We start from the raw sequence: 200,704 nt of genomic DNA, 5'->3' as shown, positions 1-200,704 counted from the left end.
TTCAAACGCCCACGCTTATCGGCTGTATTTTTTTAATGAACCGAGCAAAGAACCAGGAGATCTGATTCAGATTTCGTTGCTTGCTGTGATCAGCGAAGCCTTGAAGTATATCACAACTTTTCACCTTGCTGCACCTATCTTGTTGGCGCTGCGAGGCAGTTGTTTGCTGCGATGGGTTGAACTATAGCATAGGAAAAACCCTAGGCGATCCAATTCCGACATAAAAGATTCATTTGCCAGCATGGTCTTTGCCTGTCTCTATTTGTGTTGCCACAAATAGAGACAGCGGCCTTACGGCCGCTGTCTCTATAGGCTCCATAGATAATGCGCGCACGATGGCACTGATTACTTTGTTAGACGCTCAATTGGCGTTCGGGCACGTGGCTCTTCTGGACCACGCTACTTTTTCCCTGGAATCCGGCGAACGCGTCGGTCTGATCGGCCGCAATGGCGCTGGCAAGTCTTCGCTGCTCAAGATCTTGGGCGGCCTGGCCAAGCCGGACGATGGCCAGCTTCAGGTTCAAAACGGGGTTCGCATTACTTATGTGGCGCAGGAGCCGGATCTGAATCCGGAGCACACGATCTTTGAATCCGCATCCGATGGACTGGCTGCGGTGATTGCGATCCGTGAACGCTACTTGGCCGGCGGCGAGGGCGAGGATCTGGATGCGTTGCAAACACAGATTGAGGCTTACGACGCCTGGAACTGGGAGCAGCGGGTAGAAGAGACGCTGCAGCGCCTGCACCTGGATCCCAACGCCTTGGTGGGCAGCTTGTCTGGCGGTACCCGCAAGCGTGTGGCACTGGCGCAAGCCTTGGTGGCTCGCCCCGATGTGCTGCTACTCGATGAGCCGACCAACCACCTGGACCTGGATTCCATCGAGTGGCTGGAGGAGTTGCTGATCGCCTTCAAGGGCAGCGTGATCACCATTACTCACGACCGCAGCTTTCTGGACCGTATTGCCACCCGCATTGTGGAGCTGGACCGAGGCATTCTTCGCACCTACCCCGGCAACTTCTCCCAGTACGCATTGCAAAAGGAAGAGCAACTGGCGCAAGAGGCAATCATCAACGCCAAGGCCGACAGGCTGCTGGCCCAGGAAGAGGTCTGGATTCGCAAAGGAGTGGAAGCCCGCCGCACCCGTAGCCAAAGTCGCATCTCCCGCCTGGAAGAGCTGCGTGCCAGCCGCGCGCAGCGCCGTGATGTACTGGGCGGCGTGAACATGGATATTGCCTCTGGCAAGGGCGATGGCTACCAGGGCAAGATCGTGGCGGAGCTGACCGACGTCAGCAAGACTTTTGGCGACAAGAAGATTGTCGAAAAATTCAGCGGCACCATTTTGCGTGGCGACAAGGTTGGCCTACTGGGCCCGAACGGCGCCGGCAAGACCACGCTGCTGAAGATGATTCTGGGCGAGCTGCCACCCGACAGCGGCACAGTGCGCCTGGGCGGCAATCTGCAGGTCGCGTATTTCGACCAGATGCGCCACCAGGTGGATCTGGATGCCACGCTGGAAGACTTCATCAGCCCCGGCAGCGAGTGGATCGAGATTGGCAACCAGAAAAAGCACGTCAAGAGCTATCTGGCCGACTTCCTTTTCTCGCCTGCCCGTGCGCACTCCCCCGTGCGATCCCTATCGGGCGGCGAGCGCAACCGTTTGCTGCTGGCACGCTTGTTTGCCCGCCCCGCCAATGTGCTGGTACTGGACGAGCCCACCAACGATCTGGACATCGAAACCCTGGACATGCTGGAAGAGCTGCTGCAGAACTATGACGGCACCGTCTTCCTCGTCAGCCACGACCGCACCTTCCTCGACAACGTGGTCACCAGCACCATCGCCTGGGAAGGCCCCGGACACTGGCGTGAATACGAAGGCGGCGTGACGGACTGGATGGAGCAGTCCCGCCGCAGCAAGGCGATTGCCGAAGCCGCGCAGGCCAAGAACGCCGTCAAGGAAGAACCCAAGCCCGTAGCGGCCCGCACAGAAGCAGCACCAGCCGCGAGCAGCAAAAAGAAGCTCAGCTACAAAGAGCAGCGCGAGCTGGAAGCCTTGCCCGAGCGTATTGCCGCACTGGAAGCCGAGCAAAAGCAGATTCAGGATGCCTTGGCCGATGGCACGCTGTTTGCCACCGACAACGCCAAGGCTGTGGCCATGCACCAGCGTGATGCGGAAATTGATGAGGCCCTGATGGAAGCGCTGGAGCGCTGGACTTTGCTCTCCGAATAAACAAAGCTATCTAATAAAGGAGCGCCTTGCGCTTGCCCTTCATGGATTTCAGATACAAAACGATCTGAAAACAAGAAGTGACAAGCGCAAGGCGCTCTCTTTTTATACAGTTTTAGATGCGGTGATGGACTTGGTCCGAGCCGCCTCGCAGCTTGTTCAGCAAAGCAGGGGCAATCTGGGTCAGCGGCAGCACCTCATCGGCTGCGCCATGGGCAATGGCTTCACGAGGCATGCCGAAGACGATGCAGCTGGCTTCATCCTGCACCAAGTTGTAGCTACCGGCATCGCGCATCTCTCGCATGGCAGAAGCACCATCCGCCCCCATGCCTGTGAGCATGAGGCCATAGGCATTGCGCCCTGCACTGGCCGCCACGGACTTGAACAAGACCTCGACCGAAGGCTTGTGGCGATTGACCGGAGGCGCGTCATCCACCACCGCCACATAGTTGGCACCGCTGCGCGAGATCGAGAAATGCTTGCCGCCGGGAGCAATATAGGCGTGACCTGGCAGCAGACGCTCGCCATGCACAGCTTCCTTAACCGTCATCTGGCATAGGCTGTCCAGCCGCGACGCAAAACTGGTGGTGAAGCCCGGCGGCATATGCTGGGTGATGACAATCGCCGGGCAATCCGCAGGCAGGTGAGTGAGCACCTCGCGGATGGCTTCGGTCCCCCCTGTAGAAGCGCCGATGGCAATGATTTTTTCGGTAGAGATACGCCCCAGCAGGCTGGGTGTTGTCGGGGCCCGAGCCACTGTCGGTCTGCTGCCAGCACTGCCTGCACTGGCGGCTACACCCGGCGGCACCACGGGCAGGCGGTGCACTTGGGCAACGGCGGCCACACGAATCTTGTCCACGATCTGGCTGGCCAGCTCTTGCAGGCCATTGGCCACGCCCACGCGGGGCTTGGCCACGAAGTCGACAGCCCCCAGCTCCAGCGCGCGCATGGTGACTTCAGCGCCGCGCTCGGTCAGCGTGGAGATCATCACCACCGGCATGGGGCGCAGGCGCATGAGGCGGCCCAGAAAATCAATGCCGTCCATGCGGGGCATTTCCACATCCAGGGTAATGACGTCGGGGTTGAGTTCGCGAATCATCTCGCGCGCGATCAAGGGATCATTGGCCGTGCCAATGCATTCCATATCGTGCTGGCGATTGATGATCTCGGCCAGCAGACTGCGCACCAGCGCAGAATCATCGACCGCGATCACCCGGATTTTTGGCTTTAGCAACTCTCAACCTTCCTCAAAACAAATCAACCGATCCACCCGCCGTATTGCGCGCCACCACCGCAGCGCTGCCGCGGGTGATTTCCTGCTGCACCAGTGCCTCTGGATGGGCATGGGCCAGGCGCTTGACCATGGCCTTGCCCGTGGAGGGAAAGAACACCACCTTGCGCGGATAAATGTCCAGCACATCCTGGGAGACGATGGGAATGCGCTCCGTCTGCAGATACTCCGTCACAAACGAGGTGTTGCGCTCACCCACATTCATGGTGGTGAAGTTGGCCATGACCTGGCCGCCTCCAAATATTTTCGCCTGCATCGACTCTCGCCGCGCCCCCATCTTGAGCATTTCATTGATCAGCAGCTCCATGGCGTAAGAGCCATAGCGGCCCGAGGCATCGCTGCTATCGCCTTGCGGCAGCATGAAATGATTCATGCCCCCTATGCGCATGACCCGATCCCACAGGCAGGCCGCAATACAGGAGCCCAGCACCGTGATGATGGCCATTTCATCGCGCGAGACGAAATATTCACCCGGCAGCACTTTGGCTGCATTGAGCTGAAAGTGCGGATCAAAGAAGAAAAACGAAGCCTCTCCCGGCTGACGCGGCTGACGCTTGAGTTGCTCCAGCGTCGCCGAAGCTGGCTGAACGGCTTCGTCCACAGCAGGCTGTGCCGAAAGCCCTGCAGGATGCAAAGCCCGTGCCTGCGAGCCAGTTCCTGGAAAGTCCAGCACAGAGCGCATATTTCTCATGGATTGCAGCCCAGCCCTTCAGCTTCATTGACGCTCATAGACAGTCTTGCCCTTGAGTGCAAACAGATCACGCGAATCACTGAAGTTCTCGGCATGGCCGACGAACAGCAGCCCTCCCGGCGTCAGCACCTGATGAATGCGCTCCAGAACGCGCCGCTGGGTGGGCGCATCAAAATAAATCATCACGTTGCGGCAAAAGACCACATCAAACGTCTCGCGAAATGGCCAGTCGCCAGCGATCAGGTTGACGTTGAGAAAGTCCACCATGCGCACCAGCTCCGGCTTGATGCGAACCATGCCGGAATTGCCTGCCCTGCCACGCAGAAAGAAGCGGTGCAACCGCTCGGTGCTGACGCCTTTGAGGCTTTCTGCGCGATAAACACCACGCGCCGCCGTCTCCAGCACGCGCGAGTCGATATCGCTGGCCATGAGATGAAAGTTCGCCGAAGCACCCAGGCTCTCCACCGCTGTCATCAGAATCGAATACGGCTCTTCCCCTGTCGATGCCGCGCTGCACCACACCTTCCAGCCATTGCCGCCAGGCTGATGACTGCGCAAGTGTTGAGCCAGGATGTCGAAGTGATGCTGCTCACGGAAAAACGAGGTCAGGTTCGTGGTCAGCGCATTGACAAACTCCTGCCACTCAGGGCCGTCGTTGATGCTCTCCAGCCAGTCCAGGTAGCTAGTAAAGCTGTCGTGTCCCGTCTCGCGCAGCCTGCGCGACAGGCGGCTGTAGACCATCGCATGCTTGCCGTCATGCAGGCTGATGCCTGCACGCTTGTAGATCAACGCCTGCACACGCGCAAAGTCACGATTGGTCCAGACGAACTCCCGGCCCTGGGTCAGCGGACCAGGCAGACCGCCTGGTGCAGCTTCATCACCCATCTCCAGTCTGGCAGCCGAGCCCGCCAGTGACGCATTACGCCCCAGGTTCAGCACACTGTCTCCGCCTCGCTCAGGCTTCAGGGGCCACCAGGCCCATGTCCACATTGCCCATGAGCTTCTCAATGTCGAGCAGGATCAGCATGCGCTCTGCCACCGAGCCCAGCCCCAGAATGCAGCCGCTGTCGATGGCGCTTTCAATATCAGGCGCAGGTCGCACCGCTTCCGGCGCCAGCTCCATCACATCGCTGACCGAATCCACCACAATGCCGACCACACGGTTGCGCAGGTTCAGGATGATGACCACGGTGAAGGCGTTGTATTCCACCTGCGAGCAATTGAAGCGCAGACGCATGTCCACGATGGGCACGATGGTGCCGCGCAGATTGACCACGCCCTTGATGAACTCTGGCGCATTGGCAATGCGCGTGGGCTGCTCATAGCCGCGTATTTCCTGCACCTTGAGGATGTCGATGCCGTATTCCTCCTCGCCCAGGCGGAAGGTCAAATACTCTCGTGCACCGGTGGTCACGTCTGCAGCAGTCTTGTTGATGATGTTCATATCGGCTCTTTGTGGTTTGTTCAGATCGCGTGGGTTCGGATGGGTTCATTCACACAGCTCTTCAATGGCGGGTTCTTCGAACCAGAGCACCGGTATCCAGAATCAGTGCCACGGATCCATCGCCCAAAATGGTGGCACCCGAAACATTGGGCACCTTGCGGTAGTTGCTCTCCAGGTTCTTGACCACGACCTGGTGCTGACCCAGCAGCTCATCGACCAGCAAGGCCACGCGGCTGCCATCGGCCTCCACCACCACCATGATGTTGCTGGTTTTGCTTTCATCGGCGCGCGGCACTTTGAAGATACGCTCCAGCGCAATCACCGGCATGTACTCATCACGCACCTTGACCAGTTGCGTGCCGTTGGCCACGGTACTGACATCCTCGGGCTTGACCTGGAAGGACTCCACCACCGACGACAGCGGCAGAATGTAGACCTCCTGCTCGACGCCCACCGACATGCCATCCATGATGGCCAGCGTCAAAGGCAAGCGCACCGCCACCTTCATGCCCTGACCAGCCACCGATTCAATTTCCACCGTGCCACCCAGCGAGGTGATGTTGCGCTTGACCACATCCATGCCCACGCCACGGCCCGAGACATCGGTGACCACATCGGCAGTCGAAAAGCCCGGAGCGAAGATCAACATCCAGACATCGCTGTCAGGCATGCTGTCGGAGACATCCATGCCGCGCTCGCGGGCCTTGCTCAGGATCTTCTCGCGATTCATGCCCTTGCCGTCGTCGCGCACTTCGATGACGATGGAGCCTCCTTGGTGCGATGCCGCCAGCGTCAGCGTTCCGTGCTCCGACTTTCCTGCTGCAATGCGGTCTTCCGGCATTTCGATGCCGTGATCCACGCTGTTGCGCACCAAATGCGTCAACGGGTCGGTGATTTTTTCCACCAAGCCCTTGTCCAGCTCAGTGGCTTCGCCCAGCGTCACCAGATCAATCTTCTTACCCATCTTGCCGGCCAGATCGCGCAGCATGCGAGGGAAGCGACTGAAGACGGTGGACATGGGGATCATGCGAATCGACATCACGGACTCTTGCAAGTCGCGGGTATTGCGATCCAGATCAGCCAGACCTGCCAGCAATTGCTGATACGTTGTTGGGTCCAGCCCCTGACTGTTCTGCGCCAGCATGGCCTGGGTAATGACCAGCTCGCCCACCAGATTGATCAGCTGATCCACCTTCTTCACATCCACGCGAATGCTGGTGGACTCCATGTGCGCCGCAGCTTTTGGAGCCACCTTTTGTGCAGCACCGCCTGCTGGAGGCTGCACAGAGCGCTCCTGATTTTGTGCCGCATCAGGACTGCCTGGCGAGCCGGCAAAAAATCCATAAGCCTCTTCTGCTGGCAGGTTGTGCACAGGCATGCTGGCCTCTTCATCCACCACCAGCACGGACTCGGTCGCAGCCTCCTCAGAGACCACAGGCTCCGCCTCGCTGATCTGCACCTGCTCCTTGGAGACATGAAAGACAAACAAGTCGCGCAACTCATCGTCCGTCGATACGGTACGTACCTTGAACAGACGGTAGTCGGGCTTGCTGCAAGGCTGATCCTGAATCGAGCCCAGGCCCGGAATATCGCGGAACAGCTCCTTGATCGCGTCACCCAGCTCCAGACGGGTCAGAGGCCCGATCTCGATCAGCAGCTCACGCGCACCCTCTGCGGGAGCTGTGCCCACGACCGAGGCGTCCACCTCAATGGTCACCGGTTCAGTAACTGCCTCAACCACTGCAATATCTGTAGCTGTAGGCGCTTTCTCTGCAACGGTTGGAGCACGATTGACCTGAGGAATGGCCGTAAGTCCCTGAGCCAGGGTCTCGATACGCACCACCAGCTCGGCGGTTGACACCGGCTCCCCTTCATCGCCGGATTGGTGACGGGCCAGCAGACTGCGGCTGGCATCTGCCGACTCCAGCAGCACATCGACCATTTCCGGAATAGGCGTGATTTCATGGCGACGCAGACGATCCAGCAAGGACTCCATGCGGTGCGTCAGCTCAGTCACATCCGAGAAGCCAAATGTCGCAGCCCCGCCTTTGATGGAGTGAGCGCAGCGGAAAATGCCGTTGAGCTCTTCATCGTTGGCCGCCGACAGATCCAGACTGAGCAGCATCTGCTCCATCTGATCGAGGTTCTCGCTGGCCTCCTCGAAGAAGATTTGATAGAACTGGCTGAGGTCGAAGTCTGCTCCCGAACCTGCGCCATCCTGGTGTGTATCCGCCATGGTATTTCCTGCTGTGATTCGTTGTTATCGGCTTAACGCAGCACTTTTTGAATGACTTCGATCAAGCGATTGGGATCAAAGGGCTTGACCAGCCAGCCGGTTGCCCCCGCAGCACGGCCTGCCTGTTTCATCAAATCACTGGACTCCGTCGTCAAGATCAGAATGGGCGTAGCACTGAACTTAGGATCTTCTCGCAGCTTGCGCGTCAGGCCTATGCCATCCAGACGCGGCATGTTTTGATCCACCAGAACCAGGTCAATGCTCTCAGCCTGAGCTTTTTCCAGCGCATCCACGCCATCGACAGCCTCGACCACCTTAAAGCCAGCACTGCTCAAGGTGAAAGAGACCATCTTTCGCATCGAGGGGGAATCATCAACGGCCAGAATCGATCGCATGTACAGCTCCAACAGACGGGCAACGAAAAACAAGGTAGAAGTTCAAAATAACTCCACAGAGCCTGCATCCATCTCGCTTTGCGTGACGGGATTGGGCTTTTCAGGCAGGTGCGGCAGGCTGATGGCTGATTCTTCAGCCTCATCCTCATCTACCCCCATGGCCACAGCACCCAGCCGGATGGCACAGGCCTGCAATGTATTTGCCATATGGGCAATCAACTGAGACGACATATCGTGAAACTGAAGCTCGGTCACTGCCAGGCGCAATGCCTCACGAGCAGCATCCAAAGCAGGCGTGTCTGGCAATGTCGGATGCGACAATTGGCCATTCGCCTGCTCGAAGCGCTCCAGCAAATTATGCGTGGCATGGTCCAGCAGCCCTTCAAGGCGCTGCAGGTCGCGCAGTGTGACCAGCAAGGCATCTTGCAGCTCCGCCGCCACCATGACCGGCACGGCAACCGCAGGTGCACCCGATGGGTTTTGCATTGTCTGCATTGTTACTCCAACTGCGTACAGTCCTCAGAAGGACCGCGCGCCATGCACCACGAAATGAACGGGTTGGTAATCGCTGCCAGGCTGCACTGCCTCGACTTGACGACACCTCTCCTCAATGTTCCAAAATGTATCCAATGATAGCGCCCTTGGCGATATGCAACGATCGGATCAGCCCTTGAAAATCCTTCATATTGAAGACTCTGTCGCAGATCAGTCCTTGGCCCGGCTCAGTCTCAGGCAGGGGCAACTGGCCTGTCAGATCACGGCGGTCGATAGCCTGCAGGATGTGCGCAGCGCACTGGAGACCGAGGTCTTTGATCTGATTCTGGCGGACTACCACTTGCCCGGCTTTACGGCCCTGGATGTATGGGAGCTGGTACGCAACCGCCCGGATGCCCCGCCCTTTGTTCTGCTGTCCGGAGCCATTGGCGAGTCTGCCGCAGTGGACATCATGCGTCTGGGCATCAGCGACTATCTGCTCAAAGATCAGATCAGCAGCCTGCCCCATGTCATACAGCGAGCTGTAGAGGTGCACGAAGCCAGGCTAGCCCGCCGCACAGCCGTTCGCCAGCTCGCAGAGTCCGAGAAGCGCCTGGCCGACCTCACCGAACACCTTCACACCAGCATTGAGCAGGAGCGCGCCAGCATCTCCCGAGAGATTCATGACGACATTGGTGGCTCTCTCACCGCCGTCAAGTTCGACCTGGCGTGGCTGAGCCGCAACTGCCCGGAAGGCGCCATGCGCGAGCATGCCCAGTCGGCCCTGGCCATGCTTGAGCATGCTCTGGGCGCGAGCCAGCGCATCATGCAAAACCTGCGCCCCCCGGTGCTCGACCAAGGCCTGGTCGCTGCCGTGCAATGGCTGGCCCAGGAGTTCGAGCGGCGCACCGGCATTCCCGTCCAGCTGGTCAGCAGCCGTGAACACATGGAGATTGCGGCCGAGCTGCAGGTCGTGGTGTATCGCACCGCGCAGGAATCTTTGACCAATATCAGCAAATATGCACAAGCCAGCCGCGTAAGCTTGGACTTGTCCGACCACGAAGGTTTTTTGACACTGGAAGTAACAGACAACGGGGTCGGCCTAGAGGTTGGAGCAAGGGAGAAGCCGCAGTCTTTCGGTCTTCGCGGCCTGAGCGAGCGCGCACGCACTGTCAAAGGCTGGCTCGATGTGAGCAGCCAGGCCGGCCGCGGAACCACTATCATCCTGACCATTCCTCTGGCAGAGACTGAATGAGCAAGCACACCCGGCCCATTGACCATCTGCCCGCAGTTTTCCTGGGAGAGCGACATTGATTCACGTGGTGCTATGCGATGACCATGCCATCTTGAGAAGGGGCATACGCGACACTCTGGCCGAAGCCACGGACATCAACGTCACCGCCGAGGCCGGCAGCTATGCCGAACTGCGCGAGCAGCTGCGCACTGCAGCCTGCGATGTGCTGCTGCTGGACATCAACATGCCGGGCCGCAGCGGCCTAGAGGTACTGGCCAGCGTGCGCGAGACCCACCCGCAAATCCGCGTCGTCATGGTCTCCATGTACCCCGAAGACCAGTACGCGCTGCGCAGCATCAAGGCCGGGGCTGCCGGCTATGCCAACAAGGCGGGCGATCCTTTGCTGCTGATCGAGGCCGTGCGTATCGTCCACAGTGGACGCAAATACCTGACCGCCGAAGTGGCGCAGATGCTGGCTGACAGCCTGGCCCAGCCCGCAGCCCCCATCCCGCACGAGACACTGTCAGAGCGCGAGATGCAGACCCTGCTCAAGATTGCCAGTGGCCAGAAGCAGACCGATATTGCGCAGGAGCTGATGCTCAGCCCCAAGACCGTGAGCGTGTACCGGGCCCGCGTGCTGGAAAAGCTGGGCATGAGCAGCAATGCCGAACTGACGGCTTATGCCATCCATAACAAGTTAATTTGATTCCCCCTGAGCGGCTTTGCCGCTTCCCCCGGAGGGGGACGACGCCATCGCCGCAAGGCGGCTCTTGCTCGGCGTCTCTCGCTTGGTGTGCGCCAGTTTTAGGTGGAAATGCGCTCTAGCGCTTATCTATATTGCTCAAGCAGCTATCAAACTTGATAGTTTCTCTTCAGCTTCACCCTTTCTCTACGCGCTTCGCGCTAAGGAAGAGGGACGACAGCATCGCTGCGGGATGGCCCTTGCTTGCTGTCCCTAGCCTGGGGTTCTCCAGCTTTAAAGAAATTGGGCTCTAACGCTTATCCACATTGCGTGAGAAGCTATCAAATTTGATAACTCTTTGATTAGACGCCGAAAATCGCCATGCCTTTTTGCAGCAAGGCCACCAGTGGCTGCTCTAGCAAGGGCAAAGTGGCCGTCAACCCCAGCAGGCCCACGGTCAGCGTAACCGGGAAGCCCACGGCATAGATGTTCATCTGCGGCGCCACACGCGAGATGATGCCCAGCACCAGGTTGACGAACAGCAGCATGGCAATAATGGGCAGCGCAATCCAGAAGGCGCTGGCAAACATGGCCGCCCCCATTTCATGGATACGCATCTGCGAGATGGCCTGCAGGAAGTTGCCATCGACCGGAAACGCCTCAAAGCTCTTGAGCACGGCCATCAGCACCAGCAGGTGCCCGTTGATCACAATGAACAACAAGGTCGCAATCTGCACCATGAAGCGCGCCACGGCACTGAGCTGAGCATTGCTGGTCGGGTCGAAGAAAGAGGCAAAGTTCAGGCCCATCTGCAGGCCGATGACTTCACCGGCCACCTCAACCGCCGCCATCACCAACCGCACGGCAAAGCCCACCGACAAGCCCACCACCACCTGCTGCCCCAGCGTGCCCAGCGCCTGGGGCGAGGCAATGCTGACCACGGTCTGATCGCCCAGAATCGGCTGTGCGCACAGTGCAATGAGAAACGCCAACCCCACCTTGAGCCGCATGGGAATGGCTTTTTGAGAAAACACCGGCGCCGTGGTGAACAGCGCCAGCACGCGCACAAAAGGCCAGATCAGCGGCGAAAGCCAGGCGGCAATCTGTGCTTCGCTAAAAGAAATCATGAGCGTGCATCCACAAAACCAGAAGCCGCGCAGACAGCCAAATCAGACATGCCCCATGCCAAATATGCCGGGCAAGAGCTGCCTCTCAGCGATGGCATCATCCCTTTCTGAGGACAGCCACGAAGTGACACAGGGGGAGCCATTTACCCAATCGCTCCAGGAATGCCCTCGATCGTGCGGCGAATGAAGTCCACCAGTGTCGACAACATCCAAGGACCAGCCACGGCAAACACCAGCACTGCGGCCAACAGCTTGGGCACAAAGGCCAGCGTTGCCTCATGCACCTGCGTCACTGCCTGAAAAATGCTCACCAGCAAGCCGACCCCCATGACCACGCCCAGTACAGGCATGGCAATCATCAGCAGCAGCGTCAGCGCCTCACGCCCAAAAGTCAGAACAAATTGAGAAGTCATGGCTTCCTCTTAACTCTCAAAGAACCCAATACGTTGAAAACTGGCACAGCCTAAAGCGAGTGACACCGAGGAAGGGCCGCCCCGCACCGAAGGTGTCGTTCCCCTCCCCTAGCGCAAAGCGCGTAGAGAGAGGGGGAAGGCGCGCAGCGACTCAGGGGGAATCTCATGTCACGAAGCTCGCAGCCAGAGAGCCGATGATCAAATTCCAGCCATCCGCCAGCACAAACAGCATGAGCTTGAACGGCAATGCCACCAACACGGGCGAGAGCATCATCATGCCCAGCGACATGAGGATGGAAGAGACCACCATGTCGATGATCAGAAACGGGATAAAGATCATGAAGCCGATCTGGAATGCCGTTTTCAGCTCACTGGTCACAAAGGCCGGCACCAACACACGCAGCGGTGCGGTTTCTGCGGTCACGCTTTCGTCCAGCTTGGCCAAGCGCTTGAACAGCGAAAAATCCGACTGGCGCGTCTGCTTGAGCATGAAGCCACGCATGGGGGCCTCTGCCTTTTCAATGGCCTGCTCGAAGCTGATGCTGTTTTGCGTATAGGGCAGATAGGCATCCTGATAGACCTTGTCCAGCGTCGGCCCCATCACAAACATGGTGAGGAACAGGGACAGGCCGATCACCACCTGATTGGGTGGTGCAGACTGCGTACCCAGCGCCTGGCGCAGCAGGCTCAGCACGATGACTATGCGGGTAAAGCCCGTCATCAACAGCAGGATGGCGGGCAGAAACGACAGCGCTGTAAAGAACAGCAGCGTCTGGATAGGCACCGAGTAGCTGTTGCCGCCCGCGCCCTGCCCTACCAGCAAAGGCAGACTGGCAGGAGCCCCTTGAGCGGCTGCCACCAGAGGCATTGCCAGCAAAGTAGCGGCAAACGCACGCGCTATGAACTTAGACATTTCCAGAATTCCGGGCAGAGCCATCCGCCTTGGCACGCATCAGTGAATCGGTAAACGATGGCATTGCAGGTGGGTTTGCTACATAAGCGCGAGCAGCTTGTTGTTGACTGCCCTGCTCCTGCAGCACATGCAGGCATTGAATCTGCTGCGCGGTCACGCCCAGCACCAGTCGCACGGCCGCTTCACCTTCGCCCACCTGTACGGTCACCACACGCTGCTGCGGACCTATGGCCAGCGAGCCCAGCACTTGTGAAGCTAGCGGTGCAGCACCGCGCGCCATACCCATGCTGCGTGGCAGCAGGTTTTTCTGTTGCAAGCGGCGCACCAGCCAAGGCAGGCAGGCCATGGCCGCCACAAACAGCACCACCAAGATCAGCGTAGGCCACATGGATGGAGCCGCAGTCACTGCAGCCGTGCTGGCAGCGGTATCAACCACGGCTGACCCGGCGCAGACGCTCAGACGGCGTCACCACGTCCGTGAGGCGAATACCGAACTTGTCGTTGACGACCACCACCTCGCCCTGGGCGATGAGGTAGCCGTTGACCAGCACGTCCATGGGCTCACCCGCCAGCGCATCGAGCTCCACCACCGAGCCCTGGGCCAGCTGCAAGATGTATTTGATCGGCACCTTGGTGCGACCCAGCTCCACGGACAGCTGCACCGGAATGTCCAGCACCATGTTGATGTCGTGCACCGGCACATCGCCATAGCTGCGCGATGCATCACCCGACAGGGGGCCGCCCTGCTCGGTCGTGTCCGCGCCTGTTGTTGCTGCGTCATGCTGACGCTGCTCTTCCATCGCCTCGGCCCAGCCGGAGAACGGATCGTCGCCAGCGGGCTTGTTGTTGTCGTCAATTGCCATGCTTCTCTCCCATCCAGCCGGAGTCACTGCCGCGCAGGCTGCGCTCCACGCGGATTGCATATTTGTCGTTGTGCGTGCCGTACTGGCACTCGAAAACCGGCACTCCACCGATGGAGGCCCGAATCAGCGGCTCGCGGTCCAGCTCGATAAAGTCGCCGGGGCGCATGGCCAGCAGTTGTTCCACGGTGGCATCGGCGCGCGCCAGTTCCGCCACCAGCGTGACCTCGGCCGCCTGAATCTCGCGCGTCAGCACCTTGACCCAGCGGCGATCGACCTCGATGGCATCACCTTGCGTCGATGAATACAGCACATCGCGAATCGGCTCCAGCGTCGCATAGGGCATGCACACGTGAATAGAGCCAGAGATATCGCCAATCTCCAGCTGGAACGCCGTGGAGACCACGATTTCGCTAGGCGTGGCGATATTGGCGAACTGGGGCTGCATTTCCGAGCGCTGATAGGCCAGCTCCAGCGGATAGATGCCATGCCAGGCTTTTTTGTATTCCTCGCAGATCACGTTGACCAGGCGATTGATCACGCGCTGCTCGGTGGTCGAAAAGTCGCGCCCTTCGATGCGGGTCTGCAGGCGACCCGTGCCGCCGTACAGCGTGTCGATCACGCCAAAGACCAGCGAGGGGTCGCACACAATCAGGCCGTTGCCGCGCAGCGGACGGATGGCCATGATGTTGAAATTGGTGGGGACGGCCAGCTCGCGCAAAAAAGCGCTGTAGCGCTGTACCGTCACTGTTCCGACCGAGACTTCGGGGCTGCGGCGGATGAAGTTGAACAGGCCAATGCGGAAGTTGCGGGCAAAGCGCTCATTGACGATTTCCATGGTGGGCATGCGCCCACGCACGATGCGCTCCTGGCTGGAGATGTCGTAGTTGCGGATCTGGCCGAGATCGACCTCCACCACTTCGGAGCGCTGGCTCTCGCCGGTAACACCTTCCAGAAGAGCATCAACCTCTTCCTGGGAGAGAAAAGAATCGCTCATGCACTCCCTCTCTACTTACTGAATGATGAAGCTGGAGAACAGCACCCGACGCACAGGGCTCTTGCGGCTGGAGCGGGGGCGGTCTTCATCCGCATCATCGTCGTCACGCGAACGTTTTTTGACATTGGAGCCAAAGCCCAGCGGTGCCGACACCTCTTCCAGAATGTCGGCAGCCAGCTTTTCCTTGCCTTCACGCGCCAGCAGCTCGTCGGCCGTGCGCTGGGAGACCAGCATCAGAATGCCGTTACGGATGCTGGGCAGGTACTGCTTGACGGTGGAGGCGGTCTTCTCGTCGGCCAGCTCCAGCGTGATGCCCAGCTGCACAAAGCGGTCACCACCGGGATCGGCCAGATTGGCCACCATATTGTCCAGTGGCAAAAATGTGGGCACGCTCACCTTGGCAGAGACTTCCTCATCTCCGTCCAGGCTGCTGTGCTGGCGCTGCATCATCAGCACATAGGCAGCAGCAGCCACAATCGCCAGCACGGCAACAATGGCCACGATGACGATCAGCTTCTTGCCTTTGGCAGGAGCAGGTGCGACAGGGACGTTGGGATTGGCTGACACGGCGGGTTTTCCTCAAGAGTGGGGGACTGCCTCCACCCCGCAGCCACAGCCACGACACGGAAGATCCACGCCTGAATTATTCGCCGCCCACTGCCCAGACCATTGCCGGAATAAAAGCGCGAAACCCGGCTTGATCCCGGGTTTCGCTGCGCCTCATGTCTGCGCCACTATGTCTAAGCCAGCGCGCCAGACCATGCCCGGCTAAACAAACAGATCCACTCCCTTCGACGAGACCTGTGCGGCGCTGCGCCCCAGCACAGCCTCGGCCCCTGTCGTATCCCCGGCATTGACCGAGACTCGAGCTACTCTGGCCTGAGCACGTGCCGTCCCATCTCCCTCGGCACCTGTATTGGACTGCCCCTGGCTACCCCCTGCATCCACGCTGACACCGCTCAGGCTCAAGCCCTGGGCATGCAACAAGTCACGCAGCTGTGCCTGTCCATCGGCCAGTAGCTGCCTGGCCTGCTCGTCATCGGCCGCAAAGCGCACATGGGCCTCCTGCCCCTGGAGCTGCACCTGCACCTGGATAGGTCGTCCTTCATGCTGAATCGACATCGCAGCATTCTGCGTCTTCTGGTGCACCCAGAACGCGACCTGCTCGGAAACCTCCTGCTCGCGCTCGGTTGGCGCGGCATCCTGGCCTGCCAGGCTCTGGCCAAAGTCAGAAGCGCTTTGCCCACCGCCTTGCATGCCGGCACTGGCCGCGCCCATGGCAGCACCAACAGCGGCTGCTGCCGCCTGTAAATCGTTCGGGCTGTGTGCAGCGCCAGCTTTGGGCTGGCCACCTTCTTCCTGCGGCGAGCGGGCTGCGCGCAGCAAATCCTTGAGACCTTCCAACGTCTGCGGCTGCACCGCCGCCATACCCTGCAAGCTGATGCCCTGCTGCGCTTGCGCTGCAGGCTTGTGCAGTGCTACATCCGTGCGCGCCAGCAAAGCATTCTTGCCATCATCCGGCTGCGTGCCCTGGCTCTCAGACAACGACTGGGCGCTTGACAGGGCACTTTCATCCTGCGTTTGCGACAAGGCAGCTGCATCACTATTCATAGCTGCTTGCGCTTTATCCACCTGCGCTTGAGGCAGATTTGACTGCAAATCCTTACCCATGAACGCCGCATGAGCACCCGCAGCCGCGGCATCACCGGCCTGCAAAGCCTGACGGTGCGCCAGCTGCGTCGCCTGGCCGCGCCCAGATAGAAAATCCGTAGCCGTGCCCTGGCGCATATCGGCATCGCCCTGCCCGTCCAGCTGCGCCGTCTGCCCCACCAAGCTCATCCAGGGGGTGTGCCCCTGCGCGGCCAGCAGCGCATCCTGCTCAGTCAGAGCAGAGGCGGCAGTCTGATCGTCTTGCACCAAGCCTGATGTTGACGCGGGCTGCAAGCCGTTCATCACAAAGCCATCCAGTGCGGCCAGCAGTGATGAAAATTCGGGCACCTGCCCCCCGGCTGCGGCATCGCTTTTGGCGGATGCCATGGCCTGCGTCGATGCCTTGCCCGTGCGCGGCTCGCTGCTACGCGGGCTCTCAATTCTGGTGTCCGCCATCCTCATGCCTCCTGGAGCTGCAGGCCGAAGCTGCGCCGAAAAAAGGCCATGGTGGCGCGCTCATCGGTTTCCTTTTGTTCACGCCGCACCTGCACCAGGGCCAGGTCGCGCTTGCGGGCCTGCACCACTTTTTGCAGGCTGGTCACGCGCAGCTCGGCCGCCAGCAAGGCCTGGCGAGCGGTTTCCAGGCGAATGCCCTGATCGGCCACCACACGGGTCTGCAGGCCAATCGCGTGCTGCAAACGCTCCATGAACTGATATTGGTGATGCATGACTTCGGGCTGCACGGCCAGACCTTCCTGCGCGCCCCAGCGGGTCTGCATTTCACCCACATAGCCCTGCAGTTGATCCATCTGCGCCTGGGCGGCCTCCTGGGCGCGCTGGCGTTCCTGCATGGCGGCACGGGCGGCGTCACGCTTGCGCTGTGCGGCTTCAATGGCGACGTTCAAGGCATTCAAGGACGACATCTGCAAACTCCCTCTGACTAACCCGTTGTGACTCAACCTTGCTGCATGGCCTGTGCCATGCCGCTCAGGCTTTGCTCCATGCTGGAGCTCTCAAACATGCTTTGCTGCAAAAAGCCGGTCATGGCTGGCTGCAGCGCAATGGCTTCATCGAGCTGCGGGTCCGAGCCCGGCACATAGGCACCGACCTGAACCAGGTCGCGCCCTTTTTGATAGCGCGAATACACAGCGCGAAAACGACGTGCCAGCTCGAAATGCTCCCGCGAGACCACGTTGTGCATGACGCGCGAGGCCGACTGCTCGATATCGATGGCCGGGTAATGCCCGGTCTCGGCCAAGGCCCGCGAGAGCACGACGTGGCCGTCCAGAATGGCGCGGGCCGCATCGGCAATCGGGTCCTGCTGGTCGTCGCCTTCGGACAGCACGGTGTAGAAGGCGGTGATCGAGCCCACGCCATGCAGGCCGTTGCCGCTGCGCTCGACCAGCGCGGGCAGCTTGGCAAAGCACGATGGCGGATAGCCCTTGGTGGCCGGCGGCTCGCCAATGGCCAGGGCAATTTCTCGCTGGGCCATGGCATAGCGGGTCAGCGAATCCATGAGCAGCAGCACATGCTTGCCCTTGTCGCGGAAATGCTCGGCAATCGCCGTGGCGTAGCTAGCGCCCTGCATGCGCAGCAGCGGCGGTGCATCGGCGGGAGCGGCTACCACCACGGCGCGGCTGCGGTCCTGCTCGCCCAGAATGTCTTCGACGAATTCCTTGACCTCGCGGCCACGCTCACCGATCAGTCCCACGACGATCACATCGGCCTGGGTGTAGCGCGCCATCATGCCCAGCAGCACCGACTTGCCCACGCCAGAGCCCGCAAACAGGCCCAGACGCTGGCCACGGCCCACGGTCAACAAAGAATTCAAGGCCTTGACGCCGGTGTCCAGTGACTCGCGCACCGGGTCGCGGTCCATGGCGTTGATGGGGTTGCGGTCCAGCACCTCGGGCACCACACCATCCAGCGCAGGGCCACGATCGAGCGGAATGCCTTGCGAGTCCACCACACGGCCCAGCAGACCATCGCCCATGGGCAGGCGCAGCACGCCGACGGCTTGGCTGACTTTTTCGGTTTCCACCACGCCCAGTTGGGGCACAGGAATAAAGGGGGCAGCGGGCGTCACCATGGCACCACTGGACAGACCTTGAATATCGCCCGCGGGCATCAAAAAGGCACGCTCACCGGCAAAGCCGACCACCTCGGCCAGCACAGGCTCTTGCCCGGGCTGATGAATATGGCATTGCGCGCCCACAGGCACACGCAGGCCCGAAGCCTCCAGCACCATGCCGGTCAGCCGCGTCAGGCGGCCCTGGCATTCCAGCGGCACAGGCTCGGCATAGCGCGAGCGCGCCTGGCTCATGAACTGCTGCCAAGTGTTGCCGCCCAGCTCGCTGCTCATGCCTTGTCTCCGTCATACCAGGTAGAGACCAGGCCCAGCGCGGCCACGGCGCGACGCCAGCGCTTGTCCAGACCGCCATCAATTTCAGAGCCACCGGATTCGACCTTCACATCACCCGCAGCAATGGCGGCATCGCCCACCCACTGAATACGGCTGTGCGCGCCATGCTCATCCCGCAAAGGCTGGTCCAGCACTTCGAAATCCGCAGGATTCAAGCGCACGGTGACGGGACGGCTTTCGTCGACCAGCATGTCCAGCGCCTCACGAATCACGGGCAGCAGGGCCTGAGGCTGGCTGCGCAGCTCCTGGCGCACCACCTGGCGGGCGATATCGCAAGCCAGTTTCAGCAACTCCTGCGCCATGCCGGATTGCATCTGCTTGAAGTTTTCGTCCAGCGACTGCAGCACCTGATCCACGCGCTGCACGCTCTCGCGGCCTGCGCCTTTGATATGGTCGTCCAAGCGTTGCTGCCATTGCTGCTGCGTCTGCGAGCGTCCCTCAGCCAGACCTTGGGCATGACCTTCTGCGCGGGCCTGCTCCAGCATCTGCTGCAGCTGGGCTTCATCAAATGCGGGCGCCTCTGGCTCTTGCGATGACTCATCCACCACCTCAGGCTGAGGAGCGCGCTGATGTGCCAGCGATGGCGAAAAACCGTTGAACTGTTCAGATCCGGCCGGAATGAAAGCGGCTGGCTGCGCAGGCGCAAACACACCGCTGCCATGGGAGTTCACAGCACCAAAGCGCCACTGCACGACCGTGCTGTCATCAATCTCTTCCTGAGGGATGAAGCGTGAATGCGTGCGCAATGGCTGGCCGTTAGACATAGCTGTCCTCCGCACCGCTGCTGATGGTCACCTGACCTTCTTCGACCAGACGGCGCACGACCTTGAGGATTTCCTTTTGCTGGGCCTCCACTTCGGACAGGCGCATGGGACCACGGCCTTCCAGGTCTTCGCGCAGCGACTCCGCTGCACGCATGGACATATTGGCCAGAATCTTGTCGCGCACTTCCATCGAGCCGCCCTTGAGCGCCACGATCAGTGTCTCGGACACCACCTCGCGCAGCACCAGCTGCACCGAGCGGTCGTCGAGCTTGACCAGATCGTCGAAGACAAACATCTTGTCCATGATCTTCTGCGCCAGCTCGGGGTCGTAGTTGCGAATGGAGTCCAGCACCGCCACATCGGCATTGCCGCCCATCTGGTTGAGCATTTCGGCGGCCGTCTTGACACCGCCCAGCGAGGTCTTGCGCACCTTGTCACCACCCGCCAGCACCTTGAACAACACCTCGTTCAAATCCTTGAGAGCCGTGGGCTGAATACCCTCCAGAGTGGCCACGCGCAGCATGACTTCGCTGCGCGCCCGGTCCGGGAACTGCATCAACACCGCAGCCGCCTGCTCATATTCCAGGTGCACCAGAATCGCCGCCACAATCTGCGGATGCTCACCGCGCAGCAACTCGGCCACGGACAGCGGGTCCATCCACTTCAGGCTTTCAATCCCTGAAATATCGCCACCCTGCATGATGCGGTCGATCAGCAGGGCCGCCTTGTCATCGCCCAAGGCACGCTTCAAAACCGAGCGCACATAGTCTCCGGCGTCGTCCACCAGCAGACTCTGCGCGGCTGCGTCATTGGTGAAGCGGTCGATCACAAAATCGACCTTCTCCCGCGTCACACCGCGCATGCGTGCAATCGTCTCACCCAGCTTCTGCACTTCCTTGGGCGTGAGGTGCTTGAACACCTCGGCCGCCTCTTCCTCACCGAGGGAGACAAGCAAGATGGCAGCGTCGTTCAGACCTCTATCGTCCATATTCAAAACTCTCTACTAGTTATCAGCTACACCACGCCAGGGATGCCGAGCAAAGGCCGCCCTGCAGCAAAGGCATCGTCCCCCTCCCGCAAAGCGAGAGAGGGGGAAGGCGCAACGCGCCTCAGGGGGTGACTTCGTCACCCCTCTCCGTTAATCCATGTCTTGACGATGTTCGCCACGGCAATCGGGTTCTGCTTGGCCAGGTGGCGGGCCTGATCCAGTCGCTCCTGCTCCTTGGTAGGAGACAGTTCGGTGACGGGAGCGGGCAAGGCAGGCCTGTCCAGCGCCTCGCCTTCAATCGCATTGAGCTGCGCGCCGGGGGCACTCTTACGCAACTTCAGCAAGGGACGAACCAGGCCCAGCAGCACCAGCGCACCAAACACCGCCAGCGCAATGGGCACGCCCAGGTTCTTGGCCATGGCCTGAATTTCCGGGTCTTTCCAGGCCGGCAGGTCGGCAGGAGCTGCATCGCTTTGCATGAACGGTGCACTGACCAGATTCACCGAGTCACCACGATCAGCGCTGTAACCCACGGTCTCGCGCACCAGTGTCAGCAACTGCTCTTGCTGCTGCGCCGTCATCGGGCGCAGACCGGAGCTGACAGCGGCAGCCGTCGCAGCGGTTGCTGCATCCGTACCCGCAGGGGCTGCTGCTACCAGCGGTGCATTGACGACCACGGCGGCCGTCAGGCGCTTGATATTGCCGGTGCTGCCGCGCGTGACCTTGACGGTCTTGTCCACCTCGTAATTGGTGATCGACTCACGCTTGCTGCCTTGACCATTACCCTGAACTGCCCCAGCGGCCTGCGGTGCGGGGTTGGTGCCATTGATAGGCGCCGTAGAGTTTTGCGGGGGCTGATTGCTGGTGGCACCCGGCACTCCGGTGGGAGGAACAACCTCTTTTTCCGCGTTGCTTTCCATGACCTGCTGGCTACGAATGGCGCCGCCTTCTGCCGACTGATTGGGGCGATGCTGCTCGGAGGTCGATTCGGTCTGGCTGAAATCCAGCTCGGCCGAGACCTGGGCCTTCACATTGTTCTTGCCAACCACGGGCTCCAGAATGTCCAGAATGCGGCGCACATACTGCTGCTCTACCTGCTGGGTATAGAGGAATTGCTGCATGTCCACGCCACCCGCATTGCCGTCGGGCGACTGCGACAGCAGCTTGCCCGAGTCATCCAGCACACTGACCGCTGCAGGGTCCATCTCCGGCACGCTTGATGCCACCAGGTGCACGATGCCCGCAATCTGCGCACGATCGAGTATGCGCCCTGGATGAAGGCTCAGCAACACGGAGGCCGAAGGCTTTTGCTGCTCGCGAAAAAATCCGTTCTGATTGGGCAGCGCCAGGTGCACACGTGCACTTTGCACGGCATTGAGCGCCAGGATGGAGCGGGTCAGTTCGCCCTCCAGGCCACGCTGAAAATTCAAGCGCTCCTGAAACTGGGTAATGCCAAACTTGCTGTTTTCCATCAGCTCAAAGCCCGTGACCGAGCCTTTGGGCAGCCCTTGCGTGGCCAGCTTCAGGCGCACATCGTGCACGCGATCGGCAGGGATCAGGATGGCACCGCCGCCCTCGCTGTATTTGTAGGGCACGTTCATCTGCGTCAGCTGCGCCACGATGGCACCGCCATCCTTGTCGCTGACATTGGAGAACAGCAGCTTGTAATCCGGCTGGCGATAGAACACCGCTGCCGCAATCAGGCCCACTGCCACCAGCGCCGCCAGAGCGCCCCAGCGAAGGCGTTGACTGCGGTCGAGCGCATTCCAGCGCTGCGCAAGCGCAGGGCGCGGTGCATAGGCAGCGCCAGGCATGGCATTGGGGGCAGGTACTTCGGCTACAGCAGACATCTTGATTCCATGGTGTCAGACCCCACACGAGGTCTAGCGTCCAGTGGATTATTCGGACTCTGGCGCATCGCGTTCCCCCGATAAGCGCGCCGATTCACCCACTTATTGCCCGTCTGCGCTGCCGCGAAAAACCTACGATCCCTAGCAACTCACCAAGTCAGTTGGAACACTATATGGACCTGAAAATCCCTGCCCTCAATCCCGCCCAGCTGGGCAGCCAGCTCACCAAGGCAGGCTCTGCCGGTGCCTCTCCCGTGGCCGGGGGCTTTGGTCAGGCTCTGCAAAACGCATTGCAGTCGGTAAGCGCAGCGCAGAACCACTCAGGCCAGCTGCAGCGCGAAGTGCAGCTGGAAAATCCCGCGGTCAGCCTGGAGCAGACCATGGTGGCCATGCAAAAGGCGCAGATCGGCTTTCAGGCCACGCTCCATGTGCGCAATCGCTTGGTTCAGGCCTACTCCGATGTCATGAACATGCAGGTGTGATCGCGCTCCAGGCTAAACAGCTCAAGAGACAGGTTGCCCTCCAAGGCTTGCCCGCATGTTGTGATGACATGCGGGCTTTTTGCATCTCACCCATTCACAGCAGTGAATAAAAAAGCCTGATTCATAAAAATCAGGCTTTTTATGGCTCTAGCACTTATGCATCAATCGCTTGCAGCTATGGTTTTAGAGCGTCTTAGAAACCAAGACTGGCCAGCAGATCATCGACCTGGGATTGCGAGGTCACCACATCGGCCGTGTTTTCCGGATCGACCACCGGTCCGGCCAGCTTGGGCTGCACTGCTTCTGCGACAGCCAATGGCTGCCCGCCTTCATCAGGAGCTGGAGAGGTTTGAATCAGCAGCTCCAGCAACTGCGACTCCAGATCAGCGGCCAAAGCCACCACGCGGGCAATCACCTGCCCGGTCAGATCGTGAAAGTCCTGCGCCATCATGATTTCGGTCAGATGGCTGCTGGTCTGCTGCGTGCCCTCTTCCACTGCCTGCAGGTAGTTCATCACCGACCCTTTTGCCACGGCGGCCACGGGGTCCTTGATAAGCTCTGCACGCATGGCTCTGGTGCGCTCAGCCAGTGCATCTTGATGGCTTTGCGTCACCTCCACCTGCCCCAGCACCTTGTTCGCAGCCTCCCCCGTCAGGCGAGCGATATAGGAGAGCCGACTTTGCGCATCTGGCAACTCCCCGGCGCTGCCACGCAAGCGATCTGCATAGCCCAGCTCGTTGAGCGAGTTATGCAGCTGGCGTGTCAGCACGCCAATCTTGTAATGGACGTTGGTGGGAGCCTGCTGGCTGCTCATGGCTTAGAGATCAAGCTTCTTGATGATGAGATTGACCTTCTCTTCCAGCGTGGCCTTGGTGAAGGGCTTGACGATGTAGCCAGCAGCACCGCCCTGGGCCGCCGCCACGATGTCTTCCTTGCGGGCTTCAGCCGTCACCATCAGCACCGGCAGGTGCTTGAGCTTTTCATCCTGCTTGATCTCTGTCAGCAGCTGAAAGCCGTTCATGTTCGGCATGTTGATGTCCGTCACCACAAAGTCGAACTTGCTGGCACGCAGCTTGTTGATGGCAACCACACCATCTTCCGCCTCATCGGCATCGGCAAAGCCACTCTCCTTGAGCAGATTGCGCACGATGCGGCGCATGGTGGAGAAGTCATCAACAATCAAAAAACGCAGGGCATTAGCCACGAGAGGCCCTTTCGGTCGAAATAGGTGCGGGAGAACAGTTCTTTAGCCGTAATGGTAACAATTTGTCAACCTCATGGCGTTGGAGCTGCATTGTCGGGCTTTTCAGCCGTCTCTGTGGCGACTTCAGGGTTTGTTACAACAAACTCCTCTTGAGGCCCCAGAGACTGTCTATCGGCAGAGCCCGTCGCAGCGCGGCCCGACGAAGGCTGATGAATACTGCTGACGGCGGCTTCGCCACTGGAGACTTGCGCTTCTTGCTGGTCCTTGTCCAGCCCCAGCACACGGCGCTCCGCCTCCTTGGTCAGCACGGTAATCGTGATACGCCGATTCTGGGCTGCGCGCGGCTCCTGCGGCAGCAAAGGATCGCTGCTGGCCATACCTACCACGCGCGCCAGCAGGTTCAGCGGCATACCGGCCGCCACCAGTTCGCGGCGCGAGGCATTAGCCCGGTCGGCGGACAACTCCCAGTTGCTGTAACCCCGGTCGGCATTGCCATAGGGAGCCGCATCGGTGTGGCCTGAGAGGCTGATGCGGTTTTCCGCATTGCCCATGGCTGCCCCGATTTCACGCAGGATATCGCGCATATAAGGCTTGACCAGGGCACTACCGCTATCAAACATGGGACGGTTTTGCTCGTCCACAATCTGAATCATCAAGCCATCGTGCGTAATCTCGGTGCGGATCTGCGAGCGAAATTCGTTCAGCCTCGCATTGATGGCAATCATGCTGTCCACCTTGGCCTTGAGCGCATGCAGGCGCTGTGCGTCGCGCCGGGACTCCTCCGCCCGCCCCATGGCCTGGCTGGAACGGCGATTGGCGTTATCGTCCGCCTCAGAGCGGCGCACCTGACCGTGCACCTTGCTCAAGTCATTACCGCCGCCCGGCACGATGCTGGAGCTATTGCCTGCACCACTGCCACCCGACATGGCCACCTTGAGCGGTGAATTGAAGTACGCCGCAATCCCCTGAAGCTCCCCCTGAGCGGTAGAGCCCAGCAACCACATCAGCAAGAAGAAAGCCATCATCGCCGTGACAAAGTCGGCATAGGCGATCTTCCAGGCGCCGCCATGGTGGGCAGGTGCCACCTTTTTGACGCGCTTGATGATGATGGGCTGCAGTTTTTTGTCAGCCATTGCAGCACTCCATCAGTGCAGAGGATGCAGAAGAAGCAAATCCGGGCAGCATCACTTCTTGCCCTTGACGTGGGCTTCCAGCTCCAGAAAGCCAGGGCGCTCGGTCGAGAACAGCACCTTGCGGCCAAACTCGATGGCCGTGCCCGGGTTGTAGCCCTGCATGCTGGCCAGCAAGGTGGCCTTGATGCATTCGAGCTCCTTGGCTGCATCCTGCGCTCGCTGCTCCAGCAGCGCCGCCATGGGCTCCACCAGCGCATAGGCCAGCAAAATACCCAGGAAGGTTCCCACCAGCGCCGAAGCAATCATGCCGCCCAGCACCGCAGGGGGCTGCCCCACAAACGCCATGGTGTTCACCACGCCCAGCACGGCCGCAATAATGCCAAAGGCTGGCAACGCGCCTGCCAGCCGGTTCAAAGCCATCACCGGGCCATGCGCCTCGGCATGATGGGCTTCAATTTCGCTGTCCATCAGTGCTTCAATTTCGTGCGAGTTCAGGTTCCCCGAAACCATCATGCGCAGATAGTCGGTCAAAAACTCCATTACATGGTGATCAGCCAGCAAGGCGGGGTAGTTCTGAAACACCGTCGATGACTGGGGCTCTTCCACATCGGCCTCGATCGACATCAGCCCTTCCTTGCGGGCCTTCTGCAGCAACTCATACAGAAGCGCCATCACCTCCATATAACGCGCCTTGGTATAGCGCGAAGGCTTGAGCGCCGCCGGAATTGCCTTGGCCGTCGCCTTGAGAACCTTGGGCTGGTTGCTCACGATAAAAGCGCCCAGTGCGCCTCCGCCAATGGTCACCAGCTCAAACGGCAGCGCCTTGACAAGAACGCCCACGCTGCCGCCGTGCAGCACATACATGCCGAAGATGCAGCCGAAGGCGACGATATAACCGATGAGAACAAGCATGGGGACCGATTGTGAGGTGGCAGACATGCGCCCATAGGCACAAAAAGATGGGCGTTTGGGAGATAGATCGGCAGCTAACGCCGCTTATGTAGGGAAATTCTGACTGGCACAGACAAAAGAAGGCCTCAGCAGACATGCCAGCAAACTCAGGAATCTTCATTCCACAAGCAATAAACAGGAGCAGACAGCGCCTGTAAACAAATAACTTCAGATAGTTTTTTCAATGAAATCAAGCTACTACCAGCGCAACCAGCTCCTGTTTTTATTCATGCTTATTTCTGTCGTACCTGCACAGAGATACGCCAGCGCGCTCCAGCACTGCCAACAGGGCATCTCCCGGTGAACGTTACATCCAGAAAAATATTTGCAGAACGCCCTAAAGTTTCTGAGCCAGAGGGCCGATAACAGCTTCAACAGGGAAAAAAGCCCTGTCACCAGCGGGCCACAGCAGCAAACACAAGGAACTGCAGGCTGGGGTGCTGGATTGGGCTGCCGCCGCCGCCCACCCTGAAAGGTTTCAGGTCACTGTGGCGGCGACGTTTTGATCTCACAGAGGAGTTCTCATCATGGCAATGACCATCAACACCAATATCCAGTCGCTCAACGCTCAGCGCAACCTGGGCACCTCGCAATCCTCGCTGTCCACTTCCATGCAGCGCCTGTCTTCGGGCCTGCGCATCAACAGCGCCAAGGATGATGCGGCCGGCCTGGCCATTGCCGAGCGCATGAGCGCCCAGGTTCGCGGCCTGAACCAGGCGCAGCGCAATGCCAACGACGGCGTGTCCTTGGCTCAAACGGCAGAAGGCGCCCTAGGCACCATTGGCGGCAACTTACAGCGAATCCGTGAACTGGCTGTGCAGTCTCGTAACGCAACCAACTCCACCGAAGATCGTGCCGCCCTGCAAAAAGAAGTAGCACAGCTCAAGGAAGAAATTGACCGCGTCGCAACCACGACCTCCTTCAACGGAACCAAGTTGCTGGACGGCAGCTTTACTGAGCAATCCTTCCAAGTTGGTGCAAACGTTGGCGAACGCATCAACATTTCCGAAATCACCAATGCTCGCTCCACCAGCCTTGGCACCAGCTACTCTGTCGCTACAGCAGCCATTACAGATGCACAAACGCCTGCCGCGGATGGCGGCGGAACTCCAACCAATGCCAAGTTTGCAGAAATTGCAGCAGACACAATCTCTGTGACAGTTGGTGAAGGCGCTAGCGCCGAAACATTCAAGCTCGGTAAGCTTGCGGCCATTGATATCGCTCCGGCAAGCGGTGCAGCAACCGATGTAACTGCAGCCGACAAAGCAGCAATTAGTCAGCGACTGTCCGATGTTGCAACAGAAATTAGCAAAGCCTCCGGCGGTCGAGTGACTGCTTATGTGGAAGACGGGAAACTGCAAATTAACTCACTGGAAAAGTTTACGTTTGCCGGTGGCACCGCGGCAACTACAGGGGTTGCCACGGAGTCTGGAGCTGCGGCGGTTGGATTCAGCACAGTGGATGTCTCTACGGTTGTAGGTGCAGACAAGGCCATTTTGTCGATGGATGCTGCGCTGAAAGCCGTGAACTCTGCTCGCGCTGATCTAGGTGCAATGCAAAACCGCTTTGAATCCGTGGTTGCCAACCTGAGCGTGAACAGCGAAAACCTGTCCGCCTCCAAGAGCCGCATCATGGATGCAGACTTTGCTTCGGAAACCGCCAATCTGAGCCGCTCGCAAATCCTGCAGCAAGCCGGTACCGCCATGGTGGCCCAGGCTAACCAGCTGCCCCAGGGCGTGCTGTCTCTGCTGCGTTAATCGCAAAAGAATTCACCCGCCAAAAGCTGGTGAATCAGACACAAGCGAAAGCCTCCTCCGGGAGGCTTTTTTCATTGTTGCCCTCTTGATGTTTGCTTGAAGCATCGTCTTCATTTGTAAAAATAGCGGTGCTTTAGGCCTCTTATCGGTCTTATGTTGGCTGCCACTTGCTCCAACAATCCTCGTACCCGGAATACCAGACTTCGTCCGTGTTTCCGGTCACGTGGGCCAGCGCCGTCGCTGGTCGTGAAAACGGCTAGTACGTCGCCGGTTTACTGGCTTGAAACAGGAGCACACGCCATGGCAGCCATCATCAATACGAATATTCAGTCGCTCAATGCGCAACGCAATCTGAGCTCTTCCCAAAGCCAGCTGGCTACTTCCATGCAGCGCCTGTCTTCGGGCTTGCGTATCAATAGCGCCAAAGACGATGCAGCAGGCTTGGCGATTGCAGAGCGCATGACCACACAGGTGCGCGGCCTGACAGTTGCCATGCGCAATGCCAATGACGGTATTTCTCTGGCGCAAACCGCTGAAGGTGCTTTGGGCTCTGTGGGCAGCAACTTGCAGCGCATCCGCGAGCTGGCTGTGCAGTCCCGCAATGCCACAAACTCGGAAGAAGACCGTGCAGCGCTGGACGCCGAAGTGCAGCAGCTCAAGGCCGAAATCAGCCGCATTGCTCGCGACACATCATTCAACGGCACCAAGCTGCTGGATGGCTCGTTCACCAATATGGCTTTCCAGGTGGGAGCCAATCAGGGACAAACCATCGACGTCAACAAGATTGCGGATTCGCGCATCGACAAGCTGGGGGAATGGAACTCCGTGCCGACGCCCAGTAAAAGTGCGGCGGTGGGCACTATCACAGGCGGCAGCATTACGAGCCCACACGCTGCGTACAAATACGAATTGCAGGTGGATGGGACTAGCTTTTTCACAAAAGATCTTGCCACCGACACAGGTGCAGACCCGCTGGTAACAGGCCAAGAACTGGACGCAGCATGGGCTAGTTTCTCAACGACGGCTGCAGGTGAAGGCTACAAACTTTCTGGCACTTTCGCCGCTGGTACCGCCGTAATTTCAAAGCTGGATGGCACAAGTCTAGAAATCACTGTAGATGAAACCGGCGGCCCTGCAACCAGCGATCCAGCATTTGGCACCGGCTTTCTTGGCACTCCTGTTACAGGCACCCCATCTCAGCTTCAATCAGGTTTCAAAGACCTGAGTGTCAAGAGCCCTGAAGATTCGGACAACGCCATTGTTGCCATGGATGCAGCGCTGCGAGAAATTAACGGTGCCCGTGCAGACTTGGGTGCCATCCAAAGCCGGTTTGAAACGACCGTCGAGAACCTGAGCGTGAATACAGAAAACCTCTCTGCATCCCGCAGCCGCATCATGGATGCCGACTTTGCCGCTGAAACCGCCAACTTGAGCCGTACGCAGATTCTGCAGCAGGCCGGTACAGCCATGGTTGCGCAGGCCAACCAGCTACCTCAGTCGGTACTGAAGCTGCTGCAGGGCTGATACCTTATCGTCATTATTGAAGTGCTCAAGTTCTGCACTCGCTTGCCGAAATGCAGGGTGCAGCACTGTCCATCACAACGAGGCGCAAGCGTCGTTTGTTCAATAGCGCAAACCGTGCCCGCTGCACGTACTGGTGTTTGTGCAGAGGGAGTTTTGTATGGGTATCAGCTCAGTCGGTATTGGCAGCGGCCTGGATGTAGAAACCATTGTCAAGCAGCTGGTGACCTTGGAGTCCAAGCCCATCCAGTCACTGCAGACCAAGGCCAGCGGCATCAACACCCAGATTTCAGCTTTCAGCCAGCTGAAATCTCAAATCTCCAATCTGCAAGATCAACTGGACAAACTGACCAAGCCTGCAACCTGGCTGGGCAATACCCTGACTTCGTCCAACTCTGCACAAGTGAGCGGTACCGCCACCTCCAGCGCTGTGCAGGCCACTTATGACGTCAAAGTCTCCCAAATTGCAGCTGGCCAGACTATTGGATCTGGCCTGGTGACCAGCGACGCAGCCTTGGGCCCAGGCAAGCTGACGATCAACATGGGTACTTTGGGCGACACAGGACTGACGCCCAAAACCAAAGATGGCCAGCCTGTGAGCTTTAGCGTAGTTATCACCGAAGACGATGATTCTCTGGCCAAGATCGCCGCCAAGATCAACGCACAAAAAGGCGATGTCAGCGCCACGGTGCTCAAAGACCACACCGGCGAACGCCTGGTACTGCAATCCAAGACCACGGGCATCAATTCTGCGTTCACGGTAGAGGCAGAAGGGGTAGGCCTGCAGAAGTTTGCCTACAACGGCAGCGATGGCAGCATGAAGCGTTCGGTACAGGCCCAAGACACACTGGCCAAGATCAATGGCATTGAAATGGCATCGCACACCAATGTCTTTGAGGAGGTTGCCGCTGGCGTCACGCTGACTGTCTCTCAAAAAATGGCCGAGACCGATGCGCCGGTGCGTATCACCATTGCCAATGACACCGCCACTGGCAAGACTGCACTAAAAAACTTGGTGGAGTCATACAACGCCCTGAGCAAAGCTCTGAGCACCATGACGGCCTATGACAAGGACAGCAAGACAGCCGGCACCTTGCAAGGGGATTCGACCGCAGTGAATCTGCAGTCCGCCTTGCGCCGCCTGCTGTCCGGCCCTGGTGGTGAAGGGGGAGAGTTCAGCAGCCTTTCACAGATGGGCATTTCCTTTCAGAAGGATGGCACGCTCAAGATTGACGACACCAAGCTGGACGAAGCTCTGAAGCATCCGGAAAGCCTGAACAAATTTTTTACCGTGGATGTGGAAGACGCCAATCAGGACGGCTTTGCCGTACGCCTGAAAGACTTTACGCGCGGCCTGCTCGCATCAGACGGGACTTTTGCCACCAAGGACAACACGCTCAAGGATGCGCTCAAGCGCAACAGCACCGATCAGGAGCGCCAGACGGCGCGGGTCACCGCCTATGAAGCTCGCCTGCGGGCCCAGTACTCTCGACTGGATGCCCAGATGGCCAGCTTGTCAGCCCTGGACACCTATATTTCTCAGCAAGTTACCGCCTGGAATAACCAGTCCAAAGGCTAAAGCGCTGAACCCGACAGAAAGGGCTTAATTCCCCCCTGAGTCTGCCGATAACAAGAACAGTAATTTTGAGAAACTGCATCAAAGGAGTTTTGTGATGTTTTCCCCTGCCAATGCGCGCGCAATGTCGGCTTACCGTCAGGTGGGTGTGCAGTCCGTGGTGGACAGCGCATCGCCTCAGCAGTTGATCAAGATGCTGTTTGATGGCTTGCTGGCCTCCATCAATGCCGCACGCGGAGCGATAGAGCGCGGCGATATCAATGAAAAAGTGCGCCATATCGGCAAGGCAGTGCGCATTCTGCAAGAGGGCTTGCTAAGTGCCCTGGACCGGGAGAAAGGCGGAGAGCTGGCCAGCAATCTGGCCGCTCTTTATGAGTACTGCACCACGCGCCTGACGCTGGCCAATGCCCGCAACGACCTGAGCATGGTCGATGAAGTGGCCGGCCTTGTGGGAACCGTGGCTCAGGGCTGGACTGAAATAACAAATGCACCGGCGCCCGCTGGTGCTTAAAAAATGGAGCACACATTGATCGACTTCTACCGCGCTATTGAGGAAAGCAGCGCCAAGATGCTGCAAGCCGCTCAAGCCAAGGACTGGGATGGTGTTGCGCGCTACGAGGGCACTTGTGCCGTGCTGATCGAGCAATTGCGCTTTCGCTCTCGCGAGGAGAAGCTAGAGCCAGAGCAGCGCAAGGAAAAGGCCCGCATCATGCAGCGCATTCTGCGCAACGACGCCCAGATCCGTGTGCTCGCCGAGCCCTGGCTGGCGAGTTTTGAACATATGTTCGACGGCCAGCCCCATGTGATGCACTGATCGCTAGATCACCTGAAAAAAAGCCCTGCTGCAGAGATGCAACAGGGCTTTTTTGCAGGTGGCAACTCAGCACAAGAATTCAAGACAAAACAGCCTCTAAACCAATACCAGCAAGCGCTATTAGCTATTAATTTAGCGAGTATTTGAATAACGACACTGCGCGCAAAGCAAAACCGCCGCATGGTCAGATTGGTATCTGCCAGTGCGGCGGCTCTGTGCAAGTGGTCGCGCCGTTCGGGCTGGGTTGTCAGTGAGCGCGCATCTTGGTACGCAGGCGGGCAATGGCCTGGCTGTGCAGCTGGCAGACCCGCGATTCGGTCACACCCAGCACGGCAGCAATTTCCTTGAGGTTCATGTCGTGCTCGTAGTACATGCCCATCACATACTGCTCACGCTCAGGCAGGTTCTTGATGGCTTCGACCAGAGCCAAGCGCAGGCGTTGATCGCGCAGCAGGGCAAACGGGTCTGCGCCGGAGTCTGCGACGTGACGCTCCAGGTAGTCATCACCATCGTCGCTATCACCGCCGCCAATGTCTTCCAGGTACACCAGCTGGGTGCCTCGCACCTTGCCCAGCAGGGACTGGTAATCATCGAGTGCCATGCCCAGTTCGTCAGCAATTTCAGACTCCAGCGGAGGTCGGCCAAGGCGCTGCTCCAGCCGGCCCAGTGCCTGCTCGATCTCCTTTTGGCTCTTGCGCGAACTGCGGCTCATCCAGTCGCCTTCGCGCAGCTCGTCGAGCATGGCTCCGCGAATGCGCTGGCTGGCGAAAGTGTCGAATTGCACGCCTTGCTCGCTCTCGAAGCGCGACAGCGCTTCGGCCAGCCCAATCATGCCGACCTGGATCAGGTCATCCAGCTCCACATTGGGCGGTAGTTTGGCGATCATGTGCAGGGCAATCCGACGCACCAACGGCACATGCTGACGGATCAGCGCGTCGCGGTCGAGTTGGCCTTTGGCGGTGTACATGGCAGTCAATGGCTCCAGGCAAAAGATTCAGGCGTGCTGAGCGCCGAGGGCTGAGCGTGCATGGGCAGAATGCAGGCCGTCTTGAGCATGTGCAGCGTAAGCTGATGCAGATCACTGGTCTGACGCCAGCGCAGACGCATCAGCACCGGCGCATCACCCAGATGGCGCTGCGAACACTGTAGCAAAGCATTCAGGCGCTGCAGGCGCAACTGGGCATCCTGCCTGGCTGTCTGCGCACTGCTTTGCTTGCGGCTCCAGTCGTATTTCTGCGGGCCTTCGGCGCTCAGCGGTGCCTCCAGCGCGGCAATCGTGCACTCCAAACCGGCTAAAACGGCCAGGTGCTTGAGCTGTCGATAGCTGTCGATCAAATGCTCGGCATCCGGCGGGACGATGAGCAGGGGCTGCAGGCCCTGACCTTGAAGCAAGGAGGCCAGAGTTTCGCTACTCGCATAAATCAGCACCGTGGTATAGCCACGCACATAGGCTTGCAGCGCAGTCAGTATGTCCATGCCCATTTCGTCCGCCGATGCCTTGAGCTGCTTGAGCCCCTGGCGAGCGGGAAGGCTGGCCACCGAGTGAACATCAGCCGCGCCAGAGCGCAGCTCCGCCTGAGCCTGCCAGGCGTGCTGCACCAGCAGCTGCGCCAGTCCCGGTGTATGAAAGGATTCGGGCTGGCTGCCATCCAGCACCAGCACCTTCTGGCCCAGGCGCTGCAGCTGGGCGCACAGGGGCCAGAGCACAGCTTGTTCCGCTGCTGCACCGGCAGTGCTGTGCAGCACTGCCAGCACACGCAGACCAGCGGTGCTGGCATCGCTCACATGCAGGGCCATGCCCTGATGCAATGGCGCATGTCGCTCAAGCATGGGCGGCCTCTGCACCAGTAGCCGACGAAGGCGTGAAGAAGAAGTCCAGATCCAGTGACTGTGGATCAAACGCCGACTTGGTGGCCGAGCGCATGGAGGCGGACACCAGCAGCTGGGCACTGGCGCGTTCGAAATCTTCGGGCACGCGTTGTCCGTTGGTCACGCCGCGCAGCTGAATCTGATGGCGAATCAGCGTATCGACCGAAGGGCCGACCTTCACGGCTTCATCGACCTTGGTGAGGATGGCGTGCTGCGAGCCACGGGCCTTGAAGGCCTGCATGACATCGTCCTGCGCATCGCCCTGTGCGGCGGCGTTTACAGCCAACAGTTGCTGCACACCGTCGATGGCCAGCACATCCATGATCTCGTCCTTGCGCGGGTCACGCGGAGCCACGCCCGTGGTGTCGATCAGCACCATCTTCTTGCTTTGCAGCAGGCCCAGCAGATCCTGCAGCGCAGCCTTGTCATGGGCCTGATGGGCCACCATGCCCAGCATGCGTGCATAGGTGCGCAGCTGGTCATGACCACCGATGCGGTAGGTATCGAGCGTGATCAGGCCCACGGAAGCCGGGCCATGCTTGGCGGCACACAGCGCGGCCAGCTTGGCAGTAGTCGTGGTCTTGCCTACGCCGGTGGCTCCCACCAGAGCGAAGACACCGCCCTGTTCGTAGATCGCAGGCTGGGCCGCATCGGTGCGCAGATTGCGCTCCAGCACCTGCATCAGCCAACGCACGGCATCGCTGGCAGAGAGTGTCTCAGGCAGTTTCTCGATCAGCGCGCGCGACAAGGCAGGCGAATACCCGGCGCGAATCAGCTTGTGCATCAGGCTGGACTGAATCGGGTTCTGGCGCGTCTGACCCAGCCAGGTCAGCGTGTTGAAGCGCTCCTCGATCAGATCCTTCATGGATTGCATTTCCTGCATGAAGTTCTGCGGGGCGGCCTGTGCAACTGCCTGAGGCTTGGCAGCTCCTTCCCTGATCTGAATTTGCTCGGGGCGCAGAGGGTTGTGGCGTGCTACGCCAGCGCTTGCAGGCTGAGCCTTGGCAGCCATGGGGCGCTCGTGACCACGTTCGTTATTGCGGTCCTGCACACGCTGGGCGAATGTGGGCAAAGCCTCACCGCTGTCCAGCGAAGACTCGTGACGGCGGCGCAGCATGCGTTCGCGCACATAGTCCTGAAAAGTCAGCGTGCTCATGGACAGCTGCTCCACATCATCCTGCACGGAGTGCTGTGCCAGTTCGTTGATGGGCTTGACCTGCTTGGCCTGCATTTCGCGCTCCTGCTTGGCGCTCTGGCGGGCCTGCACATGCTCCAGCGTGCTCATCAAGCCATCGCTGCGCTGAGGTGCCGCTTGCAGCCTGTCCTTGCGCAGGCCCATGCCTTCATCGGCCGCACGGCGCTCCAGCGCTTTTTGCAGGGGCGAGCTGGTCTGCATGCCAGCATCCATGTCCTGCAGCGTTTCTTCAGCCGTGGCCATGACTTCCACCCCGTCAGGCGTCTGGCGGTTGGAAAGAATCAGGGTGCCGTCGCCAAATGCCATGCGCGCCTTGGCCAGGGCCTCGCGGGCGGTGGGGGCGTAGAAGCGTTTGATGTTCATGCGGTTGCACCTTTAAGAATCGGGCCGATGCGGATGGTGTGCGTCTCGGGGATTTCGCTGTGCGCGAGCACCTGCAGACGCGGCGCCACACGGCGCAGCAGCTTGGCAAGAGAGTTGCGGATGGAGTCCGGCACCAGCAGGCAGGCGGGCAAGCCCAGCTCTTCTTGCTGATTGGCGACATCCACCGCCTTTTGTGTGAGGATTTCGGCCACGCCGGGGTCCAGCGATGGCGCATTGGGGTTGGCCAGCGCCTGCACCAGCAGACGCTCCAGACCGGGCTCAATGGCAATCACATTGAGCTCGCGGGTGGGGCCATAGATCTGCTGCACGATGGCAGGCGACAGCGCAATGCGCACACGGCGCGCCAGCTCTACCGGGTCAGTCGTCTGCGTGGCGTTTTCGGCCAGCGTCTCGATGATGGTGCGGATATCACGAATGTGCACAGAGTCTTCCAGCAGCAGCTGGAGCACTTTCTGGAACGTTGTGATGGGCACCATTTTCGGAATGACTTCTTCGATGAGTTTGGGGGCCAGCTTGGCCACATGGTCAACGAGCTGCTGCGTCTCGGTACGAGACAACAGCTTGGCCGCGTGCACTTGCATCAAGTGTGACAAATGCGTCGCCATCACAGTTTCCGAATCAACGACGGTAAAGCCTGCCATTTGTGCCGCTTCCTTTTGCCGCTCATCGATCCAGTGCGCGGGCAGACCAAAGGCGGGATCGGTGGTGGGCGTGCCAATCAAGGGGGTGGTAATGCCACCGGGATTGATAGCCAGAAACATGCCGGGGAAGGCTTCACCCTCGCCCACCATGACGCCGCGCAGCGTCATGCGGTAGGCACTGGGCTTGAGCTCGAGGTTGTCACGCACATGCACGGCGGGCGGCAGAAAGCCCACTTCCTGCGCAAACTTGCGGCGCACGCCCTTGATGCGGGTCAGCAAATCGCCCTGGCGGCTCTTGTCCACCAGCGCGATCAGGCGATAGCCCAGCTCCAGGCCCAGCAGATCCACAGGCTGCAAATCGTCCCAAGTGGCTTCGCCATCGTTTTGCGCGGCCTGCTGCTGTGGTGCAGGGGCACTGCTTTGCGCAGCAATGCGGGCTTTTTCACGCTTGTCCAGCATCCAGGCACCCCAACCCAGCAGTGCGCCCATGGAAAGGAACACCAGATGCGGCATGCCGGGAATCAGGCCCAGCAAGGTCATCACGCCCGCCGTAATGCCCAGCACCTTGGGTGACATGAACAGCTGCTGCACGATCTGGCGGCCCATGTCGGCCTCTTTGCCCACGCGCGAGATCACCATGGCCGATGCCACCGAGATCAGCAGACCCGGAATCTGCGCCACCAGCGCATCACCCACGGCCAGCAGGATGTAGCTGTCGGCAGCCTGCCCGGCAGACAGGCCATGCTGGGCCATGCCGATGATCAGACCGCCGATCACGTTGATGACCAGAATCAAGATACCGGCAATCGCATCGCCGCGCACAAACTTGCTGGCACCGTCCATGGAGCCGAAGAAGTTGGCTTCCTCGCCCACTTCGGCACGGCGGCGCTTGGCTTCTTTTTCGTCAATCAGACCTGCGTTCAGGTCGGCATCCACCGCCATCTGCTTGCCGGGCATGGCGTCAAGCGTGAAGCGGGCCGAGACTTCGGCAATACGCTCGGCACCCTTGGTAATCACCACAAAGTTGATGACCACCAAGATGCTGAACACGATCAAACCCACGGCAAAGTTGCCGCCAATCAGGAAGTGACCAAAGGCCTCGATCACCGCGCCCGCAGCGCCGGGGCCGGTGTGGCCTTCCATCAGCACCACGCGGGTCGATGCCACGTTGAGCGACAAGCGCATCAGCGTGGTGAGCAGCAGCACCGAGGGAAACGCCGCAAAGTCCAGCGGCTTGATCATGTAGGCCGCCACCATCATCACCATCAGCGCCACGGCGATGTTCAAGGTAAAGAAGGTATCGAGCAGCCAGGGCGGGATGGGCAGAACCATCAAACCCAAAATAGCCACTACCAGAATAGGAGCGGTCAGGCCTTGCAGCGCACCAACATTGGCACCAGACCACTTCTGGAAGAGTTGCAGAGGATTCGACGACATCACAGATTACCTTCTTGCTGCGCAGCAGCATCGTCCGCGACGGGCTGGGTGCGGCCATGCTGCGGGTCCAGCTCCACAGGCACGGGCGGCTCGCCCAGCGCATCGGGCATGGGCCCCTGGCCGCTCAGTGCGGCCTTGAGTCGATAGACATAGGCCAGAACCTGGGCCACAGCGGTGTAGAGCGCTGCCGGAATGGCCTGATCAAGATCGGCATGGGCATAGAGCGCACGGGCCAGCATGGGCGACTCGAGCACGGGAATCTGGTGCGCACCTGCGACTTCACGAATCTTGAGCGCCACCAGGTCCGTGCCCTTGGCAATCACCTGAGGGGCTGCCATGGTGGCATCGTCATAGCGCAGCGCCACGGCATAGTGCGTAGGGTTGGTCACCACAAAATCAGCGCGTGGCACGGCAGAGATGCTGGCGCGGTCGGCGATCTCGCGCTGCTTCTGGCGCAGCTTGCCTTTGAGCTGAGGGTTGCCTTCCGACTCCTTGTGCTCCTGCTTGACCTCCTCGTGGCTCATCTTCAGGCGCGACTTGAACAGAAAGGCTTGAAGCGGCACGTCAATGATTGCCACCAGCAAGACCACAACCAGCAGCAGCGTGATGCCGGTGGTCATCCACGAGCCCACCATGGACAGAGCCATGGACGAGGGCTGGGCCGAAACTGAGGCAATCTCGGCCATGTTGGCACTCATGTACTTCCAGGCCACAAAGCTCAGCACAATGGTCATGAAAACCATCTTGACCACGTTGGTCAGCTGCTGCTTGGAGAAAAGGTTCTTCAGACCCGACAGAGGATTGAGCTTGCTGAACTTGGGCTGTATGGGCTTGAAGCTGAAGATCCAGCCGCCAGCGGCCACACCGGACAGCACCGATGCCGTCGTCGTCACCAGCGCAAAGATCACCGCCACACCGAGGCCCAGCACCAGCATGGTCTGAAAGCGCTCCAGCATCACTTCCGGCGTCTTGGCCGCCGCCGCATTGAAAGCCAGCTGCTTGGCCATGGCTTCGCGCAGATGATTGATCAAGGGCTGCATGCCCAGCAGCATCAGCAACGAGCCGGTTCCCAGAATGGCCAGGTGCGACAGATCACGCGAGCGCGCACCCTGGCCGTCCGCACGCGTTTTTTGCAGCTTGCGTTCGGTTGCGGGCAGGTTTTTGTCTTGGGATTCGGACATGGCGCACGGACGGATGGGATACCCAGATTGTCCGAATCTGGCGCCACGTCAATGCGCGGATAAGCGGCAGCCAAGCCCTGTTTATGCGCGACTATGCAACCTCAGATTCATTAATTTGATAGCTTCTTGCGCTTGTCAGATATAGGCGCAAGCCCATTTTCATCAAAAATCAGGCCAGCGTTTGCGGCATGCCCAGCTTGAGCTCGCTGAGCATGCGCAGCAGCAGGCGGTTGAGGTCTTCGGTCTCCCACTCCTCCTGCTCGCGCAACTGGCGAATCGGGCCTGCATCACTGCCCTCCAGCGCCTGACTCATCTGCAGCACTCCGGCATAAGGGCCTGTGCGCGAAACGATGGCATCAAAGATGCGCTCATTGAGCGGCGTGCGGCGCAAGATATTGACCACCGGCTCGTGCAGCAGCAGATCGAGCTGCGAGAACAGGCTGCACAAATACATCTCACGCTGCAGATCAAGACTGACGCCTGCCTCGATCAGCCGCTCGGCCAGTCTGGCCCTGAGCACAATCTGGCTGCGCATGGGCACCAGATCCTGCTCCGTGCAAGCATGTGGCAGCTGGTCGGCCAGCCAGCGCTCCAGCGTGCCCAGTCCCAGCATGACCAGTCCGCGGCGCAGCGAATCCACACCGCGACGCAGGCCCAGCGCCGCCGAGTTGGTATAGAGCAAAAAGCGATAGGCCAGCACCGGGTCTGAGCCCAGAATATCTTCCATCACATCGAGCGACTGCTCTTTGTCGATGGCCTTCATCAACCTGAACAGCGCATCCCTTGATGGCTGCGGCTGCTGCAGCCGGAAGGCCTGTATGGTGTCCGCCACGGGCCAGCCGGCCAGGGCTGCCGCCTCATGTCCGTCCAGACAGGCACGCGCCAGCTCCAGACTTTGCAGGCCGCGGTACATCTGGCCGTTGAGCAGACTCAGCGGGGCCGCCGCAAAGAATTCGGCTGCCGCCTCCTTGCTCTCACTGCGGGGCTGCTGCAGCGCGCGCACGGTATTCGCGATTCCGCCCGCTCCTTCAGGCGGCACACTCAGCAGGCTGCTGGCAAAGTTGCGGGCGGCATCGGCGTCCGGCACGTCCGCCAGAGAACCTCCCCAGACCAGCATCAGCCCACGCGCCCTGGCCTTTTGCACCAGTTGATGAATGCCTTCGTCCTGCTGCAGCCAGTCGCCGCGTACTTCTATCCACGGGCTGCCTGCCGGGGCATGTTCCAGCAGGCTGCACAGCACCTGGCGTGACTGGGCGGAAATCAGCAAGGGAGGGGCCTGCCCGCTCCAGTATTCATTGACGCTGCGCAGAAAGTGCGCCATGTCTGCGTTGCAGCCCGGCTCTTCATGCACATAGAGCTGAATACCGGCCAGGCGCCGTGCACGGCTCCACAGCGGCTGATAACCGAGAGTCAAAGAGCTGAGTGCAGACTGAACCATGAAAAATTTGGACAGATAAACGGCAGAACATGATGGCGGGAACACCCGCCAGTATCAGCCGATGTAGTTGAACAAGGAGAGCTTTTGCATTTGCGCATACGACTGCAGCGCTGCCTGCAAGCCCACCTTTTGCGTCTCTATATCTGACAGCGCCGTGATCATATCGATATCTTCAGCACGCGAGCGTGCGCCCTCCTGCGTCAGCGCCTGATCCTTCATGTCCGACTCCAGGCGATCCGCACGGTTGAGCTGGTCACCGGCATAGCTGCGCATGGCCTGCACGCGGTTCATGCCCGCATCCAGCTCGCTCATTGCACGGCCCAAACCCTGCTGCAGCGCGGTGGAGCCCGTGGTGCCTGCCTTGACCGTGGCAATGGCCTGATCCAGCACGGTGAACACATCGGTGCGCTTGCTGGGACTCATGCTGAAGCTGTCGCCATCCGCAGGCTGGCCCTTGATGGTGATTTGCTGGCCATTGACGACGATGGCCTCGCCGTCCTTGTACGTGCCCGTCTTTACCGGCGTGGCGCCCGCAGGCACCAGATTGACCTCGTAACTGACAACGCCGGTGGCTGCATCCTTGCTGAACACTAGGCTGTAGCTGTCGCCTGTAACCAGACTGGGGTCGGTGACCGAGCCCACATCGACCCAGGCCTTGCCCGAGTTGCCAGTGCCGCTACCCACTTCAAACACGCCATTGCCCGTAGGCACATTGAGCCAGGTGGAAAAGCCGTCCAGCGCAATGGGCAGGCCGTTGTCGCTGCCGGTGTTCTGGCCGGGGTTGAACGAGGCTTGCGCGCCGGGGGGCACGCTTTGCAAAGGGGTGTCGGAGCCACCCAGCCCGCGAAAGATAGGCAGACCGTTGGAATCCTTGGCATTGGCATAGCCCAGAATCTGCTCGCGCAGGCTCTCCATCTGCTGCACCAGGGCATCACGCGCCACCTGGTCATACGAGCCATTGCCCGCCTGCACCAGCAAGTCACGAAAATCCTGCAGCGCCCCATGGGCCTTGCCCAGCTCGGACTCCCCCTGGGCAATCACATCGCGCTGAGCTCCCAGCACGCGCTGATCATTTTCGGAGCGCGTAATGCGCGTACGTGCCCGCTCGGCCTGGGCCGCAGCCACCGGGTCATCGCTGGCGCGCAGCACGCGCTTGCCCGCCGTGGTCTTTTCCATCAGATCCACCAGGCTGCTCTGGCGCGAGCCCAGGTTGTTGATGGTGCTGTCATACATATTGGCCGTGCCAATGCGGTTGATGCTCATGTCTGCTCTCCGGCGGTACGGGGTTAACGGCCAACGGCCTGGATCACGCTGTCAAAAATGCCCTGAGCCACCTGCAGCATCTTGGCCGAGGCCTGATAGGCCTGCTGAAACTGAAGCAGCTTGGCCGCTTCTTCGTCCAGATTGACGCCGGACACGGCCGTGCGGTCTGCTTCCAGATTCTTGGCAATGGAGTCCGACAGCTTGGCCGCATAGGCCGCACTCTGGGTGCGTGTTCCGACCTGGGCCATGGCAGCAGAGAAACCATCGCTGAGCGTAGTGGCCCCATCAAAGATCACGGAATCGCGCAGCGCCAGGAATGCGCTGGCATTGCCGGTATCCGAGCCATAGAAAGTGTTCGCGTCAAAGCTCACGCTGTCGCTGTTGACACCGTCAATAGCAGGCGTTCCGGTCAGCGTCACTTTCAGCCCCGGAGCCAGCTCAATCGCCTGCCCGGAGATATAGGTTCCCGTGGCGGGGACACCGGCAGGAGCTGGGGTGATGGTGTAGTTCACCTCGCCATTGGCGCCGCTCGTAAAGGACAGCTTCGTGCCCGCTGGCACCGAGCCGGAAAAGCCCTTTTCCACCACCAGACTGGACATGCGAATCGCTGCATCGCCCAGGGAATTGATCTTGGCCGACACCGGATTGGCCACCGCCAGATCATTGCCGGAGTGCACCATGGTCTCAATATCATGCGCCGCCGAGGACATGGGCTGAAACAGCACGGACTGCCCAGGCTTGCCTTCGCTCTTGAGGTCGAACTGCAGTCCGTCGATGCTCAGGCCGCGCAGCTCGTCGAGGTCATTGAAGCTTGTGGCCTGTCCATCCGACAGTCGCACGACCTGGCCCTTGGGGGCGTCGTTGCCGAACACGATCTTGTAATCGGATGCCTTGAGCGCACCGGAATCCGTGACCGTGACAGTCGGCGTATCGGGCTGCGCCCATTGAGCACCCGTGGTGGAGCCCTGGGTGGTCATGGGAATATTGAACAGCGCCCCGCCCTTTTGCCCCGTCAGAGTCAGGCCCAGCTGGTTTTGCGTGTTCAGGGTGTCACCAACCGCAATCACCATACGTCCCAGCAGGTTGCGGCCTTCGCTCAGATCGCTGTTCTGGAATTGCAGCAGACCGGCAATCTCGCCGCCCCCAGCCATGGCAGGCGTCAGCTCCACGGGCTGCCCACTTTGCTGCTGAAAGTACAGGCTCATCTTGCCGCTGCCGGGGTACTGCGTGGACTCCTGCATGCTCAGCTTGGCCGCACTCAGGCCCAGCACCAGAGGCTGGCTGCCGCCGACAAACAGGCTGATAGAGCCATCGCCTGCATCCACCTGCGTGGTCTGTACATATTGGTTGATGTCTCGCACCAGCTGATCGCGCTGATCGAGCAGATCGTTCGGCGTGTGTCCGGTGGCAATGGCACGGCTGATCTGGCCATTGAGCGCCGCAACCTGCTCGGACAGGCTGTTGACCACGTTCACGTCATTGCTCATCTGCTGGCGTGTGCTGTAGTCCATCTCGTCAAGCTGCGCCGAAGCCGAGCGAAAGCGTGCCGCAAGCTCGTTCATGCGTGTCAGCACCACCTGCCGCGCCGAGGAGTCCGTAGGCGCGCTGCTCACATCGGCAAACGCATTCATCATGTCGTTGATGGCTGCGCCCAGGCCGTTGCTGCCACCGGAAAACACTTCCTGCAGCTGATTGAGCGACTGTGAACGTGCAGCATCTGCAGCGCTTGCAGCCTTGGCGGCAGTCGCCTGGCGATTAAGCAGTTCGCTGAAATTGCGCTGGATAGTGGCCACATCGGCGCCATTGCCGATATAGCCATTGCCCATGTTCTGCCCGGCCGAGCTCTGAAAAGCCACGGTCTGGCGCGAATAGCCGGCGGTGTTGACGTTGGCAATGTTGTGCCCTGCCGTCTGCAAGGCAATCTGGTTGGCCATCAGGGCGCGTGCGCCCACGTTCAAAAGACTCATGACTGGTTCTCGGTGATCTTGTTGATCTGTGCTGCACGGGCGCTGCCGCTGAGGCGGCTGGCGACATGGGTGCTGTTGTTGGCTGCGCTGGCCGCATGGACCTGCACCACGCTCTGGATGGCGCGGCTGAGCTTCTGAGCATAGGCCGGATCGGTGGCATAGCCGGCCTTTTGCAGCTCGCTGGCATAGGCATGCGCTGAGCCGGTCTGGCCCATGGCCTTTTCATAGCGCGGATTGGTGCCGATCAGGCGCGCATAGTCGCGGAAGGACTCCTCATACGAGGCATAGGCGCGGAACTTGGCCGTGATCTTCTTGGGCGAGCCGTTGATGTATTCGGTGGTCGTGATCTCAGCCACCTTGCCCTTCCAGCTGCCGCCGGCCTTGATGCCGAACAGGTTGAAGGAGTTGCTGCCATCCTTGTTGCGGATCTCACTCTTGCCCCAGCCGGTTTCGTGCCCCGCCTGACCAATCATGTAGTGCGCAGGAATGCCGCTTTCAGCGGCCACGCGCTGTGCGGCGGCGTTGTGTGCCCTGACAAAGTTATCGCGCCCCTTGGGGGCGGGCGCATAGGCATTGATGGACTGGGCCGCCTGCGTGCGCTGACCGCTCCAGACACCACTGCCACCCACATTGCGCCAGGCGCTGCGGCTCATGCTCAGTGTGGAGGGCACGGCAATTTCGGCATCTTCAGCTGCTTCGACCCCCATGCTGCGCGCCAGCTGCTTGCTGATGGCGTCCGTCAGGCCACCGGGCTGGCCGGCCATGGCAACGGACAGCTGCTGATCGAGCAAGTCGGTGCTGAGGTTGCCCTGCGCACTATCGAGCAGACCGGACTTCATGGTCGCTTCGCGCATGCTCTTGATCATCTCGCGCATGAACAGCGACTCAAGCTGTTTGGCCGTCTCACGCGCGGCTTGTGGATTGTTCTCTCCCGCTGCAGTTTTCAGAGCATTGAGCGACCGTGCATCAACGGCCAGAGCATTGCTGGCCGCAAGCATCGAAGAATGGGGCAGCGATGTACTCATATCACCTCCAGCTCGGCTTCCATGGCGCCTGCGGCCTTGATGGCCTGCAAAATGGCCAGCAGATCCTGCGGCGTAGCCCCCAGAGAATTCAGTGCCCGCACCACATCGGTCAGCTGCGGCGAGCTGGGCATGCTGATGACCTTGCCGGGCTCCTGCTTGACCTGAATGTCTGACTTCTGCGCCACCACAGTCTGCCCTTGCGAGAACGGCGCAGGCTGACTGATAACGGGCGTGCTGCTGATGGTGATAGACAGATTGCCGTGCGCAATGGCGCAAGGCCCCAGCGTCACCGCCTGATTGAGCACGATAGAGCCGGTGCGTGCATTGATGACGACCTTGGCCGCCGGCTTGGAAGTCTCGATAGGCATTTCCTGGATCTCGGCAATCATGCGCACGCGCGAGCCGGGATCCAGCGGCGCATTGACCTGCACCGTGCGGCCGTCCAGTGCCATGGCCGTGCCTGCGCCCATGCGCTGGTTGATGGCGCGCACCATCTTGTCGGCGGTCTGGAAGTCGGTCTGATTCAGACCCAGCGTGATCGTATTGCCCTGCTGAAGCGGAGAGCTGACGGCGCGCTCTACCTGCGCGCCCTGCGGCACGCGGCCTGCATTGAGGTGATTGACCTGTACCTTGGAGCCACCGGCCGCAGCACCCGCGCCGCCCACCACCACATTGCCCTGGGCCAGCGCATAGATCTCGCCATCGGCACCGCGCAGCGGTGTGGCCACCAGCGTGCCGCCCTTGAGCGACTTGGCGTTGCCCATGGAAGAGACATTGATGTCAATGGACTGGCCCGGCTGCGCAAACGCAGGCAGCTCGGCCGTGACGATGACGGCGGCCACGTTCTTGAGCTGCAGCTGCCCGCTATTGCCGGTAGCTGGCAGCGAGATGCCCATCTGCTCCAGATAGTTGGCCAGGGCCTGCTTGGTATAGGGCATCTGCGTGGTCTGGTCGCCCGTTCCATCGAGGCCTACCACCAGGCCATAACCCGTCAACTGGTTGCTGCGCACCCCCTGAATGGCTGCCACCTCCTTGATGCGTGTGGCATGCGCAGGCACGGTGAGCCCGCTGGCGCCCAGGGCAGCCAGCACCAGAATGGCGGTGCTTGCCGGACGCAGTGACAGGAGCGTGGACAGTACTTTCATACTGCCCATTCTCGGAAGAATCAGAACGGCATAACGTTCAAAAAGAACCGTGACAACCAGCCAATTGACTGGGCTTCGCTACCCTGGCCACGGCCGCGCGACTCGATGCGCACATTGGCCACCTGGTTCGATGCCACGGTGCTGCCGGGGCGCAGCGAGCGTGGGTCCACCGTGCCCGTAAAGCGCAGCACATCGACGTTCTGGTTCACGCCCACCTGCTTCTCGCCGGCCACCACCAGATGGCCGTTGGGCAGTACATCCACCACCGTCGTGCTGATGGTGCCGGTAAAGGTGTTCACATTGCTGGTGGAGCCTTTGCCCGAAAAATCGGACTTGCTACTCAGCTCGGCATTGAGGCTGTCCTTGATCGTCTGGGTCGCGCCGCCCTTGAAGAAAGGCAGTGCAGAGACACCGGCGCCCAGGCTGTTCTTGCGGCTCACGCCGGAGTCCTGGTTCTGGCGTGCCGTCACACTCTCCACGATCTGCACCGTCACCAGATCGCCCACCAGGCGTGCCCGGCGGTCTTCAAAGGCAGGGCGGTAGCGCGAGGCATTGAACAGGCTGCCCGTAGGCGCTTCGGCCACCTGCTCGCGCGGCTGCAGCACGGGCGGTGTGGTGGCCACCGGCATATCCACGGGCGGCGGTGCATTGGGCGAAAGCGCACAACCGGAAGCGAGCAAGGCCATGGCGATAGCGCTTGCGGTGGATGCATTGAAAACGGTGGCTTTGAACATGGCGGCAAGTCCTTGGCAGTCAGGTGCTTGGACCTTGTGCCCCTGGTACGCGCAACAGCGCGCTATTGAATAAAGAGCTTCTAGCGCTTGTCTCACAACGAATTCAATGTCAATTGCACATGAAAACGCCATCCATCAAGCGCAAGCAGCTCCTCAATACATAGTGATCAATCAGAGCTGCGCCAGCTTAGCCAGCATCTGGTCGGAGGTCTGGATGGCCTTGGAGTTCATTTCGTAGGCGCGCTGGGTCTGGATCATGGTCACCAGCTCCTGCACCACGTTGACGTTCGAGGCTTCCAGATAGCCCTGCTGGAGCGTTCCCAGACCGTTGGTGCCCGGTGTGCCTTGCTGAGGTGGGCCCGAAGCCGCCGATTCGCGGTACAGGTTTTCACCCACCGGCTGCAAGCCTGCCGGATTGACGAACTGGCTGAGCATCAGCGTCCCCACCGCCTGCGGGGCCGGATTGCCTGCCGTGGTGATGCTCACCACCCCGTCTGCGCCGATGGTGACCGAGGCGGGCGCAGGCGATGTTGGAATCGAAATCCCCGCCGCCAGCGGATAGCCCGAAGCATTCACCAGCTGACCATTGGCATCAGGCTTGAACGTGCCGTCGCGGGTATAGGCGATGGTGCCGTCAGGCATCTGAATTTCAAAAAATCCACTGCCGCTGATGGCCACATCAAACGCATTGCTGGTCAGTTGCTGGCTGCCCGCCTTGAAGTCGCGCGTGGTGCCAATCACCTTGGTGCCCAGACCAATGTCCAGCCCCGTCGGGTGCTGCGTCTGCTCCGTGGTCTGGCCGCCAGCCTGGCGCAGGTTCTGATAGATCAGATCCTGAAACTGCGCACTGGCGCGCTTGTAGCCGGTGGTCGAGACGTTGGCCAGGTTGTGAGAGATCACATCCAGCTGGGTCTGCATGGCTTCCATGCCCGTCTTGGCGGTAAACAGCGAGTTAATCATGGCGTATTCCTTGGGTTATCAGCCGTTCAGGCTCAGCAGCTGGCTGGCAGATTTGTCATTGGTTTCAGCGGTCTGCAGCAACTTCATCTGCTGCTCGAACTGGCGCGAGGCAGCGATCATGCCGACCATGGTTTCGACCGAATTCACGTTCGAGCCTTCAATCGATCCGGCCAGCAGGCGAGCCGCTTCATCGTTGGGCAAAGGCTGGCCTTGAGCCTGGCGGAAATAGCCGTCCGTGCCGCGCACCAGAGGCTCATCCACCGGCGGCGTCGCCAGCTTGACCCGCCCCACGGCCACGGGCAGCTGATTGCCGGTCTTGGCCGTCAGCGTGCCATCCGAGCCCAGGGAGATCGTCGACTCGGCAGGGATGTCGATCGGTGCGCCGCCGTCGGAGAGCACCGGCAAGCCATGGCTGTTGACCAGCACGCCTTCCGGAGAAATCTCGAACACGCCATTGCGCGTATAGGCTTCCTGCCCGTCCAGCCCCTGCACGGCAAACCAGGCTCGCCCCATGGCCATGGCATCCAGCTCCCGTCCTGTGCGCTGCGCAGGACCGGGGGCATCGACATAGCCGGACGTTGCCTCCAGCGCAAACACGCGTGTGCTGGCTCCACTGCCCTGCAAGGGCACCGAGCGAAAGGTCGACATCTCGGCCCGAAAGCCATTGGTGCCCGCATTGGCCAGGTTGTGCGCCAGCACAGCCTGACGCTGGGCCGCCGCATTGGCGCCCGTCATGCTGGTGTAAATGATTCGATCCATTCTGGCTCTCCTTCGCTCTCAACAATCGCCCTCTTTGCTGCTCGTTGCCTTGCGTGACCGACGTGGCCTGAGCCAGAGTCGCCGAGCAAGGGCCGCCCCGCAGCGAGGGCGTAGTCCCCCTATCAGGGAGTTACCTCAGGTTGACCAAGGTCGAGAACACCTGGTCCTGCGTCTTGATGGTCTGGGCATTGGCCTGGTACGAGCGCTGCGCCGTCATCATGTTGACCAGCTCGGCCGTCAGATCCACGTTGGACTCCTCGAGCGCACCCGACTGCAGAGAGCCAAAAGTGCCGGTCTGGGCCGAGCCATTGAGTGCCGGGCCGGAATCCGCCGTCGCCACCCATTTGTTGTTGCCAATGGAGCCCAGGCCCTGGGTGTTGGTGAACGCCGCCAAGGCCATCTGGCCTTCGGTACGTGTGACACCGTTGGAATAAGAAGCCACGATGGAGCCGTCGCGCCCCACATTGATGCCGGTCAGTGCACCCGAGGTATAGCCATCCTGCTTGAGGCTGCTGACGGCAAACTTGGTGCCGAACTGGGTCAGGCCGCCGAAGTCGAGCTCCACATTGAAGGCCGGCAGCCCATTGGGGTTGGCCGTGCCGCCGTTAATGCTCAGGTTCAGCGAAGTGCCCGTGCCCGGTGTGACGCCGGTGAGCTTGCCGCTCGCATCAAAAGTCGCCACTCCGATGGGACCCACAGCCGGATCCAGGGAGTTGAAGATGTTCCAGGTGTTGCCTGTCGCATCTTTCTCGAAGTACAGATTGACGGGGATCGCCGTGCCCTGCGTGTCATACACATTGAGCGATGTGCCATAGGTGGCACGTGGTGTGGCGGCAATGGGTGGGTTGGCGGTGGCATCCCCCGCAGCCAGCGTGGCACGCGAGTCCAAGTTCAGCTCCACATTCACCTTGGAGGTCTGCTTGGCGGGGATGGGCTGGCCTGTGGGAAAGCTCAAAGGCACAGGCGTGGCACCGGACTGGATCTTGCCGGTCGCGGGATCCACCATATAGCCCATGACATTGTCGTTGTCCACGGTCTTGAGGTTGCCCTCCTTGTCTAGGCCGAAGTTGCCGGCACGCGTGTAGGCCGTGCTGCCATCGCTTTGCTTGACGATGAAGAAGCCGTTGCCGTTGATGGCGATATCCAGGTTGTTGCCTGTGGAAGTAATGGAGCCCTGGCGAAATTGCTGCGACACCGCCGCCACATTCACGCCGATGCCGCTGCTCTGGCCGCTGGCCGAGCCAATGGCGCTGGCAATCATTTCCGCAAAGTCCGCACGCGAGGATTTGAAACCCGTGGTGTTGGAGTTGGCGATGTTGTGGCCGATCACATCCAGATTCTTGCTGGCGGCGTTCAGACCCGAGAGGCCTTGTTGGAAACCCATGCTTGTTCTCCTGCGGGGCAATTAATCGGTAAAAAAGGGCGACTTAGAAGGCGACTCAGTAAACGGCCTTGACACCCGTGTAGGCAATGGCTTCGCCGTTGTCCAGCTCCAGCATCAGACTGCCATTGCCCGAATTGGCCGCAATCACGGCGTGCGGCGCCAGCGGTGTGGAGGCCACCACCGTGCTGCCATTGGTGGCCTGAACCGAGTAGCGCAGCTGTGAAGCGTCGCCGCTGTATTTGTCGGCGGCATCCCAGGTGAAGTAGTTGCGCCCTGCCGCCCCAGCACCCAGATCAATGGTGTCCAGCAGCTCGCCGCTGGCCGTGGTGATCTGAACCTTGACACTGGCGGCCGAGCCTTCCAGGTCAAACGCAGCGGTGTGCGCTCCGTCAACGGCTGTGCCCAGGGTATTGCCCTCGGTCAGCACGGTGCGGCCGATCATGGAGGTGCCCTGCAGCATCTGCATGGCGGTGAACTGCCCGGCCATGGACTGCATGGTCTGGTTCAGCTGCTGAATACCGGTCACGGTATTGATCTGCGCCATCTGCGAGGTCATTTCCGCGTTGTCCATGGGGTTCATGGGGTCCTGGTTGTTCAGCTGTGCCACCAGCAGCTTGAGGAAACGGTCCTGCGCCTCATTGGGGTCGGTGACCGAGTTCTTGTTATTGCTGCTGGTGTTGAGCGTGGTGCCGTCCACACTGCTTGCGCCGTAGATCATGTGCGTGTTCCCGGGCTTACTGGCCCATTTGCAAAGTCTTGAGCAGCAGCGTCTTGGCCGTGTTCATGACTTCCACGTTGTTCTGGTAGGAGCGCGAGGCCGAGATCATGTTGACCATCTCGTCCACGGCGCTCACGTTGGAATGGGTGACATAGCCTTCGCCATCGGCCAGTGGGTGGCTGGGGTCGTGAATACGGCGACCAGGCGTGTCGTCTTCACTGATCGCATTGACCTTGACGCCCGCGCTGCCGTCATGACCCATGGGCACGGTCTGAAACACCACCTGGCGGGCCTTGTAGACGCTGCCGTCCGGCCCGGCCACGGCATCGACGTTGGCCAAATTGGAGGCCACCACGTTCAAACGCTGCGACTGGGCGCTGACCGCACTGCCCGAAATATTGAAGATGGAAAACATCGACATGGGTTAACTCCTGGGCTTACTGGCCCTGTATGGCGCTGAGCATGGTCTTGGACTGGCCGTTGATGAAACGCAGCGTGGCCTCGTAGCGCACGGCGTTGTCCACAAAATTGGCACGCTCGCGGTCCAGATCCACGGTGTTGTTGTCCAGGCTGGGCTGGGAGTTGACCGCGTAGCCCAGCTTGGCCTTGAACGCCTCGCCCGACATCTGCGCCTGCAGCGGGATATGGCCGGCTGCCGTGGTGCTGGCCTGCGTCATGGCCTGGGGGCCGCTGGACGCAGCCATCAGCGCTTCGCGAAAGTTGAAGTCGCGTGCCACATAGCCGGGCGTATCGGCATTGGCAATATTGCTGGCAATGGCACGCTGGCGCTCTGCGCGCAGCAGCAGTGCCTCGCTCTGGAAGTCCAGTCGTTCGGTCATTTTGTTCAGCATGTCAGCCTCGCTTTCAACAATTCGGAAGTGCCTGAGTCCACGGACTGCGGCATGCGAGGATTATGAAAATCGGGGCGCAAAACTAAAGCGCGAAGAAAGCGGTAATGCGCAGGCTCTTCCAGCCATCACCGCCAGACCATCGCCCCTATATTTGCTGCCATCGTCTGCAGCTCTTGTCACTGCAGAGCGCACACAAGGATTGATGCATGTCTGGCCGCTTCACCCACCGTTTCGCACTACGCCGCTTACAAGGCGCAGCTGCCGCGTGGTGCCTGGGCTCACTCATGCTGGCAGGCAGCGTGCATGCTCAGGACGGAGCCGCACAGCTGAGCCAGATCGGCCAGCGCTTTGTGGATGCTGCCCTGCAGCAGCCCTCTGCCGACTCCCCCCAGGGCAGCAACCCCATGCCTTTGCGCATGGAAGTGCAGATGGGCCAGCTTGATTCACGCCTGCGCCTGGCGGCCTGTGCCAAGGTGGAGCCTTATCTGCCCACGGGCAGCCGTCTCTGGGGTCGCACCCGCCTGGGTCTGCGCTGCGTGCAGGGCTCCGTTCACTGGAATGTGTTCTTGCCCATTACCGTGCGTGCCTACGGCCCGGCATGGGTGGCGCAAGGCAATATCCCCATGGGCACAACCCTGAGCGCCGCCGATGTCGCCTCCAGCGAGGTGGACTGGGCCGAAGACAACGCCCCCGTGTTTGCCAACGCACAGGACTTCATCGGCATGGTGACGACCCGTGCCCTGGCATCCGGCCAGGCTCTGCGACAGAACATGGTGCGCTCCCCCGCCCTGTTCAGCGCCGGCGCACCGGTACAGGTCATGGTTGATGGCGGCGGCTTCAGCGTCACCGCCTCCGGCAAGGCCATGACCGCCGCAGGACAGGGGCAGCAAGTACGGGTTCGCATGGATAATGGCCGCCTGGTGACGGGAACAGTCAATGCCCAGGGCGTGGTTCTGGTTCAGTAATCGAGAGCAATGACTCACATTTCTGAACCCATGTCAAAAATCCCTCAAGTTTTTCGCGCCCTTGTCGAAAGCAAGGCTACAGCGCCCTACGCCGATACAGGGCGATTGGAGAACCAGCATGAAGATAGGTAACAAGCCGGATCTGCCGCAGGCTGCTGCTGCGGCGGCCAAGCAGGCACCGAAATCTGCAACCACGGTTGCCACCGAAGAATCGACCAAGGGTTTACCTGAGCGAGCCGCTGGCGTGCCCGTGTCTTTCTCATCGTCTGCCCGCGCACTGGACAACCAGAGCCGCACCAACACGGACTTTGATGCCGACCGCGTCAAGGCCATGCGCGAAGCCATTGCCAATGGCAGCTTCCGCGTCAGCGCCGAAGCCGTGGCCGACAAGCTGTTGGCCAACACGGAAGAATTTCTGGTGCACGCTCGCGCCTGAAAGCATTCTCAGAGGCTGAAACCATGACTTTGCAGGAAATGCTCGACTCGCTGGATGCGGTGATTCAGACCGTCTCGGCATCGCTGCAAACTTCGGATGCCTCTGCGCTGGAGCAATCCAGCACCCGCCTGCGCGACGCAATGGTGGCTGTAGCCCAGCTCGTCAAGCGCTTTGCGCCCGAAGACTGGACGCCAGAGCTGCGCGAGCGGGCGCAAAAGCTCAATGCTGACATCGCCCTCATGCGCGACCAGTTGGCACGTCTGTCGGTACTCAACCAGCGTCGCACACAGGCCCTGGTTCCTGCAGCTCAGGACAGCACCTATGAAAGCAGCCTGCGCGGCGCTTCACAGACCGGCCGTGCACGGATTTATCACGCGGCCAGCTGACCTGCCCACCCCATTCAATTTTCATAGCTATCAGCGTTTACCTCATAAGCGTTTGATGGCAAAAAGACTCATATCCCCTGCACTCATTCGCCTGCCGCACCCTGCAGGCTTTTCACCACGCGCTCGAACACCCGCCAGAAGGCCGCGTCCTGCGTGGTGGCGAAATTGATGCGCATGCAGGTGCTCGATCCCCGGCTGGCGTGGAACATGGCGCCGGGCGCAATCATGTAGCCCTCGTCCAGCAGCAGCTGGGTCAGCACTTCGGTATCTACGCCGGTATCCACCCAGCCAAACATGCCAGCGGGCTCGGCCACAAAGCGGCAGCCTGCCGCCTGGGCCAGCGCCACGCTTCGGGTTCTGGCCTGTGCCAGATGCTGGCGCAGGCGCTCGGCATGACGGCGCAGCTGACCTTGCTCCATGCACAGGGCCAGCGCCTGCTCCATCGGCGTGGGAGTAGATAAGGTGGACAGCAGCTTGGTATCCAGCAATCTTTCGACCAGCTCGGGCGGTGCAGCCAGATAGCCCAGACGCCAGTTGGGCACCAGCACCTTGGCAAAGCCGCTGACATAGATGCTGCGCTGCAGCCGGTCCAGCACCGTCACGCGCGGCGCATGGTCGGGGGCGATGTGGCAGTAGGTGTCATCCTCCACCACATAGAAACCGTAGCGCTGCGCCATCTGCAGCACCTCATGGGCGCTGGCCGCACTCAAGCTGTAGCCCGTTGGGTTGTGCAGCACGCTGACGCTGACATACAGCTTGGGCGCCATGGTTTCGCAATAGCGCTGCATCACGGCCATGTCCGGCCCCTCGGGCCCGCGTGGCACAGGCAGCACGCGCATGCCCATTGCCTGCAGGCGCGCATATTCCACGGCCCAGCCAGGCTCCTCCACCATCACCGGGTCGCCGGGCTGCAGCAGAGCGCGGCTGACAATGTCCAGCGCCTGGGTGGCACCCATGGTCGTGATGATCTGCCCAGGCACGGCTGCAATGCCGATGCGCCGCAGCCGCCGTGCCAGCGCCTCGCGCAGGCTGCTGTCGCCCATGGGTTCGCCATAGCGCACCAGCGATTCGCGCAGCGCGGGCCCGCTGGTGACCTTGCGCATGGCGGCAGCCAGAAAGCTCGCATCCAGCCACTCCGCCGGCAGCACGCCCGCACCGGGCTGGGGCTTGCCCGCCACGCTTTCAACAAACATGCCGCGAATCAGCAAGGTGGCATTGACATGCGTGCCCGGTGCCAAGCCCAGCGGCGTATCGGCCTCTGCTTTTTTGATAGCTGCTTGCGCTTGTCCATCCTGCGTTTGAAGCGGATTTTGTGCAATATCTCGTACAAAAAAGCCGCGCTGCGGCCTGGCCTCGACCAGGCCTTGCGCCTGCAGCAGGTCATAAGCGGCGACCACGGTATAGGGGCTCACGCCCTGCTGGCGCGCGCACTCGCGCACCGATGGCAGGCGCGAGCCGGCAGGCAGCAGCCGGGTACGTATGCGCTCGGCCAGTCGTTCAGCCAGTTGCTGGGTCAGCGTCAGTGCCGCTTGACGGGAGAGGGAAATGGCCATGATTTTTGAGGCGTCAGACTGTATTGATGCAGATACCAATACAGAAGCCAAAATTGTAAGACTGTCTGTATAGGTTCTGTAATGGTCTCAGGCGTATATTGATTTCATCCTCTTGCTGGGCTGCCCTCTACACAGGGCCATGGCCAGTTTGTCGCAATTGCCCGCCACGCCCACACCGGCAAACGAGGCGCGACACAATAAACCCACCTGCTGGAGCGCAGTGGCCGTGCTATCCGCACCGCCGCTGTTGCGCAAAAAGCAATGCACTTTTGCCAGCACATGCCCTACAACGGCGTGAGACCGCACATTGGCCAGCCCCGTCGGGACTGGCGACGTAGAGATCGAGACCTGTTTTATGACAACCTGGAAACTGGCAGAGCGTGCTGCCAAGATGAATTCCTCCGCCATCCGCGAAATCCTGAAACTGACCGACCGTCCCGGCATCATCAGCATGGCCGGCGGCCTGCCCTCTCCACAGGCCTTCCCGCTGGATGCCTTCACCGAGGCATGCCAGGCCGTGATGCAGCGTGACGGTGCTGCCGCCCTGCAATACTCCACCACCGAAGGCTTTGCCCCGCTGCGTCAGGCGATTGCCGACTTCCTGCCCTGGAATGTGGACCCAGAGCAAATCCTGATCACCACCGGCAGCCAGCAGGCACTGGACCTGATCGGCAAGGTGTTTCTGGACAAGGGCAGCCGCCTGCTGGTCGAAAAGCCCACCTACCTGGGTGCGCTGCAGGCCTTCACGCCCATGGAGCCCGTGGCCGTCGGCGTGGACAGCGACGACGAAGGCATGCTGATCAACGACTTCGAAAAGCAAGTCGGCACCGGCGCCGACAAGGCCCGCCTGGCCTATGTGCTGCCCAACTTCCAGAACCCCACGGGCCGCACCATGAGCGATGCGCGCCGCCAGGCCCTGGTGGAAAAGGCCAAGGAACTGGACATTCCGCTGATCGAGGACAACCCCTACGGCGACCTCTGGTACGAGCAGGAGCCGCCACTGCCGCTGGCCGCACGCAACCCCGAGGGCGTGATCTACATGGGCTCGTTCTCCAAGGTGCTGGCCCCCGGCCTGCGCATCGGCTTTATCGTCGCGCCCAAGTCGGTGTACGGCAAGCTGACCCAGGCCAAGCAGGCTGCCGATCTGCACACCCCCAGCTTTAACCAGCGCGTGGTCGCCGAAGTCATCAAGGACGGCTTTCTGGACCGCCATGTACCCACCATTCGCGCCATGTACAAGGTGCAGCGCGATGTGATGCTGATGGCGCTGGAACGCGAGATGGCCGGTCTGGATGTGCAGTGGACGCGCCCCGTAGGCGGCATGTTCCTGTGGGTCAAGCTGCCTGCTGGCATGGATGCCCAGGCCCTGCTTGCCAAGGCCGTGGAGCGCAATATGGCTTTCGTGCCCGGCGCACCTTTCTATGCTGGCGATGCACAGGCCAACACGCTGCGCCTGTCGTATGTGACGGTGTCGGCCGAGCAGATCAATATTGGCATTGCGGCCCTGGCTGACGCAATTCGCAGCAACACCCCCTGATTGCCAGACTCCCCCTGAGGCGCCACGCGCCTTCCCGCTCTATCTGCTTAGCCCAGGGGTACGACAGCCTCGCTGCGGAGGGGCCCTTGCTCGCTGTCTCCAATATCCGATGACAAGCGGCATGCCCTATCAACCGGCCTGACACGAACCTCCGTGTAGCGCCGGTTTTTCTTTTTGCCGACAATCGCTGACCATGTCTGTCACTGCTTCCCACATCGCTTATTCCCGTCCCTATATGACTGTGGACGTGTTCACGCAAACCGCGCTGCTCGGCAACCCCGTCGCCGTGGTGCTGAATGCCGATGGACTGAGCGATGCACAGATGCAGGCTTTTGCACGCTGGACCAACCTGTCGGAAACCACGTTTGTGATGCAGCCCAGCGCCGAGGGCCAAGCCGCTGGTGCCGACTATCTGCTGCGCATCTTCACGCCTGCGGGCGAGCTGGCGTTTGCCGGTCACCCCACGCTGGGCAGTTGCCACGCCTGGTTGGCCCAGGGCGGCCAGCCGCACAACTCCAATCAAGTGCTGCAGGAATGCAAAAAAGGGCTTATTCCCATTACTACAAGCGCGCAAGGCGCTCTGTTTTTTGAAGTTCCATCGCTGGATTCGCAAGAGGTGTCTGAAGAAGAACTGGTCCCGGTGCTGCAGGTGCTGGGCCTTGCGCGAGAGCAGCTCTTGATGGCACGCCGCCTGTACAACGGCTCGCCCTGGCTGGGCCTGCTGCTGGATGAGCCCGATACGGTGCTGGGCGTAGAACCCGACTTTGCTGCGCTCAAAAAGCTGGGGGCCAAAGCCGGTCTGGCTGCGATCTATGAAGTGGAAGATGATGCACCGCTGATTGGCCGCTCCAGCCGCGAAGCGCGGGCCTTTGCCAAGCAGGCCGAAGAGGCGGCCCAGCAAAAAGTGACTTCTGCGCAGCCACGTCTTGAAGTACGCGCCCTGGTTGGCGAAACCAGCAGCGAAGACCCTGTGACCGGCAGTCTGAACGCCGCGCTGGCCCAGTGGCTGACGGGCGAAGGCCTGCTGCAAACGCCCTATATCGCCGCCCAAGGCGTGTGCGTGGGCCGCGACGGCCAAGTCCATGTTCAGACCGGCAGCAACGGCAAGCTCTGGGTGGGCGGCCACACCGTCACCGTTGTCAGCGGTTCGGCCTTGCTCTGAACCACCAGCCCTGCACAAAAGAAAACGCCAGACACCTTTTCAGATGTCTGGCGTTTTTAAAGCCTAAAGCTAATAAGCGACCGGATTAAGCGTCCAGACGTACCAGCCAACCGTGACGATCCGCAGCTCGGCCGTATTGGATGTCGGTCAGCTCCTTGCGCAGCGCAAGCGTGACTTCACCGGCAGGCGCGTTGATATCGCCCACGGAGAAATCCTTGCCCTTGAGCTGACCAATGGGGGTGATGACGGCAGCCGTTCCGCAGGCAAACACTTCGGTGATGTCGCCGCTGGCCACGCCTTGCTTCCACTCATCGGCAGACACCTTGCGCTCTTCCACGGTCATGCCGCGGTCACGTGCCAGTTGCAGGATCGAGTCGCGGGTGATGCCTTCCAGAATACTGCCGGACAGGGCGGGGGTGACCAGCTTGTTTTCCTTGCCGTAGACCAAGAAGACATTCATGCCACCCAGCTCTTCCAGGTACTTGCCTTCGGCGGGGTCCAGGAACAGCACTTGCGAGCAGCCGTTTTCATAGGCTTGCTCCTGGGGCAGCAGGGATGCTGCATAGTTGCCGCCGCACTTTGCAGCGCCGGTGCCGCCCTTGGCAGCGCGGGCAAAGTCGGTCGACAACCAGATCGCCACGGGCGCCACGCCCTTGGCAAAGTAAGGGCCTGCGGGGCTGGCGATCACGTAGTAGCTGGCCTTGTGCGCGCTGCGCACGCCCAGGAAGACTTCATCGCCAATGATGAAGGGGCGCAGGTACAGGCTGGCTTCTTCGCCGCCGGGCACCCAGTCCTTGTCCACGGCGATGATTTGCTTGAGCGATTCGACAAACAGCTCCACGGGCAGTTCGGGCAGGGCCAGGCGCTTGGCCGAGCGCTGCATACGCTGGGCATTGGCCGTGGGGCGGAAGGTCCAGATGGAGCCATCGGCGTGGCGGTAGGCCTTGATGCCTTCAAAAATCTCTTGACCGTAGTGCAGCACGGCAGCGGCGGGGTCCAGCGAAATGGGACCGTAGGGAATCACTTCGGCGTCATGCCAACCGGTTTCCTTTTCCCAGCGCACTGCCACCATGTGGTCGGTAAAGTGCAGGCCAAAGCCCGGCTTCTCCAGAATCTTGGCGCGCTCTTCGGCGCTGCGTGGGTGGCTTGAGGGAGTCAGCTTGAACTGGGTGGCAGAGGTGGACACGGGACGATTCCTTCCAGAAGGCATGAGGGCAATGCACCGGCACCTGCACGGCGCCATGGCAGTTTGTAAGGGTGCAGCACAGCGAAGCCGCGCGGCAAGGCCGACAGCGTAGCATGGCATTTTTGGGTTCTTTACAGAAACAAGCAGATACCGTCACAAGTGTGGCGAACTTGCTCCCAGTGAAGACCCGTGAAAACCTGCTTGGCAGAAGTGTTTGCTAACTTTTTGCAAACGGCGTCATGTGGCAGATCTGATCGGCCATGGTTTCGGCCTCCTGCGCGTTGTGCGTGACCAGAATGGCCGTTTGGCCAGCAGCACGCAGAATGTCGCGCACCTCGACCGTCAGGCGCTCACGCGTGGCAGCATCCAGATTGGAAAACGGCTCATCCAGCAGCAGCAGTGCCGGGGATGGAGCCAAGGCCCGCGCCAGCGCCACGCGCTGCTGCTGACCACCGGACAACTCATGCGGGAACTTGCTGCCTGAATCCGCCAGACCCACCACGGCCAGCAACTCCTGCACACGCCGGTCGCGCTCGGGCTTGCTGCTGCGGCGCAGGCCAAAGCCCACGTTCTGGGCCGCCGTCAGGTGCGGGAACAGGCCGTACTCCTGAAACATCATGCCCACATGGCGCTGCTCGGGCGGCAGATGCGTCCTAAGGCCGGACAACAGCCGCTCGCCCAGATGAATACTGCCAGCGCGCACGGGCTCAAAGCCCGCAATGGCGCGCAGCACCGAGGTTTTGCCGCAGCCCGAGGGGCCCAGCAGGCTGGCGATATGACCAGCAGGCACTTGCAGGTCAAAACCCTGCAACACGGTTTGCAGGCCCTGGGGAGTTTCGTAGCCCAGATGCAGCTGTGCAATGTTCAAAGAGGCAGTCATGCGATCACTTCATATTCAATAGCTGCTTGCGCAATACTAGAAAGCGTTTGAGGCCAATTTCATCTAATTTTTGTGACCCGCAAGCTGGGTGCGCGCCAGCAGCATGACGGGAATCAGGCCCGCCAACACAATGCACAGCGCAGCAATCGCACCTTCCTCGTAGGTGCCGCGCGCGGCTTCGGCATAGAGCCAGGTGGCCAGCGTATCGAAATCGGCCGGGCGCAGCAGCAGCGTCGCAGGCAGCTCTTTCATGGCATCGACAAACACCAGCATGGCGCTGGTGGCCATGGCCGGGCGCAGCAGCGGCAGATGCACACGGCGCAGCGTACCCAGGCGGCTTTCGCCCAGCAGGCGCGAAGCCTGCTCCAGCGTGGGTGGGATACGGGCCAGACCCGCCTCGATACCGCCCACGGGCATGACCAGAAAGCGAATCACGCAGGCCACGACCAGCACCACGCCTTGCCCCATCAGCGGCAAGCCCTGTGCGCCGAACAACTGAGCCAGCCCCGCATCCAGCGCCAGTGCAGGCGTCAGCAAGCCGATGGCCAGCACCGTGCCCGGCACGGCATAGCCCAGTGCCGCAATCTGCGCCTGCCAGCGCGAAGGCGCTTGCGTGCTGACGCTGGTGCGTGTGGCCCATGCCACGATCAAGCCTGCAGCCACGGCAATCACCGTCACCCCCAAGGCCAGCCCCAGAGTGTTGAGCAAGCTGGAGACCAGTCCTTCCGAAATCCCCGTGCCTTGCGCAAAGCGCTTGGCACTTTCCCAGCTCAGATAAGCCGCAGGTGCTGCAAAACCGACCAGCACGGGAACGCTGCAAAACAGCGTAGCCAGCCAGGCCGTGCGAACGGGCAGACGGTGCGGCTCAATCGCCCGCATGCGCTGGGCCGAACCAAAGCGCTGACGGCTTCGGCCCTGGCGCTCCAGCCAGACCAAGGCCACTACAGCCAGCAGCATGGAGCAGGCAATCTGCGCCGCGCCCGCCAGATCGGAGCGCGTAACCCAGGTGGTGTAGATCGACACGGTGAGCGTGTGCACGCCCAAGAATTCCGATGCACCGATGTCGTTGAGCGTCTCCAGCAGGGCCAGACTCAGGCCCACGACCAGCGCAGGCCGTGCCATGGGCAGGGCCACACGCCAGAACGCGCCCCAGCGCGTCTCGCCCAGCGAACGGGCGGCTTCCATCAGATGCGCGGGCTGGGTCATGAACATGGCCCGCGCCGTCATATACACATAGGGGTAGAGCGTGAAGCCCAGCATAAAAATCGCGCCCCCCATGGAGCGCAGATCCGGCAGGCGCCACTGACGCGGGCTGTCATAGCCCAGCAGCCAGCGCAGCGCACCCTGCACCGGACCGATGGGGTGCAGCAAATCCAGATAGGCAAAAGCCACAATGTAGGCCGGCATGGCCAGCGGCAGCAGCAGCGCCCAGTGCAGCCAGCGCCGCCCCGGAAAGTCATAAGCCGTGACCAGCCAGGCGCAGCCCGTCCCCACGATCAGCACCAGCAAGCCCACGCCCAGCAGCAGCAAGCCCGTATTGGCGGCCGCATCGGGCAGCACATAACGCACCAGATCCTGCCAGTGCGAAAAATCTGCCCCCAGCGCCAGCCAGGCCAGCGAAGCAATAGGTGCAAGCACCCCCAGCGCAATCAACCAGCTTGCGCCCTGCCACACCGGCCCGACGGGCCGCAGCCCTGAACGAAGAAAAGAAAACATCAACTGCGCACGAAAAACGGCTGCACCCAAAAAACCAAAAAGCTGCGGCCCATACAAAGGACGCAGCACTGAAAGAAGCACACCCAGCAAAAAGCCACCTGCAGGACGCAGCGCTTAAACAAGCAAGGCCCAAGAGAGGGACAGCAAGCAAGGGCCGCCCCGCAGCGAAGCTGTTGTCCCCCTCCGCAAAGCAGAGAGGGGGAAGCGGCAAAGCCGCTCAGGGGGCGTTACTTATTTATCAAATCCGACTTTATCGACCAACAAGCTGGCTTGCTTGCGGTGCTTGGCAATCTCGGTCAGCGGCAGCGGATCGATCTTGATTTCACCAATGTTCTGGGCCACCACGGGGTCCAGCGCCACGCCCTTGCGTACGGGGTGCTCATAGTTGGCCTGTGCGTACATATTCTGGGCCGGCTCGGAGACCAGGAACTCCAGCAGCTTCACGGCCTGCTCGCGGTTGGGCGCGTGCTTGGCGACAGAGGCGCCGCTGATATTCACGTGCGTGCCGCTCTTGGCATCGGCAAATGTGGGCTTGACGACCTTGATGGCATCGCCCCACTTGCGGGCGTCCGTGCCTTCCTTGGCCGCCTTCATGTGGCCCACGTAATAGGTGTTGGCCAGGCCCACATCGCAGATGCCGCCCAGAATGTCACGCGCCACATCGCGGTCGCCGCCCGTGGCCTTGCGTGCCAGATTGGCCTTGACACCCTTGAGCCACTGCTCGGTCTTGGCTTCGCCATCATGGGCAATCATGGCCGCAATCAGCGCCGTGTTGTAAGGGTGCTGACCGGCGCGGCTGCAGACCTTGCCCTTGAACTGGGGCTTGGCCAGATCTTCGTAGCGGAAGGCGCCGATCTTCATGTCCTTTTCGGCATACAGCACACGGGCACGCATGGACAGTGCAAACCACTGGTTGTCAGCCCCGCGCAGCTGGGCGGGAATGGCTGCCTCCAGAGCCGCAGACTTCACGGGCTGGGTCACGCCGCCATCGACCAGATCCAGCAGATTGCCGATATCCACCGTCATCAGCACGTCCGCCGGCGAGCGCTCGCCCTCGGCCTTGACGCGTTCCAGCAGACCATCCTTCACAAAAACCGTCTTCACGCCAATTTTGGTCTGGGCGGTAAAAGCCGACAGCAGAGGCTGAATCAGTGCGGGCTCACGTGTGGTGTAGAGCGTGATGTCCTCGGCATGGGCGGACAGTGCAGGGGCGCACAGGCTGGCAACGGCGGCCAGTGCAAACAGAGGGCGTCGAAACATGGATAGCTCCGGAAGGTTGATAGATACAAAAACGCCCCGCTTCAAGCCAGCAAGCCTTTGAACACGCAGGTGAAAAAAGGCCAGCCAAACTGTGCTGAAAGCGGAGCGTGTTTTATGTTTATGAGAATCGCTCGCATCCATCTTAACCGAGCAAGCGATGTCACCCACACCTCAAGCCTGATGGAAGCAACGGAAATGCGAATGAATCCACTGTCTCCCAAGCGCCAGCAGGTCGCAGGCATGACAGCATGGCCTGCGCACAAGGCCCAACATTGCGTTCCATGGGAAGCCTCTACCTTGTGCGCCACGGCCAGGCCTCGTTTGGCGCAGATGACTATGACCAGCTCAGCGAGCGCGGCAAGGCCCAAGCCATACGCTTGGGCGAATACTGGCGCGAGCGTGGCCTGCAGTTCGATGCCGTGTATGCGGGCACGCTGAAAAGACATCAGCAAACACTGGCCGGCATTCTGCAGGGGCTGGATTCCAGTGCCAGCCCCAAGACGCAAAACCGCCCCGGCCTCAACGAGTACGACAGCCAGGCCCTACTGCACGCCATTCACCCTGCCCCCTTGCCCAGGCCCGATACGCCCGAGCTCTACCGCGAACACTTTCGCCTGCTGTGCGACGCGCTCGCCCAGTGGATGGGAGGCACCATCAGCCCGGAAGGCATGCCGGACTGGAACGGTTTTTCAGAAGGCGTGCATCAGGTACTGGAAGAAGTGCGCCACCAACACAGCGGCCAGAATGTGCTGCTGGTCAGCAGCGGAGGCCCGATCTCCACGGCTGTGGGTCAGGTGCTGGGCACATCGCCCGAGGTGACGATTGCCCTCAATATGCGGCTGCGCAATATTGCCGTGACCGAGTTCAGCATCAGCCCCAAACGGCTGATGCTGCAGAGCTTCAACACCCTCAACCACCTGGACACCGTCGAATACAGAAACTGGATTACCAGCGCCTGAAGTTCAGCCCCAAACGGCCTCAAGCCCAGAGCGGTCAAGCGCAAGCTGCTACAAATCCTGAATGGAAACCCTCTCACTCACTCTCGGTGATACGGCGCTGATCCTGCAGATTGGCGCCCACCAGCACCTGCTGCCCACTGGTATTGCCACGCTAGTCAAGGCCTTTGGGCAACGCATGCCCACTGCTCTGACGCTGGAAAATGCCATTGCCGATGTGGAAGATGCCGTCATGCCCGCCGCCCAATGGCTACCTGCAGGAGCGGCCGCACTGCAAACGGCAGACCCCTTGCTGGTGCAAGTCATTCACAGCGCGACAGGTGATCCTCAGGCCGTGCAGGCGTCCCGCGAGGCCATCGAAAATCTGTTTGAGGCCTTGGCACACCAAGCCCAGCGACCGGGCCACACCGACCCACAACTTCCCCAAACGCCAGAATTTGCGGCGGCACTATTGATACTGCGTGAGGCCCTACATCATTGGGGCCTGCACTCGCTGCAAGCGAGCCATAACTAGCCCATAACCAGCCATTCCTTTGAGGCATAGCAGGCAGAACGCCTGGCTTCTGTCTGCAGCCATTTTTTGGCGGCACACTGTCTGCATAAAAATTTCAGACAGGAAGACAGACATGAAGCGCCGTAGTTTTACCCAATCCCTGATCAGCGCCGCAGCGGGGGCTGCCTTGCTGAGTGGCCTGGCCATATCCGCTCAGGCCCAGGGCCTGTCCAACCGCCCCATCCGCATCGTCGTACCCTTTGGCGCGGGTGGCGTTGCCGACGTCACAGCCCGCGTGGTGGCTCAGCAACTGTCCACCCAGTTGGGCCAGCCCGTGGTCATCGACAACAAGCCCAGTGCCGGCGGCATTGTGGCGGCCGATGCCGTGGCCAAGGCGGCACCCGACGGTCATACGCTGTTTCTGATGTCCAACGGCAGCGCCGTCACCGTGAATCTGTTCAAGCAGCTGCCCTTTGACATGGTCAAGGACCTGACGCCTATCTCCACCCTGGGCTACTTTGACATCGGCGTCATCACCGATGCCAAGTCGCCGTTCAAGAACCTGGGTGAGCTGATCAGCTATGCCAAGGCCAACCCCGGCAAGTTGAACCTGGGCAGCATCAACGTAGGCAGCACCCAGCACCTGGCGGCCGAGCTGTTCAAGACCACGGCCAGCATCGACGCCCAGATCATCCCCTTCAACGGCACGCCCGCCGTGGTAACCGCGCTGCGCGGCAAGCAGATCGATGCCGCGGTGGAAATTCTCACGCCCATCATGGGCCAGATCAATTCCAAGGCCGTGAACCTGCTGGCCGTCACGGGCGATAAGCGCTCGCCGCTGCTGCCCAGCGTACCCACGGCTCAGGAGTCTGGCGTCAAGGGCTTTGTGGCCTCATCCTGGAATGCACTGGCTGCGCCCTCCAAGACGCCTGCCCCCGTGATTGCACGCCTGAACCAGGAAATCAACGCCGCCGTCAACAACCCCGAAGTTGCCAAGAAGCTGCGCGAGCTCAATGTGCAGGCCCAGGCCAGCACACCCGAGCAGACGGCCCAGTTGCTGCAGTCCGAAATCAAGCGCTGGGGCGATGTGATCGTCCAGGCCAAAATTCCCAAGCAATAAGCACCCCACAGCCAAAGCTATTCTTTCAGTAGCTTATAGCGCCTGAATTTATTAGCTTTCAATGCAAAACAGCCTGCAAATGCAGGCTGTTCTTGCGCAATCAGCTACTAAATTCAAAGCGGCTGAGGCTTGTTCTCCACCGTGCTCAAAGGCAGGTCGTGAATCTCGCCCAGCAATGCCACCAGACCTTCTGCCGCTGACTGCACCACTTGGGCCCCGCGCTCGGCCGTGGCGGCAGCGGCGTTGCCTACAGCGCCTGCCGGGTTGTAGTCCTCGATAGCCCAGCCCAGCTTGGCGCTGCGGCCGTTGCCGATGAAGTGATATTTGCCCGCCCGCACTTCGGAGGTGGAGGCAAAGTTCTGCGCGCGCTCCATGTGTACGGTCTCGGGAGCCAGGTGCAGCATCATCGAGGTCTCGACCTCGCCGCCGTGAATGCCAAAGCGGTGCTCATGCGCACAGAACTGCTGATTGGCCGCATCGTCCACCAGCCCGAACCAGCTGGCGCTGTAGACCAGCAAACCATGCTGCATGCGCAGCTCGCGCGCCACGATGTCCATCACGCTGACCTGGCCGCCATGGCCGTTGAGCAGCAGCAGCTTTTGGATGCCGGCGCGCGCCACGCAGGCGCCCAGCTCCGTCCACAGCGCAATCAGCGTTGCGGGCTGCAGACTCAAGGTGCCGGCATAGTGGGTGTGCTCAACGGAAAAACCGATGTTCTGCGACGGCAGGAACAGCACTGGCAGATCGGCAGGCAGCTGTGGCAGTGCAGCGTTGATGACACCGTCAATCAGGCTGGCATCCACCGACAGCGGCAGGTGCGGCCCATGCTGCTCCACCGCGCCCACGGGCAGCACGGCCACGGTGGCGGCCGCCAGCCCGTTGCCCTGCGCGCTTGCGAAGTCATGGGCCGATGCCTGCGCCCAGAAACGAGAAGGCCAGCGTGCAGAAGAAAAAGACGGGGTAGTGCTCATACCCTGCATCGTAGCGGGGCCAGCGCCGCCCGGCCACGTCCTGCCTGAGCTTTGGCTTGCCGTCCGTCATCGCTGACAGGCCGACATGCCCCACAATGGCCCGATGCCTGACGCCTCCACCAACGCTACGCCACAGACTGTGCACTCTGCCAAAAAGCCCCAGACCCGAGATCTGACCCAGGGGCCGATTGCCAGCACCTTGCTGGTCTTTGCGCTGCCCATACTGGCAGGCAACGTGCTGCAGTCGCTCAACGGCTCGGTCAATGCCATCTGGGTGGGCGGACACCTGGGCGAGGCGGCACTCACCGCCACGGCCAATGCCAACAATGTGATGTTTGCGCTGATCGGTGCCGTCTTCGGCATCAGCATGGCCACCAACATCCTGATCGCCCAGAGCATGGGGGCCAAGAATATCGCTCAGGCCAAGCGCGTGCTTGGCACCAGCGCTACGTTCTTCAGCGTGGTTTCGCTACTCATCGCCTTGCTGGGCTGGCCGCTGTCGCGCCACCTTATGCAGTGCATGAGTACGCCCGAAGCGGCACTGCCTCTGGCCGAGGCTTATCTCAAGATCATCTTTCTGGCCATTCCTTTGCTATTCATGTTCAGCTTTGTGACGGCCGCGCTGCGCGGCGCGGGAGATACCAAGACACCCTTCTGGTTCCTGCTCGTTGTCGTCGCCCTGGACATGGTGCTGAACCCGCTGCTGATCTTTGGCTGGGGGCCCATTTCGGCCATGGGCATTCAAGGCTCTGCCATGGCCACGCTGATTGCCAACGGCGTGAGCTTTTTTGCCCTGCTGACATGGCTGCGCCTGCGTCGCCATCCGCTGTGGATAGGAAAGCGCCAGCTAGGCCTGTTCAAGCCGGATTGGACGATTGTGCGCACCCTGGTCGTCAAGGGCCTGCCCATGGGAGTGCAGATCGTGATGATCTCGCTGGCCATGATTGCCATGATCTCCATGGTCAACGAGCACGGCGTGCAGACGGCATCCGCCTATAGCGCCGCCCTGCAGCTGTGGACCTATGTGCAAATGCCTGCCATGGCCATTGGCGCGGCCTGCTCGTCCATGGCGGCGCAGAACGTGGGCGCGGGCCTGTGGAAGCGGGTCAGCGCCACGGCCACTGCAGGCATGCTGGGCAATATCTTGCTGACCGGCAGCCTGATCGCTCTTATCGTGCTGCTGGATCGCCATGTGCTGGGCTGGTTTCTGCCCACAGGCAGCCCCTCGCTGGAAATCGCCCGCCACCTCAACCACATCGCCATAGGCTCATTTCTGTTCTTTGGCGTGACCTTTGTGCTGGCCGGCGTGGTGCGCTCCACAGGGGCCGTCATGGCCCCCGTCATTATTTTGGCTATCGCCATGTGGGGCATACGTGTACCGGTGGCACGCTGGCTGCAGCCCGTGCTGGGTGTCGATGCCATCTGGTGGAGCTTTCCCATCAGCTCGGTGTGCTCCATGTTGATGACACTGGCCTACTACCGCTGGGGCAACTGGCGCAAAGCCCAGATGCAGGCAGGAAAGTCCGCGCCCCTCACCAGCGCCCGTGCACAGGACCCCGCCAATGTCGATGCCTTGCTGGACAGTGCCAGCCGCTGCGAGCGCATTGCCATGCCCGCCGAAGTCGGCGGCCAGCCGCCCAGCCCTGTCGCCAATCAGGCCATGGCTGTGGATAAGCCCTGAGCGTCTTGCGGCACTGCCGCACTCATAAAGACTTAATCAGTGCTCACCATACTGCCCCGGTTCAGGAACCAAAATGCCGGCCCAGGCTCTTACCACCGTCATGCTGTCTGCTCTTTCTTCTCGCCGCTCTCGCCCTTCCTTGCTTGCATTTTGGCTGCTCGCTTGCTTATTGATAGCAGCAAGTGCTTGGCATACAAGCACCAGAGCCCAAATCAATCTCAAGCTATCCAAGCCTGGTTCTGCCGCCGTCGTACAGACGCCGCACGCACGTGCCGAGCTGGTTGCTCAGGCACCCGACGGCATTGCGGCCGGACAAAGCTTCTGGCTTGGCCTGAAGCTCGCCCATGAGCCCGAGTGGCATACCTACTGGAAGAACGCGGGCGACTCCGGCTTGCCTACCGAGCTCCAATGGCAGCTGCCGCCGGGCCTGAGCGCCGGCAGCATTGACTGGCCCGCTCCCCATGCGCTGCGCGTGGGGCCACTGCTCAACTACGGCTATGAAAACACCGTACTGCTGCCGGTGCCCGTCAAGGTTGACAAGGATTTTCAGGCCCCAGCCTCCGGCATGGTGGATGTACGCCTGTCTGCCACCTGGCTGATCTGCCGCGTGGAGTGCATTCCTGAAAGCGGCGAGTTCACGCTGCAGATTCCAGTGGGCGGAACGACTGCAGCCCACAGCAGTGACTTCCTCAAGGCGCAGGCCCAGCAGCCTCTGGCCCTGGCCAGCAAAGGGGTTGCAAGTGTTCAGCCTGCAACCGATAGCTCGGCCAAAGTTGCAGACGATCGTCTCACCCTGCGTGTCACCGACCTGCCGAAGTCCATTCAGGGCAAGACGCTGGAGTTCTATCCCGAAGATGCAGAGACCTTCAGGCATGCAGCCGAATCCGGCAAGGAATGGCAGCAGCGCTGGGAGGGCGATGTCTGGGTCGCCGAGGGCCTGCCACTTTCCGACATGCGCGGCGAGACACCGCAGCAGCTGGCTGTCGTGCTGACATTGGCAGAACCACAAAGAAGCGCAGCCTTTGACAAGGGCGAGCCCATGGCCTGGCGCAGCGTTCTGGCAGTGCAAGGGCAATGGAAGCCTGCCGAGCTGGCCAGTGTCTCCCCTGCATTGGCTGCGGCACTGGAAGCCAACAAGAGTGCAGGCAGCACGACACAGCCAGCGCCAGCGGGCAGCAACTCCGGCCTGCTGGCAGCCCTGCTGGGCGGTCTGATCGGCGGGCTGATCCTCAACCTCATGCCCTGTGTCTTCCCGGTACTGGCCATCAAGGTGCTGGGCTTTGCCGGCCATGGCCAAAACCGTCGCGAGCAAAAGCTGGGCGGCCTGGCCTATACCGCTGGCGTCATCCTCTCATTCATGGCTCTGGGCGCTTTGCTGCTGGGGCTGCGCGCCGCAGGTCAGCAACTGGGCTGGGGCTTTCAGCTGCAGTCGCCTGTTGTGGTTTCTCTGCTGGCAGCACTGTTTACCGTACTGGGCCTCAATCTGGCAGGTCTGTTCGAGTTCGGCAGCATCGTGCCCAGCCGCATCGCCAGCATGCAGGCACGCAGCCCGGTGCTGGACTCTTTCCTGTCCGGCGTTCTGGCGGTCGCCATCGCCTCGCCCTGCACAGCCCCGTTCATGGGGGCATCTCTGGGCTTTGCCATCGACATGCCAGCCGCTCAGGCATTGACCGTGTTTGCCGCTCTGGGCGTGGGCATGGCCCTGCCTTATCTGCTGGCCAGCTTTGTACCTGCCATCGTGGCCTGGCTGCCCCGCCCCGGTGCCTGGATGCAAACCTTCCGCCACGCCATGGCCTTTCCCATGTTTGCCACCGTGATCTGGCTGGTCTGGGTGCTGGGCCATCAAGGCGGCATGGACTCCGCAGCAGCTCTGCTGGCCTTGCTGCTGATGCTGGCCACGCTGATCTGGGCCACTACTCTGCAAGGCAAGACCCGCATGATGGTCTGCGCCATTGCAGCGCTACTGACCGCCGGCGTCGCGTATTACGCCTTGCCGCTGATCAATGCCGAGCCATTGGAAACCTCTCAGGCACAAACGCAGTCGGGCGAGCTATGGCAGCCCTGGTCGGCAGACAAGGTTCAAGCTGCGCAGGCTGCAGGACAGCCCGTGTTTGTGGACTTCACAGCCGCCTGGTGCGTGACCTGCCAGGTCAACAAGCGCACCACGCTCAGCAACGCCGAGGTTCTGGCCGCTTTTTCTCAGCACCAGGTGCAATTGCTGCGCGCCGACTGGACGCGCCAGGACCCTGCCATCACCCAGGCTTTACAGTCTCTGGGCCGCAGTGGCGTCCCTGTCTATGTGCTGTATGCACCAGGCCGCGCTCCGCTTGTCATGAGCGAATTGCTCTCCAGGGCTGAAGTTCTCGATGCACTGAAGATGCTGTAGGCTAAGCATCCACTGACATCTACCCTATGGTCTTGATGTGAGAGACGGCCTAGACTGGACCTGCCCACAAGCCGGGAAAGCCGCAGCACTGCTGCACATCGCAGCATGAAGACTGCGGCCCACCTGAACCGCACAGGAGGTCCGCCATGCATGCCAACCATAGCCACATACCTTCTCACAGGAAGCTCTGTCTTCTGCGCGCACTGGCAATGGCCAGTCTTGCCATTGCGGGCATGTCCTTGCCCTTTGCCTGGGATGTTTTGGCCAGCATCGACAGCATGCCCAAAATGGGCTGGCTACAACAGGCGCTGGCCCAGGTTCCGCCTCTGAGCTGGATCATGATGTTTGTCTGGGGCGGCGCAATTCCTCTGGTACTGCTGCTGAGCCTGCAACAAGAGCGCCCACACAAGCTGCGCACGGCAATCGCCATGCTGGTGCTGATGTTGATCGCTGTCACCTGGTATGCCCATATGCCACTCAGCAGCCAGTGCGCGGCCATGTACCCGGCGGCCAGCTTTTCCTGCTCGGCCCTGGAGTGGGGTTACAGCCTGAGCCTGGTGCTATCACTTGCCGCCTATGCCTTTTTGATTATGGGGCTGAGCATCACCGCCCTGGGCCTGCTGGCCGAGGGTCTGGAGGACGAGCACGGTCATGCCGCCTGAGCCTCCGCTCAGCAATACACACTTCAAGCCCGTGGCACCAAGCCTCGGGCTTTTTTGTGGGCTCAGACCCTGCCGCGACTAAACAGGCGGCGATAGCGTGAAGGCAAATCCTGCATTCGCATCATGATGGGCAGGTCGGCCGTATTGAAGTCGCTGTCCCAGGCCGGTGCACCCAGCACTTTGGCGCCTGCGCGCAGATAGCCTTGAATGAGCGCAGGCGGCTCGACATTTAGTGCATCTGCCGAGACATTGCTGATATGCGCCAACTCCTCTGGCAAGGCGACGCGGGGATTCACCTGCAGCTCAGGTTCGGCCAAATGGCTTTGGCGCAGCTGCTGCCAGATGCGCGCCGGGCCTTCCCCATGTGCCAGACCCGGGTACTGCATGGGAATGCTGGCGCAGCCCACCATGGCTTCCAGTTGATTACGCTGCATAAATTCGGCCAAAGCAGCCCAGAGCGCCAGAATCACGCCTCCCTGACGATGTTCGGCATGTACACAGCTGCGCCCCAACTCCACCATCTTCCCTCGCCATGCACAGATGGGGGAGAGATCGAACTCCTGGTCACTGTACAAACCGCCCGCACGTTGGGCTTGAGCAGGTGTCAACAGACGGTAAGTGCCTATCACCTTGTTCTGCGCTTCGTCACAAACCATCAGGTGCTCACAGAAGTCATCGAAAGCATCGATGTCGTGGCCTGCTACCGGCGTCTGTAAAACAGCGCCCATTTCCTCCGCAAAGACCTGATAGCGCAGGCGCTGCGCCTGCCGCACTTCATCCAGGTGACGCGCCCAGCGCACCTGCAGGCGTAAAGCGGGCGCTGCAGCATGCATAGTGCTGGTGGAATGCAAGGAAAGCGAGGGGGCCGATGATGATGTTGCCGCAATGCTCTGACCATTCAGCGCATCAAGAATCTCGGGATGCCTCATGTCTGCTTTCCTCTCGATGTTGGACGCAGTTGGCGGCCTGCCTGTGCCACACGGTGTGTCTGCGTGCCGTTATTGTGGAAAACGCAAATGAAACTTGCGCGACAGTTGGATGACGCTTGCGTGACAGCGCGTAAAAAACCGTTAAGCCCCAGAGGTGTGGATGACAGCTCGGGAATGTAATGAATAGAAAAGCCAGAGTGGGCGACAATCGAGCTATGAGTTTCGCCCCCCTGACCAATGACACCTTCCTGCGCGCATGCCGTCGCCAGGCTACTGACTACACGCCCCTGTGGCTGATGCGCCAGGCGGGACGTTACCTGCCTGAGTACAAAGCGACCCGCGCCAAGGCTGGCAGCTTCATGGGCCTGGCCACGAATGTGGACTACGCCACCGAAGTCACGCTGCAGCCACTGGAGCGCTTCCCGCTCGACGCCGCCATCCTGTTCAGCGACATCCTCACCGTGCCCGATGCCATGGGTCTGGGCCTGACCTTTGCCGAAGGCGAAGGTCCACGCTTTGCCAAGGTGGTGCGTGATGAGGCCGCCGTGGCCGAACTGGCCGTGCCCGATATGGACAAGCTGCGCTATGTCTTCGATGCCGTCACCAGCATCCGCAAGGCGCTCAATGGCCGTGTGCCGCTGATCGGCTTCTCAGGCAGCCCTTGGACCCTAGCCTGCTATATGACCGAAGGCAAGGGCAGCGACGACTACCGTACCGTCAAGTCGCTGATGTACTCGCGCCCCGACCTGATGCACCGCATTTTGGAAGTCAACGCCGACAGCGTCGCCCAGTATCTGAATGCCCAGATCGACGCTGGCGCCCAGGCCGTGATGATTTTTGACAGCTGGGGCGGCGTGCTCGCCGACGGTGCGTTCCAGGAATTCAGCCTGCAGTACACCAAGCGCGTGCTGGCCCAGCTCAAGCGCACTGGCGTGGATGGCACCGATGTGCCCCGTCTGGTCTTTACCAAGGGCGGCGGCATCTGGCTGCAAGATATGAAGGACATCGACTGCGAAGTGCTGGGTCTGGACTGGACTGCCAACCTGGGCAAGGCCCGCGCCATCGTCGGCGGTGAAGTCGGCGGCCCCGGCAAGGCGCTGCAGGGCAATATCGATCCCAATGTACTGTTTGCACTGCCAGAGCAGATCGCCGCACAAGCGCGCGCCGTGCTGGACAGCTTCGGCAAGCCGCACACCGACAAGACCACCACTGGCCCTACCCACATCTTCAACCTGGGCCATGGCATCAGCCAGTTCACTCCGCCCGAGCATGTGGCAGCCTTGGTGGAGACAGTCCACAGTCACTCTCGCCTGCTGCGTACTCAGGGCTGATCAAGCCTGTGACAACAGCCTGCAATGGCTGTCGTCATAGAGCAAACCCTGCTTATTACCCAAACAGAGACAATGGTTATTGCACGACACTCCTCGTGCAATAACCCAAAAGAACTCTCACAAGTCATTGATTTCAAATAATTAAACTCTCATTCCTGAGAATTTCAGCGCCAACCATGCTTGGCGCTTTTTTATTTTTTCTCTTCTCAGGCCTGCAAGACTCCGAAGTTATCCACATATGGATACCCAAAGTAATTGCCGTAGCTGATGACTGCTTGCATTAGTGCTACTTTTTTAAGAACTTAAAGACTTTGCACCGTCATTTGCATGCATTTAGGTTTAGGGGCTTCTCGGTTGACAGTGCCTCAGCACCTGATTTATGCACAGATACGGCAAAGCAGACCTACGACCTCTCCCGGCTTTCAGAATTCTTTAAAACCTTCAAGATCAAAACTCAAACCATTGATTTTTATATTGTTTTTCTAAACCCAAGAAGATAAAGCAAAGCTTCACCGCTCATCTCCAGACTCAACCGTCAGGTTCAGGCATATTTTTTCTCACAAAGTTATCCACAGAGCGCAAAGCCTTTGCAGGCATCAAAATCTGCTATAGCTCTGGAGAACTGCCACTTTTCCTTTCGCTTTCCATCCATGCCCCACCTCGTTCACGTTGCCGTACACACACCTGCTCACAGTGCCGTAGGCGATCTGTTGAGCTATGGCAGCGAGAGCGCGCTGGAGCCCGGCACACTGGTGCGCGTGCCTCTAGGAAAAAGGGAGCTGCTGGGCGTTGTCTGGGATACGCCTGCATCCCCAGATGCCATACCCGAAGGGGTGCAACTGCGCAACATTGCCACTTTGTTAGAGGACATAGCACCACTGGATCAGCCATGGCGAAAGCTGGTTGCCTTTGCTGCCCACTACTACCAACGCAGCATCGGTGAAATCGCCATCACCGCACTCCCGCCTCAGCTGCGCGATATGACGCCCGAGCAACTGGCTCGGCGGCTGGCTCCTCCCAAAGCCACCCAATCCAGGAGCAAGAAAAAAGCCAAGGCAGAAGAGCTGACGAATGACACGCAAACTGCCGTAGCCCTCCCGCCAGCAGCGCCCGAAACGCCTTTATCAGTAGCGCTTAGCGCAGAGCAGGCCTCGGTTTTCGAGCAAATCGAGCAAAACCCCGGCCCATTTCTGCTCTATGGCAGTACTGGCAGCGGCAAGACCGAGGTCTATCTGCGCGCCGTGCAGGCCGTGCTGGATGCCAACCCCGAGGCACAGGCGCTGGTGATGGTGCCCGAGATCAACCTCACGCCGCAGTTGGAAGAGCGCTTTGTCGCCCGTTTTGTACCGCAGTTTGGCAAGGATGCCGTTGTCAGCATGCACAGCGGCATGACCAACCCGCAGCGCCTTAAAAGCTGGCTGGCCGCCCACACCGGCCGCGCCCGCATCGTGCTGGGCACACGCATGGCCATTTTTGCCAGCCTGCCGCAACTGGCTCTGATCGTGGTTGATGAGGAGCACGACGCCAGCTACAAGCAGCAGGAAGGCGCACGCTACTCCGCCCGCGATCTGGCCATCTGGCGCGGGCGCGATAGCGGTGCCAAGGTGATTCTGGGCAGCGCCACACCATCGCTGGAGAGCTGGCATGCATCGGATCCCGAAGTCGGCCGCTATCTGCGCCTGCATATGCCCAGCCGCATAGGCTCTGCATCGCTGCCCAAAGTACGGCTGGTGGACATGACCCAGCAGCCCAAGCGTGCCGTCTTTTCGCCACCGCTGATCGAAGCAATTACCGAGCGCGTGCTGCGCGGCGAACAAAGCCTGATTCTGCTCAACCGCCGCGGCTTTGCGCCCGTGCTGTTCTGCGCAGACTGCAACTGGAAAAGCGACTGCCCGCACTGCAGCGCCCACCAGGTCTTTCACAAGGGCGACCGCACCCTGCGCTGCCACCATTGCGGTTTTACCCAGCGCGTGCCTTTTGCCTGCCCCAGTTGCAGCAACCCCGACATCCTGCCGCTGGGCAAGGGCACGGAGCAGCTCCAGGAAGAGCTGGAGCGACTGCTGCGCAATGTGCAGCGCCCCGACGGCAACCCGACCCGCGTGGCACGCATCGATGCGGACACCACCAAGGCCAAAGGCAGTCTGGAGGAGCAACTGGCCCAGGTGCACGCCGGTGATGTGGACGTGCTGGTCGGCACCCAGATGGTGGCCAAGGGTCATGATTTCCGCCGCATCACCCTGGTGGCTGCCGTGCAGCCCGACAGCGCGCTGTACTCCAGCGACTACCGCGCGCCGGAGCGGCTGTTCTGCCTGTTGATGCAGGCCGCAGGCCGCGCCGGGCGCGATGCGCAATATGTCAAGTCACAAGGCAGCCACCCTGAGATGTGGATTCAAACCCACGATCCGGAAAACGCTGTCTACACCACGCTGCGCAAGCATGACTACCCGGCCTTTGCCAAGCAGCAGCTCAAGGAGCGGCTGGACGCAGGCATGCCGCCCTATGCCTTCCAAGCCATCGTCCGGGCTGATGCGCGCACGCAGGAGGCCGCCCAGGCTTTTCTGACCGCTGCCACCCAGGTCGCCCGCGATGCGAAGCTGCCCTATCTGGACGAAGTCTTTCTCTACCCCCCCATCCCCATGGCGGTGCAACGCGTGGCCAATGTGGAGCGCGCCCAGATGCTGCTCGAAGCCACCAACCGCAGCGCACTGCTGCGCTTTCTGAGCGCCTGGCAGCAATACCTGCACTGGCTGCGCAGCCTGCCAGAACACAGGCCGTTGGTGCGCTGGTTGGTGGATGTAGACCCTTTGAGTATTTGATGTTTTTAGCCTATAACGCTTGATACACAAGCGCTTTCAGCTATCAATTTAAAAAAGGCAGCGTCGCTTTCCCGCATCCATCGGGATTTGCGCGAATGGGCAGCCCGGCATGGCTATTGCATGGTGTGAACCCCGGCTCCACAAGAGACCGGTTTCTTTCATATCGGAGCACTACTTCATGCAAAAAAAAGCTTTCCGCCAGACTCTGCTGGCTGCCACGATTGCCGTTCTGGGGGTTCTGTCCGCACCCGGCGCAGCGCTGGCCCAAGACGCATCACCGGCAGCGGCGCAATCGACCAAGACACAGGCGGCAAAGTCCAATGTGGTGGTACTTGCCACGGGCGGAACCATTGCAGGCGCCGGAGCATCCACCGTCAACAGCGCCACTTACACCGCAGCCAAAGTGCCTGTGGACAAGCTGCTGGCAGGCCTGCCGGAACTGGCCCAGATTGCCAATGTGCGCGGCGAGCAAGTCTTTCAGATCGCCTCCGAAAGCTTTACAAACGACAACCTGCTGACCCTGGCCAAACGCGTCTCGCAACTGGCCAAGCAGCCCGATGTGGATGGCATCGTCATCACCCACGGCACGGACACGCTGGCCGAGACTGCCTACTTTCTGAGCCTGACCGTGCACACCGACAAACCTATTGCGGTTGTCGGCAGCATGCGCCCTGGTACGGCCCTGTCCGCCGATGGTGCACTGAATCTGCTCAACGCCGTCAGCGTCGCTGGCTCCAAGGACGCCAAAGGCAAGGGTGTCTTTGTCACCATGAATGACGAGATCAACACCGCCCGCGATGTGAACAAGGACATCAACATCCAGACCAGCGCCTTCAAGAGCCAGTGGGGCCCGCTGGGTATGGTGGTTGAGGGTAAGAACTACTGGTTCCGCGCGCCCGTCAAGCGCCACACCATGAACTCAGAGTTCAATATCGACAACATCGACAAGCTACCCCAGGTGGACATCGTCTATGCCTACGGCAGCGTTCAGCCCACGGCGGTGAACGCACTGGTTGATGCGGGCGCCAAGGCCATCGTCCACGCCGGCACCGGTAATGGCTCGGTGGCCGACCGCATGGTCAAGCCGCTGCAGGATGCGCGCGGCAAAGGCGTACTCATCGTGCGCTCGGCCCGTGTGCCCTACGGCTTTGTACTGCGCAATGCCGAGCAGCCCGATGACAAGTACGACTGGGTCGTGGCCCACGACATGCGCCCCGAAAAAGCCCGGCTGCTGACCATGCTAGCTCTGACCAAGGGTGCGAGCACGGCCGAGCTGCAGCGGATGTTCTGGGAGTATTGATCAACCATCCCCCGAGACGCTGGCGCGCCTTCCCCCTCTCTCGTTTCGCGGAGGGGGACAATGCCTTCGCCGCGAGGCGGCTCTTGCTTGGCATCCCTCGCTTAAGGGAATTCTTGAATTAACGCTTACAGCCTAAACAGCGGCTTGCGCTTACTGGGTGTGCGCAGGCCGCTATTGTTTTTGCCTGGATTGTTTCACTGCGAGCGGCTCTGATGTCGGAGCTTCAACATCGAATGTCGGCGACCACGCCGATCCGGCCACTTGACGATGATTCACCATGCCTTCAGGCAAAATCCAGACGATCAGGGCAAACGTGGCATCAGGTCCGCCGGAAAGCCCAACTTGAAGAATGGAACAGCATCAATGGCACTGACGAAAAAGGGCGATCTCATGTACGGCACGACGTCCGGAGACACCCAAGCCGAGCTACGCAGCTACAGCATTGCAAATCGACATGAGGCCGTCCGGTTTGCCTCGTCCAAATGCGATTGCGGGTGCCGGACTTTTGCGCTGCAGACCGATGAACAAGCCGGCGTGGCAGTCCGCACCTGCACCGACTGCGGGCAGGAACACCTGATGGGCGACAGCGCGGACTACGTTGAAGAGGCCGCTCCCGAGGCGCACGAGTGCGTGTGCGAGAACGAAGTGTTCGAGCTAGTGTCCGGCGTTTCCGTGTACGAGGGAACACATGATGTGCGCTGGTACTACATCGCTTGCCACTGCGTGGAATGCAATTTGGTTGGGGTCTTCGCAGACTGGAAATGTGAAGCGGGTGATGCAGCGGCTTTCCTCGCCAAGGTATGAGCACCCCGCAGAGCTCCTGCTCGCAGACTCGAACAATAACAACTGAGCGATAGCGACCATTTAACCTCAGGGCGGTTCAAAAAGCGATCAAAACAGCGGCTTGCGCTTACCAGACAAGCGCAAGCCGCTATTGTTTTTGCTATGTCATCAACGCTACGGCTGCTGAGAAGGTCAGAAAAGCCAAGCTGGTCGAGACCAGAATGATTCTGGCCACGCGGCCGCTGTGGGCGCCGTAGCGTTCGGTCAACAGCGATACATTGCTGGCCGACGGCAGGGCAGCCAGCAGCACCAGCACAACCAATGTTTCATGGCTCAGCGACAGGCCCATGGCGATGGCACCCATGCCCACGGCCCAGACCAGCAGCGGGTGAATGATGAGCTTGGCCAGCGCAACCGGCACATAGTCACACACCGCCACGCGTTCGTGGCTATTCATTTGAGAACGGGCCAGTACGGCGCCGATGGTGAACAGGGCGACGGGCGATGCAGCACCCGCCAGCATGGCCACGGTTTTGTCCACAGGCTCTGGCAGAACCCAACTCATAGCGGATGCCAGCCCGCCCAGCAAAATCGCCCAAGGCATGGGGTTAGAGAGCATGCCTTTGAGGGAGTTGCGCACTGCCGTCCAGACACCGCTTCGACCTTGTCCGCCAGCAAGATCCAGGCGAGAGAGTGCAATACAGGCCGAGGTGGTGATGACCATGTCGATGGCCATGGTGACGATGACCGGACCAGCGCTTTGTGCGCCCAGCAGCGCCACCAGCATGGGCACGCCCATGAAGCCAGTATTGGGGAAAGCAGCCACCAGTGCGCCAAAGGCGGCGTCGTTCCAGCCCATGCGCTTGCGGGTCAGCGCCACCGTCACGCCCACCATCAGTACGGCGCACAGCAGATAGACGGCGGTGACGTTGGTGTCCAGCAGTTGGTGGATAGGGGTTTGCGCGCCAAAGCGGTACAGCATGCAGGGCAGCGCGAAGTACAGCACAAAGGCGTTGAGTCCTGGTATGGCTGCTTGCGGCAGCACGCCGCGCCAGGTGGCGATAAAGCCGCAGGCCACCAGCGCGAAGAAGGGAAAGGTGATGAGGAGAACGGACAGCACCCGCAAATTGTGAATGCACAGCGGTGAAATAGCGCTCTTTGCTCACCTGAAATTATTTGCAGTCAGCCGTCGCACACAGCGATGAGCGCAGCCACAAAAAAGCCTGCTCCAGGCAGGCTTTGTTTCACAGGAATCCGGGACGCTCAGAGCTTGAGTTCCTTTTCCACATCCATGGTCTTGCGACGGGCCAGCGCCAGGTTGGCACGCGTCTTGTCCAGAACCAGATAGAAGAACACGCCCTCATGCGCACTCACTGGACGAATGATGTGGTACTGCTTGCCCAGAGTGATCAGAATGTCGTCGATCTGATCATTGAGGTTGAGCATGCGCATGGTCTTGAGCTTGGCACGCACCACTTCCGTATTGCCTGCTGCTGCAAGCTCCATATCGACACCACTGCCGGCGCTGCCCATCAGCATGCCGCTGGTACTGTCGACAAGAGCTGCACAGACAGCTCCGTCAGTCATCATCAGAGCGTCCAGAGAATCTTGAATAGAGGCCATAAATCCACCTTATAGAAAGCAAGACAAGGAACCCGCACACAGACTGTGCGCCCACCCTAACCTCAGAACCTCACCTCAATCAGGGCAGATACCCTGTAGAGACCTCGCCTGCCGCCCAAAGCGCGCGGCCCAGCAAAGCGTTCTGATCCACCACCAAACAAAGAACTGCCGGAAAAGAGCCGTTCACCGCCTGGAAGACCACCGTGCCTGACTCCGTCTCGAAAGTCAGGCGCCTACAGTCTTTGTGTCCGATTTCATTGGCCACAGCCTTGGCCATGGCCATGAGCGAGCCCGCCATGGCGGACAGGCGCTCGGTCGGTAGCTCGCTGCGAATGCGCAGCGCCGTAATCTCAAAGCCATCGGGCGTGCAAAGCAACGCGATATGCACACCCGCAACAGGCGCAACGACACGCGTCAGGATTTCCTGACCGGCCTCGACTGCGTGGGCCGGAATAACAAGAGGACTATTGGTTTTCATAAATTCTGACTTTGCAAGGACAACAGTGATGCCAGTACACCCAGGGCATCCAGCATCTGCTGACGATCGCGGGGATCGGCCTCGACAAGAGGAACAATGTCATGCCCTTTGGCCTGCAACGCTGCACTGAACGCTTCCAGCTGTGTACCACTGGCCGAGCGGCAGCTGAGAATGATCATCAGCGGGGCTGTCTCCAGTTCAGCCACGCCCCTGAGCATTTCAGAAGCGTAATCCACCGCAGCGGCATCATTGACGTCCAGCATCAGCAGCGCACCTACTGAGGCAGAGAGCACCCAGCGGCGCACAAAATCAAAGCGATCCTGCCCTGGACTTCCGACCAGCTGCAAACGTTCCCCCGATCCCAGGTCAATCTCCCCAAACTCAGCCCCCACGGTCGTGAAGTCCTTAGAGTGTGCGGCCTTGTCAAGATTGGGCACGTCGCTGCCAGCCATCAACTGGCCGCACAAACTGCGCAGCGCTGTGGTCTTGCCTATGCCCATGGGGCCCAGCAGGCTCACCCGCAGCAAACCCTGGCCGGGCTGCATGGGGATAAAAGATGTCATGTACGTCCTCCGCGCGTAATCCAGCCAGTCAGTTTGCTCACCCACTGACGCGTCACCGAAGTGGCCGGCTGCGTTTTTGTTGATTTCTGTGCTGCAACCAGTACCTGCTGCGTACGCAGACTGCACTGCAGCACAGTTTGCAGCTGGGGCAGTGCCAGTAGTGTTAGCAACTGCGGCAACTCAACCCCGGAGTGCTCCTGCAGTGACTTCACATCGATAGGGCCACGCGACAAAAGTGCCAGTACACGCATGTTCTGAGCTGTGTTGGCCCCCATAGGCAAAGCAATCCAAGACTTGATCTGGAAGCGGTGTGGACACTCAAGCCCCTGCTGCTTCAAATCTTCCAGAGCACGCTGCAGGGTCAAGGTCACACTGGCTTTTTGCCGCGCTCTCCAGTCCATGAGGAACACTGCTGCACGATCCAAAATATCGATCAAATCGGATAGTGTGAAGTCCACATCCAGATGCGCTGCCCAGCCTTGAGCAGATCGTCCCAAGGGCTGTGAAGCTGCCTCGCCACCAACGTAGACCACACAGGGAACACTGACGCCATCCCTGAACTCCACTGGTGCGAATCCTTCAATCACCAACACTTCCGCCGCCTGTCTTGGTGTCTGGCGCCAACCGGACAGCGACTTGCGCCCAGCCACAGAAAAAAGTGTTTCAAAGCGCTGCTGCACAGCAGGCGTCCACAATTCTGCGGCCAAGTTCACTTCACCAATGGTTCTCGCCATGCAAGCACCCCAACTATTAAAGAAAAAGCAATCAATTCACATCAAACGATAGCAAATTTGCTTGATTTATTTGCAATGGAAGCCTGCATTCCACAATTCTTCACACTAATCCAATAACACCTTATTACAACAATTATTCAAGCTTACTTACGTGATTGCTGTAGTCAAAACGCTCGCGGAGCCCCTCTTTTTTGTCAGTTGTGAGAGAGGCCATCAGGTCTTTTCACAGTGAAGCGGTATGCTCCCAGTCCTTGTTTTTGTTGATGGGTCACTCTGCTTCATGTCTGCTGGTCTCAACCTCGCTCAGCTTCAGGCCGTGCATTACACCGAAGGGCCTTGCCTTGTTCTTGCAGGAGCCGGTTCTGGCAAGACCCGCGTCATCACACACAAGATCGGCCGACTGATCGAGACCGGTCTGGCCCCGCGCCGCATTGCCGCCATCACGTTTACGAACAAAGCCGCCGCTGAGATGCGGGAGCGCGCTGCGGGCCTGATCGGCCGTCAGGCCAAGGAGGTGCTGATCTGCACCTTCCACTCGCTGGGTGTGCGCATGGTGCGCGAAGATGGCCATGCGCTGGGGCTCAAGCCCCAGTTCAGCATTCTGGATACCGATGACGTCACCGGCATTCTCAAAGACTGCGCTGGCGGTACCACCGATGTCGCGACGGCCCGCCAGTGGCAATGGACCATCAGCGGCTGGAAGAATCAGGGCTGGGACAGCCGCAAGGCCCTGGCCATGGCCCAGGACGATAACGAGCGCAGCATCGCCCTCATCATGCAGCGCTATGAGGAGCGGCTGACCGCCTACCAAAGCGTGGACTTTGACGACCTGATCGGCATGCCCATGCGACTGCTGCGCGGCCACCCAGAGGTGCGCGAGAAATGGCAGCGCCTGCTGGGCCATGTGCTGGTGGACGAATATCAGGACACCAATGCCACTCAGTACGAACTACTGAAGATGCTGGTGGGCGAGCGTGCCCATTTCACCGCCGTGGGCGACGATGACCAGTCCATCTACGGCTGGCGCGGCGCCACGCTGGACAACCTCAAAAAGCTGCCCATCGACTTCCCGCAGCTCAAGGTCATCAAGCTGGAGCAGAACTATCGCTCCACCAGCGCCATCCTGCGCGCCGCCAACAATGTGATCGGCCCTAATCCCAAGCTGTTCCCAAAGACACTGTTTTCGGAGCTGGGCGAGGGCGAGCCCGTGCGCATCGTGGACTGCGACACCGAAGAGCATGAGGCCGAGCGCGCCGTCGCCCGCATCCAGAGCCTGCGCGCCAACATGAACCCGCAGCCCGCGTGGAAGGACTTTGCCATCCTCTACCGCGCCAACCACCAGGCCAAGCCTTTCGAGAAGGCCCTGCGCAAGGCCAATATTCCCTACAAGGTCTCGGGCGGCACCAGCTTTTTTGATCGCGCCGAAATCAAGGACCTGTGCGCCTGGTTCCGCCTCTGGATCAACAACGACGACGACCCGGCGTTTCTGCGGGCCATTGGCACGCCCAAGCGCGGCATAGGCCACACCACGCTGGGCAGGCTCGGCGAGTTCTCCTCGGCCCACAAGCTCAGCATGTTTGGTGCGCTGTTCAACGCCATGCTGGAGGAAGCGCTCCCCCGCAAGGCGTTCGAGAGTCTGCTGGAGTTCGGCCGCTATATCAACGACCTGGAATACCGCGCGCGCCACACGCTGGGCTTTGAGGCATCCCGTACTTTTCTGATCGACTGGCTCAAGGAAATTGGCTACGAACAGTATCTGTATGACAGCGAGGACAGCGAATCCGTCGCCGCTGCACGCTGGAGCAATGTGCTGGAGTTCTGCGACTGGATGGCCCAGCGCGCTGGCGGTCAAATAGAAGACGCTGCCGGAACCAGCACCCAGACCGAGGTCAAGAGCCTGCTAGAAGTCTCGCAGAACATTGCCCTACTCTCCACCATCAGCGAACGCGAGAAAGAGCAGGACATGGTGGTGCTCTCCACCCTTCACGCCTCCAAGGGTCTGGAATGGCCCCATGTCATGCAGGTCGGCGTGACCGAGGGCATGCTTCCCTTCAAGCTCGACGATGACGATGGCAAACAGCAAAAGGTCAGCGACGATATTGCAGCGCGACTGCAGGAAGAGCGCCGCCTGATGTATGTGGGTATCACCCGCGCCCAACGCACGCTGGCCGTGAGCTGGACCAAGCGTCGCAAAAAAGGCCGCGAAATGGTGGCCTGCCAGCCCAGCCGCTTCATCAAAGAGATGGGGCTGGACGCCGCCACCGCCAAGGAAGATCCGCGCGAGAAACTGCGCAAGCTGCGCGAAGAGTTTGCTGCACGCAAGAATCAGGCAGCGCCAGGCGCCGCCAACTAAAGACTCGACATGACCTTGAAAACTCTGATTTTCATAGCTGCCAGCGCTTTATCTATCAGCGCTTGGGCTCAATTTGACTCAAACTCTGCCAGCACTTGCCCTCAAGACTGGCAAATGACCGACAAGCAGTTGCAAGGTGAGTGGATAGGCTCTGTCACCGGCAGTGACGAAGCCGCACGCATGGTGCTGGGCCCCCATCCCGAATGGGATGGCAATGTCAAAGGCAGCATCAACCGCCCCGGCAGCAGCTACCCCATGGTGGGCGATTTGAACCAGGGAACTGTCACTCTCGAAGAAAGTGCAGATGGCTCACGCATCACCGGCACCTGGCTGGGCGAAGTGGTCGAAGGCAGCTGCGGTACAGAAATTCACGGCAGTTACCTGGAGGGAGAAAATGTTCCACCGCGCACCTTCATCATGCGCAAGGCCCAGCCTTGAGCTGGGCTGTGTGATGCTTGTCGCAAGGCCGCCTGTGCATTGATTGATTCCATGAGTTCTCGCCTCCATACCCTCCATCCTCTGGCTCTTGGCATCGGCCTGGGGCTGATCAGCGGCCTTCAGCCCGCCAGCGCCAGCGGCACTGAACTGCCTGCTCCAGAAAGCTGGCAGCAATGCGCTGCGACCACCAGCAATACCGACCGCCTGGCCTGCTTTGATGCCTGGGCTCTGCAGCAAAACCCGGATATTGCCCCTCCCGCCTCCGGCTGGAGCGCACCCTCAGCCAGTGCATCCACAGAAGCTACGCCTGCAGCAGTGCCTGTGATTACAGCCACTGCCAGCGATGGCCTGGGCCTGTCGCCCACCAACGGCGGCTGCCGTGACCCTCGCTACTCCGAAATCTCTCGCTACTACGAGCTTGAGCCAGGCTCCGACTGCGGCACCTTCAACTTCCGTGGCTATCGCCCCATGTCGGTCTCGGTGGTCATGGGTGACGAAGTCAATCAGCAGCCTTATTCGCCCAGCCGCGGCTTTGCGACCGAGCAGCCTTATCAAAAGCATGAAATGCGGCTGCAGCTTTCAGCCCGTACCAAGATTGCTTCGGGCCTGCTGACAGGCCCCACCTCGCAGGGCAAGGATTCGCTGTGGTTTGGCTACACCCAGCAGTCGTATTGGCAGCTGTTCAATAGCGAAATCTCGCGCCCTTTCCGCACCACGGACCATGAGCCAGAAGTCTTTTACGTCTACCCCACCGATGCCAAGCTGCCCTTTGGCTGGCGCTGGCGTTATTCGGGCATAGGCCTTGTCCACCAGTCCAACGGCCAAAGCGAGCCCCTTTCGCGCAGCTGGAACCGCTGGTATCTGATGACCGGTGCCGAGCTGGGCAACCGCTGGCAGTTGCACGCCAAGGCCTGGCAGCGCATCAAGGAAAGTGCTCTGGAAGACGACAACCCCCATATCCAGGACTACATTGGTCGCGGCGAAATCAAATTGGGCTGGAACGTCAACGCGCAAAACTATCTGGGCATCACCGCCCGCGGCTCACTGGGCAAGGGCAAAGGCTCTGGCCGTATCGAATGGCTGCGCACTCTGGGTGAAGGCTGGAACGGCGGCAAGAGCAATCTGCGCCTGCATATGCAGCTTTTCAGTGGCTATGGCGACAGCCTGATCGACTACAACCGCAAGCGCACGATGCTCAGCGTAGGACTGAGCCTGCTGGACTTCTAACGAAGGCTCAGCCGGCCAGAAAGCCCGAAGCTCTGAGCTGCGTCTCCAGCAGCTCGACAAACCGGGCGTAGCCTGCCGCGTTGGCATGCACCTGATCGGCGCGCATAGCGCTATTGCCCAGCACCTCGCTCCAGGCTCCGGACAGCAACGATACCTTGCTGTCCTTGGCCAGGGTTTGATAGATGGAGTGGTCTTTCATGCGCCCCGTCAAAGCGGCGCTCAAGCTCAGCTCCGGCACCGCCACCAGCAGCACAGGCACGGCCCTTGCTTTGCACAGCTGCAGCATGCGGCTGATTTCGGTCTGCACGTCTTGCTCGCTCTTGCGCTGCAACCAGTCATTGCCACCGGCGCACAAAATCACCAGTGCCGGCTGATGCTCATCGAGCAGCCCCGGCAAGCGATCCGCAATCTGGCAGCTGGTCTCGCCCGAGACACCAGCATTCACCACCTTCCAGCCTGTACGCTCGGCCAGCACATGGGGGTAAGCAGTCTCTGCGCTGGCACCCACGCCTTGCGTCAAAGAGTCCCCCAGGGCAAGCACCGTGGCTCCAGTGGGCACTGCCGCAGCCTTGGGTGCTTTCTTGCCACAGGCAGCCAGCAAAGCACCGCTGGCTGTCAGAACAGCGGCGGCACGCACGGCTTGAAGAGCCTGGCGACGGGATAAATCCATTCTCGGCATGACACCTCACAAAGAAAAAAGTGGGACAAGCATAGTCTGAGAGGCACGGCAGTCATAAAAAAGCCGCTGCACATTGGATGCAGCGGCTGCCAGCAATGCTTTGTGAATCAGTCCGGCACCACGGCCGTTACCTCAATCTCCACCTTGGCGCGATCTTCGATCAGGGCCGCCACCTGCACCGCAGTCATGGCAATGTTGAAGGAGCCAATCACCTCTCGAAAAGCCTTGCCGATCTCGGCCTGCTGCGCCAGATATTCCTGCTTGTCGGTGATGTACCAGGTCATGCGAACAATGTGCTCGGGCCTGGCATCACCAGCGGCCAGCACTTCGACGATGTTCTGCATGGCCTGTCTTGCCTGCAAGGCCAGATCATCGGTATGAAACTGAGCATGCGCATCCCAGCCAATCATGCCCGCCACATAGATTTGACGACCACTCACGGACACGCCATTGGCATAACCCTTGGGCCGGGGCCAGCCCGGCGGCAACAACACTTGCATTGTTCAGCTCCTTTTTTCCATAGCGTGGGATGTACTCAGCCATTGCTCAATGGCATGGCGAATCGGTTGCGACGCACTGATGGCCTGATGGGTTTGCAAGCTGGTGAAGACCAGCACTTTCTGCGCTGAAACGCGCAACTGTCCGTCCGGGCCGGAGCAGTCCAGGCTCAAGGTCAGCGAACGCTGGCCCAGCTTCTCAACCGCCAGCCCCAGGCGCACCGTTTCCCCCATGCGGGTGATAGCGCGAAAGTCACACTCCAGATGCACGATGGGCAGGCCGATCTTGTCAATCTGCAGCATGTCCGCATAACTCACGCCCAGCGCCTGGTTAAACCAGTCTTCCACCAGCCCGTTAAACAGCACAAGGTACTGCGGAAAGAAAATAATGCCCGCCTGATCGCAGTGCGCAAAGCGAATCGGCACCTGCGTAGAAAAGCGTTGAGAAGTCATTGACACAGCATTGACACCTAAAAAATTGAATGAAATCAGGCTCTAGCGCATACCCATCAAGCGCAGCTAGCTCTTACATCAATAGCACTCAAACCTCATGCAAGCGAAAGCGCTGCAGCTTGCCTGTGGCCGTGCGCGGCAACTGCTCGACAAACTGGACAGCACGCGGGTACTTGTAGGGCGCAGCCGCCTGCTTCACAAAGTCCTGCAGCTCCTGCACCATGGCCGCGCCCGCCGCATAGTCGGGGCGCAGCACCACAAAGGCCTTGACGATCTGGCCGCGCTCGCTGTCGGCCACACCGATCACCGCACATTCGGCCACGGCCTTGTGCTGCATCAGCGCCTCCTCCACTTCGGGGGCGGCAATGTTGTAGCCGGCCGAGATGATCATGTCGTCCGTGCGCGCCTGATAGACGAAGTAGCCCTCCTCATCCACCAAATACGCATCGCCCGTCAGGTTCCAGCCCCGGCTCACATACTTGGTCTGGCGGCTGTCGTTCAGGTAGCGGCAACCTGTAGGCCCTTGCACGGCCAGCTTGCCCACGGTACCCGCTGGAACTTCATTGCCATCGTCGTCCACCACCTTGGCGCGATAGCCGGGCACGGCCTTGCCCGTGGCTCCGGGTTTGGCCTCTTCTTCGCGGTGCGAGATAAAGATGTGCAGCATCTCGGTAGAGCCTATTCCGTCAATGATTTCAAGGCCTGTGGCCTCCTTCCACAGCGCCCGGGTCGAGGCGCTCAACGCCTCGCCAGCCGACACGCATTTGCGCAGACGGGTGGCGCGTATGCGCTCGCCCTGCTGGGCCATGGCTCGGTAGGACGTGGGCGCAGTAAACACCACGGTGGCACCGAATTTCTCAATGCCCTCCAGCAGAAACGGCGGGCTGGCTTTTTCCAGCAGCGCCATGGACGCACCAATCGCCATGGGAAACAGCACCTGTCCGCCCAGCCCGAACGTGAAGGCCAGCGGCGGGCTGCCCATGAACACATCATCCGCATGGGCTCGCAGCGTATGCTCAGGCCAGCAGGCACAAACCGCCATCACATCGCGATGAAAGTGCATGGTGGCTTTGGGCACGCCCGTGGTGCCCGAGGTAAAGCCCAGCAGGCAGGTGTCCGTCGCAGCCGTATCCACGGCCTCAAAAGTATCGGCGCTGCGCTCCATCAGCTGCTCCAGCGCATCGGGCTCGCTGCTGTTGAAATAGCACAGCGCCTTGAGCGTTCTGGCTTTTTGCTGCGCACCCTGCACCTCGGTGCGCAGAGCAGCATCGCACAGAGCATGGCTAATCTGCGCAATATCGATGATGGTTGCCAGCTCCTTGGCCCGCAGCAGCGGCATGGCTGCCACCGCGATGCCTCCAGCCTTGATGACGGCAAACCAGCTGGCCACCATCATGGGGTTGTTGGGCGCGCACAGCAGCACGCGGTTGCCGGATATCAGCCCCATTTCATGGACCAGCACATTCGCGATGCGGTTGACCTTGTTCTGCAGCTGCGCATAAGTCCAGCGCAGGCCTTCGGCCTGAATGCAAAGCCTGTCGCCACGGCCTTCGGCCACATGGCGATCAAGCAGCTCTGCAGCGCAATTCAGGCGCTCCGAAAATTGCAGCTCGGGCAACTCAAAAATGAATTCGGGCTGTTGCTCGGGCGGCGGCAAATGATCTGCAGCAAAGGTATCGGTATGCGCGCTGTATGAAACGGTGTTCGACATGACTCCAACCTCTCAAGCAAATTCAAGCAAAAACAGGCTCTAGCGCTTTACTGGAAATGGGTATCAGCTATGACTTTTGACAAGGTCACGGCCAATGATGAGCTGCTGCACCTCGGTCGCGCCTTCATAGATGCGCAGGGCCCGAATCTCCCGGTACAGGCGCTCCACGGGCTGCTCGCTGACCACGCCCAGGCCGCCCCATATCTGCACGGCCGCGTCAATCACCTGCTGGGCGTTTTCCGTCGCCACCATCTTGGCCATGGCGGCCTCTCGCGTCACGTTTTCGCCCGTATCGCGCTGCCAGGCTGCGCGATAAGTCAGCAGCGCCGCGCTGTCGATTTGCGTGGCCATCTGCGCCAGCTTGGATTGGATCAGTTGAAAATCTGCCAGTACTGCGCCAAACATTTTTCGGCTGGTGGCGCGCTGCAAAGCTTCATCCATGGCCCTGCGCGCAAAGCCCAGCGATGCAGCGGCCACCGAAGTGCGAAACACATCCAGCGTGCGCATGGCAACCTTGAAGCCCTCTCCTGCAGCTCCCACCAGCTGCGTGGCCGGCACACGGCAACTGGTGAATTTCAGCCGCGCCAGAGGGTGTGGAGCAATGACGTTGATGCGCTCGGCAATTTCAAAACCCGGCGTTTGCGCATCCACAATCAATGCAGACAAGCCGCGCGAGTCCAGTGCCTCGCCCGTGCGCACAAATACCACGTAAAAATCGGCAATACCGCCGTTGGAAATCCAGGTCTTCTCGCCGTTGATGACGTAGTCATCGCCGTCCCGCACGGCCTCGCAAGTCATGGCCGCTACATCCGAGCCCGCCTCCGGCTCGGAGAGCGCAAAGGCCGCTATCGCCTCACCCCTGGCTACGCGGCTCAGGTAATGGCTTTTCTGCGCCTCCGTGCCCGCCAGCGAGATCGCTCCCGAGCCCAGCCCCTGCATGGCAAAGGCAAAGTCGGCCAGACCGCTGTGGCGTGCCAGGGTCTCCCGGATCAGGCAGATGGCCCGCGTGTCAATCTGCTCACCCGCACCGCCATAAACCACACCCGCCACAGCGTGGCGCAGCCAGCCCGCCTCTCCCAGTGCTTTGACCAGTTGCCGACATTCGGCATCCACATCCGGGGCATGAGCCTGGGAGATGTTTTGCGTAGCCCAGGCATCCAGCGACTGCGCCAGCCGCTCGTGATGCATGGCAAAAAATGGCCACTTCAGATAACTGCTGTCTGCCATATCAGTTCCCCTCAAACACCGGTTTTTGCTTGGCCACAAAAGCGTGATAGGCACGCGAAAAGTCCTCGGTCAGCATGCAGAGGGCCTGTGCCTGTGCTTCGGCCTCAATCGCCTGCTCAATCGTCATCGCCCATTCCTGGTGCAACATGGTCTTGGTGATGCCGTTGGCAAAACTGGGGCCAGCCGCCAGATCGGCGGCCAGCTTTTGCGCGTCGGCCAGCACGCTCTGCGGCTCGCTCAGGCGGTTGAAGAAGCCCCAGCGCTCGCCCTCTTCGCCGCCTAGGCTGCGCCCTGTGTAGAGCAACTCGCTGGCCCGGCCCTGACCAATGATGCGCGGCAGCATGGCGCAAGCCCCCATATCGCAGCCCGCCAGCCCCACGCGGTTGAACAAGAATGCGGTCTTGCTGCGCGCCGTGCCCAGGCGCATGTCAGACGCCATGGCCATGATGGCGCCCGCACCGGCGCACACGCCATCAATGGCCGCAATGATGGGCTGGGGGCAGTTGCGCATGTTCTTGACCAGCTCACCCGTCATGCGGGTGAACATCAGCAACTCCGGTGCCTTGAGGGCGACCAGCGGCCCGATGATTTCATGCACATCACCGCCCGAGCAGAAGTTGTCACCCGCCCCAATCAGCACCACGGCCTTCACATCGGTGGCCCATTTGAGCTGGTGAAACAGATCGCGCAGTTCGGCGTAAGACTCAAAGGTCAGCGGGTTTTTGCGCTCTGGCCGATTAAGCGTGATGGTGGCCACGCCATCCACCACTTGCCACTGAAAATGCTTGGCTTGGTAGGCCGCCAGCGGCTTGTGGTTGCCTGCAGCCAGGCCGGGGTCAATTGCGTAATTGCTCATCACAAAATTACTCCTCATTCTGTTGACCATCCGCGAACAGCGCAGGGCCTAAGCCAGTGGCACCGAGCAAGGGCCGCCCCGCAGCGACGGTGTCGTCCCCTTCCGCTTGCGAGAGAGGGAGAAGCCGCACAGCGGCTCAGGGGTGCTGCGCGTCTACATCACTTCGCCGCCAGCGACGGCAATGGATTGACCCGTAATCGCACTCGCGCCTTTGCCGCACAGCCAGAGCACGGTGTCTGCCACTTCCTGCGGCTGTACCAGTCGCCCCTGCGGGTTGGATTTAACGAACTCGGCCAGAGCTTGCGCCGAAGTACGGCCTGTCTTGGCCACCACGCGGTCTATGCTGTTTTTGACAATCTCGGTTTCGGTATAGCCGGGGCAAACGGCATTGATGTTGATGCCACTCTTGGCGTACTCCAGCGCCAGTGCCCGCGTCAGCCCCACCACGCCATGCTTGGCAGCCACATAGGCCGCAACATAGGCATAGCCCACCAAACCAGCCGTGCTGGCCACATTGACGATGCGCCCCCAGCCCGCTGCAGCCATGGCGGGCAGCACCTGCTGCATGCAGAACATGGTGCCACTCAGGTTGACCGCCAGCATCTGCTGCCAGAGCCCAACATCCATCTTCGTGAACGGTGCGCTGCTGGCCTGCCCGGCGTTGTTAATCAAAATATTGATAGCACCTTGCGCTTGTACTGCCTGCTCAAACGCAGTTTTCACCTGTAATTCATCGGCTACATCGGCCAGCACCATCCGGCACTGTTGTGTGTGGTCTGCCAGTAGCTTTTGCAATGGCTCAGCACGCCGCCCCAGCACGGTGACGCGCGCGCCCTGTGTCAGCAACTGGCGGGCAATCGCTTCGCCAATTCCCTGGCCTGCGCCGGTCACCAGCGCATGCTGATCGTTGAGATCACTCGCCACTTCGTTCTCCTTACCCCAGCAAACTGACTTACTCCTACCCGGCTACACCGAAGGTTTTGCCCCCCTTCCTCGCGCAGCGAGTAGAGAGGGACAGGCGCGCAGCGCCTCAGGGGGGCCTCATTTCAAGGCCTTTTCGCGCTCGAACAGCGACTCCATCTGGCGCTTGCCAGCGAAATACTGCTTGGGCCAAACGATGGGCGTATAGCCAATTTTGGCGGCTTCTGTCAGCGTCCATGCGGGGTTGGCCAGATGCGGACGGGCCACAGCACAGAGGTCGGCACGACCGGCGGCGATGATGCTGTTGGCATGATCGGCCTCGCTGATTGCACCAACCGCCATGGTGGCAATTCCTGCTTCCTGACGGATGCGGTCGGCCAACGGGGTCTGGTACATGCGGCCGAACACCGGCTTTTCGCGCTTGCTGACCTGGCCCGATGAACAGTCGATCAAATCGGCTCCAGCCTCCTTGAAGGCCTTGGCAATCAGTACAGCATCCTCTGGAGTGATGCCGCCCGGCACCCAGTCATGGGCAGAGATGCGCACCGACATGGGCTTGCTCTGCGGCCAGACAGCACGCATGGCTTTGAAAACTTCCAGTGGATAGCGCAAGCGGTTGTCCAGACTGCCACCGTACTCATCCCCGCGCTGGTTAGTCAGGGGAGAGATAAAGCTGGACAGCAGATAGCCGTGTGCACAGTGCAGCTCCAGCCAGTCCACATCAATGTCAGCCGCCATTTGCGCAGCCCGCACAAACTGCTGCCGCACCTCATCCATATCGGCACGCGTCATGGCTTTGGAGGTCTGGCTCACACCTTGCAGGTACTGCTGCTCGGATGCCGCCATGATGGGCCAGTTGCCCTGCTCCAGCGGCAGGTCCGTCCCCTCCCAGGCCAGCCGCGTCGATGCCTTGGCTCCCGCATGACCGATCTGCATGGCGAACTTGGCGTCGGTGTTGGCATGAATCCAGTCGCTGATGCGTTTCCAGCCTTGTTTCGCAGCCTCGCTATAAGTGCCGGGGCAGCCTGGCGTGATGCGCCCCTCTGGGCAGACACAGGCCATCTCGGCAAACACCAGGCCTGCTCCACCCAGTGCACGTGCCCCCAGGTGTACGAGGTGAAAGTCGCCGGGCACGCCATCAACAGCCGAGTACTGCGCCATGGGCGAAACCACGATGCGGTTCTTGAGCGTGAGACCACGCAAGGTGTAAGGCAAGAACATGGGTGGCGGTGCCTTGCCATCAAGCGCAACACCATTTTTTTCGGCCAGCCATTGCTCATAACCACCCAGCCACTGGGCATCACGCAGGCGCAGGTTTTCATGACTGATGCGCTGGCTGCGCGTGAGCATGGAGTACATGAATTGCTCGGGTTCCAGCTGATCGCAATAGCGCTGGCCGCAGACTTCAAACCACTCCATGGCATTCCAGGCTGCATTCTGAATACGCAGCGTCTCCACGCGACGCACCTCCTGGTAAGCAGCCAGCACCTCAGGAATATGCTCTGCCGTATCGTCCGCCAGCTTGAATTGACGCGCCAGCTCGATGGCATCTTCAATCGCCAACTTGGTGCCGGAACCAATGGCAAAGTGGGCTGTGTGTACCGCATCCCCCATCAGCACCACATGGCTGCCCTGGCGGTTTTTCAGCCACCACTGCTCACAAACCACGCGCTGAAAATTGATCCAGGCCGAGCCACGCAGATGACGGGCATTGGTCATCAGCTTCTCGCCCTGCAGGTTGTCCGCAAAAATCTTTTCGCAGAAGGCAATGGACTGCTCTTGATCGGCCGTATCAAGACCGCTGGCCTTCCAGCACTCCTCTGTTGTTTCGACAATAAAGGTTGAGGTCTGGTCGTCGAACTTGTAGATATGCGCCTGAAACCAGCCATGCGCTGTGCGCACGAAGTCGAAGGTGAAAGCGTCGTAGATCTTGTTCGTACCCAGCCAGATGAAGCGGTTGGGGCGAGTGATGATATCGGGCCTGAAGATGTCGGCGTACTTGCCGCGTATGCGCGAATTCACGCCATCGCTGGCAATGATGAGATCGGCATCGGCATAGTCCTCATCGCTTTGCACATCGGTTTCGAACACCAGTTGCACACCCAGATGCTCACAACGCGCCTGCAGGATGTTGAGTAAATGCTTGCGGCCAATACCGACAAAGCCGTGGCCGCCAGAACGAATCCGGCGCCCTTTGAACAGCAGCTCGATATCGTCCCAGTGATTGAAAGCCTGCTCTATCTGCGCAGCTGTCACCGGGTCCCACTCGCGCATATTGTCCATGGTGGCATCGGAGAAGACCACGCCCCAGCCAAAGGTGTCATAGGGCTTGTTGCGCTCAACCACCGTCACGTCATGCGCAGGGCTCATCTGCTTCATCAGCAGTGCGAAATACAGTCCGGCGGGGCCGCCACCAATGCAGACAATTTTCATCTCGGCGATCCAGTGCAGGCTCGTTGGAAATTACTTTATATCTAAATTATTAATGCTTGAAATTGTCACTAAAATCCGGTCTAACCCGGAACCTCAAACGCGCTATCTTGCTCACCATGCAGACCATGGAACAACACCCTCAGGACTCATCCATCGACAAGCCTGAAGCGCTTGGCCGTGAGGCAGGCCTGTCTCACTCTGATCATCAGGCTGTTCGCCTCTGGCTGCGCCTGCTGACCTGCAGCACGCAGATAGAGCAGGTCATTCGCAGCCAGCTACGCACCGAGTTCAACACCACGCTGCCGCGCTTTGATTACCTGGCGCAGCTCAGTCGCTTTCCCAAAGGCCTGCGCATGAAAACGCTGTCGGAGTATCTGATGGTCACCGGCGGCAACATCACCGGACTCACTGACCAGCTGGTCGCAGAAGGCTGGGTTGAGCGCGTGGCCGATGAAGAAGACCGTCGAGCCATGACCGTGCGCCTGACCCGCGCCGGGAAAAAGCAATTCAAGGCCATGGCCAGTGCACACGAGCTATGGCTGGAGCAATTGCTAGCGCCATTGGGTAGTGAAAGCACTCACGACTTGTATGAGCACCTAGGACAGTTGCGTGTGGCACTCAGCCAGCATGAGAAAGTCTGAGCGAAGCAAGGTATCGATTTCTCACGTTTTCATGGAGAATGCCCTGCACGCAATCCTGCGCATCACAGGCTTGAGGGTATGGCCCATGGATTTAATGCATCTGCGATATCGGCTCAGATCCGGGCACTACTATCTCTACGACATGCGTGATGCGCCCAGTGCCGTCACGGGTGAGCGTCCTTACCGCCTCAAACTTGAGCTGGTTGCCATTGCCTTTGACCGTATTACGGGTTGCATACATCAGCATGGTCACCCCACACGCATCAACTCCTGGGCCGTGGGAGCGCAACGCCGCCTGCGCATTGCTGGCGACTGGGAGGGGGCAGACCGTCTGGTTGTCGTCTCCGGCCCGCTCCCCGAAGAAGAAATCAATAAATGCCTGTGCGTGCAAGGCTATTGCCGCTGGCTACTGATGCGGCTGACGCACATCCCGCATGGCAAGTTTGGCGCTCATCGATCCAGCCATCGCAGTACGTGGCAAAGACATGAATCCAGCCAGCAGCGTCGCGCTGCCTGAATTCATGCCAAATGGATAAAAAGCCTTTCCAGTATTAGGAAGGCAGCTATCCAATTAGGAGTCCGTCTCCTCAACGGCGTCGGGCATCTCCAGCACCTCGGGCATTTTCACAATAGTCACAGGTAAGCGGCTATGGCGCGCTACAGCTCGCGAGACCGAACCAATCAAAATACTGTCCAGACCGCCTTTACCAGTGGCACCGATGATGATCTGATCGCATTCGTTGCTATCGGCTATATCGATCAAGGTATTGGCCTCTTCTCCCAGGCTGATTTCCACCTCGTAAGAAGCTCCTGCAGCCTTTAGCAAATCCTGGGCAGGAGCAACCAAGTCCATTCCGGCATCGATACTGGCATTGGCAATCAGGTCCGAGTCTGTTGTCGCCAACTCCAGCAAAGACGCTTCTTTCTGCACATGAGCTATCACAAAGTGAGCATTCAGCCCGCTCTGCAAAAGCCGGATGCCATAACGCACAGCCTCCAGGGAAACTTCTGAACCATCCACTGCAATCATGATCTTGAACATGGCTACCTCCTGTTGTCCTGCACACCAGTGTAGGCCTGCATAGAAAAGACGGGGGACTAATCTGGGGCAAGCAGTGACTATTGCAGCAGTGCTTGCAGGCATCTGGGAAAATAGCGCCCTATGCTGCAGTTTGACCTTCTCAAAACCGACCCAACCAGCCACGCTCGCCGTGGCACGTTGACCCTGAACCACGGCAAGGTTCAGACTCCCATCTTCATGCCCGTGGGCACCTATGGCACCGTCAAGGGTGTGATGCCGCGCAGCCTGGAGGAAATGGGCGCGCAAATCATTCTGGGCAATACCTTCCACCTGTGGATGCGCCCTGGTCTGGACATCATGAAGTCCTTTGGCGGCCTGCATGGCTTTGAGAAATGGGACAAGCCCATACTCACCGACTCTGGCGGCTTCCAGGTCTGGTCGCTGGGTTCCATGCGCAAGATCACCGAGGAAGGCGTGCACTTTCAGAGTCCCGTCAATGGGGACAAGCTCTTCATGTCCCCCGAAGTCAGCATGCAGATCCAGACGGTGCTGAATTCGGACATCGTGATGCAGCTGGACGAATGCACACCCTACGAGACCAACGGCAAGAAGACGACCGAAGCCGAAGCACGCAAATCCATGGAGATGAGCCGCCGCTGGGCCAAGCGCTCCAAGGACGAGTTCGAGCGCCTAGAAAATCCCAACGCTCTGTTCGGCATCGTGCAAGGCGGCATGTTCACCAATCTGCGCGAGGAGTCGCTGCAGGCACTGGTAGAGATGGACTTTCCCGGCTATGCCGTGGGTGGCGTTTCCGTGGGCGAGCCCAAGGACGAGATGCTGGAAATCATGGCCTACACGCCACATCTGCTGCCTGCCAACAAGCCCCGCTACCTGATGGGCGTGGGCACGCCAGAAGACCTGGTGCAGGGCGTGGCCGATGGCGTGGACATGTTCGACTGCGTGATGCCTACCCGCAATGCACGCAATGGCACGATCTTTACGCGCTATGGCGACCTGAAGCTGCGCAACGCGCGCCATAAGACCGATCACCAACCAATTGACACCACCTGCACATGCCACGCCTGTGCAGGCAAGAGCGGCATCAGCTGGGATCAGGGCGGTCGCGACGGTTTCAGCCGCGCCTACCTACACCATCTGGACCGTTGCGGCGAAATGCTTGGCCCCATGCTGACCACCATCCACAACCTGCATTACTACCTGAACCTGATGCAGGAAGTGCGTGATGCACTGGATGCCGGTACGTTCGAGCAGTTCCGTACTCAATTCAAGGCAGACCGTGCCCGCGGCGTCTGATCCAAGCCTGCTGCAGCAGCCCCCTCAAAAGCCAGAGCAAGCCTCTGGCTTTTTTCTACCGTTGGCCTTCCGGCTCACCTCCAACGCCAGGGCCACTTCTTACACCGCGGTTGACGCTTGCGTAGCCTCCAGCATCCTCATGGGTGGACGACTCCTGTCGAGGCTTCACCTCCTTTTTAGAAGCCCCGCAGCTGTGGCAAAAGCGAGAGAATGCGCTCTTGCGAGTGTGGCAGTTGCCACAGTGGTCGAACAAGCCGATGCCGCAGTGGGGACAGAAGTCGATCTCGGTATTTTTCAAATCCACTGGGCGCTCGCAACCCGGGCACACGCTTTTGGATAAACGCTCCAGCGCCACGTCATAGCCGAGCTCCTCGCGACGCTGCACTTCGGGCATGGCCTCGCGCAGCTTTTGCTTTTCGAGATAGCGATTGAGCGCAATGATGGCGTAGCGCCCCAGCAGCACCGTGACCACAATGCCCACGATGTAGCGCACATAGCCGCCATAGTCGGGCAGATAGGGCACCAGCTCCACAAAGAAGGCAAACAGCGCAAAGAAGATAAAGCCCCAGACAAAAGGCCACCAGGTGCCTTGGCGCTTTTGGGCAAACAGCCAGCCCGCCACTGCCAGCAAAGGCAAGGTGAGTGCCAGACGGAACAAAAACACTCGCAATTCGCTGGCACGCATGGCCGATTGCCACTCAGGGTAAGCGGCATCACGCAACTGTCCCATCTCCACTTCGGCACTGGAGACCGCCTGCGAGGCAGCGAGACTTGATTGCTCCTGCTTCTCCAGCTCTTCGCGGGCCTTGTTTTCGGTCTGCTTGATATCGTCCAGCACCTTGGTGCGCGCCAGCAGCTCCGCATCCTGATCGGGCCTCTCGGTGGCCCGACGCGTAGAGACCCAGTTCTCAAACGTGTCACGCGCTGACTGATAGCGGGCGCGCTCGGCGTCGTATTGCAGCTGTGCCTTGTCACGCGCCCGACCGGCCTGCTGCGCCAGAGACTGTGCTTTGTCGATTGCAGCCTGCACACGCTGCGCATCAGGCTCTGGGATGAAATGCTCAACCTCCAGCGCCGTATTGGGCTGGGGCAAGTTCCCCACGATCAGGCTGCCTAACCCAATCAGAAAGAAGGCAAAGGCAGCCGCAACCAGCCACAGACCACGGCGAAACCACTTTTCCGGCAATCGCAGGGATTTACTCATACTCAGTCACTCCTCAATCCATAGCTGCAAGTGCTTTCCCCCACTGCGCCAGAGTCCGATTTCATTCAAACTCAACGAACTTCTCGAACCTCTGCAGCCAGTTGACTACGCTGCAGCCAACGGGTCACAGAGTCCACTGTCACCGTCTCGATACGGCTTGCATAACGTTTGTCATTGGGGTGGTCATCAAACGCAATATTGGCGGCGGTCATACGGCCACCCAAACGCGAAAATGCACGAATGATGAGCGAGCTGGGCTCGTACCCCTGTGCCTGCAGCCAGCTTTGGGCCTGCGCACGGTTTTGGATTTCGGCAGGGTTCATGGCCGCTGCCAGCGTCTCTGTAGCCCACTGGTTGGACTGCTGATACTTCTGCCCCCAGGCGTAGCTCACCATGCTGTAAGGCTCGTTTTGCAGGCGCAGCACCGTTGGCTGTGTCAAAAAACTCCATAGAGCCTTTTGCACGGCGGGCTTGGGCACCTGGATAGCGGCCGTATAGCTCCACATATCATCCAGAAAAAACTCCCCCAGACCCTGGCGATAGATATGACCGCCTGCGGTGCCACACTCATTGAGCTTGTGGGCCACACGCCAGGCACCTTCTGGCGTACGGTAGGCCCAGCCGTAATGCGAATATTTGAGTTCGTACTTGCTCAAGTCCTGGCCTTCGCGTGCCAGCAGCACGACCTGGGTTCCATTTTTCTGGTACTCGGCATTCAGGGCCTTGGCCGTATTCAGAGCCAGATTCAAGCCCTTGCTCATGGTCTCGGCCGTCAGTGGCTTGTTATCGCAGCTGCGGCCCGCATGCGCAGAGCCACCCCAGGCGATCAAGGCCGCCCCCAGCATCAGAACGGCGGTGCCTGGCAAAGGACGACGGTGGATTGGCAAAGGCAACATGGTCTGCACAACAGAAGCTTGTTCCATGGTGTTCTCCGTTCTTACAGGCGTTCGTTGTGCATCAGGGTCTTGCCAATTTCATTGGGAATGAAGGCCAGCACCTTGCCTGCTGCAGAAAGAATCACACCCGCTCCGATCGCACTAGTCTGCACCACCGTTCCTACACCGACAGACAAGGCACCCGCTGCTTGACCAGAGACCTTGACCACTGCAGATGTGCCATCGGCCACATTTTTGAGCACATAGCTAACCCCTTCGGCGGTGGACTCCACGGCCTCAACCACCACAGAGGCTCCGGCCGCTGACAAGAACAAAGGTACAGCCACGACTTCCTCCGAAGCGCCTCCAGATGCCGCAGCAACCACCGATGCGACGGGCAGAGCCGACAACACCAGCGAAGCCTCGCTTTGCGCATAAGCGCTACCACCGCCCAACAATGCGCAGGCCATGCCAAGCGCACACAGGCTGTTGCGCAGAGGTCGGATCAAGGTCGAGGTTGAAATCACGGAAAGCTCCTGGTTGTTGTTGATGGCTATCACCGCCTTGTGGCGAAGACAGACGAATCATCGCTGGGCTCACAAGCATTCACATGCAGTTTTGTCAAAATCACCGCATTGCAGCGCCTGCAGTATCTTGAAGCGATACTTTTTCATGCTTCCAGTCCAGCACGGCCTCCTGCACCCATTCATGGCCCACAACTATTCACAATCACGAGGCTCATCATGCGGACTTTTTCCTTCAGCTCTGCGCTGGCGATTACGGCAGCCATGTCCCTGAGCGGCAGCAGCTGGGCTCAGGGCGATATGGCTCTGGCCTTCTCTCAAATGGGCATGGGTGCCCTGCCTGCGCCATGGCATTTCGTCACTCTTCCCGGCAAAAATCCCACCTCGTTCACGGTGACCGACCTGGACGGTCAGAACGTGCTGAAAGTAACCACACAAGATGCCTATGGCAATATGGTTCACACCCTGCACCAGACCCCTTCAGCCAGCCCTCAGCTGCAATGGCGCTGGCGCGTTGACCACCTTGTGGAAAAAGCCGATATCAACCGCAAGGCCGGCGATGACTCGGCACTCAAGCTGTGCGTTTCGTTCGACTTTGACAAGTCTCAGCTGAGCTTTGGCGAGCGCACCAAGCTGCGCCTGGGCAAGATCAGCACGGGCGAGGACATCCCAGCCGAAACGCTTTGCTATGTCTGGGACAACAAGCTGCCCATAGGCAGCACCTTGCACAATGCCTTCACCCACCGCATGCGCTACATCGTGCTGCAAAGCGGCAGCCAGCATCTAGGTCACTGGATGAAGGAGCAGCGCAACCTGGCGGCCGACTACGCTCAGGCCTTTGGCGATGAATCCAGCGCCATGCCCATGCTGATAGGCATCACCGTCTCCGCCGACTCGGACAGCACCCATGGCAGCAGTCTGGGCTACATGGGTGATATTCATCTTCAGCCCTAAGGCGCCTCAGCCCGTTGCCTTGCTGAGCAAGCCCTGCACATGCTGCTGCAGTACGCCAGGCGTGGCCTCCTGCGCTGTAACGGGCTCGCCCACCTCCAGTCCCACGCGGTTGAAGATGCCACGACGCAGCGGCTTGACCATGGCCACATTTTTGCCCTTGCGCACTTCGATACGGCTGAAGTAAGAGCCCCAGAGATTCGTCAGCGCCATGGGGATCAGGGGTACATCCAGGCCCTCGGCCTTGGCACGATACAGAATTTTCATGACGCCGCCCTTGAAGGGTTGCAGCTGTCCATCGAAAGTGATGCCACCCTCAGGAAAAATTGCCAGAAGGTCGCCGTCGCGAAGCACCTGCGCTGCACGCGCAAACGCGGCTTCATAGGTGGCGGGATCTTCTCTGTGCGAGGCAATCGGAATGGCCTTGGCCAGCTTGAACAACCAGCCAAGCACCGGCGTCTGGAAGATGCGGTAGTCCATCACGAAGTGGATGGGCCTGGGACTGGCAGCCATGAGCAAGATGGCATCCACAAAACTCACATGGTTGCAGACCAGCACTGCGGCCCCCTGACTGGGGATGTTCTCGTAACCGCGCACCTTGAAGCGATAGACGAAATGGGTAATGACCCAGGCCACAAAGCGCAGCAGATACTCTGGCACCAGCAAGAACACATAGAGCGCCACGATGGCATTGGCAATGCCGGTGATCAGAAACACCTGAGGAATACTGCAGCCAGCAGCCAGCAAACCGCCAGCCAGCACGGCGGAAGCGATCATGAACAAGGCATTGAGAATATTGTTGGCCGCGATGATGCGCGCGCGGTGGGTGGGCTGGCTGCGCAGCTGAATCAGCGCATACATGGGCACGCTATAGATACCTGCCGACAGCGCCAGCATGCCCAGATCGAGCATCACACGCCAATGCTGGCTTTGCGCCACAAATGCGCTCACGCCCATGAGCTCGGCTGCTGGCAGAGCACGGGTGGCAAAGTACAAATCCACCGCGAATAGGCTCATGCCAATCGCACCCAGCGGCACCAGACCAATCTCGACCTGACGGCGGCTGAACACTTCGCACAGCAGCGACCCAATGCCGATGCCCACCGAAAAAATCACCAGCAGCAGCGATGCCACATGCTCATCGCCATGCAGCACTTCCTTGGCAAAGCTGGGAAACTGAGAGAGAAACACCGCGCCAAAGAACCACATCCAGCTGATCCCCAGCAATGAGCGAAACACCACGGGCTGCTGGCGCGCCAGCTTGAGGTTGCGCCAGGTTTCAGTGAACGGATTCCAGTTGATGACCAGATCGGGGTCTGTGGCCGGCGCATGGGGAATGAACTGCGCGCAAAGGCGGCCAATGAGCGCCAGTGCCACACAGGCAACGGCCACCTGCAAGTGGCCGACCTCGGGAATCGCAATCAACAGGCCGCCGGCCATCTGGCCCAGCAAGATGGCAACAAACGTGCCCATTTCCACCATGCCGTTGCCGCCTGTCAGCTCTCGCTCATTGAGCACCTGCGGCAGGTAAGCAAATTTGACGGGGCCAAACAATGTGGAGTGCAGACCCATCAGAAAAATGCACAGCAGCAGCACGGGCACATGGGCTTCCACAAAGCCCCAGGCCGCAATCAGCATGATGGCGATTTCCAGGTTCTTCACGAGGCGGAACATGCGCGTCTTGTCCCACTTGTCGGTCAACTGACCCGAGGTGGCAGAAAACAGCAAATACGGCAGCGTGAACAGCGCTCCGATGACCAGCCCGGCCATGGCGGGCGGCAACCAGGAGACGCTGAGCTGGTAGGTCACCATCACCGTGAAGGCGAACTTGAACAGATTGTCATTGCCCGCTCCGGCAAACTGCGTCCAGAAAAATGGCGCAAAGCGGCGCTGGCCCAGCAAGGCAAACTGGTTGGGGTGGGCTGGCGAATCTGTGGCGGTGGCGGCCTGCTCACCGGTCTGCGTGGAACTCATGCATCTCTCCCTTTGGCGCTGCAGGCATTGTGCCTATGCACGGCGAATTATTTGTAGGTTTTATGCCGCAAGCGCTTTGTGAGCATGCGCTAGCAGCTATAAAAATCATTGTTTCTCGCGCAGCTGATGCAAGGCGCGCAACACCGGAAGCGCAGCAAGTGCGGCCACCCAATGCTTGAGGCTGTGGCCCGAAACCCAGTGCTCGGTCACGGCAAACACATCGCTGTCTGACATCTCCAGCAGCTTGGCCACCGCATACAGGCCAATCACCCAGCCCAGCTCCAGCGGCAGTACATGGCGGCGCGGGCTGACAAAGGCCAACCACAGTACCAGCAGCATGCCACCGGCCTGCAATAGCGCCCACGGCAACACATTGCCGGTCTGCACCCAGACCACCAGGCTGGCTACGGCTGCCAGCAGTACCAGGGCGGCTGTCATGCGGGCGCTGATATCGTCGATGCGGGTCTGTACCGCCAGCCCCAGCAAGCCGGCAAAAGCCACGCTCATACCCAGACGGTCCCAGACCAGGCGTTCATCGTGCGGTGCCCAGTGATAGAACGCAGAGCCAGCGCCAGAGCACAGCAGCCCCAGCAAAAACAATGCGCACAAGGCGCGAGCCGTGCCCTTGAGACGCTGGCGGTCTGCACGCCATAAAACGACAAATCCGGCCAGCCCCATCAGTACAAAGCCCAGATTGCTCAGCACGTCTGCCCCATGCGGCAAGCCCAGCCAGCCGCGCTGATCGGCAAAGGCGTGATAGTGCTCGGGCTGCGCCACACCAGGCAGCAACAATGCCAGCGTAAAGAGAAGCACCATGCCACCAAACAGGGCAAAGCGCTGTTCCAGCGAGCCTGAGTAAGGCGGAGCTGTCAGCTCCACAGTAGTGACGGGTGTTGTGTGCAGGCGCATGGCGCAGCTCCTTGTGTGAATGCCGCGCAGTATGGGAATTGAATTCCAACAAAGAATCGATCTTCTACACTTGCCCCGAATCCCTGCACTTTCAGTACTACTGACCGATACCATGAGCACGACTGCCGACCTTGTCACCGCCATCAAAAAGGAACTCAAAGCCGCTCAGATGACCTATGCCGATCTGGCCAAGGCCATCGACATGGCCGAATCCAGCGTCAAGCGCATGCTGGCCAAGGGCGATATGCCGCTGTCGCGCATCGACGAAATCTGTCGCGCCCTGCACCTGGACTTTGCCGATCTGGCCCGCAGCGTGGCCGACAGCCGCCCGCTGCTGCAAAAAATCAGCCGCGAGCAGGAAGTTGCCGTGGTCTCCGACCGCAAGCTGCTGCTCACCGCCATCTGTGTGCTCAGCCAGTGGACACTGGAGCAAATCGTTGCCACCTACCGCATCAGCGAGGCCGAGGGCATTGGCTATCTGGCCCAGCTGGACCGCATAGGCATCATCGAGCTGCGCCCGGGCAACCGCTACAAACTGCGACTGGCCAAGACCTTCCGCTGGCAAACCAATGGCCCGGTGATGGAGTTCTTTCGCGAAAACGCCTTGCTGGACTACTTTGGCGGCCAGTTTGCCGACGAGGACGAAACCATGCTGCTGGTGCATGGCTCGATTGCGCCCAACCTTGCGCCCAGCTTTGTGGAGCGCATTCAGCGCATTGGTCAGGACTTCTCACAGCAACACCTGCAAGACCAGCGCCTGGGTGCTAAAAAAACCGAGGGCTATACGCTGGTGCTGGGCATGCGCAAATGGGAGCTTCCAGCCTTCGCATCTCTGCGTCGATAGGCGGCTTTCAATTTGAGAGCTAACCACGCAGGCTGTGTCTGCGCTGGAAGCTTTTTTTATACATACTTCACCCAACAGACACACAAGATTGCAAGACTTCGCACAGCGGCAACCCACGGTTGATGCTGGCCCTCCACCATGGAGCCCAAGGGATGCCTGAGCCCACCAGCCAGGCCCCATGAACCATGAAGGAGGCGAATATGCTGACAATCCGCACCACCATCCAAACCGCTGCAGCCGCTGGCGCACTCGCTTTGCTGAGCTTTGCCGGCAGCGCACAGGCCCAGAGCCATCACTGGGGCGCTCCCAGCCAGGGTGTTTATGTGAACGTGCAGTTCAACGCACCGCCCCCCGCCCGTTATGAGGCCGTCCCTGCGCCACGCCGAGGCTATGTCTGGGCTCCCGGTTACTGGGAGCCGCGCGGTCACCGCCATGTCTGGCGCGCAGGCCATTGGGTGCAAAGCCGTCCCGGTTATGTGTACCGCCAGCCCGTCTGGAGCCAGCACAACGGTCGCTGGGATTACCGCGCCAGCCGCTGGGACAGAGATCGTGACGGCGTGCCTAACCGCTACGACCGCCACCCTCACAACCCGCATCGCCGCTAAGCAGCGGCTCTTGATCGCTCCCTCCGCTGGTTCTCCGAACCATCACCTGCCAGCGGATTTCAGCCCATGTTTCGCCTGAAGCATGGGCTGTTTTTGCATTAACCCCACAGGCTTAATGCTGCATAAGCATATAGAAGCAAATCATTAAATTCCAGACACAATTCACAGCATTCAAGGTTCATCTGGACAAGTCTCACCATGCGTTTGCTGCCCCGCCTCTTCTCCGGTCTTGCTGCCGCTGCCACGGCAGCCGCCCTGCTTCCCCTGGCCGCTCAGGCCGCCGATCACGGCGCTGCCGGCTATCCCCATCAGCCCATCACCATGATCATGGGCTTCAATGCTGGCTCGGGCGTGGACATGGTGGGCCGCATGGTGCAAGAGCCCATGGGCAAGCTGCTGGGCCAGCCCATCATCATTGACTACAAGCCCGGTGCTGCAGGCAATATCGGCAGCGAACTGGTTGCTCGCGCCAAACCCGATGGCTACACCCTCTACTTCGGCACAGCCGCCACGCACGGCAGCAATGCAGCGCTGTACAAAAAGCTGCCCTTCGACGTTGAGGCCGACTTTGTGCCCGTTGCTCCGCTGGTGGACGTGGCCAATGTGCTGACCATCAATCCCAACGTCATCAACGTCAAGACCCTCAAGGAGTTCGTGGACGAGGTCAAGGCCAACCCCGGCAAATACAACTTTGCCTCCACGGGCAACGGCGCAGGCACGCACATGGCGTTTGCCGAATTCAACTCCCGCCTGGGGCTGGACATGGTTCATGTCCCCTACAAAGGTGGCCCTGATGCCATTGGCTCCGTGGTGCGCGGCGAGACTTGCTGCATCATGAATCAGGTGCAAAGCGTGCTGCCTCACTACAAGGCAGGCAAGGTGCGCCTGCTGGGTGTGACCACAGCCAAACCTGTGGAAGCCGTCAAGGAAGTGCCCACCATTGCCGCCAGCGGCCTGCCCGGCACCAAGGGCTTCAACAGCTCCATCTGGTTCGGCATTTTTGCGCCCAAGGGCACAGACCCGGCCATCGTCAACAAGCTCAATCATGCAGTGAACGAAGCACTGCGCCTGCCTGAAGTGCGCGAGCGCTTTGTCTCTCAGGGCAACACCCTCCGCGAGGAGACTCCTGCACAGTTCAAGAAGACCGTGCATGAAGACCGTCTGAAGTGGGCCAAGGTGGTCAAGGACGCCAAGATTAGTATTGATTAACCCCCTGAGGCGCTTTGCGCCTTCCCCCTTTCTCTACGCGCTGCGCGCTATGGAAGGGGAACGACGCCATCGCCGCGAGGCGGCTCTTGCTTGGCGTCACTGACTTGGGCCACGACAGTTTTGAGCCGAGTCAGTTTCGGGCGCAGTTCGTTTCGGTGTTAAGTTCTTGGTATTCGTTGGATGCGCCTGCCGCCCCAAGCTGCAGGCGCTTTTGGGTTTTAGCTATGTCAACAACAACTTCTACGGCAGCCGCCGCATCGGGGCTTGCAGCGCTGGAAGAGCGCCTGCGTGACGACTTCGTCACCCTGGGCTGGCCTGCCAAGGCCTGGGTTCCGTCCACCACCCGCAATGGTTTGCCTGTGCATGACGTCATCGTCATCGGTGCCGGTCAGGCTGGCCTGGCGCTGAACATGGCGCTGCAGCAGGTCGGCATCAAGCCTGTGCTGCTGGACCAGTCGCCGATGGACTTTGAAGGCCCCTGGGCCACCACCGCGCGCATGGAAACCCTGCGCTCCCCCAAGGAGCTGACTGGCCCGGCCATGGGCATTCCCTCCCTGTCCTTTCGCGCCTGGTTTATCGCCCAGTTCGGTCAGGATGCCTGGGCTGCTGTGGACAAAATTCCCCGCCTGCAATGGATGGACTATCTGCGCTGGTACCGCCGCATGACCCGCGCCGATGTGCGCAACGGTCACGAAGTCATCGCCGTGCGCCCACAAGCCGACGGTGTGGTGGAGGTCGATGTCAAGGCCAATAACGTGATCGCCACCTGGCAAGCCCGCCGACTGGTGCTGGCCACGGGCCGCGACGGTCTGGGCGGTGCCACGATTCCCGCCTTCATGCAGGGTGTGGACAAGCAGTTCTGGGCCCACTCGTCCGACGAGATGGACTACGCCACACTGGCCGGCAAACATGTGGGCGTGGTGGGTGCAGGTGCCTCGGCCATGGACAGCGCGGCCACCGCACTGGAGAGCGGCGCGGCCAGCGTGGACTTGTTGATTCGCCGCAAACAGCTGCCGCAAATCAACAAGTCCAAGGGCTCGGGCGTGCCCGGCCTGACCCATGGCCAGTACCTGCTGCCCGACGAATGGAAATGGCGCATTCGTCACTACATCAACGCCCAGCAGGTGCCGCCACCCCATGGCAGCACGCTGCGCGTCTCGCGCCACGACAACGCCTTTTTCAACCTGGGCTGCGCCGTACAAGCTGTGGAAAAAGTGGGTGACAAGCTGCATGTGCAGACCAGTGCCGGTGTGTTTGTGCTGGACTTCCTCATCATCTCCACGGGCTTCGCCATTGACTGGAGTCTGCGCCCCGAGTTTGCCGACATCGCCCCGCATGTGAAGCTGTGGAACAGCCGCTTCACGCCCGAAGCTGGCGATGAAGACGCCGAGCTGAGTGCATCGCCCGATCTGGGTGCGCTGTTCGAATTTCAGGAAAAGACCGCTGGCGATCTGCCCGGCCTCGACCACATCCACTGCTTCTGCTACCCCGCTGCGCTCTCGCACGGCACGGTGTCGGGCGATATTCCGGCCATCAGCGACGGTGCGCGCAAGCTGGCGCAAGGGCTGGCCTCGCTGTTCTACCTAGACGATATCGAGCAGCACTTTGCCAAACTGCAGGCCTATGCCGAGCCCGAGCTGGACGGCACGGAATGGACAGAGGCCGACAGCGCCGCGCGTATCCAGCAGCTGCAAAATAATTGAAGAGACTTTGTATGACCGACACGATTGACCTCCTGGCTGGCCTTGAGCAGGGCAGCCCTACCTTCACCACCCGCCACGAGCGAGAGAAAGTCGCCTTGGCCACACAGGCCTGTGAAGACCTGCTGCTGGGCAATACGCTGGATACCGCACTGACCCAGGCCGAGCGTCTGGTGCTGGCCAGCGAGCAAGCCCGCATCAGCGGTGTCAACGTGCTGCAGGCCGTCTACCGTGCCCGCGCACTGGCGCTGGAGTCAGCCGCCATCACGCCCGAGCTGAACACCATCCTCAACCAGCCTGGCGCACAGACCGGCAATGCCCGCATGGATGCCATGCTGCACTTTGTGCGCACGCTGGCACTGAACCCTGCCGAGAGCGACAAGGCTGCGCTGCTGGCCATTCCAGCCGCCGGGCTGTCGCTTAACGATACCGTGCTGCTGGCCCAGCTGATTGGTTTTGTGGCCTATCAGGCGCGCCTGCTGGTCGGCGTCAAGGCCATGAACGATATGGGTGGCGTGGCCGATGCGCCTGCGGCCCAACCCGCCGATGCAGCACCCTTTGTGCATCCCGCCAATCTGCCTGCGCCCGGTGAACCACTGCGCCGCAACGGCTTTACCAGCGAAACACTGGGCTGGGAATCCTGGCTGGAAGTGCTCAACCCCGAAACCGCCACGCCCGAGCAGCAGCATGTGCTGGAAGTCAGCCACCCCAAGGCCAAGACCATGGACTTCTACCTGGTGCTGGCCCGCCAGCCCCAGGTGCTGCTGGAGCGCTCTCAGGCCTTCAACGCCATCATGTATGCGCCCGGTGGCCTCTCGCGTGCCGAGCGTGAAGTGGCGGCCACGGCCGTATCGCGCTCCAACCGCTGCGTGTACTGTGCCTCTGTTCATGCCCAGCGCTTTGAGCAGCTGGCCAAGCGCAACGATGTCATGGCCCAGCTGTTTGACGAGCCCGATACCGCTGGCACCAATGCCCGCGAGCGCGCCATCATTCAGGCCTCTCTGGCGCTGACCCGTGCACCCGGCAGCTTTGGCAAACAGAACCTGCAGCCGCTGCGCGATGCAGGCCTGTCTGATCTGGAAATCCTGGACATGCTGCACTCGGCCGCGCTGTTTGGCTGGGCCAATCGCTTGATGTTGAATCTGGGCGTGGAGCTGTATAGCACCCCCTGAGGCGCTTTGCGCCTTCCCCCTCTCTCTACGCGCTGCGCGCTACGGGAGGGGGACGACAGCTTCGCTGCGCGGCGGCGCTTGCTTGCTGTTCCTTGCTTTAGATTGCGCCAGGTTTTAGCTGGCGATTTTTTTGATAGCAGGTTGCGCTTGATTGGTCTTGGTTTCAACCTCAATGGAGCTTGAAGTGCACTGATATCAAGCGCAAGCAGCTATCAAATTCAAGAAGCTTTTTCGGTAAAAACCGTCAGCACGCCCGCCAGCTGGTGCACTTTGGCATCCATCAGCTGGGCATCGGCCACCACGCCAATCAGCGGTACGGGACCCAGCGCATGGCGCAGCAGCTTCAGCTCGGCATCTGCATCGCCAAACAGATCATTGCCACGCCCTTTGCTGCTGACATAGATGGCACCGCGTATTTGCTGCGGCACCGCCGCTTCGCCCTCCGCTAACGGGCCTGCTTCCGCAAAGTCGGGCTGCAGCGCATCCTTGAGTGCCGCGCCCATCTGCATCAGTTCATGGCGGGCTGCGCTGCTTTGACGCTGGCAGAAGATCACGGTTTGCTCCGCCTTGACGGGCGATGACAGCGCCAGCCCCTGACGCACCGGGTCCAGCCCCACGATGTTCAGCACCTGCGCCTCATCGGTCAATGCACCACGCTCCTGCCCCCGGCCCAGCGGAGCAATGGCCGCCACGGTCTTGCGCAGCTGCGATAGCGCCGCCTGCCAACCGCCACCGGCATGGGGGCTGGCATCCACATCCAGCATTTGCAGCAGACGCGGCAAGGCCGGCTCGCCCTCCAGCGTCATCAAGACCGGGCCTTTGGCTTCGGTGATCTCAAGCCCAGCGCCCAAAGGTGCGCAGCCCTGGGCCATGCGTGTCATGCAGGCCACTTCGCTTGCGAAAGCCACCCCCGAAAAGCCGCCCCGAAAAATGCCTGCTTTCATGCCCGTGCGCAGGTCTTCTGCACGACAGGCGAACTGCACGCCCTGCTCATCGCCGAGTGCGCCAAACAGATTGCCGGAGCTGGTGCGCTCGGACAGCTCCAGCAGCAAGTCCGGCAGATCGGTCTGAGTCATACAGGAATGCACCAGTGCAGAGTGCGCCTGAAACCCGGCCTCGGCACCGCTTTGCGCCAGCGGCGCCACGCCGGAATAGACACGGTAACGGGCTGCAGGCAAGTCCAGCAGCATCACGGCCAGTGCCGTGCTTTCCGGGTACTCATGCTCCATCGCCAGTACTGCATGGCCCGAGCTTCCCACCCAGTCCGTGACCTGGGGCAACTCCTGCGCCAGCAGCGCCAGCAATGCCTGTGCATGGGATGCCAGTCCCTGAGCGATATAGAGCAGCCCCAGCCGGTATGGTTGCTGCCGCTGCGCTGGCTGTGAAAGCAATTGCCCGCGCAGCTGCTGCACGACCTGGCGGGCGGCCACGTGCCAGTCCGTATGAGCGGCATGAGCGACGGGAAACAGTGACATGAGTCCTCCTCTTCTTGCCCAGCGCAGCGCACAAGTGCCGCGCCGTTTCAGCCCAATCGGCCTGGCTCAGTCAAGACTTGCGCGATGCAGCAGCCGTCTTGGCTGGGGCCTTCTTGGACACTGATTTCTTGGCCGCAGGCCTCTTGGCGGCAGCGCTCTTGGGTGTAACGCTCTTAGCCGTCGCCGCCTTGCTGCTTGATGCCTTGGCTGACGAAGCTTTGCGCGCTGGCTTGGGCTCACCCGCTGGCTCACTCCCAGCAGCCTCTTTGCCGCCCCCAAAGCTCCCGGCCTGCGCCATCATTTTTTCCATGGCGGATTGCGCAAACCCACTGGCCACTTCGGTGGCCCTCTGGGCAGCTGCAATGGTCTCTGCAGGCACAGGCTCTGCCATGGCCTTGGCCGCAATCTGCTGAAACTGCTGGGTCAGCGCTCCCCACCACTGCATGGCCTGACCCAGAGCCTGTGCAGATGGCTCCGCCTGAGCCGCAGGTTCGGCTTCGGGCTTGGCATCAGTCTGGGGCTTTTGCTTTTGCTGCTGACCCTTAGGCGGCTCCTGCACCGGCTCCGCTGGTTCAGCGGCCTTGGCCGCCCCCATGGGCCAGCCCGCATGAGCTGCCGCTGACGCCTCGGCCTGCGAGGCAGCAGGAAACTGAAAGGACTTGGCCAGCTCGCTCATGCTGACGTTCATGTCCTTGAGGGTGGAAAGCGTCATACGCTGCACTTCCAGCGCCTGAATCGTGGCGGTCAGCGCACGTCCGTTCTGCTCCAGCCAGAACTGCACGGCCTTGAGTTCGGCAATGCGCTTGTCCACCTCTTCCACGCTCACCGTGGGTGCCACCCACTGCGGCACGCGCCCCAGCGGGCTGGCGGCTGCGCCGGTGCTTTGCGCCAGCCCCTGCAGAAAATCAAAGCCAGGAATGAACTTACCGAAACCAAATGCCGATGCGTCGCCGCTCATAGTGCTCTCCACTGCAGGATGGGTACCAGAATCTGTACCCATCCTCTGATGGGCACTCCAGCGAGCTTACTGCACCGGCTGCCTAGGCGGCAAATCAAGGAGCACAGCGCTCCTTGTTCAAGCCATCAATGCTTGTGGCCACCGTGGCCTTCATGCCCAGCGTGCGGCATGGTGTGCATGGACGAGTGCGCGCCAGCAGCCCCGGCCGGAGCACTCATGCGCACTGGCACTTGCAGGCTCAGACGCGACTCTGCACCCTTGGCGTCCTTGAACACCAGGGTCACAGGCACTTGCGTGTCTTTGACCAAGGGTGCCTTGAGCTGCTGCAGCATCAGGTGATAGCCACCGGGCTTGAGCTCTACGGCCACATTCTTGGGCAGATCCAGAGAAGCGATGGCGCGCATGCGCATCACATCGCCTTCCATCTTCATCTCATGCACCTCGGCCACTGCGGCGGTGGGCGACTCCACGCCCACCAGCTTGAGCGGCTCCTGCGCTGTCAAGCGCATGAATGCTCCCGATGCCTGCTGCCCCGCCACGCTGGCGCGCGCCCAGGCGTTCTCCACCTTCACATGGGCGGCATCGGCATGCGCCCAGGCAGCACCAGACACCACCAAAGAACCCAGCAAGGAACCCACGGCCATTACCGTCAAACGACGCATCTTCATGAAACTTTCTCCATTGAAATTCAATATCAAATCGACCTGCAGCGCTTGCCCATCAAGCGCGTACAGCTATGGTTTTGAAAGTTTCACTGCGGCGGTGCGCGCACAGGCGGCAAAGTGGAGACAAAGACTCTGGGCGCAGAGTCCGCCCATTGCCGGGCCTCAAAAATGGTGGCGCACGCCCCCAGACCGCTTTGCTGGGCAGGCGGCGGCGCCATGGCAGGCAGACACAGCGCGCAATCGAGCCCATGCGACGCGACTTGCGCCTCGTCGCTGGCCGGGCTTGGCACCCAGTGCGTGCCGCCGTCAGCTGAACAAACTGCCTCCCAACCTGCGGGGGGCGTGGCCCTGGCCAAAGGCGTGAGCACGCTGACCAGTAAAACGCACAGCCATGCGCCCAGCACCCATCGGGCCAGAGTGGCCGTGGGGCAGGGCTGAGAATAAGCAGTGCGCCAATGCATGGGCCGATTGTAGAAGCCGCCACACTATCCAGTCGGTGACGCAGGGCTTGTGTCTTCAGGCACTAGGATGCGCCATTCAACACGCAATATGAAGGAGACAGACATGCTGACTTTGTGCGGCTTTTCAGCCAGCAACTACTACAACAAGATCAAGCTGGCATTGATGGAAAAGCAAATCCCCTTTGCCGAGGAGCTGGTCTGGCTGGGCAGCACCAACCCCGCAGAGTCGCCACTGGGCAAAGTGCCTTATCTGCGCACCCGCCACGGCGCCATCAGCGAATCCGATGCCATCATCGAATACGTGGAAACGCTGCCTAGCAGCGTGTCACTGCTACCCGCCGACCCTTTTGCCGCTGCAAAGGTGCGTGAACTCTGCGTCTATCTGAACCTGCACCTGGAACTGGTGGCGCGTAACCTTTACCCTCAGGCCTTCTTCGGCGGCAAGATCAGCGATGCCACGCGCGACAAGACGCTGGAGCAGCTCAAAAAGAACATTGCCGGCTTTGCCAAGCTGGCGCGCTTTGACACGCCATTCATTGCCGGTGACAGCTTGAGCCTGGCCGACTGCAGCGCCATCTTTCACCTGCCTTTGATCAGCAAGGCTACGCAGATTGTGGGCGGCACAGACATGCTGGCCCATCTGCCTGTGCGCGGCTACCTGGCCCGCATGGGCGAGCGCCCGGCCATGCAAAAAATCACCGCCGACCGCAAAGCCAATGACAAGGAATTGATGGCCCGCATACAAGCCCAGGCCGTGCGCTGACCGGTGCCCAAGCAGGCCAGGCAATGCTAGGCTTGCAAACACTATGCAAAGCCTGTTTCACCTCGCCTATCACGTCACCGATCTCGACGAGGCGCGCCGTTTCTACGGCGGCGTCCTCGGCTGCCGCGAAGGTCGCAGCACCGACACCTGGATCGATTTCGACTTCTTCGGCCACCAGATCTCCCTGCACCTGGGCCAGCCCTTTGCCGTAGCCAACACCGGCAAGGTCGGCAGCCACATGGTGCCCATGCCCCACCTGGGCGTGATCCTGCTCAAGCCCGACTGGCTGGCCTTGGCCGAGCGTCTGAAGGCAGCAGGTACCACCTTCATTCTTGAGCCACAGGTGCGCTTTGAAGGCGAGCCGGGCGAGCAATGGACGATGTTCTTCACTGACCCTTGCGGCAATCCAATTGAGGTCAAAGGGTTTGCGAATTGGGATGCGGTGTACGAGCACTGAGGCACCTGAGCCATGCCGCACCACCCAGAGCCTGGAATGCCTGCCCAGATTGCGCCAGAAGCTATCAAAACAGTACTCCTTCCACCCCGGTGACGCACAGTGCTGTGACTCCAAATTCGTGTGATTTTTCTATGCATCCACCTCAGCGCGTCGCTCTTGTGACAGGTTCCACTTCCGGCATTGGAGCCGCAATAGCACGACGACTTTCCAAAGACGGTTATGCCGTCGTCTTGCATTCACGCAGCTCGGTAGATGTGGGCATGGCCATGGCGCGAGAACTGGGCATGGCGGCTTATGTGCAGGCCGACCTGGCTGTCGAGGCCGACCGACTACAGCTGGTGCAAGAAGCAGTGGCCCAATGGGGGCGTCTGGATGTGGTTGTGAACAATGCCGGCATCAGCTGTGTGTTGCCTCATGCCGATCTGGCGGCTGCGACTCCCGACATCTGGCACGAATTGCATGAGGTCAATGTCATTGCACCTTTTCGCATCATTGCGCATGCCGAGTCTGCGCTGCGCGCCTCGGCGGCATCTGGCTCGCCAGCTTGTGTGGTGAACGTCAGCTCGCATGCCGGGGTTCGTCCCAAGGGGGCGTCCATACCGTATGCCGCCACGAAAGCCGCGCTCAATCACATCACGCGCCTGTTAGCGGTCTCGCTGGCCCCGGACATTCGCGTGAACGCCGTCGCCCCCGGCCTGGTTGATACGCCACTGACCGCCGACTGGACACAAGCGCAGCAGCTATGGCGAGAGCGTGCGCCCATGCGCCGTGCTGCCAGCCCCGAAGATATTGCCCAGGCGGTTTCCATGCTCATCGAATCCAGTTATTTGACGGGCGAAATCCTGATGTCAGATGGAGGCTTGAATCTCACATAGCCCGAAAGCTGCTTGCTCCCCCATGGGGAAGCATTAGCCCAGCAAGAAATTCAAGCCAAATCAGCCTCTAGCCCATATCCAGAAGGCGCTAGTAGCTATCAAAAACGCATGCTCACCCCCAGCTACTGAGCGCTCTCCATCAACCCCAGCAAACCACTGCTGCGCTGCGTAGGACTGCCCATGGCCGACACCAACAACCCCGGCACTTCCGACCACAGCGAAAACGCCTTGCGGGCCCGCGTGATGCCGGTGTAGACCAGCTCGCGGCTAAGCACGCTGCCGCCCTGTGCGGCCAGCACCAGCGCCGTGTGCTCAAACTCCGAGCCCTGGCTTTTGTGCACCGTCATGGCAAAGGCGGTTTCCACATGGGCCAGCCGCGCGGTGCTGACATGGTGCAGCTTCTCGCCCTGCATGAAGTACACACGCAGCCGCGCCGGGTCGGCAAAGCTGGGCAGGGCCATGCCGATGTCGCCGTTGAACACGCCAAGCTGCGCATCGTTGCGTGTGACCATGACGGGGCGGCCCATGTACCACTCACCATCCTTGCGGATCGCGCCCTGAGCGTGCAGCGCCTGCTCTACCGCGTGGTTCAGGCCCGCCACGCCCCAGCTGCCTTCACGCACTGCGCACAACAGGCGGTAGCGGTCAAAGGCGGCCAGCACGGCCTTGATCCATTGCTGGTGCGCAGCCTCCGTGGCAAAGCGCTGGCCTCGCCCTTGCTGCAGCACCTCGGCATAGTCCGCGTAACTGGCGGTCTTGTTGTCTGCATTGCCACGGCCTTGCACGGCGCTGCGCACCACGGCGTCGATGTCGCCGCCTTCGCGTGACCAGAGTTCTGCACTCGGGCCCGACTGGGTTTGCTCGCGCAGCAAGGCGGTAGCGCCCGGCGCATCACCGGCATTGACGGCCAGCGCCAGCTGACCGATGGGCCCGCCAAAACGGCGGCTTTCGCGCAGCATGACGGTGTGCTGGGCCAGCGGCAGCGCCTTGGCCGCCGCCAGATACTGCGCGGGCAGGCTCTGGCCCGTCACGCGCTCGGCGTAAGCCGCCGTGTCTGCCGCATAGTTGCCACGCTGGGCATCGCGGCACAGGTCGCCCAGCACGGCACCGGCTTCGACGGAGGCCAGCTGGTCCTTGTCACCCAGCAGAATCAATCGCGCCGTGGGCGGCAGTGCCTGCAGCAACGCAGCCATCATTTCGAGGTGGATCATGGACGCCTCATCGACGATGAGCACGTCCACATCCAGCGGGTTGCCCGCATGGTGGGCAAAGCGCCGCGTATCAGGTCTTGCACCCAGCAGCGAGTGCAAAGTGCGCGCCGCGCCCATGCGTTTGACCAGCGCTTCCAGGTCCAGCTCGCTCCCCACAGCGTCCTGCAGCTCTAACAGCGAGCTGTCGATGGACTGCTTGAGCCTTGCCGCCGCCTTGCCCGTGGGTGCCGCCAGCGCCACGCGCAGCTGCGCCGCATCAGGTGCCGTGGCAAACAGCAGCGCCAGCAGGCGGGCTGCGGTATAGGTTTTGCCCGTTCCCGGCCCGCCGGTGATGACAGACATGCGCCCGCGCAGCGCCAGTGCACAAGCCAGTTTTTGCCAGTCCAACGCATCGGCAGGAGAGTTGAACAAGCGGCCCAGCCAGTCACGCACCTTGGGCTCATCCACCTGCGTACTCTCCGCCACACTATCCGCACCTGTGCGCTGAACAATGTGCACAGCCACGCTGCGCTCATAGTCCCAGTAGCGGCGCAGATACAGCAAAGGTGCGGGTCCGTCGAGCAGCACCAGCGGCTGACCTTGATCGACAGTGGCGATGCCAGGCTGCACCACCCGGACGACGGGGCTGCGGCGCAGCGCCCGCAGCCAGCCGCTGAGCTGGCGGGGCAGCTGCTCCCATAGCGATAGCTGCAGGTGCAAGGCTTCTTTGGGCCAGGCAAGGATTTCATTCGGACTGCTGGCCAGCGCCTGCAGCGGCAGACAGCTGTGGCCACGCCCCTCCATCTGCGCCAGCACGGCGGTGGCAACCAGCAAGGCGGCATCGGCCCCGGCATCCTGCTCGGCCACAAAGGCGGCCAGAGCGCTATCCAGCCTGCGCAGCAAACCGGCATCGGCCAGCCGCTCCAGCGCCATCAGCCAGTCGGCAATGCTCAGGGTTACGGGGTCGCCATCATCGGTCGCGGCAAACAGGTCCAGTGTTTGCAGATCGGCTTTGCGGCGGCCCTTCATGGCTGCATCTCCTCGACAGTTTCTTCGCTATCGTCCAGCAAGGCTTCCAGCCCTTCAAGCAAGGAAAGCGACGGCTCCAGCACATGCATGCCGGCCGCATCGCCATCCAGCCCTCGCAGAAAGTAGTACAGGGCACCGCCCAAGTGTTCTTCGGACTGATAAGCCGCACCCAGACGACTTTTGAGCAGCCGGTGCAGCGCCAGCAGATACAGCGCCGCCTGCACGTCATAGCGGTGCTCCAGCATGGCGGCCTGCAGTGCTTGCGCCGTATATGCCGCAGCCTCATGGCCCAGATGGTTGGTCTTGTAATCCAGCACCCAGTAACGGCCACCGTGGCTGAAGACCAGGTCTGCAAAGCCCATCAGCATGCCGTGCAGCTCTCGCTCTGGCAGCACGGGGCGCGGCTGGCCGGGCAGGATGTGCTGACGGCACAGGGCATCGATGCGCTGGGCCGACAGGCGCTGTGCAGGCAACCAGAATTCCATCTCGGGCAGCATGGCATCGCCCTCGCCCAACTGCGCCAGCGACACGCCCAGAGGGGCCAGCGGCTGGTGCACCACGGCACGCAGCCACTCCAGCGCATCCTGCGCCTGCTCCTGGCGGCCTGCACGCTCGCAGCGGCGCAGCAGGCGGGCGGCCAGCGGTTCGCTGACCTCCGGGTCGTCCTTGGGCTGCAGCGCAAAGTCTTCACTGGCCAGCCACTCCAGCTGATCGTGCAAAAAATTCCCTACTACCGGCCCACGCATGAAGCGGTGCCACACGGCAGCATCGCTGCGCGCACCGGCAGCCATGGGCAGGCGGGTGATTGCCGTCAGATCCACGGTGGCCTCGCCCCCTGCGGGTTCTTCCAACACGCGTTCATCTTCGGCAGGGTTCTGGGCCGCCACGGCCCGCACCGGCAAGCTGGGCGCAGCCATGGCACGGGTCAGCGATGAAAAGCTGCCAATGCCCCAGCGGCGGTCAAACTGCGCCGCGTACACGGGCGCCCCCGCCAAAGCAGGCAAGTCTTGCGCAGGCACATAGCGCGTGGGCATGGGCAGTTCGGCGGGCAAATCCACCACCGCAATCTGCGCGCACGCATCGCTCAAGCTCTGGATGCTGGCACGCCAGCCCGCTATGGATTGCGAAGCGCCACCCGCAAGCAGATAGCCCGCTGCACCCTGTTCATTGATGCAGTTTTTGCTGTTGCCACGCTTCATGGGAGCCAGCCCCATCCACAGCGCATGGCGCGGGCGGGTCAGCGCCACATACAGCAGGCGCAGGTCTTCACGCAGACGCTCTTTGTCAGCCTGCGCCAGCTGCGTATCGTCATAGTCCAGCACCAGCTCACGTGCCGGCGCACCATCGATCTGCACCGGCAGCGACAGGTAGGCCGCCTTGCCATCCACCGCCCTGAAGCTGCCGCCAAACGGCAGGCAGACCACGGGGTACTCCAGCCCCTTGCTCTTGTGCACGGTGACGACCTTGACCAGATCGGCGTCGGACTCCAGCCGCACAATCTGCGCATCGCCCGCCGCGCCCGGTGTTTCGATTTGCGTGGCCAGCCAGCGGATCAGCGCCTGCTCACCCTCCAGCTGGGCACTGGCGCTTTGCAGCAGCTCGGCCAGATGCAGATAGTTGGTCAGGCGGCGCTCTCCGCCCATGTCCTGCAGCCAGCGAGCGGGCAGCTTAAAGCGATACAGGGTCTGGCGCAGCATGGCCAGCACGCCCAGACGCAGCCAGATGCTGTGCAGCTCTTTGAGCTGCTCGCTGCGCGCATCGAAAGCCTCGTCATCGCTGGCGAGGTACGCCAGCTCATCAAACGACAAGCCCATCATCTGCGTGGCAAGCCCTGCACGCACGGCCAGTCCATCGAGCGGTGCCGCGACAGCGCGCAGCCACAGCAGCAAATCCCGGGCCTCGTCACTGGCAAAGACCGAATCCTGATCGGACAGATAGACCGACGCCACATTGCGTTTGGCCAATGCACGGCGCACGGCTGCGGCCTCCTTGCCTGTGCGCACCAGCACGGCAATATCGGCAGGGCGCATGCGCTGCAGCGGCTTGCCTTCTTCGGCAAAGCCCGTGCCCTCGTCCATCAGCCATTGCACGATCTGGCTGGCGCAGAACTCTGCACCTCGCCGGCGAATATCGTTGCCGCTCAGCGGTACGCGCGGTTCATCCGCTCCTTCATCCCACGCCACCGTCAGCGCGGCCATGCGCTGACCGCCTTGCATCAGCAGCTCTTTACGGCCATTGGCCTTGACGGGCTCAAAAGGCAGCGGGTTGCTTTGCCCCGTGCGGAACATGAAAGCACCTTCGCCATCACGAGCTTCGGCCTGCACAAACCACTGGTTGACGGCATCGACCAGCGCCTGTGAGGAGCGGAAATTAGTGTCCAGCACATAGTGACGGCCTTCGGTCGCCCGGCGTGCTTGCAGATAGCTGTAAATATCCGCACCGCGAAAGCCGTAGATGGACTGCTTGGGGTCGCCGATCAGCAGCAGCGCGCTGTCGGCACTGTTGTCTGCTGTGCGATAGATCCGGTCAAACAGCCGGTATTGCAGCGGCGATGTGTCCTGAAACTCGTCAATCAGCGCCACCGGGTACTGGGCCAGAATGCTGGCGCGCAGCGCGGGGCCGCTGTCGCCCACCAGCGCGGCATCCAGCCGCTGCAGCATGTCGGCAAAGCCAAAGGTGCCCGCCTGGCGCTTGATCCACAGCAGGCGCTGCTGCACATGCACGGCGGCATGCAGGCGCAGCGCCACCTTGATGGATGGCAGCGCGGCCAGCGCCTGCAGCAGTTGCTCAAGCTCGGCAAATTCGGTGGGCAGCAGCAGGTCCATGGTCGAGCCTTTGAAGGCCTCGGCCATGCCTTCGGGGCACAGGCGTTTGCGGGCGGATTCGCTCAGCTCCAGCGGCTGGTTCAGCGGGTCTTGGGCCCACGCCGTAATGCTGGAAAACCATCCTGTGTAATAGCGCGCTTGCAGCTTGCGTTTGTCCCACAGCGCTGCGCGACCGTCGAGTTCGCCCTCAATCCAGTGCAGCAGGCGCTCGGCCTTTTGCTCCCAGCCATCGGCCAGCGTTTTCAACTGCTGCGCACGCTGCGCCTGCATCTGCACAATGCGCTCGGCCAGCGTGCCTTCCCCGGCATCCGCAGGCACGGTTTCACGCAGCAGCGATTGCATGTCCTTGACCAGCGCATGCACATCAGGCCACACGCTGAGCGCCACCTCCAGCACCTCACCCGACAACGGGTAGCACTGCTGACGCCAGTAGTCCTGCGCGGCCTCGGTCTGGCGCTGGCTTTCATCGGCCTCCAGCGTTTCATCGAACAGGTTGCCGCTGTCAAACGCATGCTCGCGCAGCATCCGCTGGCACCAGGCATCGATGGTGTGGATGGCCGCATCGTCCATGCACTGCGCGGCCATATCGAGCCGCCAGGCGGCGGTGTCACGCTGCGCGCCTTCGGCATAGGCATCGCGCAGATCGCGCAAGAAGCTGTCGTGCGCTGCAGGCTCGGCCTCGCCGCGAAAGCATTGCACGGCCTCGATCAAGCGAGCGCGAATACGATCCGAAAGCTCTCGCGTGGCAGCACGCGTAAAGGTCATGACCAGTATGTCGGGCGGCATCAGTGGTCTGGAGAAGCTCTTGTCCACGCCATGCCCCAGCACCAGCCGCAAATACAGCGCGGCAATCGTCCAGGTTTTTCCCGTGCCTGCGCTGGCCTCGATCAGGCGCGAGCCCCAGAGCGGAAAGTGCAGGGGCTGCAGTGCCTGACTGGTGGATAAATGCTTGCTCATGCCTGCTCTCCTGCGGCGTCTTCTGGGTGGCTCGATGCTGGCAGGTCCTCGATCTGCAGCTGCGCGGCCAGCCAGTCATGCAGCGGGCCATAGACTTCCTTGGCCAATGTGTGAAAGCGCAGATCGGCCGTCAGTGCCTCCCAGTCCGGGTAGCAGCGCGCCCAGCTGGCGTCTTCGCATTCCCCGCCCAGCATGAACCCGCCTTCATACTCCTGCGCCGCCGCATTCAGATCATCCTTGGCAGCCTTGATGGCGGTTTTGAGCGGCAGGGGCACCGCTGTGTTCTGCCCCTGCAGCCACAGGCCCATCAGCGTCTGCAGGCGTGACTTCGCCACGGTTTGCTCCACAGGCTGCACCCAGACCATGGTGTCGCGCGCAATCACGCACATCAGTGCGTTCGCTCCCGTGGCGGACAGCGCCAGACTGCGCACATACAGCGGCATCAGCTTGTAGGCCTGCAGCTCGCCTTTTTGATTGAGCAAGGTGCGCGGCTCCAGCGCAAACCAGCAGCGGCGGCTGCCCTCTGCCGATGCAGGTTCGGCACGCTCCTGTAGCCCATCGATCCAGTCATCCAGCGTGACCGCACCGGCCTGCAGCAGCAGGCGCTCTCGCGGCGCAGCCTGCGGCCATTGCTGCATCTGCTGCTGCCAGGCCAGCAGCGAGGGCGTGGTCTGCGCCTGCAGCGCCTGCGCCTCGCGCTCACCCAACCCAGCCAGCGGCAGCACGCCAGCACGACCCAGCCGCTGCACCTGGCGCTGCACTTGTGCAGACACATCCACCGCAGCGCCCTGCGCCAGCTGCGTGCGCACGCCCTGCTGCAGCTGTGCAATCAGGCCATAGGCCATCAGTCCGTCCACGCTGAACAGCTCGTCGTCTTCCACCACCTTATCGTCTTGCTCAAAGCGCACCAGCAGGCGGTTGCGCAAGAAGTTGCGAGCGGGGTTGCGCAGAAAGTCTGTGAGACGCGCCAGCGTCAGCGGCACTTCGGGGTCGGGCTCGAAAGCAGCGACTGCAGGCACGGCCAGTACCTCGCGTTCCTCATGCGCGCCATACCATTCGCGGGCAAAGGTGGACAGACCCGAGGCCTGTTCAAAATAGCGGCGGCTAAAGGGCTGCAACGGATGCTGCTGGGTGCGTTGTCCCAGCAAGTCACCACCTTCCCCTTGCCAGCCCTGCGCCAGATAGTCACGCAGCTGCGACACCAGCACCGAGGGCGGCTGCTCGCTGTTGTCACGCACATTACGGCCCGCCCAGCTGATGTAGAGCCTGCTGCGGGCCGACAGCAGCGCATCGAGCATGAGCTGGCGGTCGTCGTCACGGCGCGCACGATCGCCGGGGCGCTGCTGGCCCGGTTGTGCCATCAAGTCGAAGTCCACACGCGTAGCCCGGCGCGGATAGTCGCCATCGTTCATGCCCAGCAGGCACACCACCTCAAACGGAATGGCGCGCATGGGCATCAGCGTACAGAACGTCACGCCGCCAGCGCGAAAGCGCTGGTTGAGCGCAGGCTCAGACAGGGCTTGCAGCCATGCCTCCTGCGCCACTTCCAGCGGAATGGCCGATGCAAATCCCGCCTGCTCGCAGGCGGTCTGCCAACTGACCAAGGCCGTATCCAGCGCAGCGACCAACGCCTGATCGTCATCGCCTTGCGCCACAAAAAAATCATCCATCAATGCACGAAAGCGCTGCGCCCACACTTCAGGCTCTGCCGCTGCACTGGCGGTCTGCCACCACTGCAGCATGCGTGCCAGCAAGCTGGCCAGCGAACCGGCCAGCTCGGCCGTCAGCCCGCCCACCTCGTCATAAGGCTCCATGCCCGCAAAAGTCTGCGCGGCTTCATCCCCGGCCTCCAACGCCGGGCCGCTGGCATAGCCCAGCAGCATGCGACGCAGGCCAAACCAGGCGCTATTGGGATCGCCACAGGCAGCCAGCCCCAGCTGGGCACGCTGCTCATGATTGAGCCCCCAGCGAATACCAGCCCCCGCCATCCAGTGCGTGAGCTGAGGCAGGTCGTCAGCCGCCAGCCCCACGCGCGCCGCCACAGCGGGCACATCGAGCAGATCACACAGCTCGCTCAGGCGACAGCGCTGCTGCGGCAGCTTGAGCAACCATTGCAGCGCTGTCACCAGCGGGCTGCTGACGCGCGCGCTCACGTCGGCAATGTCAAATGGAATATGGCGTGCATCGTGGCGGCTGTACTGTCCAAACACGGCGCGAATGGCCGGGGCAGCTTCCTCAATCGACGGCAACATGACCACCACATCACGCGGCGCCAGCGGTGCTTGGCCTGCGGCAGCGGGCTGCGCCAGCCACTGCAGCAACTGATCGTGCAGTACCTCCAGCTCGCGCACCAGACCATGGGCCTTGTGAAAGACGATGGACTGATCCGCCGCTGCAATCTCCAGCGGCGGATGCTCGGACATGGGCACCAGGTCGCGAATGCGCTGCTGCACCTGCACCAGCAAAGGTGCATCGACCAGATCTGCAGCATCGGCCTCGTCATACACATCCACCCGCGGCCAGCCCCATTGCACGGCCGTGTCGCCCGTGGTGTCGAACGCATCGAGCTGGCGCACATAGTCGCGGCTCTGCCTGCCCCAGGCCGCCAGCAGCGGATGGGCATGGGCGTGCATGGCCTCCAGTGGAATCTGGGCCAAGTCCTTTCCGCCCTTGTCCGCATGACGGCGGCGCTGCTGGCGCAGCAGCTCACGCCCATCAATCGCATCAGCCCAGTGAAAGCGGCACGGGTTGGGCACAGCGATCAGCACCTGGCTGTGCTGGGCAATGCCGCTCAGAAACTGCATCAGCGACAACGGCATCTGGCTCATGCCAAACACCACCACGCGGCGTGCCAGCGGTGTCACGGGCGGCTGCCCCTTCTCCAACGCGTTCAAAATCCTCGCCAACAAGGCTGGGCGGGTGGCGGCGCGCTCGTTCTCATCCAGCTCCGCCAGCACCTTGCGCCACAACTGGGGCTGCCACAGCTGCCCTTCGGGCACGGGCACGTCAGGGCGACCGGCAGAGCGCATCACATCCTCGCCTTGCTCCCAAGCTGCCAGCCAGTCGGCGCGGTAAATCTGGTACTGGTCAAACAAGTCCGCCAGCTTTTCGGCCAGTTGCAGCAGGCGCTGCGGCTCGCCGGGGCGCAGAAAATTGGCAATCGGCTCGAACGCGGGATCTTCAAGACATTGCGGCAGCAGGCGCATCAAGCGCCAGATCATGGGCGTCTTATCAAGCGGCGACTCACGCGGCACCTCATGCTTGCCGAGAATCTGCCGGTAACTGCGCCAGACAAAGCGCGCCGGCAGCTCCACCTGGGCCGCCGCGCACACGCCCTGATGCTCGGCCATGCGCATCTTGAACCACTCGGCCATGCCGTTGCTTTGCACCAGCACGATTTCAGGCTCCAGCGCCTGCAAAGGGTTTGCGGCCAGCCAGGCCAGCACGGTATCAGCCAGCGCCTCCGTCTTATTGCCATGCAGGGCAATCAACCCCGGTTGCCAGCTACCCGCGGATTGCGACGCCTTTGTTTGCTGCTCTGCTGCCACACATGCTCCTGTGCCTGTCTATCGCCGATAAAGCTGCAAGCTTAACGGCAGCAGCTGACAAGTTGTGACATGGATTCGCTATCAAAAGCAAAGCTGCCAGCGCTTATTCAGCAGCGTTATCAAACTCAAAACTATCCAAAATCTAGAGCAGGCAAGCGCAAGCAGCTATTCTTTGTGAAGACCAGGGTGCTTATTCAGGCCCGATGAGCCGCCAGGAGTTCAACCCAAAATGACAAAAGCCCCAGATCAGCAATGATCAGGGGCTTGGAATTTGGTGGCCTGGGACGGAATCGAACCGCCGACACAAGGATTTTCAATCCTCTGCTCTACCGACTGAGCTACCGGGCCTTTGCTTCACAGAAGTTTTGTGAAGCGCGATTATAGGTTCATATCTGCGTTGAGACGGGATGCAGGCTCACATTCAACCATGCTGACCCAGCCCAAGCTCGATATGAAAAATCCCAGGTCATTGCTGATCTGGGATTTGAAATTTGGTGGCCTGGGACGGAATCGAACCGCCGACACAAGGATTTTCAATCCTCTGCTCTACCGACTGAGCTACCGGGCCATTTATTCAGCACTCTTGAGCACTGAAGCCACGATTATAGGCATAGTTTTCATACCCAAATCGAAATCGTGGCATTTTTTGAAAAATTATCCGCGACGGTTGCGCCCCAGGTCCACGCCCAGCTGGCGCAGCTTGCGATAGAGGTGCGTGCGCTCAAGACCTGTTTTCTCCGCCACACGCGTCATCGAACCACCTTCGCGCGCCAGATGAAATTCGAAATAGGCCTTCTCAAAGCCATCTCGCGCTTCGCGCAAAGGACGGTCAAGATCAAAGCCCTGGTGCGAGCTGGGCAAGCTGTCTTCTGCCGCCTGTGCAGTCACGCTGACAGCCGCCACCGACACCGAGCCGCTACTGGTGGGTGACGCTGCCTCTGTGCTTTGGCTGGCAGAGCTGCGGGCCAGCCCCTGCTCCACTGCCTTGAGCAGCTTCTGCATGGTGATGGGTTTTTCCAGGAAGGAAAGTGCACCAATGCGCGTTGCCTCGACAGCTGTTTCGATGGTCGCATGCCCGCTCATCATGATCACCGGCATGGTGAGCTGACCCGCTGTCGCCCATTCCTTGAGCAAGGTAACGCCGTCCGTGTCTGGCATCCAGATATCCAGCAGCACCAGATCGTAGTTATGCGTTGCTCTGGATACCCGTGCCTGCGTGGCGTTTTCTGCCACGTCCACACTATGACCTTCGTCGTTGAGGATTTCCGACAACAAATCCCGGATCCCCAGTTCGTCGTCGACCACTAGTATGTTTGCCATGTGTCTAAAGCCTGTTGCTATGCCTTGTGTACAGCGGGATCATCCGCCTGTGCACGGTCGTTAGGTACAAATGATAGCGACACTCGCGCGCCTTGAACTACCCCGTCGTCCTCTCGATTACCCAGGTCCACTCTGGCGCCGTGCTCATCTGCGATTTTCTTGACCACGGCCAAGCCCAGGCCTGTGCCTCGGGACTTGGTGGTTACGTAGGGCTCGAAAGCTCTTTGTAAAATATTGGGAGCAAATCCCGTGCCGCTATCGTTAATGCTAAGGCGCACACGCTGCACGGCATCGACCCAGCGGGTTTCAATGGTCACAGATCCCGGAGTCTGCCCTGTTTCCTGGGCTCGCTGCGCCGTGGCATCTTGTGCATTTTGCAAAAGATTGTGGATGACCTGGCGCAGTTGCTGGCTATCGCCCTGAATCAAGGGGCAAGTCTCATCCAGTGATGCCTCTACACGCACTGCCGCATTTTCTTCGCCATACAGCTGCAGAACTTCGGTCACCAGCGCATTCAGATCCAGCGGTTGCAGATTGGCCGCCGGCAAGCGTGCGTACTCGCGAAACTCATCGACCAGCCGCTTCATTGCCCCTACCTGATCAACGATGGTCTTGACGGATTTGGCCAGCAGCGCCTGCTCTGTGGGCTGCAGCTTGTCCGTCAGCTTCATAGCCAGACGCTCGGCGGACAGCTGTATTGGTGTCAGCGGGTTCTTGATCTCATGTGCCACGCGACGCGCGACTTCCCCCCAGGCCTGGGCTCGCTGGGCCGACACAATCTCGGAGATGTCATCAAACACCAGCAGGCGCTGATCATCTGGCAGCTCGGCCCCTCGCATGACCAGACTGGTGGTGTTGTGCACCACGTCACCATTGCCGCTGCCGCCATCGAGTTCATAGACCTTCTGCCAGCGGTCACGTCCTTGCTCGGCCGAAGCATCGCCCAGAAATATTTCAAACTGCTCCTGCACTACACGGGCAAAGTCTTGCAACCCCGAGACATCACACAGGCGCTTTCCCTGAAACACCGCCATGGGCGCACGCAGAATGCGGGTCGCTCCCGGGTTGCTGAGCACGATGCGCCCGTCGCACTCCAGCACGATGACACCGGACGTGAGGTTATCCAGAATCGTCTGCAGATTACTGCGCGCCGCATCAAGCTGCAGCAAGTTGCGATTGGCATCAGAGCGTGCATCGGCCAGTTGCTGCGTCATGACCGCAAAAGAGCGCGTCAGCCCGCCAATTTCATCCTTGCTTTGCAGCGCAGGCTTGGGCCGCAAGTCGCCACGAGCCACATCGCGCATGCCCTGGGCTAGCAGCAGCAATGGCTTGGCCAATTGGTTGCCAAGCACCACGGCCAGCACCACGGCACCGAAAACGGCCAGAAACAATGCCAGCGTCAGCGTGCCGATATACATGCGCTGCAGGCCGGCGCGGGCCAGCGCTCTTTCCTGGTACTCCCGGTTGGCGGCCTGCACGGCCAAGGCATTGGTGACCAAGGTCTTGGGCAGTGGAATGGTCGCTTGCAGGTAGCGCGCCTCTTCCAGCAGGTTCACCGCCGAGCTGGGCACCAGCGCCAGCGTGCGCACCCTGGCATTCTCTGCAACCTGCTCGGCAGGCACATCACCCGCATCATCCAGGCCTTCCACGCTTCCCACGGCGCGCTGGCCGCTTTGCTCGCGCAGACTCCGCAACAACTGCGGGCTGGGGCGCTCAGGAGCCAGACGGAACTGCGACTGGCCGGCGCTTGCAATAGCCTTGCCCGAGGCATTCCACAGCACCACATCAATGGCGCCGATCTGATCACGAATACGCTCCAGCATCAGGGCCGCGCCAGCATCGGAAGTCTGCGCCAGCTGCAAACCGGCAGTCCGTGTGTTGTTGGCCATGTCATTGGCCACGGTATCCAGCGTGGAGCTAGCCAGGCTCACCCCCGCAGACAGTGCGCCTTCAACCTTGACGTCAAACCAGCTCTCGATGGAACGAGATACGAACTGGTAGGACACCACATAAATCAGCAAGCCCGGCAGCAGACCGACGAGGGTAAAAATACCCGCCAGCTTGAGCAGCAGATTACTGCCAAAGCGCCCATTTTTAAGGCGCAGTGCCAGCCTCAGCCCGCCCCATAGCAACACCAGCAGCAACACCCCGGCCACCACCACATTGGCTGCAAACAGCCAGTTGTAGTTTCGCTCGTAAGCCAGGCGGTTGTTGGTGGCCATGGTCAACAAAAACAGCAGCAAAACGCCGACCACGGCCATCAGTGCCACACCGCAGCCCACAGCCCAGCGTGTTGCTCGCGACCATCGTGCTGCGGCAGGAGTGCGGCCTTCGACGTCCAGATGCTTGAACTCTGCCATCAGGGGGCGGCCTCCAGTGGCTGGGTGCGCGACAGCTGCAAATTCCAGCCAGAGCGCCCCAAGGCACCTATCTGCAGCGGTCTTGGCAAGGAGGACAGATCAACGCGAAAACGCAGCTGCACCGACACACCGGAGGTTGTGCTGACCTGTCCCGGCTCCAGAATCTTCCAGCGGTAAATACGCTGAATGGCAGCCATCGCATCTTCAAGCTGCTCATAGGTCTGGCCCAGTGCCAGCCCCGTACCACTGCCACCTGTAAACGCAGCATTGGAGATATGCAGTCGCCAGCGCCGCGTCAGCGGCTGGTGGGTGATTCGGTAATAACGCGTAGCCTGTCCCACTTGCTGATCAGACCAATACCAACGCTCACGCTGAATCTGGGCTTCGGCAATGAAATACATGGGAATGCCCTGGCGCAAGGCATCTTCCACCTGACCGGGCAGCTCGAATTGCAGGTTGGCAGAGAGAAAGACACCCTCCTCCGTACGCGTAGCCTGCATGGAGCTGATATCTGGCACCACGGTCTCGGCTCTGGCCTGCAATGTCGACCAACCGAGCAGCATCAGCATTGCGACGGCAAGCAGCGTGCGCCACCAAGCTAGCGCTGCAGCGTTAGCGTGCTTTTTCCAGCAGTGCGTAATAAAAGCCGTCGTGATCACCAAAGGCATTGTCTGACACCGCGCCGTCTTTGACACCCTTGCCGGGTATTAAATGGCCCGGTGCAGGCAGGCAGATTGCCGTAGTGTTGCGTGCAAGAAACGCTTTGAGCTGCTCATCACCCTCGGCCTTGAAGACCGAACAAGTGCAATAAACAAGACGGCCGCCAGGCTGCAGCAGCGGCCACATGGTGTCCAGCAGCTTGGATTGAATACTGGCCAACTGGGCCACATCGCTCTCGCGGCGCAGCCAGCGCACATCGGGCTGGCGGCGCACAATGCCCGATGCCGTGCAAGGCGCATCGAGCAAGATGGCGTCAAACAACTGGCCTTTGTATTGCTCATCAAACCAGTCTTCGGGTCTGGAGGCATCAGCCACCAGCACCTTGGCCTTGAGCCCCAGGCGCGACAGCGTATCGCCAATGCGCTCGGCACGCACAGGATCGATCTCCAGCGCGGTGACTTCCACACTGCCCGGCGTAGCACGCTCAAGCAGATGTGCCGTCTTTCCACCAGGCGCGGCGCAGGCATCCAGCACGCGCAGTGGCCGGTCTTCGGGCTGGGCCAAGCCCTGCAATAGCAAAGGAGCCGCAGCTTGCGCGGCTGCATCCTGGACCGAAGCCCAGCCCTGGGCAAACTGCGGCAAGTCCTGTACCTGCACGGCCTGCTCCAGCTGCAAACCGCTTTCAGCCACAGGAAGCGATTTCAAATTGATAGCTGCCAGCGCAGACTGGTACTCGGCTTGAGTCGTTTTTTGCGTATTAACACGCAGCGTCATCGGGGGCTGGGCGTTATTGGCTTCCAGAATGAGTTGCCAGTCTTGGGGATGGTCTTTTTTCAGACGCGCAATCCACCAGGCAGGGTGATTCCAGACGGCCACAGGATCTTTGTCCGTCGCACTCACCAGCACATCGCGCTCGCGCAGAAAGCGGCGCAGACAGGCATTGATAAAGCCGGACTGGGCACGAGCCGCACCATTCTTTGCCGCTTCCACCGCCTGATTGACCAGTGTAAAAGGCGGGTACGGGGCCTGCGTTTCATCCCACGCCAAAGCCAGCGCTGTATTGAGCAGAGCGCTCACCTTCGGGGCTGGAGCACGCGGTGCCAGCTGCTTTTGCAGCGCCTGGGCACGCCCCAGATTGCGCAGCACCTGAAACAGCAAGGCCTGCACTCCCGGACGCAAGCGCTGCGGCACCTGTGCCAGCACCGCCTTGCTGGACTGGCCGCCCAAAATGCCGTGCAAGGCCTTGGCGACGGCATCCAGCTGCTGCCACAGGGCAGGAGCATTAGGCGTAGCAGTGCCAGCAGCGGCGATCTTGGACGGGTTGGGCTTGGAAGTCATGGAGGGCAGACCTGAAAAATCTTGCAGGACTGACATGCATCGAGCGGCTAAGCGGGCTGTTCCATCGCACCCTCGCTTCGCTCACCTCATGGAAGTCAATCGTATTTTGAACAATGAAAAACGCTCCCGTCTGCACTAGGCAGAGCGGGAGCGTGGTGCATCAACAGTGATCCGAAGCCGTTACCAGCTGCGGATCAGCGCCATGCTTACTCGGCAGAGGCGTCGGCTGCAGGAGCGTCGACGTCATCAGCCAGCACACCGGCCAGCTCGGCTTCTTCGGCTTCGGCAATGGCACGGCGCTCGGCGTCGTCCATTTCGTCCTTGGCCTTGCGAGCCTGGTGGTATGCCAGACCGGTACCAGCGGGGATCAGACGACCCACGATCACGTTTTCCTTCAGGCCACGCAGCTCGTCGCGCTTGCCCATGATGGCAGCTTCGGTCAGAACGCGCGTGGTTTCCTGGAAGGACGCCGCAGAGATGAACGAGTCGGTGGACAGCGAAGCCTTGGTAATACCCAACAGCACGTTGGAGTACGTGGCAGGCAGCTTGCCCTCCTTGAGCATCTGTTCGTTGGTGTTGAGCACCTCGGAACGCTCGACCTGTTCACCCTGGATGTAGGTGGTATCGCCAGAGTTCTCGATGATCACGCGACGCAGCATCTGGCGCACGATCACTTCGATGTGCTTGTCGTTGATCTTCACACCCTGCAAGCGGTACACGTCCTGCACCTCGTCCACGATGTAGCGCGACAGCTCTTCGATACCCAGCAGACGCAGGATGTCTTGAGGATCGGCGGGACCGTCAACGATGGATTCACCCTTGTTCACCACCTGGCCTTCGTGCACCAGAATGTTGCGCTCCTTGGGCACCAGCTCTTCCCAGACCTTGCCTTCCAGATCAGTAATCTGCAAGCGGATCTTGCCCTTGGTTTCCTTACCGAAGGACACGGTACCGGTCATCTCGGCCAGAGTACCCTTGTCCTTGGGCGTACGGGCTTCGAACAGCTCGGCCACACGAGGCAGACCACCGGTAATGTCTCGGGTCTTCTGACCTTCGACAGGGATACGGGCCAGCACCTCGCCAGGACCCACGTCCTGGTCGTCGCGCACCTGGATCAGGGCGCCGACCTGGAAGCCGATCGTCACAGCGTGGTCGGTACCGGGAATCTTGACTTCCTGGCCGTTGGCGTCGATCAGCTTGACCTGAGGACGCACCACCTTGGCGGAGCCACGACGTTTGGGGTCGATCACCACCAGAGTGGACAGACCGGTCACTTCGTCGACCTGCTTGGCCACCGTCAGACCTTCTTCCACGTTCTCGAACTTCACGCGACCGGCGTATTCGGTAATGATGGGTCGGGTCAGAGGATCCCAGTTCGCCAGGATCTTGCCGGCCTTGATGGCTTCATCGGGCTTGATGGTCAGCACAGCGCCATAAGGCACCTTGTGACGCTCACGCTCGCGGCCGTTTTCCGTGATCACGATTTCGCCGGAACGCGAAATCACCACCAGCTCGCCCTTGGTGTTGGAGACATAGCGCATCGTGCTGTTGAAGCCGATCACACCATTGGACTTGGCTTCCACGCTCGAAGCGATGGCAGCGCGCGAAGCGGCACCACCAATGTGGAAGGTACGCATGGTCAGCTGCGTGCCGGGTTCACCGATGGACTGCGCAGCGATCACGCCTACAGCTTCACCCATATTGATCAGGCCACCGCGACCCAGGTCACGACCGTAGCAGGTTGCGCACAGACCGAAGCGGGTTTCGCAGGTCAGAGCCGTGCGGACCTTGATCTCGTCCACGCCCTGGTTTTCCAGCTCTTCGATGGTGTCTTCGTCCAGCAGAGTACCAGCGGGCAACAGCACGGAACGATTCTCAGGGTGCAGCACGTCTTCAGCAGTCGAGCGGCCCAGCACGCGGTCGCGCAGGGATTCGATCACTTCACCGCCTTCGACGATGGCCCGCATCACGTAGCCGTTGGAAGTGCCGCAGTCCTGCTCGTTCACGACCAGGTCTTGCGTCACGTCCACCAGACGACGCGTCAGGTAGCCGGAGTTAGCTGTCTTCAACGCCGTGTCGGCCAGACCCTTACGAGCACCGTGGGTCGAGATGAAGTACTGCAGAACGTTCAGGCCTTCGCGGAAGTTCGCGGTAATAGGCGTTTCGATAATCGAGCCGTCTGGCTTGGCCATCAGACCACGCATACCGGCCAGCTGACGAATCTGAGCTGCGGAGCCACGGGCGCCGGAGTCAGCCATCATGTAAATCGCGTTGAACGACTCCTGATCGACTTCGTTGCCGTGACGGTCAATGGTCTTCTGAACCTTCAGCTGGTCCATCATCACCTTGGACACGTCGTCACCGGCCTTGCCCCAGATGTCCACCACCTTGTTGTAGCGCTCGCCAGAGGTCACCAGACCCGAGACGTACTGCTGCTCAATTTCCTTCACTTCGGCTTCCGCGCGGGCCAGGATGTCGGCCTTTTGCGGAGGCACCAGCATGTCGTCGATGGAGATCGAAATACCAGCGTGCGTGGACAGACGGAAACCGTTTTGCAACAGCTTGTCGGCGAACACCACGGTTGCCTTCAGGCCGCACTTGCGGAACGAAGCATTGATCAGCTTCGAGATTTCCTTCTTCTTCAGCGCCTTGTTCATGTTGCTGAAAGCCAGGCCCTTGGGCAGGATTTCAGACAGCAGAGCACGGCCCACGGTGGTTTCCACGAGCGAGGTCACGGGCTCGAATTCGCCGGTTTCCTTGTTCTTGTTCCACTCGGTCAGACGCACGCTCACCTTGGCGTGCAGCTCGGTCTCGCCGGCATCCAGAGCGCGTTGCAGCTCCATCAGGTCGGCAAACACCATGCCTTCGCCCTTGCCGTTGATCTTTTCACGCGTGGCGTGATACAGACCCAGCACCACGTCCTGAGAAGGAACGATGGAGGGTTCGCCCGAAGCGGGGAACAGCACGTTGTTCGAAGCCAGCATCAGCACGCGGGCTTCCATCTGCGCTTCCACAGACAGAGGCACGTGAACAGCCATCTGGTCACCGTCAAAGTCGGCGTTAAAGGCAGCACAAACCAGCGGGTGCAGTTGCAGAGCCTTGCCTTCGATCAGGATAGGTTCAAAGGCCTGGATACCCAAACGGTGCAGCGTAGGCGCACGGTTGAGCATAATGGGGTGTTCCTTGATGACTTCTTCAAGGATGTCCCACACCACGGGCGTACCGGCTTCCACTTCCTTCTTGGCAGCCTTGATGGTCGTGGCGATGCCGCGCTGCTCGAGCTGCGCAAAGATGAAGGGCTTGAACAGCTCCAGCGCCATCAGCTTGGGCAGACCGCACTGGTGCAGCTTGAGGTAAGGACCCACGGTAATCACGGAACGACCGGAGTAGTCCACCCGCTTACCCAGCAAGTTCTGGCGGAAGCGACCGCTCTTACCCTTGATCATGTCGGCCAGGGACTTCAGAGCACGCTTGTTGGCGCCCGTCATGGCCTTGCCGCGACGGCCGTTGTCCAGCAGCGAGTCCACCGCTTCTTGCAGCATGCGCTTTTCATTGCGGGCAATGATTTCGGGAGCCTTGAGCTCCAGCAGGCGGCGCAGACGCGAGTTACGGTTGATGACGCGGCGGTACAGGTCGTTCAGGTCGGAAGTGGCGAAACGGCCACCGTCCAGAGGCACCAGAGGACGCAGATCGGGAGGCAGCACGGGCAGCACTTCCATCACCATCCACTCGGGCTTGATACCGGACTTCTTGAACGCTTCCAGCAGCTTCAGGCGCTTGGCGTTCTTCTTGACCTTGACTTCGGAGCCGGTCAGATCGTTGCGCAGGCGTTCGATCTCGACGTCGATGTCGATGCCTTCGAGCAGGTCCTTGATGCCTTCAGCGCCCATCTTGGCAGTGAATTCGTCGTAACCGTATTCCAGCTGCTTGGCGTCGTAATCGTCTTCGGTCATGATGCTGAACTTCTTCAGCGGTGTCATGCCGGGGTCGGTCACCACATAGGCTTCGAAGTACAGCACACGCTCGATGTCACGCAGCGTCATGTCCAGCACCAGGCCCAGGCGCGAAGGCAGGGACTTCAGGAACCAGATATGGGCGCAAGGCGCGGCCAGATCGATGTGACCCATGCGTTCGCGACGCACCTTGGTCTGTGTGACTTCAACGCCGCACTTCTCGCAGATCACACCGCGGTGCTTGAGGCGCTTGTACTTGCCGCACAGGCATTCGTAGTCCTTGATCGGGCCAAAGATCTTGGCGCAGAACAGACCATCACGCTCGGGCTTGAAAGTACGGTAGTTGATCGTCTCGGGCTTCTTCACTTCACCGAAAGACCACGAACGAATCTTCTCGGGCGAAGCCAGGCCGATCTTGATGGCATCGAAATGCTCATCAGGCGTAAATTGCTTGAACAGGTCGAGTAGCGATTTCATGTAACTCTTTCCTTTTCGTCAAAAATCATTGCAGCCACCGCTGGATTTGCCTTGGTTTCAGCAACGAACCAAGCGCAAATCCTTTGTTTTAAAGCGGTTGCAGCTCTCTTTTTTAATAGGCGTTTTTAGGAACGTTCGAGCTCGATGTCCAAGCCCAGAGAGCGGATTTCCTTGACCAGCACGTTGAACGACTCGGGCATGCCCGCTTCGATCGAGTGCTCGCCCTTGACGATGGATTCGTACACCTTGGTACGGCCCACCACGTCGTCGGACTTCACGGTCAGCATTTCCTGCAGCACGTAAGCGGCGCCGTAAGCTTCCAGCGCCCACACTTCCATTTCACCGAAACGCTGACCACCGAACTGGGCCTTACCGCCCAGAGGCTGTTGCGTCACCAGCGAGTAAGGACCGGTGGAACGAGCGTGCATCTTGTCATCGACCAAGTGGTGCAGCTTCAGGTAGTGCATGTAGCCCACGGTGGTCGGACGCTCGAAACGCTCGCCAGTACGGCCGTCATACAGATAAGCCTGTGTACGTGTCTCGGTCAGGCCCTTGGCAGCGGCAATGTCGTCAGGGTAGGCCAGCTTCAGCATGTCCTTGATTTCAGCTTCGGAAGCACCGTCGAACACCGGCGTTGCGAATGGCACGCCCGTGGTCAGCTCCTTGGCCATGGACATGACCTCGCCGTCGTCCAGCTGGGACAGATCTTCCTTGCGACCGCTGCGGTTGTAGATCTCTTCCAGGAAGGCTCGCACTTCAGCCGCGCGAGCTTCCTTTTGCAGCATGTCACCGATGCGCTGGCCCAGACCCTTACCAGCCCAGCCCAGGTGCACTTCCAGCACCTGACCGATGTTCATACGCGAAGGCACACCCAGCGGGTTCAGCACGATGTCGGCAGTGGTACCGTCGGCCAGGAAAGGCATGTCTTCCACAGGAGTGATCTTGGAGACCACACCCTTGTTACCGTGACGACCGGCCATCTTGTCACCAGGCTGCAAGCGGCGCTTGACAGCCAAGTAGACCTTGACCATCTTCAGCACGCCAGCAGGCAGCTCGTCGCCTTGCGTGAGCTTCTTGCGTTTTTCTTCGAACGCCAAGTCGAAGGTGTGACGCTGCTGCTCGATGGAGTTCTTGATGGACTCCAGCTGAGCGGCCACATCGTCTTCGGCAGGGCGAATATCGAACCAGTGGAACTTCTCGACGCCGTCCAGATAGGCCTTGTCGATCTTGGCACCCTTGGAGAGCTTCTGAGGGCCGCCGTTGGCCACGCGGCCAATCAGCAGCTTCTCGATACGGTCGAAGGAGTCAGCCTCCACGATACGCAGCTGGTCATTCAGGTCCAGGCGGAAGCGCTTGAGTTCGTCATCAATAATTTGCTGAGCACGCTTGTCACGCTGGATGCCTTCACGCGTGAACACCTGCACGTCGATCACGGTGCCTTGCGAGCCCTGATCCACACGCAGCGAGGTGTCCTTCACGTCGGAAGCCTTCTCGCCGAAGATGGCGCGCAGCAGCTTCTCTTCAGGCGTCAGCGTGGTCTCGCCCTTGGGTGTGACCTTGCCCACCAGCACGTCGCCGGGCTGCACTTCTGCACCCACGTAGATGATGCCGGACTCGTCCAGACGGTTCAGCTGCTGTTCCGACAGGTTCGGAATATCGCGTGTGATTTCTTCGGCACCCAGCTTGGTGTCGCGAGCCATCACCACCAGCTCTTCGATGTGGATCGAGGTGTAGCGGTCGTCAGCCACGATGCGCTCGTTGATCATCACCGAGTCTTCGTAGTTGTAGCCGTTCCAGGGCATGAACGCGATCAGCATGTTCTGACCGATGGCGATTTCGCCCAGGTCGGTCGATGCACCGTCGGCCAGCACGTCACCCGCAGCCAGCTTATCGCCACGGCTGACGATGGGGCGCTGGTGGATATTGGTGTTCTGGTTGGAGCGCTGATACTTGATCAGGTTGTAGATGTCCACGCCGACTTCGCCAGCAACGGCTTCGTCGTCGTTCACACGGATCACGATACGGGTTGCGTCGACATAGTCCACGATACCGCCGCGCTTTGCAGTCACGACAGTGCCAGAGTCAACCGCAGCAACGCGTTCGATGCCGGTACCGACCATGGGCTTTTCAGGACGCAGCACAGGCACGGCCTGACGCGACATGTTGGCGCCCATCAAGGCACGGTTCGCGTCGTCGTGTTCCAGGAAAGGAATCAGCGAAGCAGCCACGGACACGATCTGCGCAGGCGACACGTCCATGTACTGCACGCGCTCGGCGGACACCAGAGTCGATTCACCCTGTTCACGAGCCGACACCAGCTCACCTTGCAGGTTGCCTTCGGCATCCAGCTCGGCGTTGGCCTGGGCGATCACGTACTTGCCTTCTTCGATGGCAGACAGATAGTCGATGTCCATCGTGACCTTGCCGTCCACCACGCGACGGTACGGGGTTTCAATGAAACCGTACTCGTTCAGGCGGGCGTACAGAGCCAGCGAGTTGATCAGACCAATGTTAGGACCTTCAGGCGTTTCAATTGGGCAGACGCGACCGTAGTGGGTCACGTGCACGTCACGCACTTCGAAGCCGGCGCGTTCGCGGGTCAGACCACCTGGGCCCAGGGCGGAAACACGGCGCTTGTGCGTGATTTCGGCCAGGGGGTTGGTCTGGTCCATGAACTGCGACAGCTGCGAGGCACCGAAGAATTCCTTCAAAGCCGCGGAGATGGGCTTGGAGTTGATCAGGTCGTGAGGCATCAGAGGCTCTTGCTCTGCCTGGCCCAGACGCTCCTTCACAGCCTTTTCGATACGAGCCAGACCGGTGCGATACTGGTTTTCGGCCAGTTCGCCCACACAACGCACGCGGCGGTTGCCCAGGTGGTCGATATCGTCAACTTCGCCCTTGCCATTGCGCAGATCCACCAGAATCTTGACCACGGCCAGGATGTCTTCGTTGGACAGCACCATGGGACCGGTTGCGCCTTCGCGACCGATCTTGGCGTTGAACTTCATACGGCCAACGCGCGAAAGGTCATAGGTGTCGGGGTTGTAGAACAGGCGCTGGAACAAGGCCTGCACGGCGTCCTCGGTAGGAGGCTCACCAGGGCGCATCATGCGGTAGATGGCAACGCGGGCAGCGAACTCGTCCACGGTTTCATCGGTGCGCAGGGTCTGCGAGATGTAGGCGCCTTGGTCCAGCTCATTGGTGTAGATGCACTGAACATCCTGCACACCAGCGGAACGCAGCTTCTTGAGCAGGGCTTCGGTCAGCTCCTCGTTGGCCTTGGCGATGATTTCGCCGGTGTCGGGATCAACGATGTTCTTGGCCAGCACGCGACCCAACAAGAAGTCTTCAGGCACACTGATGAACTTGGTGCCGGACTGCTCCATCTCGCGGGTATGACGAGCGGTAATACGCTTGTCCTTGGCGACCACAACCTTGCCAGCCTTGTCGGTGATGTCGAAACGTGCGACTTCGCCCTTCAGGCGGTCGGCCACGAATTCCATCTGGGCGCCGCTGTCCATCAGGCGGAAGTTGTCGTTCACGAAGAACGTCGCCAGGATGGTTTCGGGCGTCATACCGATAGCCTTCAGCAGGATGGACACAGGCATCTTGCGACGACGGTCCACGCGGAAGTACAGCAGGTCCTTGGGGTCGAACTCGAAGTCCAGCCAGGAGCCGCGGTAAGGAATGATGCGAGCCGAGAACAGCAGCTTGCCCGAGCTATGGGTCTTTCCCTTGTCGTGCTCGAAGAACACGCCAGGGGAGCGGTGCAGCTGAGACACGATCACGCGCTCGGTACCGTTGATGATGAAGGAGCCCTTGTCGGTCATCAGGGGCACTTCGCCCATGTAGACCTCTTGCTCCTTGACTTCCTTGACTACCTTGGACTGGGCCGTAGAGGACTCACGGTCGTAGATGATCAGCTGCACCTTGGCCCGAACGGCCGAGGCGAAAGTCAGACCACGAGTCTGGCATTCACGCACATCAAAAGCGGGCTTGGCGAGGTTGTACTCGACAAACTTCATCTCCACAAAACCGTTGTGAGAGACGATAGGGAAAGCAGAATCAAAGGCCGCTTGCAGGCCATCAATCGTACGTTTTTTGGGGGCTACATCTGCCTGCAGGAATGCTGTATAGGCATCTTTTTGCATCTGCAGCAGATAAGGCACTTCGAGCACGCTATCGCGGCTCCCGAAGCTTTTGCGGATTCGCTTGCGTTCGGTATAAGAATAGGCCATGAGATCTCCGGGCAAAGACATGAGTCCTGGGTCTGCGACGACTGCCCCACAGGAGTTTCATCCTGCGGGCTTGGCGGTTGGCCACTACCAACCATGGCTGACGACGATGCGTTGCACATCGCCCGAACCAAGGCATCTTCTGCTGTCGGATTGTCAGAAGACACTAAAAAGCAGACTCCCTAGGAAACCTGCTTTTTGGTGTGTTCTTTCAGCGCGTTCCACAAGCGCCAAAGGCTGGAGACCCTTTGAAGAGTCTCCAGCCCTTGATTTCACTGAATTACTTCAGTTCAGCCTTAGCACCAGCTTCGATCAGCTTCTTCACAGCAGCTTCAGCGTCAGCCTTAGGAGCGGCTTCCTTCACAGTCTTGGGAGCGCCGTCGACCAGATCCTTGGCTTCCTTCAGACCCAGGCCGGTGATTTCACGCACAGCCTTAATCACGGACACCTTGTTGGCGCCAGCTTCAGTCAGAACGACGTCGAAGTCGGTCTTTTCTTCAGCAGCAGCAGCGCCGCCAGCAGCGCCGCCAGCAGCGGGAGCAGCCATAGCAGCGGCGGACACGCCAAACTTCTCTTCAATTGCCTTGACCAGGTCGTTCAGTTCCAGAACAGTCATGCTGTCCAGGGCTGTCAAGAATGCGTCTTTATCGAATGCCATTTTGATTTCCTAAAATTAGTTGGTTTTGCCCAGCAATTAAGCTGCGGCGGTTTCGGCTGCTGCTTCGGCAGAGCCTTCGCCCTTCTTGGCCGCCAGAGCGCCCAGCACAACAGCTGTACGCGAGATAGGCGACATGAGCAAGCCGCACACTTGTGCGAGCAGTACTTCCTTGGAGGGGATATTTGCCAGTTGCTTAACGCCGTTGACGTCCAGGGCCTTACCTGCAAACGCGCCACCGCGAATCACCAGCTTGTCGTTGGTCTTCGCGAAATCGGCCACCACCTTAGCGGCAGCCACTGCGTCTTCAGAGAAGCCATAGATCAGGGGACCAGTCATCTGGTCAGCCACCACGTCAAACGCGCTACCGGCAACAGCACGGCGGGCCAGGGTGTTCTTCAACACGCTCAGGCTCACACCCTTGCTGCGAGCATCGGCACGCAGTTTGGTCATGTCGGCGACCGTGATGCCACGGTATTCCGCGATCACAAGCGTTTGAGCTTTAGCGGCGAGGCTGGTCACTTCGTTGATGACCGCTTCTTTCTCACTGCGATTAAGACTCAAGGTCTACTCCTTCAAATGCATATACAAGGTTAACCCTGCATACGCGCTCTTGTTGCAGCGACCAACTGTTTAGGAAAAATTTCCATCTGCAGCGGGATCGCCATCTACGTTGGCCTTCGTGATTAAGTGATCAGATCACACCAACGGTCTTGGATGACCTGAGAGAGCAACAACTCTCTCAGCCCACCACACCAGATGAGCAGTGCCCATCTGACGATTTCTAGCAATTACGCCGAGATGGATTGCGTATCGACGCGAACGCCCACACCCATCGTCGACGACACAGCCACCTTGCGCAGGTACAGGCCCTTGCTGGAAGCAGGCTTGGCCTTGTTCAGGGCGTCGATCAGAGCCACCAGGTTGCCCTGCAGCTTGTCGGCATCGAACGAGCGACGACCGATTGTGCCGTGCACGATACCGGCCTTGTCCACGCGGAACTGCACTTGACCAGCCTTGGCGTTCTTCACTGCCGTAGCCACGTCAGGAGTCACAGTGCCAACCTTGGGGTTAGGCATCAGACCACGTGGGCCCAGGATCTGACCCAGCTGACCCACAACACGCATAGCGTCGGGAGCAGCAATCACCACGTCGAAAGGCATGTCGCCGGCCTTGACTTGAGCAGCCAGGTCGTCCATACCCACCACGTCAGCACCTGCAGCCTTGGCTTCTTCAGCCTTGGCGCCTTGTGCGAACACGGCCACGCGAGCAGTCTTACCTGTACCGTGAGGCAGCACCACCGCGCCACGCACCACTTGATCCGACTTCTTGGCATCAACGCCCAGCTGCACGGCCACGTCGATGGATTCATCGAACTTGGCAGTAGCTGCTTCCTTCACCAGCGCAACTGCGTCAGCGAAAGCGTACAGCTTGGTGGAGTCCACCTTGCCTTGGAGAGCTTTTTGCTTCTTGGTCAACTTGGCCATTTACACACCCTCCACGATCACGCCCATCGAACGGGCAGAGCCAGCCAGCGTACGCACAGCAGCGTCAACGTCAGCAGCGTTCATGTCCTTCAGCTTGGTATTAGCGATCTCTTCCAGCTGAGCACGTGTGATCTTGCCAACCTTGTTCTTCAAAGGATTAGCAGAGCCCTTGTCCAACTTCACAGCCTTCTTGATCAGAACGGTTGCGGGTGGCGACTTGATGATGAATGTGAAGCTCTTGTCAGCAAAAGCTGTGATCACCACAGGCAGGGGCAGACCGGGCTCGACACCTTGAGTCTGAGCGTTGAACGCCTTGCAGAACTCCATGATGTTGAGACCACGTTGACCCAGAGCAGGGCCAATGGGAGGAGAAGGATTGGCCTTACCAGCTGGCACTTGCAGCTTGATGAAGCCGACGATTTTTTTCGCCATGTTGAGCTCCTTACGGGTATAGCGCCGCCTGCAATCCCTGCAAGCAGCTCCCCGAGGTTGCTGACTCTACAAAAAAGCTTCGCACCGAGTCAAAAAATGCGAAGCCCTAGATTCTATTGCGAATCTCAAGTTTTCTCAACTTGAGAGAATTCCAATTCCACAGGAGTTGCACGGCCAAAGATAGTGACCGAGACACGCAGACGGTTCTTTTCGTAGTTGACCTCTTCCACGGAGCCATTGAAGTCTGCGAAAGGACCTTCCTTGACACGAACCATTTCGCCGACCATGAACTCAATCTTGTGGCGGGGCTTTTCGGTGCCTTCTTGCATCTGATCGACGATCTTGCGCACCTCTTCTTCAGAAATTGGCGCAGGTCGATTTTTTGCACCACCCACAAAGCCGGTTACCTTGCTGGTGTGCTTGACCAAGTGCCAAGTGTCATCGTCCATCACCATTTCGACGAAAACATAGCCAGGGAACAAGCGGCGCTCAGTGGTGCGACGAACGCCATTGCGCATTTCCACCACTTCTTCAGAGGGCACCAAGATACGACCGAATTTCGATTGCATGTCGGAGCGGGCAATACGCTCGGCAATATTGCGCTCGACCGCTTTTTCCATACCCGAATAGGCATGGACGATATACCAACGCAGATCAGGGTTGGCGGGCGCTGCCCCTCCACCATTCACATCTGTTTCGACAGCATCAGTCATTACTTCCTCCAGCCCAAAATCAAGTCGTACAAGACCCATTCCAGCGTCTTATCGGTGAACCACAAGAACAAAGCCATCACAACCACAAACGCAAAGACATACAGAGTCATCTGCATCGTTTCTTTGCGGGTGGGCCAGACTACCTTCTTCACCTCACGCCAAGCATCACGAGCAAAGCCTGTGAAGCGCTTGCCCGGCTCGGAGATCAAAAACACCCCGGCTGCCAATACAAGGCCAGCAATCAAAGTTGCCCACTGCACCAGCGTCCCTTGCTTGCTCAACAGATAAAAGCCGGCAATAGAAGCAACAACTAAAGCCGCAACTGCGGCTATTTTTGCTTTGTCAGCTGCAGAGCTGACTGTTTCAACCTGAGTAGTGGCCATATTTTGTTTCAAATGCACAAAAATGTGCAATTTCAAGACACAAAAGCCCGCCAAAGGCGGGCTCTTTTTGACTCCACCATTAAGAGGTGGCAGGGGCAGTAGGAATCGAACCTACAACCTTCGGTTTTGGAGACCGACGCTCTGCCAATTGAGCTATACCCCTACAAAATCAATTAAGCAATGATCTTGGCAACCACACCGGCACCAACAGTACGACCACCTTCGCGGATAGCGAAACGCAGACCTTCTTCCATAGCGATAGGAGCAATCAGCTTCACAGTGATCGACACGTTATCACCAGGCATCACCATTTCCTTGCCTTCGGGCAGTTCGATGGAGCCGGTCACGTCAGTTGTACGGAAGTAGAACTGAGGACGGTAGTTGTTGAAGAAAGGAGTGTGGCGACCGCCTTCGTCCTTGGACAGCACGTAAACTTCAGCAGTGAAGTTGGTGTGGGGCTTGATGGAGCCGGGCTTGCACAGCACTTGGCCGCGCTGCACGTCTTCACGCTTGGTGCCGCGCAGCAGCAGACCCACGTTGTCACCAGCTTGACCCTGGTCCAGCAGCTTGCGGAACATTTCCACGCCGGTCACAGTGGTCTTGACGGTGTCAGTGATACCAACGATTTCGATTTCTTCGCCGACCTTGATGATACCGCGCTCGATACGGCCGGTCACCACAGTGCCGCGGCCGGAGATGGAGAACACGTCTTCCACAGGCATCACGAATGCGCCGTCAACAGCACGCTCGGGAGTGGGGATGTAGGAGTCCAGAGCTTCAGCCAGCTTCAGGATAGCGGGCTCACCCTTGTCGGATTGGTCGCCTTCCAGAGCCAGACGGGCAGAGCCGCGGATGATGGGAGTGTCGTCACCGGGGAAGTCGTACTTGGACAGCAGCTCGCGCACTTCCATTTCGACCAGTTCCAGCAGTTCTTCGTCGTCCACCAGGTCAGCCTTGTTCAGGAAGACGATGATGTAAGGAACACCAACCTGACGCGACAGCAGGATGTGCTCGCGAGTCTGGGGCATGGGGCCGTCAGCAGCGGAGCAAACCAAGATAGCGCCGTCCATCTGGGCAGCACCAGTAATCATGTTCTTCACATAGTCAGCGTGACCGGGGCAGTCAACGTGAGCGTAGTGACGAGTAGCGGTTTCGTACTCGACGTGCGAAGTGTTGATGGTGATACCACGAGCCTTTTCTTCAGGAGCCGCATCAATTTGCGAGTAGTCCTTAGCTTCGCCGCCGAAGTGCTTGGACAGCACAGTAGCGATAGCAGCAGTCAAGGTGGTCTTACCGTGGTCAACGTGACCGATGGTGCCCACGTTCACGTGGGGCTTTGTGCGCTCGAATTTTTCTTTTGCCATTTTTCCGACTCCGAAAAAACTAATTTACTGCAAGAGGATCTCGGCGCAACCCTATCAAGCGAGCGCACCACAAAATGGTGCCCATGGCGGGAATCGGACCCGCGACCTCTCCCTTACCAAGGGAGTGCTCTACCACTGAGCCACATGGGCAACAAAGCTACTTTTGTAACTTCATAAATTTTGCTCGCAAACTGGAGCGGGAGACGGGAATCGAACCCGCGTCATTAGCTTGGAAGGCTAGGGTTCTACCATTGAACTACTCCCGCACAGATTTACTTCTGCACGTGATTGCCAATTTTGACAATCACTCTTCAGACCATTACTGGTGGAGGGGACAGGATTCGAACCTGTGTACGCGTTAGCGGGCAGATTTACAGTCTGCTGCCTTTAACCACTCGGCCACCCCTCCGAAGAGATTTGAATTGTAGCACCTATTTTTGAATCAAAAAGAAATTTAAAGATTTCTTTTTTGAGGTGCTTGCTGGCGCGGCTGGCGGGGATCGAACCCACGACCCTTGGCTTCGGAGGCCAATACTCTATCCACTGAGCTACAGCCGCGAATCCGTCAGGTCGCTTGCACGACCAACAATTCAACTGCACGAATTATTGCACGGTTTCACTCCCAAAAATCACAACTCCACCCGAAACCCCAACCCCTTCAAATAGACATCGACCGACATCAAGCCTACTTTGACCAGTGAGAAACTCCCCTCAGTTAACACCCACCCATGTATAAGGCCAACAAAAAGCGAATGAAGCCCTAAAGCTGCTTCTTCCGGCGAAATCTCCAACGCTACTGACTGTAACTGCGCAGCAACAGAAAGATCACGCGCAAACTTCTCTCGAGCAAGGCTGGAGCTTTCAATATGACGCAGACGCACATCAGACAGCTCCCCCACATACTCCATCTTAAAAAGAGCTGTCTCAAACACCTTACGAGTACGATCATCTCCATCCAGACTCTCAAAGACTCTCAAGATTGAGTGGCGAATACGCTCCAGCGGCAGTAAATCCTCAAATCTGTCATCACAGATCTCGTCAAAAGGCAGGCAGATGCGCCCAAGCATGGATACAAAGACATCCATCTTGTCTTTGAAGTGCCAGTACACGGCCCCGCGCGTAGCCCCCGCTCGCTGCGCAATGTCTCCAAGAGATGTACGAGATACACCTTTTTCAAAAAAAACTTCTTCGGCCGCATCTAGCAGCTTAGTTCGCGTCTCATCTGCCTCTGCCTTTGTCCGTCGAGCCATTTTCCACCTCTTCCATCACCCAGCCAGCGCTGAAGCACAACGAGAAAAACTATTTCTTGCCAACGTTCAAGCAAGCTTTATGAATTATACATTTATGCATGTATGTATAATTTTCGCATCGCCTACGCATAGGAATCCATTTAGGATTACCTCTATATGGAGCACGCTCTTCCAAGCTGTGCTCTTTGCTTGTTTTCACAATGTCAACCGGAAGGACGTTCATGCACCCGATGTATGACACACACCAGGCTCCCGACAACCAACCCCAACCCGCCAGATCAAGCTCCCGCATTGTTGTTGCGAGCCTAAGTCTTGCTGCTGCATTAAGTCTGTCCGCATGCGGAGACAAGAATGCGGATGCGCAAAAGGCTCAAGCCGCCCAAGCTCAGCCTCCTGAGGTGGGGGTCGTCACAGTCACCATGCAGAACGTGCCTTTGATCTCGGACCTTCCTGGCCGTCTTGAGCCCTCACGGATTGCCCAGGTTCGTGCTCGTGCGGCTGGCATTGTTCAAAAGCGCCTCTTCCAAGAAGGCTCAGACGTCAAGGCCGGCCAAGCCCTTTTTCAGATAGACAACACGCCCTACAAGGCCAACTTGCAGTCCGCACAGGCAACTCTTGCGCAGGCCGAAGCGGCCTTGGCACAGGCCTCCGCAACGGCTCGCCGCTATAAGCCCTTGGTGGAAGCAAACGCCATCAGCAAACAGGAGTTCGACACTGCAATTGCCAACGAAAAAGCAGCATTAGCCCAAGTTGCAGCTGGCAAAGCAGCAGTCACCAATGCCAATGTCAACCTCGGCTATGCCAGGGTCACAGCACCCATTGCCGGACGCATCGGTCGCTCCTTGGTCACTGAAGGCGCTTTAGTTGGTCAGGGCGAGGCCACACAGCTGGCCACTATCCAGCAAATCAATCCGCTATATGTGAACCTGACCCAATCCTCTACCGAAATCATGCGCATGCGCGAAGCGCTCAGTTCCGGCAAGCTATCAAAGGTAGGCGATAACGCAGCGCGCGTACACGTCTATTTGGACGATGGCAAAGAGTACGCCCATACAGGAAAGCTGCTTTTCACTGACCTGACTGTAGACCCCTCCACCGGTCAAGTCAGTGTGCGTGCAGAGCTTCCCAACCCTGAAGGCCTTCTACTTCCAGGCACTTATGTGCGCGTTCGCTTAGAGCAGGCTCAAGTTGAAAATGCGGCGTTGATTCCCCAGCAGGCCGTCACCCGCAATGAAAAAGGCAACTTTGTCATGATCGTTGCCGAAGATGGAAGCGTCGCACCCCGGCCCGTACAGATTAGCCAATCCAGTGGCAGCAACTGGGTTGTCACTTCCGGTTTGAAGGCCGGTGAAAAAGTCATGGTTGATGGGCTGATCAAGGTGGGAATGGGTGCAAAAAAGGTCAAGCCTGTCGAATTCAACAAGATCCCAGACGCCTCTCCTGCAGCTCAGCCTACTGAGCCAGAACAACCTGCCACACCTTCCGAAAGCGCCGGGAGCGGCCAGGAAGCCAAGTAATAGGCGCGTCCCATGTCAAAGTTTTTCATCCACAGACCGATCTTTGCCTGGGTGATCGCGATTTTCGTGATCATTGCGGGCGTGATCTCCATCACCAAGTTACCGGTGGCTCAGTTTCCATCGGTAGCCCCTCCCACCATCAACGTGACTGCGACCTACCCCGGCGCGACGTCACAGACCATGACGGACTCCGTTCTGCAACTGATCGAGCGCGAAATCAACGGCGCGCAGGGTCTGATGTACATGGAATCCTCCGCCCCAGCAGGGGGTCAAGGCACCTTGACCGTCACCTTTGCCCCCGGAACCAATCCGGACTTGGCTCAGGTGGACGTACAAAACCGCCTCTCGCGCGTGCTTCCTCGTCTTCCACAGGTCGTTCAGGCCCTAGGAGTGCGCGTGGACAAGTCCATGAGCAACTTCCTGATGATTCTGGCTTTCCAGGCCGAATCTGGAGAAACATCGCGTGACGACATTGCCGACTATGTGAACCGCAATGTGGTGCCAGAAATCCAGCGCCTGGACGGCGTGGGCAAGGCTCAATTGTTTGCCTCTGGTCGCGCCATGCGCGTCTGGGTGGATCCAGCCAAGCTGCAAGGCTTTGGTCTGTCGATTGCCTCCGTCAACGCAGCAATCGCCGCGCAGAACCAGCAAATCTCCGGCGGCGCCCTGGGCAATCTGCCCAGCACTCCCGGCACCACGACCACGGCCACGATTGTGGTGCCCGGTCAGCTAAGCACGCCCGAGGAATTCGGCCAAGTGGTGCTGCGCTCCAACTCCGACGGCTCCACCGTGCGCCTCAAGGATGTGGCGCGCATCGAACTGGGCATTGAAAGCTATGCCTTCGAGTCGCGCCTGGACGGCAAGCCCGCCGTGGCCATGGCCGTACAGCTGACCTCGACTGCCAACGCCATGGCAACGGCCCAACTGGTCAAGGCCAAGATGGCTGAGATGGAGCCCTTCTTGCCTGCTGGCGTGAAATGGTCATCGCCCTACGACACCTCCAAGTTCGTGAAGATCTCCATCGAGAAGGTGGTCCACACGCTGCTGGAAGCCATCGTGCTGGTGTTCATCGTGATGCTGATCTTCCTGCAGAACATTCGCTACACCCTGATCCCCACCATCGTGGTGCCTATCGCCCTGCTCGGCACCTTTGCCGTGATGCTGGTTGTCGGCCTGACCATCAACATTCTGGCCATGTTCGCCATGGTGCTGGTGATTGGTATCGTGGTGGACGATGCCATCGTGGTGGTGGAAAACGTCGAGCGCATCATGGCCGAGGAAGGTTTGCCGCCCAAGGAGGCCACCATCAAGGCCATGGGGCAGATCCAGGGCGCCGTGGTTGGCATTACCGTGATTCTGGTGACGGTGTTCTTACCTCTGGCCATGTTCTCCGGCGCCACCGGCAATATTTACCGCCAGTTTTCACTGGTGATGGCCGTCTCGATCTTTTTCTCCGGCTTCTTTGCGCTGACACTCACGCCCGCACTGTGCGCCACCATGCTCAAGCCCATCCCCAAAGGGCATGCGCATGACAAAAAGACCGGCCTCCTCGGCCCCTTCTACAACTGGTTCAATCGGAAGTTCGAAGCAGGCACGCACCGCTACTCAAGTGCCTTGTCCAGCGTGGTCAAGCGCTCTGCACAGGCACTGATCGTCTACCTCTTGGTCATTGCAGGCGTGATCTTCATGTTCATGCGCTTGCCCACAGCGTTCCTGCCAACCGAAGACCAGGGCTATGTCATCTCGCTGGCGCAACTGCCCCCTGGCGCCAGCCTGGAGCGCACCAGCAAAACCATGGCCGAGCTGGAGCAATTTGCTCTGAGCCAGCCCGAGACAGCCCACATCGTGAGCATTCTGGGCTTTAGCTTCATGGGTCAGGGCCAGAACGTGGGTCTGGCATTCACCACGCTCAAGGACTGGTCCGAGCGCAAGGGGCCAGGCTCTGACGCCAAGTCTTTCGCAGACCGCACCATGGGTGCAATGTCCAAACTGCGTGACGGCTTTATTTTCACGCTGGTCCCCCCCTCCATCCCTGAACTGGGCAACAGTGACGGCTTTACCTTCCGTCTGCAGGACCGTGGCAGCAAGGGCCATGCAGCCCTGCTTGAAGCCCGTAACCAATTGGTCGCCAAAGCCAACCAAAGCCCTGTTCTGACCGGCGTACGCTTTGACGGCGTGGATGATGCACCGCAATGGCAGGTGGACATCAACCGCGATGCGGTCTATGCACAGCGCGTGAGCATGGGTGACTTGGCCTCGACACTGGCAACGGCCCTGGGCTCGTCCAACTCCACGGACTTTCCTAATAACGGTTTCATGCAGCGTGTCACCATCCAGGCCGACGCCAGCCGCCGCATGCAACCCGAAGACGTGATGCGCCTGACTGTCCCCAACGCGCAAGGCCAGTTGGTGGAGTTGTCCACCATGGTCAGCGCCAAGTGGATCAGCGGCCCCATGCAGCTGACTCGCTACAACGGCTACCCCTCCATGAGCATTACCGGTCAAGCCAAGCCCGGCTATACCAGTGGCGATGCCATGAAGGAGATGGAAAAGCTGGCCCAGGAACTGCCCGACGGCTTTGGCTACGAGTGGACCGGACAGTCACTGGACGAGAAGAAGGCTGGCTCCTCAGCCATGATGCTGTATGCGTTCTCCATCTTGGCTGTGTTCCTGTGCCTGGCTGCCTTGTATGAGAGCTGGAGCATCCCGCTGTCCGTGCTGCTGGTCGTGCCCCTGGGCGTGTTCGGTGCCGTGTCCGGCATGCTGATGCGCGGCATGCCCAACGACATCTACTTCCAAGTAGCGCTGATCACGGTGATTGGTCTCTCGGCCAAGAACGCCATCCTGATCGTGGAGTTCGCCAAGGACCTGCATGCGCAAGGCAAGAGTGCGCTGGAAGCCGCATTGGAAGCCGGTCACCTGCGTTTCCGCCCCATTCTGATGACCTCTCTGGCCTTCATTCTGGGTGTGGTGCCGCTATATATTGCCACCGGCGCCAGTGCCGCCAGCCAGAAGGAAATTGGTACTGGCGTTTTCTGGGGCATGGTGATTGGCACGCCGATCTCCGTCTTCCTGGTGCCTGTGTTCTTCGTGGCTGTGTTCAACCTGTTTGGCAAGAAGTCCAAGCAAGACTCCGACGCCACTCCTCCGGCGGCAACTTCTGCAGCACAGGGAGGCTCGCAACATGAATAAAACCTTGCTACCCGTAGCACTGGCTGGCGCGCTGCTGGTCAGCGGCTGCTCCTTCATCCCCACACTGGAGAGGCCTGCCACTCCAGTCGCGGAGCATTACTCCACGACTGACGAGGAGGCTGGCGCCACGGCGGCTGCCGACATCCCCTGGCAGCAGTTCTATACGGACCCACGCCTGCAGCAGGTGATCCAGCTTGCGCTGGACAACAACCGTGACCTGCGTGTGGCCGTGCTCAATATCGAAAAGGCAAAGGCCCAATACCAAATCCAGCGTGCTGGCCAGTTCCCTGAAATTGGTGTTGCAGGCAGCGCCAGCCGTCAGCCCAGTGCTGCGACTGGTCGATATGCCAATGCCTACATGGTGGGGCTGTCCATGCCCAGCTGGGAAATTGACTTCTGGGGACGCATCGGCAGCCTCAAGCAGCAAGCCCTGGCCCAGTATCTGGCCACTGAGGAAGGCCGCAAGTCAGCTCAGATCAGCCTGATCGCTACCGTAGCCAGCACCTGGCTCAGCCTTCAGGCCGACGAAGAGTTGCTGACGATCTCTCGCCGCACGCTGAGCACACGCGAGCAGTCGATCAAGCTGACCAAGCTGCGTCTGGATGCAGGAGTCACCTCCGAGCTGGACTACCGCCAGGCACAGTCGCTGACTGAAAGTGCCCGCGCCACACTGGCGCAGCAAGCCGGTCAGCGTGATCGCACCCTTAATGCATTGACACTGCTGATAGGGCAGACCTTGCCGCAAGAGCTTTTTGCCAGCATGCAAGGCAAGCAACTGCAAGAACTCCCCCCACTGGCCGACGTTCCTGCAGGCCTGCCATCCGAGTTGCTGCTGCGCCGTCCCGACATCCGTCAGGCCGAGCAGAGCATGATTGCGGCCAATGCCAGCATTGGGGCAGCACGCGCACTGTTCTTTCCGAACATCTCCCTCACCGCATCGGCTGGCTTTATGAACTCCGAGGTCTCCGACCTGTTCAAGTCGGACTCCGCAGCGTTCACCATTGCGCCTTCGCTGTACCTGCCTATCTTCAATGCGGGTCGCAACCGGGCCAATCTTCAAGTTGCGGAAGCTGGCCAGAAAATTGCCGTGGCGCAATATGAAGGAGCCATCCAGTCGGCATTCCGAGAAGTGTCTGACACCCTGGTGAACCGCCGCGCCCTCAAGGAGCAGCTGGAAGCCCAGTCGCGCCAGCTAGAGGCCGAGCAGGTTCGCTACAAACTGTCAGACCTGCGCTATACCAATGGCGTGGCCAGCTACCTGGATCTGCTGGATGCACAGCGCTCATTGTTTGCCCTGGAGCAATCCGTGGTGCAAGTGCGACTAGCACAGATGCAAAACCAGGTCAACCTCTACAAAGTCTTGGGAGGTGGCTGGACAGAGCCGGCTGCCGACGACAGCGCTGCAGCGACCACCACTGCCCAGTAAGTGGTGCAGGCACTTGCCATTCAAAAAAGGCGTCTTCGGACGCCTTTTTTCATGGGCACCGCCAATGGCTTGCACAACGTTGATCCAACTCAACTCCTTTATGCGCCAAGCGTCAACCCGGATCGTCGTGCACTGGCATTCTTACCCCTCACTTCTATAATGGTTTGTTAATTCCATCCCACGACCTCAGAGGACTTCATGAGCGAGCAACACCACGAAGAAGCCCATACCGGCCCTATCAAAAAACCCAAGCAGTTGTTGCTTGCCGTCTTCTTCTCGTTTGTGGTTCCCATCTTCGTCATCATCGGTCTGGTCAAGTTCGTGACCTCATCCGACACCGCAGGTGCTGGCACGGCCAATGCCGAGATGGCCAAGGCCATGCGCCTGCAAAAAGTGGGCTCCGTGGAAATTCGTGATGCTGACCGTCCATTGCGCGGCGGCGCCGAAGTCTTCAAATCACAATGCGCAGCCTGCCATGAAACCGGTACTGCTGGCGCACCCAAGTTTCAGGATGCCGCCGCCTGGGGCCCTCGCCTCAAGCAAGGACTGGATGCACTGGTGCACTCGGCCCTGGCTGGCAAGGGCGCCATGGCCGCTCAGGGTGGCGGTGAGTTCAACGACACGGAAATTGCCCGTGGCGTGGTCTATATGACCAATGCCGCCGGTGCCAACTTCCCCGAGCCCCAGCCAGCAGGCGGTGCCGCCACCGGCGAAGCAGCTGCCGCTGCCGCACCTGTTGCTGAAGCCACTCCGGCTGTCGCGCCTGCACCCGCCGCAGAGCAGCCCCCCGCGGCTGAACCCGTACCCGCCACTGCCGCAGCCCCTGCCGCGTCCGATGTCGGCAAGAACCTCTACAACACCACCTGCATGGTCTGCCACGCAAGTGGCGTGGCTGGCGCACCCAAGTTTGGTGACAAGGCGGCCTGGGCACCCTTCATCGCCAAGGGCATGGACGACATGGTGGAAAAAGCAACCAAAGGCGTAGGCGCCATGCCCCCCAAGGGCGGCTCCACCGCGTCGGATGCCGACTTCAAGGCAGCCATCCAGTACATGGTGGATGCGGCAAAGTAAAAGCCGCCTTCGTCATCCATCATGAAAAAACCGGCCTTGCGCCGGTTTTTGTCTTTTTGGCCTCTAACCCTTACCGAGCAAGCGCAAGCAGCTACGTTTTTTGAATTTCCTCAGGACTCAACACATAGCCAAACTGCTGTGGCAGCTGTGCAAACCCCAGCTCCGTGACCTCGGGCAGCAAGCCCTGCTCCAGCGCCGCAGCGGCGTCCAGCATGTCCATGCTGTGCACCATGCCCAGCCCTTGCGGCAGCGCCAGATAAAGCCGCCCCTGTGCGTCCATAACAGCCTGTTGCACATCGCTCAAAGACTGAAGCCGGCCGATATGGTCATGCAGCGTCACACCATGCTCTGCGTTGTGCACACGCCAGATCCAGGGCGCGGCCTCCAGCTCCACATACACACGCTGTGGACCGTTCTGAAAGAACCAGCAGCCATCGCCTTTAACCAGGTAGTTGCGCCCAATGAACTCCGCCAGCTTTTCATGGCGCAGCACATGGCCCTTGGCACCTTCGATGCCGCTGTTGAAGGCACCGCAGGCCTGTGCCTTGGCATCGCGCAGCCACCACTGGCCGCGCGCATCCAGCGCCAGCCAGCCATAGCAGGCCGGCACATTCGGCCACTTGGCCATGGCCTGTTTGACGATGTCATCCATTCGCGGTCTCCTGATCTTGAAAATTCTTGCTCTGCAGCCATTGCGCCAGCCATGCTGCCACAGCCTGCGGCATGGTTTGCACATGGCAAGGCCACGTCCCTGTCGAGAAACCCACATGACCCCCATGCGCGGGCTGCCATAGCTGCACCGATGGACTGACATCTGCCGCCGTCGGCAAGCTGTGCGCAGGCACAAAGGGATCATTGCGGGCATTGAGCAGCAGCAAAGGAACCGTCACCTGCTTGAGCAGCGGTTTGGCAGAAGCTCTGCGCCAGTAATCATCGGCATCCGCAAAACCGTGTACAGGTGCGGTAAACACATCGTCAAATTCGTGCAGGGTGCGGGCACGCTGCAGTCTGGCCTTGTCAAACAGGCCGGGCGACCGCTGCCATTTGCCCAACGCCTTGGGCACCAGCGTTTTCATGAACATGGGCGTGTACAGCCAGCGGCACAGGCCCCGCCCCAATCGCTCTCCAGCGGCCACTAGGTCCAGCGGTGCACAGACCACCGCGGCGGCCTTCACAACCTGAGTCGCGCCCTCCCCTTGCAATCCCGACCATCGGGCTAGCGCATTGCCCCCTAGCGAAACGCCCATGGCCAGCAGTTGGCCATCGCGCCGCGCATGCAAGCGACGCAGTACCCAGTCCACCTCGGCAGCATCACCGGAGTGATAGGCGCGCAAGAGTCGATTAGCCTCGCCGCTGCAACCGCGAAAATGCGGCACCGCCAGTTGCCAGCCGCGCTGTTCACACACCTGCACCATGGCCTGTGCATAGTGGCTGGCGGATGAGCCCTCCAGCCCATGAAACAAGGCCAGCGTGGGTGTGCCGGCGGGAACTGTGTGGCTGGAAAAGTCGACATCGATGAAGTCGCCATCATCGGTTTCCCATCGCTCTCTCCGCCATGGGCTGACGACCTGCCCCTGCAGGTGGCGGCGCGCATACAGCGCTGACCAGATGGTCTGAACATGCCCACCGGGCTGCCACCAGGGCGCGCGAAACCGCTCAAGGCTCATGACGATTCTTGAGCCAGTCCTGCAGTTCTGCATGCAAGCCGCCCTTTTGCGCAGCACGCCACACGCGTTCTGGCGAAGCCACATGAATGCCCGCCGGCGCTTGCAGCAAAGCCGCCTCCACCAGCCGGGCCACATGCATGGCGCGCACAGGCCTATCGCTTTGCGGAACCATATAGCTGAGCGCAGAGAGCAACATGCCCGCTGTGCGCTGCAGCAGATTGCCCATACTGCGCCTGGCAGGCTCTTTGGCCGAGCGCACCAAAATCAAGCGCTCAAATCCAAGTGCCGCCACGTCATGCTCATCCACCGTGGCCAGCCCCTGACGAATGGACTGCGGCAGGCTACCCATGTCGTGCGGCAGCACGACCGCCAGCGTCTTCACGCCGCAAGCATGCATCCACTGAGCAACTGCAAGCAGTTGCGCTGGCTGGGGCGTCCACAGAGCACGCTCTCGTTGATAGAAAGGGCGAGGCGGCTCGAACATGATGAGCCCCACTTCCGCACTCTGCTGAGGCCACTGCTGCGGTGCATCACCGGCTTGCGGCAGCAATTGCATGCCGCGCAAGCCTTCGGTGTAGCGCTCTCGTGCCAGTACCTGTACCAGCGCATATTTCTGCCCGCCCACCACGCGGTTGAGCACTTCATTGCCCAGCGGGCCTGTGGCCCCGGCCACCAGCATGCGCGGCCTGGCTGCAGCAGCAGGGAAAGGCCGCTGAGCAGCGCGCAAAGCATCTAAAGGAGAAACAGAGGTCATGAATAAAGCAGGTTATTGCGCTCGGACAGAGCTATCAGCCAAGTGCGCACGTGATGCAGGCAGGACCTTATGCTATCGTTTCAGCCTTATTCTCGCGAACGGAAGTCCCCCATGAAACGCTGGTTCCTCATGATTGCGACCATTGTGTCGATGCTCTCCCTGACGGGTTGCGGCTACAACGACTTTCAGCGCCTGGACGAAAAGACCAAGGCCGCCTGGAGCGAAGTGCTGAACCAATATCAGCGCCGTGCCGACCTCGTTCCCAACATCGTGGCGACCGTCAAGGGCGAAGCCAGCTTCGAGCAGGACACGCTGACCAAGGTCATCGAAGCGCGCTCCAAGGCCACATCGATTCAGGCCACGCCAGAGCTGATCAACGACCCCGAGGCCTTCAACAAGTTTCAGCAGGCGCAGGGCGAGCTGTCCAGTGCCCTGTCGCGCCTGATGGTGGTGGCGGAACGCTATCCCGAGCTCAAGGCCAACCAGGCGTTCCGCGATCTGCGCGTGACGCTGGACGGCACGGAAAACCGCATTGCCGTAGCGCGCAACGAGTACATCGGCACCGTGCAGGCCTACAACGTGCTGGCGCGCAGCTTCCCCACCAACATCACGGCCAAGGTATTCGGCTACCCCGTCAAGCCCACGTTCACCGTGCAGAACGAAGCGCAGATTTCTCAGCCGCCAACGGTGGACTTCTCCCCTTCAGCTCCTGCCAGTCCTGGCGGCAGCAAGTAAAGATTCATGCACATCCAGAAATCCATGCAAAAAACGCTTCAAGCCCTTATCCATAAAGCGCTAGCAGCTATTGTTTTTGTATGGATTGGCGTGCTGCTGATGTTTGCGCCAGCAGCCTGGGCCCAGGCCAAGCCCTTTGGCCAGCCTCAGCCCGTGCCCGAGCTGACTGGCCGGGTCATTGACCAAAGCGGCACACTCAGCAGCGACGATGTACAAGCGCTCACTGCACAGCTCAAAAAGCTGGAGGACGACACCGGTGCGCAGGTCGCCGTTTTGATGGTGCCTACCACCGCCCCTGAAGACATTGCCGCCTACGCTTGGCGCGTTGCCAGCAGCTGGAAGCTGGGCCGCCAGGACATCGGCGATGGCTCGCTCATCGTCGTTGCCAAGAACGACCGGCGCATGCGCATCGAGGTGGCCCGCAAGCTCGAAGGTGCCATCTCCGACATCATGGCCGCCCGCATTATCGATGGCGCCATGAAGCCGCGCTTTCGTGCCGACGACTATGCAGGCGGCCTGTCCGCGGCCATTGAGCAGATGAGCTTGCTGATTCATGGCGAAAAGCTGCCTGCGCCCAAGCCTCAGTCACGCCAGCCCAGCCAGTCCTGGAGCGACAAGCTGGATTTTCTGCTCCCACTGCTGTTTTTCGGCTTTCCGATCGGTATTGGCATCGCCCGCGCCATCTTTGGCCGCGTACTGGGCTCGGTGGTCATTGGCAGCATTGCCGGCGTGGCCGCCTATGCGATCACTACCAGCTTGCTGGTTGCAGGCGTTGCGGGCTTTCTGGGCCTGATCTTCACCCTGCTCTCCAACCTCTCACGCGGTGGAGGCGGCGGCCCTTACATCAGCAGTGGCGGAGGTGGGTGGAGCAGTGGCAGCAGCGACAGCTTCAGTTCAGGGGGTGGATTCAGCTCCGGTGGTGGCGGCAGCTTTGGTGGCGGTGGCGCCTCAGGGGATTGGTGAAATGAGCAATGTCTTTCAACGTCTGGCCCGACTGGTACGCCACCGCTGGGCAGAGCAGCACCTGCGCAAGAGCCTTCCTCCTGCGACTCTCAAAGAGCTGGAACAGCTGGTTGCCAGAAGTGAGTTGAGTCACACCGGCCAGGTGCGGATCTGTGTGGAGGCCGGCCTGCCTTTCAGCTATATCTGGCGCGATGCCACGGCGCGCGAACGGGCCCTGTCGCAATTTGCCAAGCTGCACGTCTGGGACACGGAGCACAACAATGGTGCCCTGATCTACCTGCTGCTGGCCGACCATGCCATCGAGATCGTGGCCGATCGCGCCCTTGAGCGCACCATGAGTGCCGAGCAGTGGCAAACGCTGATCAGCGATATGCAGGCTGCCTTCAGAGGCGGGCATTTCAGCGTGGGGCTGACATCGGCATTGGAGCGTGTCAGCCGCCAGTTGCAGACCCACTTCCCCCGCAAATCCGCCATCAATGCCCAAGCTCGCAACCTGCCAGACACTCCCGTCGTCGAGCGCCACCTGCCACACCGTGAACGCTGAACTCACTCGCGGATAATCATTATTCATAGCTGCAGGCGCTTGCCATGTAAGGGCTAGAAGCCTAAAAAGCCTTAAATCCACACAAAGTGCCCATAAGGCGAACACAGCCAAAGCACGGCTGCGACATTGATCAGGACCATGAGCCAGAACTCCAGCTGAAAACGGGTCTTGCTGCTTTTGTGGCGCAACCACTGCTGAGCCAGTACAGCTCCTGGCCAGCCACCCGCAAGCGCCAGAAGCTGCAGCGTTTTCTCGGGCGTTCGCCACTGCCCTTTCTGGGCCGACCATTTGTCCTGCCAATACACCATAAAGGTCAATGCACTCAGACCCGCATAAACGAGCCAGAGAATGCGCGGCACACCCCAGATCACAGCGGTGACCAACATCAGTACCATCCAGCACAGCAAAGCGCCATAGCTGAAGCGGCTGGAAGCATGCCAGCCCTGAGAGGCCGCGCGGGAAGAAGGCACACGCCCCGTAGACTGCTTATTGCCCCTGCTCCGCCTGGTCACCTCTGCAGAGGGGCCTCGACCTTGGCTTGATATGCGCCAGGCCACCTGAAGCGCACGCTTTTTCCCCTGATCCAGGCCCACCGCAAATTGCAGGCGCAACCCGGGCTGAGGCCGCTGCTCTGCAGACGGGCGCGGCTCGAAGGCACTGATGTGGACAAAAAGACGTTCTCCCCCGGAGTCTGCTTCAATCCAGCCGAAGCCGCGCTCATCATTCCATTGCACCAAGGTACCGCTATAACGCATTTTTCTCCTTTGTTGTTTTTCGTTCAGGCACTGTCCAAAGCAGTCAAAAAGCAGGCTTGTCCTGCACAGAAAAAACCTTTTTCTTCAATGGACTGTGTTAGTTTCAGGGCAGACTTATTTTCTTAAGAAAGCACTCAAGCATGAAAAAATCTCTGCTCTCTATGGCCATTCTCGGAGCCGCTCTGACTCTGAGCGCTTGCGCTTCCATCAGCCCCAAGGGCGCCGAAGCCCCCGTGGAATATGACTATGCGCTGAGCTGCAAGCTCAAGGTCGATGACCCCAAGAAATGCGAAGCCCAGGTGCGCTCGCTGTGTGACGATCCCAGCAAGGCTGTGGTTCGCAAATCACGCCACGTAGATCCTCTGGACAACTCGGTGATCTACGCCTACCAGGCCGCCTGCAACGGCTGATCGATAGAGAGCAGCCATAAAAAAAGCCACCGCAATGCGGTGGCTTTTTTGTGCCGATTGCTGTGCCCAAAGGCAAGCCAAAGATCAGCGCTTCTGGCGGAACTTGCGCAGAGCAGCAATTTGAGCAGCCATGACGGCCAGCTCGGACTGTGCGCGAGCAATGTCCAACTCGCCCTTGGCGTTCTTCAGCGCTTCCTCGGCAGCAGCCTTGGCCTCATTGGCCTTTTGCTCGTCCAGATCCTTGCCACGAATCGCGGTGTCGGACAGAACGGTCACGCAGTTGGGTTGCACTTCCAAAATGCCGCCGGCCACGAAGACGAACTCTTCGCTGCCATCCGGCATTTCGATGCGCACCGAACCCGGCTTGATGCGGGTGATCAGCGGTGTGTGGCGGGGAAAAATGCCCAGCTCGCCCGCTTCACCAGGCAAAGCAACAAAGCGTGCTTCACCGGAGAAGATGGACTCTTCGGCACTGACCACATCAACGTGAATGGTGTTCATCTTTGCTCCTTGAAAAGGTTAAAACTGGTCCTAAAGACAACACGGCCCTACTCAGGGACGCTAAGCAAGGGCCGCCCCGCAGCGAGAGCGTCGTCCCCCTCTTTCAGGGGGGAAGCGGCACAGCCGCTCAGGGGGAGTGTCTTAATTAGGCTGCCAGCTTCTTGGCCTTCTCGAAGGCTTCGTCGATGGTACCAACCATGTAGAAAGCCTGTTCGGGCAGGTGGTCAGCTTCGCCGTTCACGATCATCTTGAAGCCACGGATGGTTTCAGACAGAGGAACGTACTTGCCGGGAGCACCGGTAAACACTTCAGCCACGTGGAAAGGCTGAGACAGGAAACGCTGGATCTTACGAGCACGAGCCACGGTCAGCTTGTCTTCGGGAGCCAGTTCGTCCATGCCCAGAATCGCGATGATGTCTCGCAGTTCCTTGTAGCGCTGCAGCGTGCCTTGCACTTGGCGAGCCACCTTGTAGTGCTCTTCGCCAACCACTTGGGGGTCCAGCTGACGGCTGGTGGAGTCCAGTGGGTCCACGGCAGGGTAGATACCCAGCGAAGCGATGTCACGGGACAGCACCACGGTGGAATCCAAGTGAGCAAAGGTCGTGGCAGGCGAGGGGTCGGTCAAGTCGTCAGCAGGCACGTAAACGGCCTGGATGGAAGTGATCGAACCAACCTTGGTGGAGGTAATACGCTCTTGCAGCTTACCCATTTCTTCAGCCAGGGTAGGCTGGTAGCCCACGGCGGAAGGCATACGGCCCAGCAGAGCGGACACTTCGGTACCGGCCAGTGTGTAGCGGTAGATGTTGTCCACGAAGAACAGCACGTCCTTGCCTTCGTCACGGAACGACTCAGCCATGGTCAGGCCGGTCAGCGCAACGCGCAGACGGTTTCCTGGGGGCTCGTTCATCTGACCGTAAACCATGGCAACCTTGGACTCACCCAGGTTCTCTTGGTTCACAACGCCAGCGTCGGACATTTCGTGATAGAAGTCGTTACCTTCACGGGTACGCTCACCCACACCAGCGAACACCGACAGACCGCTGTGGGCCTTGGCGATGTTGTTGATGAGTTCCATCATGTTCACGGTCTTGCCCACACCGGCACCACCGAACAGGCCCACCTTACCGCCCTTGGCGAAGGGGCAGACCAAGTCGATCACCTTGATACCGGTTTCCAGCAGTTCCTGCGAAGGCGACAGTTCGTCGTATGCAGGAGCCTTGCGGTGGATAGCAGCGGTCAGGGTCTGGTCCACGGGACCACGTTCGTCGATGGGGTTGCCCAGCACGTCCATGATGCGGCCCAGAGTCGCCTTGCCCACGGGCACGGTGATGGGGTTGCCTGTGTTGGTGACCATCAGGCCACGCTTCAGACCGTCCGAAGAACCCAGGGCAATGGTACGCACCACGCCGTCGCCCAGCTGCTGCTGAACTTCCAGGGTCAGGGCCGAGCCTTCCAGCTTCAAGGCGTCATACACCTTGGGCACCTGGCCGTGGGCAAATTCCACGTCCACCACGGCGCCAATACATTGAACAATCTTGCCTTGCACTTGAGCCATTTTTTGCTCCAATCTGTTTGTTCGTTAAAGCCGTTTACACAGCGGCTGCGCCTGCGACGATTTCCGACAACTCGGTCGTAATCGCTGCCTGACGCGTCTTGTTGTAGACCAGCTTCAACTCGCTGATGACGTTGCCGGCGTTGTCGGTTGCGGCCTTCATAGCCACCATGCGCGCCGATTGCTCGGACGCCATGTTTTCCGCCACTGCCTGGTACACGAGGGACTCTACGTAACGAACCAGCAGTTCGTCGATGACGGTCTGTGCGTCAGGTTCGTAGATGTATTCCCAGGATGCACCCGTCTTCTCGGCTTGCATTTTGTCGGACGACAGGGGAAGCAACTGCTCCACCACCGACTCCTGCTTCATGGTGTTGATGAACTTGGTGTACGAGAGGTACACCGCGCTCAGCTTGCCTTCAGCATATTGGTCCAGCAACACCTTGACAGGCCCGATGAGCTTGTCGAGATGAGGCGTGTCGCCCAGGCCTGTAGCGTGAGAGACCACCTTGGCACCGACACGGTTCAGGAAACCCAGTCCCTTGCCGCCAATGGCCACTGCATCTGTCGCAACACCTGCATCTTGCAGTTCGCGCAGCTTGTTGGTGACGACACGCAACACGTTGGTGTTCATGCCGCCGCACAAACCCTTGTCGGTCGTCACAACGATGACGCCGACCTTCTTTGCATCGTTCACTTGCATGAACGGATGCACGTACTCGGGGTTTGCTTCGCCAAGATGGGCTGCAATGTTGCGGATTTTTTCGCTGTATGGACGGGCAGCCAGCATCCGCTCCTGCGCCTTGCGCATTTTGGATGCAGCCACCATTTCCATGGCTTTGGTGATCTTCTTGGTGTTTTCAACCGATTTGATCTTGCCGCGTATTTCCTTACCTGCTGCCATGATGACTCCTCGCCAGTATTAAGCGAAGGACTTCTTGAATGCAGTAATGGCTGCAGTCAGTTCAGCTTCGTCCTTGCCTTCCTTGTCGAAAGCACGCTTTTCATTCAGACGGTCGAGCAAAGCGCCATGGCTGGTCTTCAGGAACTGGTGCAGACCAGATTCGAAAGGCAGCACTTGCTTGACTTCGATGTCGTCCATGAAACCCTTGTTCACTGCGAACAGCGAAGCGGCCATCAAAGCGGTCGACAGGGGAGAGTACTGAGCCTGCTTGAGCAGCTCGGTCACGCGGGCACCGCGGTCCAGCTGCTTGCGGGTTGCTTCGTCCAGGTCGGATGCGAACTGCGCGAAAGCAGCCAGTTCACGGTACTGAGCCAGGTCGGTACGGATACCGCCGGACAGGCCCTTGACAAGCTTGGTCTGAGCCGAGCCACCGACACGCGACACGGAGATACCGGCGTTGATAGCGGGACGCACACCCGCGTTGAACAGGCTGGTTTCCAGGAAGATCTGGCCGTCGGTAATCGAAATCACGTTCGTAGGAACGAAGGCGGACACGTCGCCAGCTTGTGTTTCGATGATAGGCAGAGCGGTCAGAGAACCGGTCTTGCCCTTGACTTCACCCTTGGTGAAGGCTTCCACGTAGTCAGCGTTCACGCGAGCGGCACGCTCGAGCAGACGCGAGTGGAGATAGAACACGTCGCCAGGGAAGGCTTCACGTCCTGGTGGGCGGCGCAGCAGCAGCGAAACTTGACGGTAAGCCACAGCTTGCTTGGACAGGTCGTCATAAACGATCAGGGCGTCTTCACCGCGATCGCGGAAGTATTCACCCATCGTGCAGCCGGAGTAGGCCGACACGTACTGCATGGCAGCGGATTCAGAGGCGGTAGCAGCCACAACGATGGTGTATTCCATCGCGCCAGCTTGTTCCAGAGCACGCACCACGTTCTTGATCGAAGAAGCCTTCTGACCAATCGCCACGTACACGCAGGTAACGCCTTGACCCTTTTGGTTGATGATCGCGTCGATAGCAACAGCGGTCTTACCAGTCTGACGGTCACCAATGATCAGCTCGCGCTGACCACGGCCCACGGGAACCATGGAGTCGATGGACTTGATACCAGTCTGCAGAGGCTGATCCACGGATTGACGTGCGATCACGCCAGGAGCGACCTTCTCGATCACGTCCGTCATCTTGGCGTTGATGGGGCCCTTGCCGTCGATAGGTTGACCCAGGGCGTTCACCACGCGGCCAACCAGTTCGGGACCCACGGGCACTTCCAGAATACGGCCGGTGCACTTGACGGTGTTGCCTTCTGCGATGTGCTCGTAAGCACCCAGAATCACGGCGCCCACGGAGTCACGCTCCAGGTTCAAAGCCAGACCGTAAGTGGGCTGACCGTCGGCACCTGCGGGGAATTCCAGCATTTCGCCAGCCATCACGTCGGACAGGCCGTGCACGCGCACGATACCGTCAGTCACCGAGACCACGGTGCCTTGGTTACGGACGTCAGTGCTAGCAGCCAGCCCTTCGATGCGGCTCTTGATCAGTTCAGAAATTTCTGCGGGATTGAGTTGCATGACTCTTTCCTTACTTTCTTGTGTGTTAGCCGAGACCTCAAGCGCATTACGCGGTGAGGGCCGCTTTCATTTGTTCCAGACGGGCCTTGACGGAGGTGTCCAGCACCTCGTCGCCCACCACGACGCGAACGCCACCGATCAGCGATTCATCCAGCTTCACGGCGAGATTCAGCTTGCGGCCAAAGCGCTTTTCCAGCGTGGCGCCAAGCTCGGCCAGCGCTGCATCCTCAATGGGGAAAGCGCTGTACACCACGGCATCCGAAGAGCCGCTCTTGCTGTTCACGAGGCTGCGGAACTGGGCTGCCACTTCAGGCAGCGCGTCCAGACGGCCGTTTTCGAGAACTACACGCAGAAAATTGCGTGCAGACTCGGGCAATGCCGACTTGGCCACACCCGTAATGAGATCAAACACTTGCGTGCTGTTCACATTGGGATTAGCGGCCAGTTGGCGTAATTGCGGATTGGCGGCAATCGCCGCCAATTCCTCCACCCAAGCGACACTGCCGTTCAAATCCGCGCCTTGATCGGCGCAGGTTTTGAACAATGCTTCGGCGTAAGGGCGGGCAATGGTGGCGAGTTCTGCCATTTTTGCGCTCCTTACAGCTCTGTCTTCAGGCGGTTCAGCAGATCAGCATGGATACCGGCATTGACTTCCTTCTTCAGGATCTGCTCGGCACCCTTGACAGCCAGCGTAGCCACTTGCTCACGCAGGGCTTCACGGGCAGCAATGGCTTGCTGTTCAGCTTCAGCGCGGGCAGCAGCAACAATCTTGTTGCCTTCTTCTGTCGCGCGGGCTTTGGCCTCTTCAATGATGGCCTGTGCACGACGTTCGGCGTCCGCAAGCCGCGAAGCTGTTTCGTTGCGCGTCTGGGACAGTTCTGCCTCGACACGCTTGTTTACAGCGGTCAATTCAGATTTGGCCTTGTCGGCAGCAGCGAGGCCATCGGCGATTTTCTGGGCTCGCTCATCCAGTGCCTTCGCGATCGGGGGCCACACGAACTTCATCGTGAACAGCGCCAGAACCAGGAAAACACCAAGCTGAACGAACAGGGTCGCGTTAATACTCACGGCAACACCTTTCTATTTAGGGCGTTGAACGGAGCTTAGGCAACCAGTTGGAAGGGGTTGGCGAAGGCGAACAGCAGAGCGATAGCCACACCGATCAGGAAGGCGGCGTCGATCAGACCAGCCAAGATGAACATCTTGGTCTGCAGTTCGTTGATCAGCTCAGGCTGACGTGCCGAGGATTCCAGGAACTTGCCACCCATCAGAGCGATACCGATCGAAGCGCCGATAGCGCCCAGACCAACAATCAGACCACAAGCCAGAGCGACGAGACCGAGAACGTTTTCCATGATGACTCCTAGGGATTAAAGAAAGGTTGAGTGAAATAAAGGATTTCAGTGAGCTTCATGTGCTTGGCCGAGGTAAATCAGCGTCAGCATCATGAAAATGAAGGCTTGCAGGGTAATGATCAGGATGTGAAAGATCGCCCAGATCGAACCTGCAATGATGTGCCCCACGGGGAGCAACACACCGGAAAGCGACATGGCAGCCGCACCGCCCATCAAGGCGATCAGACAGAACACCAACTCACCAGCGTACATATTGCCGAACAGTCGCATACCGTGCGAAACCGTCTTGGCAATGTATTCAATGATTTGCATGGCCAGGTTCACAACACCCAGGATCACAGCAAACACGGGATTCTTAGAAGTACCGAACGGAGCAGTCACCAGTTCGTGAGCCCAGCCGCCCATGCCCTTGATCTTCACGGAGTAGATCAGGCACAGCACCAGTACGCCGGTCGACAGGCCCAGAGTGGTGGACAGGTCGGCCGTAGGCACGACACGCAGATAGGCATGAGAGTCGCCCTGAACGGTCTGCCACAGCACGGGCAGCAGGTCCACAGGCAGCAGGTCCATAGCGTTCATCGCAAAGATCCACACGAACACGGTCAGTGCCAGAGGAGCGATGAACTTGCGGGATTCGGCGTTGTGGATGTTGGCCTTGGCCTGGTTGTCCACCATCTCGACCAGCATTTCCACGGCAGCCTGGAAGCGACCGGGAACGCCGGAAGTCGCCTTGCGAGCGGCCAGCCAGAGGACAAACAGGCACAAAGCGCCCAGAGTCACACTCACGGCAATCGAATCCAGATTGAACACTGAGAAGTCAATGATGGACTCCTGCTTGATGTTCTGGAGGTGCTGCAAGTGGTGGACGATGTATTCACTTGCAGTTGGTGCGTGCGCTTCTGCGGCCATCGGTCAACTTCTCTCAAATATCAATCGGTTTTTGGGACATTGGATCGCACCAGAAGCGCAATCCAATACGTTTTCATCACAACAATCAAGCCAACTAGCAGCGCCAGCCAGCTCAGGTCAGGTACCAGTTTGGGCGCCGCTGCCAGCATGGCAATGCAAAGCACCAACTTCACCAATTCCCAACCAAAAATTCCTGCCATGGCCGCCCCGGCACCTCCAGGCCGCTGACGAACCACACCTCTTGCAAACAACGCCGCTGGCAAAACAACCGCCAGCGCTCCATACGCTGCCGACCATCCCGCTGCGGGGCGCCCTGTCATCCACCAGGCCAGTGCAGCAACAACAATGCCGACCAGCGCCTGCACGATGACGATGCGCCAGACTGATACTTGCGGAAAGCGCGAGCGCCAGTCCGAAGCTTCCTCTGCCGTCAAGGGCTTGAAGTCTTCAACTTCATCTTCATCCTGAAAATCAGCGGGCATGTTTTTCATGTTCTCTTTCGCACCACTGATCAAGCAAGAGCCAGACAAGACTTTTTTACAAAGCCTCTGATTATAAGTAAAAACCCCCGCTCTGAGATAGGGGTTGATACTGCCATGCTCGAAAGGTCTTTTACAAGACTCGCGGGATGTCTCTAGCTGACAACGTTTTGTTGCCGCTGGCAATGCGGCGGGAGTGTGCCTGAACTGGAATACTTGATTACCCTGAATTGTCTGCTGCAGCAAGGGGGCATTCGCTTGATTTCTCCTGCGCAAAGCAGCTACTAGCCCGGTGTTAAGGCCTACATGCACACGTGCATCACACGTGACGCACAATCTTTTCATTGACCAGCCGACTGCCTGACAGTTGGCCGTTTCCCCTTTCAGCCCAAGGACTCTTCATGAGCGACACACCCAACACCTCTGCCGCCAACCAGAACGAGCAGCAAGAAGACCCGCGCAAGGACTCTTTGATCGAGTACCCCAGCCAGTTCCCCATCAAAGTCATGGGCTTACATGACGAACATCTGGTGCACGAAATCACCCAGATCGCCGAAAAGTTCGATCCGAATTTCGATGCCACCACCATTGAGCTGCGCCCCAGCTCCAGCGGCAAATATCTGGGCGTAACCATCACGATCACGGCAACCAGCCGCGAGCAGCTGGACGACACCTATCGCGCCCTGACCTCTCACCCTCTGGTGAAGGTCGTTCTGTGAGCCAGTCTCTCGCCAGCGCAGCCCAGCCTTCTTCTGCCCCAGAACCCATGGATCTGCGCATTCTTGGGCGTACGGGCTACGAGACCACCGTGGCCGCCATGCAGGAGTTCACGCGCACCCGCGATGCGCAAACGCGTGATGAGCTATGGATTTGTGAGCACAGTCCGCATTTCACGCAAGGGCTAGCAGGAAAAAGCGATCATTTGCTGCACCCTGGCGATATTCCAGTCGTCGCGACCAATCGTGGCGGGCAGGTGACCTATCACGGCCCCGGCCAGGTCGTAGCCTATCCGCTGCTGGATCTGCAGCGTATGGGCTATTTCGTCAAGGAATATGTCTACCGACTGGAAGACGCGGTGATCCGCACGCTGGAGCATTTTGGCGTCACGGGCCACCGCGTCGCAGGCGCACCCGGCATCTATGTGCGCCTGGACGACCCGCGCAGCCACGCCATGCTGGAGCAGCGCCCCCAGCACCGTGAGCCCGGCAGCCCGGCACCCGAGCCGCATTTCGATGGCTTGGGCAAGATCGCAGCTCTCGGAATCAAAGTGAGCCGTCACAGCACCTATCACGGTGTGGCTCTCAATGTAAACATGGATTTGGAACCCTACGGGCGAATCAATCCTTGCGGATACGCAGGACTGAGAACCGTGGACCTTTCTACAATCGGCGTACAGACAACCTGGGAGGAAGCCGCGCATGTGCTGGGTCGCCAGCTGAAGGCGCGTCTGTCTCCCTGAAGGCAAGATCATGAGCACCAAAGAAGTCGTGCGCGAAGCGCAATCCCAAGCCGATTACAACCCGCTGGCCAAGCAAAAAGCGGCTGCCAAGCTCTCGCGCATCCCCGTGAAGGTCGAGCAGGCCGAAGTGCTCAAAAAGCCCGACTGGATTCGCGTCAAGGCGGGCAGTCCCAGCACGCGCTTTTACGAGATCAAGGACATCCTGCGTGAGAACAAGCTGCACACCGTCTGCGAAGAAGCGTCCTGCCCCAACATCGGCGAATGCTTTGGCAAGGGCACGGCCACCTTCATGATCATGGGCGACAAGTGCACGCGCCGCTGCCCGTTCTGCGACGTGGGCCATGGCCGCCCCGACCCGCTGGATGTGAACGAGCCGCTGAACCTGGCGCGCACCATTGCCGCACTGAAGCTCAAGTACGTGGTGATCACCAGCGTGGACCGCGACGACCTGCGCGACGGCGGCTCCGGCCACTTTGTGGAGTGCATCAAAAACATCCGCGAACTCTCGCCCCAGACGCAGATCGAAATTCTGGTGCCCGACTTCCGTGGCCGCGATGACCGCGCGCTGGAAATCCTCAAATCGGCTCCGCCCGATGTGATGAACCACAACCTGGAAACCGCGCCCCGTTTGTACAAGGAAGCGCGCCCCGGTTCCGACTACCAGTTCAGCCTGAACCTGCTCAAGAAGTTCAAGGAACTGCACCCCAATGTGCCGACCAAGAGCGGCATCATGGTGGGCCTGGGCGAGACCGACGAGGAAATCCTGCAGGTGATGCGCGATATGCGCGCCCACAACATCGACATGCTGACCATTGGCCAGTACCTCGCGCCCACCAACAGCCACCTGCCTGTGCGCCGCTATGTGCACCCCGACACCTTCAAGATGTTCGAGGAAGAAGCCTACAAAATGGGCTTCACCCACGCTGCCGTGGGCGCCATGGTGCGATCAAGCTATCACGCTGACCAGCAGGCCCATGCCGCCGGCGTCTAAGCGCTGAACGCTCCACAAAAAAGCAGCCCTTGCGGCTGCTTTTTTCATGCCTGCCCCAACACGACTCAAACAAAGGCAGGCAAAAATAAAGCTCCTGAATAAGGAGCTTAGAGCGCTGATATTTAGCTAGTCTCAAATATCTTTCAGGCTCAATTCATTGAAAGACAAGCGCGAGCAGCTATGAAATTAAATGAAGCCTGCTGTTTACATCGAGAAAAAATGCCTGGCTAACCGGCAAACCGCTGGCTGGCAAAAACGACTGCAGGCTGAACTGGCCTGACGAGTCGCCCCACGATGAAACTGAGGCATGTCCCGCTGGATACCCCACCAGAGTTCTGCGTGACATGCTGGAATGAATCATAGCAGCAAATGAGAATCAATCTCAATTAATTCCTTAAATAAATGCCGGGTTTTATGGCGGCATGCAATCTATCCCCATCGTCAAGCCGCCAGCATATCCGCAGGACACTCGCTGTTCAACACCTCATGTGCCCAGGACTCCAGCTTGGTCGCGTCGGCACGCAGCACCTCCTGCTTAACCGCCAGAATCTGCGCGGGATGCATGGAAAAACTACGCAACCCCAGCCCCAGCAACAACCGGGTCATGCTCAGATCGCCAGCCATTTCACCGCAAACGCAAACCTCTTTGCCCATGGCATTCGCTGCCGCAATCACCTCGGCCACCAAACGCAGGACTGCGGGGTGCATGGGGTCATAAAGATAGGCCACGGTTTCGTCGGCGCGGTCAATTGCCAGCGTGTACTGGATCAAGTCGTTGGTGCCTATGGAGACAAAGTCGAAATACTTGAGGAAGCTACGCACCGTGAGTGCCGCCGCCGGGATTTCAATCATCGCCCCCAGCTTGACTGGGCCATACACCATGCCGCGCGCATCCAGCTCTTGCTGAGCCTGGCGCAACTGGGCCAACGTCTGCTCGATCTCGCTGCGATGGGCCAGCATGGGGAACAGCAGCTTGATCTGCCCATGTGCAGCGGCGCGCAAAATGGCACGCAGCTGGGTGCGGAACATGGCAGGATCCGCCAGGCTCCAGCGAATGGCACGCAGGCCCAGTGCGGGGTTGAGGTAATAGTCCTTGGGCTGGGCCTTGTCCAGCGGCTTGTCAGCCCCTACGTCCAGCGTTCGAATCGTGACCGGCATGCCTTGCATGCCATCAATCGCTTCACGATAGGCGCGGTACTGCTCTTCTTCGCCCGGCAAGTTGCCGCTGCGCCCCATGAACAGAAATTCGGTACGAAACAGCCCCACGCCCACAGCGCCAGCACGTACTGCTGCCGGGCCATCCGTGGGCTGCTCGATGTTGGCCAGCAGCTCCACCTTCTGGCCATCCATGGTCAATGCGGGCGTATAGCGCAGACGAGCCAGCCGTTCACGCTCGAGCTCGCCCTGACGCTGGCGATAGCTGTATTCCTCCAAAATGATGGGCGTCGGATCCACGATGACGACACCCTCGTTGCCGTCAATGATGACCCAGTCATCCTGGCGAATAAGCTGACTGGCAGCGCGCGCACCGACCACGGCCGGAATATCCATGCTGCGCGCCACAATCGCGGTGTGGCTGGTCTTGCCACCGACTGCCGTGATAAAGCCCGCAAACACCTTGCTCTTGAACTGCAGCATGTCGACCGGCGACAAGTCTTGCGCCACCAGCACCAGCGGCGTCTCTGCTGCACCCTCTGCCAGCACCTGCTGAGCGCTGCCCGCCACCAGGGCCGGCACACTGGTCGGTGGCGTGATCGGGCCTGCAGCACCCTTCATGTGGCGCAGAATGCGCTCCACCACCTGCTCCAGGTCAGCCTTGCGTTCGCGCAGGTATTCGTCATCCATCTCGTCGAACTGGCGCGAGATGATTTCCAGCTGCGTGGTCAGCGCCCATTCGGCGTTGTACAGACGCTCCGAGATCCAGTTGCGAATCGCATCGGCCAGCGCCGAGTCCTGCAGCAGCAGCAAGTGCACATCCAGCAAAGCATCCAGCTCGCCGGGAGCATCCTTGGGCATCTCCTCCTGCAAACGGCGCAGCTCTTCAATCACGGCATTGCGGGCAGAACGCGCACGCTGAATTTCGGATTCGACCTGATCCGGACGAATGAAGTAGTGCACCACCTCCATGCGGCTGGAGGCCACAACGACCGCGCGCCCAATGGCAATACCCCGGGAGACGGCCAGTCCGTGGATGGCAAATGTCATAGTGAATGCCCTTTCGCGAATGTCGCGATTGCTTTTTGCTTGCTTGTTGCTCTTTTTTTTACAGCAGAAAGCCCTCGCCCCTACTGCCTTACAGCACAAAACGCTTTATAGGTTCAACAGACTGTCCAGCGGCCTCGCTGAAAAGGGAGCCATCGGCTCAAGGCCCCTGCTGCTTGCGCCAGTCACACCGTTTCTCAAGCTGCTTACTGACCTTCGCCAAACTTGTCGTTGATCAGCGCCACCAGCGCGTCCATGGCTTCCTGCTCTTGTGCGCCATCCGTTTCCAGCTCCAGCTCAGAGCCAATGCCTGCCGCCAACATCATCACGCCCATGATGCTCTTGGCATTGATGCGGCGCTCGCCCTTGGTCAGCCAGACCTCGCAAGGAAAACTGCCGGCCAGCTTGGTGAGCTTGGCCGATGCACGGGCATGCAGGCCCAATTTATTGCTGATGGTGATGTTGGTCTTGATCATGGGAAGGTCGTGCGCTTTGATTTTGTCGAGAACTGCTGGCCACCTGCATCACACCCTGGCTGCCACCCACCATGGCCCGGGACACCAGGGCGTCCAAAGGCTCATGTCTGTAACCGATAGAGCGCAGCAGCATGGGCAAGTTCACTCCCGCCACCAGCCTTGCCTGCAGCAGCCCCGTCAGGCGCTGAGCCACATTGCAGGGTGTGGCGCCAAACAAGTCGCTCAGCACCAGAGTCGGGACATCCAGTCCACCGTGCTCTACCAGCAAGGCCAGGGCGCGCTCCAGCGTGGTCTCCGGCGTCTCCTCCGAAGACACATCCAGGGCCAGCAAATCGTCTGCACTGTCGGCAAACACATGCAAAGCGCATTCGCGCAAGGCACTGGCCAGGGGGGCGTGGGTGAGCAAAAGAATGCGCGTGGTCATGTAGTCACAGTTCTTGATAGCAAATTATGCTGCCTTGGCAAAGCATGCAAGGTCAATCGAGTCGCCGAAGACAAAAGCTCATGATGTTTGACAACCTCACTTACTGCAACTTCAGCCCTGAAAAAAATATTTCCGCCTCAGGACCAAGCGGCTTCTTGGCATAAATCACCGCGTGATAAAGCCTTGCACGCGGGCCTTCCAGGCGGGCAAACCACAGCCCTTGTCCTGTCACCGTCTCGCCTTGTGCACTACGACCTGAAAACCCCATGCTCAGCGACTGCGGCAAATTCAGCGCCCCCTCAGGTACATGCGGCTGGCGCTCTTGGACGATTGCGCCACCAACTGAACCATCGTTTGGCTTGAGCTGCGCCAGCACCGCTTGCTGCCAGTAGTCCAGCACCTGTGCCACTTGCGCGGGCTGTTCAAGGGTGAAGTGCGAGAGTGCATACACGGCGCCCTGGGCTTCGCAGGCTTGCATGGATATCTGCACAGTGCTTGCTCCCAGCATCACGGGCCTGCTTTCCCCCTTAGCGTCGCAAGGCAAAAGCAGCAGCAGCGGTGCATCCTTGAGCTGCACAGTGCGCCAATTCAATGCCGGGCTACAGGCTGTCGCCAGCAATACAGCGCCCATCAGCGCAGCAGTCATCCCGACTCCGGTTTTCTTCATGACCCATTATCTGCAGGCGCCTGAGCGAAGCGCATCGTCCCAACCTGGGGTTGACCCGAGACATTCGCCCGCGGCGGCTGAACTTTTCAGCCAGATCCGGCACCAACCATCGCTCAGCAAGGTGCTAAAAATTTGTGCACAATCAATCTCTATGGCAAGCAAACATTGGATCGCAGGCATTGCGGCAGCAGCCGTCATCGGCGTAGGCGCCTGGGTGTACTCGGGCACGGGTCAGTCCACAGCACCTCAGTCCACTTTTGTGCTGCTGGACGGCAGCCAGAAGACGACGGATGACCTCAAAGGCAAGGTCACACTGGTGAACTTCTGGGCTACCAGTTGCACTACCTGCGTGGCAGAAATGCCCGAGATCATCAGCACCCACAACAAGTACAAAGACCAAGGCTACGACACCCTGGCCGTAGCCATGAGCTACGACCCACCTAGCTATGTGGTGAACTTTGCCGAGTCGCGCCAGCTGCCATTCAAGGTCGCGCTGGATAACACTGGCAACGTCGCCAAGGCTTGGGGCGATGTGAAGCTCACTCCTACCACCTTCATCGTCAACAAGCGCGGTGAAATTGTGAAAAGCTATATCGGCACACCCGACTTCGTTCAGCTGCACAAGCTGATTGAAAAGCTGCTGGCCGAACCTGCAGCCACCTGATCAAAAACAATAGCTGGCAGCGCATGTCACTGGGACATTTCAGCATGAATAGAAGCTGAAACCCAGATCCAACAAGCGCGAGCAGCTCCTAAAAAACCGGCCAAGAGCCGGTTTTTTATTGCCAGAAGCATCAAGTAAGGGCCGCCCTGCGGCGATGCTGCCGTCCCCCCTCAGGGGGAAGTCGCACCAGCGACTCAGGGGGATCACTTATTCAGGGGGTTACTTGTTCCTGAAACTGTCGTGGCAGCTCTTGCAGCTGTTGGCTGCGGGTCCAAAAGCTGCCTTGAGGTTATCCAAGTTGCCGGTCTTGGCCGCCGCGTTGAGCTTGACCACTTCGGCTTCCATCTTGCCTGCCAGGTCATGAAACTTCGTCTGCTCTTTCCACACCTCGGGCTTGGTCTTGCCGCCTTCCGTGCCCGCGCCAAAACCGGCCCATGGCAGCTTGGACATGAACGCCACCACCTCAGCGCTTTCCTGCGCGCTCTTGGCATCAAAAGGAATCTTGCCGTTGGCCATACCGCCCAGACGGCTGAAGTGCGTACCCAGCACGCTCAAAGCGCTTTGGCGGTACTTGATGGCATCTTCGGATTTGGCGAACTGTGCCGAAGCAGGCAGAGCCACGGTGGCAACCACGGCCGCCAGGGCCAGGGTGGAGAAAGCTTTCATCGGGGTATCCTTTCTTGATTCAACAACTTGCCGCAAGCGACAGCCTGCCAGTATCGCAGACCCCCTGACAAAAAAACTGACCCAACTGCTTGGGCTTGGCTGACAGGCCAACAAGGCACAATGCCTGCGTCTATCTGCCATGAGTTCGCCATGACATCACCCACCCACGCGGCAGGCGCCGCCTCTCACAAAGTACGTATCTGGGATCTTCCGACACGCCTGTTTCACTGGCTGCTGGTTGCATGCATCACCGCCTTGGTTGTCACGGCCAAGCTGGGCGGCAATGCCATGAACTGGCATTTGATCCTGGGCCAGGTGGCCTTGGCCTTGATCATTTTTCGCCTTCTCTGGGGAATTGCAGGCGGTTACTGGTCGCGCTTTGGCCACTTTGCCCTGTCTCCGTCAGCCGTGTTGCGCTACCTGCGCGGCCTCTCGCGTGCCGATGAGCGCGCCGGGCACAACCCTCTGGGCTCTCTTTCCGTTATCGCCATGCTCGCGGTTTTGATAGCGCAAGTTGCCAGCGGCCTCATGAGCGATGACGAAATTGCCTTTAGCGGCCCGCTGACTCGCTTTGTCTCCGGCGGCCTGATCTCCCAGGCCACCAGCTATCACGCGCACTGGGGCCAGTATCTGCTGTACGCCCTGATCGCCCTGCATGTCCTGGCCATACTCTGGTACAGCATTAAAGGCCAGAAGCTGGTCTCCTCCATGGTTCAGGGTGACAAGCTGCTGGAGGAGCCCGTGCCCGCCAGCAGCGACAGCGCGGGCAGCCGCACACTTGCCGCCGTGCTGGCCATTGTGGCAAGTGCTATTTCGTGGTGGATTCATCAGCTGGGCCAGGGCGCCGCTTTCTGAGTTCTGACAAGAAAAGCGGCACTTTAACCATGCGGCGTACTTGCCGCTACACTGAGCCCTCTTTCATCATCGCCTAGTTGCCGTGGACAACCCTGCCGTGGACTTGCTGACGCCCAGCCTGGAAGAAATGGATGCCGTGCGCCAGATCTTCCAGGAATATGCAGACAGCCTGAACATCGACCTGGAATTTCAAGGATTCGAATCCGAACTCGCCGGACTTCCCGGCGAATATGCCGCACCCAGAGGGCAGATTCTGCTGGCCTGGGTGGACGGCAGCATCGCAGGCTGCTGCGCCCTGCGCCCCTTGGACGACTCCGACTACCCCAATGCCGCCGAAATGAAGCGCCTGTTTGTACGCAAGGCTTTTCGCGGCTTTGGCCTGGGCCGCCAGCTGGCCGAAGCCATGCTGGACGTGGCACGCCAAAGCGGCTATGACCATGTGCTGCTGGACACCCTGGACGATATGGAGGCCGCCCGCGCGCTCTATGTCGATCTGGGCTTCGAGTCCATCGAGCCCTACTATCACAACCCTCTTCCCGGCGCGCACTACCTCAAGGCAGACCTGTTCTGAGCCTGCCCAGGACAACAACAAAGAAAAACCGGCTCAGGGCCGGTTTTTCATATTCACTCTGATTTCAGAAGCATTCACCGCCAACCACCATTGAATTTCAGATTGAAACAATGCTGAAACTTAAGACTGTCAAGCGGTAAGCGCTCTCATTTCAGAATGAGAGCAACGGGCACTCAGGCCTTAGCTTGGGCCAGCAGGGTGGCGGCATCGCTGACTTCAAACTTGCCAGGGCCTTCCACGTTCAGCGTCACGACCTTGCCGTCCTTGACCAGCATGGAGAAGCGGTTGGCACGCAGACCCAGGCCCTTGCCATTCAGATCCAGCGTCAGGCCCGTCGCCTTGGCAAAAGCAGCATCGCCGTCAGCAATCATGCGCACCTTGCCGTCCACCTTCTGATCACGGCCCCAGGCACCCATGACAAAGGCGTCGTTCACGGACAGGCACCAGATTTCGTCCACACCAGCAGCCTTGAGCTCGGCAGCCTGTTGCACATAGCCAGGCAGATGCTTTTCAGAGCAGGTGGGCGTGAAAGCACCGGGCACGGCGAACAGCGCGACCGTCTTGCCAGCCAGAGCTTCGGGCAGCTTCACGGGGTTGGGGCCAATGCTGCAGCCATTGCCTTGCACTTCCACATACTCGGTCAGCGTGACGGCGGGCAGTGTGTCTCCAACTTTAATCATGAATTTCTCCTTGGTTGCATCAGCATGGGCTACCGGAATTGGCGGCCCAAATAAAAAAACGACCCACGCATTGTGGGTCGTTTTTAGAGGCGTTGCAGCCGATGGAGGCCCTTAGGCTTACACCAGACCAGCCTTTTGCACCAAGCGGGTAGCAACCCAGTTCTTGGTCTTGGACAGAGGACGGCTCTCGGTGATTTCGATGGTGTCACCCATCTTGAATTCACCTTGCTCGTCGTGTGCATGGTACTTGCTCGACTTGATCATGATCTTGCCGTAGATGGGGTGCATCACACGACGCTCCACCAACACAGTCACAGTCTTTGCACGCTTGTCGCTCACCACCTTGCCAATCAAGGTGCGCTTGAGGGATGTTTTAGCTTCCGTCATGTCGGCTCCTTACTTGGCGGCTTGCTTTTCAGCAAGGATGGTCTTGGCACGAGCGATGTCGCGGCGAGTAGCCTTGATCGTCGCAGTGTTGCCCAGTTGTTGCGTGGCCTTTTGCATGCGCAGACCGAAGTAAGCCTTTTGCAGGGACTTCACTTCAGCTTCCAGACCAGCCACGTCTTTTTGGCGGAGTTCAGCAGATTTCGTCATGTTGATCTCCTTAAGCACCAATGTGACGGGACACGAAGGTCGTACGCAGAGGCAGCTTTGCAGCAGCCAGGCGGAACGCTTCACGGGCCAGCTCTTCAGGCACACCCACGATTTCGTAGATCACCTTACCGGGCTGGATTTCGGCCACGTAGTACTCGGGGTTGCCCTTACCGTTACCCATACGCACTTCGGCGGGCTTGGTAGAGATTGGCTTGTCCGGGAACACGCGGATCCAGATACGACCACCACGCTTGACGTGACGGGAAATTGCACGACGTGCAGCTTCGATCTGGCGTGCGGTCAAACGACCACGGTCAGTAGACTTCAAACCGAAATCGCCGAAAGCAACGGAGTTGCCACGAGTAGCGATGCCGGTGTTGCGGCCTTTTTGTTCCTTACGGAACTTGCGGCGTGCAGGTTGCAGCATGGTTATTCTCCTTTACCGTCCGCTGCTGTAGCGGGCGCGTCAGCCTTACGAACGCGCTTAACGGAATCAGCACCAGCGCCAGCAGGCTTGTCGCTGCCATCGGCAGGAGCGGCATTGGTGCCTGCGGGACGACGGCCACCGCGGCCAGCACCATCACGACGACCGTCGCGACGGGGACCACGAGGACGGCGCTCGTCTTCAGGACGGGGCGTTTCCACGGCGGGCAGATCGTTGCGGCCCAAGGTATCACCCTTGTAGACCCAGACCTTCACGCCAATGATGCCGTATGTCGTCTTGGCTTCGGAGAAGCCGTAGTCGATGTCAGCACGCAGAGTGTGCAGAGGCACGCGGCCTTCGCGATACCACTCGGTACGAGCAATTTCGATACCGTTCAGACGACCAGAAGACATGATCTTGATGCCCTGAGCACCCAGACGCATGGCGTTCTGCATCGCACGCTTCATGGCGCGACGGAACATGATGCGCTTTTCCAGCTGCTGGCAGATGGAGTCAGCGATCAGCTTGGCATCGATTTCGGGCTTGCGCACTTCTTCGATGTTCACTGCAACAGGCACGCCCAGACGAGTAGCGAGTTCCTTCTTCAGGTTCTCGATGTCTTCGCCCTTCTTGCCGATCACCACGCCCGGACGAGCCGAGAAAATAGTGATGCGGGCGTTCTTGGCAGGACGCTCGATCAGAACGCGCGCCACGGCGGCGTTCTTCAGCTTGGCCTTCAGGTACTCACGCACCTTGATGTCTTCGGCCAGCATGCCTGCAAAGTCACGGTTGCTAGCGTACCAGCGGCTTGCCCAGTTGCGGCTCACCGCCAGACGGAAGCCGGTAGGATGGATTTTCTGTCCCATATTCTTCCTTAAGGCCTCAGTTACCCACTGTCACGTAGATGTGGCAGGTAGGCTTGCTGATGCGGTTGCCGCGGCCCTTGGCGCGAGCGGTAAAGCGCTTGAGCGTGGTGCCTTGTTCGACGAAGATGGTCTTGACCTTCAGTTCGTCGATATCGGCGCCGTCGTTGTGCTCAGCGTTGGCGATAGCGGATTCCAGAACCTTCTTCACGATCACAGCAGCTTTTTTCTGTGTGAAAGTCAGAATGTTCAGAGCTTGATCCACCTTCTTGCCGCGGATCAGATCCGCGACCAGGCGACCCTTGTCAACAGACAGGCGGACGCCACGGAGAACAGCACGTGTTTCAGACATGTTCTATTCCTTACTTCTTGGCTTTCTTGTCCGCAGGGTGACCCTTGAAGGTACGAGTCAGCGCGAATTCACCCAGCTTGTGGCCAACCATTTGGTCAGTCACATAAACCGGCACGTGTTGCTTGCCGTTGTGCACGGCGATGGTCAGACCGATGAACTCGGGCAGAACCATGGAGCGACGCGACCAGGTCTTCACTGGCTTCTTGTCCTTGGTGGCGATGGCCTTCTCGACCTTTGCCAGCAAGTGATGGTCAACAAACGGACCCTTTTTAAGAGAACGAGTCATTTGCTACCCCTTACTTTTTACGGCGCGACACGATCATTGTCTGTGTGCGCTTGTTGTTACGGGTGCGGTAGCCCTTCGTCAGATTGCCCCATGGGTCAACTGGGTGACGGCCTTCACCGGTCTTACCTTCACCACCACCGTGCGGGTGATCGACAGGGTTCATGACCGTACCGCGGACGGTAGGACGAATACCCATCCAACGCTTCACACCGGCCTTGCCCAGACGGCGCAGGCTGTGTTCTTCGTTAGCAACTTCACCGATGGTGGCGCGGCATTCGATGTGCACCTTGCGCACTTCGCCGGAACGCATACGCACTTGAGCGTAGATGCCTTCACGGGCCAGCAGCGTAGCGGATGTACCAGCCGAACGAGCGATCTGAGCACCAGCACCGATCTTCAGTTCGATGCAGTGGATGGTCGAGCCCACGGGGATGTTGCGGATAGGCAGGGTGTTGCCCACGCGGATAGGAGCTTCAGAGCCGCTGATGATAGTGGCGCCGACTTCCAGGTTGCGAGGAGCGATCACATAACGACGCTCGCCGTCTGCATAGCACACCAGAGCGATGTGAGCGGTACGGTTGGGGTCGTATTCAATGCGTTCAACCTTGGCGGGGATACCGTCCTTGTTGCGCTTGAAGTCCACCACGCGGTAGTGGTGCTTGTGACCACCGCCCTTGTGGCGAGTTGTGATGTGACCGTTGTTATTACGACCAGCCTTCTGGAACTGAGATTCCAGCAGGGGGGCAAAGCCCTCACCCTTGTGCAGGTGATCGCGAGTAACCTTCACCGCGCCGCGTTGGCCGGGGGTCGTAGGTTTGAGCTTGATAACAGCCATGATTACGCAGCCTCCCCAGACAGGTTCAGCTCTTGACCGGGCTTGAGCATCACGTATGCCTTGCGAACGTTGTCGCGACGGCCCACGGTCTTGCCAAAGCGCTTGGTCTTGCCCTTGGTGTTCACCACAGACACGCCAGCAACTTCAACCTTGAACATCAATTCCACAGCGGCCTTGATTTCGGGCTTGGTAGCGTTCTGCAGCACCTTGAATGTCACAGCGTTGGACTTTTCAGCAACCAGAGTGGCCTTTTCGGACACGATGGGAGCGACCAGCACTTGCATCAGACGACCTTCGTCAAACTTGGTAGTGCTCATGCGAACATCTCCTTGAGTTTGTCGATCGCACCCTTGGTGACGAGCACTTTCTTGTAGTGCACCAGAGACACGGGGTCTGCATAGCGCGGCTCAACCACGAACACGTTCTTCAGATTGCGGGATGCCAGGTACAGGTTCTCGTCGATTTCTTCAGCGATCACCATCACCGACGAAGACAGGTTCATAGCCTTGAACTTGTCTGCCAGCACCTTGGTCTTGGGGGTATCCAGCTTCAGGGATTCCACCACAGCCAGGCGACCTTCGCGGGCCAGCTGAGAAAGGATGGAAGCCATACCAGCGCGGTACATCTTCTTGTTGATCTTCTGCGCGAAGTTTTCTTCAGGCAGGTTGGGGAAGATGCGACCGCCGCCACGCCACAGGGGCGAGGAGGACATACCAGCACGTGCACGGCCTGTACCCTTTTGCTTGAAAGGCTTGGCAGTGGTGTGACGCACTTGTTCACGGTCCTTCTGGGCGCGAGTGCCTTGACGTGCGTTGGCACGGTAGGCAGTCACCAGCTGGTGAACCAGATCTTCGTTGAATTCACGACCGAACACAGTCTCGGGAGCATCCACCTTGGATGCAGCCTGGCCTTGTTCATTCAGGAGTTCGAGCTGCATTAGTTCGCTCCTTTGGAAGCTTTAGCCTTGATTGCGGGGCGCACGGAAACGAAGCCACCCTTGGCGCCAGGAATGGCACCCTTGATCAACAGCAGTTGACGTGTTTCGTCGATACGAACCACATCGAGGTTTTGAGTAGTGACGGTTTCGTCGCCCATGTGGCCGGTCATCTTCTTGCCGGGGAACACACGACCGGGGTCTTGTGCCATACCGATCGAGCCGGGGACATTGTGCGAACGGCTGTTACCGTGCGATGCGCGCTGCGAACCGAAGTTGTGACGCTTGATCGTGCCGGCGTAGCCCTTACCGATGGAAGTGCCTTGCACGTCCACCTTCTGGCCAACGCTGAACAGTTCAGCCACAGGCAGAACGGCACCAGCGGCGTACTTGCCAGCGGTTTCATCGGTCACGCGGAATTCACGGGTCACTTCACCGGCTTCAACACCTGCCTTAGCGAGGTGGCCAGCGACTGGCTTGGTCACGCGAGAAGCCTTGCGTGCACCGAAAGTGACCTGCAAGGCCACATAGCCATCGTTCTCTTGGGTTTTGACCTGAGTCACGCGGTTGTTAGAAACATCCACCACTGTGACAGGCACTGCGTCCCCATCATCAGTGAACAGACGCATCATGCCCACCTTGCGACCCAGCAACCCCAGGGAGTTGCTCAGACTCATTTGTTTGCTCCAAAACTTTTGCCGCTGAAACTGCAATTGGCCCAGCGTTGTGCCCTAACCTTGAGGCCTAGCACACAAAAGAAGGTTAATAAAACTTCGCATCAAAGGCGAAGCCCCAAAGTTTAACGCGAACTGCCTTTTAGAGCAAGTTCGCGTTAAACAAAGACCCTTAAAAGCCACTGAGGCATTCCTCAGCGGCCTCCAAAACTCTTATTGCAGTTTGATTTCGACGTCCACACCTGCGGGCAGGTCCAGCTTCATCAGGGCGTCAACCGTCTTGTCGGTGGGGTCAACGATGTCCATCAGACGCTGGTGTGTGCGGATTTCGAGCTGGTCGCGGCTGGTCTTGTTGACGTGTGGCGAACGCAGGATGTCGAAGCGCTTCATGCGTGTTGGCAGGGGCACGGGACCCTTGACAATCGCGCCAGTGCGCTTGGCGGTGTCCACGATCTCGGCTGCAGACTGATCGATCAGCTTGTAGTCGAAGGCCTTCAGGCGGATACGGATCTTTTGCTTAGACATTGTTAATTCCTAGCTTTTCTAAGAATTAAGCAATGATCTTGGCAACCACACCGGCACCAACAGTACGACCACCTTCGCGGATAGCGAAGCGCAGACCTTCTTCCATAGCGATAGGAGCAATCAGCTTCACAGTGATCGACACGTTATCACCAGGCATCACCATTTCCTTGCCTTCGGGCAGTTCGATGGAGCCGGTCACGTCAGTTGTACGGAAGTAGAACTGAGGACGGTAGTTGTTGAAGAAAGGAGTGTGGCGACCGCCTTCGTCCTTGGACAGCACGTAAACTTCAGCAGTGAAGTTGGTGTGGGGCTTGATGGAGCCGGGCTTGCACAGCACTTGGCCGCGCTGCACGTCTTCACGCTTGGTGCCGCGCAGCAGCAGACCCACGTTGTCACCAGCTTGACCCTGGTCCAGCAGCTTGCGGAACATTTCCACGCCGGTCACAGTGGTCTTGACGGTGTCAGTGATACCAACGATTTCGATTTCTTCGCCGACCTTGATGATACCGCGCTCGATACGGCCGGTCACCACAGTGCCGCGACCGGAGATGGAGAACACGTCTTCCACAGGCATCACGAATGCGCCGTCAACAGCACGCTCGGGAGTGGGGATGTAGGAGTCCAGAGCTTCTGCCAGCTTCAGGATAGCGGGCTCACCCTTGTCGGATTGGTCGCCTTCCAGAGCCAGACGAGCGGAGCCGCGGATGATGGGAGTGTCGTCACCGGGGAAGTCGTACTTGGACAGCAGCTCGCGCACTTCCATTTCGACCAGTTCCAGCAGTTCTTCGTCGTCCACCAGGTCGGCCTTGTTCAGGAACACGATGATGTAAGGCACGCCCACCTGACGCGACAGCAGGATGTGCTCGCGAGTCTGGGGCATGGGGCCGTCAGCAGCGGAGCAAACCAAGATAGCGCCGTCCATCTGGGCAGCACCAGTAATCATGTTCTTCACATAGTCAGCGTGACCGGGGCAGTCAACGTGAGCGTAGTGACGAGTAGCGGTTTCGTACTCGACGTGCGAAGTGTTGATGGTGATACCACGAGCCTTTTCTTCAGGAGCCGCGTCGATTTGCGAGTAGTCCTTAGCTTCGCCGCCGAAGTGCTTGGACAGCACAGTAGCGATAGCAGCAGTCAGGGTGGTCTTACCGTGGTCAACGTGACCGATGGTGCCCACGTTCACGTGGGGCTTGGTACGTTCGAATTTTTCTTTTGCCATGATTTCTCCGAAAGAGCAAAAACCTGTGTGATGTTTAAGGTCTGCACCTCATTGCTGATTCGCCCCGCACAGGAGACAGGACGGCATGGGATCGCAGACCGGCAAAAATCGCGACAGCCCACAAGGAGCTGTCGCGATCAGAACCGGGGATTATGACCGATTCGTCAAACCTGCGCTAATTACTTGGCGCGGGCAGCAACGATGGCTTCAGCCACGTTACGAGGAGCTTCAGCGTAGTGCTTGAACTCCATGGTGTAGCTGGCACGACCTTGAGTCATGGAGCGCAGCTGAGTGGCGTAGCCGAACATCTCGGACAGAGGCACTTCAGCCTTGATGGCCTTGCCGCCACCAACCATGTCGTCCATACCCTGGACCATGCCACGGCGTGAAGACAGGTCACCCATCACGGTACCGGCGTAGTCTTCAGGCGTTTCCACTTCCACGGCCATCATGGGCTCGAGGATCACGGGGTTGGCCTTCTTAGCAGCTTCCTTGAAACCGAAGATAGCGGCCATCTTGAACGCCATTTCGGACGAGTCCACATCGTGGTACGAGCCGAAAGTCAAGCGAACCTTGACGTCCACCACAGGGTAGCCAGCCAGCACGCCAGAAGTCAGAGCTTCTTCCACACCCTTCTGCACTGCAGGGATGTATTCGCGAGGAACCACACCGCCCTTGATTTCGTCGACGAACTCGAAGCCCTTACCGGCTTCTTGAGGCTCCAGCGTGAACACCACGTGGCCGTATTGACCCTTACCACCGGACTGACGAACGAACTTGCCGTCCACATCCTTGACGGTGCTGCGCACGGTTTCGCGGTAGGCCACCTGGGGCTTACCCACGTTGGCTTCCACGTTGAACTCGCGCTTCATGCGGTCAATGATGATGTCCAGGTGCAGCTCGCCCATACCGGCGATGATGGTCTGACCGGATTCTTCGTCGGTGCGCACGCGGAAGGAAGGATCTTCGGCAGCCAGACGCGACAGGGCAATACCCATCTTTTCCTGGTCAGCCTTGGACTTTGGCTCCACAGCCTGTGCAATCACGGGCTCAGGGAAGACCATGCGCTCCAGCACGATAGGTGCATCCAGTGCGCACAGGGTTTCACCGGTCGTCACATCCTTCAGACCCACGCAGGCAGCGATGTCACCAGCACGAATTTCTTCGACCTCCTGACGCTCGTTGGCGTGCATCTGCACGATACGGCCGATACGCTCTTTCTTACCCTTCACAGAGTTCAGAACAGTTTCACCCTTGGTCAGAACGCCAGAGTAAACGCGCACGAAAGTCAGCTGACCAACAAAGGGGTCGGTCATCAACTTGAATGCCAGAGCCGAGAACTTCTCAGCATCATCAGCCTTACGCGACAGCTTCTTTTCTTCGTCATCAGGATCGGTACCTGCAACGTCGGGAATGTCGGTAGGAGCAGGCAGCAAGTCCAGCACGGCGTCCAGCATGCGCTGCACACCCTTGTTCTTGAACGCGGTACCGCACAGCATGGGCTGGATTTCGGTAGCGATGGTGCGCTGACGCAGACCAGCAGTGATCTCTTCTTCAGTCAGAGTACCTTCTTCCAGGTACTTGTTCATCAGCTCTTCCGAAGCTTCGGCAGCCGACTCGATCATCTTTTCGCGCCATTCGTTGGCCGTGTCCACCAGCTCAGCGGGGATGTCACGGTATTCGAACTTCATGCCTTGCGAAGCCTCATCCCAGATGATGGCCTTCATCTTCAACAGGTCGACCACGCCCTGGAAGTTGTCTTCAGCACCGATTGGGATCACGATAGGCACAGGGTTGGCGTTCAGGCGAGTCTTCATGCCTTCCACCACTTTGAAGAAGTTGGCGCCGGTACGGTCCATCTTGTTCACGAAGGCCAGACGAGGCACCTTGTGCTTGTTAGCTTGACGCCACACAGTTTCGGACTGGGGCTGCACGCCACCCACAGCGCAGTAAACCATCACAGCGCCGTCCAGCACGCGCATGGAACGCTCCACTTCAATGGTGAAGTCCACGTGGCCGGGGGTGTCAATAATGTTGATGCGGTGCTCGGGGCGGGACAGGTCCATACCCTTCCAGAAGCAGGTCACGGCCGACGAAGTAATCGTGATACCGCGCTCTTGCTCTTGCTCCATCCAGTCGGTGGTAGCAGAGCCTTCGTGGGTTTCACCCAGCTTGTGGGTCACACCTGTATAGAACAGGATACGTTCGGAAGTCGTTGTCTTGCCTGCGTCAATGTGGGCCGAAATACCGATGTTGCGATAACGGCTGATGGGGGTCTTGCGAGCCATGATTGATCCTTGCTTGATCGTATGGGAGTACTGCCTTGCCCACCTTGTGCGCAGGGGACAGCAATTCTATATGGGGGCACTCAAAATCGACACAAGGCCGCAGCAATGTTTTTGCATGCGGCCCTGCATCTCGAGCGAGATTCCGATTAGAAGCGGAAGTGGCTGAAAGCCTTGTTGGCTTCGGCCATACGGTGCACTTCGTCACGACGCTTCATGGCGCCGCCACGGCCTTCGGTGGCTTCCAGCAGTTCGTTGGCCAGGCGTTGAGCCATGGACTTCTCACCGCGCTTGCGCGAGGCTTCCTTGATCCAGCGCATGGCCAGAGCCAGACGACGAACAGGACGCACTTCCACGGGCACTTGGTAGTTAGCACCGCCCACGCGGCGGGACTTCACTTCGACCATGGGCTTGACGTTGTTGATGGCAACAACGAAAGCTTCCAGAGGATCCTTGCCGGGATGCTTCTTCTCGATCAGGTCCAGAGCGCCGTAAATGATGCGCTCAGCAACCGCCTTCTTGCCGCCTTCCATGATCACGTTCATGAATTTGGACAGCTCTACATTGCCGAACTTAGGATCCGGCAGGATTTCACGTTTGGGGACTTCGCGACGACGTGGCATTTTTTACCTCTATCTTTGCTTCAGTTGGCATCTTTTCAGATACCGCGAGAGCCATTCAAAACTCTCACTTACTCGACCCGCACAAAACACTTGTGTTCAGGGCCACTACGTTTGACCGCGCCAGTCAGGCGAATCAAACACCGTTTGTTTTCAAAAAACCAGGGCTGATTACTTAGCCTTAGGCTTCTTGGCACCGTACTTGGAGCGGGACTGCTTACGATCCTTGACGCCTTGCAGGTCAAGAGAACCGCGCACGATGTGGTAACGCACACCAGGCAAGTCCTTCACACGTCCGCCGCGCACCAGCACAACGCTGTGCTCTTGCAGGTTGTGGCCTTCACCGCCGATGTACGAAATTACTTCGAAACCGTTGGTCAGACGAACCTTAGCCACCTTACGCAGAGCCGAGTTAGGCTTCTTAGGAGTGGTGGTGTACACACGAGTGCACACGCCACGGCGTTGGGGGCAGTTTTCCATAGCAGGGCTCTTGGATTTAACAACTTCTACCGTGCGGCCCTGACGCACGAGTTGGTTAATGGTTGGCATTAATTAAACGTCCCTAAACGTGAATTTGCTTCGTGAAAGCAAAAGGTTTATCCGCAAAAACAAGTGCTTGAGCGGAAACGTGAATCCCTTCGGAAATTCCGAAAAGCCCTCGAATGTACCAGCTTGCAAAGATCCGCACAACTCCCTGCGGACAATATCCCCGCAGCGAGCTGGCTCCCCCTCGCATCACTACCCCAGGGCAAAAACCGATGAAGAAGCGCTTTTCGCCGGTCTGGAAATTACTTGATCCAGAGGCGAATCGTGTCCCACAGACGGCCAAAGAAGCCCGCTTGCTCGACCGCCTCAAGCGCCACCAGCGGCACTTCAGCCACCACATCGGCACCCGACTTGACCTTGAGCACCCCCATGGACTGTCCCTTGGCAATAGGCGCAATCAGCGGATCCTGACGCACGACTTCGGTGGTCAGCTTGCCACCCATCCCCGAAGGAACAGTCACTACCACGGCACCATCGGCCTTGCCGATCTTGACGACATTGGCAGAACCCTTCCAGACCGAAGGCGTGGCCACGGGCTGGTCAGCATCGAACAGCTTGACCGCGTCATAGGCGGTATAGCCCCAGTTCAGCAACTTCTGGCTTTCGTTGGCGCGAGCCTTTTCGCTGGCCGTACCCAGCACGATGGAGAGCAGTCGACGCTGGCCCACATTGGGCAGGTCGCGCTTGGCCGTCGCCACCAGGCAGTAGCCAGCGGCGTTGGTATGTCCGGTCTTCAATCCATCCACAGTGGGATCACGAAACAGCAGCGTATTGCGGTTGTTGCCGTTGGAGGCAGGCGTGCCCGGATAAGCGTAGTGTTTGGTGGCGTAGTAGTGCATGTACTCGGGGAAGTCATGCATCAAGCGCTGCGCCAGAACAGACAGATCGCGCGCCGTCGTCAGGTGACCGGGCTCTGTCAGACCTTCGGGGTTCTTGTAGCTTGTGCCCTTCATGCCCAGAGCCTGCGCCTGGTCATTCATCATCTTGACGAAGTTCTCGGCCGTGCCGCCCACAGCTTCAGCCAGCGCCATGGTCGCGTCGTTGCCGGACTGGACGATCATGCCGCTAATCAAATCGTTGACGGGCACCTGCATCTTGGGGTCGATGAACATGCGCGAACCCGGCATCTTCCAAGCGCGCTCGCTCACGGGCATGCGCTGCTCCAGCGTGATCTTCTTGGCACGCAGGGCGTCGAACACCACATAAGCGGTCATCAGCTTGGTCAGAGATGCCTGCTCTACCGGAGCATCAATATCTTTGGCTCCCAGTATCTGACCTGCGGTCACATCCACCAACAGATAGTTACGGGCAGCGATTTCGGGGGGTACAGGCGCCGCCACCTGCGCCATGGCAAACACAGGTGCCACAGCGGCTGCAACGGCCAGAACACGCAGTGTGGAGTAGATAGGCTTCATAAAGACGACTCTCGCTAAAGCAAAGGTGAGTGCGGAAAATTTACCGCCAAAACGGCCAAAGCCAAGGATATACCTTGGCTTGGCGCTATGAAAATAGTTCTGTGAAGAGGCTGCCGCAGTTCACTTGGATCAAGGGATCTTGACAGGCTATTACTGGGATTTCAGGTGGCGCACCACCAGACTCTTGAGCAGAGGTAATTGTCCGTGAAAGAAATGCCCGACCTGCGGAATCACGGTAACAGGCAGTATCTGCGGACGCGCCCAGTCCATCACGGCAGACAGCTCGACCGTGTCGTCCGCCTCGCCATGAATCACCAGCGTCTGCTCATGCGCATCGGCAGGAATAGACGCCACATTGAAGCGGCTGGCAGCCGTGCCGACCAGTACGGTCTTTTGCACACGGCCTTCTGGCCATAGCTGGGCCAGCGCATGACTGGTCACAAAAGCGCCGAAGGAAAAGCCGGCCAAAGCAATCGGCCCCTCGGGCGCAACCTGCTGCACCACGGCCAGCATATCCTGAGCCTCACCTATGCCGGCATCATGCTCACCCGCACTGGCACCCACACCGCGAAAGTTGAATCGCACCGCCGTATAGCCACACTGCACAAAAGCACGGGCCAGAGTCTGGACCACTTTGTTGTCCATGGTGCCGCCAAACAGCGGGTGGGGGTGAGCGATGATGGCTACGCCTTTGGGCGCCTGTCCATCGGCGAGCTGCGGGGCATCGCGCAAGGCTTCGATGACACCGGCACCGCCGGCAAGAGTCAGTCGTTCAGTCTGGGAGTTCACGATTGCTATCCTAGTTATAGCTTGTAGCGCTTATCTATATTAGATAGAGGCAATAAACTGCCGTGAGTTCCTTATGGAATCAGCGTCCTACGCTATCAGGAAGTACCAGGCGGTCCACCACCTTGCCATTCTTGAGGTGGGAGTCCACGATTTCATCGATGTCGCTGTCGTCGATAAAGGTGTACCAGGTACCTTCGGGATAAACCACCGCAACCGGGCCGCCTGCACAGCGATCCAGGCAACCGGCCTTGTTCACGCGCACCTGCCCTTTGCCAGCCAGGCCTTCCTCTTTGACGCGGCGCTTGCAATGGTCAAAACCTGCCTTGGCACCATGCAGTGCACAGCAATCCTCGCCATTGGGACGCTCATTCAGGCAAAAAAAGATGTGGCGCTGATAGTAGCCACCGGCGTTGTCTTGATTCTGGGTGTCACTCATAGTGAAGCCATTCTAGGCAGGCTGCTCGCGGCGCGAGAGTCGGGTCACTACATACGCCAGCGTCACGTAAGGCCAGAGCCAGCCCAGCCATTGACCCAGACCGTAAAAGCGGATGAAGCGCCCCTGCTCCCAGGCTTGCAGAGTCTGGGCAAAGTACACATCGGTCGGAGCTTGATTAAGTATGCTCAGGTGTAGCACCAGCACCAAAAGCAATAGCACGGCGCACATACGGCGCGAGGCTGGCAGGGCAATGACAGCCAGACCCAGTCCTCCCCAGATACCCAGGCGCACTGGCAAGTTCACCCACTCCCAGGCATGCATCGGCCCCCAGCTCAGCGCCGCCGACAACGCAGTCACCCCCACACCGGCCACCAGCAGCAGCAAACCGGCCACTATGCGCCGCCCCATGCCGGCAATGGCGCAATACGCTAGAAGACAAGGAATCCACAGCCCCAGCATGACGCACAGCATCTCCGATGCAAGCGACAGCGGCGTCATGGCAAAGTCGCCCAGCGGCAACCAGGCCTCGAAAGGCGTGTTCAACAACCAGTCCTGCAAGGTCTCGTCGACACGCTCCAGCACCTGCCCCAACCCAAAGGGGACCGCAGCCGGGAACAGCAGCGCAAACGGCCACAGCGCCAGCAGCACCAGAACGCCAGCGCCGCCCTCGCCCACCCATTGGTGACGAAACGCGCTCCAGCGCGACAGCACGCCCAGCTTTTCCAGCAAGGCCGCGAGCAAGGCACCGATCAAGGCACCGCCTGAATTCAGCGCCAGATCCAGATTCGAGGGAACTCGGCGCGGCAGATAAATCTGCAAGAACTCCATGCACAGCGACAGCAAGGTACCCGCCACAAACGCCAGCGGCACCGCCCACCGGGGCTGGCCCGAGCGCATCAAAGCCAAGGCCAGAAAAAAGCCCAGCGGCGCATAGCCGGCGATATTGGTGTTGACGTCGAACCAGGTCCAGTAAGGCGGCGGAATCTTGGCAAACAGAAACACCCGCGGATCAATGCCCTGTGCACGCCAGCCATCGAACGGGAAAAGGCTGGCAAACACAATGAGCAGGCTATAGACCAGCGCCAGCGGCCAGGCCGAGGTCTGTCGCATGGAGATTACCGGCACTGCGGATTCAGACACGGTCACTTCCCACTCTCTGCACCACACTTAAAAAGGCTTGACCACCACCAGGATCACGGCAGCGACCAAGAGCAGCACCGGCACCTCGTTATAGAAACGGAACCAGCGGTGGCTTTTGTGGCAGGTGTTGTCCGCCAGCTTGCGCAGCAGCACGGCGCAGCTGTGGTGGTAGCCGATGACCAGCAGTACCACGGTCAGCTTGGCATGCAGCCAGCCGCCCGAAAAGCCCCAGCCCAGCCACAGCCACAGGCCCAAGCCCAGAGCGGGCACAGCCAGCATGGTCGTAAAGCGCAGCAGCTTGCGGCCCATCAGCAGCAGGCGCTCGCGCTCTGCCACAGAGCCCGGCGTGACCATGGCGATGTTGACAAAAATGCGCGGAAGATAGAACAGACCAGCAAACCAGCTGGCGACAAAAACGATGTGAAAGGCTTTAACCCATAGCATGGGGCCAGTGTAAAGGCCTGCGCCCCGCCCTGTCCGCTGCAAGCCGCGTCTTTACTTCACGCCCCCACTTTCATGCGCCCGTCATCATGGAATAGTCACGCACCGGCAAGCCAAACCATGGCGAATGGGGCACAATTTTCCCCATGCATTTGTCCAGCCCTACTCCTTTTCCCCAGAATCGCCCCCGCCGTCTGCGCCGCGATGCTTTCACCCGCAATCTGGTTCGTGAGAGCGTGCTGACGTCGCACGACTTCATCTACCCCGTGTTCGTGCACGAAGGCAGCAACAAGCGCGAGGCCGTGCCCTCCATGCCCGGCGTGGACCGCCTGAGCCTGGATCTGCTGCTGCCCGTGGCCGAAGAGTGCGTGAAGCTGGAGATCCCCTATCTGGCGCTGTTCCCCGCCATTGAGGCCAACCTCAAGACCCCTGATGGCAAGGAAGCCCTGAACCCCGACGGCCTGATCCCCCGCGTGGTGCGCGCCCTGAAAAAAGAGTTTCCCCAGCTGGGCGTGATGACCGACGTGGCTCTGGACCCCTATACCAGCCACGGCCAGGACGGCATCCTCGACGAGAGCGGCTACATCATCAACGACGACACCGTGGAAGTGCTGGTCGGTCAGGCCCTGGCCCATGCCGAAGCCGGCGTGGACATGGTCGCGCCCAGCGACATGATGGATGGCCGCATCGGCGCCATCCGCGAAGCGCTGGAACTGCAAGGCCACATCCACACCCGCATCATGGCCTACAGCGCCAAGTACGCCAGCGCCTTCTACGGCCCCTTCCGTGATGCCGTGGGTACGCGCGGCGCACTGGGCAAGGCCGACAAGAACGTCTACCAGATGGACCCCGCCAACACCGACGAAGCCCTGCGCGAAGTGGCGCAAGACATTGCCGAAGGCGCGGACATGGTCATGGTCAAGCCCGGCATGCCCTACCTGGACGTGGTGCGCCGCGTCAAGGACGAGTTCAAGGTGCCCACCTTCGCCTATCAGGTCTCTGGCGAATACGCCATGATCAAGGCCGCAGCCGCCAACGGCTGGCTGGACCACGATCAGGTGATGATGGAAGCCCTGCTGGCCTTCAAGCGCGCCGGAGCCGACGGCATTCTGACCTACTTCGCCATTGACGCTGCCAAAAAGCTGCGCGGCCTGTAAAAAATTGATAGCTATCAGCGCAAGCGCTGCTTGCGCCTGAGGCCATTTCAGGCATTATTTGACGGCTTGGGCTTTGCCCAGGCCGTTTCTGCATCAACTCCCGAGGTTGCCCCATCCCATGCGCGTGCTGCACATCTCCCCCCTCTACGCCCAGCCTGTTGACGAGCTGCCCACACAGGCCGCTACCACGGGGTTTTACTGGGTTTCCTGCACACGCTCGGAGCTGGAGGCACAACTGCCCGCTATACAGACCATGCTGAGCCGGCTGGGCGGCTCGGCCCTGGTGGACTTGCATGTCTCGGACTTGCTGAACCCCGCCATTCCCTCCAACTACGACTACACCTCGGTGTATGACGTGCTGGTGTTTCGCCGCCTGGCCAATGCCCACCTGCCGCCGCTGACAGGGAAGCTCGCTGCAGCGACAAGCCCCACTGCACCAGCTCCCACACCAGGCCCAACACCGCAGGCCACCCACACAGAAACAGCCAGCGCCCCGCCGCCCTCACACGCCCCGGCAGCTGCCCCCATACTGCAGCGCGTTGAAACACAGCCCGTGGGCTTTGCCCTGTATGACCAGCTGCTGCTGTCCGTACACCCGGATGAATGCTTTGTGCAGGACAACTTCTGGCAACGCCTGATCTCCGGCCCTGTCAAAGTCGAAGGCCGCCAGCAAAGCAGCAAGATGCCGGTCGAGCCTGCCGACCTGATGCTGCGCATGGTCAACTCCATGGTCGATGGTTACCTGGACCTGCGCCGCACGCTCACACGCCAGATCGATCATTGGCAGATTGCATTGCTCAAGCCCAACAAGCGCTTTAGCAACTGGGCCAGCGTGCTCGATGTACGTCTTGCGCTGCACCAGCTCGATGAGATCTGCGAAGACCAGCGCGCCGCCGTGCAGGACTGGACCGAGGCGCTGGAAGGCTGGCCGCCCGAGCAAACCCCGGCGCGCCAGCATGAGCGCGAGCTGCTGCGCGTGCGCTCACGCGACGTGCTCGAACATATCGAGCGTGTCACCCACCATATTCACCGCATGGAGCAAAGCGCCGAGACCGCCGTGCAAATGCACTTCTCGGCCCAGAGCAACCGCGCCAACGACATCATGCGCACGCTGACCACGGTGACGGCCATCTTTTTGCCACTGAACCTGATTGCAGGCATCTTCGGCATGAACTTCGAATTCATCCCCTTTGTGCACACCAAGGACGGCTTTATCTGGGCCTTGTTCTCCATGGTCGTGATTACCGTGGTGCTGGTGGCCTACTTCTGGCGTCGCCGCTATCTGGAAAGTGAAGACAGGGACACCCCCTGAGGCGCTGCGCGCCTTCCCCCTCTCTCTTCGGGAGGGGGACGACAGCCTCGGTGCGGGGCTGCCCTTCCTCGCTGTCTTGCAATGGGGCAGTACGCGCCTTGTAGCTTGACCCATAGTTTGAATAAAAATAGCTGCTAACGCTTTTACATAAAGCGCTAGCAGCTATTGTTTTGATACTTCTATCAGCCCAGATGCTGCTTGAAGAAGGCCAGGGTGCGCTCGTTAGCGACTACTGCAGCAGCTTCGTTGTACGAGCCACGCTGGTCGCAGTTGAAGCCGTGATCGGCTTCATAGATCTGTACTTCCACCTTTGGCTGCGCCTTTTTGAAGGCTTCCACAGACTCCAGCGAGATGTAGTGATCCTTGGTGCCGAAGTGCGCCAGCACCGGGCACAGCGCCTGACGGCTGGCTTCCTGCACGCCCGTCATGCCGCCACCGTAGTAGCAGACTGCCGCCGAGACACTGGGCAGCCTGCAGGCCGAGCGCCAGGTCATGAGCCCACCCCAGCAAAATCCCACCACACCGATCTTGCCACCGGGCACCAGCGTTGCGGCATGGGCCACAGCCGCTTCTACATCGCGCAGCGCACCGGGCTCAGGCAAGGCTTCCACTGCGGTCTTGAGGGCAAAACCCGCCGTCATGTCGGCCTCGGTGTAACCCAGTTCTACATCAGGCTTGACGCGGGCAAACATGGCAGGAGCCACGGCCACATAGCCTTGCGCGGCATAACGGTCCGCCACGGAGCGGATGTGCGAGTTCACGCCAAAAATCTCCTGCAGCACCACGATGGCACCGCGCGGGGCACCTTCTGGCATGGCGACATACGCAGGAGTTTTCACACCGTCCACGGCCGTCAGTTCAACAAAGCTACCCATTGCAAAGCTCCTTCATATTGTTCAAGGGAAAATCAGCGACGCCAGCACCTAGCAGTGCTGTAATGGCAGTTGCCGCGTCGAGGACGAGGGCCATTTTTTCACAGGAGTGTGCATGCAAGGTATTCCAGCCACCGCCCAGGCCGACTGTCGCAAGATGCCCGCCATCCCCGGAGGCGCGCTGTAATGGACCTCAAGCCGCTGATCACCCTGGTGGCCATCATCAACCCGCTGGCCATTATTCCGTTCTTTATCCATTACACGGCCGGCTTCAATGCCGAGCAGCGCTGGCAGACCATTCGCACCGCAGCCTTTGCCGCGTTCTGCGTGATTGCGGTCTGCGCACTGCTGGGGCTGCAGATTCTGCAGTTCTTCAATATCTCGCTGCAGAGCTTTCAGGTGGGCGGCGGCCTGCTGCTGCTGATCAGCGCGATGAACATGCTGAACTCACGCCCCGCCGAAGATCGCCCGAACAACGCCACACTGGAAGCCGGTGTCGAAAAAGCCGCCGAGGGCAACAGCATTGCCGTGGTGCCGCTGACCATACCGCTGCTGACCGGGCCCGCCGCCATGTCCACCGTGGTGATCTACGCCGATCAGGCGCGCACCATCTGGCAGCATGTGGCGCTGGTCGGCTATGGCGTGGTGGTTGCCGCAGCCATCATGGTGTGCTTCTCTCTGGCCGACCCGATTGCCCGCGTGCTGGGCAGAACCGGCATCAACGTCATGACACGCCTCATGGGGCTGATTCTGGCGGCCCTGGCCATTGAAGTGATGGCCGGCGGGTTGATCAAGATCTTCCCGATTCTGGCTTCGCCGGCTATTTATCCGTAACCCCCTGAGCCGCTTTGCGGCTTCCCCCTTTCTCTATGCGCTGCGCGCTATGGAAGGGGGACGACAGCTTCGCTGCGCGACGGCGCTTGCTTGCTGTCTCTGACTTGGGGCGTGCCCAGTTCGGAGATCAGGGGCATTCCTGCAGGACAGCTCTAGCTCAACGCCCTTGAGAGGTGCGAGCCAGTTTTAAGCGATCGCTTCTTCTTTGCGCTCGGTGGTGCTGCAGGCGCCACCACAGCCGGTGATGGGCTCAGTGGGCAGGGCTTCGGGCATCAGCACTTCGCCGCTGACCGGGTCAAAGCCCGCTCGGCGCATGTGCAAGGCCAGGGCGGCGTCCATGTTCTGGGCATGGTGGCTGAACCAGGGGCCTAGCTCGGCGGCCATATGGCGAATGGTGCTCAGCTCACCCTGCGCGCCCTTGGCGGCACCTTCGCGCATGACAGCCAAAACGACCTTGTGCTGCTGGCTGTGGCAGTTGCCCGTGGCAAAGCCTGTGGTCTGCATCCAGCGATCTTCCTGATCAAAGTGCTGCTGGGTATGGGCAATCAATTCGTCCCACAACAGGCACAGCTGCGCATCGCCCGCCGCTTCTACCTGCGCCAGCAGGGTGACGAATTCCTCATGCACCGAATCCATGGCGGGAAAGTCCAACATCAGAGCAGCAGTCCATTCCAGGCTAGCCATAGCGATTCCTTTGCTTTGCGAGTTGCGGAATTCGCAGCTTAGAAAGATCAACGCCACCACCCATTGACCCATATCAGCAAAGCAGCGCCGCGCAGACACGCCAGATCAAGCACCCACAAAAAAGCCCTGCATCTGCAGGGCTTGTGGTGATGACAGCCTGTTTACCGGCCTTGGCGCTGCAGCCAGTTGCTGAGTTCGATGGTCAGCTTGTCCACACTGCTAGCCATGGCTCGCGCGCCGCCCGCAGCATCGCCCGTAGTGGCAGGCGTTTGCGCACTGAACAGTTGCTGGCCCAGCAACACATTGCCGCCACGCCGGTCTTGGCCAATCAGGCTGGCGCGCAGTCGCACCACGGCCTGGCTGCTGCTGGCGCTATCAAAGACTTGGCTGAACTCCACAATCTCCAGACGCAGCAGTCCCAGCGGGCGCGTATCGCTGGGGTTGGGGCTGAGGTTGTCCTTTTCCGACAGCACCGGCCGCTCCAGAGCCAGGCGGGTGCGCAAGCGCTGCTCCAGCATCTGGGCAGGCGGCAAAGTCCAGCGCGCATGTTGATAGGCGCGCTGCTCCTGGCTGTCCGCATAGCCCAGGCGATAAAGCATGGCCGTGGAGTTGTCCGCACCGGCCGGGGTCTGCACTTCGGCCAGCACCAGCGGAGGCGGAGCCACGAGAGGTGCTGCAGCAGTCGCCATGGGCACAGTGGTATCGGTGACACCCAGATCGTAGCGAGTGTGCTGTGTGGGCGGCGTGGGAAGCGCCGAGCAGGCCGCCAACACCAGCGCTACGGCAGACACGCCGGCAACGCGCATCAGTCCTGAAGAAAGGTTCATAACTTGAGCCATAAGATTTCCTGTAGATGAAGCCACCCGCTCAGTGAGCTGGGGCAGCGGCCGGCGCGGCAAAACCGGGCTCGCCAGGACCGGGGAGGCCCACACCCGAGCCGTAAAGAACGGACTGCGGGTTGTCGCCGATACGGCTGGCCATATTGCTCAGGTTGCGCGAAGCACGTGAAAAGTCATCCGCAGCGCGGTTGACACGTGGCAAAGTGCTGCGACCCAACGCATCGGCTGCAACCGTCAGCGACTGCGTGCCTGCTGCGATCTGCTCCAGCGGGCCATCGGGAGCGTTGATACGGCGCACGGTCTGCTGCAGCTCACCCGCGACTCCCGAAGCGGCATTACCGGCCTTGGTCAGCGACTGCAGAGTCTGGTGGGCATCGGCAGTGATCTGCGGGAAGCCCGCGGCCGCCTTGTTCATGGTGCCTGCCAGCTCATTGACGCTGCCTGCCGCAGAGGCAATGTTCTGCAAAGCATCGCTCAGATGCTTCTGGTTCTCATCGCCCAGCATGGCGCTGAGGCGGCGAGAAATCTCGTCCACTCTCTCCAGCAACACCGGCCCCTGATCGGCGAGCATGTTCAGCGGCGAAGATTTCATGACCATGCGCGGCAGGCCGCTGGGGCCAGGCTTGAGATGCTGATTCAGTCTGGCATCGTCATCCAGCTGAATATGGGCCAGACCTGTCACACCCTGATAGCCGAGCTGGGCATACGTCGTGGCAGTCACCGGCGTATCTTCTCCCACGGCAATGCGAATCAGCACATTGCCGGAAATCTGGGGATCGAAGCTGATGCGCACCACCTTGCCCACGGGTACGCCCTTGTAGCGCACCGTGGCCTGAGGCTGCAGGCCACTGACCCCGTCCTTGGTAGACATTTCATAGAGCTGGTATTCACGGTTGTCACGCGTGAGCCAGACGGCCAGCCCTGCCAGCAGGGCTGCAACTACCAGCACAAAAATGCCGGCAGCCATGGCATGGGACTTGTTTTCCATCAGCTTTCCTCTGCGGCCGCGCCGCCTTGCACCGGGGCCATGGCGCGGCGGCCACGCTCTCCCTGGAAGAAGTGTTCAATAAACGGGTGCTTGACCAGGGCCACATCACGTGGCGCACCAGTCACCAGTACGCGCTTTTCCGCCAGCACAGCCACGCGGGTGGAGAGTGCAAACAGCGTGTCCAGATCATGGGTGACCATGATCACGGTCAGCCCCAGCTCGGCATGGATATCGCGTAACAGATCGCAGAATTCGTCCGAGCCCTTGGGGTCCAGACCCGCCGTAGGTTCATCCAGCAGCAGCAGCGGTGGGTCCATCATCAGTGAACGCGCCAGCGCCACGCGCTTGATCATGCCGCCCGACAGATCGGAAGGCATGCGCGTGGCATGCTCGGGCTTGAGGCCCACCATCTGCAGCTTGACCATGGCCGCATCACGCACCACCGCCTGGGGCAGTGTGCCCTGCTCCCGGAGTGCAAAGGCAATGTTGTCCAGCACATTGAAGGCCGAATACAGGGCGCCCTGCTGAAACAGCATACCCACGTGGCTGGCCGCCAGCTCCCCGCTGATGACCTCCTTCGAAGGCCGCCCATCAATCGTCACCGACCCACGCGAAGGTGTCAGCAGCCCCAAAATCTGGCGCAGCAGCACGGTCTTGCCCGTTCCAGACCCCCCCACCAGCGTCAAGATCTCGCCCGGATAGACATCCAGATTCAAATCCTGATGCACGGCAAAACGATTCTCGCCCGAGCCAAACTCGGTCCACAAATCCTTGGCCTGCACCAACGGCGCCTTATCCTGCGGCGGCGCATAGCCCCCGACAGCGCCATCAATCAGGCGGTTTTGCATCACAGCCGCCATACGCGCCCCTCTTCAAAACAGCCACAACCCAAGCAAGAGACAGCCAGCAAGGGGCGTCCCGCAGCCAAGGCTGTCGTCCCCCTTGAGGGGGAAGGCGCGAAGCGACTCAGGGGGTACTGCATGCTAAAACCCCACATTTCTAAACAGGACGGCGAAGATCGCATCCACGATGATGACCATGGTGATGGACGACACCACCGATGCCGTCGTGCCCTGCCCCAGACTCTGGGTGTTGGGCTCCACCTTCAGCCCCCAGTGGCAGCCAATCAGCGCGATCAGCACCCCGAACACCACGGACTTTCCCATGGCCAGGCCCAGGTTGCCAATCTGCACGGCACCCGGCAGAGACTGAAAGAAGTACGAAGGCGTGATGTCCATGGTCAGGTCAGCCGCAACCATACCTCCTGCCAGCGACGCCAGGATCGTCCACAGCGATATCAATGGCATGGAGATCGCCAGCGCCAGCGCCCGTGGCATGACCAGGCGATACCCTTTGGAGATGCCCATGACCTGCATGGCATCGAGCTCCTCCGTCACCCGCATCACACCGATCTGCGCCGTAATGGCCGAGCCGCTGCGCCCTGCCACCAAAATGGCGGCCAGCAACGGCCCCAGCTCGCGAATCAGCGAAATGCCCAAGATATTGACGATGAACGACTCTGCACCGAACTGGCGCAACTGCAGCGCCATCAGGTAAGCCAGCACCACACCGATCAAGAAGCCCACCAGTGCCGTAATGGGCAAGGCAGTTGTGCCCGTCGCATAGAGGTGCCCAGAAATATCGCGCCAGGGGCCCCGAAACGGGTTGCGCAGCAAGCGCAGGCAGTCCAGCAGCAACTGGCCGATCAGCTCCGTCAACCCCATGAAATGACCACGGGCATTGATGACCAGCTGGCCCAGGCGGTTGATCTGACACATTAACCCCGAAGGCGCTGGCTTGGGTTCGGGCACATCGCTGAACCGGGCCACTCGCTCCAGCATGGCGCGCTGGTTGCCGGTGGTCTTGAGCTGCTCAGGCCAGCGTTTGCCCCAGCGCTCCCACAGCAGCTGGGCACCCACATGATCCAGCCACTGCAGCTGCTCCAGGTCCCAAGCTGCGCCAGCAGGCACCGCCTTGAGCTGTGGCGCCAGCTGTCGCCAGAGCCTGCGATCCCCCAGCTCGGCGGCGCTCCAGCGGCCCGTAGGTACGGCCCAGGGCCGCCCTTCCAGGGTCTGCATGGGGCATTGAGGGTTTGAATCAGTGCTGGACAAAGAATCTTCCTAAAACAAAGACGGGGCGGCGCTCAGCATAACGCGAGGCAAGGCCCGAAGAACTATCGGCGACAACGGCGACGCGTAGGCCTCGAGCGCGAGCTTGCACTCAATTTGCTGCAATTTTTATCAAAAAATGGCCCCAACCCGCAACCATAAAGCGCAAGCCGCTTCCAAAAAGAGAGTAGCAGCGCGCTTTCCCTATCGACAGCCCAAATCATCTCCGCACAATTAATTGGCCACAAGCTCTGCCTGTGGTTTCTGTTCCGCCCCTTGATCTCTGCCCATGAGCGACACCACTTTTGACTACATCATCATTGGCGGCGGCACTGCAGGCTCCTTGCTGTGCAACCGTCTTTCCCGAAACAAAAACCACCGGGTGCTGCTGATCGAAGCGGGTCGCAAGGACGATTACCACTGGATTCACATCCCCGTCGGCTATCTGTACTGCATAGGCAACCCACGCACCGACTGGCTCTATCAGACCGAGGCCGATCCCGGCCTCAACGGCCGCAGCCTGCGCTACCCGCGCGGCAAGACGCTGGGCGGCTGCTCCAGCATTAACGGCATGATCTATATGCGTGGTCAGGCTCGCGACTATGAGCAGTGGGCCAGTCTGACGGGAGATGACACATGGCGCTGGGAGCAAGTGCTGCCCGCCTTTCGCCAGCATGAAGATCACTGGCGACTGGATGCCGAGCAGATCGGCCAGGTCAGCGAAGAATTTCGCCGCCTGCATGGCAACAAAAGCCAGGGCGGGGATGGCGAATGGCGCGTGGAACGTCAGCGCCTGCGCTGGGACATTCTGGATGCATTTTCCCAAGCCGCGCAGCAAGCCGGCATTCCGGCCTCGGACGACTTCAACTGCGGCGACAACGAAGGCGTGGGCTATTTTGAGGTCAACCAGAAAGCCGGTTGGCGCTGGAACACGGCCAAGGCTTTTTTGCGCCCTACCTGCTATGGCCGCCCCAATTTTGAGATGTGGACCCATGCCCAGGTCAGCCGCCTGCTGTTGGAAGACCTGCCTGACGGCAGCCAGCGCTGCACAGGTGCGCAAGTCTGGACCGGCAGTGAAATGGTCACCGTCCATGCCGAGCGCGAGGTGCTGCTGTGTGCCGGTGCCGTCAATTCGCCGCAGATTCTGCAGCTCTCGGGCATAGGCCCGGGCGAGCTGCTGCAGCGCCACGGCATTGAAGTGCGACGCGATCTGCCCGGCGTGGGTGCCAATCTGCAAGACCATTTGCAGATTCGTTCCGTCTACAAGGTGCAAGGCACCAAGACGCTCAACACCATGGCCAGCAGCCTGATGGGCAAGGCCGCCATGGGTCTGGAGTACGCACTCAAACGCAGCGGCCCCATGAGCATGGCCCCCTCGCAGCTGGGTGCCTTCACGCGCAGCGACCCCGCCCGGCCTCACGCCAACTTGGAATATCACGTGCAGCCACTGTCACTCGACGCCTTTGGCGAGCCATTGCACAATTTTGCGGCATTCACCGCCAGCGTCTGCAACCTCAACCCCACCAGCCGGGGCACGGTGCAGCTACAAAGTGCCGACTTCCGACAGGCTCCGGCCATTGCGCCGCGCTATCTATCGACTGCCGAAGACCGCCAGGTCGCAGCCGACAGCCTGCGTGTCACGCGCCGCATCGTCAGCCAGCCGGCACTGGCCCGCTATCAGCCCGAAGAATTCAAGCCCGGCGTGCAGTATCAAAGCGATGAAGATCTGGCACGCCTGGCTGGCGATATCGCCACCACCATCTTTCACCCCGTGGGCACCACCAAGATGGGTAGGGGCAGCGACCCCATGGCCGTGCTGGACAGCCGCTTTCGCGTGCGCGGCGTTCAGGGCCTGCGCGTGGTCGATGCAGGCGCCATGCCCACCATCACGAGCGGCAACACCAACAGCCCGACGCTGATGATGGCCGAAAAAGCAGCTGGCTGGATTCGCAGCGAGGCAGAACAAGTGTCCCCGGCAGAGCTTGAGTAATTAAGTACGGAAAGGAGCAAAGGTGTTTTCAGACTCATCTGAGCACCTGACTCCCCCCAATTCATGACTTAAGCGTCAACATCCTCTACTGGCATTTGGAGAAAAGAAAAACCCCCACAGGCCTTTTCCACCAAAGGGAGGCAGCTATCAGTTTTGAAAGATTCTGGAGACAGAGCAAATCTCAGGAAACTTTCAGATGCATTTGCAAAGGTTTTTTCCGTCAACCCGAGGGAATTCCCCAATGCACCATGTAGGTGCAAACCTTACATTCTCCTCACTCTCGCTGCTCCACGAAGCAGCATGGAGGGCCGAGGAGACAACTCGACACAACCAGACCAATACATATAAAAGCATCTAAGATGCGTTCAAAAGCGCCCCTCGGGGCGCTTTTTTTATGCCTTGGTCTGCATACACACCTGATGCCGCAGTGCGACAATGCGCGCCATTCAGGGGCAGCCATGCTCCGAAATCTGTATCTCCCCCCGCATCTGGCAGCGAGACAGCAGCCTGAGAGCCGGCACCACTTGCAATCAAAGCACCATGGAATGGATTTTTGTTTCCCTCGCCTCGGCGCTGGCCGGGTTTATTGATGCCATCGTCGGTGGCGGCGGGCTGATACTCGTGCCGGCCATGTTTGCGGCTTTTCCCAGCACCACGCCTGCGACGCTGTTCGGCACCAATAAAAGCGCCGCCATATGGGGTACGGCCATATCCGCCTGGCAATTCAGCAAGCGCGTACACATTACCTGGGCCACGCTGCTGCCAGCCATTGGCACTACGCTGGTCGGCGCCTTTTTGGGCGCTTGGGCGGTGATGCTGATCTCTCCTGATTTCTTGCGCAAGCTTCTGCCCTTCATCTTGCTGGGCGTGCTGGGCTACACCCTGGCCAAAAAGCAACTGGGCCGCGACCATGCGCCGCGTCTGGCAGGCCGCGCCGAAATGTTGACCGCCAGCGCCATCGGTCTGCTGATTGGGTTTTACGATGGATTCTTTGGCCCGGGCACGGGCAGCTTTTTCGTGTTCCTGTTCGTTCGCATGCTGGGCTATGACTTTCTCAA

The 200,704-nt window shown here is 59.9% G+C and carries 192 protein-coding genes, 7 tRNA genes and 1 pseudogene (1 of these 200 cut by a window edge); 59 read left to right on the top strand and 141 right to left on the bottom strand.

The annotated features are described in order from the left end of the window. Together AC2I9W_RS10155 and AC2I9W_RS10150 are read left to right on the top strand one after the other, a co-directional pair. Positions 1–187 (top strand): hypothetical protein (locus AC2I9W_RS10155; protein WP_486409841.1); only part of this gene is annotated, 187 nt, incomplete at its 5' end. Positions 188–335: 148 nt separating this feature from the next. Continuing rightward, positions 336–2,228: an ATP-binding cassette domain-containing protein gene (locus AC2I9W_RS10150; RefSeq protein ID WP_486409840.1), complete on the top strand. Its 1,893-nt coding sequence runs from the start codon at positions 336–338 to the stop codon at positions 2,226–2,228. Positions 2,229–2,340: 112 nt separating this feature from the next. Here the strand turns inward: AC2I9W_RS10150 and AC2I9W_RS10145 are convergent, their stop codons facing one another. The 7 genes from AC2I9W_RS10145 to AC2I9W_RS10115 form a co-directional block, all read right to left on the bottom strand. Further along, positions 2,341–3,459 carry a protein-glutamate methylesterase/protein-glutamine glutaminase gene (locus tag AC2I9W_RS10145; RefSeq protein ID WP_486409839.1) on the bottom strand — a complete coding sequence of 373 codons (1,119 nt, stop codon included), beginning with the start codon at positions 3,457–3,459 and terminating at the stop codon, positions 2,341–2,343. A 13-nt stretch (positions 3,460–3,472) separates the two neighbouring features. Continuing rightward, complete coding sequence (gene cheD, locus AC2I9W_RS10140; RefSeq protein WP_486409838.1) at positions 3,473–4,207, bottom strand: chemoreceptor glutamine deamidase CheD; 735 nt, start codon at positions 4,205–4,207, stop codon at positions 3,473–3,475. A gap of 24 nt (positions 4,208–4,231) precedes the next feature. Then, positions 4,232–5,092, bottom strand: a complete 861-nt coding sequence (locus AC2I9W_RS10135) for a CheR family methyltransferase (protein WP_486409854.1) — start codon at positions 5,090–5,092, stop codon at positions 4,232–4,234. A 70-nt stretch (positions 5,093–5,162) separates the two neighbouring features. Next, positions 5,163–5,651 carry a chemotaxis protein CheW gene (locus AC2I9W_RS10130; protein ID WP_486409837.1) on the bottom strand — a complete coding sequence of 163 codons (489 nt, stop codon included), beginning with the start codon at positions 5,649–5,651 and terminating at the stop codon, positions 5,163–5,165. Positions 5,652–5,712: 61 nt separating this feature from the next. Next, positions 5,713–7,887, bottom strand: a complete 2,175-nt coding sequence (locus AC2I9W_RS10125) for a chemotaxis protein CheW (protein ID WP_486409836.1) — start codon at positions 7,885–7,887, stop codon at positions 5,713–5,715. A 32-nt stretch (positions 7,888–7,919) separates the two neighbouring features. Next, positions 7,920–8,282 carry a response regulator gene (locus tag AC2I9W_RS10120; protein ID WP_486409835.1) on the bottom strand — a complete coding sequence of 121 codons (363 nt, stop codon included), beginning with the start codon at positions 8,280–8,282 and terminating at the stop codon, positions 7,920–7,922. Between the two features lie 42 nt (positions 8,283–8,324). Further along, positions 8,325–8,777 carry a hypothetical protein gene (locus tag AC2I9W_RS10115; RefSeq protein ID WP_486409834.1) on the bottom strand — a complete coding sequence of 151 codons (453 nt, stop codon included), beginning with the start codon at positions 8,775–8,777 and terminating at the stop codon, positions 8,325–8,327. A 115-nt stretch (positions 8,778–8,892) separates the two neighbouring features. On the opposite strand from AC2I9W_RS10115, the gene AC2I9W_RS10110 reads away from it, so the two are divergent. Together AC2I9W_RS10110 and AC2I9W_RS10105 are read left to right on the top strand one after the other, a co-directional pair. Continuing rightward, the gene (locus AC2I9W_RS10110) at positions 8,893–10,011 is read left to right on the top strand and encodes a sensor histidine kinase (protein ID WP_486409833.1); all 1,119 of its coding nucleotides are present in this window, start codon (positions 8,893–8,895) and stop codon (positions 10,009–10,011) included. Positions 10,012–10,066: 55 nt separating this feature from the next. Next, positions 10,067–10,696, top strand: a complete 630-nt coding sequence (locus tag AC2I9W_RS10105) for a response regulator (protein WP_486409832.1) — start codon at positions 10,067–10,069, stop codon at positions 10,694–10,696. Between the two features lie 338 nt (positions 10,697–11,034). Here AC2I9W_RS10105 and fliR read toward each other — a convergent pair whose 3' ends face one another. The 13 genes from fliR to fliF all read right to left on the bottom strand — a co-directional run bounded on the left by fliR (position 11,035) and on the right by fliF (position 22,656). Then, positions 11,035–11,799 (bottom strand): flagellar biosynthetic protein FliR, encoded by a 765-nt coding sequence (gene fliR / locus AC2I9W_RS10100; RefSeq protein WP_486409831.1) that lies wholly within the window; start codon positions 11,797–11,799, stop codon positions 11,035–11,037. A gap of 143 nt (positions 11,800–11,942) precedes the next feature. Then, positions 11,943–12,212 (bottom strand): flagellar biosynthesis protein FliQ, encoded by a 270-nt coding sequence (gene fliQ, locus AC2I9W_RS10095; protein WP_486409830.1) that lies wholly within the window; start codon positions 12,210–12,212, stop codon positions 11,943–11,945. A 163-nt stretch (positions 12,213–12,375) separates the two neighbouring features. After that, entirely contained in the window at positions 12,376–13,125 is a 750-nt protein-coding gene (gene fliP, locus AC2I9W_RS10090) for a flagellar type III secretion system pore protein FliP (RefSeq protein WP_486409829.1), read from the bottom strand. Beyond that, positions 13,118–13,513 (bottom strand): FliO/MopB family protein, encoded by a 396-nt coding sequence (locus AC2I9W_RS10085; protein WP_486409853.1) that lies wholly within the window; start codon positions 13,511–13,513, stop codon positions 13,118–13,120. The genes fliP and AC2I9W_RS10085 overlap by 8 nt, the downstream gene beginning before the upstream one ends. Before the next feature lie 40 nt (positions 13,514–13,553). Further along, positions 13,554–13,988, bottom strand: a complete 435-nt coding sequence (fliN, locus tag AC2I9W_RS10080; RefSeq protein WP_158389112.1) for a flagellar motor switch protein FliN — start codon at positions 13,986–13,988, stop codon at positions 13,554–13,556. Beyond that, positions 13,978–14,982, bottom strand: coding sequence for a flagellar motor switch protein FliM (gene fliM, locus AC2I9W_RS10075; RefSeq protein ID WP_158389110.1), 1,005 nt, complete (start codon positions 14,980–14,982; stop codon positions 13,978–13,980). Before fliM ends, fliN begins: the two co-directional genes overlap by 11 nt. Positions 14,983–14,997: 15 nt before the next feature. Then, positions 14,998–15,549, bottom strand: coding sequence for a flagellar basal body-associated FliL family protein (locus AC2I9W_RS10070; RefSeq protein WP_486409828.1), 552 nt, complete (start codon positions 15,547–15,549; stop codon positions 14,998–15,000). A 201-nt stretch (positions 15,550–15,750) separates the two neighbouring features. Then, positions 15,751–17,088 carry a flagellar hook-length control protein FliK gene (gene fliK / locus AC2I9W_RS10065; protein ID WP_486409827.1) on the bottom strand — a complete coding sequence of 446 codons (1,338 nt, stop codon included), beginning with the start codon at positions 17,086–17,088 and terminating at the stop codon, positions 15,751–15,753. A gap of 2 nt (positions 17,089–17,090) precedes the next feature. After that, positions 17,091–17,555 (bottom strand): flagellar export protein FliJ, encoded by a 465-nt coding sequence (gene fliJ, locus AC2I9W_RS10060; protein ID WP_486409826.1) that lies wholly within the window; start codon positions 17,553–17,555, stop codon positions 17,091–17,093. 32 nt (positions 17,556–17,587) lie between these two features. Beyond that, a complete protein-coding gene (fliI, locus tag AC2I9W_RS10055) occupies positions 17,588–18,994 on the bottom strand; it encodes a flagellar protein export ATPase FliI (protein WP_486409825.1) in 1,407 nt (468 codons plus the stop codon). After that, positions 18,991–19,818 carry a FliH/SctL family protein gene (locus tag AC2I9W_RS10050; protein WP_486409824.1) on the bottom strand — a complete coding sequence of 276 codons (828 nt, stop codon included), beginning with the start codon at positions 19,816–19,818 and terminating at the stop codon, positions 18,991–18,993. The genes fliI and AC2I9W_RS10050 overlap by 4 nt, the downstream gene beginning before the upstream one ends. Beyond that, the gene (gene fliG / locus AC2I9W_RS10045; RefSeq protein WP_486409823.1) at positions 19,811–20,806 is read right to left on the bottom strand and encodes a flagellar motor switch protein FliG; all 996 of its coding nucleotides are present in this window, start codon (positions 20,804–20,806) and stop codon (positions 19,811–19,813) included. The genes AC2I9W_RS10050 and fliG overlap by 8 nt, the downstream gene beginning before the upstream one ends. 137 nt (positions 20,807–20,943) lie before the next feature. Continuing rightward, positions 20,944–22,656 carry a flagellar basal-body MS-ring/collar protein FliF gene (gene fliF, locus AC2I9W_RS10040; RefSeq protein WP_486409822.1) on the bottom strand — a complete coding sequence of 571 codons (1,713 nt, stop codon included), beginning with the start codon at positions 22,654–22,656 and terminating at the stop codon, positions 20,944–20,946. Between the two features lie 173 nt (positions 22,657–22,829). On the opposite strand from fliF, the gene fliE reads away from it, so the two are divergent. After that, positions 22,830–23,138, top strand: coding sequence for a flagellar hook-basal body complex protein FliE (gene fliE, locus AC2I9W_RS10035; protein WP_486409821.1), 309 nt, complete (start codon positions 22,830–22,832; stop codon positions 23,136–23,138). Positions 23,139–23,331: 193 nt separating this feature from the next. On the opposite strand, the gene AC2I9W_RS10030 is transcribed toward fliE, so the two are convergent. The 4 genes from AC2I9W_RS10030 to motA all read right to left on the bottom strand — a co-directional run bounded on the left by AC2I9W_RS10030 (position 23,332) and on the right by motA (position 26,387). Then, positions 23,332–23,952 carry a protein phosphatase CheZ gene (locus AC2I9W_RS10030; protein ID WP_486409820.1) on the bottom strand — a complete coding sequence of 207 codons (621 nt, stop codon included), beginning with the start codon at positions 23,950–23,952 and terminating at the stop codon, positions 23,332–23,334. A 3-nt stretch (positions 23,953–23,955) separates the two neighbouring features. Then, positions 23,956–24,342 (bottom strand): chemotaxis response regulator CheY, encoded by a 387-nt coding sequence (gene cheY, locus AC2I9W_RS10025; RefSeq protein ID WP_486409819.1) that lies wholly within the window; start codon positions 24,340–24,342, stop codon positions 23,956–23,958. A gap of 71 nt (positions 24,343–24,413) precedes the next feature. Continuing rightward, the gene (gene motB / locus AC2I9W_RS10020; RefSeq protein ID WP_486409818.1) at positions 24,414–25,475 is read right to left on the bottom strand and encodes a flagellar motor protein MotB; all 1,062 of its coding nucleotides are present in this window, start codon (positions 25,473–25,475) and stop codon (positions 24,414–24,416) included. Positions 25,476–25,526: 51 nt separating this feature from the next. Then, on the bottom strand, positions 25,527–26,387 hold the full coding sequence (gene motA, locus AC2I9W_RS10015) for a flagellar motor stator protein MotA (protein ID WP_158389086.1): 861 nt from the start codon (positions 26,385–26,387) through the stop codon (positions 25,527–25,529). Between the two features lie 566 nt (positions 26,388–26,953). Here motA and AC2I9W_RS10010 point away from each other — a divergent pair. The 5 genes from AC2I9W_RS10010 (at position 26,954) to AC2I9W_RS09990 (ending at position 32,094) form a co-directional block, all read left to right on the top strand. Then, positions 26,954–28,183, top strand: coding sequence for a flagellin (locus AC2I9W_RS10010; protein ID WP_486409817.1), 1,230 nt, complete (start codon positions 26,954–26,956; stop codon positions 28,181–28,183). Between the two features lie 300 nt (positions 28,184–28,483). Next, a complete protein-coding gene (locus AC2I9W_RS10005; RefSeq protein ID WP_486409816.1) occupies positions 28,484–29,707 on the top strand; it encodes a flagellin in 1,224 nt (407 codons plus the stop codon). A 157-nt stretch (positions 29,708–29,864) separates the two neighbouring features. Next, a complete protein-coding gene (gene fliD, locus AC2I9W_RS10000) occupies positions 29,865–31,283 on the top strand; it encodes a flagellar filament capping protein FliD (RefSeq protein ID WP_486409815.1) in 1,419 nt (472 codons plus the stop codon). Positions 31,284–31,377: 94 nt separating this feature from the next. Next, entirely contained in the window at positions 31,378–31,791 is a 414-nt protein-coding gene (gene fliS / locus AC2I9W_RS09995; RefSeq protein ID WP_486409814.1) for a flagellar export chaperone FliS, read from the top strand. 3 nt (positions 31,792–31,794) lie between these two features. Beyond that, positions 31,795–32,094, top strand: coding sequence for a flagellar protein FliT (locus AC2I9W_RS09990; RefSeq protein ID WP_486409813.1), 300 nt, complete (start codon positions 31,795–31,797; stop codon positions 32,092–32,094). A gap of 247 nt (positions 32,095–32,341) precedes the next feature. Here AC2I9W_RS09990 and AC2I9W_RS09985 read toward each other — a convergent pair whose 3' ends face one another. The 17 genes from AC2I9W_RS09985 to flgB all read right to left on the bottom strand — a co-directional run bounded on the left by AC2I9W_RS09985 (position 32,342) and on the right by flgB (position 51,045). Beyond that, on the bottom strand, positions 32,342–33,061 hold the full coding sequence (locus AC2I9W_RS09985) for an RNA polymerase sigma factor FliA (RefSeq protein ID WP_486409812.1): 720 nt from the start codon (positions 33,059–33,061) through the stop codon (positions 32,342–32,344). 5 nt (positions 33,062–33,066) lie between these two features. After that, positions 33,067–33,924 carry a hypothetical protein gene (locus tag AC2I9W_RS09980; RefSeq protein WP_486409811.1) on the bottom strand — a complete coding sequence of 286 codons (858 nt, stop codon included), beginning with the start codon at positions 33,922–33,924 and terminating at the stop codon, positions 33,067–33,069. Then, entirely contained in the window at positions 33,917–35,521 is a 1,605-nt protein-coding gene (gene flhF / locus AC2I9W_RS09975) for a flagellar biosynthesis GTPase FlhF (RefSeq protein WP_486409810.1), read from the bottom strand. Before flhF ends, AC2I9W_RS09980 begins: the two co-directional genes overlap by 8 nt. After that, positions 35,518–37,620 carry a flagellar biosynthesis protein FlhA gene (flhA, locus tag AC2I9W_RS09970; protein WP_486409809.1) on the bottom strand — a complete coding sequence of 701 codons (2,103 nt, stop codon included), beginning with the start codon at positions 37,618–37,620 and terminating at the stop codon, positions 35,518–35,520. Before flhA ends, flhF begins: the two co-directional genes overlap by 4 nt. Continuing rightward, the gene (flhB, locus tag AC2I9W_RS09965) at positions 37,620–38,801 is read right to left on the bottom strand and encodes a flagellar biosynthesis protein FlhB (RefSeq protein ID WP_486409808.1); all 1,182 of its coding nucleotides are present in this window, start codon (positions 38,799–38,801) and stop codon (positions 37,620–37,622) included. The genes flhA and flhB overlap by 1 nt, the downstream gene beginning before the upstream one ends. A 169-nt stretch (positions 38,802–38,970) precedes the next feature. Beyond that, positions 38,971–40,239, bottom strand: a complete 1,269-nt coding sequence (locus tag AC2I9W_RS09960; RefSeq protein WP_486409807.1) for an HDOD domain-containing protein — start codon at positions 40,237–40,239, stop codon at positions 38,971–38,973. A 54-nt stretch (positions 40,240–40,293) separates the two neighbouring features. Beyond that, entirely contained in the window at positions 40,294–41,502 is a 1,209-nt protein-coding gene (gene flgL / locus AC2I9W_RS09955; protein WP_486409806.1) for a flagellar hook-associated protein FlgL, read from the bottom strand. A 23-nt stretch (positions 41,503–41,525) separates the two neighbouring features. Beyond that, positions 41,526–43,469: a flagellar hook-associated protein FlgK gene (flgK, locus tag AC2I9W_RS09950; protein WP_486409805.1), complete on the bottom strand. Its 1,944-nt coding sequence runs from the start codon at positions 43,467–43,469 to the stop codon at positions 41,526–41,528. After that, positions 43,466–44,494: a flagellar assembly peptidoglycan hydrolase FlgJ gene (flgJ, locus tag AC2I9W_RS09945; RefSeq protein ID WP_486409804.1), complete on the bottom strand. Its 1,029-nt coding sequence runs from the start codon at positions 44,492–44,494 to the stop codon at positions 43,466–43,468. The genes flgK and flgJ overlap by 4 nt, the downstream gene beginning before the upstream one ends. Continuing rightward, positions 44,491–45,639: a flagellar basal body P-ring protein FlgI gene (locus AC2I9W_RS09940; protein ID WP_486409803.1), complete on the bottom strand. Its 1,149-nt coding sequence runs from the start codon at positions 45,637–45,639 to the stop codon at positions 44,491–44,493. The genes flgJ and AC2I9W_RS09940 overlap by 4 nt, the downstream gene beginning before the upstream one ends. A 20-nt stretch (positions 45,640–45,659) precedes the next feature. After that, entirely contained in the window at positions 45,660–46,373 is a 714-nt protein-coding gene (locus AC2I9W_RS09935) for a flagellar basal body L-ring protein FlgH (RefSeq protein WP_486409802.1), read from the bottom strand. A gap of 171 nt (positions 46,374–46,544) precedes the next feature. Further along, on the bottom strand, positions 46,545–47,333 hold the full coding sequence (flgG, locus tag AC2I9W_RS09930) for a flagellar basal-body rod protein FlgG (protein WP_486409801.1): 789 nt from the start codon (positions 47,331–47,333) through the stop codon (positions 46,545–46,547). A gap of 18 nt (positions 47,334–47,351) precedes the next feature. Then, entirely contained in the window at positions 47,352–48,092 is a 741-nt protein-coding gene (locus tag AC2I9W_RS09925; protein ID WP_158389052.1) for a flagellar basal body rod protein FlgF, read from the bottom strand. A gap of 130 nt (positions 48,093–48,222) precedes the next feature. Further along, complete coding sequence (gene flgE / locus AC2I9W_RS09920) at positions 48,223–49,476, bottom strand: flagellar hook protein FlgE (protein WP_486409800.1); 1,254 nt, start codon at positions 49,474–49,476, stop codon at positions 48,223–48,225. Between the two features lie 55 nt (positions 49,477–49,531). Next, positions 49,532–50,194: a flagellar hook assembly protein FlgD gene (locus tag AC2I9W_RS09915; RefSeq protein ID WP_486409799.1), complete on the bottom strand. Its 663-nt coding sequence runs from the start codon at positions 50,192–50,194 to the stop codon at positions 49,532–49,534. Positions 50,195–50,210: 16 nt separating this feature from the next. After that, positions 50,211–50,615: a flagellar basal body rod protein FlgC gene (gene flgC / locus AC2I9W_RS09910; RefSeq protein WP_158389046.1), complete on the bottom strand. Its 405-nt coding sequence runs from the start codon at positions 50,613–50,615 to the stop codon at positions 50,211–50,213. 16 nt (positions 50,616–50,631) lie between these two features. Beyond that, positions 50,632–51,045 carry a flagellar basal body rod protein FlgB gene (gene flgB / locus AC2I9W_RS09905; RefSeq protein ID WP_486409798.1) on the bottom strand — a complete coding sequence of 138 codons (414 nt, stop codon included), beginning with the start codon at positions 51,043–51,045 and terminating at the stop codon, positions 50,632–50,634. 206 nt (positions 51,046–51,251) lie between these two features. Between flgB and flgA the strand changes: the two genes are divergently transcribed. The 3 genes from flgA to AC2I9W_RS09890 all read left to right on the top strand — a co-directional run bounded on the left by flgA (position 51,252) and on the right by AC2I9W_RS09890 (position 52,832). Then, positions 51,252–52,010, top strand: a complete 759-nt coding sequence (gene flgA, locus AC2I9W_RS09900) for a flagellar basal body P-ring formation chaperone FlgA (RefSeq protein WP_486409797.1) — start codon at positions 51,252–51,254, stop codon at positions 52,008–52,010. 118 nt (positions 52,011–52,128) lie between these two features. After that, positions 52,129–52,446 carry a flagellar biosynthesis anti-sigma factor FlgM gene (gene flgM, locus AC2I9W_RS09895; protein WP_158389040.1) on the top strand — a complete coding sequence of 106 codons (318 nt, stop codon included), beginning with the start codon at positions 52,129–52,131 and terminating at the stop codon, positions 52,444–52,446. Positions 52,447–52,469: 23 nt separating this feature from the next. Further along, the gene (locus AC2I9W_RS09890; RefSeq protein WP_486409796.1) at positions 52,470–52,832 is read left to right on the top strand and encodes a hypothetical protein; all 363 of its coding nucleotides are present in this window, start codon (positions 52,470–52,472) and stop codon (positions 52,830–52,832) included. Positions 52,833–52,915: 83 nt separating this feature from the next. Here the strand turns inward: AC2I9W_RS09890 and AC2I9W_RS09885 are convergent, their stop codons facing one another. Then, the gene (locus AC2I9W_RS09885; RefSeq protein WP_158389035.1) at positions 52,916–54,385 is read right to left on the bottom strand and encodes an aminotransferase-like domain-containing protein; all 1,470 of its coding nucleotides are present in this window, start codon (positions 54,383–54,385) and stop codon (positions 52,916–52,918) included. A gap of 355 nt (positions 54,386–54,740) precedes the next feature. Between AC2I9W_RS09885 and AC2I9W_RS09880 the strand changes: the two genes are divergently transcribed. Further along, positions 54,741–55,922 carry an aminotransferase-like domain-containing protein gene (locus tag AC2I9W_RS09880; protein ID WP_486409795.1) on the top strand — a complete coding sequence of 394 codons (1,182 nt, stop codon included), beginning with the start codon at positions 54,741–54,743 and terminating at the stop codon, positions 55,920–55,922. Between the two features lie 235 nt (positions 55,923–56,157). Beyond that, a complete protein-coding gene (locus AC2I9W_RS09875; RefSeq protein ID WP_486409852.1) occupies positions 56,158–57,084 on the top strand; it encodes a PhzF family phenazine biosynthesis protein in 927 nt (308 codons plus the stop codon). Between the two features lie 85 nt (positions 57,085–57,169). On the opposite strand, the gene AC2I9W_RS09870 is transcribed toward AC2I9W_RS09875, so the two are convergent. From AC2I9W_RS09870 to AC2I9W_RS09855, 4 genes are all read right to left on the bottom strand, one after another. Next, complete coding sequence (locus tag AC2I9W_RS09870) at positions 57,170–58,270, bottom strand: branched-chain amino acid aminotransferase (protein ID WP_486409794.1); 1,101 nt, start codon at positions 58,268–58,270, stop codon at positions 57,170–57,172. Positions 58,271–58,487: 217 nt separating this feature from the next. Further along, positions 58,488–59,150, bottom strand: a complete 663-nt coding sequence (locus AC2I9W_RS09865; RefSeq protein ID WP_486409793.1) for an ABC transporter ATP-binding protein — start codon at positions 59,148–59,150, stop codon at positions 58,488–58,490. A gap of 63 nt (positions 59,151–59,213) precedes the next feature. Next, the gene (locus tag AC2I9W_RS09860; RefSeq protein ID WP_486409792.1) at positions 59,214–60,866 is read right to left on the bottom strand and encodes an ABC transporter permease; all 1,653 of its coding nucleotides are present in this window, start codon (positions 60,864–60,866) and stop codon (positions 59,214–59,216) included. A 231-nt stretch (positions 60,867–61,097) separates the two neighbouring features. Continuing rightward, entirely contained in the window at positions 61,098–62,126 is a 1,029-nt protein-coding gene (locus tag AC2I9W_RS09855; RefSeq protein WP_486409791.1) for an extracellular solute-binding protein, read from the bottom strand. A 281-nt stretch (positions 62,127–62,407) separates the two neighbouring features. Between AC2I9W_RS09855 and AC2I9W_RS09850 the strand changes: the two genes are divergently transcribed. The 3 genes from AC2I9W_RS09850 to AC2I9W_RS09840 all read left to right on the top strand — a co-directional run bounded on the left by AC2I9W_RS09850 (position 62,408) and on the right by AC2I9W_RS09840 (position 64,695). Then, the gene (locus AC2I9W_RS09850) at positions 62,408–63,085 is read left to right on the top strand and encodes a histidine phosphatase family protein (RefSeq protein ID WP_486409790.1); all 678 of its coding nucleotides are present in this window, start codon (positions 62,408–62,410) and stop codon (positions 63,083–63,085) included. A gap of 61 nt (positions 63,086–63,146) precedes the next feature. Beyond that, positions 63,147–63,596, top strand: a complete 450-nt coding sequence (locus tag AC2I9W_RS09845; protein ID WP_486409789.1) for a hypothetical protein — start codon at positions 63,147–63,149, stop codon at positions 63,594–63,596. 112 nt (positions 63,597–63,708) lie between these two features. Further along, the gene (locus AC2I9W_RS09840; RefSeq protein WP_486409788.1) at positions 63,709–64,695 is read left to right on the top strand and encodes a Bug family tripartite tricarboxylate transporter substrate binding protein; all 987 of its coding nucleotides are present in this window, start codon (positions 63,709–63,711) and stop codon (positions 64,693–64,695) included. A gap of 113 nt (positions 64,696–64,808) precedes the next feature. On the opposite strand, the gene AC2I9W_RS09835 is transcribed toward AC2I9W_RS09840, so the two are convergent. Continuing rightward, a complete protein-coding gene (locus AC2I9W_RS09835) occupies positions 64,809–65,675 on the bottom strand; it encodes a creatininase family protein (RefSeq protein WP_486409787.1) in 867 nt (288 codons plus the stop codon). A 94-nt stretch (positions 65,676–65,769) separates the two neighbouring features. Between AC2I9W_RS09835 and AC2I9W_RS09830 the strand changes: the two genes are divergently transcribed. The 3 genes from AC2I9W_RS09830 (at position 65,770) to AC2I9W_RS09820 (ending at position 70,395) form a co-directional block, all read left to right on the top strand. Further along, positions 65,770–67,347, top strand: coding sequence for an MATE family efflux transporter (locus AC2I9W_RS09830; protein WP_486409786.1), 1,578 nt, complete (start codon positions 65,770–65,772; stop codon positions 67,345–67,347). A 100-nt stretch (positions 67,348–67,447) separates the two neighbouring features. After that, positions 67,448–69,733 (top strand): protein-disulfide reductase DsbD family protein, encoded by a 2,286-nt coding sequence (locus AC2I9W_RS09825; RefSeq protein ID WP_486409785.1) that lies wholly within the window; start codon positions 67,448–67,450, stop codon positions 69,731–69,733. A gap of 146 nt (positions 69,734–69,879) precedes the next feature. Then, a complete protein-coding gene (locus AC2I9W_RS09820; RefSeq protein WP_486409784.1) occupies positions 69,880–70,395 on the top strand; it encodes a hypothetical protein in 516 nt (171 codons plus the stop codon). Positions 70,396–70,457: 62 nt separating this feature from the next. Here AC2I9W_RS09820 and AC2I9W_RS09815 read toward each other — a convergent pair whose 3' ends face one another. Then, the gene (locus tag AC2I9W_RS09815) at positions 70,458–71,324 is read right to left on the bottom strand and encodes a GNAT family N-acetyltransferase (protein WP_486409783.1); all 867 of its coding nucleotides are present in this window, start codon (positions 71,322–71,324) and stop codon (positions 70,458–70,460) included. Positions 71,325–71,539: 215 nt separating this feature from the next. On the opposite strand from AC2I9W_RS09815, the gene hemE reads away from it, so the two are divergent. The 4 genes from hemE (at position 71,540) to AC2I9W_RS09795 (ending at position 77,575) form a co-directional block, all read left to right on the top strand. Next, positions 71,540–72,655 carry a uroporphyrinogen decarboxylase gene (gene hemE, locus AC2I9W_RS09810; RefSeq protein ID WP_486409782.1) on the top strand — a complete coding sequence of 372 codons (1,116 nt, stop codon included), beginning with the start codon at positions 71,540–71,542 and terminating at the stop codon, positions 72,653–72,655. A gap of 650 nt (positions 72,656–73,305) precedes the next feature. After that, complete coding sequence (gene priA, locus AC2I9W_RS09805) at positions 73,306–75,471, top strand: replication restart helicase PriA (protein ID WP_486409781.1); 2,166 nt, start codon at positions 73,306–73,308, stop codon at positions 75,469–75,471. 178 nt (positions 75,472–75,649) lie between these two features. Further along, positions 75,650–76,771, top strand: coding sequence for a type II asparaginase (locus tag AC2I9W_RS09800; protein ID WP_486409780.1), 1,122 nt, complete (start codon positions 75,650–75,652; stop codon positions 76,769–76,771). Positions 76,772–77,134: 363 nt separating this feature from the next. Further along, the gene (locus AC2I9W_RS09795; protein WP_486409779.1) at positions 77,135–77,575 is read left to right on the top strand and encodes a hypothetical protein; all 441 of its coding nucleotides are present in this window, start codon (positions 77,135–77,137) and stop codon (positions 77,573–77,575) included. Positions 77,576–77,714: 139 nt separating this feature from the next. Here the strand turns inward: AC2I9W_RS09795 and AC2I9W_RS09790 are convergent, their stop codons facing one another. The 5 genes from AC2I9W_RS09790 to AC2I9W_RS09770 all read right to left on the bottom strand — a co-directional run bounded on the left by AC2I9W_RS09790 (position 77,715) and on the right by AC2I9W_RS09770 (position 80,952). Beyond that, on the bottom strand, positions 77,715–78,674 hold the full coding sequence (locus tag AC2I9W_RS09790) for an AEC family transporter (protein WP_486409778.1): 960 nt from the start codon (positions 78,672–78,674) through the stop codon (positions 77,715–77,717). A gap of 143 nt (positions 78,675–78,817) precedes the next feature. Further along, on the bottom strand, positions 78,818–79,177 hold the full coding sequence (locus tag AC2I9W_RS09785; protein WP_158388997.1) for a hypothetical protein: 360 nt from the start codon (positions 79,175–79,177) through the stop codon (positions 78,818–78,820). Positions 79,178–79,256: 79 nt separating this feature from the next. Continuing rightward, positions 79,257–79,655, bottom strand: a complete 399-nt coding sequence (locus AC2I9W_RS09780; RefSeq protein WP_158388995.1) for a roadblock/LC7 domain-containing protein — start codon at positions 79,653–79,655, stop codon at positions 79,257–79,259. After that, positions 79,652–80,218, bottom strand: a complete 567-nt coding sequence (locus AC2I9W_RS09775; RefSeq protein WP_486409777.1) for a GTP-binding protein — start codon at positions 80,216–80,218, stop codon at positions 79,652–79,654. The genes AC2I9W_RS09780 and AC2I9W_RS09775 overlap by 4 nt, the downstream gene beginning before the upstream one ends. After that, complete coding sequence (locus AC2I9W_RS09770) at positions 80,215–80,952, bottom strand: hypothetical protein (protein WP_486409776.1); 738 nt, start codon at positions 80,950–80,952, stop codon at positions 80,215–80,217. Before AC2I9W_RS09770 ends, AC2I9W_RS09775 begins: the two co-directional genes overlap by 4 nt. Before the next feature lie 280 nt (positions 80,953–81,232). Here AC2I9W_RS09770 and AC2I9W_RS09765 point away from each other — a divergent pair, with 280 nt between their 5' ends. The 3 genes from AC2I9W_RS09765 (at position 81,233) to AC2I9W_RS09755 (ending at position 84,970) form a co-directional block, all read left to right on the top strand. After that, positions 81,233–83,305 (top strand): ATP-dependent helicase, encoded by a 2,073-nt coding sequence (locus tag AC2I9W_RS09765; protein ID WP_486409775.1) that lies wholly within the window; start codon positions 81,233–81,235, stop codon positions 83,303–83,305. Positions 83,306–83,419: 114 nt separating this feature from the next. After that, positions 83,420–83,743 carry a hypothetical protein gene (locus AC2I9W_RS09760; RefSeq protein ID WP_486409774.1) on the top strand — a complete coding sequence of 108 codons (324 nt, stop codon included), beginning with the start codon at positions 83,420–83,422 and terminating at the stop codon, positions 83,741–83,743. Positions 83,744–83,794: 51 nt separating this feature from the next. Continuing rightward, a complete protein-coding gene (locus AC2I9W_RS09755; RefSeq protein ID WP_486409773.1) occupies positions 83,795–84,970 on the top strand; it encodes a phospholipase A in 1,176 nt (391 codons plus the stop codon). A gap of 7 nt (positions 84,971–84,977) precedes the next feature. On the opposite strand, the gene AC2I9W_RS09750 is transcribed toward AC2I9W_RS09755, so the two are convergent. From AC2I9W_RS09750 to AC2I9W_RS09715, 8 genes are all read right to left on the bottom strand, one after another. Beyond that, the gene (locus tag AC2I9W_RS09750; protein WP_486409772.1) at positions 84,978–85,640 is read right to left on the bottom strand and encodes a GDSL-type esterase/lipase family protein; all 663 of its coding nucleotides are present in this window, start codon (positions 85,638–85,640) and stop codon (positions 84,978–84,980) included. Between the two features lie 116 nt (positions 85,641–85,756). Next, positions 85,757–86,149 (bottom strand): RidA family protein, encoded by a 393-nt coding sequence (locus AC2I9W_RS09745; protein ID WP_486409771.1) that lies wholly within the window; start codon positions 86,147–86,149, stop codon positions 85,757–85,759. Between the two features lie 3 nt (positions 86,150–86,152). Then, positions 86,153–86,599 carry an acyl-CoA thioesterase gene (locus tag AC2I9W_RS09740; protein ID WP_486409770.1) on the bottom strand — a complete coding sequence of 149 codons (447 nt, stop codon included), beginning with the start codon at positions 86,597–86,599 and terminating at the stop codon, positions 86,153–86,155. 88 nt (positions 86,600–86,687) lie between these two features. After that, entirely contained in the window at positions 86,688–88,310 is a 1,623-nt protein-coding gene (locus tag AC2I9W_RS09735) for a benzoate-CoA ligase family protein (RefSeq protein WP_486409769.1), read from the bottom strand. A gap of 63 nt (positions 88,311–88,373) precedes the next feature. Next, positions 88,374–89,537 (bottom strand): acyl-CoA dehydrogenase family protein, encoded by a 1,164-nt coding sequence (locus tag AC2I9W_RS09730; RefSeq protein WP_486409768.1) that lies wholly within the window; start codon positions 89,535–89,537, stop codon positions 88,374–88,376. Position 89,538: 1 nt separating this feature from the next. Continuing rightward, entirely contained in the window at positions 89,539–90,393 is an 855-nt protein-coding gene (locus AC2I9W_RS09725; RefSeq protein ID WP_486409767.1) for an enoyl-CoA hydratase family protein, read from the bottom strand. 153 nt (positions 90,394–90,546) lie between these two features. Next, entirely contained in the window at positions 90,547–91,317 is a 771-nt protein-coding gene (locus tag AC2I9W_RS09720) for an SDR family NAD(P)-dependent oxidoreductase (RefSeq protein WP_486409766.1), read from the bottom strand. A gap of 117 nt (positions 91,318–91,434) precedes the next feature. Then, positions 91,435–93,747, bottom strand: a complete 2,313-nt coding sequence (locus AC2I9W_RS09715) for a bifunctional salicylyl-CoA 5-hydroxylase/oxidoreductase (RefSeq protein ID WP_486409765.1) — start codon at positions 93,745–93,747, stop codon at positions 91,435–91,437. 116 nt (positions 93,748–93,863) lie between these two features. Here AC2I9W_RS09715 and AC2I9W_RS09710 point away from each other — a divergent pair, with 116 nt between their 5' ends. Together AC2I9W_RS09710 and AC2I9W_RS09705 are read left to right on the top strand one after the other, a co-directional pair. Then, positions 93,864–94,388 carry a MarR family winged helix-turn-helix transcriptional regulator gene (locus AC2I9W_RS09710; protein WP_486409764.1) on the top strand — a complete coding sequence of 175 codons (525 nt, stop codon included), beginning with the start codon at positions 93,864–93,866 and terminating at the stop codon, positions 94,386–94,388. Between the two features lie 94 nt (positions 94,389–94,482). Next, the gene (locus AC2I9W_RS09705; RefSeq protein WP_486409851.1) at positions 94,483–94,905 is read left to right on the top strand and encodes a hypothetical protein; all 423 of its coding nucleotides are present in this window, start codon (positions 94,483–94,485) and stop codon (positions 94,903–94,905) included. Between the two features lie 54 nt (positions 94,906–94,959). On the opposite strand, the gene AC2I9W_RS09700 is transcribed toward AC2I9W_RS09705, so the two are convergent. Beyond that, positions 94,960–95,430 carry a universal stress protein gene (locus AC2I9W_RS09700; protein ID WP_486409763.1) on the bottom strand — a complete coding sequence of 157 codons (471 nt, stop codon included), beginning with the start codon at positions 95,428–95,430 and terminating at the stop codon, positions 94,960–94,962. Positions 95,431–95,550: 120 nt separating this feature from the next. On the opposite strand from AC2I9W_RS09700, the gene tgt reads away from it, so the two are divergent. Next, the gene (tgt, locus tag AC2I9W_RS09695; protein WP_486409762.1) at positions 95,551–96,723 is read left to right on the top strand and encodes a tRNA guanosine(34) transglycosylase Tgt; all 1,173 of its coding nucleotides are present in this window, start codon (positions 95,551–95,553) and stop codon (positions 96,721–96,723) included. A 55-nt stretch (positions 96,724–96,778) separates the two neighbouring features. Here the strand turns inward: tgt and AC2I9W_RS09690 are convergent, their stop codons facing one another. The 3 genes from AC2I9W_RS09690 to AC2I9W_RS09680 all read right to left on the bottom strand — a co-directional run bounded on the left by AC2I9W_RS09690 (position 96,779) and on the right by AC2I9W_RS09680 (position 99,329). Next, positions 96,779–97,927 (bottom strand): serine endopeptidase, encoded by a 1,149-nt coding sequence (locus AC2I9W_RS09690; protein ID WP_486409761.1) that lies wholly within the window; start codon positions 97,925–97,927, stop codon positions 96,779–96,781. A 71-nt stretch (positions 97,928–97,998) separates the two neighbouring features. Beyond that, positions 97,999–98,850 carry a DUF2145 domain-containing protein gene (locus tag AC2I9W_RS09685; RefSeq protein WP_486409760.1) on the bottom strand — a complete coding sequence of 284 codons (852 nt, stop codon included), beginning with the start codon at positions 98,848–98,850 and terminating at the stop codon, positions 97,999–98,001. 14 nt (positions 98,851–98,864) lie between these two features. Then, positions 98,865–99,329, bottom strand: coding sequence for a hypothetical protein (locus AC2I9W_RS09680; protein ID WP_486409759.1), 465 nt, complete (start codon positions 99,327–99,329; stop codon positions 98,865–98,867). 216 nt (positions 99,330–99,545) lie between these two features. Between AC2I9W_RS09680 and AC2I9W_RS09675 the strand changes: the two genes are divergently transcribed. Further along, complete coding sequence (locus tag AC2I9W_RS09675; protein WP_486409758.1) at positions 99,546–100,280, top strand: DUF3047 domain-containing protein; 735 nt, start codon at positions 99,546–99,548, stop codon at positions 100,278–100,280. Between the two features lie 6 nt (positions 100,281–100,286). On the opposite strand, the gene AC2I9W_RS09670 is transcribed toward AC2I9W_RS09675, so the two are convergent. Next, positions 100,287–102,251, bottom strand: a complete 1,965-nt coding sequence (locus AC2I9W_RS09670) for an MFS transporter (RefSeq protein ID WP_486409757.1) — start codon at positions 102,249–102,251, stop codon at positions 100,287–100,289. Positions 102,252–102,356: 105 nt separating this feature from the next. Then, positions 102,357–103,160, bottom strand: coding sequence for a hypothetical protein (locus AC2I9W_RS09665; RefSeq protein WP_486409756.1), 804 nt, complete (start codon positions 103,158–103,160; stop codon positions 102,357–102,359). A 112-nt stretch (positions 103,161–103,272) separates the two neighbouring features. On the opposite strand from AC2I9W_RS09665, the gene AC2I9W_RS09660 reads away from it, so the two are divergent. From AC2I9W_RS09660 to AC2I9W_RS09640, 5 genes are all read left to right on the top strand, one after another. Beyond that, on the top strand, positions 103,273–104,004 hold the full coding sequence (locus AC2I9W_RS09660) for a helix-turn-helix domain-containing protein (RefSeq protein ID WP_486409755.1): 732 nt from the start codon (positions 103,273–103,275) through the stop codon (positions 104,002–104,004). Positions 104,005–104,204: 200 nt separating this feature from the next. After that, positions 104,205–104,609: a YXWGXW repeat-containing protein gene (locus AC2I9W_RS09655; RefSeq protein ID WP_486409754.1), complete on the top strand. Its 405-nt coding sequence runs from the start codon at positions 104,205–104,207 to the stop codon at positions 104,607–104,609. A 198-nt stretch (positions 104,610–104,807) separates the two neighbouring features. After that, complete coding sequence (locus tag AC2I9W_RS09650; RefSeq protein WP_486409753.1) at positions 104,808–105,818, top strand: Bug family tripartite tricarboxylate transporter substrate binding protein; 1,011 nt, start codon at positions 104,808–104,810, stop codon at positions 105,816–105,818. 224 nt (positions 105,819–106,042) lie between these two features. After that, positions 106,043–107,521 carry an NAD(P)-binding domain-containing protein gene (locus tag AC2I9W_RS09645; RefSeq protein ID WP_486409752.1) on the top strand — a complete coding sequence of 493 codons (1,479 nt, stop codon included), beginning with the start codon at positions 106,043–106,045 and terminating at the stop codon, positions 107,519–107,521. 11 nt (positions 107,522–107,532) lie between these two features. Next, complete coding sequence (locus AC2I9W_RS09640; protein WP_486409751.1) at positions 107,533–108,690, top strand: CMD domain-containing protein; 1,158 nt, start codon at positions 107,533–107,535, stop codon at positions 108,688–108,690. Positions 108,691–108,908: 218 nt separating this feature from the next. Here AC2I9W_RS09640 and AC2I9W_RS09635 read toward each other — a convergent pair whose 3' ends face one another. From AC2I9W_RS09635 to AC2I9W_RS09620, 4 genes are all read right to left on the bottom strand, one after another. Then, on the bottom strand, positions 108,909–110,165 hold the full coding sequence (locus AC2I9W_RS09635) for an FIST signal transduction protein (RefSeq protein WP_486409750.1): 1,257 nt from the start codon (positions 110,163–110,165) through the stop codon (positions 108,909–108,911). Positions 110,166–110,235: 70 nt separating this feature from the next. Continuing rightward, positions 110,236–111,123, bottom strand: coding sequence for a PhaM family polyhydroxyalkanoate granule multifunctional regulatory protein (locus tag AC2I9W_RS09630; RefSeq protein ID WP_486409749.1), 888 nt, complete (start codon positions 111,121–111,123; stop codon positions 110,236–110,238). Between the two features lie 125 nt (positions 111,124–111,248). After that, positions 111,249–111,791 (bottom strand): copper chaperone PCu(A)C, encoded by a 543-nt coding sequence (locus tag AC2I9W_RS09625; protein ID WP_486409748.1) that lies wholly within the window; start codon positions 111,789–111,791, stop codon positions 111,249–111,251. Between the two features lie 83 nt (positions 111,792–111,874). Then, positions 111,875–112,249, bottom strand: a complete 375-nt coding sequence (locus AC2I9W_RS09620) for a hypothetical protein (RefSeq protein WP_486409747.1) — start codon at positions 112,247–112,249, stop codon at positions 111,875–111,877. Positions 112,250–112,352: 103 nt separating this feature from the next. Here AC2I9W_RS09620 and AC2I9W_RS09615 point away from each other — a divergent pair, with 103 nt between their 5' ends. The 3 genes from AC2I9W_RS09615 to AC2I9W_RS09605 all read left to right on the top strand — a co-directional run bounded on the left by AC2I9W_RS09615 (position 112,353) and on the right by AC2I9W_RS09605 (position 114,344). After that, positions 112,353–113,012 (top strand): glutathione S-transferase, encoded by a 660-nt coding sequence (locus AC2I9W_RS09615; protein WP_486409746.1) that lies wholly within the window; start codon positions 112,353–112,355, stop codon positions 113,010–113,012. A 43-nt stretch (positions 113,013–113,055) separates the two neighbouring features. Beyond that, positions 113,056–113,469, top strand: coding sequence for a VOC family protein (locus AC2I9W_RS09610; RefSeq protein WP_486409745.1), 414 nt, complete (start codon positions 113,056–113,058; stop codon positions 113,467–113,469). A 131-nt stretch (positions 113,470–113,600) separates the two neighbouring features. After that, the gene (locus AC2I9W_RS09605) at positions 113,601–114,344 is read left to right on the top strand and encodes an SDR family NAD(P)-dependent oxidoreductase (protein ID WP_486409744.1); all 744 of its coding nucleotides are present in this window, start codon (positions 113,601–113,603) and stop codon (positions 114,342–114,344) included. A 122-nt stretch (positions 114,345–114,466) separates the two neighbouring features. On the opposite strand, the gene recD is transcribed toward AC2I9W_RS09605, so the two are convergent. The 24 genes from recD to AC2I9W_RS09485 all read right to left on the bottom strand — a co-directional run bounded on the left by recD (position 114,467) and on the right by AC2I9W_RS09485 (position 144,520). Further along, positions 114,467–116,563 (bottom strand): exodeoxyribonuclease V subunit alpha, encoded by a 2,097-nt coding sequence (recD, locus tag AC2I9W_RS09600; RefSeq protein WP_486409743.1) that lies wholly within the window; start codon positions 116,561–116,563, stop codon positions 114,467–114,469. After that, complete coding sequence (gene recB / locus AC2I9W_RS09595) at positions 116,560–120,345, bottom strand: exodeoxyribonuclease V subunit beta (protein ID WP_486409742.1); 3,786 nt, start codon at positions 120,343–120,345, stop codon at positions 116,560–116,562. Before recB ends, recD begins: the two co-directional genes overlap by 4 nt. Next, the gene (recC, locus tag AC2I9W_RS09590) at positions 120,342–123,893 is read right to left on the bottom strand and encodes an exodeoxyribonuclease V subunit gamma (protein ID WP_486409741.1); all 3,552 of its coding nucleotides are present in this window, start codon (positions 123,891–123,893) and stop codon (positions 120,342–120,344) included. The genes recB and recC overlap by 4 nt, the downstream gene beginning before the upstream one ends. A gap of 272 nt (positions 123,894–124,165) precedes the next feature. Beyond that, positions 124,166–124,241 (bottom strand) — tRNA-Phe (locus AC2I9W_RS09585). A 144-nt stretch (positions 124,242–124,385) separates the two neighbouring features. Continuing rightward, a tRNA-Phe gene (locus AC2I9W_RS09580) sits at positions 124,386–124,461 on the bottom strand. Between the two features lie 86 nt (positions 124,462–124,547). Then, positions 124,548–125,213 (bottom strand): response regulator, encoded by a 666-nt coding sequence (locus tag AC2I9W_RS09575; RefSeq protein WP_486409740.1) that lies wholly within the window; start codon positions 125,211–125,213, stop codon positions 124,548–124,550. Between the two features lie 17 nt (positions 125,214–125,230). Next, positions 125,231–127,573: a sensor histidine kinase gene (locus tag AC2I9W_RS09570; RefSeq protein WP_486409739.1), complete on the bottom strand. Its 2,343-nt coding sequence runs from the start codon at positions 127,571–127,573 to the stop codon at positions 125,231–125,233. Then, positions 127,573–128,142 carry a DUF4390 domain-containing protein gene (locus AC2I9W_RS09565; RefSeq protein ID WP_486409738.1) on the bottom strand — a complete coding sequence of 190 codons (570 nt, stop codon included), beginning with the start codon at positions 128,140–128,142 and terminating at the stop codon, positions 127,573–127,575. Before AC2I9W_RS09565 ends, AC2I9W_RS09570 begins: the two co-directional genes overlap by 1 nt. Before the next feature lie 43 nt (positions 128,143–128,185). Continuing rightward, the gene (gene rsmB / locus AC2I9W_RS09560; protein ID WP_486409737.1) at positions 128,186–129,571 is read right to left on the bottom strand and encodes a 16S rRNA (cytosine(967)-C(5))-methyltransferase RsmB; all 1,386 of its coding nucleotides are present in this window, start codon (positions 129,569–129,571) and stop codon (positions 128,186–128,188) included. Positions 129,572–129,777: 206 nt separating this feature from the next. Further along, the gene (gene rpoC / locus AC2I9W_RS09555; protein ID WP_486409736.1) at positions 129,778–134,001 is read right to left on the bottom strand and encodes a DNA-directed RNA polymerase subunit beta'; all 4,224 of its coding nucleotides are present in this window, start codon (positions 133,999–134,001) and stop codon (positions 129,778–129,780) included. Between the two features lie 125 nt (positions 134,002–134,126). Beyond that, positions 134,127–138,239, bottom strand: a complete 4,113-nt coding sequence (gene rpoB / locus AC2I9W_RS09550) for a DNA-directed RNA polymerase subunit beta (protein WP_486409735.1) — start codon at positions 138,237–138,239, stop codon at positions 134,127–134,129. Positions 138,240–138,516: 277 nt separating this feature from the next. Next, positions 138,517–138,894, bottom strand: coding sequence for a 50S ribosomal protein L7/L12 (gene rplL, locus AC2I9W_RS09545; protein ID WP_486409734.1), 378 nt, complete (start codon positions 138,892–138,894; stop codon positions 138,517–138,519). Positions 138,895–138,930: 36 nt separating this feature from the next. Then, the gene (gene rplJ / locus AC2I9W_RS09540; protein ID WP_486409733.1) at positions 138,931–139,455 is read right to left on the bottom strand and encodes a 50S ribosomal protein L10; all 525 of its coding nucleotides are present in this window, start codon (positions 139,453–139,455) and stop codon (positions 138,931–138,933) included. A gap of 227 nt (positions 139,456–139,682) precedes the next feature. Next, positions 139,683–140,378 carry a 50S ribosomal protein L1 gene (gene rplA, locus AC2I9W_RS09535; protein WP_486409732.1) on the bottom strand — a complete coding sequence of 232 codons (696 nt, stop codon included), beginning with the start codon at positions 140,376–140,378 and terminating at the stop codon, positions 139,683–139,685. After that, a complete protein-coding gene (rplK, locus tag AC2I9W_RS09530; RefSeq protein WP_158388896.1) occupies positions 140,379–140,810 on the bottom strand; it encodes a 50S ribosomal protein L11 in 432 nt (143 codons plus the stop codon). Positions 140,811–140,935: 125 nt separating this feature from the next. Further along, positions 140,936–141,523: a transcription termination/antitermination protein NusG gene (gene nusG / locus AC2I9W_RS09525; protein ID WP_486409731.1), complete on the bottom strand. Its 588-nt coding sequence runs from the start codon at positions 141,521–141,523 to the stop codon at positions 140,936–140,938. Next, a complete protein-coding gene (gene secE, locus AC2I9W_RS09520) occupies positions 141,523–141,906 on the bottom strand; it encodes a preprotein translocase subunit SecE (RefSeq protein WP_486409730.1) in 384 nt (127 codons plus the stop codon). The genes nusG and secE overlap by 1 nt, the downstream gene beginning before the upstream one ends. Positions 141,907–141,993: 87 nt before the next feature. Next, a tRNA-Trp gene (locus tag AC2I9W_RS09515) sits at positions 141,994–142,069 on the bottom strand. Positions 142,070–142,079: 10 nt separating this feature from the next. Then, the gene (gene tuf, locus AC2I9W_RS09510) at positions 142,080–143,270 is read right to left on the bottom strand and encodes an elongation factor Tu (RefSeq protein ID WP_486409702.1); all 1,191 of its coding nucleotides are present in this window, start codon (positions 143,268–143,270) and stop codon (positions 142,080–142,082) included. Positions 143,271–143,345: 75 nt separating this feature from the next. Continuing rightward, positions 143,346–143,420, bottom strand: a tRNA-Thr gene (locus AC2I9W_RS09505). A 42-nt stretch (positions 143,421–143,462) separates the two neighbouring features. Further along, positions 143,463–143,536: transfer RNA gene (locus AC2I9W_RS09500), tRNA-Gly, on the bottom strand. 57 nt (positions 143,537–143,593) lie between these two features. After that, a tRNA-Tyr gene (locus tag AC2I9W_RS09495) sits at positions 143,594–143,679 on the bottom strand. A gap of 73 nt (positions 143,680–143,752) precedes the next feature. Beyond that, positions 143,753–143,828, bottom strand: a tRNA-Arg gene (locus tag AC2I9W_RS09490). Positions 143,829–143,899: 71 nt separating this feature from the next. Continuing rightward, the gene (locus AC2I9W_RS09485; RefSeq protein WP_486409729.1) at positions 143,900–144,520 is read right to left on the bottom strand and encodes a TetR family transcriptional regulator; all 621 of its coding nucleotides are present in this window, start codon (positions 144,518–144,520) and stop codon (positions 143,900–143,902) included. 230 nt (positions 144,521–144,750) lie between these two features. Here AC2I9W_RS09485 and AC2I9W_RS09480 point away from each other — a divergent pair, with 230 nt between their 5' ends. The 4 genes from AC2I9W_RS09480 (at position 144,751) to AC2I9W_RS09465 (ending at position 151,726) form a co-directional block, all read left to right on the top strand. Next, positions 144,751–146,037: an efflux RND transporter periplasmic adaptor subunit gene (locus tag AC2I9W_RS09480; RefSeq protein ID WP_486409850.1), complete on the top strand. Its 1,287-nt coding sequence runs from the start codon at positions 144,751–144,753 to the stop codon at positions 146,035–146,037. Between the two features lie 12 nt (positions 146,038–146,049). Further along, positions 146,050–149,229, top strand: a complete 3,180-nt coding sequence (locus AC2I9W_RS09475; RefSeq protein ID WP_486409728.1) for an efflux RND transporter permease subunit — start codon at positions 146,050–146,052, stop codon at positions 149,227–149,229. After that, positions 149,222–150,655 (top strand): efflux transporter outer membrane subunit, encoded by a 1,434-nt coding sequence (locus AC2I9W_RS09470; protein WP_486409727.1) that lies wholly within the window; start codon positions 149,222–149,224, stop codon positions 150,653–150,655. Before AC2I9W_RS09475 ends, AC2I9W_RS09470 begins: the two co-directional genes overlap by 8 nt. Positions 150,656–150,853: 198 nt before the next feature. Further along, a complete protein-coding gene (locus tag AC2I9W_RS09465; protein WP_486409726.1) occupies positions 150,854–151,726 on the top strand; it encodes a c-type cytochrome in 873 nt (290 codons plus the stop codon). A 91-nt stretch (positions 151,727–151,817) separates the two neighbouring features. Here the strand turns inward: AC2I9W_RS09465 and AC2I9W_RS09460 are convergent, their stop codons facing one another. The 3 genes from AC2I9W_RS09460 to AC2I9W_RS09450 are packed head-to-tail and all read right to left on the bottom strand — an operon-like array spanning position 151,818 to position 154,147. Beyond that, positions 151,818–152,378, bottom strand: coding sequence for a DUF2946 family protein (locus tag AC2I9W_RS09460; protein WP_486409725.1), 561 nt, complete (start codon positions 152,376–152,378; stop codon positions 151,818–151,820). Next, entirely contained in the window at positions 152,371–153,393 is a 1,023-nt protein-coding gene (locus AC2I9W_RS09455) for a YheT family hydrolase (protein WP_486409724.1), read from the bottom strand. The genes AC2I9W_RS09460 and AC2I9W_RS09455 overlap by 8 nt, the downstream gene beginning before the upstream one ends. After that, entirely contained in the window at positions 153,383–154,147 is a 765-nt protein-coding gene (locus AC2I9W_RS09450; RefSeq protein WP_486409723.1) for a Rossmann-fold NAD(P)-binding domain-containing protein, read from the bottom strand. The genes AC2I9W_RS09455 and AC2I9W_RS09450 overlap by 11 nt, the downstream gene beginning before the upstream one ends. 111 nt (positions 154,148–154,258) lie before the next feature. Here AC2I9W_RS09450 and AC2I9W_RS09445 point away from each other — a divergent pair, with 111 nt between their 5' ends. Genes AC2I9W_RS09445 through AC2I9W_RS09435 form a run of 3 tightly spaced genes read left to right on the top strand, consistent with a single transcriptional unit; the run spans position 154,259 to position 156,389 of the window. Beyond that, positions 154,259–154,882: a LemA family protein gene (locus AC2I9W_RS09445; protein ID WP_486409722.1), complete on the top strand. Its 624-nt coding sequence runs from the start codon at positions 154,259–154,261 to the stop codon at positions 154,880–154,882. Between the two features lie 6 nt (positions 154,883–154,888). After that, entirely contained in the window at positions 154,889–155,845 is a 957-nt protein-coding gene (locus AC2I9W_RS09440; RefSeq protein WP_486409721.1) for a TPM domain-containing protein, read from the top strand. 1 nt (position 155,846) lies between these two features. After that, the gene (locus tag AC2I9W_RS09435; RefSeq protein ID WP_486409720.1) at positions 155,847–156,389 is read left to right on the top strand and encodes a TPM domain-containing protein; all 543 of its coding nucleotides are present in this window, start codon (positions 155,847–155,849) and stop codon (positions 156,387–156,389) included. Between the two features lie 71 nt (positions 156,390–156,460). Here the strand turns inward: AC2I9W_RS09435 and AC2I9W_RS09430 are convergent, their stop codons facing one another. Then, positions 156,461–156,859, bottom strand: coding sequence for a DUF1294 domain-containing protein (locus AC2I9W_RS09430; RefSeq protein ID WP_486409849.1), 399 nt, complete (start codon positions 156,857–156,859; stop codon positions 156,461–156,463). 96 nt (positions 156,860–156,955) lie between these two features. Beyond that, a pseudogene (locus AC2I9W_RS09425) lies at positions 156,956–157,144 on the bottom strand (cold shock domain-containing protein); the annotation flags it as partial. A gap of 140 nt (positions 157,145–157,284) precedes the next feature. Here AC2I9W_RS09425 and AC2I9W_RS09420 point away from each other — a divergent pair. Then, a complete protein-coding gene (locus tag AC2I9W_RS09420; RefSeq protein ID WP_158388870.1) occupies positions 157,285–157,554 on the top strand; it encodes a hypothetical protein in 270 nt (89 codons plus the stop codon). 84 nt (positions 157,555–157,638) lie between these two features. Here AC2I9W_RS09420 and AC2I9W_RS09415 read toward each other — a convergent pair whose 3' ends face one another. The 9 genes from AC2I9W_RS09415 to AC2I9W_RS09375 all read right to left on the bottom strand — a co-directional run bounded on the left by AC2I9W_RS09415 (position 157,639) and on the right by AC2I9W_RS09375 (position 164,844). After that, the gene (locus AC2I9W_RS09415) at positions 157,639–158,055 is read right to left on the bottom strand and encodes a F0F1 ATP synthase subunit epsilon (RefSeq protein WP_158388868.1); all 417 of its coding nucleotides are present in this window, start codon (positions 158,053–158,055) and stop codon (positions 157,639–157,641) included. Between the two features lie 145 nt (positions 158,056–158,200). After that, positions 158,201–159,610: a F0F1 ATP synthase subunit beta gene (gene atpD / locus AC2I9W_RS09410; RefSeq protein ID WP_003065399.1), complete on the bottom strand. Its 1,410-nt coding sequence runs from the start codon at positions 159,608–159,610 to the stop codon at positions 158,201–158,203. Between the two features lie 34 nt (positions 159,611–159,644). Further along, a complete protein-coding gene (atpG, locus tag AC2I9W_RS09405) occupies positions 159,645–160,511 on the bottom strand; it encodes a F0F1 ATP synthase subunit gamma (RefSeq protein WP_158388864.1) in 867 nt (288 codons plus the stop codon). Positions 160,512–160,529: 18 nt separating this feature from the next. Continuing rightward, positions 160,530–162,089: a F0F1 ATP synthase subunit alpha gene (gene atpA / locus AC2I9W_RS09400; RefSeq protein ID WP_486409719.1), complete on the bottom strand. Its 1,560-nt coding sequence runs from the start codon at positions 162,087–162,089 to the stop codon at positions 160,530–160,532. Between the two features lie 46 nt (positions 162,090–162,135). Further along, positions 162,136–162,675, bottom strand: a complete 540-nt coding sequence (locus AC2I9W_RS09395) for a F0F1 ATP synthase subunit delta (RefSeq protein WP_486409718.1) — start codon at positions 162,673–162,675, stop codon at positions 162,136–162,138. 11 nt (positions 162,676–162,686) lie between these two features. Further along, positions 162,687–163,157, bottom strand: a complete 471-nt coding sequence (locus AC2I9W_RS09390; protein ID WP_158388858.1) for a F0F1 ATP synthase subunit B — start codon at positions 163,155–163,157, stop codon at positions 162,687–162,689. A 35-nt stretch (positions 163,158–163,192) separates the two neighbouring features. Beyond that, the gene (gene atpE, locus AC2I9W_RS09385) at positions 163,193–163,444 is read right to left on the bottom strand and encodes a F0F1 ATP synthase subunit C (RefSeq protein ID WP_003059376.1); all 252 of its coding nucleotides are present in this window, start codon (positions 163,442–163,444) and stop codon (positions 163,193–163,195) included. 45 nt (positions 163,445–163,489) lie between these two features. Further along, entirely contained in the window at positions 163,490–164,353 is an 864-nt protein-coding gene (gene atpB, locus AC2I9W_RS09380) for a F0F1 ATP synthase subunit A (RefSeq protein WP_486409717.1), read from the bottom strand. Positions 164,354–164,373: 20 nt separating this feature from the next. Beyond that, entirely contained in the window at positions 164,374–164,844 is a 471-nt protein-coding gene (locus AC2I9W_RS09375; protein ID WP_486409848.1) for an ATP synthase subunit I, read from the bottom strand. A 389-nt stretch (positions 164,845–165,233) separates the two neighbouring features. Between AC2I9W_RS09375 and AC2I9W_RS09370 the strand changes: the two genes are divergently transcribed. The 3 genes from AC2I9W_RS09370 to lipA are packed head-to-tail and all read left to right on the top strand — an operon-like array spanning position 165,234 to position 167,282. Further along, positions 165,234–165,551: a YbeD family protein gene (locus tag AC2I9W_RS09370; protein ID WP_486409716.1), complete on the top strand. Its 318-nt coding sequence runs from the start codon at positions 165,234–165,236 to the stop codon at positions 165,549–165,551. Positions 165,552–165,598: 47 nt separating this feature from the next. After that, entirely contained in the window at positions 165,599–166,291 is a 693-nt protein-coding gene (lipB, locus tag AC2I9W_RS09365; protein ID WP_486409847.1) for a lipoyl(octanoyl) transferase LipB, read from the top strand. 10 nt (positions 166,292–166,301) lie between these two features. Next, entirely contained in the window at positions 166,302–167,282 is a 981-nt protein-coding gene (lipA, locus tag AC2I9W_RS09360) for a lipoyl synthase (protein ID WP_486409715.1), read from the top strand. A 441-nt stretch (positions 167,283–167,723) separates the two neighbouring features. Here the strand turns inward: lipA and ptsP are convergent, their stop codons facing one another. The 4 genes from ptsP to AC2I9W_RS09340 all read right to left on the bottom strand — a co-directional run bounded on the left by ptsP (position 167,724) and on the right by AC2I9W_RS09340 (position 171,051). Next, entirely contained in the window at positions 167,724–169,487 is a 1,764-nt protein-coding gene (gene ptsP / locus AC2I9W_RS09355; protein ID WP_486409714.1) for a phosphoenolpyruvate--protein phosphotransferase, read from the bottom strand. Between the two features lie 203 nt (positions 169,488–169,690). After that, on the bottom strand, positions 169,691–169,960 hold the full coding sequence (locus tag AC2I9W_RS09350) for an HPr family phosphocarrier protein (RefSeq protein WP_486409713.1): 270 nt from the start codon (positions 169,958–169,960) through the stop codon (positions 169,691–169,693). After that, positions 169,929–170,384 carry a PTS sugar transporter subunit IIA gene (locus AC2I9W_RS09345; RefSeq protein ID WP_486409712.1) on the bottom strand — a complete coding sequence of 152 codons (456 nt, stop codon included), beginning with the start codon at positions 170,382–170,384 and terminating at the stop codon, positions 169,929–169,931. The genes AC2I9W_RS09350 and AC2I9W_RS09345 overlap by 32 nt, the downstream gene beginning before the upstream one ends. 100 nt (positions 170,385–170,484) lie before the next feature. After that, a complete protein-coding gene (locus tag AC2I9W_RS09340; RefSeq protein ID WP_486409711.1) occupies positions 170,485–171,051 on the bottom strand; it encodes a hypothetical protein in 567 nt (188 codons plus the stop codon). A gap of 151 nt (positions 171,052–171,202) precedes the next feature. Here AC2I9W_RS09340 and AC2I9W_RS09335 point away from each other — a divergent pair, with 151 nt between their 5' ends. Continuing rightward, positions 171,203–171,715: a TlpA disulfide reductase family protein gene (locus tag AC2I9W_RS09335; protein ID WP_486409710.1), complete on the top strand. Its 513-nt coding sequence runs from the start codon at positions 171,203–171,205 to the stop codon at positions 171,713–171,715. 219 nt (positions 171,716–171,934) lie between these two features. Here AC2I9W_RS09335 and AC2I9W_RS09330 read toward each other — a convergent pair whose 3' ends face one another. Continuing rightward, positions 171,935–172,381 (bottom strand): c-type cytochrome, encoded by a 447-nt coding sequence (locus tag AC2I9W_RS09330; RefSeq protein WP_486409709.1) that lies wholly within the window; start codon positions 172,379–172,381, stop codon positions 171,935–171,937. 150 nt (positions 172,382–172,531) lie between these two features. On the opposite strand from AC2I9W_RS09330, the gene AC2I9W_RS09325 reads away from it, so the two are divergent. Next, a complete protein-coding gene (locus AC2I9W_RS09325; RefSeq protein ID WP_486409708.1) occupies positions 172,532–173,236 on the top strand; it encodes a cytochrome b/b6 domain-containing protein in 705 nt (234 codons plus the stop codon). An 82-nt stretch (positions 173,237–173,318) separates the two neighbouring features. Beyond that, entirely contained in the window at positions 173,319–173,807 is a 489-nt protein-coding gene (locus AC2I9W_RS09320; protein ID WP_486409707.1) for a GNAT family N-acetyltransferase, read from the top strand. A 173-nt stretch (positions 173,808–173,980) separates the two neighbouring features. Here the strand turns inward: AC2I9W_RS09320 and AC2I9W_RS09315 are convergent, their stop codons facing one another. From AC2I9W_RS09315 to AC2I9W_RS09215, 21 genes are all read right to left on the bottom strand, one after another. Then, positions 173,981–174,487, bottom strand: coding sequence for a redoxin family protein (locus tag AC2I9W_RS09315; RefSeq protein WP_486409706.1), 507 nt, complete (start codon positions 174,485–174,487; stop codon positions 173,981–173,983). Between the two features lie 117 nt (positions 174,488–174,604). After that, a complete protein-coding gene (gene rpsQ, locus AC2I9W_RS09310) occupies positions 174,605–174,874 on the bottom strand; it encodes a 30S ribosomal protein S17 (RefSeq protein ID WP_158388832.1) in 270 nt (89 codons plus the stop codon). A gap of 9 nt (positions 174,875–174,883) precedes the next feature. Next, complete coding sequence (rpmC, locus tag AC2I9W_RS09305; RefSeq protein WP_486409705.1) at positions 174,884–175,081, bottom strand: 50S ribosomal protein L29; 198 nt, start codon at positions 175,079–175,081, stop codon at positions 174,884–174,886. A 10-nt stretch (positions 175,082–175,091) separates the two neighbouring features. Continuing rightward, positions 175,092–175,508 carry a 50S ribosomal protein L16 gene (gene rplP, locus AC2I9W_RS09300; protein WP_003059405.1) on the bottom strand — a complete coding sequence of 139 codons (417 nt, stop codon included), beginning with the start codon at positions 175,506–175,508 and terminating at the stop codon, positions 175,092–175,094. Between the two features lie 2 nt (positions 175,509–175,510). Beyond that, on the bottom strand, positions 175,511–176,371 hold the full coding sequence (gene rpsC / locus AC2I9W_RS09295) for a 30S ribosomal protein S3 (protein ID WP_486409704.1): 861 nt from the start codon (positions 176,369–176,371) through the stop codon (positions 175,511–175,513). Positions 176,372–176,387: 16 nt separating this feature from the next. Then, a complete protein-coding gene (gene rplV / locus AC2I9W_RS09290; protein WP_158388828.1) occupies positions 176,388–176,720 on the bottom strand; it encodes a 50S ribosomal protein L22 in 333 nt (110 codons plus the stop codon). A gap of 10 nt (positions 176,721–176,730) precedes the next feature. After that, entirely contained in the window at positions 176,731–177,006 is a 276-nt protein-coding gene (gene rpsS, locus AC2I9W_RS09285) for a 30S ribosomal protein S19 (RefSeq protein WP_003059413.1), read from the bottom strand. A 10-nt stretch (positions 177,007–177,016) separates the two neighbouring features. After that, a complete protein-coding gene (rplB, locus tag AC2I9W_RS09280; RefSeq protein ID WP_158388826.1) occupies positions 177,017–177,841 on the bottom strand; it encodes a 50S ribosomal protein L2 in 825 nt (274 codons plus the stop codon). Between the two features lie 2 nt (positions 177,842–177,843). Continuing rightward, positions 177,844–178,158, bottom strand: coding sequence for a 50S ribosomal protein L23 (gene rplW / locus AC2I9W_RS09275; RefSeq protein ID WP_003059415.1), 315 nt, complete (start codon positions 178,156–178,158; stop codon positions 177,844–177,846). Then, entirely contained in the window at positions 178,155–178,778 is a 624-nt protein-coding gene (rplD, locus tag AC2I9W_RS09270; protein ID WP_158388824.1) for a 50S ribosomal protein L4, read from the bottom strand. Before rplD ends, rplW begins: the two co-directional genes overlap by 4 nt. Beyond that, complete coding sequence (gene rplC / locus AC2I9W_RS09265; protein ID WP_486409703.1) at positions 178,778–179,452, bottom strand: 50S ribosomal protein L3; 675 nt, start codon at positions 179,450–179,452, stop codon at positions 178,778–178,780. Before rplC ends, rplD begins: the two co-directional genes overlap by 1 nt. A 210-nt stretch (positions 179,453–179,662) precedes the next feature. Next, entirely contained in the window at positions 179,663–179,974 is a 312-nt protein-coding gene (gene rpsJ / locus AC2I9W_RS09260; RefSeq protein WP_005796953.1) for a 30S ribosomal protein S10, read from the bottom strand. A gap of 25 nt (positions 179,975–179,999) precedes the next feature. Further along, positions 180,000–181,190 carry an elongation factor Tu gene (gene tuf, locus AC2I9W_RS09255; RefSeq protein ID WP_486409702.1) on the bottom strand — a complete coding sequence of 397 codons (1,191 nt, stop codon included), beginning with the start codon at positions 181,188–181,190 and terminating at the stop codon, positions 180,000–180,002. Between the two features lie 179 nt (positions 181,191–181,369). Continuing rightward, entirely contained in the window at positions 181,370–183,478 is a 2,109-nt protein-coding gene (gene fusA / locus AC2I9W_RS09250; RefSeq protein WP_486409701.1) for an elongation factor G, read from the bottom strand. Between the two features lie 146 nt (positions 183,479–183,624). After that, on the bottom strand, positions 183,625–184,098 hold the full coding sequence (rpsG, locus tag AC2I9W_RS09245; protein ID WP_003059438.1) for a 30S ribosomal protein S7: 474 nt from the start codon (positions 184,096–184,098) through the stop codon (positions 183,625–183,627). Positions 184,099–184,266: 168 nt separating this feature from the next. Then, positions 184,267–184,644 carry a 30S ribosomal protein S12 gene (gene rpsL, locus AC2I9W_RS09240; protein WP_012202325.1) on the bottom strand — a complete coding sequence of 126 codons (378 nt, stop codon included), beginning with the start codon at positions 184,642–184,644 and terminating at the stop codon, positions 184,267–184,269. 239 nt (positions 184,645–184,883) lie between these two features. Further along, complete coding sequence (locus AC2I9W_RS09235) at positions 184,884–186,056, bottom strand: D-alanyl-D-alanine carboxypeptidase family protein (RefSeq protein ID WP_486409700.1); 1,173 nt, start codon at positions 186,054–186,056, stop codon at positions 184,884–184,886. Between the two features lie 150 nt (positions 186,057–186,206). Continuing rightward, positions 186,207–186,845, bottom strand: coding sequence for an alpha/beta hydrolase (locus AC2I9W_RS09230; protein WP_486409699.1), 639 nt, complete (start codon positions 186,843–186,845; stop codon positions 186,207–186,209). 79 nt (positions 186,846–186,924) lie between these two features. Continuing rightward, positions 186,925–187,281: a (2Fe-2S) ferredoxin domain-containing protein gene (locus tag AC2I9W_RS09225; RefSeq protein WP_486409698.1), complete on the bottom strand. Its 357-nt coding sequence runs from the start codon at positions 187,279–187,281 to the stop codon at positions 186,925–186,927. A 12-nt stretch (positions 187,282–187,293) separates the two neighbouring features. Further along, positions 187,294–188,391 carry a VanZ family protein gene (locus AC2I9W_RS09220; RefSeq protein WP_486409846.1) on the bottom strand — a complete coding sequence of 366 codons (1,098 nt, stop codon included), beginning with the start codon at positions 188,389–188,391 and terminating at the stop codon, positions 187,294–187,296. A gap of 57 nt (positions 188,392–188,448) precedes the next feature. Then, positions 188,449–188,865: a CopD family protein gene (locus AC2I9W_RS09215; RefSeq protein WP_486409697.1), complete on the bottom strand. Its 417-nt coding sequence runs from the start codon at positions 188,863–188,865 to the stop codon at positions 188,449–188,451. A gap of 143 nt (positions 188,866–189,008) precedes the next feature. Here AC2I9W_RS09215 and hemB point away from each other — a divergent pair, with 143 nt between their 5' ends. Together hemB and AC2I9W_RS09205 are read left to right on the top strand one after the other, a co-directional pair. Further along, positions 189,009–190,019: a porphobilinogen synthase gene (hemB, locus tag AC2I9W_RS09210; protein ID WP_486409696.1), complete on the top strand. Its 1,011-nt coding sequence runs from the start codon at positions 189,009–189,011 to the stop codon at positions 190,017–190,019. 118 nt (positions 190,020–190,137) lie between these two features. Further along, positions 190,138–191,331 carry a magnesium transporter CorA family protein gene (locus tag AC2I9W_RS09205; RefSeq protein ID WP_486409695.1) on the top strand — a complete coding sequence of 398 codons (1,194 nt, stop codon included), beginning with the start codon at positions 190,138–190,140 and terminating at the stop codon, positions 191,329–191,331. 182 nt (positions 191,332–191,513) lie between these two features. On the opposite strand, the gene AC2I9W_RS09200 is transcribed toward AC2I9W_RS09205, so the two are convergent. Further along, positions 191,514–192,206: a dienelactone hydrolase family protein gene (locus AC2I9W_RS09200; RefSeq protein ID WP_486409694.1), complete on the bottom strand. Its 693-nt coding sequence runs from the start codon at positions 192,204–192,206 to the stop codon at positions 191,514–191,516. Positions 192,207–192,389: 183 nt separating this feature from the next. Here AC2I9W_RS09200 and AC2I9W_RS09195 point away from each other — a divergent pair, with 183 nt between their 5' ends. Next, a complete protein-coding gene (locus tag AC2I9W_RS09195) occupies positions 192,390–193,037 on the top strand; it encodes a MarC family protein (RefSeq protein WP_158388802.1) in 648 nt (215 codons plus the stop codon). Between the two features lie 186 nt (positions 193,038–193,223). On the opposite strand, the gene AC2I9W_RS09190 is transcribed toward AC2I9W_RS09195, so the two are convergent. From AC2I9W_RS09190 to AC2I9W_RS09170, 5 genes are all read right to left on the bottom strand, one after another. Continuing rightward, complete coding sequence (locus tag AC2I9W_RS09190) at positions 193,224–193,721, bottom strand: hemerythrin domain-containing protein (RefSeq protein ID WP_486409693.1); 498 nt, start codon at positions 193,719–193,721, stop codon at positions 193,224–193,226. A 161-nt stretch (positions 193,722–193,882) separates the two neighbouring features. Continuing rightward, on the bottom strand, positions 193,883–194,560 hold the full coding sequence (locus tag AC2I9W_RS09185) for an ABC-type transport auxiliary lipoprotein family protein (protein WP_486409692.1): 678 nt from the start codon (positions 194,558–194,560) through the stop codon (positions 193,883–193,885). A gap of 28 nt (positions 194,561–194,588) precedes the next feature. Continuing rightward, positions 194,589–195,548, bottom strand: a complete 960-nt coding sequence (locus tag AC2I9W_RS09180) for an MlaD family protein (protein ID WP_486409691.1) — start codon at positions 195,546–195,548, stop codon at positions 194,589–194,591. Next, the gene (locus AC2I9W_RS09175) at positions 195,548–196,408 is read right to left on the bottom strand and encodes an ABC transporter ATP-binding protein (protein WP_486409690.1); all 861 of its coding nucleotides are present in this window, start codon (positions 196,406–196,408) and stop codon (positions 195,548–195,550) included. The genes AC2I9W_RS09180 and AC2I9W_RS09175 overlap by 1 nt, the downstream gene beginning before the upstream one ends. 123 nt (positions 196,409–196,531) lie before the next feature. Beyond that, positions 196,532–197,626 carry an MlaE family ABC transporter permease gene (locus tag AC2I9W_RS09170; RefSeq protein ID WP_486409845.1) on the bottom strand — a complete coding sequence of 365 codons (1,095 nt, stop codon included), beginning with the start codon at positions 197,624–197,626 and terminating at the stop codon, positions 196,532–196,534. 319 nt (positions 197,627–197,945) lie between these two features. Here AC2I9W_RS09170 and AC2I9W_RS09165 point away from each other — a divergent pair, with 319 nt between their 5' ends. Together AC2I9W_RS09165 and AC2I9W_RS09160 are read left to right on the top strand one after the other, a co-directional pair. Continuing rightward, positions 197,946–199,646, top strand: a complete 1,701-nt coding sequence (locus tag AC2I9W_RS09165; protein WP_486409689.1) for a GMC family oxidoreductase — start codon at positions 197,946–197,948, stop codon at positions 199,644–199,646. Between the two features lie 540 nt (positions 199,647–200,186). Further along, on the top strand, positions 200,187–200,704 hold the 5' portion of the coding sequence (locus AC2I9W_RS09160) for a sulfite exporter TauE/SafE family protein (RefSeq protein ID WP_486409688.1). The gene runs 241 nt beyond the window's last position; the window shows 518 of its 759 coding nt (coding positions 1–518); the start codon lies at positions 200,187–200,189; the stop codon falls past the right edge of the window.

The sequence above is a fragment of the Comamonas sp. FUJ_7 genome (assembly GCF_057369555.1).
Note: the sequence above shows the minus strand (reverse complement) of the source record. Positions and strands in the feature narration are given on the sequence as shown.

Bases quoted from the DNA above. Each gene is read 5' to 3' on its own strand.
- AC2I9W_RS10150 (WP_486409840.1), top strand. From the start codon at position 336: ATGGCACTGATTACTTTGTTAGACGCTCAATTGGCGTTCGGGCACGTG.
- cheD (WP_486409838.1), bottom strand. From the start codon at position 4,207: ATGAGAAATATGCGCTCTGTGCTGGACTTTCCAGGAACTGGCTCGCAG.
- AC2I9W_RS10135 (WP_486409854.1), bottom strand. From the start codon at position 5,092: ATGGGTGATGAAGCTGCACCAGGCGGTCTGCCTGGTCCGCTGACCCAG.
- AC2I9W_RS10130 (WP_486409837.1), bottom strand. From the start codon at position 5,651: ATGAACATCATCAACAAGACTGCTGCAGACGTGACCACCGGTGCACGA.
- AC2I9W_RS10125 (WP_486409836.1), bottom strand. From the start codon at position 7,887: ATGGCGGATACACACCAGGATGGCGCAGGTTCGGGAGCAGACTTCGAC.
- AC2I9W_RS10120 (WP_486409835.1), bottom strand. From the start codon at position 8,282: ATGCGATCGATTCTGGCCGTTGATGATTCCCCCTCGATGCGAAAGATG.
- AC2I9W_RS10115 (WP_486409834.1), bottom strand. From the start codon at position 8,777: ATGCAGACAATGCAAAACCCATCGGGTGCACCTGCGGTTGCCGTGCCG.
- AC2I9W_RS10110 (WP_486409833.1), top strand. From the start codon at position 8,893: ATGTTCCAAAATGTATCCAATGATAGCGCCCTTGGCGATATGCAACGA.
- fliR (WP_486409831.1), bottom strand. From the start codon at position 11,799: ATGATTTCTTTTAGCGAAGCACAGATTGCCGCCTGGCTTTCGCCGCTG.
- fliQ (WP_486409830.1), bottom strand. From the start codon at position 12,212: ATGACTTCTCAATTTGTTCTGACTTTTGGGCGTGAGGCGCTGACGCTG.
- fliP (WP_486409829.1), bottom strand. From the start codon at position 13,125: ATGTCTAAGTTCATAGCGCGTGCGTTTGCCGCTACTTTGCTGGCAATG.
- AC2I9W_RS10085 (WP_486409853.1), bottom strand. From the start codon at position 13,513: ATGTGGCCTACGCTGATCTTGGTGGTGCTGTTTGTGGCGGCCATGGCC.
- fliN (WP_158389112.1), bottom strand. From the start codon at position 13,988: ATGGCAATTGACGACAACAACAAGCCCGCTGGCGACGATCCGTTCTCC.
- fliM (WP_158389110.1), bottom strand. From the start codon at position 14,982: ATGAGCGATTCTTTTCTCTCCCAGGAAGAGGTTGATGCTCTTCTGGAA.
- fliK (WP_486409827.1), bottom strand. From the start codon at position 17,088: ATGGCGGACACCAGAATTGAGAGCCCGCGTAGCAGCGAGCCGCGCACG.
- fliJ (WP_486409826.1), bottom strand. From the start codon at position 17,555: ATGTCGTCCTTGAATGCCTTGAACGTCGCCATTGAAGCCGCACAGCGC.
- fliI (WP_486409825.1), bottom strand. From the start codon at position 18,994: ATGAGCAGCGAGCTGGGCGGCAACACTTGGCAGCAGTTCATGAGCCAG.
- AC2I9W_RS10050 (WP_486409824.1), bottom strand. From the start codon at position 19,818: ATGTCTAACGGCCAGCCATTGCGCACGCATTCACGCTTCATCCCTCAG.
- fliG (WP_486409823.1), bottom strand. From the start codon at position 20,806: ATGGACGATAGAGGTCTGAACGACGCTGCCATCTTGCTTGTCTCCCTC.
- fliF (WP_486409822.1), bottom strand. From the start codon at position 22,656: ATGTCTGCTGTAGCCGAAGTACCTGCCCCCAATGCCATGCCTGGCGCT.
- fliE (WP_486409821.1), top strand. From the start codon at position 22,830: ATGGACCTGAAAATCCCTGCCCTCAATCCCGCCCAGCTGGGCAGCCAG.
- AC2I9W_RS10030 (WP_486409820.1), bottom strand. From the start codon at position 23,952: ATGAGCAGCCAGCAGGCTCCCACCAACGTCCATTACAAGATTGGCGTG.
- motB (WP_486409818.1), bottom strand. From the start codon at position 25,475: ATGGCTGACAAAAAACTGCAGCCCATCATCATCAAGCGCGTCAAAAAG.
- motA (WP_158389086.1), bottom strand. From the start codon at position 26,387: ATGCTTGTTCTCATCGGTTATATCGTCGCCTTCGGCTGCATCTTCGGC.
- AC2I9W_RS10010 (WP_486409817.1), top strand. From the start codon at position 26,954: ATGGCAATGACCATCAACACCAATATCCAGTCGCTCAACGCTCAGCGC.
- AC2I9W_RS10005 (WP_486409816.1), top strand. From the start codon at position 28,484: ATGGCAGCCATCATCAATACGAATATTCAGTCGCTCAATGCGCAACGC.
- fliD (WP_486409815.1), top strand. From the start codon at position 29,865: ATGGGTATCAGCTCAGTCGGTATTGGCAGCGGCCTGGATGTAGAAACC.
- fliS (WP_486409814.1), top strand. From the start codon at position 31,378: ATGTTTTCCCCTGCCAATGCGCGCGCAATGTCGGCTTACCGTCAGGTG.
- AC2I9W_RS09990 (WP_486409813.1), top strand. From the start codon at position 31,795: ATGGAGCACACATTGATCGACTTCTACCGCGCTATTGAGGAAAGCAGC.
- AC2I9W_RS09985 (WP_486409812.1), bottom strand. From the start codon at position 33,061: ATGTACACCGCCAAAGGCCAACTCGACCGCGACGCGCTGATCCGTCAG.
- AC2I9W_RS09980 (WP_486409811.1), bottom strand. From the start codon at position 33,924: ATGCTTGAGCGACATGCGCCATTGCATCAGGGCATGGCCCTGCATGTG.
- flhF (WP_486409810.1), bottom strand. From the start codon at position 35,521: ATGAACATCAAACGCTTCTACGCCCCCACCGCCCGCGAGGCCCTGGCC.
- flhA (WP_486409809.1), bottom strand. From the start codon at position 37,620: ATGTCGTCGAATCCTCTGCAACTCTTCCAGAAGTGGTCTGGTGCCAAT.
- flhB (WP_486409808.1), bottom strand. From the start codon at position 38,801: ATGTCCGAATCCCAAGACAAAAACCTGCCCGCAACCGAACGCAAGCTG.
- AC2I9W_RS09960 (WP_486409807.1), bottom strand. From the start codon at position 40,239: ATGGTTCAGTCTGCACTCAGCTCTTTGACTCTCGGTTATCAGCCGCTG.
- flgL (WP_486409806.1), bottom strand. From the start codon at position 41,502: ATGAGCATCAACCGCATTGGCACGGCCAATATGTATGACAGCACCATC.
- flgK (WP_486409805.1), bottom strand. From the start codon at position 43,469: ATGAGTCTTTTGAACGTGGGCGCACGCGCCCTGATGGCCAACCAGATT.
- flgJ (WP_486409804.1), bottom strand. From the start codon at position 44,494: ATGAGTACATCGCTGCCCCATTCTTCGATGCTTGCGGCCAGCAATGCT.
- AC2I9W_RS09940 (WP_486409803.1), bottom strand. From the start codon at position 45,639: ATGAAAGTACTGTCCACGCTCCTGTCACTGCGTCCGGCAAGCACCGCC.
- AC2I9W_RS09935 (WP_486409802.1), bottom strand. From the start codon at position 46,373: ATGTTCAAAGCCACCGTTTTCAATGCATCCACCGCAAGCGCTATCGCC.
- flgG (WP_486409801.1), bottom strand. From the start codon at position 47,333: ATGATTAACTCGCTGTTTACCGCCAAGACGGGCATGGAAGCCATGCAG.
- AC2I9W_RS09925 (WP_158389052.1), bottom strand. From the start codon at position 48,092: ATGGATCGAATCATTTACACCAGCATGACGGGCGCCAATGCGGCGGCC.
- flgE (WP_486409800.1), bottom strand. From the start codon at position 49,476: ATGGGTTTCCAACAAGGCCTCTCGGGTCTGAACGCCGCCAGCAAGAAT.
- AC2I9W_RS09915 (WP_486409799.1), bottom strand. From the start codon at position 50,194: ATGATCTACGGCGCAAGCAGTGTGGACGGCACCACGCTCAACACCAGC.
- flgC (WP_158389046.1), bottom strand. From the start codon at position 50,615: ATGTCGATGTTTTCCATCTTCAATATTTCGGGCAGTGCGGTCAGCGCC.
- flgB (WP_486409798.1), bottom strand. From the start codon at position 51,045: ATGCTGAACAAAATGACCGAACGACTGGACTTCCAGAGCGAGGCACTG.
- flgA (WP_486409797.1), top strand. From the start codon at position 51,252: ATGTCTGGCCGCTTCACCCACCGTTTCGCACTACGCCGCTTACAAGGC.
- flgM (WP_158389040.1), top strand. From the start codon at position 52,129: ATGAAGATAGGTAACAAGCCGGATCTGCCGCAGGCTGCTGCTGCGGCG.
- AC2I9W_RS09890 (WP_486409796.1), top strand. From the start codon at position 52,470: ATGACTTTGCAGGAAATGCTCGACTCGCTGGATGCGGTGATTCAGACC.
- AC2I9W_RS09885 (WP_158389035.1), bottom strand. From the start codon at position 54,385: ATGGCCATTTCCCTCTCCCGTCAAGCGGCACTGACGCTGACCCAGCAA.
- AC2I9W_RS09880 (WP_486409795.1), top strand. From the start codon at position 54,741: ATGACAACCTGGAAACTGGCAGAGCGTGCTGCCAAGATGAATTCCTCC.
- AC2I9W_RS09875 (WP_486409852.1), top strand. From the start codon at position 56,158: ATGACTGTGGACGTGTTCACGCAAACCGCGCTGCTCGGCAACCCCGTC.
- AC2I9W_RS09865 (WP_486409793.1), bottom strand. From the start codon at position 59,150: ATGACTGCCTCTTTGAACATTGCACAGCTGCATCTGGGCTACGAAACT.
- AC2I9W_RS09860 (WP_486409792.1), bottom strand. From the start codon at position 60,866: ATGTTTTCTTTTCTTCGTTCAGGGCTGCGGCCCGTCGGGCCGGTGTGG.
- AC2I9W_RS09855 (WP_486409791.1), bottom strand. From the start codon at position 62,126: ATGTTTCGACGCCCTCTGTTTGCACTGGCCGCCGTTGCCAGCCTGTGC.
- AC2I9W_RS09850 (WP_486409790.1), top strand. From the start codon at position 62,408: ATGGGAAGCCTCTACCTTGTGCGCCACGGCCAGGCCTCGTTTGGCGCA.
- AC2I9W_RS09845 (WP_486409789.1), top strand. From the start codon at position 63,147: ATGGAAACCCTCTCACTCACTCTCGGTGATACGGCGCTGATCCTGCAG.
- AC2I9W_RS09840 (WP_486409788.1), top strand. From the start codon at position 63,709: ATGAAGCGCCGTAGTTTTACCCAATCCCTGATCAGCGCCGCAGCGGGG.
- AC2I9W_RS09835 (WP_486409787.1), bottom strand. From the start codon at position 65,675: ATGCAGGGTATGAGCACTACCCCGTCTTTTTCTTCTGCACGCTGGCCT.
- AC2I9W_RS09830 (WP_486409786.1), top strand. From the start codon at position 65,770: ATGCCTGACGCCTCCACCAACGCTACGCCACAGACTGTGCACTCTGCC.
- AC2I9W_RS09825 (WP_486409785.1), top strand. From the start codon at position 67,448: ATGCTGTCTGCTCTTTCTTCTCGCCGCTCTCGCCCTTCCTTGCTTGCA.
- AC2I9W_RS09820 (WP_486409784.1), top strand. From the start codon at position 69,880: ATGCATGCCAACCATAGCCACATACCTTCTCACAGGAAGCTCTGTCTT.
- AC2I9W_RS09815 (WP_486409783.1), bottom strand. From the start codon at position 71,324: ATGAGGCATCCCGAGATTCTTGATGCGCTGAATGGTCAGAGCATTGCG.
- hemE (WP_486409782.1), top strand. From the start codon at position 71,540: ATGAGTTTCGCCCCCCTGACCAATGACACCTTCCTGCGCGCATGCCGT.
- priA (WP_486409781.1), top strand. From the start codon at position 73,306: ATGCCCCACCTCGTTCACGTTGCCGTACACACACCTGCTCACAGTGCC.
- AC2I9W_RS09800 (WP_486409780.1), top strand. From the start codon at position 75,650: ATGCAAAAAAAAGCTTTCCGCCAGACTCTGCTGGCTGCCACGATTGCC.
- AC2I9W_RS09795 (WP_486409779.1), top strand. From the start codon at position 77,135: ATGGCACTGACGAAAAAGGGCGATCTCATGTACGGCACGACGTCCGGA.
- AC2I9W_RS09785 (WP_158388997.1), bottom strand. From the start codon at position 79,177: ATGGCCTCTATTCAAGATTCTCTGGACGCTCTGATGATGACTGACGGA.
- AC2I9W_RS09780 (WP_158388995.1), bottom strand. From the start codon at position 79,655: ATGAAAACCAATAGTCCTCTTGTTATTCCGGCCCACGCAGTCGAGGCC.
- AC2I9W_RS09775 (WP_486409777.1), bottom strand. From the start codon at position 80,218: ATGACATCTTTTATCCCCATGCAGCCCGGCCAGGGTTTGCTGCGGGTG.
- AC2I9W_RS09770 (WP_486409776.1), bottom strand. From the start codon at position 80,952: ATGGCGAGAACCATTGGTGAAGTGAACTTGGCCGCAGAATTGTGGACG.
- AC2I9W_RS09765 (WP_486409775.1), top strand. From the start codon at position 81,233: ATGTCTGCTGGTCTCAACCTCGCTCAGCTTCAGGCCGTGCATTACACC.
- AC2I9W_RS09760 (WP_486409774.1), top strand. From the start codon at position 83,420: ATGACCGACAAGCAGTTGCAAGGTGAGTGGATAGGCTCTGTCACCGGC.
- AC2I9W_RS09755 (WP_486409773.1), top strand. From the start codon at position 83,795: ATGAGTTCTCGCCTCCATACCCTCCATCCTCTGGCTCTTGGCATCGGC.
- AC2I9W_RS09750 (WP_486409772.1), bottom strand. From the start codon at position 85,640: ATGGATTTATCCCGTCGCCAGGCTCTTCAAGCCGTGCGTGCCGCCGCT.
- AC2I9W_RS09745 (WP_486409771.1), bottom strand. From the start codon at position 86,149: ATGCAAGTGTTGTTGCCGCCGGGCTGGCCCCGGCCCAAGGGTTATGCC.
- AC2I9W_RS09740 (WP_486409770.1), bottom strand. From the start codon at position 86,599: ATGACTTCTCAACGCTTTTCTACGCAGGTGCCGATTCGCTTTGCGCAC.
- AC2I9W_RS09735 (WP_486409769.1), bottom strand. From the start codon at position 88,310: ATGTCGAACACCGTTTCATACAGCGCGCATACCGATACCTTTGCTGCA.
- AC2I9W_RS09730 (WP_486409768.1), bottom strand. From the start codon at position 89,537: ATGGCAGACAGCAGTTATCTGAAGTGGCCATTTTTTGCCATGCATCAC.
- AC2I9W_RS09725 (WP_486409767.1), bottom strand. From the start codon at position 90,393: ATGAGCAATTACGCAATTGACCCCGGCCTGGCTGCAGGCAACCACAAG.
- AC2I9W_RS09715 (WP_486409765.1), bottom strand. From the start codon at position 93,747: ATGAAAATTGTCTGCATTGGTGGCGGCCCCGCCGGACTGTATTTCGCA.
- AC2I9W_RS09710 (WP_486409764.1), top strand. From the start codon at position 93,864: ATGCAGACCATGGAACAACACCCTCAGGACTCATCCATCGACAAGCCT.
- AC2I9W_RS09705 (WP_486409851.1), top strand. From the start codon at position 94,483: ATGCATCTGCGATATCGGCTCAGATCCGGGCACTACTATCTCTACGAC.
- AC2I9W_RS09700 (WP_486409763.1), bottom strand. From the start codon at position 95,430: ATGTTCAAGATCATGATTGCAGTGGATGGTTCAGAAGTTTCCCTGGAG.
- tgt (WP_486409762.1), top strand. From the start codon at position 95,551: ATGCTGCAGTTTGACCTTCTCAAAACCGACCCAACCAGCCACGCTCGC.
- AC2I9W_RS09690 (WP_486409761.1), bottom strand. From the start codon at position 97,927: ATGAGTAAATCCCTGCGATTGCCGGAAAAGTGGTTTCGCCGTGGTCTG.
- AC2I9W_RS09685 (WP_486409760.1), bottom strand. From the start codon at position 98,850: ATGGAACAAGCTTCTGTTGTGCAGACCATGTTGCCTTTGCCAATCCAC.
- AC2I9W_RS09675 (WP_486409758.1), top strand. From the start codon at position 99,546: ATGCGGACTTTTTCCTTCAGCTCTGCGCTGGCGATTACGGCAGCCATG.
- AC2I9W_RS09670 (WP_486409757.1), bottom strand. From the start codon at position 102,251: ATGAGTTCCACGCAGACCGGTGAGCAGGCCGCCACCGCCACAGATTCG.
- AC2I9W_RS09665 (WP_486409756.1), bottom strand. From the start codon at position 103,160: ATGCGCCTGCACACAACACCCGTCACTACTGTGGAGCTGACAGCTCCG.
- AC2I9W_RS09660 (WP_486409755.1), top strand. From the start codon at position 103,273: ATGAGCACGACTGCCGACCTTGTCACCGCCATCAAAAAGGAACTCAAA.
- AC2I9W_RS09655 (WP_486409754.1), top strand. From the start codon at position 104,205: ATGCTGACAATCCGCACCACCATCCAAACCGCTGCAGCCGCTGGCGCA.
- AC2I9W_RS09650 (WP_486409753.1), top strand. From the start codon at position 104,808: ATGCGTTTGCTGCCCCGCCTCTTCTCCGGTCTTGCTGCCGCTGCCACG.
- AC2I9W_RS09645 (WP_486409752.1), top strand. From the start codon at position 106,043: ATGTCAACAACAACTTCTACGGCAGCCGCCGCATCGGGGCTTGCAGCG.
- AC2I9W_RS09640 (WP_486409751.1), top strand. From the start codon at position 107,533: ATGACCGACACGATTGACCTCCTGGCTGGCCTTGAGCAGGGCAGCCCT.
- AC2I9W_RS09635 (WP_486409750.1), bottom strand. From the start codon at position 110,165: ATGTCACTGTTTCCCGTCGCTCATGCCGCTCATACGGACTGGCACGTG.
- AC2I9W_RS09630 (WP_486409749.1), bottom strand. From the start codon at position 111,123: ATGAGCGGCGACGCATCGGCATTTGGTTTCGGTAAGTTCATTCCTGGC.
- AC2I9W_RS09625 (WP_486409748.1), bottom strand. From the start codon at position 111,791: ATGAAGATGCGTCGTTTGACGGTAATGGCCGTGGGTTCCTTGCTGGGT.
- AC2I9W_RS09620 (WP_486409747.1), bottom strand. From the start codon at position 112,249: ATGCATTGGCGCACTGCTTATTCTCAGCCCTGCCCCACGGCCACTCTG.
- AC2I9W_RS09615 (WP_486409746.1), top strand. From the start codon at position 112,353: ATGCTGACTTTGTGCGGCTTTTCAGCCAGCAACTACTACAACAAGATC.
- AC2I9W_RS09610 (WP_486409745.1), top strand. From the start codon at position 113,056: ATGCAAAGCCTGTTTCACCTCGCCTATCACGTCACCGATCTCGACGAG.
- AC2I9W_RS09605 (WP_486409744.1), top strand. From the start codon at position 113,601: ATGCATCCACCTCAGCGCGTCGCTCTTGTGACAGGTTCCACTTCCGGC.
- recD (WP_486409743.1), bottom strand. From the start codon at position 116,563: ATGAAGGGCCGCCGCAAAGCCGATCTGCAAACACTGGACCTGTTTGCC.
- recB (WP_486409742.1), bottom strand. From the start codon at position 120,345: ATGAGCAAGCATTTATCCACCAGTCAGGCACTGCAGCCCCTGCACTTT.
- AC2I9W_RS09575 (WP_486409740.1), bottom strand. From the start codon at position 125,213: ATGGCAAACATACTAGTGGTCGACGACGAACTGGGGATCCGGGATTTG.
- AC2I9W_RS09570 (WP_486409739.1), bottom strand. From the start codon at position 127,573: ATGGCAGAGTTCAAGCATCTGGACGTCGAAGGCCGCACTCCTGCCGCA.
- AC2I9W_RS09565 (WP_486409738.1), bottom strand. From the start codon at position 128,142: ATGCTGATGCTGCTCGGTTGGTCGACATTGCAGGCCAGAGCCGAGACC.
- rsmB (WP_486409737.1), bottom strand. From the start codon at position 129,571: ATGACTTCCAAGCCCAACCCGTCCAAGATCGCCGCTGCTGGCACTGCT.
- rpoC (WP_486409736.1), bottom strand. From the start codon at position 134,001: ATGAAATCGCTACTCGACCTGTTCAAGCAATTTACGCCTGATGAGCAT.
- rpoB (WP_486409735.1), bottom strand. From the start codon at position 138,239: ATGGCCTATTCTTATACCGAACGCAAGCGAATCCGCAAAAGCTTCGGG.
- rplL (WP_486409734.1), bottom strand. From the start codon at position 138,894: ATGGCATTCGATAAAGACGCATTCTTGACAGCCCTGGACAGCATGACT.
- rplA (WP_486409732.1), bottom strand. From the start codon at position 140,378: ATGGCCAAGTTGACCAAGAAGCAAAAAGCTCTCCAAGGCAAGGTGGAC.
- rplK (WP_158388896.1), bottom strand. From the start codon at position 140,810: ATGGCGAAAAAAATCGTCGGCTTCATCAAGCTGCAAGTGCCAGCTGGT.
- nusG (WP_486409731.1), bottom strand. From the start codon at position 141,523: ATGACTGATGCTGTCGAAACAGATGTGAATGGTGGAGGGGCAGCGCCC.
- secE (WP_486409730.1), bottom strand. From the start codon at position 141,906: ATGGCCACTACTCAGGTTGAAACAGTCAGCTCTGCAGCTGACAAAGCA.
- tuf (WP_486409702.1), bottom strand. From the start codon at position 143,270: ATGGCAAAAGAAAAATTCGAGCGCACAAAGCCCCACGTGAACGTGGGC.
- AC2I9W_RS09485 (WP_486409729.1), bottom strand. From the start codon at position 144,520: ATGGCTCGACGGACAAAGGCAGAGGCAGATGAGACGCGAACTAAGCTG.
- AC2I9W_RS09480 (WP_486409850.1), top strand. From the start codon at position 144,751: ATGTATGACACACACCAGGCTCCCGACAACCAACCCCAACCCGCCAGA.
- AC2I9W_RS09475 (WP_486409728.1), top strand. From the start codon at position 146,050: ATGTCAAAGTTTTTCATCCACAGACCGATCTTTGCCTGGGTGATCGCG.
- AC2I9W_RS09470 (WP_486409727.1), top strand. From the start codon at position 149,222: ATGAATAAAACCTTGCTACCCGTAGCACTGGCTGGCGCGCTGCTGGTC.
- AC2I9W_RS09465 (WP_486409726.1), top strand. From the start codon at position 150,854: ATGAGCGAGCAACACCACGAAGAAGCCCATACCGGCCCTATCAAAAAA.
- AC2I9W_RS09460 (WP_486409725.1), bottom strand. From the start codon at position 152,378: ATGGATGACATCGTCAAACAGGCCATGGCCAAGTGGCCGAATGTGCCG.
- AC2I9W_RS09455 (WP_486409724.1), bottom strand. From the start codon at position 153,393: ATGAGCCTTGAGCGGTTTCGCGCGCCCTGGTGGCAGCCCGGTGGGCAT.
- AC2I9W_RS09450 (WP_486409723.1), bottom strand. From the start codon at position 154,147: ATGACCTCTGTTTCTCCTTTAGATGCTTTGCGCGCTGCTCAGCGGCCT.
- AC2I9W_RS09445 (WP_486409722.1), top strand. From the start codon at position 154,259: ATGAAACGCTGGTTCCTCATGATTGCGACCATTGTGTCGATGCTCTCC.
- AC2I9W_RS09440 (WP_486409721.1), top strand. From the start codon at position 154,889: ATGCACATCCAGAAATCCATGCAAAAAACGCTTCAAGCCCTTATCCAT.
- AC2I9W_RS09435 (WP_486409720.1), top strand. From the start codon at position 155,847: ATGAGCAATGTCTTTCAACGTCTGGCCCGACTGGTACGCCACCGCTGG.
- AC2I9W_RS09420 (WP_158388870.1), top strand. From the start codon at position 157,285: ATGAAAAAATCTCTGCTCTCTATGGCCATTCTCGGAGCCGCTCTGACT.
- AC2I9W_RS09415 (WP_158388868.1), bottom strand. From the start codon at position 158,055: ATGAACACCATTCACGTTGATGTGGTCAGTGCCGAAGAGTCCATCTTC.
- atpD (WP_003065399.1), bottom strand. From the start codon at position 159,610: ATGGCTCAAGTGCAAGGCAAGATTGTTCAATGTATTGGCGCCGTGGTG.
- atpG (WP_158388864.1), bottom strand. From the start codon at position 160,511: ATGGCAGCAGGTAAGGAAATACGCGGCAAGATCAAATCGGTTGAAAAC.
- atpA (WP_486409719.1), bottom strand. From the start codon at position 162,089: ATGCAACTCAATCCCGCAGAAATTTCTGAACTGATCAAGAGCCGCATC.
- AC2I9W_RS09395 (WP_486409718.1), bottom strand. From the start codon at position 162,675: ATGGCAGAACTCGCCACCATTGCCCGCCCTTACGCCGAAGCATTGTTC.
- atpE (WP_003059376.1), bottom strand. From the start codon at position 163,444: ATGGAAAACGTTCTCGGTCTCGTCGCTCTGGCTTGTGGTCTGATTGTT.
- atpB (WP_486409717.1), bottom strand. From the start codon at position 164,353: ATGGCCGCAGAAGCGCACGCACCAACTGCAAGTGAATACATCGTCCAC.
- AC2I9W_RS09375 (WP_486409848.1), bottom strand. From the start codon at position 164,844: ATGAAAAACATGCCCGCTGATTTTCAGGATGAAGATGAAGTTGAAGAC.
- AC2I9W_RS09370 (WP_486409716.1), top strand. From the start codon at position 165,234: ATGAGCGACACACCCAACACCTCTGCCGCCAACCAGAACGAGCAGCAA.
- lipB (WP_486409847.1), top strand. From the start codon at position 165,599: ATGGATCTGCGCATTCTTGGGCGTACGGGCTACGAGACCACCGTGGCC.
- lipA (WP_486409715.1), top strand. From the start codon at position 166,302: ATGAGCACCAAAGAAGTCGTGCGCGAAGCGCAATCCCAAGCCGATTAC.
- ptsP (WP_486409714.1), bottom strand. From the start codon at position 169,487: ATGACATTTGCCATCCACGGACTGGCCGTCTCCCGGGGTATTGCCATT.
- AC2I9W_RS09350 (WP_486409713.1), bottom strand. From the start codon at position 169,960: ATGATCAAGACCAACATCACCATCAGCAATAAATTGGGCCTGCATGCC.
- AC2I9W_RS09345 (WP_486409712.1), bottom strand. From the start codon at position 170,384: ATGACCACGCGCATTCTTTTGCTCACCCACGCCCCCCTGGCCAGTGCC.
- AC2I9W_RS09340 (WP_486409711.1), bottom strand. From the start codon at position 171,051: ATGAAGAAAACCGGAGTCGGGATGACTGCTGCGCTGATGGGCGCTGTA.
- AC2I9W_RS09335 (WP_486409710.1), top strand. From the start codon at position 171,203: ATGGCAAGCAAACATTGGATCGCAGGCATTGCGGCAGCAGCCGTCATC.
- AC2I9W_RS09330 (WP_486409709.1), bottom strand. From the start codon at position 172,381: ATGAAAGCTTTCTCCACCCTGGCCCTGGCGGCCGTGGTTGCCACCGTG.
- AC2I9W_RS09325 (WP_486409708.1), top strand. From the start codon at position 172,532: ATGACATCACCCACCCACGCGGCAGGCGCCGCCTCTCACAAAGTACGT.
- AC2I9W_RS09315 (WP_486409706.1), bottom strand. From the start codon at position 174,487: ATGATTAAAGTTGGAGACACACTGCCCGCCGTCACGCTGACCGAGTAT.
- rpsQ (WP_158388832.1), bottom strand. From the start codon at position 174,874: ATGACGGAAGCTAAAACATCCCTCAAGCGCACCTTGATTGGCAAGGTG.
- rpmC (WP_486409705.1), bottom strand. From the start codon at position 175,081: ATGACGAAATCTGCTGAACTCCGCCAAAAAGACGTGGCTGGTCTGGAA.
- rplP (WP_003059405.1), bottom strand. From the start codon at position 175,508: ATGCTGCAACCTGCACGCCGCAAGTTCCGTAAGGAACAAAAAGGCCGC.
- rpsC (WP_486409704.1), bottom strand. From the start codon at position 176,371: ATGGGACAGAAAATCCATCCTACCGGCTTCCGTCTGGCGGTGAGCCGC.
- rplV (WP_158388828.1), bottom strand. From the start codon at position 176,720: ATGTCTGAAACACGTGCTGTTCTCCGTGGCGTCCGCCTGTCTGTTGAC.
- rpsS (WP_003059413.1), bottom strand. From the start codon at position 177,006: ATGACTCGTTCTCTTAAAAAGGGTCCGTTTGTTGACCATCACTTGCTG.
- rplB (WP_158388826.1), bottom strand. From the start codon at position 177,841: ATGGCTGTTATCAAGCTCAAACCTACGACCCCCGGCCAACGCGGCGCG.
- rplW (WP_003059415.1), bottom strand. From the start codon at position 178,158: ATGAGCACTACCAAGTTTGACGAAGGTCGTCTGATGCAAGTGCTGGTC.
- rplD (WP_158388824.1), bottom strand. From the start codon at position 178,778: ATGCAGCTCGAACTCCTGAATGAACAAGGCCAGGCTGCATCCAAGGTG.
- rplC (WP_486409703.1), bottom strand. From the start codon at position 179,452: ATGAGTCTGAGCAACTCCCTGGGGTTGCTGGGTCGCAAGGTGGGCATG.
- rpsJ (WP_005796953.1), bottom strand. From the start codon at position 179,974: ATGTCTAAGCAAAAGATCCGTATCCGCCTGAAGGCCTTCGACTACAAG.
- tuf (WP_486409702.1), bottom strand. From the start codon at position 181,190: ATGGCAAAAGAAAAATTCGAACGTACCAAGCCCCACGTGAACGTGGGC.
- fusA (WP_486409701.1), bottom strand. From the start codon at position 183,478: ATGGCTCGCAAGACCCCCATCAGCCGTTATCGCAACATCGGTATTTCG.
- rpsG (WP_003059438.1), bottom strand. From the start codon at position 184,098: ATGCCACGTCGTCGCGAAGTCCCCAAACGTGAAATCCTGCCGGATCCT.
- rpsL (WP_012202325.1), bottom strand. From the start codon at position 184,644: ATGCCAACCATTAACCAACTCGTGCGTCAGGGCCGCACGGTAGAAGTT.
- AC2I9W_RS09235 (WP_486409700.1), bottom strand. From the start codon at position 186,056: ATGAAGCCTATCTACTCCACACTGCGTGTTCTGGCCGTTGCAGCCGCT.
- AC2I9W_RS09225 (WP_486409698.1), bottom strand. From the start codon at position 187,281: ATGAGTGACACCCAGAATCAAGACAACGCCGGTGGCTACTATCAGCGC.
- AC2I9W_RS09220 (WP_486409846.1), bottom strand. From the start codon at position 188,391: ATGCGACAGACCTCGGCCTGGCCGCTGGCGCTGGTCTATAGCCTGCTC.
- AC2I9W_RS09215 (WP_486409697.1), bottom strand. From the start codon at position 188,865: ATGCTATGGGTTAAAGCCTTTCACATCGTTTTTGTCGCCAGCTGGTTT.
- hemB (WP_486409696.1), top strand. From the start codon at position 189,009: ATGCATTTGTCCAGCCCTACTCCTTTTCCCCAGAATCGCCCCCGCCGT.
- AC2I9W_RS09205 (WP_486409695.1), top strand. From the start codon at position 190,138: ATGCGCGTGCTGCACATCTCCCCCCTCTACGCCCAGCCTGTTGACGAG.
- AC2I9W_RS09200 (WP_486409694.1), bottom strand. From the start codon at position 192,206: ATGGGTAGCTTTGTTGAACTGACGGCCGTGGACGGTGTGAAAACTCCT.
- AC2I9W_RS09195 (WP_158388802.1), top strand. From the start codon at position 192,390: ATGGACCTCAAGCCGCTGATCACCCTGGTGGCCATCATCAACCCGCTG.
- AC2I9W_RS09190 (WP_486409693.1), bottom strand. From the start codon at position 193,721: ATGGCTAGCCTGGAATGGACTGCTGCTCTGATGTTGGACTTTCCCGCC.
- AC2I9W_RS09185 (WP_486409692.1), bottom strand. From the start codon at position 194,560: ATGGCTCAAGTTATGAACCTTTCTTCAGGACTGATGCGCGTTGCCGGC.
- AC2I9W_RS09180 (WP_486409691.1), bottom strand. From the start codon at position 195,548: ATGGAAAACAAGTCCCATGCCATGGCTGCCGGCATTTTTGTGCTGGTA.
- AC2I9W_RS09175 (WP_486409690.1), bottom strand. From the start codon at position 196,408: ATGGCGGCTGTGATGCAAAACCGCCTGATTGATGGCGCTGTCGGGGGC.
- AC2I9W_RS09170 (WP_486409845.1), bottom strand. From the start codon at position 197,626: ATGCAGACCCTGGAAGGGCGGCCCTGGGCCGTACCTACGGGCCGCTGG.
- AC2I9W_RS09165 (WP_486409689.1), top strand. From the start codon at position 197,946: ATGAGCGACACCACTTTTGACTACATCATCATTGGCGGCGGCACTGCA.